The organism is Nonomuraea sp. NPDC052129, assembly GCF_040680095.1.
GTDB lineage: Bacteria > Actinomycetota > Actinomycetes > Streptosporangiales > Streptosporangiaceae > Nonomuraea.
On record NZ_JBFAVX010000003.1, the window covers coordinates 1 to 224,137 of the forward strand.

The following is a 224,137-nucleotide window of genomic DNA, read 5'->3' on the forward strand; positions in this document are numbered from 1 at the left end:
GGACCTTCGACAAGCCCTATTCTCCCAGTTCAAAGGCACTTTTCTCATTTAAACGATCAGCTCTGGCCAAATTCGTCGTGAAAGCCCGAGGCTAGTGCGTGGCGGTGCAGCCCGCGACCGTCCGGAGAACTGGGGCGCGACTCGACCGCCGAACTCGTGCCGGACCAATAGGGCCGACCCGGCGTTGATGTAGAAATCCCCATGCGATCAGGTGTGGCGGGTTGGTGACGGTGAGGCCTCACGGGGGCGCCATCGTGTACCACCAGTTTGGTAGATTTCGGCTTGTGATCCATTGAAGTGCTCCGGCTCTGGTTAGAGGCCGTGCGGCCCTACCCGCGTGTCCCCGCTAATCCCCCTGATCACCGCCCCATTGGGCACGCAACGGGCACTCACGCCTGCTGGCGACGGCTTTACAGGGCGTCGCCCGTTTCGGTTTCCTACTGCGTCTGACCTGCGGTGCAGCCGTATGGTGGATGGCTGGCCTCAGAGATCATTCCGCACATGCTCCGGATCATGGAAGATGCGCATCCCGCGAGGCTGGTCCATGCCTCAGCTTGGAAGCAGACCGCAGCCACGTCGCTCGGTGAGTCGTGCTGAGGAACGAAGCACGGATCGTCGATCGCCCCCAGCAATCTACGACGGCGAACCACACCGTGGCGATCGTAAGGGCGGTATCTGTACGGCAGTGTGACAACGGCAAGGCCCGTCGGACACGCCGAAGCAGCATCTCCCATCATGGTTGTTGTGGATGAAGAGCGCCTAGCCGGCGGAAACAATGCGTTGGAGGTCGTGCGCGTTGGCGACACGGTGCGCCGCGCTCGTGATGGGGGCGCTGCATTCGCCTCCCGGATGCTGGCCTACCTGGAGTCCATCGGCTACCCGCATGCGCCGCACTACCTCGGTATCGACGAACACGGCCGGGACATACTGAGTTTCATCCCAGGCAACACCACCGACCATCCCACGCAGCGAGCACCCGGCGCATACGCCCTCGGGAGCCGGATGCTCCGTGACCTGCACGAGACAACCGCCGGACACGCCCTGGCAGCCGCCGCCGAGTGCGTCATCCATGGCGATCCCGGCCCGTTCAACACCATCTTTCAAAAGGGCCTGCCGGTGGCACTCATCGACTGGTCGTCGTGCCGCCCCGGCAACCGGCTCGACGATCTGGGCTACATGGCGTGGACCTGGTGCATCCAGTCCCAAGGCCGAGTGCCAATCAGTCAGCAGGCCGAGCATCTCCGTGAGCTACGCGACGGTTACGGCGACGTCGACTCCGAACATCTCCTGGAGGCGATAGTGCGTCGACAGACCAACATCGCTGACGTAGAGGCAGCAAACCTCAGCAATCCCAAGCTCACCCCCACCCGTCGCCGCCACGCCCAAGCCGCTATTGCCTGGGCCACAGCTGACCGCGAACTTGTCTTCCAGCACAAGGCGGTCCTGCTATCTGCACTGGAGTGAACCGCAGGCCATGAAGAGATGCGGCACCTCCGCTTCGCCCTCCACCCGATGGACGAGGGTCCGTCATGCCGACGATCGATAGCGCCTTCTTCGATGAGTGTCGGCGCGTCGTGGCGATCGTTAGGGCTGCATCTGTGCGGCGGCGTGGCGACCCCGGTCGGAGCGTTCGGTCAGTACGGCGCGGCAGGCGTGCGATGCCCGGCCCGGTGTCCCGCCGCCGTCCGGGACCGGCCCCCAGGCCGCACGCCCGGGCGGGCCTCGCTTGATGCTTGACACCTTGATCGTCTTCTGTGCCTGCTCGTGGCGTTGTCGGCGCTTCGGGGGAGGCTCAGGTGGCATTGGTGGAGTTGAGCGTCGTGGAGCAGCGCTATCGCGCGGTGATCGAGGTGTTGTCGGGGGCGAAGGTCACCGACGTGGCCGGCCGATATGGGGTCTCGCGGCAGTCGGTGCATGCCTGGGTGCGCCGGTATCGGGACGGCGGCTTGGCCGCGCTGGCTGACCGGTCGCATCGGCCGAAGGCGCATCCGATGCAGACCCCGGCCGCTGTCGAGGCGTTGATCTGTGAGCTGCGGCGCGCTCATCCGCGGTGGGGGCCGCGCACGCTGTTGTGGGAGCTGGGCCGGCGTGGGGTGGAGCCGTTGCCGTCGCGGGCGAGCATCTACCGGGTGCTGGTGCGCAACGGCCTGATCGAGGCGGTGGCGCGGCGGCGTAAGCGCGAGGATTACCGGCGCTGGCAGCGGCCCGAGCCGATGCAGCTGTGGCAGATGGACATCATGGGCGGGCTGCTGCTGGCCGACGGCAGCGAAGCCAAGCTGATCACCGGAGTGGACGATCATTCCCGGTTCTGCGTGATCGCCTCGGTGGTGGCCCGATCGACCGGGCGGATGGTGTGCGCCGCCTTCGCCGCGGCGATGCGCGCCTATGGGGTGCCGCTGGAGGTCCTGACCGACAACGGCAAGCAGTTCACCGGCCGCTTCGGCGGACCGAAGGCGGGCGAGGTGCTGTTCGAGCGGGTCTGCCGCGAGAACGGCATCACACTGCGTCACACCCCGCCGCGCACCCCCACCACCACCGGGAAGATCGAACGGTTCCATCAGAGCGTGCGCCGCGAACTGCTGGCCGAGGCGCTGCCCTTCGCCTCGCTCGAGGCCGCCCAGGCCGAGATGGACGCGTTCGCCGAGCACTACAACACCGCCCGCCCGCATCAGGCGCTGGACATGGCCTTCCCCGCCGACCGGTTCTTCGCCGAGCGCAGCCCCGGCCAGCTCGCGGCCGAGCGGGAACTGCCACTGCGCCTGCCCGCCGGCCTGACCACGGTGCCCGCTCCCGCTGCTGACGTTGCTGCTGACGTTGCTCCTGAGGCCCCTCCCGCTGCCGCACTGCCAGATCTCCCGGTCCCGGCCGTCCATCACCTTGATCAGCTCGAACGGCCCGAGCCCATCCAGACGAGCGTGCTCGATCTGCTCTCGCGCCAGGCGATCGAGGTCGATCGGGTTGTTCCTGCGTCGGGCAACCTGTCGATCGGCGGCCAGCAGCTCTGGCTCGGCCCCGACCGGGCGGGCATGCCGATCACCTTGTGGATCAGCACGCAACGGCTGCATGTGTTCACCACCGGCGGCGGTCGGCTCAAGAGCGTGGCCTCCCGGCTGACCGTCAAGGACCTGGCCGCACTGCTGGCCTCGGGACAGGCCCGCCCGGCACCGGACGCACCCGTCGGCGAGCCCGCGATCGCGGCGAGCGCCGTCGAGGTGGATCGGCAGGTCAGTTCGATCGGCACGATCAGTCTGGCCGGCCGGGCCCTGTGCATCGGCGCCCACCTGGCCGGCCGCCGCGTCGTCGTGCGCCTGGACGGCATCACCGCCCGTGTCATGGACGAGGAACGCCTGCTCTTGCGCGCTGTGGCCTGCCCGCTCCCGCTCGCCGAGTGCCTCACCCTGCGCAACGCCCGGCCCGCCGGACCACCGCCCGGCGCTTCGACCGAGCCCGTCACCGTCCAGCGGGTGGTCTGCAGCCGCGGCCACTTCCAGATCGTCGGCCAGAAGATCCAAGTCGGCCGGATCCACGCCCGCAAAATCCTGGACGTGACCGTGGACGACACCCACATCACCGTGCACGACAACGGCGAACCCATCCGCGTCGTCCCCCGAACCACCACCCAGGAGATCACCCGGATCAAGCCCCAGGCGCATACTAAGAAGCGAAAGATCGGCTAGGAGCGTCAAGCATCATCCGATGTCAAAGCGTCAAGCATCAAGTGGGGACTGTACGGTTTTCTGGACAGGCCCCTCCTGTCTCTGTTGTGACCAGGGCAAGGACGCCGTACGTCCTGAGTACCACCACAACCCGAAGCGACGTCGGCACTGCTGCGCCGTCGGCAAGTGCTGCAAGTCGCTGCCCTCAGAGTGGACGGTTCACGACGCGTACATGACGCTGCGGGCCGCGCTGAGCAACGCGGTGCGGGAGGAAACGCTCAGCCGCAACGTCGCGGCCAACGTCAAGATGTCGGTCCCCCGCAAGCGCAAGGTCAAGCCCTGGTCCGTCGAGGAGGCGCGGGCCTTCCTAAAGTCGGCACGCAAGAACGAGGACCCGATGTACCCGGCCTACGTCCTGGTGCTCGTCCTCGGCCTCCGGCTCGGCGAAACACTCGGGCTGCGCTCGGAAGACATCGATCTCGTCCAGGCCGAGATGACGATCGGCTGGCAGCTCCAGCGCGTCGCGGGCAAGCTGTTGCACCGCCGGACCAAGACCGACGCGTCCGACGCCACGCTGCCCTTCCCCGAGATCGTCACGACTGCCCTTCGCGCCCGTCAACAGGTACGGAACACCGCCCGGGAAGCCGCTGGGGACGACTGGCAGGAGACCGGGCTCGTCTTCACCACTGCCAGTGGCCGGCCAATCGAACCGTCCAACTTCCGGCGCAGCTTCGCGAACACCTGCGCAAAAGCAAGCGTTCGGAGAGTTCATGTTCACGCCACCCGCAAGACCTGCGCGTCCTTGCTCGTCGCCCTCGACGTCCACCCGCGTGTGGACATGCAGATTCTTCGTCACAGCCAGATCGCTGTAACGATGAACGTGTACAGCGAGGTTTCGTCCGAGGAGACACGCAATGCACTCAAGCGGCTCGGTGAACAACTCTCTGCATAGCTGAGGCGGCTGACTGCTGGTAGTCAGCCGCCTCAATTCATTGATCCGCTGTGAGGGGCGCGATGATGGCCGAATTGGAGATCAAGCCGAGTTGATCGATGTTGGAGCGGGTTGATCGCTGCGGTTGGGGACGCCCCTTGGCCCTGAGCCTCGCGGAGAGATTCCGATAGATAAGGTCAAGGTCCAGCACTTCGGGACCGTCCGAGATCCCGCCACGGAGAAGGTCAATCAACTCGCCAGTGAAAGAGGTGTAGCGCTCTCCCCCTGGTGACAATGCGACATTGTTGCCCGCTGTCGCGCTAATGAGGTAGGTGCCTTCTATTTCGGCGGCAGCGACCAAGTCGCCAGCTCCCATCGCCCCGAGCGCTCGCCCACTATAGCAGCAGTCCAACATGATCACTCGGCGACGGGCCGGGCAGTTGGTCACGAGTTCACGAACCCAATCGTAAGGAATTGTGGTGAAAGAAGAGAAGGGCCGACTGTCGACTATGGCGAGCGATAGACCACCGGAATACGACGAGACGAGACCATGGCACGAGATGTGGAGGAAGAGCGTATCTCTGGCCTCGGCAGCCGCTTCCTCCAAAGGGTTCAGCGCCTCTGCTGCAGTGCTTGGATCTAGTACCAGCGAGCTAGTTGAATGACTAAAGCTGCCTGTGATGGGATGGGTGAGCACCTCCCGCAGGTCCTGCATGCTGGCTTCGACCGCTGGCAGATCCGTGAGCACGGTGTACTTTGCCATACCGATGAACACGGCCCGAGACTGATCCGGGTCTGGGAGCAAAGGGCTACGCATAATGTGTTGCCGATCACGGCATTGTTCGCGGTCCGCTTCGCTGCCCAAACGGAGGTAAGCCGACCCGGTAAGGCGACCATCATCGGGTTGATCGGTACCGTGTGTGGCCGTCGGAAGGATGGTTTCCGTGACCGGAGCCTTGCGCATCTCCGTTACCGGAGAAATCGTGTCAAGGTTTGCGCGCGGTGGTATTTCGAGAATTGCGTAGGTCTCTTGTCGATCTGCTTCATCAGCAGCTAGCCAGAGTTGGTAGAACCGTTCGCCCTCCGTGTCAGGAATTAGCCCTGGATCAAGTCTGTGGGCCCGACGAGCCATGACCTGAACCAGACAAGACATCAAATCACAGTCTGGTACCCGGGCTCGGATGAAAACATCGTAGATCCGGGTGTGGCTGGGAGGGATCTTCAACAGCTTGTCTTCCCGGATATCAGCGCCCAAGACGCGCAAGCTAGGGCGTCCGGCGCGGCGCAACAGATCATGAAGGGCGTCATTGAGGTCTTTCAGCGGTCCGTCGGGCAGGGCTGGCTTCGCGAGGCGCCTGCCTACTACTGCCACGTCGCCTCCCTCGCGCTCATCCCTGCTTCACCGGTACTGCCCAGGCTGCCATTCGTTCCCGTTCGATGTTGTCAGATTGTGTTGTATGCCGTCTTCTCTCGTAGCAGTCCGTATAGAGCGACGATTGAGCGCGGACTCTGGAACCAGCCGAAAGGAGATCGATGGATACTCACGTGCCGTCCCAGCCCACCCAGCGACGTGCCCTCAAGCGGGCCATCCGGCGGCTCGGCCATGCTGCACTGTTCGCGGCCGTTCGAGGCTCGGCCTATGCGGCCGGCTCTGCGACCGTTGGATGGATCCTGTGGTGGCTAGCCCAGCACTGACCATTTCCATGTAGGAAGACCGGGACGGGTATCGCTCATGACCCATGACCAGGAGACCACAGGACCTGTGCGTCCTTGCTCGGTCGCCCTCGACGTCCACTCATGCGTGTCCACGCCGATCCTGCACCACTCGCAGGTCTCTGTAACTGTGCGTGTGTACAGCGAGGTCACAACTGAGGAGAAGCTCAGGCTCAGCAATCGACTGGACTCGTAGCTGTATTTATCAGCTGTACAAGATCAAAAAGGCCACTTCCGGATCATAGGAAGTGGCCTTCTACGTGCAGTGGAGCCTAGGAGATTCGAACTCCTGACTTCCTGCTTGCAAAGCAGGCGCTCTGCCAACTGAGCTAAGGCCCCTCGACGAAGATAGCTTACCGGCCCCCGACACCCATCTGCTGCCTACTCGGGTCTTCGCTCAAGATCAAGCCAGGGAAGTCGGCGATCGAGTCCAGGATGTGCGTGGCGCCTCCCTTGAGGAGTCGCTCCCTGCTGTGGACGCCGGTCATCACGCCGGCCACGATCGAGGCGCCGGCTCGGCGGCCGCAGAGCATGTCGCTTTCCGAGTCGCCGATGACCGCCACCTGTCGTACGTCCTCGATGCCGAGGCGGAGTACGGCGTGCAGGACCATGTCGGGCCAGGGGCGGCCGCGGCCGCCGGCGTCTTCGGGGCAGATGGCGAGGTCGATCTTGTCGTGCCAGCCGAGGACGCTGAGGACGCGGCTCAGGGTGACGCGGCTGAAGCCGGTGATCAGGGCCAGTTTCAGGCCGGAGCCGCGGAGCTTGTCGAGGACCTCGATGACTCCGGGCATGGGAACGAGACCTGCTCGGTCGAGCGCACCCTCGTATGAGCGCTCGAACGTCAGGTTCGCCGCCTGAGCCTGGGCCTCGTTGCCGGGGAAGATCCCTCGGAAGACATCGATCTTGGGACAGCCCCGGGACCGGTGCACGTGCACCATGGCACGCGCGTACGCGCCGGTCCCGGGGACGATGCCCTGAGTGGCTATCGCCTCGGCGAAAGCCCGCTCGACCATGGCGATGTCTCCGACTGTTGTGCCGGCCAGGTCCAGGCACGCCAGCTTTATCTGGACGACGTCATTCATCGCCTCGCCAGGTCGGTTAGTTCTCGCTGCCGGTGGCCTCGGTCCAGAGATCGAGCTCGGCGCGGTCAGCCTGCACCTTGCGCCAGACCAGCAGCCCCCCAAGGGCGATCAGCGCCAGAACGACAAGCTTCTTCACGGTGTGACCCCACTTCTTCGACGGCCTCACCTGCCGGGGTGAGACCCAACGGTTGACATGCAGCCTAGCAAGGGATGGCTGCGGTCCTTGTGTTGTGCACGAACCAGATGTACCGGATGTGCAAAGAACGAATGAACAACCCCAGGTGGGGCCGGTTATCCCGTCCCATCTCGGACACCAGGTAGATCATGTCAAACCGTAGCGGTTGCGGGTGGCCCAGCTCACGGCCGGGCCCATCGCGGCGCCGGCCGCCACGAACAGACCGCCGACCAGCAGCCACCCCAGCGTGCCGCCGCCGATGACGAGGGTGGTGAGGACGACCGGGCCGAGCATCCTGGCCACCGCCATCCCGGTCGCGAAGAAGCCCTGGTACTGGCCCTGCTTGTCCGCCGGAGCCAGGGCGAAGCCGATCTCCCAGGCGCCCGCCCCGAGCAGCATCTCGCCGTACGCCTGGAGCCCGGCCGCGGCGAGCAGGATCAGCCCGGCGAGCCAGGCCGACGAGCCGATGGCCGACATCGCGAACACCGCGCAGGCCGCCAGCATGACCAGGCCCGCGTACCGCACCGAGCGGGAGGCGTCGGCCAGGCCTCTGACCCGACGCGCGATCCGTACCTGGAAGAGCAGCACGCTCATCGTGTTGACCAGGAGCAGGGCCGAGACCAGCCAGGTCGGTGCCGTGGTGCGCTGGACGATCCAGAGGGGGACGATCAGGCTGAGCAGCGGCATGTAGAAGAGCATGACCGCGTTGATCAGCGTGATCACCGCGTACGGCCGGTCCCTGAGCACGGCCAGTTTCGGACCGGCGGCGGCGGGGACGGGGGCGACGGCAGGCAGCCGCAGCAGCAGGAGGGCGGCGGTCAGGAAGCTGACGGCGTCCACCGCGAACACGGCCAGGTACGCCTCCCGGGTGTCCACGTGCAGCGCGAACCCGCCCAGAGCGGCGCCCACCGCGAGGCCGCCGTTGATCGTGGACTGGAGTACGGCCCGGACCTCGGTGCGTTTGCCCGGCTCGATCAGTCCGGCCAGCAGCGCCTGGCGGGCCGCGGACAGGCCGGTCTGCGCGGTGCCGTACAGGCAGGCAGCCAGTACGAACAGCGCGAACGACCGCACGAACAGGAACGATGTGACCGCGACGGCGGTCGTCAGGGCCAGGAGGACGGCCACTCCGCGCGGCCCGCGGCGGTCGGCCAGGTGGCCGAGGGGGACGCCCGCGACGGTGCCGACTGCCCAGCCCAGCGTGAGCCCTAAGCCGATCTCCGTCGCCGACAGGCCGACGATCCTGGCGAAATAGAGCGCCGAGGTGACCAGGTAGGCGCCGTCGCCGATCGAGTTCGCCAGCTGCGCCTGTACGAGGAGCCGCCTGCTCGATCGCCTACTCGCCATCGTGGGTCCCGTCGTAGTCATTGTGCAGGTCCCGTCGCGGTGGGGAGTGGCACCGGGGGTCAGCCCTTGTACGACTCGGGCGTCATGCGGGTGGCCACGCCCATCCGGTTCCAGGCGTTGATCGTGGCGACGGCGACCACCAGCGCGGCGAGTTCCTGGTCGTCGAAGTGCTCGGCGGCCTGCTGCCAGATCTCGTCGGTGATGTCGTGGGTGGAGAGCCTGGTGGCGGCCTCGGTGAAGGCCAGGGCGGCGCGTTCCTGGTCGGTGAAGAAGGGGGCCTCCTGCCACACGGCCACGGCGTGCAGCCTGGCGTCGCTCTCGCCCGCTTGTTTGGCGTCGCCGCTGTGCATGTCCACGCAGTAGACGCAGCCGTTGATCTGGCTGGCGCGTAGGCGTACCAGCTCCAGGAGGGGTGCGGGCAGTGTGCTGTGCCGGACGTAGCGGTCGAGGCCGGCCATGGCTTTGTAGGCTTCTCCGGCGAGTTCGCCGAGGTTCATGCGCTGTGTCATGGCTCCAACCTAAGACCCATCTTGTCCCGATATAAGCTCCAATTTTCGGGTAAATGATTGGGCCAAGATGGATGTCCATGTAAGCCTTCATGGCCGGGGTGACCTGGCCGCACAGGTCTACCGGCAGCTGCTGGACGCGATCCTCGACGGCCGGCTCAGATCGGGCGAACGCCTGCCGCCGACCCGCGAGCTGGCCAGGCGGCTGGAGATCTCCCGGAACACGGTCGCGGTCGCCTACGACCGGCTGGTGGCCGACGGCTTCCTCGTCGGCCGGGCGGGCGCGGGCACGTTCGTCTCGGCGGAGCGGGTACGCACCAGGTCGGCGCCCCAGGGCGTCGTACGGCCCCGCGCCATCTGGCGGTCCATGGCCGCCGACTCACCGGCCGCCGGTCACGAGTACGACTTCCGTGTGGGCGTGCCCGATCCCCAGCTGTTCCCGATGGAGACGTGGCGCAGGCTGGTGGCCCGTGAGCTCCGTACCAGCCTCGCCGGATATGCCGATCCTTCCGGCCACGAAGCCCTAAGGGACGCCATCGCACGACATATAGGTATCAGCCGCTCCGTACGAGCCGGCGCCGACGACGTCCTGATCACCAACGGCGCCCAGCAGGCGCTCGACCTCATCGGCCGGGTGCTCATCGACCCCGGCGCCTGCGTGGCGGTCGAGGAGCCGGGCTACCCGCCCGCGCGCCGGCTGTTCCGTTCGCTGGGCGCCCGCGTGGCCGGGGTTCCGGTGGACGGCGAAGGCATCGACGTGACCGCCATCCCGAACGCCGCTCGGCTGGTGTACGTCACCCCGTCCCACCAGTTCCCGCTCGGCACCCCGATGTCGCTGGCTCGCCGCGCCGCGCTGCTGGCCTGGGCGGAACGGCGGCGCGGCGTGGTCATCGAGGACGACTACGACAGCGAGTTCCGCTTCGGCGACCGGCCGCTGGAGCCGCTCCAGAGCCTGGACCGGGCAGGGCGGGTCATCTATGTCGGCTCCTTCTCCAAGACGCTGCTGCCCATGCTGCGCCTCGGCTTCCTGGTGGCCCCCGCTTCGCTCATGCCCGCGCTGCGCACCGCCCGGCAGCTGAGCGACTGCCACGGCGAGTTGTCCACGCAGGCCGCGCTGGCCCGTTTCATCGACGAGGGCCTGCTGGCCAGGCACATCAGGAAGGCCACCCGCGAGTACGCCGCCCGGCACGCCCTCGTCGTCGACACCCTCGCCGGTGACGACCGCCTGCGTCTGGTCCCCTCGGTCGCGGGGCTGCACCTGTGCGCCCGCTTCTCCCCCGGGGTGTCCGTACGCCCGGCGCCCCGGCTCGCGCTGGAACGGCTCGACGCCTACTGCGGTGAGAGGCCCGTCCAGCAGGGCTTGGTTCTGGGGTACGGCGCAATCCAGCAGGCCGATATACCTGAGGGCCTGAACATCCTGAAGGACGCACTGGGCTAATGACCGTCTCGATCCCTGTGACGGTCTCTGGTGGCTGGGGTCCTTATGGGGAGATACCCCCTTCGGGGGACCGGGGGACCGGGCGGACACCCGACCCCGCTAGATGTGCTTGCGGCTCCAGAACCGTCGCGTGCGCTCCCCCGGCAGGTGCGGCTCGTCCGGTGGTGTCGGCTGCCGGACGATCACGACCGTCGTCTTGGCGTGCCGAGCGCAGTACATGCTCGTCGAAGGCAGGAACAACCGGCTGATCATCCCCCGCTTGCCCCGCCCCAGCACCAGCAGATCGCCCTCACGGGCCAGGTCGACGAGGTGATAGCCGGGGTCACCGACCCGGCCGACCACCGCCGTGGTGAGGTCGGCGGGCAGCCCACCGGCCACGTCGTCGAACACACCCGCGATCACCTCGTTGCACCGCGCCTCCTCCCCCGCCTTCATGGCGTGCTGCACGGGCAGCGCCTCGGGGAAGGGGTGTACCGGGGCCCGGCTGACGTGGACGGCGATCAGCGCCATCCGATGCAGCCGCGCGGCCCCGATGGCCCACGCCAGTGCCCAGCGCGAGGCCGGGGACTCATCCACCCCCACGATCAGCCTCGCTCCGCCGGGCAGGTCCTGATCCACCGCGACCCTCCTCGAAGAGGTACTCGACCATAGTGCGCCTCCGGCCCGGTTACCGGGAGGTGGCACTTTGCGAACTCTGGAGTCATTCGCGATCCCCGGCGTAGCATGCGTGGGTGGAACGTGGGTGGGTGCAACCCCGTCCCGCCCTCGACCGGCGGCTCGACGGGGCGCTGACGCACAGGCTCACCACTTTGGTGGCCACCACGGGCTACGGCAAGTCGATCGCGCTGGCGAGTTGGAGTGAGGCGGTCGGCGCGGTGCTCCACCGGCTGGGGCCCGCCGATCGCGACCTCACCACGCTGGCCGGCGCGCTGGTCTCGGCCCTCGCGGAGGTGGTTCCGGACCTGCCCGCCGAGCTCGCCGCCGCCGCCGAATCTCCGCTCGGGCCGGACGCCGACGAGCTGTCCAGGGCGGCGGCGCTGGCGGGCGCGCTGGCCGAGGCGCTGGCGGGGCGCCTGCGACGGGGACTCGCCTTAGTCTTCGACGGTATCGAGACGATCATCGGCGCGGCCGGCTCCATACGCTATGTCGAGACCCTGGTCCGGGCGGCCCCCCGCCACCTGCACGTGGTCACCGCATCACGGGCGCCGCTGCCGTTCCCCACCGCCCGCCTTCGCCAGGATCATGAGGTGCTCGACCTCGACGCGACCGACCTCGCGCTCACGATCGGCGAGACCACGGCCTGGGCGCGCGAGCGGCTGGGCGAGCCGGGGGCGGCGATCGCCGCCACGCTGCACGACGCCTGCGGCGGCTGGCCCGCCGCCGTGCGGGCCGCGCTCGACGCGCTCGCCCGCACCGATCCGGCCGCCTGGCCGAGTACAGCCGCGGGCCTGGCCGCCACCTCCGCCACGCTGGAGCGGCTCACGCTGTCGGCGTTCAATGACCTGCCCGCGGCGATGCGCGAGCTGCTGCGGGCGGCGACCGTGCTGCCCGTGCTCACCGACGACCTCGCCGCCGCGCTCGGTGCCCCGCCTGACACGCTGGCCTCGCTGACCAGCCGGGGCCTGTTCCTGGAGGCCGGCCACGACGGGCACCGGGCCGCCTCGACGGGCACTCAGCGCACAGCCGACGGACACGGGCCGGGCGCCCACCCGACGGCCGACGGACACAGGCTGCCCAGCGGATACCGGCTGACCGCCACCAGCGCCCACGTACTGGCCGCGCACGCGCCGCTCGACCGGCACGAGGCCCACGACACGGCCGCCGTCGCCGCCCGCTGGTACGTCGAGCACGACCAGCCCGAGCTCGCCCTGCGCGCCGCGGTCGCCACCCGGCACAGCACGCTCGTCACCTCGCTGCTCGGTGCGCACGGCCTGCGCCTGGCCGAGCGCGGCGACGACGTGGTGGCGGCGCTCGCCCTGCTGCCCGAGCCGATCAGGCAGGCGCCGGCGATGCAGCGGCTCGCGGGCATCGCCGAGCAGAACCGCGGCGACTGGACCCGAGCGCGCGACCTGCTCGCCCGCGCGGCGGCGACCTCGGTGTTCGACGCGTTTCTGGCCAGGCGGCTCGGCCTCATCGACCACCTGCGTGGCGACCTCGACTCGGCCATCGCCATCTACACCAAGGGCTTCGAGTACGGGCTGCCGCCGGCCGACGCGGCGATGTGCGCGGCCTCCACCGCGTCGGTGCTCTGGCTGAAGGGTGACCGGGCGGGCTGCGCCGAGCTGGCGGACCGGGCGCTGGAGCTGGCCAGCGCGGTGGGCGATCCGGGCGCCCTGGCCGCGGCCAACACCGTGCAGGCCATGCTCGCCTCGCTCGACGGCGACCGGCGGGCCAACGACGCCTATTACCTGCGCGCGCTGGAGTACGCCGAGCGGGCCGGGGACGTCGTCCAGCTCATCCGCATCCGGGCCAATCGCGCCTCCTGTCACCTCGACGAGGCCGCCTACACCAGGGCGCTGGCGGAGGTCGAGATCGCGGCCAGGCTGTCGGATCTGGTGTCGTTCGCCCCGTACGCCGCGCTGAACGTCGCCAACCGGGCCAAGGCGCTGATCGGGCTCGGCCGGCTGGAGGAGGCGGCGATCGACGCCGCGGACGCGGCGGCCAGGTGGGAGGCGATGGGGTCGCGGTTCGTCGGATATGGGCTGATCCGGCTGGCCGACATCCAGGTGCTGCGCGGCGACCGCAGGTCGGCGATGGCCATCTACCGGCGGATCATCGCGGACGCCGGCGCGTCCGGCGAGGTTCAGGAGCTGTCCAACGCCCTGAACAAGCTGGCCGTCCTGCTCACGGACGACGATCCCGACGAGGCGGCCCGCGTGGCCGCGCGGGCGCTGAAGCACGCGGAGGGCATCGCCGGGGTGGACGCCAGGCTGGTCGCGGCCCGCGTCGCGCTGGCGGCCGGGAGATATGACGAGGCCAGGGCGCTGCTGTCCGAGGCCGAGTCCGCCGCCGTGCGCCGCAGGGACCACGCGGCGCGGGCCGCGATGGTGGAGCTGCGAGCCGAGCTCGACGGCGACTCCCGGCTGGCCGACGAGGCCGTGCGTCAGTGGTCGGCGCTCGGCGATCCGATCGGCCGGGCCAGGGCCGAGCTGGTCAGGGCCGCGCTGGGCGACGCGGTGCCCGGCAGGGAGATCGCGCATCAGGTCAGGAGCCGCATGCACGCGATCGGCTGCCGGGTGCTCGATGCCCGGATCGACGCGCTGGTCGGCCGGTTCACGCCGGTGGCGGAGGCGCGCGTGCGGGTCGAGACCATGGGAACGTTCCGAGTCCTGCGCGGCGCGGTGCCCGTCGCTCGTACCGCCTGGCAGTCGCGCAAGGCTCGCGACCTGCTGAAGATCCTGGTCAGTCGCCGGGGCGCGGCGATCGGCAGGGAGCGGCTGGTGGAGATCCTCTGGCCGGAGCAGCAGGGCGACGCGATCGGGCTGAAGCGGCTGAACGTGATGGTGTCGACGCTGCGAGCTGTGCTCGATCCGGACCATGTACGTCCGGCGGACGAGTTCGTCGTCTCCGACGAGGGCGCGCTGCGGCTCGATCTGGCCAACGTGGACGTCGACGTGGAGGGCTTCCTCGATCTGGTGGGCTCGGCCGGGCAACTGGATCAGGCGGGCCGGGCGGCGGAGGCGCTGGCGCGGTGGGCGGAGGCCGAGGCGTCCTACGGGGGCGACTTCTGCGAGGAGGATCCGTACGCCGACTGGGCCGTGGGACTGCGGGAGGAGGCGCGGCTGGCGTACGTGCGGGCGGCCGCCAGGCTCGCGACGGCGCGGGCGGGCGAGGGGCGGCACGACGAGGCGGCTCGCTACTGGCTGCGCCTGCTCGAACGCGACCGCTACGACGAGCGCGCCCACCTCGGCCTGGTGCGAGTGCTGGACGCGGCGGGCCGGCGCGGCGACGCGCGGCGACGCTACGCCCTGTACGCCGAGCGGATGCGCGAGCTGGAGGTCGAGCCCGCCCCCTACCCCACCTGAGCGGCCTGCCCCCAACCCCCTGAGCAGCCCCTCTCCGGCCCACCTGAACCTGGCCTGAACCGGTCGGGGAGATGGTGCCGAAATGAGGACGGTCATCGTACGGCTGGTCGAGCCTGAGCAGTCCGGCGGCCAGCTCCGCGGGCTGCTCGAAGAAGTCGGTGGGGAACCGGTGCCGTTCAGCGGGAGCGAGGCGATCGTCGACCTGCTGCTCTCCGCCGCCGGTTTGACCCGAGATCAGCCCTGAACCTCCCGCGAACCTCGTTCACCATCATCGAGGGTGAGAGGAGGCACGATGAGCGAGCAGCTGGGGAGCACATGGCCGTTCGTCGGGCGAGGGGGCCAGCTGGCGACCGTACGGGAAGCACTGCGGTCGCGGGCGGGCGTGATGATCGCCGGAGACGCCGGGGTGGGCAAGAGCAGGCTGGCGGCGCAGGCGCTGTCCGGCCTGGAGGGGTACGGGGTGGTTCGGGCGCTGGGTACGGAGACGGCGGCCGCGATCCCGTTCGGCGCCTTCGCCCACGCGCTGACCGAACCGCCCAGCAGCGGGGAGAACCTGCTGCGCTGGGCCGCGCGGCACCTGGGGATCAGCGCGGGGCGGGACGAGCTGCTGGTGAGCGTGGACGACGCGCACCGGCTCGACGCGGCCTCGGCGGCGCTGGTGCACCACCTGGCGGAGAGCGGCGCCGCCAGGCTGCTGGTCACGGTGCGCAGCGGTGAGCCGCTGCCCGCGCCGGTCGCCGCGCTGTGGAAGGACGAGCTGCTCCGCCGGGTCGAGCTGCCGCCCCTGACCGTGGCCGAGGTCGGGAAGGTGCTGGAGGGGGCGCTCGGCGGGGAGGTAGCCGGACAGACCGTCAGGCACCTGGCCAGGGTCAGCGAGGGGAACGTGCTCTACCTGCGCGAGGTTGTGCACGCCGGCCGTACCTCGGGATGTCTGACCGAGACCGACGGGCAGTGGCGCTGGCAGGGCGAGCTGTCGATGACCACCCGGCTGCGCGAGCTGGTCGACGCCAGGATCGGGCACCTCGACCAGGAGGAGCGGGAGGTGCTGGAGCTGGTGGCGTTCGGCGAGCCGCTCGGCACCGATCTGCTGGTCTCGCTCACCTCACCGATCGCGGTGGAGCGAGTCGAGGACCGCGGGCTGATCGTGGCCGTACGCGACGTGCAGCGGGAGCATCTGCGGCTCGGCCACCCCCTCTATGGCGAGGTGGTACGCGGCGGCTGCGGCACGCTGCGGACCCGGCGGCGGCTGCGGATGCTCGCCGAGGCACTGGAGGCGAGCGGGCTGCGGCGGCGCGAGGACGTGCTGCGCGCGGCCGTGTGGCGGCTCGACAGCGGCTCGACCACCGATCCGGACATGCTGCTCGTCGCTGCGCGGCTGGCCTGGGCCAGGCAGGATCCCCGTCTGGCCGCGCGGCTGGCCAGGGCGGCGATGGACGCGGGACCGAGCGTGGCCGCGGTCGCGCTGCTTGGCGAGTCGCTCATGGTGCTCGGTGACGCCGACACCGCGCTGACGGCGCTGCGGCAGACGGCACCGGCGGTGGTCACCGAGAGCGAGCGCGCGCAGCACGCCATCAGCCTGGGTCTCAACCACGCCTGGGCGGGCTCGCTCACCGAGGCGTGCCGGGTGCTCGGCGAGGCGGCTCGTACGCTCACCGACTCGGCCTGGCAGCAGGAGGCGCACATCTACCTCGGCGTCGCCGAGTTCTGGGCGGGCCGCACCACCCGAGCCGTCGAGTCGCTCGAACGGGCTCGCGCGTGCACGCCGATCACCGTGCGCGGCGCTGCGCACCTGGCCGCGCTCGACTCGTGGACCAGCGCCTACTCGGGACGGACCGAGCACACCATCGCGGTCGTCGAGCAGGCCCTGGCCGGGGTGGACGGCTGGGGGGACGAGACGCCGCACGCGCTGCCGACGATGCTCGACGCGCGCTGCGCGGCCGAGACGTTCGCCGGGCGGCTGGACGCGGCGGAACGCACCGCCGATTACGGCATGGAGCTGGCCGCCGCCGAGCTGTCGGTCTCCGGGTTCGGGGCGTTCCGCGCGCTGGTCAGCAGGCTGCGGGGCGATGCCGAGGGCGCCGTACGCTGGAGCCGCGACGACGCCGCCGGGCTGTACGACCGCTCGCCGTACCGGGGGCGGTGCCTGGCCGAGCAGGCGCACGCTTTGGCGCTGCTGGGCAGGACGGCGGAGGCGCGCGACCTGCAGGCCGAGGCCGAGGAGCTGGCCTCCCGATGGGCGTTCACCCGCTATCCGACGCTGCAGGCCGCCGTGTGGGTGGCGGCGGCCGGCGGGGACCTGGACGAGGCGGTACACCTGTGCCTGTCGGCGGGCGACGCCGCGGAGAAGCACGAGCAGTCGGGGCATCTGATGTTCGCGCTGCACGACCTGGTGCGGCTGGGGGTTCCCGCGCTGGCCGCTGACCGCCTGTCCGCGCTGGCCGAACGGGTGGACGGGCACCTCGCCGGGCTCCTGGCCCGGCACGCGCGGGCCACCGGCGACCCCGACGAGCTGCGTGCGGTGGCGGCCGGGTTCGAGCGGCTCGGGATGATTCTTTACGCCGCCGAGGCCACCGCCCAGGAGTCCGCCGCCTACCGCGCGATGGGCAGGGGCGCTCTGGCCAAGGGGGCGCAGACCAGGGCGTGGTCGCTGGCCAGGCGCTGCCCGGGGGTGTCGACGCCCGCGCTGGTCGAGCTGGCCACTCCCGAGCTGACGCCGCGCCAGCGGGAGATCGTCCAGCTCGCGGCGGCCGGCCTGACGAACCGGCAGATCGCCGCCCGGCTCACGGTCTCCACCCGGACGGCCGCGAACCACCTGCAGGCCGTGTACGAGAAGCTCGGCGTCAACGACCGTGCGGAGGTGGGCCGGTTACTCGCCTCACTCTGAATAGGTCGTTCGCTAGACCAGTGCCAGCAGGCCGTCGTGGAACAGCGCGCGTTCCTCCTCGGTGATCGCGCCGTACGGCTCGGCGGCCCGCCGGTTGGTCTCCCGTTCGATCCGGTCGCGCAGCGGCCCCGGCCCGAGCACGACGATCTCGCCGGCTGTGAGGCCGGCGGCCCGCCAGGCGGCGGCGTGCGAGTCGGCGCGGTGGTAGCGCAGCGCGGCGAGCCGGTTGAACAGCAGCACACCCGCCGGCGTGCCCACCGGTTCGTACGGCGGCGCCATCGCGGCGAAGGCGCCACCGGGATCCGCTCCGGCCGCGCCGGTCACCCGTCCGGCCAGGTCGGCGAGCGTCTTGAGGTCGCGGCCCGCCCAGATCCGCTCGGTGGTGGCGGCGTGCGCGGCGTAGAGGCCGTCGATGAACGCCAGCGCCTTGGCCGTCGCCCGCAGCGCGCCGTCGCCGTCCTCCTCCAGCATGCCCAGGTCCAGGTGATCCTGGATCTCGGCGTCGAGCTCGGCCGCGTCGCCGTACCGGTAGATCGTGGCGAGCGAGCGGCGGCTCAGCGGGCGGAGGGGGAGCGTGAAGCGCAGGTCGATCAGGAAGCCGGGCAGCAGTCCCGCGTCCTGCGCGCGAGCCGAGGCATGCACGTTCACGTGGACCGCGCCGATGACGGGACCCATGGTCGCCGCATAATCCGCCAGGTCATGTAATTTCGGCATTGAGCGCCATTATGCCGGGGGAGAAGCGGTCGTGTCGGCCGATGGCGCGCGGCCAGTGGCTCCGAGTCGGTCGGCGGCGCACGCCGCCGGTTGCTTCGCGTTGCTCGGCGAGGCGTGCTCACGCAGGTGACATGATCTCGTAGAGGTTGCGGACCGCGTCGGTGAAGAACAGCCCGCGCGGGCAGAGCGGGTGGTCGATCCGTCCGTTGTCGGGGGTCGCGGGGTGGTTCCCGTACGGCACGCCGCGCTCCTGGATGCGGGCCAGGATCTCGTCGAACGTGGCCGGATCGACGTCGAACCCGAAGTGATGCCCCTCAGGATTCTCGACGGTCATGTAGTCGAGCGTGAGCCGCTCGTCGACCCGCACGGGGGCGAAGTGCCCGCGGGCCCCCATAGGCGGCAGGCGCTCGAGCCCCATGATGTCGGCAAAGAAGTCGGCCTCCCGGTTGTTGTCGGCCGCGGGGACGATCGTGTGGTTAAGGGATACAGTCACGCCGGCTCCTTCTCCTCGATGGCTCCGTGCAGGAACACCTCGACCAACTGGCTGGTGGACAGGACGGCCGACCGGGTGAACAGCAGGCCCAGGAAGACCTTGCTCACCTGCGCGGCGGGCAGCCGCAGCGCCGCCTCGTCCGGTTCGAACAGGTCGGCGACCGCGTCCCCGATCAGCTCCATGGACGCCTCGCGGCTGCCCGGCTGCGGGCGGCCGCCTCGCTCACCGCCCCGGTGGCCGCTGGAATGCAGGGCTCCGGCCACGGCGCCCATCCGCTCCAGGTGGGCGCCGAGCGCGTCGGCCGCCTCGGCGAGCCGGTCGGCCAGCGGCTGGTCGAGCGAGATGGAGGCGAGCTCCGTGACCACGTGGTCGGGCCGCATCGCCTCGACCATGCAGGCGTCGAGCAACTCGTCCTTGTCGGCGAACACACGGAAGACAGTGGCCTCACCGATGCCCGCCGCCCTGGCGATCTTGCTGGTGGTGACGGCGGTGCCGTACTCGGCCACCAGGGGGAGGGCGGCGGCGATGATCATCGCGCGGCGCTCCTCCGGGCTCATTCCCGGCGCCCTGCGCCGGACTGGGTTCTCACTCATGCGGACCACGCTACGGAGTGAATACTCACTCCGTCAATAGAGGAGTGAGTATTCACTCCGATACTTGATCCTGGGGCGGCCAACGGCCATGGCATGATGACGGCACTGTGACCGCCGGTCTGCCCTTCCGCCTCGCCCGCGCCTCGGCCTTCGCCGCGGTGTGCCTCGGGCTGGGCGTCGCGGCGCACGCGTTCGGCGGTGGCACGGTCGGAGCGCCGGCCATGGGCATCGCGCTGGGGCTGTCGTTCGCGGCGGCCTTCCCGCTGTCGGGGCGCGAGCGGACGATGGGTGCGATCCTGCCGCTGCTCGGCGGGCTCCAGGTGGTCATGCACCTGCTGTTCTCGCTGGCCCACGCCGCCTCACCGATCGCGGCGATCGGTCACGCGCACTCGGGCCTGGTGCCGGGTCTCGGCATGCTGGTCGCGCACGGCTGGGCGATCGGGCTGACCGCCCTGTGGCTGGCGCGTGGCGAGGCACTGCTCTGGGGGCTGCTGCGCCGTCTGGCCATACGGCTGCTGGTCGTGCTGCTGCCCGTCATCCGGGCGCCGTTCCAGGCTCCGTGTACGGCGGAGCCACCGGTCTTCCGCTCGGCCGTGCTGCGGCACGTGGTCTCCGGGCGGGGTCCGCCGATGGTCATCGAAACCAGCTGACCCCTTTTCGCTGACCTCTTTTCGCTGACCTCTTTTCGATGACCACGCCCGGCAGGGCGCGCTTCGGCGTGCCGTCCCGGGTTGAGAAAGGCATTCCCTCATGTTCTCTCGCCATGCCCTGCTGCTCGCCGCCGCCACTGCCTTGGCGCTCACGGGCTGCGGCTCCGCGCAGGTCGCCGCCGTACCGGCCAAGCAGTCCCCCGCCGCCGCCGAGCAGTCCTCCGCCGTGGCCCTCACCATCACCGACCCCTGGGTGAAGACCGCGAAGAAGGGGATGAGCGCCGCCTTCGGCACGCTGGTCAACAACACCGATGCCGAGGTGACGATCGTCTCCGGCGCCTCGCCGCTGTCCCCGAAGATCGAGCTGCACGAGGTCGTGGAGTCCGGCGGCAAGATGATCATGCGGCCCAAGGAGGGCGGCTTCGTCATCCCCGCGCACGGCACGCACGAGCTGCGGCCCGGCGGCGACCACATCATGCTGATGGGCGTCGCGCAGGAGGTGCTGCCGGGCGCCCGGATCCCGTTCACGCTCACCGTCAAGGGCGGCAAGCCGCTGGAGTTCACCGCGATCGGCAAGGACTTCGCCGGTGGCAAGGAGGACTACCAGCCCGGCATGGGCCACAAGTGATCAGCCGCCGGGGTCTCATCGCCGGAGGGGCTCTGACGGCCGTCGGTGCCCTCACCACACCCCCCGCGCAGGCCACCGTCGCCGTCGAGCCCTTCCACGGCGCCCACCAAGCCGGAATCGCGACGCCTCCGCAGGCGTACGCCGTCTTCGTCGGCCTCGACCTGTCGCCGGACAGCGACAAGGATACCGTCGTACGGCTCCTCCAGCTGCTGACCGACGACGCGCGCCGCCTCACCCAGGGGCGGCCCGCGCTGGCCGACACCGAGCCGGAGCTGGCCGCGACGGCCGCCCGGCTGACGATCACGTTCGGCTTCGGTCCGGGGCTGTTCGCGGCGGTGAAGGCGGAGTCACCGGTGGCTCCGCTGCCGTCGTTCACGATCGACAAGCTGGACAAGCGATGGAGCGGCGGCGACCTGCTGGTGCAGATCTGCGCGGACGACGGGGTCACCGTCGCCCACGCGCTGCGGATGATCGTCAAGGACGCCCGCGCGTTCGCCAAGGTCCGCTGGATCCAGCGTGGCTTCCAGAGCGCGACGCGGCGCAACCTGATGGGCCAGGTCGACGGCACGATCCAGCCCGCCGACCTGGACCGGGCCGTGTGGATCTCCCAAGGACCCGCGTGGCTGCGCGGCGGCACCACCCTGGTGCTGCGGCGCATCCGCATGAGCCTGGAGTCCTGGGACGCGGCCGACCGGGTGGCCAGGGAGTTCACGATCGGCCGCCGTCTCGACACGGGCGCCCCGCTGACCGGGCGGGCGGAACGCGACGAGGCGGACTACCGCCAGGTGAACAAGCTCGGCTTCCCGATCATCTCCGAGTACGCCCACATCAGGCGGGCGCACGTCACAGACCCGGGACTGCGTATCCTGCGCCGTCCCTACAACTACGACGAAGGGCTCACTCCGGACGGCAAACCGGACTCCGGGCTGCTGTTCGCCTCCTACCAGGCGGACATCGACCGGCAGTTCCTTCCCATCCAGCGCAATCTGGCCAAGGGCGACCTGCTGAACGAGTGGATCACACCCGTCGGCTCGGCCGTCTTCGCCATCCCACCGGGCTGCGCACCCGAGGGCTGGATCGGAGACGGCCTGCTCAAGTGACCTGCGAACCAGGCAGGCAGGAGGGCGGGCGGCCCGAGGCGGGCCAGACGTAGTCCAGGTCGTCGGGCTCGTCGCCGAACAGCGGCCGGTAGAAGCCGGGCGCCTTGCGCAGCAGGGCGGAGCGGTGGCTGAGATGGAAACCGGCGTCGCCCAGCCACGGCGGCAGCTCGCCGTCCGCCTCCAGGCACCCCTGGGAGCGGACGGCGGTGCTGCCGCAGCGCTCGGCCAACTCCCTGGTCAGGGTGTCGGCACAGGTGTCGGCGCGGCCGGTGGCGCACCACCGGCCGCACACGTCGAGCCCGTACCGCACCAGGGCCTCCTCGTAGCCCGCCCACATGCGCACCGCCGGGTGATGCCGCCAGCCGTAGCCGGGGATCGTCAGGGCGCGCAGGATCTGCAGGGCCTCGACCCGCTGCTTACCCAGCCGCAGCGGGTCGAGGACCGCCGCGGTGCGCGCGAAGTCGGGATAAGGCAGGAACGTCTGCACAGCTGCCCCGTGGTCGCCTCATGCCCACCGGCTACCCATGGCGGCTCGCGATCAACCTAGAGTGGAGCCGTGCTTCCCGACCTGATCAAGCAGCTCACCGAGTCGGACCTGCCGCGCCACCACTGGCGCGGCGACGACGAGCGCGGCGGCCTATGGCTGTTCGAGACCGTCGAGGGCGAAGGCGAGCACTGGGCGGTCAGACAGATCGAGATCGGACCCGACCGCGCCGCGCACCGCTACTGGTGGCGCCACCTGCAGGACGAGCACGGCTTCCTCACCGAGCAGGCCGTGGAGATCTGGGAGCTGACCGAGATCACCGGAGCCGCCTTCGAGGCCGTGTGGGAGGCGGCCGGGTAACATCCGCGTCGGGAGGTAGCCAGGTGACACCCGTGTGTCGATGGACCGGCCGTCCGCCCACGCTCACAATCGGGCTATGGCTGAAGGTTATGTGGGTGCCAGGACGCCCCGTCGCGAGGATGCCCGGCTGCTGACCGGGCGCGCCCGCTACGTCGCGAACGTACGGCTGCCCGGCATGGCGTACGCGGTCGTCGTCCGCAGCCCCATCGCCCACGGACGGCTGGTGAGCTGGGACGCCAAGGAGGCGTGGACGATCGAGGGGATGCTCGACGTCATCACGCCGGGCGACGCGGCCGCGGTTCGGCTGCCCTGCGTCACCCTGAGCCCCGGCCAGCCCGTCACCTCCTACCTGGCGCTCGACGAGGCGATCCGCTACGTGGGCCAGCCGCTCGCCGTGGTGGTCGCGCGGACGCCGGAGGCCGCCAGGGACGCGGCCGACCTGCTCGACCTCGGCTACGAAGCGCTGCCCCCGGTGATCGGGATCGAGCGGGCGCTGGCCGACGATGCCCCGCTGCTGTACCCGGACTGGGGCGGCAACGTGCTGACCGACTTCACGCTAGGCGACCAGGACTGCGACGCGGTCATCGCGGAGGCCGCGCACGTGGTGGAGATGACGTGCACGTTCGGCCGGGCCACGCCGTACCCGCTGGAGCCGCGCGGCATCGTCGCCGACTTCGCCGACGGCGAGCTGACCGTGCGGACCTCGACGCAGGCCCCGCACCACGTACGCGAGCAGGCCGCGGACGCGCTCGGGCTCACCCACGATCGGGTACGCGTCGTGACCGGCGACGCCGGTGGTGGTTTCGGGGGAAAGGAGCACCTGTATCCGGATGAAGTGCTCATCTGCCTGGCCGCCATGCGCCTGGGCCGCCCGGTGAGCTGGACGGAGTCGCCCACGGACCGCCTCGCCGCGACCCTGCCCTCGCGGGCCGCCGTACACCGGGCCCGCCTGGCGCTCGACGCGGACGGGCGCTTCGTCGCGCTGCACGCCGACGTCGTCGGCGACCTCGGCGGCCACCCGTCGAACGTCGGCATCTCGCCGTTCGCGGTGACCGCCACGCTGCTGCCCGGCCCTTACCGCTTCGACCGGGCGGGGGTACGGCTGCGCGCCGTCGTCACGACGACCACCCCGACCGGCTCCTACCGCGGCTTCGGCCAGCCGGAGGCCACCTGGACCAGGGAGCGGCTGATCGACGAGGCGGCCAGACGGCTCGGCGCCGACCCGGTGGAGCTGCGGCTGCGCAACATGCTCGGCCCCGACGAGCTCCCCTGTACGTCCCGGACCGGGCAGGCGTACGACTCCGGCGACTATCCCCGAGCCCTGCGTACCCTGCGCGACCTGGTCACTCCCCCGGCCCGTGACGACGGGCGCAGGCGCGGCGTCGGCTACTCCTGCCACGTGGAGGGCACCGGGCTCGGCTCGTCGATGGGCATGAAGGCCATGGGCATGCTGGCCGGGGGCTTCGAGACCGCGATCCTGCGCATGGAGCAGGACGCCTCGGTCGTCGTCTCGTCGGGTGTGTCGGGGGTCGGGCAGGGCATCGAGACGGCGCTGTCCCAGATCGCGGCGGACCGGGTGGGGGTGCCGCTCGACCGGGTACGCGTGGTGCTGGGCGACACCTCGGCCACGCCGTACTCCTCGATCGGGTCGATCGCCAGCCGCTCGCTCGCGGTGGGCGGCGGCGCGCTGGCCCTGGCCGGGGACCGGCTGCGGGAGAAGATCGTGGCCATCGCCGCCCATCGGCTGGAGGCGGCGCCGGCCGACCTGGAGATCGTCGACTCCGTCGTACGCGTCAAGGGGGATCCGCAGGCGTCGCTGACGTTGCGGGAGATCGCCACGTCGGCGTGGCGGGGCTGGGACCTGCCCGAGGGGGCCGCGCCCGGGCTGGAGGAGCGGGTCTCCTACGATCCGGCCGACATGACCTACGCCTATGGGGCGCACGCGGCGGCGGTCGCGGTCGATCCGGAGACGGGAGCGGTCGAGGTCGAGGGCTACTGGGCGGTCAACGACTCCGGCGTGCTGGTCAACCCGGCGATCGTGGAGGGCCAGGTTCTCGGCGGGATCGCGCAGGGGATCGGCATGGCGCTGACGGAGGAGATCCTCTACACCGAGGAGGGACAGCCGATCGCCGAGTACCTGTTGCCGACCACCCGAGAGATCCCCGACATCCGGCTCGCGACGCTGGAGGTGCCCTCGCCGCGCACGCCCGGCGGCATGAAGGGCGCCGGGGAGTCGGGGACGATCGGCCCGCCGGCGGCCATTGGCAACGCGGTCGCCGCCGCGCTGCCGGAGATCGCCGACCGCGTCACCGGAACGCCGTTGACCCCGGCCGTCTTGTGGGCTCTACTCTCTGGATGACCTACGCCCGATATGTCGCCCTCGGTGACAGCCAGACGGAGGGCCTCGGCGACGGTGACGACATCCGGGGCCACCGCGGCTGGGCCGACCGGCTCGCCGAGCAGCTGGCCGCCGCGAACCCCGACGTCCAGTACGCCAATCTGGGCGTCCGCGGGCGCCTGGCCGGGCAGATCCGCGACGAGCAACTCGGCCCGGCGCTGCGCCTGCGGCCCGACCTGGCCACGGTGATGGCCGGGATGAACGACCTCGTCCGGCCCGGCTTCGACGCCACCGCGGTCGCCTCGGCATTGGAAGACATGTTCGCCCAGCTCACCGCGTCCGGCGCGTGCGTGGTGACCGTGACCTTCCCCGACATCGGCAAGATCGCTCCGCTGGCCCGGCGGCTGGTCCCCCGCGTGCTCGACATCAACGACAGGATCAAGGCCGCCGCCGCCCGCCACGGCGTCATCGTCGTCGACACCTTCCCGCACTCCTTCACCACCGACGCCAGGATGTGGAGCAGCGACCGGCTGCACGCCAGCCCGCTGGGCCACGCCAGGATCGCCGCCGCCATCGCCCATGCCATCGGGCTGCCCGGCAGCGACGACACTTGGTCGGTCCCGCTCACCCCACTTCCCCCGGCCGCGCGCTGGCGGGTGGCCGGGGGCGAGGTGCGCTGGGTCGCCAGCTTCGCGGGGCCCTGGATCTACCGGCGCCTGCGCGGCCGGTCCTCGGGAGACGGCCGCGTCGCCAAGCGCCCCGAGCTCGGCCCGGTGGCACCACCTCCTATGTGACCCACCGCGACCGGGGCGCCTGGGAGCAGGGCGGGGCCGCCGAACCCTGCAGACCGGCGCCTACCGGTGAATCGGTAGGCGCCGGTCCCTGGCTCACACGCTGACGAGCACAGCCGCCACGGCGTCGGCGGTCTCGGGGTGACGGGCCAGCAGCGCGCCCGCCTCCCCGCTGGACGAGCCGCCGGATGGCCCGTCGGCGGCCTGCTGCCAGCCACCCTCGCAGCCGAGCAGCGCGGCCACGGCGTCGGTCGCGCCCGGATGTCCCGCCAGCAGGTCGGTCACCGGGCCCGCCTGCGCGGGCGCCGCCGCACCTGCCGCCTTCTTCGCGTGCTTGGCCGACCAGGGCGGTGTCCACTGGTCGAGCGCGGCCAGGCCGCCGGGGAACGTACGGCCCGCCTCGCGCACCAATATGGGCACCAGCTCGCCGGCCTGCTCGCGCAGGGTGGTGATCAGGCCGGGCAGCCACGGCAGCAGCACGGAGTCGGGCAACCGGCCGAAGGCCTTCGACATCAGCTCGACCACGAACGACGCCAGCGCGGGAGCCGGCTCCATCGCCTGCGCGAACCCGCTCATGTACTCCGGGAACGCCGGGATCACGAGCGGGTTGGCGAGCAGCTCGTCACAGCGTGCCCGCAGCTCGGCCAGCGGCAACGTGCCGAGCAGGTACTGGGCCGACCACAGGAGAGCCACCTTGGCGGGCGCCTCCGGGTGCGACTGCCTTACCGCGATCTCCAGCTGGGCCCGCTCGCACCCCAGCGCCAGTGCCAGGCTCTCCATCGTGAACAGGAACCCGAGCATGGCCGACACCTGCCGGACACCGGTGTACTCGTCGACGAAGGCGGTCGGCAGCAGCGTGCAGTAATGCGCGAACCCCGCCGTGACGAACGCCTCGCACCAGGCCGGCAGCTCCGGCTCGGTCGCGCGGTAGTGAGCCAGCAGCCGCCTGATCCGGCGCAGCACCTCCGGCGCGTCGTCCACGGACCGCTCGGCGGCCAGCAGCTCCACGGCCCGCGCCCCGAGCTCGTCGGTGAACCGCCTGCTGCGCAGGTAGAGGATCGAGTCCTCGACGGCCGCGAGCGCCACGGCCGCGGTCGCCTTGGGATCCCACACCTTGCGCCGCAGCCGCTGCTCCAGCACCTGCTCGACGGTGATGCCCTCGTAGCCCAACTCGATGATCGAGCGCTGGTGCTTGCCGATCGTCAGGTCCCAGCTCTCCTGGATCGCCCGCTCGCCCAGTCGCCGCGCGCCCATGATGGGCCGTACGGCGTCGTCGGGCAGCAGGTGACGCAGGATCCACAGCAGGTCGGAGCAGGGCACCAGGTGCGGGTCCGCCTTGAGGTCCATGAGCGCCCGCTGTACCGTGCGCTTGCTCAGGTCCAGTCCGAGCGGTTGCAGCCGGTCGAACACGTCCTGGGCCAGCGGCGGCATGGCGTGGTAGCCCACCTGGCCGATCCGGTCGCCGCCGAGCAGGATCTCGCACAGGCGGCGCACGTCCCGGCGTCCCGGCACCGTGTCCTTCTCGATGCAGGTGACCGCGGCGTCCTGGAAGTCGTACGGCGTCGGACGTCCCCGGCCACGCAGCCCGGCCAGCAGAATCGACGTCTCGAACACGGCGATGGCGTCGGCGGTGCTGGACTGGTAGCCGTTGCGCCGGGCCAGCCGGACGATGTCGACGGACCAGCCGAGCAGCTCGGCCTCGTCCAGGCCGTCCAGGATCGGCGGCTTGCCCAGGAAGCCGGACAACCGGTCGGTGACCGGCTCCGGCGGGGCGGGCGCCACCGGCTTCCGCGGCTTCTTGGCCGGTTTCTTCTGACCCGCCAGCTGGTACGGCTTGACGCCGTCGCGCTGCAGCGCCTTCTCCCAGGTGGCCGCGGCGATCGAGACCGAGCCGGAGGCCAGGCCGAACTGGGCCTCGATGGCGGAGTGGCTCGACGGGATGAGCCCGTACAACCATTGGGTGGCCGTACGCGGGGTGATCTCGAAGGGCGCGTCCGATGCCAGCCCGAACTGCTCCACCCGGCTGGCCGCGTGGAAGGCGCCGCAGACGTACAGGCACTCGGCCGGGTCGGCGCCCGTCGCGGCGAGGTGCTCGCGCATCCGCGTCCACATGTAGCGCTCGCGGTCCTCGTCGCGGTCCGTCCGCCGGTCGCCCTCGGGGCGCAGGCGGCGGAACAGGCTGCCGATCAGGACCATGACCTGCCGGTACGACTCGTAGTCCGCGCCGGTCAGCGGCTGCTCGACGTACTGGTCCCACCACTCCGACCAGTGCCGGACCTTGCCGTGGTGCAGCAGGTGCTCTTCCAGCTCGGCGAAACGCGGCCGCAGGTCGCCGATCTCGACGCCCACGGCGTCGCCGTGCAGGCCCGCGTCGTCGTCCCCGCCCTGCTTGGGCTCGGCCGGTTCGTCCGGGTCGCGGGGCAGCCACTGGAAGACGTGGTCCGTCGAGCGGTCGACCAGCACCAGCTCGACGCCCGGCGTGCCGAGCGCGTACGAGATGGCCTGGTACTCGGCCGACACCTCCGTGATGGGCGCCACCACGCTGAGCGGCTCCCAGCTGGCCGGGAAGCCGTCGACGTCGGAGGCGAACGCCTGCAGCGCCACCGGCAGGCGGCAGTTGCGCAGCTCGTCGAGCAGCGGCCGCAGGTCCTCGCACAGCTCCAGGTAGATGACCTTGGGCTGCTTCTCGCGCAGGCGCCGCACCATGGCCAGCGCCGAGGCCGGCGAGTGGTGGCAGACCGGGAAGATCTCGAGCTGCTCGCTCAGTGCCCGGTCGACGTCGTCGACCAGGCCCGACAGGATCCCGGCCAGGGTGTCCGGCTCGCCGGCGAACGCGGCGGCGGCGTCCAGCAGCTGCTCGCGGAGTGCGCCGAACGGGCTCATGAGAGCGTCTTGATGGCCTGGCGGCCACCTTCGAGGAAGTCCGTCCACGGCCCGCCGTCCTTCTTGCTGCGGGGTTCGACGATGCCGTGCCAGTACTTGTTCAGGATGGCCAGGTCCTCCGGTTGACGGCGGGCCAGCGAGCCCACCAGCGAGCCGCCGAGCGTCTCCGCCCGCAACTGGCGGTCGCCGAAGAACTGGCTGTGCAGGATGGCGTCCTCGAGCACGCCGATCTGCTCGGCCGTGGACAGGGCCGACTCGAGCTTGTCGTCGTCGCTCTTGGCCGAGGCCGCCGCGTTCCGCAGGTCGGCGAAGCTCTGCAGCAGGATGTCGAGCAGCGTGGGCGGCACGTCCAGCTCGATGCGGTGCCGGCGCAGCAGCTCCGTGGTACGGAACCGGACGATCTCCGCCTCGCTGGTCTTGCTGGTCACCACGGGGATGCGGACGAAGTTGAAACGCCGCTTCAGCGCCGACGACAGGTCGTTGACGCCCCGGTCCCGGCTGTTGGCCGTGGCGATGATCGAGAACCCGGGCTGGGCGAAGACGATGTTGTCGTCGTCGAGCTCGGGGATGGAGACGTACTTCTCGGACAGGATGGAGATCAGGGCGTCCTGGACGTCGCTGGTCGACCTGGTCAGCTCCTCGAAGCGGCCGATCACGCCCCGCTCCATCGCCGTCATGATGGGTGAGGGGATCATCGACTGGCGGGACTGCCCCTTGGCGATCACCATGGAGACGTTCCAGGAGTACTTGATGTGGTCTTCCGTGGTGCCGGCCGTGCCCTGGACGACCAGGGTGGAGTTGCGGCTGATCGCCGCCGAGAGCAGCTCGGCGAGCCAGCTCTTGCCGGTGCCCGGGTCGCCGATGAGCAGCAGGCCGCGGTCGGAGGCCAGCGTCACGATGCTGCGCTCGACGAAGCTGCGGTCACCGAACCACTTCTGCGGGATCTCCCGGTCGAGCCCGTCCGAGCGCTCGGAACCGAGCACGAACAGGCGGACCATCCGGGGGCTGAGGCGCCACGAGAACGGCTTGGGGCCGTCGTCGACGGACTCCAGCCAGTCGAGCTCTTCGGCGTACTTGACCTCGGCGGGGGCACGCAGTGTCTCAGTCATTCGCGGGTCTCCTAGGTGAGGAAGTTCTTGAGCTCGAGCACGAGTTTGCGGATGTGGCCGGAGATCACGGGGGTGCCCAGGTCCTTCAGCTTTTCGCGGAACCACTGGTCCACGCTGGCGTACCCCGAGCTGTTCACGGAGCCGACCGGGATGAACTTGACCCCCGAACGATGCAGGGACGTGAAGTCGTCGATCAGCGACCGGTTGTCGTAGAAGTCGGAGATCCAGACCATCACGGTGTTGCGCGGGTCGACGATCTTCGGCCGGGCCAGGGCCATCGCGACCGTACCGTCGGTGCCGCCGCCGAGCGTCGTGCGCAGCAGCACCTCGAACGGGTCCTTCACCCACGGCGTCAGGTCGAGCGCGCGGGTGTCGTAGGCGACCAAGTGCACGTCCACCTTGGGCAGCCCGGCGAAGATCGACGCCAGGATGGTGCAGTTGACCATCGAGTCGACCATCGACCCCGACTGGTCCACCACCACGATCAGCCGGGCCGGAGTCGTCCGCCTGGCCGTGTGCCGGTAGAACAGCCGGTCCACGTACAGCCGCTCGTCCTCCGGGCTCCAGTTGGTGAGGTTCTTCCAGATCGTCCGCTCGATGTCGAGGTTGCGGAACACCCGCTTCGGCGGCACCGACTTGTCGATCTTGCCGACGCTGGTCTTCTCGACCTGCGTACGGAGCACCTCGGCGACCTCGTCGACGAACCTGCGGATCAGCGCCTTGGCGTTGGCCAGGGCGACTCCGGAGAGGTTGTCCTTGTCGCGCAGGAGCTGCTCGATGAGCGACATGCTGGGATTGAGCTGGGCGGCCAGCGAGGAGTTGGACAGCACCTCGCGCAGGCGCATGCGGCGGACCAGGTCGCCTTCCAGGTTGGCCAGGGCCTTGTTCAGCTCGGCGTCATCGATGCCACGACCGCCACCGCCGGTGCCGAGCCCCCGGCCATGGCCGGATCCTTCGCCCTCCTTTTCTCCTTCGCCTTGAGCGTTGCGGCTGCCGCCGCCTCCCCCGAGTGCTTGCTTGAACCACCCGGCGTCCTTCTGCCAGGCGGCGAGCTGGGAGGCCGAGACGTCGCCCGTCCCGGTGGCGAAGACGTTGAGCAGGAGCTTGGAGATCAGTGCGGCCCTGCGCACCTGCTCGCCGGAGTCCTCGGCGTCCTCGTTGTTGTCGAGCAGGCCGTCGAACTCGGCGGCCAGGTCGGGGAAGCGCTGCACGAGGTTGTCCACCGAGACCGACGGGTCGAGCAGGGCGGCCGGCAGGCCGAGGTCGTCCACGACGGCCACGCTGGCCGACTCCAGGGCCGCCTGCTCCTCGGTGTTGAACACCCTGGCCAGCAGGCGCCAGTAGAGCACCTGCCGCCTGTTTTCGTTGTTGGCAGTCATTTGCGCAGCAGCCGTCCCGCCCGTTCGCGCAGCACGGCCACCGCGTCGCCGTTCTTGGTCGCGGACTTGGCGATCTTCGGGTCCGTCGGGCCCTGCGCCCAGTCGCCGTTGTGCGCGATGACCGGCTCCTTCTTGACCGTCCCCTGAACGGCGAGCGGCTGGAGCAGCCACCGACCGGCGTCCCAGCGAAGCAGCCCGATGCACGACTCGGAGCCGCGCACGATCGCGGGCGTGAGCGGGCCGCACGACGGCAGCCGGTCAGTGTCCACCGTGATCGTCTTGCCGCCGAGGTCGAACACCATCGGATCGCCCTTGCGCACGGAGTAGCCCTCGACCAGCACCGGCTCGGCGATTCGCACCGGGTGGCGCTCCAGCGGCGGCGTGGCGGGGGCGAGCGCGCTCCCCAGCTGGACCCGCGCCGTGGTGAACGGGTCCGCGGGCTTCCCCACCGTGGCCCGGTCGTCGTGCCACACCAGGTCGCCGCCGCCGAGCAGTGGCATGTCCTTGACGTCCAGGCTGCGATGCTCCGCCAGCGCGTTGAGCAACATCGGGGCCCCGGTCAGCAGCCGCCACACGGCCGGGCCGACGATCGTGTCCACCTTCGTGGCGGCGACGCTCGTACGCACCAGGCGGCACTGACCGCCGTCGGCGGGCTCCAGGATCGCGTGGACCTGCGCCTGCACGGCGGTGGCGTGCTCGTGCACGTCCACGCCGAGCACCAGCAGCCGCCCGGACACCGGCTCGCCGGAGCCCGCGGGCAGGCCGCCCGCCTGCGTGAGCATCAGCGCCCGCGCCCACAGGTCGGCCCAGCGCCGGGCGGGTACGACCTCCATCGTCGCGACCGGGCACGACGCGCGCAGCTCGGCGGCCAGGCCGTCGATCAGCACGGCCAGCCGGCGCAGCCGCGGCTCGGCCAGCAGCGCCTCCATCGTCTGACTCACGGCCGAGACGAGGTCGTGGTCGACGCCTCGCCAGCCGGTGATGGCCAGCTCGTTGAGCCAAGACCGGCACCCGCTGAGCAGGTTGTCGGTCGTACCGGCCGCCGGCGGCTCCGCCCAGGAGTCCCGCTCCCGGCCCAGTGCCGAGTCGAGGCGGCCCAGCAGGGCGTCGTGCACCGCGCCCAGCAGCGCGGTACGCCCACCGGCCAGCGCCGTGACGTTCTCCTCCGAGACCGAGCCCGCGGCGACCTTGGCCGCCGCCTCCCCCACCCGATCGCCGAGCGGCGTGGCCGCCACCGCGCCGGCCAGGTCGGTCAGCGCCGAGGCGCGCTCCTCGCCGAGCCGGGCCAAGCCGTTCGTCAGGGCCTCGTCGAAGCCCGTCACCAGGTCGAGCGCCTCGCCGACACCTGGAAGGGGCTGGTCGGCCAACTCCGCCAGCTGCACGCTCAGCATCAGCCCACCGCCCCGGTGGACGGGAACCAGTGCAGCTCGGCGATGGGCTCGGTGGTCATGGGCAACTCCAGGTAGGCCAGGTGGCGCAGGAACCGGCTGAACACCTCGGCCCCCTGCGTACGCTCGACACCGCCGTTCAGGTGGTAGGACAGCCTCTCCCCCTCGGCGAGCTCCACCCGCAGGTAGCCGGCGACCCGGTCCTGGCCGTACTGCAGCACCGCCTCATCGACCAGTGATCGCAGGTGCTTGCACATGTCGCCGTACAAGCCGCCGCACGGCCGGTTGTTGTTGGTGCTGCAGTTGTAGGTATGGGTCCCGGCGGTGACCGACGAGACGTACACCCGGCTGATGTCCGAGCCGCTCGACACGACTCCCTGCAACCGCCCGTCGGCCATCTCGACGAAGGGCACCTTCGCCAGCTTGCGCGGTCTGACGGGCGAGACCACCCGTGCCACGCTGTGTTGCTCCCACGCCTGTTGCTCCCACGCCTGTTGCTCCCACGCGGTTCTGTCCGCGGTCACGCCTTTCGACCTCCAGCCCAGCGGCTCGCGGACGCCTGCCGGTGCGGCGGCACCTGTGCGAACGGCCGATCAGTGATCGCGTAATTTACCCCATTCGCGGGGAAGCGCGGGCGCGTTTCGATCACCTCCGAGAGCACGCCCGACCTTGGCTTCGACTATCGGGGTAAGAGGCATTGCCGCTAGGTGCTCCTTACAGTTAAAGTCGGCCGTCAGGAGCGAAAGCGGGCTGAGCGCCTTACCGGAGGAGCGCATGGTGGAGCACGTCGACCAGACCGGGTCTCCCCTGCGTCAGCTGCTCAAGCTCGCGGTGCCCGCGCTCGGTGTCCTGGCCGCCGAGCCGCTCTACCTGCTCGTCGACACCGCCGTGGTCGGCCATCTCGGCGCGGTGCCGCTCGCCGGGCTCTCGATCGGCGCGATCGTGCTGGCGCAGATCGCCACCCAGATGCGGTTCCTGTCCTTCGGTACGACCGCCCGCGCGGCCCGGCTGCATGGCGCCGGCCGCCGTACCGATGCCGTGATCGAGGGCGTGGAGGCGACCTGGCTCGGCGCGATCGTGGGGCTGGTGCTGATCGTGGCCGGGCAGCTGCTCGCCGCGCCGATCGCCGGCCTGCTCGCCGGTGACGACCGGGTCGCCGCCGCCGCGGTGAGCTGGCTGCGGATCGCCCTGCTCGGCGCCCCGATGATCCTGATCACCCTGGCCGGCAACGGGTGGATGCGCGGCGTGCAGGACATGCGGCGCCCGCTCCGCTACGTGCTCGTGGGCAACGGGATCTCGGCGGTGCTGTGCCCGGTGCTCGTGCACGGGTTCGGCTGGGGGCTCAACGGCTCGGCGGTCGCCAACGTGGTCGCGCAGGTGATCTCGGCGAGCCTGTTCGTGCGGGCGCTGCTGGCGGAGGGCGTGCCGCTCGCGCCGGTCCCGGCCGCGATGCGCGCCCAGCTCGGCCTCGCGCGCGACATGATGGTGCTCGGTCTGGTCTTCCAGGCGTGCTGGGTGTCGGCGACCGTGGTCGCCGCGCACACCTCCACGGCGGCGGTCGGGGCCCACCAGGTGGTGTTCCAGCTGTGGATGTTCCTGGCCTTCGTGCTGGACGCGCTGGCCATCGCCGCCCAGTCGCTGGTCGGGGCCGCGCTCGGCGCGCGCGACGGGGAACGGGCGCGTCGGCTGGCCTGGCAGGTGACCGGTTGCGGGTTGGTGTTCGGGGCGTTGCTCGGGGTGGTGTTCGCGGCGCTGGCCGGCATCCTGCCCCACGCGTTCACCACCGATGCGACGGTGCTGGCAGAGATGCCCCACGCGTGGTGGTTCTTCGTCGCGCTGCAGCCGATCGGTGGCGTCGTGTTCGCTTTGGACGGAGTACTGCTCGGCGCCGGGGACGCGGCGTACATGCGTACCGCGACGTTGAGTGCGGCGGTGCTGGGGTTCCTGCCGCTGGTATGGGGGTCGCTGAGCTTCGGCTGGGGGCTCGTGGGGATCTGGTCGGGCTTGTCGGCCTTCCTGGTGATTCGGATGACCACCCAGCTGGCCCGACTGCGGTCCGGCCGCTGGGCGGTGCTCGGCGCCGTACGGTGATCCGGCGGCTGAGCGGTGCTCGGCCCGTACGGTGATCCGGCAGTTGGGCGGTGCTCGGCGCCGAACGGTGATCCGGCGCCGAGTGCGCGAAGGGCTCGGTCAGGCGCCTACGTAGGCCGCGAGGTGCTCGCCGGTGAGGGTGGAGCGGGCGGCGACGAGGTCGGCCGGTGTGCCCTCGAAGACGATCCGGCCGCCGTCATGGCCGGCGCCCGGCCCGAGGTCGATGATCCAGTCGGCGTGCGCCATGACCGCCTGGTGGTGCTCGACGACGATGACCGACTTGCCCGAGTCGACGAGCCGGTCGAGCAGGCCGAGCAACTGCTCGACGTCGGCGAGGTGCAGGCCGGTGGTCGGCTCGTCCAGAACGTAGACGCCGCCCTTGTCGCCCATGTTGGTGGCCAGCTTGAGCCGCTGCCGCTCGCCACCGGACAGCGTGGTGAGCGGCTGCCCGAGACTGAGATAGCCGAGCCCGACGTCGGCGAGCCGGTCGAGGATGGCGTGCGCGGCCGGCGTACGCGCCTCACCGGCGCCGAAGAACTTCTCGGCCTCGGTCACCGACATCGCGAGCACCTCGCTGATGTCGCGGCCGGCGAGGTGGTACTCCAGCACCGAGGCCTCGAACCGCTTCCCCTCGCACTCCTCGCAGGTGGTGGCGACCCCGGCCATCATCGCCAGGTCGGTGTAGATGACTCCGGCGCCCTTGCAGGTGGGGCAGGCGCCTTCGGAGTTGGCGCTGAACAGCGCCGGCTTCACGCCGTTGGCCTTCGCGAACGCCTTGCGGATCGGCTCGAGCAGCCCAGTGTAGGTCGCCGGGTTGCTCCGTCGCGAGCCGCGGATCGCGCCCTGGTCGATCGAGACCACGCCGTCCCGCCCCGACACCGACCCGTGGATCAGCGAGCTCTTCCCCGAGCCCGCCACCCCGGTGAGGACGACCAGCATGCCGAGCGGGATGTCGACGTCGACGTCGCGCAGGTTGTTCGCCGTCGCGCCGCGGATCTCCAGCGCGCCGGTGGGCTTGCGCATCGTCTCCTTGAGGGCGGCCCGGTCGTCGAAATGGCGTCCGGTGATGGTGCCGCTGGCCCGCAGCCCCTCGACGGTGCCCTCGAAGCAGACGGTACCGCCCGCCGTACCGGCGCCGGGACCGAGGTCGACGACGTGGTCGGCGATCGCGATCGCCTCCGGCTTGTGCTCCACGACGAGCACCGTGTTGCCCTTGTCGCGCAGCCGCAGCAGCAGGCCGTTCATCCGCTGGATGTCGTGCGGGTGCAGCCCGATCGTCGGCTCGTCGAAGACGTAGGTGACGTCGGTGAGCGACGACCCGAGGTGGCGGATCATCTTGACCCGCTGCGCCTCGCCGCCGGACAGCGTGCCCGACGACCGATCGAGCGAGAGGTAGCCCAGCCCGATCTCCACGAACGAGTCGAAGGTGTGCCGCAGCTTGGCGAGCAGCGGCGCCACCGACGGCTCGTCGAGGTCGCGGACCCACTCGGCCAGGTCGCTGATCTGCATCGCGCACGCGTCGCCGATATTGATCCCCTTGATCTTCGAGGACCGGACCGCCGCGCTGAGCCGGGTGCCACCGCACTCGGGGCAGGCGGTGAAGGTGACCGCCCGGTCCACGAACGCCCGGATGTGCGGCTGCATCGCCTCCCGGTCCTTGGACAGGAACGACTTCTGGATCTTCGGGATCAGCCCCTCGTAGGTGAGGTTGACGCCGTTGACGTTCACCTTGGTCGGCTCGCGGTGGAGGAAGTCGTACCGCTCGGTCTCGGTGTAGTCGCGGATCGGCTTGTCGGGGTCGATGAAGCCCGACTGGGCGAAGATCCCGACTGTCCACCAGCTGTCCGTCTTGTAGCCGGGGATGGTGATCGCGCCCTCGGCGATCGACTTGGAGTCGTCGAAGAGCTGGGTCAGGTCGATGTCGTTCACCTTGCCCATGCCCTCGCAGCGCGGGCACATGCCGCCGGTGATGCTGAACTCGCGCCGCTCCTTCACCGCCTTCCCGCCGCGCTCGAGCGTGACCGCACCGGCTCCGCTGATCGAGGCGACGTTGAAGGAGTACGCCTGGGGCGAGCCGATGTGCGGCTGCCCGAGCCGGCTGAACAGGATGCGCAGCATCGCGTTGGCGTCGGTGACGGTGCCCACGGTGGAGCGGACGTTGGCGCCCATCCGCTCCTGGTCGACGATGATCGCCGTGGTCAGCCCGTCGAGCACGTCGACCTCGGGTCGCGCCAGCGTCGGCATGAACCCCTGGACGAAGGCGCTGTAGGTCTCGTTGATCAGCCGCTGCGACTCGGCGGCGATCGTGTCGAACACCAGCGAGCTCTTGCCCGAGCCGGAGACGCCGGTGAACACCGTCAGCCGGCGCTTCGGGAGCTCGACGCTGACGTCCTTGAGGTTGTTCTCGCGAGCGCCGTGCACGCGGATCAGGTCGTGGCTGTCGGCGACGTTCGGCTCAGGCGACTGCGTGTCCGTCCTCGTGGCCATGCTCATCGTGTCTCCATCTGTTGGGCGGGGCCGCCGTCGCGCTCCCATCAGGTCGCCTCGGCAACGGCCCCCTGTCTACCTGATCGGCGGCGCGGTCGGAACCGGCGAGCCGCCCGCCACGGCGCAGTCCGGCTTCTCGGTCAGGCTAGGTGCGACTCGATGATCTGCGCTTCTCGAATCCTGACCGGTCCGGTCACCTGCTTCGCCGCGCACGCCGGGTCTGGCACCGCCCACTCGGGGTACGCGCCGCGCCGGTCGTACGGCGAATACCCGGCTCCGGAACCCGGCCCTCGCGTTGATCGTTGTGACGGGCGGCTGACACAACCGATCCCGACGACAGGGAGACAACAGCGTGGTCTTCAAACGGATGCTGGGCGCTTTCGGCGTGGGCGCGCCCTCGGTGGACACCGTCCTTTCCACCCCGCGCATCCAGCCGGGTGGGCTGCTGACCGGGCAGGTACGGCTCAAGGGCGGCGACTTCGACGCCGAGATCGAGCACATCACCCTCGGCCTCGTGGCTCGGGTGGAGATCGAGCACGGTGACGGCGAGCACGGCGGGCTCGGCGAGTTCTCCCGCACCCAGGTCTCGGGCCCGTTCACGCTGCGCGAGGGCGAGAACCGCACCCTCGACTTCCAGATCCCAGTGCCGTGGGAGACGCCGATCAGCGAGATCGACGGCCAGCACCTGAACGGCATGGCCCTGGGCGTACGCACCGAGCTGGCCATCGCCAAGGCCGTGGACAAGGGCGACCTGGACATGATCGCGGTCGAGCCCCTGCCCTCCCAGCTCCGCATCCTCCAGGCGTTGCTGCGGCTCGGCTTCCACTTCAAGTCCGCCGATCTGGAAGCCGGCCACCTGTACGGAGTTCACCAGGATCTGCCGTTCTACCAGGAGATCGAGTTCTACCCGCCCGCCCAGCACGCCGGGGTCGTGGGCGAGGTCGAGCTGACCTTCGTGGCGAGCCCGGCCGGGCTGGAGGTCATCTTGGAGGCCGACAAGCGGGCCGGCCGTTACTCCGGCGACGCCATCGGCCGCTTCCACGTCAGCCACGACGACGCGCTGCACACCGACTGGTCCAGCGAGCTCGACCGCTGGCTGACCGGCCTGGCCCAGCACGGCGGTTACGGCTCGCACGGCGGTTATGGGTCGCACGGCCGCATGGAGCATCACGAGGGCTACGGACATCACCACGATGACGACCACCACCACCGAGGCGGCGGTCCCGGTTGGGGAACGGTGGCCGCGGCCGGAGCCGCGGGCCTGGTGGGCGGGTTCGTCGCGGCCGAGGTGGCCGAAGAGATCTTCGAGGGCGGCGAGGAAGAGGAAGGCGGCGACTGGTAGCGCGATGCCGGGTGGCGGGCCGTGACGGCCCGCCCGAACGCCGGTAGCGCTGGCTATACCTCTGAACTCCAGCGAGTGGGATCGATCACGAGGTGGTCCGGCCGACAGGCTTGTGGCATCGCAAACGAGCCAGCAAGCAGGGAGCCCCCCGATGTCGTACCCCTCCACCAAGCGTCGTAGCCGGTTGGCCCTGGCGGCGGTGGCCGTCGCCGCGCTGAGCGGCCTGGGCCTGTCCGCCACACCGGCGAGCGCCGACACCGACGTCGTGCAGAAGAGCCTGGACGCCCTGGTCAAGGTCGACAAGTACCCTGCCGCGCTGGCGGCCGTACGAGGCCGTGACGGGCGGACTCGCAACTACACCGCCGGAGCGGGCGACCTGGAGACCAAGGCGAAGGTCCCTGTCGACGGGCAGGTACGCATCGCCAGCAACACCAAGATGTTCACCGCCACGGTCGTGCTGCAGCTGGTCGGCGAGGGCAAGATCGACCTGGCCGCGAAGGTCGAGAAGTACCTGCCCAAGGTGGTGCGCGGCAAGGGCGTCGACGGCCGCAAGATCACGGTCCGGCAGTTGCTGCAGCACACCAGCGGCCTGGCCGACTATGACGACGTCCTGATCAAGGACTATCTGGCCATCCAGCACACCCACTACGAGCCGCGTGAGCTGGTGGACGCTGGGCTGACCAGCAAGAACTCCCCCGCTCACGGCTGGAGCTACAGCAACACCAACTACATCTTGGCCGGGCTCATCGCGCAGAAGGTCACCGGCCGGCCGATCGGCGAGCAGATCACCCAGCGGATCATCGAGCCGCTCGGGCTGCGCAAAACGTACTGGCCGGCTCTCGGTGACCAGTCCATCCGCGGCCCGCACCCCAAGGGCTACTACGCCGCCAAGTCCGGCGACCCGTACACCGACGTCACCACGATGGACCCCTCCATGGCCTGGGCGGCCGGGCAGCTGATCTCCACCCCCACCGACCTCAACCGTTTCATGAGCGCACTACTGGGCGGCAAGCTGCTCGGGCCCGAGCAGCTCAAGCAGATGAAGACCACCGTTGACGCCCCCGGCTTCGACTCCGTCGGCGGCTCCCGTTACGGGCTCGGCCTGGCCACCTTCAAACTCAGCTGCGGCGGCTTTGCCTGGTCCCATGGCGGCTCCGCCCCCGGCTACGCCACCGCCAACGCCATCACCGACGACGGCCGGGCCGCCACCATCGCCGTCACCGCGCTGCCCACCGAACTGTCCGCCTTCAAACACTTCGAAGCCGCACTCGACACCGCCCTGTGTGAATAACCGCAGGCAGCAGCGTCCAGGAGAGCGACGGCCCCGCCACAAGCGGACCGTCGCTCTGTTTTTGCCGTATCGCATTCAGTGATGAATGTGCATGTCTCAATGCCGCGAATAAGCCGCGTTACCCCAGGTCAGCAGGAAATCATGAACAGCCCGGTTCGCGTTTCCGGACGGGGTTGAGGTAACCCAGTGCGACTTGACTCAGCCATTCCTGAAAGGGCGGACACCACGGCGCCACCTAAATGGAACGGTCCCTCACTCATCAGCCGCCGCGGCCGGCTGCGTGCTATCGACCAGGACGTCCGCTTCGAGGTCGCACCCCAGGCCCAGCCCCTGACCCGCACCGCGAAGAGGCGCTCTCCTTTGACATTGTCAGCTAGATCGTCATGAACCGATAGAGTCAGACCCGGTTGTGCCACAGGTAGTCATGGAGAAGTCAGGGCAACGACCGGAATTGACCGCGGAGTGGCTATGTGTAAAAGGCGACACGCTCCGTGAGCGACGAGTTGCCAGCACCTTGGTCACCCCCTAGTGTGCCTGAAGCATATTCACGTGTTCGGACACCTGAAGGGTTAAGGGCCAGTACAGGCATTCGGCCTGCACAGGATCCGCTCTATGGGGGCATGAATGGCGCTCAGACCGCGCACGGCTTCGGCCGTGGTGGTGCCGGCGGCAATGGAGTGCGGCGTGATCCCACCGCCGCGGCCCGAGGCCGCCGCCTTCGACATGCCCACCGACCCTTGCCGTGCACTGAACGCGCGGAGCCGGTCGTGGCCCGCAGGAAGAAGACAGACGTGACCTCCACCGAGTGGGAGGCCCAGACCGCCGACTGACGCCCGTCGAGCCGGACGGGTGCCCGCAACAAGCGGAGAACCAAGGAAATTGACCCCATGTACCCGCACGTACATGTGTGTCCGATTTGGGAGGTTTTGTGGTAGCTGTGGTTTCGGACTATGACAAGATCGGTGGCGCTCCCACCGTCCGTGAAGCGGTGGACCGCTTCTACACGGTCGTGCTGGACACTCCCGACCTCAAGCCGTACTTCGACGGCATCGACATGGCGCGGCTCAAGCGGCACATGGTCATGCTGCTGTGCTCCGTCCTCGGCGGCCCCGAGGTGTACGAGGGCCACGACCTGGCCGACGCGCACCGTGGCATGGGCATCACCGATGAGCACTATGACCAGGTCGGCGACATACTCGTCACAGTGCTCCGCGACCTCGGCGCTCCTGAGGAGGTCGTGCGGAACGTCGTGACGGTCCTGGGCCAGGTGCGCGGCTCCATCGTGGAGAAGCCCGCAGAGGCAGCCGGGTAAGTGGACACGCAAGCCTTAAAGGACAGCTGGCACCAGGTCGCCCGGTCGGGTGATCAGGTGCCGCTGTTCTTTTACTCAGCCCTGTTCCTGATGTACCCCGAGACGCGGGCCCTGTTCCCGGTGTCCATGGCCACTCAGCGGGATCGGCTCGTCAGCGCGCTGGGACGCGTCGTCAGCAACGTCGACCATGTGGAAGACGTGGTGCCGTTTCTCCAGCAGCTCGGCCGCGACCACCGCAAGTTCGCCGTGGTCACGCAGCACTATCCCGCTGTCGGCCAGGCACTGCTGGCCACTCTGCAGCACTTCCTCGGCGATCGCTGGACACCTGCTCTGGCCAACGACTGGACCCAGGCGTACGGGCTGGTCGCGAAGGTGATGACCGAAGCGGCCGAAGAGGCGTCGGCCACGACGCCGCCCTGGTGGGACGGCGAGATCATCCTGCATGAGTCGCGCGCCCCCGGCATCGCGGTGATCCGGGCTCGCCTGAACTACCCTTACCCCTTCCGCGCGGGCCAGTTCGCGTCGATCTCGGTCGGGCTGCGACCGAGAATGTGGCGTTTCTACTCCTTCGCCAACGCGCCGCGTCGCGACAACACGATTGACCTGCATGTACGGGTGGTCGACGGTGGCGCGGTCAGCACGGCCCTGGTGCACGGCGCGCAACGCGGTGACGCCCTGAAGATCGGCGCACCGCTGGGCGACCGGTTGACGCTCGACACGAGCCTGCCCAAGGATCTCCTCCTGATCGCCGGCGGCACGGGCCTGGCTCCCCTCAAGGCGCTCGTGGAGCAGGTGGCCTACGAAGGGGCGCGCTGCAACATCCGCCTCTTCGTGGGTGCCCGGACAGCCCGCGAGCTGTACGACATCGAGGCATTGTCCAAGCTGGACGCCGAGCACCCATGGTTGAGTGTCGTGCCCGTCGTGTCCCATGACGGGCTCTACCGCGGTGAGCGCGGCTATGTGGTGGACGTCGCCCTGAAGGCCTGGCGTGGCCAGGAGGTCTTCGTATGCGGCTCTGAAGAGATGGTTCAGAGCACGATCGCCCGGCTGCTGGACGCCGGCGTGCCGGCCGAGCAAATCCGCTTCGACGAATTCACCAGTGCTGGAGGTAGAGAGCAGTGACGGGAGAGACGCCATGGGCACATAACCCATCGAACGACCGCCAGCCGCTGACGCCGGATCGGGTACGGAACAAGGACTTCTCACGCGCCAAGCTCGGGAGCCGCGGCTACAACGCGGATGAGGTACGTACGTTCCTCCTCCGCATGGCCGACGACATAGCGGCCAGCGACACGGAGAAGGCCGACCTGCGCGCTGAGGTCGACCGGCTGCGCAACTGGTTCAAGGACCACGGCCACGACACCTCCCCGGGCGCCTCGGCAAGGCTCAACGTCGACGCGGTCAACCTCCTCTCCCGCGCTCAGCAGACGGCGGACGCCCAGATAGCCGAGGCGGAGGACTACTCCCGCAGGCTGGTGGGCCAAGCGCGCCAGCAGTACGAGCAGATCCTCCAGGAGGCGCAGCAGCAGGCGGAGGAGGCCGCCAGCCAGGCGGTCAACGTCTATCGGGCGAGCGGAGAGGTCCAGTCGGTCGAAGCCGAGGAACTGGAACGCCGCATCGCCTACCTGCGCACCTTCGCGGAGGTCACCCAGGTGCAGTTGCGCGCGGTCCTCGAAGGGCTGACCAACGAGGTCAACAAGCTGGGCACCCTGCCGGAGACGAGCCGGCAGGCCGTCGCGTACTCCTCCTTGGGCTCCTCCTCAGGCTTCTCCACGAACCCGGGCTAGTTCCGGTCGAGCCGGCCACCGGAGAGGTCACCGACGACTCGAACCCGCAGACTTCCGATCCCCGCACGCCCATGGTGTGCCGCCACGGTCCTGGACACCCGTCGGCCGGGATCTTTCGTTCGCATGCCTGATGAGAGATCCGCGTCACCACGAGTCGCGGTAGGCGGCTGGGTCACAGTTCGGGGCATGTGATCAATCGCCACGCCTGAACCAGGCGATCATGGGTAGCGCTGAGCAACCACACCCGTAACACCGGACGGACGGAAGCCCAGCATGCTGACCCTCATTCTGCTCATCTTCGCCTTGGCCTGCTTCGTGCTCGCCGCCTTCAACGTCGGCGGCGGCCGCGTCAACCTCATCGCCCTCGGCCTGGCCCTCTGGGTATTGACCGAGATCATCCCCCACATCAGCGACTTATAGCGGCCGGCCGGACTCCGCTGCCGTCCTGTGCCGTCCTGGGCAAGGACGGCAGCGGAGTGTCACGGCTTGACGACGGCACCTACAGAACGGAACTGCTCGATCATCGCCGCGTACCCGCTGCCGCCATGCCCATCCGCCACTGCCCGATCGGTCAGGGCCTTGATGAACCTCGGAAGTTCGGCATTCACCCCGAGAAACTCACTCTCGTGGATGAGATGCTCCATCGCGGCCAGGTGAGTGTCGATGGTGGAATCAACGGCCGGGTACGTGCCGTCGTCGATCTGCCGCGCATAGGCGGACACCCAGCCGTTCACGGTTTCGATCCCCTTGCTCGCGATAGGGGCGAACGCCGTGGCGTCCACACCCGCCGCGCCGAGCAGGGCGGCACCCTGCAGGAAGCCGTTCAGGATGTTCCACATCAGACTCAGTACGGCCACGTCGTACAGCGCCGACAGGCCGTGGTCGTCGCCGAGGTAAGTCGTACCCTCGCCAAGGCTCCTCAGGGCCGGCTCGTGCGGGTCGAAGGCCGACCGTGGCCCGCTGTAGAGGAGGACGGCCTCCGCCCCGACGGCCGCGGGGGTGGCCATGATCGCGCCGTCGAGGTAGCTGCCACCCCGCCGCGTCACCCACTCCGCGGTCTCGCGGGCCCCCAGCGACGTACCGGAGGTCAGATTCACCAGGACGCGACCGTCGAGCTCCTCGCCCAGCGGATCGAGAAGCGTGTGCACAGCCTCGTAGTCCGACACGCAGACGACCACGAGCGGACTGGCCAGGACGGCGTCGCGGACCGAGTCGGCGACCTTGGCCCCCTGGGCGGCAAGATGTTCGGCCTTCGCCGCCGTACGGTTCCACACGGTCGTGGAGTAGCCGCCGCGCAGGAACGCTCCAGCCAGCGCCTGACCCATCAGGCCAAGACCAATGACCGTCACGTCGCGATTCCGCATCATGCACTGCTCCCTCGGTGGGTTTGAGTGGTCATGGCAGAATCATCAACGTTCACACCGATATAAAGGTCAAGGAGCAGCGCGCGTGCTGATCGGGGAGCTGAGCCGGCGGACCGGAGTCCGCACGCATCAACTGCGTTACTACGAGGCCCAGGGCCTGCTCGAGCCCCGCCGCGCCGCCAGCGGCTACCGCGAGTACACCAGCGATGCCGTCCTGACCGTGACTCAGATCCGGAGGCTGCTCGAAGCCGGACTGTCGACCCAGGAAATCGGGTACTTGCTGCCCTGCGCCACCGGCGCGGCCCCCGACCTCGAGCCCTGCCCCGAACTCCTGGACACCCTGAAAGCCCGCATGCACGGCCTGGACGAGCACATCGACCTGCTCACCCGCTCCCGCCAGGTCCTCCACGACTACATCGACGCCACCGAACAGCGCGGCGTCACTGCGAACGTCGTTGTATCGCCGCCTCGATGCGCATCACCAGGCCGCTGATCGCCACGAGCGCGAAGACACCGAGCACCTGCCAAGGCGGGTGGCCGTTCTCAACGATGAGCGCACCCACGCAGAGCGCGAGTCCCAGTCCGAGAAGCACCGCGCCGTACGTATGCGTGCTCTCGACACCGTCGCGGTCATACGGGGGGTCGATGCGCCGAGCGGGCTTGTCAGGCTCGTTCACAGCCCGGAGCATCCCACGTCGCCGGTGAATGGGGAAGTGTCGCCAAGCGCCAGGTTCGTACGAGGATACGAACGCGGATAGTTCTGCTGGCCGAACGGACGATGAGAAACGTCCCCACCAGCGGCAGCCTTGAGAAATCCCCGCTTTGGAAGGATCCCCGTCTTGATCAGCGATTGGACCCGGCAGGCCCTCCCGGCCATGCTCGACGACCTCAAAGCAGTGGTCGAGCTGGAAACCCACAGCTCCGACAAGGCCATGCTGGTCAAGGGACTACACGCGATCCGCGCCCGGGCCGTCGACCTCCTCGGCCCGCCCGGCGCGGAGATCCTGCACGACGGCGGGCCGTACGGTGACATCCTTGAGCTGACCTACCAGGGCACCGCGCCCGGCACCGTGCTGATGCTCAGCCACTACGACACCGTCTGGCCCACGGGGACACTGGCCGAGTGGCCGTTCACGGTGGTCGACGGCAAGGCCAGTGGGCCGGGCGTGTTCGACATGAAGTCGGGCCTGGTGCAGTCGATCTGGGCACTGCGCGGGCTGCGCGAGCTGGGGCTGCCGCATCCGAGCGTGCGCTTCCTGTTCAACGGGGACGAGGAGATCGGCAGCCCGGCCTCACGCGAGCACATCGAGGCCGCGAGCGCGGACGCGCTGGCGAGCCTGGTCTTCGAGGCGTCACTCGACGGCGCGCTCAAGACCGCCCGTAAGGGCGTGGGGCTGTTCGACCTGAGCGTGACCGGGGTGGAAGCGCACGCGGGGCTCGACCCGTACGCGGGGGCGAACGCGATCCACGCCCTGGCCGAGATCGTCACCACCCTGGCCGGCTCCGCCTCGCGCGAGCGCGGAACCACCGTGAACATCGGCGTGGTCACCGGCGGCACCGGCCGCAATGTCACGGCCGGTCACGCGAGCTGCGGGATCGACGTGCGAGTGACCGACCCGTCCGAGATGGGACGGATCGACGACGTGTTCGCCGGCCTGCGGGCCGCCGATCCGCGGGTGACGATCTCCGTGACCGGCGAGTGGAACCGGCCGCCCATGACCCCGAACCCCGCCTCGCAGCGCCTGTTCAAGGAGGCCCAGGAGGTGGCGCACGGGCTCGGGTGGCAGCTGGACGAGGTGTCGGTCGGAGGCGCCAGCGACGGCAACTTCATCTCGGCGCTCGGGCGGCCCGTCCTGGACGGCATGGGCGCGGTGGGCGACGGGGCGCACGCTCGGCACGAGCACTTGCTGGTCGAGCACATCCCGAAGCGCCTGGCTCTGACGATCGGCCTGCTCACGGCTCTCGCCTGATGGCTTGACCGACCTGGGCAGCGACGATCGTGCTCCCCCGTGCGGGGGAGCACGATCACCACATGAGGGGATACGGCCCGACCGACGACTCCGGAAGGCTTGGTAGTGCCGAGATCAGCCGGTTGATGGAGGTTCGGGTGCAGGTCGTACAGGATTCAGCGGACGTTTCGACCGTAGGTGCGCGATGGAGCCTGGCACGCAGGCTCGCCGGCTACGGCGCGGCGCTCAGCATGGCGCTGTACTTGGCCGTCAAGGTCGTCTGGATCGCGGCGGGCCTGTCCGGGGACGCTCCGGATGGTTACGGCACCGCGGACTGGGTGCTGCTGAACGTCGTCACCGTGGTGATGGCGGCGACCGGGATCGCGCTCGGGCTGGCACTGGCCCAGCCGTGGGGCCGTCGGCTGGCGGCCGGACCGGTGATCTTCTTTTCCTGGGCGGGCGCGGGTTTTCTGGTCCCGATGCTTCCGTACGTGATGATCAGCAGCCTCCTCGGAGGCGGTTCCGGCTCGGCCGCGCAGGGGGAGGAGGCCTTCATCGCCATCGGCTTCGCCGGGATGGCGGTGGGGCTGGCCGTGGCCTTGCCGATCTACCTGAGGGAGCGATGGCCGCGGCCCTTCCTGGGCCGGGCCGGTGACGGCCCGGCACACTCATCGGCGCTGGTGACGGCGGCGATGGCGGTGGCCGCCGGGCTGGGCCTGCTCTGGTGGTCCTGGGCACTGGGCGGGACACTGGGCCTCGACCCGGCGTCCCGCGGTCAATTGGAGCTCAACGATCGGCTGTTGAGCGGGAGCTCCGGACTGTGGGCGCTGCTCGGAGCCTGGAGCGTGTGGACGCTCACGCGTGGCCGCCCCGCCCGGCTCCGGCGGTGGGTTCCGATGACGCTGGCCTTCGGGGCGTCCGGCTCGTTGTTCGCGTGGAGCGGTTGGAAGCTGCCGATGGTGATTCTGCGACCTGGCGGGTTCGTGACCGGCGAATACACGGCGGTCGCGATCGTCGAGCACGCCTTGGGCATCGCTGTGGGCCTGGCACTCCTGGCCGCCGTCCTGAGGTCCGCTCGCGGGCACGACGCCCGCGGTGGTGGGTGTACGCCTGCCGATGCCGCCTGACGCCGCCGAAACCTCCGCCCGAGACAGCGGGGGACCGACGCTGCCGACCTTCGGACCGGCGCCTTGACCCCCACCGGCGCGTGACGGGCCGCTACCTGAGGCAGTTCTGCGCGGTTAGGACCAGGACCACACCGACGACCATTCTCTTCGACACGAGGAAGATGTAGGACGCCTTGGGATTGCCCGGCACGGTGGCGAAGGTCCCGAACATCGCGTTCTGCTTCAGGTTGGGGTAGGCGGCCTTCAGCTGCGCGGGGGTGGAGCCCCTGCCGATGCCCTGAGGCGTCTTGACGGTGCCAGGCCCGGAGATCGTGACCACGCCCTGCTTCTTCGAGATGAACAAGCCCGCCCGGTCGCCGCCGTAGCGCTGCGTCTTCAGGTCATAGGCCGAGCACTTGGTGGGCGCGTTGATGCTCTTAGGGACGATCAGCCCGGTCGCCTTGGCCTGCGCCTCGGTCATCCCAAGTTTCAGGCTGCCGTACCCGAACGGCCCCAACGTCGCCTTCTGGGCGGCGGGGGCGGCGTTCGCCGCAGGCGCGACGCCCGCCAGCACGACCCCTCCGGCCAACGCCGCCACGAGCGCCGACCGGCCGATCCGCAGGGCTATGGTCTGCTTCATAGTGCTTCCTCCATGATCGCGAATTGGCAACCCTAGCCCGAAAACCGCTGAGTTGTGGGCAATTCATACGATCACTCGCACGCGCATCACCGCCCCGCCACACGCGGGAAGGGGGTCTGGCACCGGCCGGGACGGTGACAGAAGTATTCATGTGAATTGCAACCAGAACGTGTTTATCGTTGACGTGTGCGGATTCGGGCCCGGGGTTCTCGCTGGTTGGGCACCGGGGAAGGAGACTTCGCGATTTCGCATGGCAGGACGGCCGTCGCGGGGACCGGCTTCTCCCCTTTTATGAAGAAACCGGTGCTGACGACGGTCGGCTCACCCACCGATCATTTACGCTTTTCGGCCCTCATCCCGGTTATCGGAGGAGTTCGTGTCAGGTAAGGGAGCGGGTATCCCGGTCGCTCTCATCGGGGCAGGAGCGGTCATCGTCGCGGCGCTCATCACGACGCACGCGCCGATCTGTCCCGACTTCATGTGCGGCCCCGACAAGGCGACCACCAAGCAGCAGTCCGGTGGCGGGGAGAGCAAGCAGATCATCAAGGTGCCCGCCGGCAAGGCGGACGTGGAGATCACCCCGGGCGAGATCACCTGCACCGCCGAGGGCGGCTGCGACAGCGAGGTGCGCATCGAAAGCCTGGGCGACGCCACGCTGAAGGTCACCTACATGGAGATCAGAGGCGACGGCAAGGCGTACTTCAGCCAGGACGGCGCCTGCGAGCGCAAGAACCTGGCTCCCGGTGTGTCCTGCTCGTTCGGTGTGAGCTTCACTTCGCCGGCCGAGGGCGGCACGGCTCAGGCCACACTGGTCATCCACCACAACGTCGGCGCCCATCCCACCCTCATCACCCTTCGCGGCGAGGGCACGGCCCAGCCGCCGACGGACACCCCCACGACGGGTCTCCCGGCCAACGGGTAGCCCTCCGGCTCCGCCGGGCGGGACGTCGTGCCCGGCCGTGTCGGGAAGCGTCACGTCGTCGCCGGTCTTGATGTGCGCCAACCGGACAAGCGGCGCCCAGCGCAGCATGCGGGCCCGATGGCGCCTGGTCGACTGCCTGAAGGCGATGCGGACCGGTGTGACCAGACACATTCGGGTTTGCGGCGCCCTCGCAGAGGTGAACCCCGTCATGGTGGCGGATGGCTGGCACGGGGTTGTGCTGCATGGCGTCCAGGACACGGATGCCGAATGCCTCGTTGGCCAGCGATCGCACCTCGTCGGCAGTGGCCCAGCGAAAGGCACGGGTCTCGCTGGTCTCGACGAGGTGACCGCCGATGACCTTGCAGCGGAACACGAGGGCGATGATGTGCCGGGTCATGTTCTTGTAGACGCCAGTGAGGGTGACGGGCTCGACGTCCAGGCCGGTCTCTTCCCGGATCTCTCGGAGGAGGCCGGTGGTGATGTCCTCGCCGCGTTCGAGGATGCCGCCTAGCGCCTCCCAATGGCTGTTGTCCCTGCGCTGGGTCAACAGCGCACGTCCCTGATCGTCGATGATGACACCTGCCACGCTGACGGAGTGCGTGTTCGGGTGATCCATCGATTCCCTCCGGCGTTCCTGGTCGCTATCCTCAGCCCACATGGTCGTATGTACGAGTTGAGGAGTGGTCGTGGCCGAGCTGCCGTTGCCGGACCTGGACTCGATCAGCGACAGGTGGATCGTCACGTCCGTGCCACGTACCTCCCGGATTCCCGCGTAGCGAGTTTGACGCCCACAGCAGTACGTCGTCCACGCCGTACCAAGAGGGTTGTGTCCAGCGGCGTGACACCCTCGTAGAAGTCCACCCTCCACAGGGCGGTCGTTGCCTCACTCACCGCGTGTCGGTCGGTCATGCGCGGGAGGCTACTCCCCTGCGGGCTCGTCCCACATCGACGTGCCGTACACCACCTGGTGGCGGTCTACCGGGATCACGATGTCCGCGGTCTCGACCGGCCGGGTGTCGGCGTAGTAGGTCCGCTCGATCGTCAGCACAATGGCGCCGGGCGCGACGTCGAGGCGCTTGGCCTCGTCTGCGGTGGCGGGCCGCGCGGACACAACCTCGGCCGAGTGCGTGACCTGGACCCCGATCTGCCGCTGCCGCTCGACCACGCCGACGCCAGCGTGCGGGCCGTCCTCAGGCAGGACGATGGGCGTGCCGCGGGTCAAGGCCAGCGGCTCCCAGCTCGTCGAGAGCATCACCGGGTTTCCGTCGCCCCGGAATGTATAGGTCGTCCTGACCACGTCGGGGTCGTCAGCTGGTGGCTCGTCGAGGGCCAGGCGCTCGCGCACCGCGGCGGAGGCCTGCGCCGTCCGGGAGTCGTAGTCCCAGGTCCCGGTCTGGCCCTGATTGGCCATCTCGCCGGCGAACGGCGAGCCGCCGCGGGCGTTGCGGTTCCAGCTGCGTACGAGACGGCGGATCTCGGGTTGCGCTCGCACATAGGTGCCTGAGCCCGGGCGAGCCACGGCGAGCCCCTCGGACGTCAGAACGTCGAGTGCGTCGGCGGCGGTGTTGCGTGCGACGCCGTACTCCCGGGTGATGTCCGGGATGGAGGGCAGCCGGTCTCCCACGGCGAGCTCTCCAGAGACGATCTTGGATCGCAGCTCGTCCGCTATGCGGATGTACTTCGGGCGATCCACGGGGTGATTCACGCGTACAGCTTGACGGGTTACATAGTCAGGCTGCAAGCTTCATATGACACGCTGACAACTGACTATGCAGCATTAGGTGGTCCCCCATGCTTCACCAGACGCTGCCAGGCGTACCCGCCGCAGTAGACGATGCCCGCGCCTGGATCCGCACGGTCGTACAGAGCGAGCACCCCAAGGTCGAGGTCGCCGTCGCCGTTCACATCATCGGCGAGCTGGTGGCCAGCGCCGTCCGGCACACCCCCAAGGGCGGTCTCGTCGAGATCCTTGTCACTCCCGCCGCGCGGGGCGGCATGGTGATCGAGGTGAAGGACCCCGGCGCGCCGGCCCTCGATCCCGACGTTGGCGGCTGGGCGGACATCAGCCGCGGCGTGCTGAATTTCGGTGCCTCCTCCACCGAGGGCGGTCACCGCGCCTGGTGCGAACTTCCCCAGGTCACCAGGCCATGACCACGACCGCGGTTCAGGTGCCGTACGTCGTCGCCTACGAGGTCGAAACCGTCGCGCTCAACCTTGCCGTCATCCACGACGTCTGGGCGCTGAACGGGCGTCGGCTGTCCTACGCCGATCCGGCGGCGAGCGACTGGGTCATGGGCGTGCTGTGGGCCCGGCAGAAGTTCGAACGGCACGGGAAGGTCAACTACCAGGAGATGCACGCGCTCCGGCAGCGGGAGTGCATGCTGCACCGGCTCTGCCAGGTGTGCCAGGCTCCCGCGATGGATCCCGGCACCGGGCGTCTGTCCTGGGTGTTCCACGAGGAAGCGCACGCCGAGGCCGGCCAGCTCAGCAAGCCGCCAACGTGTCTGCGGTGCATCCCCGAGGCGCGAACCGCCTGCCCGCATCTACAGCGCGAAGCCCACGTCTACACCTCGCCCGACTACGAGCTGTGGGGCGTGAAGGGAACCGTCTTCTCCGCCTCCGGCAGGCCGACTCTCCAGGACGTCCCACTGACCGATCTCCACACGCTGGAGTTCACGCTTGCCAGGGCCCTGATCGTGCACGTATCGAACCTGCTGCCCAAGCAGGCCCCTTAGACAGCCCGGCCGACATGCCGAACCCTCCATGGCGGCCGGGACAATCTCCCCGGCGAGCCCGTGGCACGTCAAAGCGACGATCGAACCGGGGCCTGGGGTCTCCGTCCGGATCTGGAGGGACGGTGGCGGAGACCCCCTCTCACAACCCCTCTGAGGAGCTTCGAATGGACCTGCAGATACTGTCCGCGTTCGGTCTATCCGCCGACGTCGGAGCCGTGATCATCGTGTGCGGACTGCTCGGCTGGGACTGGCTGAGCTGGGTGTGGGGACGTATCACCGACTGCACATAGACGGCCCGGCCGCCACGCTTGAGCCCTCAATACAGGGCCCAGGCCCGCATCCCCTGTCCCCCTGGCCGCCGCGAATGACATCCGCGACCGTCTCCCGAGCGCCCTGTCTAGACCCTGTGGGCGAAGTGGCGGGAGGGACGGCGGACAAGGTCATCTCCCAGATTTCTCCCAACCAACGAAAAAGAGCCGCTTCCTAGTTCGAAAGCGACTCTTTCTTGCTGGTCATCTGTGTGGGGCTACCAGGACTTGAACCTGGGACCTCTTCCTTATCAGGGAAGCGCTCTAACCGTCTGAGCTATAGCCCCGCGTACGCCAAACCGTATCGCATCCCCACCAGGGAAGGCGAACCGGTTGTTCGGACGAGGAAAAGCTTACCGCCTCTCCGTAGTTGCTCGCGCCGCCCCCGAAAGATCGACGACGACGCGAGCCAAAAGCCGCAAAACGACGAGCCACAGAACCACGAACCATGTACCGAAAGCTACTCCGCCTCGCTGAAGGTCACCTCGACGCCGCCCACCAGGTCGGAGGCGACGTTGTAGATGACCGCCCCCAGCGTGGACAGTGCCGTGATCAGCACCACGTTCACCGCGCCGATGAGGGCGGTGTAGCCGAGGATGCGGACCGGCTCGAACCAAGAGGCGATGTCGATCGGGATCGAGTTTTGCCCCTGCTCACCCTTGCCGAGCTGGTTGACCAGGTCCACCAGCGAGTCGAACACGCCCAAGGCGGACAGCACGCCGTACAGGACGGCCACTGCCACGAACAGCACCACGAAGCAGACGAGGGAGACCACGAAGCTGAACTTCATGGCCGACCACGGCTCGACGCGACGCAGGACCAGGTGGGCCTTGCGGGGGAGACGGGCCCCCGCGGAACTGGAGGACTTCTTCTTGGGCATCTCGACAAGCGGAGGGGCCTCGGAAGTCAGCGAGGGACGGAGGCGGACCGTCTCGTTGCCCTCCGTCGTCTGCTCCTCCCCTGGCTGACCCGTGACCGGCGGCACTACTCCTTGCGGAGGCGTCGCCTTCTCCTCGTCGACCGCTCCGTCGAAGATCTCGGTTTCATTGGACTTCTTCGGCTGCTGGCCGTTGTCCCGGGCCGCCTTAGTCCTGGCGGAGCCACCCTGGGCGCTCATGACCTACTCTCCTCCCCCGTCTTCCTCACTCTCCACCGAAGCCTCCATGGACTCGGCGTTCCGGGCGAGGGCCACCACGCTGTCGCCTTCGGCGAGATTCATCAAACGCACTCCCATGGTCTGGCGGCCGGACTGCTTGATCTCGCCGGCACTCGTCCGGATCACCCCGCCGGCGGATGTGATCGCGAAGACCTCATCCTCTGGGTTGACCATGACTGCTCCGACCAGCTTGCCACGGGAACTGACGATTTTCGCAGTCAGCACGCCCCTACCGCCACGTCCTTGAACTGGATACTGCTCGACGGGTGTCCGCTTTGCGTACCCAGCCTTGGTGGCGATAAGCACATGTTGACCATCGGCAATTCTATTCATGGCGAGAAGTTCGTCACCATCAAGGAATCTCATGCCGATGACGCCGCTGGTCGCCCGCCCCATCGGGCGCAGCGCTTCGTCGGAGGCGGTGAAGCGGACGGACTGCGCGCCCTTGGAGACGAGCAGCAGGTCGTCCTCCTCGGAGACCAGGCGGGCCCCGATGACCTCGTCGTCGTCCCGCAGGTTGATCGCGATCAGACCACCGGACCTGGGGGAGTCGTACTCCGACAGGCGGGTCTTCTTCACCAGGCCACTGCGGGTGGCGAGCACGAGGTAAGGGGCGACGTCGTAGTCACGCAGGTCGAGGACCTCCATTACTGTCTCGTCGGGCTGCATGGCCAGCAGGTTCGCCAGGTGCATGCCTCGCGCGTCGCGCGCGGCGTCGGGGAGTTCGTACGCTTTGACGCGGTAAACGCGGCCTTTGTTCGTGAAGAACAGCAACCAATGATGGGTCGTCGTGACGAAGAAGTGGTCGACGATGTCGTCCTGGCGCAGCTGCGCGCCTCTGACGCCCTTGCCGCCGCGCTTCTGCGCCCGGTAAAGGTCGGTACGGGTGCGCTTGGCGTAGCCGCCGCGGGTGATGGTGACGACGATCTCTTCCTCGGCGATGAGGTCTTCGATCGACATGTCGCCGTCGTACGCGACGATCTCGGTCTGGCGGTCGTTGCCGAAGCGGGCGACGATCTCGGCCATCTCGTCACCGACGATCTGGCGCTGCCGGGGCTCCGAGCTCAGGATGTCCTGGTAGTCGGCGATCGCCGTCATCAGCGTGTCGAACTCGTCCTGGATCGCCTGGCGCTCCAGGGCGGCGAGCTTGCGCAGCTGCATGTCGAGGATGGCCTGGGCCTGGATCTCGTCGATCTCCAGCAGCGTCATCAGGCCGCCCTGGGCCTCCGCGGCCGACGGCGAGCGCCTGATCAGCGCGATGACCTCGTCCATCCGGTCGAGCGCCTTGAGCAGCGCCCGCAGGATGTGGGCCCGCTCCTCGGCCTTGCGCAGCAGGTAGCGCGTCCGCCGGACGATGACCTCGATCTGGTGCGCCACGTAGTAGGTGATGAACTGGTCGAGCCGCAGCGTACGCGGCACCCCGTCGACCAGGGCCAGCATGTTGGCGCCGAAGGTGTCCTGGAGCTGGGTGTGCTTGTACAGGTTGTTGAGCACGACCTTGGCGACGGCGTCGCGCTTGAGCACGATGACCAGCCGCTGGCCGACCCGCGACGACGACTCCTCGCGGACGTCGGCGATGCCGGTGACCTTGCCCTGCTTGACCAGCTCAGCGATCTTGTAGGAGAGGTTGTCGGGGTTGACCTGGTAGGGGAGTTCGGTGACGACGAGGGCGTGACGGCCCTTGTTGTCCTCCTCGACCTCGACAACGGCGCGCATGGTGATCGAGCCGCGGCCGGTGCGGTAGGCGTCCTCGATGCCCCGGCGGCCGACGATCAGGCCCTTGGTCGGGAAGTCGGGGCCCTTGACCCGCGCGATGGCCGCCTCGAGCAGCTCCTCTTCGGAGGCCTCGGGGTTGTCCAGCGACCACTTGACGGCCTCGGCCACCTCGCGCAGGTTGTGCGGCGGGATGTTGGTCGCCATGCCGACCGCGATGCCGCCCGAGCCGTTGACCAGCAGGTTGGGGAAGCGCGCCGGGAGTACGACGGGCTCCTGGGAGCGGCCGTCGTAGTTGGGCTGGAAGTCGACGGTCTCCTTGTCGATGTCGCGCAGCATCTCCATGGCGATGGGCGCGAGCTTGCACTCGGTGTAGCGCATCGCCGCGGGCGCGTCGTTACCCGGAGAGCCGAAGTTGCCCTGCCCGTCGACCAACGGGTGGCGCAGCGACCAGGGCTGCGCCAGGCGTACGAGGGCGTCGTAGATCGAGGAGTCGCCGTGGGGGTGGTAGGAACCCATGACGTCACCGACGACGCGCGAGCACTTGAAGTAGCCGCGGTCGGGGCGGTAGCCGCCGTCGTACATCGCGTAGAGCACGCGGCGGTGCACCGGCTTGAGACCGTCACGCACGTCCGGCAGGGCACGCGAGACGATGACCGACATCGCGTAGTCCATGTAGCTGCGCTGCATCTCGGTCTGAATGTCGACCGGTTCGATGCGGTCCGAAGACGGTGGAGGCGGAGTGTTCACTTCCGTCACGTGTGAAGATCCTTTTCTACTGTACGGCGGTGCGCTACACGTCTAGGAAACGGACATCTCGCGCATTGCGGATGATGAAGGCTCTGCGTGCCTCAACGTCCTCACCCATGAGCACGCTGAACATCTCGTCGGCCTGGGCCGCGTCATCGAGCGTGGCCTGGAGCAGGACGCGGCTGTCGGGGTTCATGGTGGTTTCCCACAGCTGGTTGGCGTTCATCTCGCCGAGACCCTTGAACCGCTGGACGCCGTCGTGGGCACGGGGGTCGCGCTTGCCGCGGCCGATGCCGTCCTCGATGATCGCGTCGCGTTCGCGGTCGGAGTAGGCATAAGAGGCGTCGTCGCCCTTGCGGTCCCACTTGATCTTGTAGAGGGGCGGCTGCGACAGGTAGACGTGGCCGCCCTCGATCAGCGGGCGCATGAACCTGAACAGCAGCGTCAGCAGCAGCGTGGTGATGTGCTGGCCATCGACGTCGGCGTCGGCCATCAGGATCAGCTTGTTGTAACGCAGCTTGCTGATGTCGAACTCGTCGTGCACGCCGGTGCCCATGGCCGTGATCAGCGACTGGACCTCGGTGTTCTGCAGGACCTTGTCGACCCTGGCCTTCTCAACGTTGAGGATCTTGCCGCGGATCGGCAGGATCGCCTGGAACCGCGAGTCGCGCCCACCCTTGGCCGAGCCGCCGGCCGAGTTGCCCTCGACGATGAACAGCTCGCACTTGTCGGGGTCGTTCCACTGGCAGTCGGCCAGCTTGCCCGGCAGGCCGCTGCCCGACTCCAGCAGCGACTTGCGCCGCGTCAGGTCGCGGGCCTGGCGAGCCGCGAGGCGGGCCCTGGCGGCCTGCAGCGACTTGTTGATGATGTCCTTGGCCTCGCCGGGGTTGCGCTCGAACCAGGCGCGCAGGTGGTCGTTGCAGGCCTTCTGCACGAACGACTTGGCCTCGGTGTTGCCGAGCTTCGTCTTGGTCTGCCCCTCGAACTGCGGGTCGGCCAGCTTGATCGAGACGATCGCGGTCAGGCCCTCGCGGACGTCCTCGCCGGAGAGGTTGTCGTCCTTGCCCTCCTTGAGGAACTTCTGCTCGCGCGCGTAGCGGTTGACGATCGACGTCAGCGCCGCGCGGAAGCCCTCCTCGTGGGTGCCGCCCTCAGCCGTGTTGATGGTGTTGGCGAAGGTGTAGACGGACTCGCTGTAGGAGTTGTTCCACTGCATGGCGATCTCTACGGAGACGCCGTCGCCGTGCTCCTCGAAGTCGATGACCGACGCGTGCGCGGGCTCCTTCTTGGAGTTGAGGTGCGTCACGAAGTCGGACAGACCGCCCTGGTAGCAGTAGGTGACCTCGACGACCTCGCCGTTGACGTGGTCGGGCCGCTCGTCGCGCAGCACGATCGTCAGGCCCTTGTTGAGGAAGGCCATCTCCTGGAAGCGCCGCGAGAGCGTCTCGAAGTTCCAGGTGGTGGTCTCGAAGATCGCCTCGTCGGCCCAGAACGTGATCGTGGTGCCGGTCTCGGTGGTCTCCCCATCCGTCGCCAGCGGCGCGGTCGGCTTGGAGTGCTCGTAGCGCTGCCGCCAGATGTGGCCGTTCTGCTTGACCTCCACCTCCATGGCGGTGGACAGCGCGTTGACGACGGCCGAGCCGACGCCGTGCAGACCTCCGGACACGGCGTACGACTTGCCGTCGAACTTGCCGCCCGCGTGCAGCGTGGTCAGCACGACCTCGACGGCGGAACGCTTCTCGACCGGGTGGATGCCGGTCGGGATGCCGCGGCCGTTGTCGATGACCCGCACACCGTTGTCGGCGAGCAGGGTGACGTCGATGCGGTCGGCGTGGCCGGCGAGGGCCTCGTCCACCGAGTTGTCGACGATTTCGTAGACCAGGTGATGCAGACCGCGCTCACCGGTCGAGCCGATATACATACCCGGGCGCTTGCGAACCGCCTCAAGCCCTTCGAGTACGGTGATTGAGCTAGCGTCGTAGGACAAGTGCCAAATCCTCCTGCCGCGGACACGCGGCTGGGGAGGCGACACATGTCAAGCTGCCCCTGCCGTGCCCGTCACCGTCGTGAGTGCCCCGTTGCGTTGATCACCCGGGGGAATCGGCGCTGTATGCGTGCCGGGGGTGACACGCAAACGGACGTGTCCGGAATCCAGTTTCATTCTACCGGCTCTGAGGGCCCAAGGTGGCATTGAACGCGCCTGTAACGGCCTGTCGCTTGATTTCCCCCTCTTCGAGCATCCCCCCACAGGAATGGGGGTCATCGCGTCTGCGGCTCTCTGATGGGTTTTCTCGCGGATCCGGCCCATGGGTTTCCCACCGATCCGGCTCAGCCGTAGGTGTCTCCTGGGCCCTTGCTGCCGGTCACCCTCAGGCCCCCGGCCGCGCGCGGTGCGTTCTGCGGGCCTCTGACCTTCACCTTCGTCACCGTGCCGTGTCCGAGCTCCTCGTTGAGCCGGCGTACGAGAGTGCGCGCGAGCAGGCGTACCTGGGTCGCCCAGGCGGTGGAGTCGGCCAGGATGAGCACCTCGCCGTCGTCGAACGAATCGGGCTTGGTGTGCGCGGCGAGCTCGGGACCGACGATGTCGGACCAGCGGCCGAACACCCCGCCGACGGCCGCCGACCGCTCCCAGCCGCGGTCGGCCAGCAGGTCGGAGATCGCGCGTCCGAAAAGCTGTGGATCGCCGGCGTCCCTGCGCGCCCCCGCCCTGCGCCTGGGCTCGCGGCGGGGGAGTTGGCCGCGCTTGGCCGCGTCGGCCTTGGCCTGGGCCAGCTTCTCCCTGGCCATCGCCGCGCCCCTGGCCGTGGGGTTGTCATCGGCGGGCACCCGGGAGGTGCCGCCGGCGGATCCGCTTGGGTTGCTCTCAGCGGACCCGCGGGGGTTGCTGTCAGCGGACACGCGTCACGCTCCCTTCTGCGACGTCGAACCTGGCCCCGATCAACTCCCCGGGCACGTCGTCGGCCACCGCCGCGGTGATGAGCACCTGCTCGGCGGGGGCGACGATCTCGGACAGGCGGCGCCTGCGCTGGCTGTCGAGCTCGGCGAAGACGTCGTCCAGGATCAGCACCGGGTCGCCGCCCTCGGCCCGGAGCAGGTCGTAGGCGGCCAGCCGCAGCGCCAGGGCGAACGACCACGACTCGCCATGGCTGGCGTAGCCGCGCGCGGGCAGCTCGCCGAGACCCAGGATCAGGTCGTCGCGGTGCGGGCCGACGAGCGTGACACCCCGCTCCAGCTCGGCCGCGCGTACTTCCAATAGCCGCTCGCGGAGTCGTTCTTCAAGGGTTTTCCCCAAGTCTGTGGATAACGTCTGTGTATCGGAAGATCCCGTCTCACCGGGGACTTCGTCCTCAGCCGCGTCGGTGCCTGTGGACAAAGTGCTGCGATAGGCCAGGGTCGCGGGGGCGCTCGTGGGGGCGAGCGCGGCATAGGCTCCGGCGACCAGCGGGCGCAGCGCGTCGATGAGATCGAGCCGCGCTTGGAGAAGCTCCGCGCCGTGTCTCGCCAGATGCGCGTCCCAGACCTCCAGAGTGCTCAGGACGTCTCCGGCGCCCGCCGCCGAGAATCCTGTGTCACTCTCGGCCCTTCGGGCGCTCCTGGCCCCTCTGCGGGCCTGGGAGGCGGCACGCAGGAGCGCTCCTCGCTGCTTCAGCACGCGGTCGTAGTCGGCGCGTACGCCGGCGAACCGCGGAGTGCGGCTCACCAGCAGCTCATCGAGGAAGCGCCGCCGCTCAGAGGGGTCGCCCTTGACCATCGACAGGTCCTCGGGGGCGAACAGCACCGTGCGCAGCAGGCCGATGACGTCGCGGGGCCTGGACACGGGGGAGCGGTTGAGCCGCGCGCGGTTGGCGCGCCCCGGGTTGATCTCCAGCTCGACCAGCGCCCGCCGATCGTCCCTGTGGATGGCGCAGCGCACGATGGCCCGGCTCGCGCCCCGTCGTACGAGAGGCGCGTCGCTCGCCACCCGGTGGCTGGAGTGCGTCGCGACGTAGCCGAGGGCTTCGACCAGGTTGGTCTTGCCCTGGCCGTTGGGCCCCACGAACGCCGTGACGCCCGGCTCCAGGCCGAGCTCCACGGACGCGTAGGACCGGAAGTCGGTCAGCGACAGATGGGCGACGTGCACCCCAAGAAGGTTAGTGGGCCACGCAGGTCACTGGGGTCACCGGCTTGCACCTGTGGAAAACCGGTGTCGGGGTCAGCGCACGTTCGGCGGGGTCACGTCGGCGCCGGGGGAGTCGGCGCCCATGCCCGTCGAGCCCTCCGCCGAGGCGATCGGGTGGCCGCCGAACTGGTTGCGCAGCGCGGCCACCACCTTCATCGCGGGCGGGTCCTCCTGACGCGAGGCGAACCTGGCGTACAGCGCGGCGGTGATCACCGGCAGCGGCACGGCGTGGTCCACCGCGGCCTGCACGGTCCACCGGCCCTCGCCGGAGTCCTGTGCGTAACCGCGCAGCTCCTCGAGGTGCTCGTCGCTGTCGAGCGACCGCACCAGCAGGTCGAGCAGCCAGGAGCGGATGACCGTGCCGGTGCGCCAGCTGCTGAAGCAGCCCTTGACGTCCTTGACGATGTCGGAGGCTTCCAGGAGCTCCCAGCCCTCGGCGAAGGACTGCATCATGCCGTACTCGATGCCGTTGTGGACCATCTTGGCGAAGTGTCCCGCGCCGACCTCGCCCGCGTGGACGAAGCCGTCCTCGCCTTCGGGCTTGAGCGTCTCGAAGATCGGCATCATGTGCTGGACGACGGGCTCGTCGCCCCCGCACATCAGCGCGTAGCCGTTCTGCAGGCCCCAGACGCCGCCGCTCACGCCGCAGTCGACGAAGCGGATGCCGCGCTCGGCGAGCTCGGCGGCGTGCTTCTGGTCATCCACATAGTGTGAATTACCGCCGTCGATGACGATGTCGCCCTCGGAGAGGAGTTTGCCGAGCTCGTCGACCGTCTGCTGGGTGGGTTTGCCGGCCGGGACCATCACCCAGACCGCGCGCGGCGCCTCCAGCCTGTCGACCAGCTCTTTCAAGCTGCCGACGTCGCTGGCCTCCCGGTTGTGGTCATAGCCCACGACCTCGTGACCTCCGCGGCGCAGCCTTTCGGCCATGTTGCCGCCCATCCTGCCAAGTCCGACCATGCCGATCTGCATGATGTACCAACTCCCCTAGTCAGGCCTCCATAATCCCCGATGGGATTTTCAGCTCGACAAGCGGATCGGCATGATCAGGTAACGGTAGTCGGGGACTCCGCCGTCATCCACAGGCTTTCCACCGGTGAGGATGGCGGGCTTGGTGGACGTGGTCATCTGCAGCCGGGCGACGTCCGAGTCGATCGCGCCCAGCCCTTCCAGCAGGAACTGGTGGTTGAAGGCGATGTTCATCTCCTCGCCCTCATAGTCCACCGGCAGCACCTCGACGGCCTGGGCCTCGTCGCCGCTGCCGGCCTCCAGCACGACCTCGCCGCTCTTGAACGCCAGGCGTACCGGAGTGTTGCGCTCGGCGACCAGGGCCACGCGCTTGACCGCCTCGACGAACGAGCTTGTGGACAGGTCGGCGCGCGCCGAGAACTCCGTCGGCAGCAGCGAGCGGTATTTGGGGAACTCGGGGTCGAGCAGCCGCGTCGTGGTCCGCCGCCCGGCGCTGGAGAAGCCGATCATGCCCTCGCCGGTGCCGCCCGCCGAGCTGAGCGCGATCTCCACCTCGGCGCCGGTCGCGCCGAGCGCCTTGGCCGAGTCGGCGAGCGTCTTGCCGGGGATCATCGCGATCGCCGCGAAGTCGGGCTGGTCGGGCTGCCATTTCAGCTCGCGTACGGCCAGGCGGTAACGGTCGGTCGCGGCGAGGGTCACGGTGTCGCCCTCGATCTCCATCCGTACGCCGGTGAGCATGGGCAGCGTGTCGTCCCTGCCCGCGGCGACGGCGACCTGGCCGACGGCGGCGGCGAAGACGTCGCTGCCCACCCGGCCGGCGGCCGGCGGCATGGCCGGCAGCGACGGGTAGTCCTCCACAGGCATGGTCAGCAGGGTGAACCGGGCGCTGCCGCAAGTGACGACCGCCTTGGCCCCCTCCACGACGAAGTCCACAGGCTGTGCGGGAAGCGCGCGGGTGATCTCGGCGAGCAGCTTGCCGGAGACCAGGACGACGCCGGCCTCACCGGTGTGGAGTTCGAGCGTCACCTCGGCGGAGACCTCGTAGTCGAAGCCCGACAGCTTGAGCTGCTGGTCCTCGGTGACCTCCATCCGCATTCCGGCGAGAACGGGGACCGACGGTCGCGCGGGCAGGCTGCGTGCCGTCCATGCCACCGCCTCAGCGAGGACGTCTCGCTCGATTCGGAACATCACGGTCATCAGCCTCCTGAGTTCGTCGTTGATTCAAGTGTTGCCTCTCCCGCACCCGAGTTCCGGGAGAACCCCTCTATGGGTCTTGAGTTTCTTAGTAAGAGAGATAGGTGGTCTTCACACTAGGGGCTGTGGATAGTGTGGACAACGGGCGTTTCCCCTGGTCAGCTTGCGTGGCGTCGCCCACATGCTCGGTGGATTACGCCTGGGGGAAACTTCGCCGCCTGGGGATGAAGGTTCGTTGCCCACAGCTCGTCCCCAGATCATGGTGCGTTCATCCACTGGTCATCCACCGGCTTTCCACAGGTTATCCACGGGATAAACGGCCTCGCGGGAGACCCTTTTTCGACTGTGCACAGGCCGTCCACAAGTCATCCACCGGATGTCCCCAGGTTGTCCTCAGGATGTCCCCAACTTTATCCCCAGGCATCGCGCAGGATTTTTCAGGCGAAGATGGGGCGTACGGCCGCCGCGATCTGACGTTTCCCCTGATCCACAGTGTTATCCACAGGCTGTGCATGACGGTCAGGATCCGCGCGACGTCTGTTTGATACGCATTGTTAGCTCGTTGACCTGGTTGTACATCGACCTGCGCTCCGCGATGAGCGAGCGGATCTTGCGCTCGGCGTGCATGACGGTCGTGTGATCGCGGCCGCCGAACTGCTGCCCGATCTTCGGCAGCGACAGGTCGGTCAGCTCGCGTACCAGATACATCGCGATCTGCCTGGCGTTGACCAGAGCCCTGCTGCGCGAGCTGCCGCAGAGGTCGTCGATGCTGATGCCGAAGTATTCGGCGGTCTTGGCCATGATCGTGGCGATGGTGATCTCGTGGCCGCCGTCGGAGGTGATCAGGTCCTTCAGCACCACCTCGGCCAGCTGGAGGTCGACGCCCTGCCGGTTGAGGCTGGCGAAGGCGGTGACCCTGATCAGGGCGCCCTCCAGCTCGCGGATGTTGGTGGAGATGCGGCTGGCGATGTACTCCAGGACCTCGGGCGGGGCGGCCAGGCCCTCCTGGATGGCCTTCTTCCTGAGGATCGCGATGCGGGTCTCCAGCTCGGGCGGCTGGACATCGGTGATCAGGCCCCACTCGAACCGGTTGCGCAGCCGGTCCTCCAGCGTGATCAGCTGCTTCGGCGCCCGGTCGCTGGAGATCACGATCTGCTTGTTGGCGTTGTGCAGGGTGTTGAAGGTGTGGAAGAACTCCTCCTGCGTCTGCTCCTTGCCCTCCAGGAACTGGATGTCGTCCACGAGCAGGATGTCGATCGCTCGGTAGCGGCCGCGGAAGCCGTCGGCCTTGTGGTCGCGGATGCTGTTGATGAAGTCGTTGGTGAACTCCTCCGAGCTCACGTATCTCACCCGCGCGCCGTCGTACAGGCTCTGGGCGTAATGCCCGATCGCGTGCAGGAGGTGGGTCTTCCCCAGGCCCGAGTCGCCATAAATAAAGAGAGGGTTGTACGCCTTTGCGGGGGATTCGGCTACGGCCACGGCGGCCGCGTGGGCGAATCGGTTGCTGGCCCCGATGACGAATGTCTCGAAGGTGTACTTCTGGTTGAGCCGAGCGGGTTCGCTGGGCTTGTTGCTCTTCGCTTCCCAGCGGTTGTGCGTCGGCTCCGGCAGTTTCTCCACAGGGGACTGCCCCTGTTCAAAAGTGAACGTGGGCTGTGGATATTCGGTGGATATCTGGGCCGGGTCCGGCTGTGGAGAATAGAACTGCGGAGGCTCGGAAGCCTGGTAGTGCTGGGCCGATGGGGGCTGTGCATAACGTGGCTGGGGGTCCAGGCCCTGGGGATAATTTTGAGCCACAGGCTGTGGATGAAGGTCCGGCATCTGCTGCTCGGGGGCCGTCGTGTCGATCATCACGGCCAGGCGCATCGCCCGGCCGAGCTCCTGAGAGAGCGCGTGGGCCACGAGGGGGCGCAGCTTCCCCTCGATGAGGTCCTTCAGGAAGTCGTTGGGGACGCCCAGCACGATCGTGTCGTCGGCCTGGGCGATCGGGCGCACCATGGAGAGCCAGGTGCGCTGCTGTATGGGGACGTTCTCGTTGAGGAAGTTGCTCAGGGCCCTCGCCCATACCTTGCCGAGGTCGACATGGTTCATGTGCGGTGCCCCTCCTTCCTCTCGCGGCCCCCCGCGATCGATCGTTTACCGCCTGCCCAGTGCGGGCATTGGCCTGTTGCGGCCTGGTTATTGGCGCTTCGCACACGTACGTCACAAGTCGTCGGTGCACCGTCACTGGCTGTCCACCGGGGCGAGTTATCCACATGGAGCTCCCACCCGCAGGGGCGGCCGGCGCCTTGGTCCACAGCGTGTCGGCCGAGCTGGACACCCACACCATCCACAGGCCATCCACAAGTTATGCACAGGCCTTGAGCGGCTCTGGGAGGGCTGACAGTAGCTCTGTGCACAGCTGTGTTCAAGCGTTGTCCACAGCCTAGTGGTACCTGAGTGCACATACTGTGGACGTGGCCGAGGATGTGGAAAACCCGCATGTGGATTAGTGGATAACCCGTTCGCCCGGTCGCCAGTTTGACCTGGGGCATGCTTGCCCCGTAACGTGCCATGGTCGGCTTGTCACGCGACGGCTATTTCGCGTGCCCTCGCTCTCTTGGCAAGCCAGCCATGTGTGTATCAGCGCCCCTGCGGCGCACCTTCAAGCCTGGAGCCCACCCGTGAGCAAGCGTACTTTCCAGCCGAACAACCGTCGCCGCGCGAAGACCCACGGCTTCCGGCTGCGGATGCGCACCCGGGCCGGTCGCGCCATCCTGGCCGCTCGCCGCCGTAAGGGCCGCGAAACGCTGTCGGCCTGATCGACTCGCGTCCGATAGTCCGCCCGCCGGTGAAGTCCGCCGGCGGGCGATAGGCGTATATGGTGCTTTCCCGTCAATCCCGCATGCGACGCGGGGAGGAGTTCGAGGCGGCCGTCAAGCGTGGGAAGCGCGCGGGCCGTCCTACCCTGGTAGTGCATCTAGGCATTTCTGGGGATTCGACGCCTCTGGTTGGTTTCGTGGTGAGCCGAGCTGTGGGTGGCGCCGCCGTCCGTAACAAGGTCAAGCGGCGGCTCCGACACCTGATGCGGGACCGTCTCGACCGGCTCCCGCGAGGTAGCCTGCTGGTGGTACGCGCCAATCCACCGGCCGCGTCAGCGCGATACGAGCACCTTGCCGCCGAGCTCGACCTCGCGTTGGATCGTTTGTTCAGGCGGCGCGAGTCCGCGATGGATGGACACAGATGACGGAGCAGCCGCAAGGGATGCCGAGCCTCCCCGCTCGGGCATTGATCATCCCGATCCGGTTCTATCGGGCCTTTATCAGCCCGATGCTCGGTCCACGTTGCCGTTTCTATCCGTCGTGCAGTGCCTACGGGCTCGAAGCGATAGCCGTACATGGTGCATTGCGCGGCACATGGCTGACTGTCCGGCGCATCGGGCGGTGCCACCCATTCCATCCCGGAGGTATAGACCCGGTGCCCCCACGCCCGGTTCGGTCCCACGAAACGCAAGGGAGATAGCTCGGTGGAGCTGTCCTGGCTGAGCTGGCTCTATGAAGCCGTAGCCCATGTCATCATCTGGATCCATCAGGGATACAGCACATTCCTCAACCCGGACAGCGGGCTGACATGGGCCCTGACCATCATCACGCTGACCGTTTTCATGCGGGTCCTGATCTTCCCGCTCTTCCTGAAGCAGATGCGCTCGTCGCGCAAGATGCAGGAACTCGCCCCCAAGGTGGCGGAGCTCCGCAAGCGCTACAAGAACGACAAGCAGCGCATGAACCAGGAAGTCATGGCGGTCTACCAGGGAGCGGGCGCCAACCCGCTCGGTGGCTGCCTGCCCGTGGTCGCGCAGTTCCCCATCTTCATCTCGATGTTCACCGTGCTGCGGGCCATGGCCGACGGCCGCCCGGTCTACGGCATGACGCAGCAGCTCGTCGACAGCGCCCGATCCGCGCACATCTTCGGCGCGCCGCTGCCGGCCAACTTCTGGATGTCGCAGGCCCAGGTCGAAAGCTTCGGGGCCACCGTCGTCACGACGAAGATCGTGCTGGGCGTCTTCGTGGCGATCAGCTCGCTGACCACGTTCCTCACCGTCCGGCAGAGCGTCACCCGCTCCATGGCCCAGATGCCGGACAACCCCATGGCGCAGCAGCAGAAGATCCTGATGTACATCTCTCCGCTGTTCGCCTTCTTCAGCCTCAACTTCCCGCTCGGTCTGATCATGTACTGGGTCACCACGAACCTGTGGACGCTCGGTCAGCAGCACTGGTTCTACAGTCGCCACCCGATGCCGCAGTTCGACGCCAAGGGCAACATGGTCCCGGTCGAGCCGAAGACCGGTCTGCTCTCGAAACTCCGTAAGGGCGCCACTCCGGAAGAGGAAGTGCCTTCCGCGCCGCCGGAGCCTAAGATCATTCGGCAGCAGCCCAGTCGTCAGCCCCGCAGCAAGCGCACCGGCAGCAAGAAGTCGTGAACACGAAGGAGAGGCCGGCCATGACCGAGGCCGAGCAGGAGAAGACTCCTGATCTCAACGCGCTCGAGCAGGAAGGCGAGATCGCGGCAGACTACGTCGAGGGTCTCCTGGATATCGCCGACATCGACGGCGACATCGACATGGACGTCGAAGGTGACCGCGCGCTGGTCTCGGTCGTGGGCCTCAAGGGCACCGGCCTCGTCGGGCCCGAGGGAGAGGTCCTGGAGGCGCTCCAGGAGCTGACCCGCCTGGCCGTGCACCGGCAGACGGGGGAGCGGTCCCGGCTGATGCTCGACGTCGCCGGCTACCGCGAGCGGCGCCGCGCCGAGCTCACCAAGCTCGGCACCGAGATCGCCAATGAGGTGAAGGAGAAGGGCGAGCCCAAGGCGCTGCACGCGATGACGCCCTTCGAGCGCAAGATCGTCCATGACGCGGTGGCGGCCGCCGGGCTCCGTAGCGAGTCCGAGGGGGAGGAACCGCACCGCTACGTGGTCGTACTCCCGGTCTGACCGCACGTACGCACACTCGCTCGCCGACCGGCCGCCGTCCCGCACTCGGGGACGGCGGCCGGTTCGCGTGAGGGCATTCTTGATGTACGTACAGCTTGTCCGCTTTATAGCTAATTGACGTCTTTCGTGAAGTTTGGAGCATTCCGGGTCGGTGCGGAGTGCAGAGAGTGTGGCGCGCGGCCCTCATTCAGGGCGGCCCGCTAGTCTTCCCAAGTGATCGCTCACCTAGCCTTGAGTAGAGACCATCGCCCATGACCCCCGAGGAAGGGCCACCCACCAGTGACCGACGAGCTGCCGCCTCCGCCCGACGAAGCGCGTGAGCTGCCGCCTCCGCCCGATGTGGCGCGAGAGGTCTTCACCGGCGAGGCTTGGGGCCGCGCACAGGCGTTCGCCGAGCTCCTCGCCGGCCCTGGGGTGGTACGCGGGCTGCTGGGCCCCCGCGAGGTCCCCCGGATCTGGGATCGTCATCTGCTCAACTGCGCCGTTGTCGCCGAAGCCGTGCCGCCGGAGGTGCGGCTGGTCGACATCGGCTCGGGCGCCGGGTTGCCGGGCCTCGTGCTGGCGATCGTACGGCAGGACATCACGGTGACCCTGTTGGAGCCGCTGCTTCGCCGTACCGTCTTCCTGGAGGAGTGCGTCGAAACGCTCAAACTGGACAACGTCGAAGTGTTGCGCGGCCGCGCGGAAGAGCTGGCGGGCAAGCGCGAATTCGACGTCGCCAGCGCCCGCGCGGTCGCGCCGCTTGACCGGCTGCTGAAGTGGGCCATGCCACTTCTTCGCGAAGGTGGCGAGTTGATCGCCATGAAGGGGGAGCGAGCCGCGGAGGAACTTGCCGAGGCGGAGCCCCAATTGCGGGCCAGTGGGGCGAGGACAGCCGAGCTTGTGACCGTCGGGCGCGGTAAGGTCGAGCCGCCTGCAACATTGGTTCGGGTGGTAGCAGGTCGCGCGCCGGAGCCCGGTAGGCGGCGACGAAGGAGGTGACGGTCGTGCCAATCGCGTCAAGCGGTCTTGGCTGGCCGGACAGCCCTCTGTCCGAGAGTCCCAGCGGGGTTGGCTGGCCCGAAATGGGCGTGTCGCGACAGCGAATTCCTGGCACCGGCCTGCCACTGGTTGAAAGGATGGCCAACGTGACCCAGACCCCCCTAAACCCCGGTGATTCGCCGTTGGTACGAGAGGCGCTCAGCTCAGTGGTTTCACGTGAAACATCTGCCACCCAAACAGCCGCCGCCAAGGCGGGCGAAGCGTCCGGGGGAGGCGACGGCGCCTGGCCCAGGCCGCCCAAGTGCCGAGTGATCGCGGTGGCGAACCAGAAGGGTGGCGTCGGAAAGACCACGACCTCGGTCAACATCGCCGCCGCGCTCTCGATGCACGGCCAGCGCGTACTCGTGGTCGACCTCGACCCCCAGGGCAACGCCTCCACGGCCCTGGCCACCGAACACCGGGGCGATGTCCCGGATGTCTATCAGGTGCTCGTTGACGACTTGCCGATGGCCGACATCGTCAAGGAGGTGCCGGACATGCCGGGCCTCTACTGCGCCCCCGCCACCATCGACCTCGCCGGCGCCGAGATCGAGCTCGTCTCACTCGTCGCCCGGGAAGCCCGCCTCCGCCGCGCACTGGGGGCCTTCGAAGCGATCGAGCTCGACTACATCATCATCGACTGCCCGCCGTCGCTCGGCCTCCTGACCGTCAACGCCCTGGTCGCCGCCGAAGAGGTCATGATCCCCATCCAGTGCGAGTACTACGCGCTGGAGGGCCTGGGCCAGCTCCTTCGCAACGTCGACCTCATCAAGGCGCACCTGAACCCCACACTCAGCCTGTCGACGATCGTCCTCACTATGTACGACGGCCGCACCCGGCTGGCGTCCCAGGTCGCCGACGAGGTCCGCGCCCACTTCGGGGAGACGGTCCTCAGCACGGTCATCCCGCGCAGCGTCCGCCTTTCTGAGGCGCCCAGTTATGGGCAGTCGGTGATGACGTATGACCCTGGCTCGAGCGGCGCCATGGCCTACATGGACGCCGCCCGAGAAATCGCCCACCGCGCCGCCGTCTGACCTGTTGCCGTGTCGTAGGGCTGATGTTTGTGCGGCCGTAGGTATCTCGTACGGCCTGAATGCGGCGGCCGCTCTGCGACCCGCCCTTCTCCTGGGTTCGTTTTCCACGGGCTGTCCACCGATGGCTCTCGCCTGGGGCTGGTCCCGGTTTCTTCTACTTCCGTATTCGTAGGGACGATCCTCTGCTGCTCGTTTCCCACATCCATACAGACCAGCCCCTGCCGCTTGTTTCCCGCACCCGCACGGCCCTGACCGTTCATCTCTGGCAGCCGCACGGTCCTCTCCGCCTGCCTCCCATGTCCGTGTAGACCGCTCCCGTTCATCTCCCCGCGTCCGTATGGAGCGCTTCCGTTCGTCTCCCCGACGCCATGCTTGCTTTTCGCGACGATCCACAGGCGGCTCACTCCGCTGCCCAACGGGGCTCGCAAGGCGTTACCAAAGCGCATGCACAGCACACCCACCACACGTACTACACAACGCACCACAGGGCGCAGGCGGCCTGCACCACAGCACAGGCCGCCTGCACTACAGGCAACTCCTACACCGCCTGCACCATAAGTTGCGCCTTAAACCACCTGCACCACAGGCGCTGCCCGCACCACAGGAGTTAGCTGACCACAGGCACCGCTAGCGCCTCATGCATAGGAGGCATCACAGGAAGCACACGTCGGCACACAGCGATCTACACCGATGCACAAGGCACACGGGGCACACCACACGGCATACACGCGCGTAGGACCTGGCGGCGCCCCGACGGCCCCGTGGAAGCCGTGCACGCGGGGCGGGTTCGTAGGGCCCAACTCATGGACCCTGGGCCGCTCACCATGCCCTCCAAGTCCGGACACGCCCACGGGGTGCGTGATGCGGGGCGTCGACAAGACGACGTGCGAGGGGTAGCGCGGCGAAAACGGCGTGCGAGCGACGCGCGGCACGCGGTGATGCCCATTACCTCAGCCAAACTCCCCAAACCCCACTCACCTCCACCTCCCACACCACCCACGCCATTCACACCTCCCGCACCCCGACTCCCGCACCTCCACCCACGTTCCACCTCCTCACACACCCACACCCCAAACTCCCGCTCCAAGATCCGAATCTTTCTGAACGGTCTGTCTTGGCGGCCAAAGTCATGGGGTAGAGGGCCTGCAGAGTGCATGCCTGGTCGGATGTGTACGCGTGAGGTTGTGGCGGTGTAAATCCGGAGGAACCGCGTGTGGCGAGCGGGCACCCTGTTGCGTTGACGACGGTAACCTCTCCTGGAGTGACCGGAATCGGCCCGGTGGATGAGGAGAAGCAGTGAGTCAGCATCGGCGGGGATTGGGCAAGGGACTCGGGGCACTCATCCCGACCGGTCCCATCGTTGACGGCACGGGGACAGTAGCCCCCGCGAATGGCGCAACGGGGGAGACCGCCGGCCCCAAGCCGATTGCCGGAGCGTACTTCAGGGAGATCGCCCTCAGCGCGATCGTCCCCAACCCACGCCAGCCCCGTGATGTCTTCGACGACGAGCGCCTCCATGAGTTGTCCGCGTCCATTCGCGAGGTCGGTCTGCTGCAACCGATCGTCGTGCGCTCGGTGGGTGGCGGCAAGTACGAGCTGATCATGGGGGAGCGCCGCTGGCGCGCTTGCCAACTGGCTGAACTCGACCCGATCCCCGCGATCGTCCGCAACACCCAGGACGACGAGCTCCTCAGAGACGCGCTGATCGAGAACCTCCAGCGCGAGCAGCTCAACGCCTTGGAAGAAGCCGCCGCGTACCAGCAACTGCTCGACGACTTCCGGGCGACACATGAACAGCTCGCCCAGAAGGTCGGCCGATCCCGTTCTCACATCACCAACACTCTTCGCTTGCTCAACCTCCCGCCGGAGGTCCAGCTCCGCGTCGCCGCCGGTACCGTCAGCGCCGGCCATGCCCGCGCCCTCCTCAGCCTCGATAGCTCGGAAGAGCAGATCCAACTCGCCAAGCGGATCGTCGCCGAACTTCTTTCCGTCAGGGCCGTCGAAGAGATCGTCTCCCTCGGCAGCTCAAAGGCGGCACCCAAGGCCACCCGCGACCGCCAGCCCAACAAGCCCTCCGCGCCCGGCCTCGTCCACCTCGCAGACCGCCTCTCAGACCACTTCGAGACCAAGGTCAAAGTCGACCTCGGTCGCCGAAAGGGGCGCATCGTGGTGGAGTTCGCGACGATCGATGACCTTGAGCGCATCATCGGCACCATGGCTCCCGAGGCCGTACGCGCCATGAAGGACGCCGAAGACTGACCCCTGTTTCACGTGAAACCATTGGCCGTTTCACGTGAAGCCATGGCCCCTAAGGCGCCCTGTCGCCTGAGGAACGACGGCGAGCATCTACAGGAAGCCCGGCCCCGACATCAGGGGGGTGCTCGCGATCGATGTTGGTGACCGAGGTCGAGAAGTCCTTCGGCGCCCGGCGAGGCGGTACGCCGGGCCCGCTGAACCCGATTTTCGATCCGTGGCTGTCCGCCGGAATAGCTCGTGTTTCACGTGAAACACCACCAGCTCCGACTCCATCAACGGCCGCCACTCGTACTGGCGAGCCCCCGAGCCTCGAGAAACGACCTCGTCGGGCGCCCCGAGCGAACACCCGAACGGTCGTCCCGAGCGGACGCCCCGAGCTGAACCCCCGAGCCGAGCCCCACGACTGGGGGTCCCGAGCTGAAGCCCCCGAGCTGAACCCCCCGAGCTGAACCCCCCGAGCGGACGCCCCGAGCGGACGCGCGGAGTGGAGATCCCGAGCGGACGCGCGGAGTGGAGGTCTCGAGCGGGCGCCCCGAGCGGGGGTCCCGAGCGGGGCCCTCAGAGGGGAGCCGCGCGGTCGGCTAGATCGAGCAACTCGCTGTTCCGTGGTTGGACCAGCATCGGAGCAGGCGCAGAAACCAGGTTGGCCACCAGTGTGGCCGCTATGACCATCGCGGGCCGTGGCCACGGCCGAACTCAGCGCCCACACCACACGCGAGTGCGGGAACGGCCGGCGGCAGGGCGGGAGCGCTCGCCGTCAGCGGCGAGGCGGGCGTGAGCGGCGAAGCGGGCGTGAGCGGCGAAGCGGGCGTGAGCGCGAGCGACCACCTCGGGCGAGGGCGGGGGCGCGTCGGGCAGTGCCCGGGCGAGCAGTTCGAGCTCATCCATCGATGTCCTCCTTCAGCGCGCCGAGCGCCGCGCGCAGATGCTTGCGTGCCCTGTTGAGCCGGGACGCGACGGTTCCATAGGGAATGTTCAGGGCGGAAGCGACCTCGGCGTGACTCAGGCCGCCCAACGCGATCAGCAGCACCACGTCGCGATCGCGCTGCTTCAGCGCGGCCGGTGCCCCCGCGAGCGGAGCGGTGAAGCGCGCGGCGTCCACCCGATCGAGCACTCGATTCAGTGCGGGGTCCTCGCGGCCGTCCCGGTCGCGCTCCGCCGCGCGGCTGAGCGCCTTCCACCGCGTGGTCTCGGTACGGCGGTGCCGCGCGACCAGGTTGGTAGCAATGCCGCACAGCCAGGGCCTGATCTCTCCCACGGCTGGGTCGTATCCGCCGCGCAACGCCGCGAGGGACGCCTCGGCGGCTAGGTCGTCAGCGTCGTCCGCAGGCAGGCGACGGGTGATGTACCGGTGGATCTCGGCGAAGTAGCGGTCGAAGAGATCGGCCGGAACCACCGGTTGATCTCTCCCGCTACGCGTGTTGTACACGATCACACCTACTTCTTGCCGCGACGGTGAGAATGCTTTCACGCGCGCTGATTCTCACGCCCTGGGAAGCCGGCCCCGCCCATCCTCCGAGCGCCTGGGCCAACCAACCTCCGGCTGACGCCGGGCCAACCAACCTCCGAGCGCCTGGACCAACCAAGCTCACCAGTGCTCATGGCGATCTACTCCCGGACGTTCGCGTCCCTCTCGCCGACAGGAGGGCTGCAGCAACCCGCGCGAAACTGACCAGGCCAAGGTGTCGTACCGCCGGTCATAACCTGTCCCGGCCGCCAACTTCATCCAGAAGGGGCACTCCCCATCGCCCACCGCCTCCCTCGCTTTCGGGACTTCACCGCCGTTGGGCGGTGTCCCATCCCACGGCAGATCAACGATCTCGTTGTGCGTTTCCGATGTGGGCGAGCAGGGGCGAGCGGGGGAGAACTACACCGCTCTGCGGGACGTCATCCATGGAGGTTCGCCGGGGGAAGGGCTGTGAATGGGTTGCCGCCGTGCTGGCGGGTGGATGGTTTCACGTGAAACAGGGGCGTCGGTGGTGCCTGTGAATGGACACGAGACACGCCAGGTGGATGGACACGGACATCCTGGTCCAAAGACATCGGTTCTCCAGGCACACGGCCATGTGGTCTTCGGTTCTGCGGACATCGAGAAGGCCGGACTGGTGGCAAGGTCGGAGCGGCCAGGGCCTCACGATCGCCAGGGGTGGCGGGCGTAGGGCAACAGACGGAGGGTGATCGGTGCCGCGGGATCGCCTTCTTCGGCCCCGCACGGTGATCGCCGGGGGTGGCGGGCGTAGGGCAATAGCCGGGGGCGATCGGCGCCAGGAGACCGCCTTCTTCGGCCCCACGGCATCGGAGTCCCCCCTGCGACTCACCGAGACCCGAACGGCGTCGGCGAACTCGGTCCAGAAGCACCCTCAACGAGGCCCAGCGCAGACCCCGGTGAGCAGGTCCGTGGTCCGTCCACCGGGATTTCTCGTGGTCGCCCAACCTGGCTGGAGTCGTCTGGCCATCCGCTTGGCACGTGGGGTCCGGCTACCAGGAGTTCCTGGTAGCCGCTAACAGTGCGTCCGACTGGCGGCCTGGGGAGAGTTGTTTCACGTGAAACGTGGGCCGGAGGCTTGGGGCGTGTGTGGGGCCGGGAGCTCACGCGAATGTCAGGGCCGGAGGATCAGGGGAGGACGAGGGATTTGCGGATGTCATCGAGGAAGTCGTCTACGTGGTCCGGGGTGGTGTCGAAGGCGGTCATCCAGCGGACGGTCCCGGCGGTCTCGTCCCAGTAGTGGAACTGGTAGCGGGTGAGGAGGGCGGCCGCGGCTGGTTTGGGGAGGGTGGCGAAGACGGCGTTCGATTGGACGGGGTAGGCGAGGGTGATGCCGGGGAGGTCGGCTATGCCGTTGGCGAGGCGGGTGGCCATTTCGTTGGCGTGGGTTGCGTTATGACGCCAGAGGTCGTTCGTGAGGAGGGCCGAGAGTTGGGCTGAGACGAAGCGCATCTTGGAGGCCAACTGGAGGGACTGGCGGCGGAGGAAGGGGATGGCGTGGGCGAGGGAAGAAGAGGAGAGGACTATTACTGCCTCAGCTGCCAGCGCGCCGTTCTTGGTGCCGCCGAAGCTGAAGATGTCTACGCCGACTTCCGTGGTGATGGCGCTGAGGGTGGCGTTCAGGTGGGCGGCCGCGTTTGCCAGTCTGGCGCCGTCCATGTGGAGGAGCAAGCCGGCCGCGTGGGCCGTATCAGCGAGGGCGGCGATTTCTTCGGGGGAGTAGCAGGTGCCGAGTTCGGTTACCTGGGAGATGGAGACCACGCGGGGTTGGGAGTTGTGGTGGCTGCCCAAGGTGTCGAGTCGTGCGGTGATGTCCTGGGGGCGTAGCTTGCCGTCGGCTGTGGGGGCGGTCAGGAGCTTCGCGCCGAGCAGTCGTTCTGTCGCGCCTGTTTCGTGGGTGGCGATGTGGGCGGTGTCGGCGCAGATGATGGCGTCGTAGCGGCCGAGCATGGGGGCGAGGCCGACCATGTTCGCGCCGGCTCCGTTCAGGACGGGGAAGCCTTCCGCCCCTGGGCCGAAGACGTCCTTGATGTGGTCCTCGAAGGTTGATGTCCAGCGGTCACCGCCGTAGGCGGGTGCGTCCCCGTGGTTCGCCGCAGCCATGGCTTCGAGGATGGTGGGGTGGACGCCTGCGTGATTGTCGCTGGCGAAGCTCTTGGGATAGGTCGAATCGATCGGCACATGCCCAGGCTACTTTCACGACTCACAAGATTGAGAGAGGCGAGAGACGATCGGCAGGGTGGGCCCGGTGGTCGGGAGGTGTCCGCTGGCTCGGGTGCTGCGTTGCTAGTTCGCGGTGATCCTCTGCTGGCGAGTGATGCCTCCTGTCGGCGGTGCTGCCTCCTGTTGTGGGTGGGAGCCGGGGATGTGGATCGGCAGCGTGAGCTGACGGTGTGGGTCCAAGCTGTGGATCGGACATCGAGGGCCCACCGGGCGTCGGCCTCACCGCGCGTGGACCCGCTCAAAAGGTGTGGGTCCACGCGGAGTGAGGGTCCGAGGGGGTGCGGGTCCGAGGGGGTGCGGGTCCGAGGGGGTGAAGGGGGTGAAGGGGTCGGGCGTGCGAAGCGGAGCTACGCCCGGTGTTGGGTGCGCGAAGTCGAGGTAGCTCCGACGCGGGGCATGCGACGCCGAGGTCAGTCCGGCACCGGGCCTGCGGGAAGGCCAGACGAGACAGAGGTCAGCCCTGCAAAACACCAGACGGGGCAGAGGCTGGCCCTGCAAAACGGAGGTAGGGGTCGTACCCCAGGGTGGAAGGTGGCGTGAGGTTAGTGCCAGGGGAGAGCGGGGGACGCGTAGACGTCAAGCGTGTACGCGAGAGGCGGCGTTCTGGAGGAGGATGCGGCAGAGGTCGCCCAGGTCTTGGCCCGCGGCCTCGGCCGCCATCGGTAGCAGCGACGTCTCCGTCATCCCAGGGGCCACGTTGACCTCCAGGAAGTGGGGCTGGTCTGAGGCGTCGACGATGAGGTCGGTGCGGGAGATGTCCCGGAGGCCCAGGGCGGTGTGGGCCGTCACGGCGGTTTCGGCGCAGGCCGCGGCTGCTTCGGCGGAGAGGCGGGCGGGCGCGAAGAACTCGGTGTGGCCGGCGGTGTAGCGGGCCGCGTAGTCGTAGACGCCCTCGTCCGGGACGATCTCGACGGCGGGCAGGGCGATCGGGCCGTTGCCCAGGTCGACGACCGAGACCGCTACTTCGACGCCTGCCACGTAACGCTCGATCAGCGCCGTGTCGCCGTACGCGAAACAGCCGACCATCGCGGCCGGGAGCTCTTCGGCGGTGCGGACGATCGAAGCGCCCAAGGCGGAGCCGCCACGGGCGGGCTTGACGAACAGGGGGAGGCCGAGATGTGCCACGATGCGGCCCAGGACGACCGTGGCGCCGAGGTCGTGGAAGGTCTCCTTGGGCAGGGTGACCGACTCGGGGGTGCGCAGGCCGACCGATCGTACGACGCCCTTGGCGGTCGGCTTGTCGAAGGCGACGCGGCAGGCGTCGGGGTCGGCGCCGACATAAGGGACGTTCAGCAGTTCGAGGATGGAACGGATGGCGCCGTCCTCACCCGCGCCGCCGTGCAGCGTGACGAAGACCGCGTCCGGTGGGTCGGCCAGGATGGACGGCACGAGGGACGCGTCAGTGTCGCGGGCCTCCACGTCGATGCCCGCCGCCCGCAGCACCTCACTCACCCGGCGACCGGAGCGCAGGGACACCTCCCGTTCATAGGAGAGGCCCCCGGCCAGCACGAGCACGTGGCCCAGATCGCTCATTTGTTCTCCTCCGCTGATCGCACGCTGTCCAACCGTACCGGGGCTGGGGTGGAATGGTGTACGGCAGGCGCTTTCTACCGTGCGGGCCATGACCAACGGAATGCATAGATATGCACTGCGAGGGAAGAGCCGGCGTCCCAACCGAGACGCCGGCAGGCGAGAAGAGGATCAGGCGAAAAGAGGATCAGGCGAAAAGAGGATCAGGCTAGGTCGGGCCCGGGCGTGTCCACGCCCGCATGCCCCCGAGCCGACCCCGTCCCGAACGTGTCCCGCAGCTGGATCTCCTGCTCGATCACCCCAGCCAGCCGCCGGACCCCTTCCCGAATCCGGTCCGGCTCAGGGAAGCAGTAGGACAGCCGCATCTGCCGAGCCCCGCTCCCATCGGAGAAGAACCCGGTCCCCGGCACGAACGCCACCCGCTCCGCCACCGCCCGCGGCAGGATGGCCTTCGAGTCCAGGCCCTCCGGCAGCGTCGCCCACACGAAGAAGCCCCCGGCCGGTCGTGTCCAGGTGACCTCGGGGGGCATGAGCGCCGAGAGCGCGTCGAGCAGCGTGTCACGTCGCTCGCGATAGAGCTCCCTGAACGTTTTGATCTGCTCCTGCCATGGCTGCGTGGCGAGGTACTGGCCTACGGCCAGCTGGGTGAAGGACGAGTGTGACAGTACGGCCGACTCCATGGCCAGGACGAGCTTGTCGCGGACGGCGTGCGGCGCCAGCGCCCAGCCGACCCTGAACCCAGGGGCGAGCGTCTTGGAGAACGACCCGAGATAGACCACGCCGTCGGGATTGTCGGCCCGCAGCGCGCGCATGGGCTCGCCGTCGAAGCCGAGCAGCCCGTACGGGTTGTCCTCGATGATCAGGACACCGGCCCGCTGGCAGATGTCGAGCACCTGCTGCCGCCGCGCCAGGTTCAGGGTGACACCGGCGGGGTTGTGGAAGGTCGGGATCGTGTAGAGGAACTTGATCGGGGCGCCCGCGGTCTCCAGCGCGTAGATGGTCTGCGCGAGAGACTCGGGAATGATGCCCTGATCGTCCATAGCGATATGCACTACTTTGGCCTGGTATGCGGCGAAAGTGCCGAGGGCGCCTACGTACGACGGGCCTTCGGCCAGCACCACATCACCCGGGTCGATGAAGATCCGGGTCACCAGATCAAGCGCTTGCTGCGAACCTACGGTGACGACCACGTCGTTCGCCCCGGCCTGGATCCCCTCCAGCCGCATCACGTCGCAGATCTGCTCGCGCAGGTGCGGATCGCCCTGGCCGGAGCCGTACTGCAGCGCGACGGGACCGCGCCTGGTGACCAGATCGGACACCAGCTCGCCGACCATGTCGAGGGGGAGGGCCGTGACGTACGGCATGCCGCCGGCGAGCGAGACCACCTCGGGCCTCGACGCGACGGCGAAAAGAGCTCGGATCTCGGAGGCGACCATCCCGGTAGCTCGCGCGGCGTACCGATCGACGTAGGCATCGATGCGCGACCCTTGGGTCGCGGGCGTCTGACCGTGATCCAGCTCTCCTGTCACGGTCCACCTCCTTGGTGTCATTTGTCGCTGAACTACCAGATTACGGCAGTCGGACATGTCGGCTGTGACCGGGCTCGACCGTCGTGGTACCCGATGGCGGGACGTCACTGGGCTACGATGCCAGCTGGGGACGCGTTTTTCGCGCGCTTTTCCGGGTCAACGATTGGGGCCGTAGTTGTCGCGTCGGCTGGTCAACATAACCCTGGACAATCTGGATGATCTGCCGCGCCGCTGTCGGCGGTGCGTCTTTTGGGAGCTCGACCCGGTCAGCGGGGAGCGCGCGATCGACTCCGGTGGTCCAGAGCTGGAGAAAGAGGCATGGATCTCCGGCACGCTGCTCGAATGGGGCAGCTGCGGCAAGATCGTGTACGTCGACGGGGTGCCCGCCGGATTCGTCATCTACAGCCCGCCGCTCTACAGCCCCCGCTCGGTGGCCTTTCCCACCTCGCCGGTCAGCGCCGACGCGGTGCTGCTGATGACCGCGCACATCATTCCGGAGTTCTCGGGCGGCGGTCTGGGCCGGATGCTGATCCAAGGCGTGGCCAAGGACCTGACACGACGTGGCGTGAAGGCCATCGAGGCGTTCGGCGACCTCAAGTGGGAGGAGCCGAGCTGCGTGGTCCCGGCCGACTATCTGCTTTCCGTGGGCTTCAAGACGGTACGCCCGCATCTGCGCTTCCCCCGGCTCCGGCTGGAGCTGAAGACGGCCGTCTCGTGGCGCGAGGACGTCGAGGTGGCCCTGGAGCGCCTACTCGGCTCCATGAGCCCGGAACGCGCCCTTCGCCCCGTCTGACGCCTTCTCAAGGACGCCAACGGCGAACAGGCAGAAGCCCCCTGAGCGAACCATCGCCAGGGGGCTTCTCACTGAAACGCTGCGGGCGTCGTCAGATGATGCCCTCGAGCTCGCGCAGCAGCATGGCCTTCGGCTTGGCGCCGATGATCTGCTTCACGACCTCTCCACCCTTGTAGACGTTCAGGGTGGGGATCTGGAGCACACCGTAGTCGCGCGGGACATCCGGGTTCTCGTCGATGTTGAGCTTGACGATCTCCAGCTTGTCGCCGTGCTCCTTGGCGATCTCCTCGAGGATGGGCGATACCTGACGGCATGGGCCGCACCACTCGGCCCAGAAGTCAACGAGCACGGGCTTGTCGCTCTTGAGGACCTCAGCCTCGAAGGTGGCGTCGGTTACTGCCTTCACGGTGCGCTCCTTAGTTTTCGTTCGAGGCCAGCCAGCGCTCGGAGTCGAGTGACGCCGAGCAGCCGGTGCCGGCCGCGGTGATGGCCTGCCGGTAGATGTGGTCGACGACGTCGCCCGCGGCGAAGACGCCGTCGATGTTGGTCGCCGTGCTGGGCGCGTCGACCTTGACGTAGCCGTCGTCGTCGAGGTCGATCTGGCCCTTGACCAGGTCGCTGCGCGGGTCGTGGCCGATCGCCAGGAACAGCGCGTCGGTGGCCAGCTCGCATTCCTCGCCGGTCTTGAGGTTGCGCAGCTTGACGGCCTCGACCTTGTCGGCGCCGAGGACGTCGACGACCTCGCTGTCCCAGATGAAGCGGATCTTGTCGTTCGCGAACGCCCGCTCTTGCATGATCTTGCTGGCGCGCAGTTCGTCGCGGCGGTGCACGACGGTGACCATGCGGCCGAAGCGGGTCAGGAACGTGGCCTCTTCCATCGCGGTGTCACCACCGCCGACGACCACGATGTCCTTGTTGCGGAAGAAGAAGCCGTCACAGGTGGCACACCAGGAGACGCCCCGCCCGGACAGGCGCTTCTCGTTGGGCAGGCCCAGCTCGCGGTAGCCGGAGCCCATCGCCAGGATGACCGACTTGGCGTAGTAGGTCTCGCTGTGGGTCTTGATCACCTTGGGGTTGGCCTCAAGGTCCACTTCGAGTACGTCGTCCGCGACCAGCTCGGCGCCGAACCGCTCGGCCTGCTTACGCAGGTTGTCCATCAGATCGGGGCCCATGATGCCGTCGGGGAAACCGGGGAAGTTCTCGACATCGGTGGTGTTCATCAGCGCGCCGCCCGCCGTCACCGAGCCCTCGAAGACCAGCGGCTTGAGCTCGGCGCGCGCGGAGTAGACGGCCGCCGTGTATCCAGCGGGGCCGGATCCAATGATGATCACGTTACGCACGTCGCTCAACGCTCTCACGCCTTCCTAGTCTGCTCTTGCCTGTCGCCTCAACAGATCCTAGGCCGCCGTGATTCCCGGCCCCGTCCTCAACGCACGCCCAAAACGAAAGAGCCCGCCGAAGCGGGCTCTGACGTGGGCAATTAAGGGATCACCGAACTACCAGCGCCCCACCATGGGCTTACGCAGGCTCTTGCAGTTGAACGGATCGACGATGTCGACGCGGAGCGTCTTGGCCGCCTTGTTCTTCCAGGAGGTCATGATGATGGCCTCCGACCCGTTGAACTGGCCCTGGTCGACCGCGAATACCTTGAGCTTCGTACGGTTGGCCACCCGGCTGACGCACTTGTCGACCACGTCGATCTCCGAGGAACCACCACCCGCTATGGGCGCGGGCCCGAAGATGCCTTCGAGCGGCTGCCGCAGCTCCTGTTCGCTGTAGTTGTGCCCGCTGTCGGTCAGCGCGTACGCCCTGCGCGGCACCTCCGCCTTGGGCGGCGGCGACGACGCCTGACCGGTCTGCAACTGCTTCCCACTGGCGATGGTGCCACCACCACCGCCCGCGAGCAGGCTGGTGGAGAGCACCACGGTGCCCACCACAGCCGCCGCGGCAGCAGCGGCGACCGCGGGCATCGCCCATCGGCGCCGTCGTGCGGCCGTGTGCTTGGCAGGGACGATGGTGCCGTCGTCGGAGACCACCCCGAGGCGTACCGGCTCCGGCTCCCGCGGGGATTGCTCCCACGGGGAGTCCCGCATGAGCTCATCCCAGTTGGGGGGTTCCGCCAGGCCGATACCACCCCCGCGCGCGGATCCCGCCTCGGCGGCCAGCGCCTTGTCGATGCGCAGTGCGACTCCCATCGGCATGGCCGGTGTCGGAGTCGCCGCGAGCACCTCGCGAACCGCTGCCAGGTCGGCCAGTAGCTCCCCACAGGGGTCGCATACCGCGAGATGCTCGCGGACCTGGCGGGCCGTGCCAGCGTCTAGGAGACCCTCGGCCAACTCGGCCAGGATTTCCAGATCGTAGTGCGTATCACCCGTCACGAAGTTCTGCTCCCTTCGCGGATGAGACGCGACTGAGGTCCGATCGGTTCCGCAGATGCGAAAGAATTGGGGCAAGTTTCGCGCGCCCCCGCGCGCACCGGCTCTTCACCGTCCCGCTGGGCACTTCAAGCACCTGAGCTGCGTCTTCGACCGAATAGCCCATCATGTCGACGAGCACCAGCGCGGCGCGCTGGTCGGTCGGAAGCAGTTTCAGCGCGGCCGAAACCTCCATCGAAACCTCACGCTCACCCGTCTGGTCGGGCATCGGCGTGTCACGCTCGGCGGCCTCGATGAGCTCGTCATCGGCGACCGGTCTGACGGACTTGCGGCGCATCCGGTCGAGGCAGGCGTTCACCACGATCCGGTGCAGCCAGGTCGTGACCGCGGCCTCGCCGCGGAACGTGCTCGCCTTCCGGTAGGCGGAGACGAAGGCGTCCTGCACCGCGTCGGCCGCTTCGTCGGGATCGCCCAGCGTGCGCAGGGCCACGGCCCACATGCGGTCACGGTGTCTCTTGACGATCTCGCTGAAGGCGTGAGGATCCCCGTTGATGTGCGCGGTCAGCAGCTCGGCGTCGGTGACGGCGGGCCGCTCCGCGGAGGAGGGTGGCTCGGGTGGGGAGTTCACAAGAGGGATTCCTGGGTTATGCCGATCCGGGAGAATGCACCACTACTTCATAGATGGTGCCATGAAACTTGCCCGCATCTGCCGGAAGACGGGTAAACCAGATCAAAACGTACCTGCCGCTTGCGGCTTGATCAGGCTTCAAGGTGATCTTTCCGGACCCGTTCTTCTCCTTGGCGACGGTCTTCAGCGAGCCCAGCTCAGGCGAATCGCCGACCTTCAGCTCGACGCTCGCGCCCGATGCATCGGCCAGCGTAGCCACCACGTCGCCGATCGGCATGCTCTTGCCCATATCGAGCAGCAAACCCACCCCGGCCTTGAGGTTGCCCAGGTCGGCGCTGTTGTAGTTCTCCGTTTTCCAGAGCGTGCTGGGCTTGCCGTCGATGGCGAGCGGCGCCATCTCGTTCTTCTCATCCCGGTCGGCGAGCGGATCGAAGCCGGTCGCCTTCTCCGGCTTCACGACGACCATCGGCTGCGCCGACGCGGAGGCCGAGGTGCTCGGGGAGGTCTCCGCCTGCGGGGAGTTCGGGCTGCCCAGGCTGCGGCCGATCGTCCAGGCCCCGACGCCGACCGCGGCGATGACGAGCAGCACCACGACGGTCATCAGCACCCGGTTGAGCATGCTGCCGCCGCTGGGTGCGCGGGGCGGCATGGGCCTGGGCTGCGTCGGCAGCGATGGGCGCGGCGGGCGCCGCTCGGTCTCGATGCCCTCGGAGTGCGAGACCGACTGCACCGCCGGCGTCTGGGGATAGGCGATCGGGATCGGCATGGGCCGGGCCACGTTGGCCAGCGCGTCGGCGATCTCGGACGGGCTGGACAGGGCGGCCTGCCCCTTGCGGGACTCGGGCAGGCAGGACCTGATGGTGACCGCGTCGAGATAACCGGGCACCCCGGCGGTGACCTGGCGGGGCGTGCAGAAGTGCCCGTCGATCATCGGCGCCGTGGGCAGGCCGCCCTCCTCCTCGTCGCCCGGCCAGTGGCCGGACAGCCCCGCGTACAGCAGGCGGCCCAGCCCCTCGGCGTCGTCGAGGGCGGGCTGGTCGGTGGTGAGGCCGGACAGAGCGGCGTCGACCGCGACGCCGAGCACCTTGACCGTGTTGCCGGTCGTCCACACCAGGTGCGCCGGGCGCAGGCACAGGTGATAGAGGTCGGCCTCATGCGCGTGGGTCAGCGCCTCGGCGGCCTCGGCGACCAGGCCGGCGGCCCGCTCCGGCTCCAGCGGCCCGGCCGCGAGCAGGTCGGACAGGGTGTCGCCGGTGACCCACTCGCTGACCACGTACGAATGATCGTCGTGCTCGGCGGCGTCGAACACCTGCGTCAGGCGCGGATCGGTGAGTCTGCTGGCGGCGCGGGCGGCCGTGACCACCTCGTGGACGCGGGGAAAGTCAGGGGAGAAGGTGTGGACCGCGACGGGCCGGGCGAGGATCTCGTCGATGGCTTTCCACAGGGTGGCTCCATCGGACTCGGTCACCCGGTCCTCCAGCCGGAAGCGTTCGGCGAGACGGGTGCCGGGTTCGACCGACGACGTGCTCACTGACTCACTCCGCTCGGCCGCTCGGGGGTGCTCATGACTCGACTCACCTGCGTGGGGGTGTACCACGTAGGCGCGCTATGCCGGGTGGATCCGCCCACGCCCCTCCTGCTTCCATTCGCGCCGTGTCGGCACCATGCTAGTGCCGCGCCGGTTCCACCCGCGTTCCTTACCTGCCTACCCGCCCGGCAACCATCCCAACGATCGAGTTGATCTCCGGGATGCGCATGCGATGGGCGACTCCCAGATACAACAGCATGCCCAGACCGCCGCCCACGGCCAAGGCGATCACCGAGTTGAGGAAGGTGAGCCCGCCGAACACATCCTGAACCGCCCAGACGGCCACCAGCGCCAGTGCCGCCGCGGGCAGTGCGGACAGGTACATCCTCGTCAGAGCCATCCCGATCTTCCAGCCGCCCAGCCCCTTGACCCGGCGGGCGGCGAGAATCCAGGCCCCGCCGGCCCCGATCGTGTAGGCGACGGCGTAGGCGAAGGCCAACCCCATCACCGTGTACCGAGCCGGCAGCAGGACGTTGAAGACTACCATCAGCAGCGCGTTGACCGCGGTCGTCGCCGCGCCGACGTAGACGGGCGTCCGGGTGTCGCCGAAGCTGTAGAAGACCCGCAGCAGCAACTGGAAGATCGAGAACGGCACCAGCGCCAGGCCGTAGACCTGCAGCACGTTGCCGATGTAGACGGCCGCGTCGGCCGAGTTGACGCCGTGGGCGTACAACGGCACGGTGATCGCCGGGCCGAGCACCATCAGCAGCAGCGACACCGGGACCATCACCGAGCTGATCAGCCGCACGCTCGACCCGAACTCGGAGCGGACCTCGTCGAGCTGCCCGGCTTCGACCGCCCGGCTCATCCTGGGCAGCATGGCCGTGATCACCGAGACGCCGATGACGCCGTAGGGCAGCTGGAAGAGCTGGAAGGCCAGGGTGTACGGGCTGATGCCGTGTCCGAGCACCGCGTCGCCCGCCGCGCTGGACAGGTTGGTCGTCAGCATGAAGCCGAGCTGCGTGACCACCACATAGCCGATGGTCCAGATCCCGGCCCGGCCCATCTCGCCGAGCCGCGCGTTGCGCACGTCGAAGCGCGGGACGAAGGAGAACCCGATCCGCTTGAGCGCGACGATCAGCACGGCGGCCTGGGCCACGATGCCCGCCGTGGTGCCCAGGCCGAGCAGCGCGATCTGGCCGTCGGTGACCAGGGCGATGTCGCCGCCCGTCTTGCCGGCCACCACCATGTAGAGCACGAGCACACAGATGACCACGAGGTTGTTGATCACCGGCGCCCACATGGGGGCCGCGTAGCGGTCACGCGTGTTGAGAATGGCCCCGGCGACCGCGCCGACGCCGAAGAAGGCCAGCTGCGGCAGGATGAACCTGGCGAGCAGCACCGCGACCTCGAACTTGCGGCTGCCGGGCAGCCAGTCGGTGGTGTAGAGGTCGATGAGCAGCGGGGCCGCCAGCACGGCGAGCACGGCGACGACCAGCAGCGCGGCCGTGGCCAGCGTCATGAGGCGCTGCTCGTACGCCCGGCCGCCGTCGTAGTCGCGCTGCTGCGCCTTGACGATCATCGGCACCACGACGCTGCTGAGCACGCCGAGCAGCAGCAGGTCGAGAATGCTGTACGGAATCGCGTACGCGGCGTTGTAGGCGTCACCCATGGCGAAGGTGCCGATCGCGGAGGCGAGCACCATCGTCCGCACGAACCCCGTGACCCTGGACACCATCGTGCCCGCCGCCATGATGGCGCTGGCCCGCAACATGCGGCTCATACGGTCTCACTCTCCCGGCTCTTGGCGGCCCGAGCGAGCCGTCGCTGCGATCTGCGCCGTAGCACCCGTGTCACGACCGCGGCGAGCATGACCGCCAGCGCCGCCCCGACGATGACCAGGGCGATCCCCGTGTAGCCGGTGGTGCGGATCGTCAGCTTAACGGGCTTGCCGTACGGCAGACCGTTCCTGGTCATCAGCTGGACGCTCACCGTGGCGTCACCGCTGGTCGTCGCGTTCATCGGCACCTGGACGCCGCCGTTCTGATCATTGGGGATCGTCAGCAGCTTCTTGGATTGCGTGGTGTCGATCTGGAGGAGCCCGGGGTTGTTGCTCTTGACGTCGATGTAGAGGGCGACCGTCTCACCGATCGAATTCTTCACGCTGATGGGCACCTGGCCGTTGCTCCCGGCCAGCGTGCGCGGCCGGTCGGGGTCGGCCCCGGTGATCGAGATCTTGTTCGTCTGGGCCTGGACGGCCCCCTCGACCAGCTTGGTGGCGGCGCGGCCCGCGCGCGTGTTGTTGCGCCAGGACGAGGAGGCCAGCCTGAGCACCGCGGCGTCGAAGTCGGAGTGCAGCTTGGGCTCGTCCGCGATCAGGGCGGTGAGCTGTGCCTTCTCGGCCACTTTCTTGAGCGGGCCGAGGTACTTGGCGCTGAGCTCGTCCTTGCGGTCCTGGTCGGTGTAGGTGAGCGCGGCCCTGGGCACGGACGCCTTGCTCGGCTTGAGCAAGCCGAGCTGGGTCAGCGTCAGCCACGGCAGCCGGTTCGCGGTCTTGAGCAGGCTGTTGACCAGCTTCGGGTTCGGGTCCCAGCGGCGCGAGGGTGCGATGACCAGCGACCGGGGATTGGTCTGGCCAGGCTCGGCGGCGATCATCGCGGTCTCGGCGATGAAGCGCTGCTTGTTCAGGAAGACCGAGCCCGGCGCGCTGGAGTCGGGTTCGAAGGTGCGCGTGAGCTCCGCGTCGGCGACCAGCGCGGTGACCGGCCCCTCGACGGCGTCGAGCGTGGTGACGGCGTCGGGCGTGAACGCGACCGGTGGCTGTGGCGGCAGGTTCGTCGAGTTGAGCAGGACCCGGTCGACCTTGGCGACGTTGAGCAGGTCGAGCGCGTCGGGATCGAGCACGCCTCCGACCGGCCAGTTCGTGGTCAGCGGCACGTCGCGTTTGAGCAGCTCGGTGGCGATCTGGCGGCCCATCTCGATCGCCTTGCCGGTCTGGCCGTCCAGGCCCTGGTGGGCGAGCGCGGCGACGTCGGGATCGGCGTACGGCGTGGCCACGACCGGTGAGTCGGCCAGCGCGGTGCGCAGCGAGTCGAGCCACGTCGTGGCGTTGGGGTCGGCGGCCTGGTCCTTGGACTTGAGCCGGTGCTTGCGGGACAGAGCCTGCGCGTCGTCGAGGAGCGCGGGGTCCACGAACCAGGTGACGCTCTTTGGCGCCGTGGCGGCGATGCCGGCCAGCTCGGCGAGCCGGCCCTTGCCGGTCAGCTGCGCGCCCAGCTTGTCGTCGACGAAGTTGTCGTTCTCGGCGCGATGCGTCTGGTCGATGATGGGCAGCGCGATGGCCAGCCGGTTGCGCGGCAGTTTCTGGGGCGTCGGCGGCGCGTACGTCAGGTAGGTGCGCTGCGTGACGATCGGCACGTCGAACCGGGCCACGTCGACGGCGATCGGATAGACGCCGAACGACGGCAGCCCGAGCTGCACGGGCGTCGCGAGGAGCTCGAAGGTCTTGGAGGCACCCGCCTCCAGCGCCGGGATGTCCATGAAGGAGACGGGTGTGCGGGTAGAGACCTGAGAAGGCAGGGTCGCCGGGTTCTGGTCGGTCTGGTAGGCGGACATGATGGCCCGGTCGGTGAACTTCTGCGCCGAGTAACGCAGCCGGACCCGCAGGCTGGTCATCGCTTCGGCCGTGTCGTTGCGGACCACTCCGGCGATCTTGATCTGCGTGGTCAGGCTCGATGGTGTGTCGGGCGTGATGGACGTGATCGACACGTCCATCGACTGCCTGCTCGCCTTCCCGGCGGCCGCACCCGGCGTCTTCGTGGCAGCAGTACTCGGCGTCGTCGCGGCCATGGGCGCGAGCAACGCGGCGGACAGTACGGCGAGGAGCGAGACCTTACGGATCACGCGTCCGCCCGAGCTGGAGTACGACGCACGCCCGCAATGGTACGGGCTCAGTGCCGTATCGCGACCGCCTGACGGGATCCTCTGGGCCTCGGGATCCGGAGGTTCACGGTCTTGCCGGGCAGGAGTGTCAGCAGGTCAAGGGCGCGCATGGAGAGGGCCGTGTGGCGTTCCCCGGTGGCCGTGAAGATCGCGTCGGCATCGGCGCGGAGGCGGTCGTCCACCGCCACGGCCAGGCCCTCGGGCAGCAGCAACGGGCTGACAAGCCCGGCCGCGTAGTCGGTGGCGGAATTGACCAGAAAGTCGGGGGCGAGGCGTACCTGCCGCACGCCGAGCGCGCCGCAGACGGCCCCGGCCTGCGGTGGGTCCGAGATAGCGGAGACGACGGCGACGACGACCTCGCGGCCGATTCTCGTGGCGACCTCGAACACCGTGACCGCCACGCACCGCCCGGGCGCGGCGGAGACCGCCTCGGGCAACTCGTCCACGCAAGTCATGGGGCGCGGAAGGCGTACGATCTCATGATGGACCTGGTGTGCGAGGAGCCAGCGGTGGATCGCGAGGGCGTCCTTCATAGAAGACCTCCTGGCCTGGTTCCATGGCCCCCGACGGTCCCCTGACCGACGGTAACCCCGACTGGATATTGCTCGGGGGATATGTTCCGGAATCAAAGGACCTACCCAGCTTGTCCGACTCAAATCTGACCGAAAGCCAGCAGCGGGCCATGACCGACCTGTTCCGTAAGATCGCTCCGGTGGCCGACGAGCTCGGCCGGTTGTTCGCCGCGCATGGGCACGAGCTGGCCCTCGTCGGCGGCCCGGTGCGCGACATCCTGCTCGGCCGCGTGGGCAACGATCTCGACCTCACCACCGATGCCCGGCCCGAACGGGTCCTGGAAATGGTCCGTGATTGGGCTGATTCGGTCTGGACGATCGGCATCGACTTCGGCACGGTCGGCGTGCGGAAGGGCGGCTCGCTGCTGGAGATCACCACCTACCGCAGCGAGTCGTACGACCCCAAGTCCCGCAAGCCGGAGGTCATGTACGGCGAGACGCTGGAGGCCGACCTGGAGCGGCGCGACTTCGCGGTCAACGCGATGGCCGTGCGGCTGCCGGGGCACGAGTTCGTCGACCCCTACGGCGGCCTGACCGACCTGTCGGCCAAGCTGCTGCGCACACCGGGCACGCCCGAGCAGTCCTTCGACGACGACCCGCTGCGCATGCTGCGCGCCGCCAGGTTCGCCTCGCAGCTCGGCTTCACGGTCGACGCCAAGGCCCTCGCGGCGATGACCGACATGGCGGAGCGCATCGAGATCGTCTCGGCCGAGCGCATCCGTGACGAGCTCGACAAGCTGACCTGCGGCACCTACCCGCGAGAGGGCCTGCGCCTGCTGGTCGAGACCGGGCTGGCCGCGCACGTGCTGCCCGAACTGCCCAAGCTGCGCCTGGAGATCGACGAGCACCACCGGCACAAGGACGTCTACGAGCACACGCTGACCGTCCTCGACCAGGCCATCGCCCAGGAGGACGACGGCAAGCCCGACCGGATCCTGCGCTGGGCCGCGCTGCTGCACGACATCGGCAAGCCCAAGACGCGGCGGCACGAGGCGGGCGGCCGGGTTTCCTTCCATCACCACGAGGTGGTGGGGGCGCAGATGGCCAAGAAGCGCATGACCGAGCTCAAGTTCCCCAAGGACGTGGTGGCCGACGTGTCGCAGCTGGTGGAGCTGCACCTGCGCTTCCACGGCTACGGCACGGGCGAGTGGACCGACAGCGCGGTGCGCCGCTACGTGCGCGACGCCGGTCACCTGCTCGACCGGCTCCACAAGCTGACCAGGGCCGACTGCACGACGCGCAACAAGCGCAAGGCGGCCACACTGTCGCGTACGTACGACCAGCTAGAGGAGCGCATCGCCCGGCTGGCCGACGAGGAGGAGCTGGCCAAGATCCGCCCGGAGCTCGACGGCAACGAGATCCAGCGGATCCTCGGCGTCGGTCCCGGCCCGATCGTCGGGCGGGCGTACAAATTCCTGCTGGAGCTCCGCCTGGACAAGGGGATGGTCGGCAAGGAAACGGCCACCGAGGCGCTGCTGGAGTGGGCGCGGGAGAGCGGTGCGTCACCGGCCGGCGACACGGCGCCGGCTTGATCTCAGCAGAAGGCAGTGGCGCGGCGCCCCGGATGATCAGCGTGAGGCCGTGGCGCGCGGCGTCGGGATGATCATCCGGTAGATCAGGGCGCCCGCCAGGTAGCCGGCCGTCACGATCACCACGGCCGCGTAGGACTTGCCGTTGGCGGGCAGGATCGCCGCGGACAGGGCGGCCGCCAGCACGTACATGCCGTTGAACAGCATGTCGTAGATCGAGAAGGCCCGGCCCAGGTAGACGTCCTCCACGTCGCGCTGGACCGTGACGTCGGCGCAGATCTTGACGCTCTGCCCGGCGATGCCGAGCACGAACCCGGCGATCGGCAGGCTCCACGTCTGGAACGGCACGACCAGCACCGCCGTGAGCACGCCGGCCACGACCAGCGCGATCGGCACCCACCGCTCGATCGTGAACCGCGCGGTGGCCCACGGAGTGACGATCACCGCGAGGAAGAAACCGACACCCGAGGTGGCTACGACCAGGCTGAGCCCACGCAGCGCCACTTCGGAGTCGCCGCCGGAGAAGTAGTAGCGGTAGAGGATGATGCCGAGCGCGGTCGCCATGCCGTACATGAACCGGTGTGTCGCCATCGCACCCATCGTGGCGGCGGCCGTGCGGTGGCTCACCAGGTGCTTGGCGCCGTCGACGAGGCCGATGAGCACGTTGCGTACGGCCTGGCGGGCCTGCGGCCGCTCTGGGTCGAAGGAGGGGCCGAGCAGCGAGCGCTCCATCGTGCGGGCGATCAGCGCGCTCATCCCGGCGACCACGCCCGAGACGACGAGCAGCAGCGCCACGCCGAAGTCGCCGCTGCCGAACAGCTCACGCAGCAGGAACCCCACCCCGGCGCCGAGGAAGGTGAAAACCGTGCCCGAGGTGGGCGTGACCGCGTTGGCGGCCATCAGCCGATCTTCCGGCACCACGTGCGGCAGCGACGCGCCGAGGGCGGCCAGGAAGAACCGGTTGGCCGCGAGCACGCCGAGCGCGGCCGCGTAGAAGACCGTGTCAGGCACGTCGGCGGCGACCAGCGCCGCCGCCACGACCAACAGCGCGCCGCGCACGATCGGCGCGACGACGAGGATCTGCCGCCGCGACCAGCGGTCGATGAAGACGCCGACGAACGGGCCGAGAATGCTGTACGGCAGCAGCAGCACGGCCAGCCCGGCCGCCACCTGCAGAGCCGTGGTCTGCGTCTCCGGACTGAAGAAGGCGAACCCGACCACGGCGAACTGGAAGACCCCGTCGGAGAACTGGGAGACCAGCCGGGTGGCGAACAGCCGTCGGAAGTCCCTGCCCTTCAGGACCACGCGAAGATCGGCGACGAATGACACGCAGTCAGCCTACTTCCGCCCGATTCACAGGTTGGTACAGCAGGCAGTCATTCGTCGCCAGTGGCCAACATGATCACGTACGCTTCGTAGCGTGACGAAGGAAGAACACGTGGTGTTGGTCGACGGCGACGGCAACGCGATCGGCACCGCTCCCAAGAGCTCGGTGCACGGCCAGGAGACCCCGCTCCACCTGGCGTTCTCCAGTTACGTCTTCGACGAGGACAGCCGCGTCCTGCTCACCAGGCGCGCCGCGGGCAAACTGACCTGGCCGGGCGTGTGGACCAACAGCTGCTGCGGCCACCCGCTACCCGGCGAGCCGCTGGACCACGCGGTCATCCGCAGGCTGTCCTACGAGCTCGGTCTGACGGTGGACCGGGCGGATCTCATGCTGCCGGCGTTCACGTATCGCGCGGTCATGCCCAACGGCATCGTCGAACACGAACTCTGCCCCGTCTACCGCGTCACGGTCGACGCCTCCGCCATCCCGAACCCGGACGAGGTTGACGAAATCCGGTGGATGCCCTGGAAGGAGTTCGCGGACGGAGTTCTGAGCACCCTGCTGGCGATCAGCCCGTGGTGCCGCGAACAGGTCCCCATGCTGAACGAACTGGGCACCAACCCCCTGGACTGGCGCCCGGCCTCGGCGGAGGAGCTGCCTCCTGCCGCCCGAAGCGCCGCCCGTACCGCTTTGTGAGGCTTTGTGGGCTTTGTGGGGCGCCGCGCGGAGTGCACGGCGCCGGACCACGGACCTATCTGTCCACTTCGCCGCGGATGAACTTCTCGACGTAGTCGCGCGCGTCGTCGTCGGAGTATTGGACCGGCGGCGACTTCATGAAGTAGGAGGACGCGCTCAGGATCGGCCCCGCGATCCCCCGGTCGAGGGCGATCTTGGCGGCGCGCACGGCGTCGATGATGATCCCCGCCGAGTTGGGCGAGTCCCACACCTCCAGCTTGTACTCCAAGGTGAGCGGCGTGTCGCCGAACGAGCGCCCCTCCAGCCGGACGAAGGCCAGCTTCCGGTCGTCGAGCCACGGCACGTGGTCCGACGGGCCGATGTGCACGTCGGCCTTGGCCATCTCGTGCGGGATCTGCGAGGTGACCGACTGCGTCTTGGAGATCTTCTTCGACTGGAGGCGCTTGCGCTCCAGCATGTTCATGAAGTCCATGTTGCCGCCGACGTTGAGCTGGTACGTGCGCAGCAGCTCGACCCCGCGGTCCTCGAACAGCTTGGCCAGCACGCGGTGCGTGATGGTGGCGCCGACCTGCGACTTGATGTCGTCGCCGACGATCGGCACACCGGCCGCGGTGAACTTCTCCGCCCATTCCGGGTCGGAGGCGATGAACACCGGCAGCGCGTTGACGAACGCCACCTTGGCGTCCAGCGCGCACTGGGCGTAAAACCGGTCGGCCGCCTCGGAGCCCACCGGGAGGTAGGACACCAGGACGTCCACCTGGCTCTCGCGGAGCGCCTGGACGACGTCGACCGGCGACTCGTCGGACTCTTCGATGATCTCGCGGTAGTACTCGCCAAGTCCGTCGAAGGTATGGCCGCGCTGGACGATCACCCCGGTGGGCGGCACGTCCGCGAACTTGATCGTGTTGTTCTCGCTGGCGCCGATCGCCTCGGACAGGTCGCGGCCGACCTTCTTGGCGTCGACGTCGAACGCGGCGACGAACTCGACGTCGCCCACGTGATAGTCGCCGAACTTCACGTGCATCAGGCCCGGCACCCGTGTGGCCGGGTCGGCGTCCTTGTAATAGTGAACGCCCTGAACCAGTGACGCCGCGCAGTTGCCAACACCGACAATGGCCACGCGAACCGAACCCATCGCACTCGCTCCCTTACTCATCAGTTGATCTCTCGGGGTTCTCCTCAGAGGAGCCCCGTCTCTCTGTCGCGATCAGCTCGTTCAGCCACCGCACCTCGCGTTCGACCGATTCGAGCCCGTGACGTTGCAGTTCGAGCGTGTAGCTGTCGAGGCGCTCCCTGGTGCGGGCCAGGGCGGTGCGCACGCTGTCGAGGCGTTCCTCCAGGCGGCTGCGGCGGCCTTCGAGGATCCGCAGTCTCACCTCCGCCTCCGTATGCCTGAAGAACGCGAAGTGGACGCCGAAACTCTCGTCCTCCCACGCGGACGGCCCTGCCTGCGTCAGCAGGTCCTGGAGCCGTTCCTTGCCCTCCGCGGTCAGCTTGTAGACGATCTTCGACCGGCCCCCGACGATCGCGGCGGGCGCCGGCTGCTCCTCCACGATGAGGCCCTGTTCGAGCAGCGAGCGCAGACAGGGGTAGAGCGACCCGTAGGAGAAGGCGCGGAACATACCCAGCAAGGCATTGAGCCGTTTGCGCAGCTCATAGCCGTGTAGCGGCGTCTCGTGCAGCGACCCGAGCACGGCCAGCTCCAGCACTCTGCCCTGTCCGCTGGCCACTGGAACCGCCCCCTCTCACGTCGATGTATCGAGCCGATACATCCCGATGATACGTCGCGCCGCTATATCGCCGCAATTAACGACTTTGCCAAGGCGTTGGGAGGATTCAGCAAAACGCCGTAGTCTGGCGCTCATGTGGTCACAGGGAAAGGTGGTGGACTACGGCCTTGCCAAGCGGGCGGTGGTCGACTTCCCGCACCCCAGGCGTAGGTCGCCTGGGGATTTTCGTGACTCACAGCCATACCTCCTTCGCGCGGCGCGCCACTTCGGCGAACCGACCGAACACCTCTGCCCGGTGTGCGAGGGGGAGAACGTCACCAGCGTGACCTACGTCTCCGGGGATTCCCCGGGGCGCCATGCCGGTGAGGCAAAGGTCGCGTCGGAACTCGCCGATATGGCCCATGATTACGATGAGTTCCGGGTGTACGTCGTCGAGGTCTGCCAAGGTTGTTCCTGGAACCACCTGACGGTGTCGTTCGTCCTCGGCAACGGACCGCCGGACCGCGTCGGGCGACCGTAGAAGACCGAGGACGGCGAAGGAGCCCCACGCCCATCCGCCGTGCTATCCGACGACGTTGTGAGGACGTGTGAGTAACAGCAGCAATGAGGGGACGGGCCGGCCTGGAAGGCGCCGTCGCTCCAACTCATCCCGTTCTGTGCCCCAAGACAATTCGCCGCAAACCGGCGAAGCAGGCTGGGGGGCGGCACAGCCTCAGCGTCGGCCGGAAGCCGCGTACGAGCAGACCGGCGCGATGGCCGCCCAGCCATACGCGGGCCCCCAGCAGCCGGGCATGCCGCAACCAGGCCCCCAGCAGCAGCCGGGTCCGGGCGGTCCCGGCCCCCGCCAGCCGGGGCGGCGCGAGGGCGCGCCGCGCGAGCCGGGGCGGCGCCAGGGCAGCCGTGAGGGTTCGCGTTCGCGCGGCGAAGGTGAATACGACACCCGCGCCCGCAGCAACCAGGAGACCATGATCAGCGACGCGCCCAGGCGGGCGCGCGGGCGCGGCTCCGGCGGACCCCAAGGGCCGGGCGGCCCCGGCGGTCCTGAGGGCCCTGAGCGGCCCAAGGATGAGCGGCCGAAGTGGCGCCGCTTCATCCCCAGCTGGAAGATCGTCATGGCCTCGATGACGGTCCTCGCGGCCGGCATCTTCGGCATGATCGCGGTGGCCTACGCCAACACCCCGGTGCCCGACGAGAACAACACGCAGGCCGGGGCGACCGCACAGGGCAGCACCGTCTACTACTCAGACGGCAAGACGGTCATCGCCAAGCTCGGCACGCCCCGGAAGATCATCAAGATCGACCAGATGTCCCAGAAGCTCAAGGACGCCACGGTGGCCATCGAGAACGACACGTTCTACGAGGACTCCGGCATCTCCATCTCCGGCATGGCCCGCTCGCTGTGGATGACCGCGACGGGCCAGCAGTTGCAGGGCGCCTCGACGATCACCCAGCAGATGGCCCGCGGTTACTACGGCGGCCTCAGCTCGGAAGTCTCGATCAAGCGCAAGGTCAGCGAGATCTTCATCGCGGTCAAGATCAACCAGACGAAGTCCAAAGACGACATCCTCCAGACCTACCTCAACACCGTCAACTTCGGCCGGGCCTACGGCGTCGAGGCGGCAGCCCAGGCGTATTTCGGCCCGAAGAAGCATGCCTCGAACCTCACCCTGTCGGAGGCGGCCTACCTGGCCGCGCACATCCAGACGCCGAGTTGGGGCTCCGAGGACCCCGCGCTCAAATACCGCTGGAAGACCGTCCTGGACTACATGGCCAAGCAGTGGCCGGACAAATACGCCGCGGAAGCGAAGACGGCGGAGTGGCCCAAGATCAAAAAGTCCAACACGGACAGCGCCTACGCGGATCTCAACGGCTACATGCTCGAGGCGGTCACTCGGGAACTCGCGGCGCGTGGCATCACCGAGGAGGCCATCAAGAGCAGCGGCTATGAGATCGTCACCACCTTCGACAAGAGGCTCATGCAGGCCGCCAAGACCGCGGTGCAGGAGTCGACGAGGGGTATGTCGAAGGAGTTCCACACCAGTCTCGCCGCCGTCGACCCCAGGAACGGCCGCGTGGTGGCCTTCTACGGAGGTACTGACTACCTCAAGGACCCGTGGAACGAGCCCTTCGACTCGGCCAAGCAGGCCGCCTCCGCGTTCAAGCCCTACGTGCTGGCCGCGTGGCTGAAGGCCGGATACTCGATCAACAGCTACGTGCCGGGCAGCGTCACGGTGCCGAAAGAACTGCCGGGGCAGCAGCCCGGCGGTTTCAAGAACAGCCACAACGTGGGTGCCTCGATCGACGTGGTCAAGGCCACGGCGCAGTCCGTCAACACCGCCTACGTGTCTATGGCGTATGCGCTGCCCGACAGGATCAACGACGTCAAGAGCCTCGTCGAGGCGGCCGGGTTCAGCGAGCGGCGCATGGAGCAGGACGTCAAGGACCACGGCTACGGGTTCGCCATCGGTAGCGCACCGGTCACGGCCGTGGAGCAGGCGGCCGGATACTCGATCTTCGCCAACGCCGGCAGGTACACCAAATATCACGTGGTGAAGGAGATCAAGCTGAACAAGCAGGTCGCCTACCCCGAGCAGAAGCCCTCCAAGAACGTGATCAGCCCTGAGGCCGCCGCCGACGCGACGGTCGCCATGCAGGAGGTGCTGCGGAGCGGCACCGCGATGGGTAAGGGCCTGGGCAACCGCCCGGCGGCGGGCAAGACCGGCACGAACAACGAGGAAAAAGAAGCCTGGTTCGTCGGTTACACCCCGCAGCTTTCCACGGCGGTAGGGATGTACCGCGAGGTGTGCAGGACGAAGAAGGGCCGGATCGTCCAGCCCATCAATTCAAACTGCCCCACCACACCGGGGGGCAAGCCGCACAAGAAATACAACCTCAACAATCCGTACACCACGGCGAAGGAGACCTCGCTGGGCTTCGAGGGTGCGGACACGCCCACGACGATCTGGCGCGCGTTCATGACCGCCGCACTCCAGAACAAGCAGGTCGAGCAGTTCCCCACCAGGGCCGACATCGGGCAGCCGGAGAACATCGTGCCGAGCCCGACGCCCACGCCGAAGGCCACCGAGGACCCGTCGCTCGAGGACCCCAACGCCAACTGCGGCGTCGTCCCGCCGTGCAACGGCGACGACCCCGACCAGATCATCACGGTCGACCCCAACCAGAACGGCGAGCCGCAGGACGACGGCGGCGGTTTCGACGGGCGGGGCCGCCAGAGCCAGGGGTCCAACCCGGTCATCGTTCCCGGACCGATGCCGAGCAGGCGCGAGGACTGGTGAAGTCGAGCACCGAGGTCCGCCCACCGCTCATGAACCGGGCCGTGCCGTACCTTCCCCTGGGGTTGTTCGCGGCCCTGGGGGCCACGCTCGCCTACATCGTGCGGCTGCCCTGCCGCACGGGCGGGTGGAACGACCAGGTCTCGACGTACACGAACTTCTGCTACACCGATATCTACCCGCTCTACTTCGACCGGCAGCTGGCGACGCAGAACCCCTACTTCGCCGACGTGCCCTTCGACAAGCACGTCGAATACCCGGTGGTCCTCGGCGAGGTCATGCAGGTGATCAGCTGGATCGCCCGCTGGCTGGAGCGCGACGTGGTCGCCCAGGCGGTCAGGTTCTACGACATCACCGTCATCCTGCTCGGCGTCTGCCTGGTGGCCGGCGTGCTGCTGATGGCGGCGGTGGCGGGACCGACCAGGCGGTGGGACGCGCTCTGGTACGCGCTCGCCCCGTCGATCGTCCTGGCCGCCTACATCAACTGGGACCTGGTCGCGGGCGCGCTGTCGATGGGCATGCTGCTGGCCTGGGCCCGGCAGCGGCAGGTGCTGGCCGGCGTGCTGCTCGGCCTGGCGATCGCGACGAAGTTCTACCCGATCATGTTCGTCGGCGCGCTCCTGCTGCTCACCATGCGCACCGCGCGATGGCGGCCGTTCCTCGTCACGATGGGCGCGACCGCCGGGTCGTGGCTGGTGGTCAACGTGCCGTTCATGGTGCTGGCCTGGGACGGCTGGCGCCGGTTCTACGTCTTCTCCGAGGAACGCGGCGTCGACTGGGGCTCGCCCTGGCTGTTCTTCCAGAACAAGGGCTGGCCGATCCTGGGTGACACCGACGTCAGCCGCCTGGGGATGGTCTCGCTGGGTCTGCTGTGCCTGGGCATCGCGGCCCTCACGCTGATGGCGCCGCGCCGGCCGAGGCTGGCGCAGATCTGCTTCCTCGCGCTGGCCGCGTTCATGATGACGAACAAGGTGTGGTCGCCGCAGTTCGTCCTGTGGCTGGTGCCCTTCGCGGTGCTGGCCAGGCCCAACTGGAAGCCGATCGCGCTCTGGCAGGTCGCCGAGATCTGGTATTTCTGCGCGATCTGGCTCTATCTGCTCTCCCAGTCTCCGGTCAGCCGTCCCGACCTGGGCATTGGCGACAACACCTACTTCACCGCCGTATGGGGACGGGTTCTCACGATCGCCATCATGATGGCCTTCGTGGTCCGTGACATCCTGCGTCCCGACAAGGACGTCATCCGGCAGACCGGCATCGACGACCAGGCCGGCGGCGTCTTCGACGGGGCCCCGGACCGGTTCACCCTGCGCCCGGCCTAGCCATGATCACCCGCTCGGCCGACCGCGACGCGACGCTCCTCTGGTTCGCCTCGCGCGGCGGGCTGCTGGTGGCGACCCTGCTCGGAGTCGCGCTGCACGACTACGTGGGCACGTGGCGGAAGTGGGACGCGGGGCTGTTCATCACGATCGCCGAGCACGGCTACGACGGCGATCCCGGCAGGCCGCCGGACGCCGGGCTGCCCGCGTTCTTCCCCGGCCTGCCGTTGGCGATGCGAGTGGTCCACCTCGTAGTGCCGGACTGGACGGCCTGCGGGCTGATCGTCTCGCTGGTCGCCGGTCTGGTGGCGGTGGTGGCGCTGGCCAGGCTGACGGAGTTCGAGGGCGGCTCGGGGTGGGCCGCGGTGGCCGGGCTGCTGCTGTTCCCGATGGCGGTCTTCCTGGTCGCCGGCTACAGCGAGGCGCTGTTCCTGGCGTTCGCGATCCCCGCCTGGCTGGCCGCCCGCCAGGGCCGCTGGCCGCTGGCCGCCGCCCTGGCCGCGGGCGCCTCCTGTGTACGCATCACCGGGCTGTTCCTGGCGTTCGCGCTGATCGTGGAGTTCCTCACCAGCAGGCAGCCCATCCGGCGGGCGCCGTGGCTGCTGGTCCCCTTCCTGCCGCTGGTGGCGTACTCCTTCTTCCACTACAGCCGTTCGGGGGACTGGCTCGCCTGGAAGCACGCCCAGGAGGCCGGGTGGGGACGGCAGATGGTGTGGCCGTGGCAGGCGTGGAGCACCACGTGGCAGTCGGCCATGGGCGCGGGTGACTTCGCGATCGCCTTCCGCATGGAGCTGGCCGGTGCGGTGGTGGCCGTGGCCGCGCTCGTCTGGCTGCTGGTCATGCGCCGGTGGAGCGAGCTGGTCTACACGGGGTTACAGGCGGGGGCGCTCATGACCTCGGCGTACTACCTGTCGATCCCGCGCTCGCTGCTGCTGTGGTTCCCGCTGTGGGTGGCGTTCGGCCGGCTGGTGACCCGCCATCCATGGGTGATGGTGGTGTACGCCCTGGTGGCGGGGCCGCTCATGCTGCTCGACGTGGTCCGCTTCCTGAGCGGCGCCTGGGCAGGATGATCTCCATACCCACTTTCAGGACTCGGTAATCCAGGGAAGTTATCCACAGGCTGTGTGTATTCGCTAGAGGTTCTTCCTCAGGAACGCGATGTCGTCGGCCTGACCATCGCCGGGCGTCTCCACCACGATGGGCGCGGCCGCCGCGCGGCAGACCGCCAGGATGAGCTCGGGGTCGATCTTCCCGTTGCCCAGGTTGGCGTGCCGGTCGGCACCGGAGTCGAACTCGTCGCGCGAGTCGTTGCAGTGCACCAGGTCGATGCGGCCGGTGATCGCCTTGACCCGGTCGACCAGGTCGAGGAGCTCCTCACCGCCCGCGTGCGCGTGGCAGGTGTCGAGGCAGAAGCCCACGTCGAAGCCGTCGAGGGCGTCCCAGAGGCGGGCGATGCGGTCGAGCCTGCGGGCTATCGCGTTGTCGCCGCCCGCGGTGTTCTCGATCAGGACCGGGATCGGGCACTCCATGCGCTCGAACACCTTGCGCCAGTTGTCGAACCCGATCTGCGGGTCCTCGTTCTTGTTGAGGTGGCCGCCGTGCACGATCAGGCCCTTGGCGCCGAGCCCGGCCGCCGCCTCCAGGTGCTGGGCGAGCAGCTTGCGGCTGGGGATCCTGATGCGGTTGTTGGTGGTGGCCACGTTGATCAGGTAGGGCGCGTGGATGTAGATGTCGACGCCCTCGACCGGCTCGGCCGGCAGCACGGGCTTCTTGTAGCCCTGTGGATCGCCCAGGAAGAACTGCACCACCTCGGCCCCGATCGCGGCCGCGTGGGCGGCTGGGTCGTCCTGACCTACGTGAGCTCCGATGCGCACCATGTCACGAGCTTATCCGTTTGGAGCAGAGGGCTCAGGGAAGTCGCCAGGCGCCCCCTACGCGAGGAGAACGATATGACGCGCTGGCGCTGGCGCTCACTGATCTTCTTAATCTGGGTACTTATCGGCATCTATGTGGCCTGGGTCTACCACTACATCACCCCGGGGATCCTCCGGAACATCGCCGAGGCGCTCCTCGCGGTCTTCCTGTGGTTCCTGGTGCTGCTCGGTGTGGATCTGCATATTGGTAAATGACCTCAGGCGAACGGTCCCGGCCATGCCGGGACCGTTTCGTATGGCACCGGCCGCTCAGGGCAGGAAGCCGCCGTGCGCGATGCCGAGCGCCACGCCGACGAACGACGCCACCAGGCCGATGATGTTCAGCGAGCGCTGGGGCGTGGTCACCGAGACGTACTGCGAGTAGAGCCCCATCCCGAATCCGAGCGTGCCGAACCACGCGGAGATCGGGTGGGCGGCGACGAAGAACGTCGAGATGAAGGCCACCAGCCCGCACACGAGCGTGGCGACGGCCAGGACGTTCTCGATCGGGTGCGGCGTCCCGTCGCTGTTGAGCGTGAGTCTGAACCGCTGGGTCTCCGGAGGTTGCAGGATGTGCGGCACTAATGTCACCCCCATGGGTTTCCTACAGGTCCTTCCCATCCGCGAGCGGCTGGTAACCTGGTCAAGCTGCGTTGTGATGGGTGATCCATCAGCCTGAGACGCCGAAAGGGGTGTCCGGGTCCTGACGTCAGCGTCCTCCTGTCACGGCAGAGTGTCGTGACCGCAAGAGTCCAGAGGAGGTTGGAGTCCCGCATGCGTCGTTACGAAGTAATGGTCATTCTGGACCCTTCGCTCGATGAGCGCACTGTGGCGCCGTCCCTCGACCAGTTCCTCACCGTCGTCCGCAACGACGGCGGCACTGTGGAGAAGGTCGACGTCTGGGGCCGTCGCCGTCTCGCCTACGACATCGACAAGAAGTCGGAAGGCATCTACGCCGTCATCGACCTGTCCGCGGAGCCCGCGACGGTCAAGGAGCTCGACCGGCAGATGAACCTCAACGAGGGCATCCTGCGCACCAAGGTTCTCCGCCCCGACGTGCACTAAGCAGCCGTTGCCCGGCTTTTTGTCGGGCGGCAGCCGTACTCTGAGCCGTAACCAAAGCGAAGGCGTGCAGGAAGGCGAGCGCAAGCCATGGCAGCAGGCGACACCGTAATCACCATCGTCGGCAATCTTGTCGACGATCCGGAGCTGCGCTTCACCCCCACGGGTCAAGCCGTGGCTCGATTCCGCATCGCGTCCACTCCGCGGTTCATGGACCGCCAGACCAACGAGTGGAAAGACGGCGAAAGCCTCTTTCTGACCTGCAACGTGTGGCGGCAGGCGGCGGAGAACGCCGCCGAGAGCCTCCAGCGTGGCATGCGGGTCATCGTGCAGGGGCGGCTCAAGCAGCGGTCTTACGAGACCAAGGAAGGCGAGAAGCGCACGGTCTACGAGGTCGAGGTCGACGAGGTCGGCCCGTCTCTGCGTAACGCCACGGCCAAGGTCAACCGCACCACCCGTCAGGGCGGCGGCGGCGGTGGCGGCGGCTTCGGCGGCGGCCCGGCCGACGACCCGTGGGCCTCCGCGTCGCCCGCTCCGTCCCAGGGCGGCGGCGGCGGTGGCGGTGGCGGCTACCAGGGCGGCGGTCAGCAGGGCGGCTCCGGCGGCTCCGGCGGTTTCGGCGGCGGCGGCAACGACTTCAGCGACGAACCGCCTTTCTAATTCCAGTTCACCAGCCCGAGTCCATTCCCGCTTGACGGCGGGGCTCTGAAAGGAGCACCACGATGGCAAAGCCGGCACTGCGCAAGCCCAAGAAGAAGGTTTGCCTGTTCTGCCACGACAAGATCTCCTACGTCGACTACAAGGACACGGCTCTGCTGCGGAAGTTCATCTCCGACCGCGGCAAGATCCGGGCCCGCCGGGTGACGGGCAACTGCACCCAGCACCAGCGTGACGTGGCGACCGCGATCAAGAACGCCCGTGAGGTGGCCCTGCTGCCTTACACGAGCACCGCGCGCTAAGGGAGGACTGTCGATATGAAGCTCATCCTCACCAACGAGGTCTCCGGCCTCGGCACCCCTGGCGACATCGTCGAGGTCAAGGACGGCTACGGCCGTAACTTCCTTATCCCGCGCGGCTACGCCATGCGCTGGACGCGTGGCGCCGAGAAGCAGATCGAGTCCATCAAGAAGGCTCGTGACGCTCGCGAGATCCGCGACCTGGGCACGGCCAAGGAGGTCGCCGGCCAGCTCGGTGCCCTTCGCGTCCGCCTGGTCACCCGCGCGGGCGACTCCGGCCGCCTGTTCGGGTCGATCACCACGGGTGACGTCGCCGAGGCCGTCAAGGCCGCCGGCGGTCCCATCCTCGACCGCCGCCGCATCGAGATCGTCAACCCGATCAAGAGCGTCGGCTCGCACAAGGTCAGCGTCAAGCTGCACCCCGAGGTCTCGGCGTCGGTCGACGTCGAGGTCGTCGCCGGCTGACGACTCTCAGCCTCGCCGCTGCCCCCTCTCGCCTGCGAGAGGGGGCAGCGCTGTCTCTATGGCCGGTATGGGTGCAGGTGGGGGACATGGTGCACCGTCCCGCAGCGTAGGATTTGCTCGTTCTTCCCGCGCCCCTTCCCTGGAGGCCCCCAGCCATGGCCCGACCCTCGATGCTGCTGGCCCTTGGCGTGCTCGCGGCGGCGGCCGTCGCCTGCGCCCCCGCCGACACTTCGCCGAGCGCCGCCCCGCTCAGTCCCACGGCGTCCACCGCGTGCACCAAGGACCAGCTCAAGCTCGTCAACGCGGGCAAACTGACGATCGCCACCGACAAGCCCGCCTTCGAGCCGTGGTTCAAGGACGACGACCCGAGCAACGGCCAGGGCTTCGAGAGCGCGGTCGCGTTCGCCGTCGCGGGCGAGCTCGGCTTCGACCGCACCGAGGTTCAGTGGAGCACGGTCAAGTTCGACTCGGCCTTCGCACCGGGTGCCAAGCAGTTCGACTTCGACATCAACGAGGTCTCGATCACCCCAGACCGGGCCAAGGCGGTCGACTTCAGCCACGGCTACTACACGGTCAAGCAGGCCATCGTGGCCATGGGGGACGGCAAGTTCGCCGGCGCGAAGAGCTTGGCCGAGCTCAAGGACGCCAAGATAGGCGTACAGGTCGGCACGACCTCCCTCAACGCGGTCAAGGAGGTCATCAAGCCCGGGGCCGAGCCCAACGTCTACACCGATCAGATCGACGCCATCAACGCGCTGAAGAACAAGCAGGTCGACGCCATCGTCGTGGACCTGCCCACGGCCTTCTACGTGACGGCCGCGCAGGTCGAGAAGTCGAAGATCGTGGGCCAGTTCAGCTCGACCGGCGGCACGCCCGAGGAGTTCGGCCTGGTCATGGAGAAGGGCAGCGCGCTCAAGCCGTGCGTCGACAAGGCCGTCGACGCGCTGAAGTCCAAGGGTGAGCTGACCAAGATCGAGCAGCAGTGGCTCAGCGCGGCCGCGGGCGCGCCCGAGCTGAAGTGAGCGAGCCTTCTGTGAGCGAGCCTTCAGCGAGTGAGAACGCTGTGGGCTGGGTCAAGAGCGAGCGGCAGCTCGAACGCGAGCGGATCCGCAGGTCGCGGGCCCGGCGCTCGACGTCCATCGCCGGCGCCTCGACGATCGTCTTCCTCGTCCTGGCGGCGGTGGTGGTCACCCACTCGCCCGGCTGGCCGCGGGTGCGGGAGTCGTTCTTCAACCCCGAGTGGTTCGTCAAGGCGCTGCCGGAGGTCCTGGCCGGGTTCCTGCTCAACATCAAGATCTTCCTGATCGCGGAGCCGCTGATCCTGCTCGTCGGTGTGCTGGTGGCCCTGGCCAGCACGGTTACGGCGCCCGCCTTCTTCCCGATCCGGGCGCTGGCCACGCTCTACACCGACATCTTCCGCGGCGTGCCGACGATCCTGGTCATCTACCTGGTCGGCTTTGGGTTGCCCGCGCTCAGGCTGCAGGGCATTCCGACGGATCTGGCCACGCTCGGCATCATCGGCCTGACGCTTTCGTACGGCGCGTACGTGGCCGAGGTGTTCCGCGCGGGCATCGAGTCGGTCCATCCCAGCCAGGTGGCGGCGGCCCGCTCGCTCGGTCTGAGCCACGCCAAGGCGATGCGCTTCGTCGTGCTCCCGCAGGCCACTCGCCGGGTCGTCCCGCCGCTGCTCAACGACTTCATCTCCCTGCAGAAGGACACGGCGCTGGTGGCCACCATCGGGCCGCTGGAGGCGCTGAGGCAGGCGCAGATCATCGCGGCCAGCAAGTTCAACTACACGCCTTACCTGGTGGCGTCGCTGCTGTTCATCCTGCTCACGATCCCGATGGCCCGCTTCACCGATCACCTGGCCGCCCGTACGCGAAGGAGGCGCGGATGAGCCTGCTGACCATCGACGGGGTGTGGAAGAACTTCCGCGGCCACAGCGTCCTGCGCGGCATCGACCTGGAGGTACGCCCGCACGAGGTGGTCAGCCTGATCGGCGCGTCAGGGTCGGGCAAGTCCACGCTGCTGCGCTGCGTCAACCTGCTGGAAACCATCGACGACGGCGCGATCCACCTCGACGGGCAGGAGATCACCGACCCTCGGGCGAACGTCGACGACGTACGCAGGCGGCTGGGCATCGTGTTCCAGGCGTTCAACCTGTTCCCGCACATGACGGTGCTCGACAACATCACACTCGCGCCCCGGCGGGTGCACGGAGTGGCCAAGGCCGAGGCGGAGGAGCAGGCGGGCGAGCTGCTGGCCAGGTTCGGGCTGGCGGACAAGGCCCGCTCCTACCCCGACCAGCTCTCCGGCGGCCAGCAGCAGCGGGTGGCCATCGTCCGCGCGCTGGCCACCAAGCCACGGCTGATGCTGCTCGACGAGGTCACCTCGGCGCTCGACCCGGTGCTGGTCGTGGAGGTGCTCCAGGTCATCAGGGAGCTCAAGGACTCGGGCATGACGATGATCCTGGCGACGCACGAGATGGGCTTCTGCCGCGACATCTCCGACACGGTGTGCTTCCTGGACGGCGGCGTCATGCTGGAGAAGGGCCCACCGGAGATGATCTTCACCGATCCGGAGCACGCCCGTACGAGGGACTTCCTGCGGGCGGTGCTGGACTCCGGGCGGCTCTAGAGCGGTGCCCACGAACATCGGGCGGGTATCCGCTCCCCGAAGGGGGTCCCTTCCTGGAACCCCGACCACAACGGACCGCTTCTCCCCGATGGGGTTACCTTCTAAGGACCTCAGCCACGGCGGACCGTTCTGTCCGCCCCCCGGAGGGGGTATCCCTCCCGAAGGACACCAGCCACCACGGACCGTCACAGTGATTGAGACGGTTGTGACAAAGCACCCGGGCTTAACGCCGATGGCGCCCTCTGGCGTGGTTCAGGGGAGGCAGCTCGGGCTGGGCCAGCAGGCTGTGGCGCCGACCGTACACAAGATAGACGAGCAGCCCGAAAGCCATCCACAGGGCGAACCACGCCCAGGTGAGCACCTGCAGATTCACCATCAGCCAGAGCGTCGCCACCAGGGACAGCGCGGGCAGCAGCGGCGAGAGCGGGACGCGGAAGCCGCGGTCGAGGTGCGGCATCCGGCGCCGCATGACGATCACGCCCGCCGCGACGAACATGAACGCGAACAGCGTCCCGATCACCACCAGTTGCTGCAGCGTGAACACCGGTACGAGCTCGGCCAGCAGGATCGCGATCACTCCGATGAGCAGCGTGACCCGCGTGGGGGTGTGATATTTACGGCTGATCGTGGCCAGACGGCGCGGCATCAGGCCGTCGCGGGCGATCGAGAACAGTACGCGCGTCTGCCCCACGATCAGCACCAGGATGACCGTGGTCAGCCCGAGCACCGCGCCGATGTCGATGACGTGCGCCATCCAGTCGACACCCACAACGCGGAACGCGCTGGACAGCGGCGAGTCGGGGGAGATGCCGGTGTAGGGGATCATGCCGACCATGACCACGGCCACCGCGAGGTAGATGACCGTGGCGATCACCAGGCTGCGGATCATGCCCTTGGGGATGGCCCTGGAGGCGTTCACGGTCTCCTCGGCGGCGGTGGCGACGACGTCGAAGCCGATGTACGCGAACGCGATGGCCGACGCCGCCGCGAACACCCCGAACCAGCCGAACGCGTGACTCTGCCCCACGACCACGTCGAGCACGGTCGCCGCCGGGCTGGTGGTGGGCTTCGGCTCGGTGTAGAGGTCGCCGAAGTTGGCCACTTTGACGTACCGCGCCCCGACGACGATGACCGCCCCGATGGCCAGCAGCTTGGCCGCCACCATCACCCACAGCGCCCGCAGCCCGACCCGCGCGTTGAGCGCCACGACGCTCGTCAGCACCACCAGGATGAACAGGACGAACACGTCCTCGACCACGTTCTGGTACGGCAGGCGCACCCCGAACCCGGTGATCGCCCGGACGGTGATCAGGGCCCAGGCCCTGGCCACCACGGCGGCGGCCAGCTCGAGCTCCAGGATCAGCGCCCAGCCGATGATCCACGCCCATACCTCGCCGAAGATGACGTAGGTGAAGGTGTAGGCGCTGCCCGAGGTCGGCATCGTGGACGACAGCTCGGCGTAACACAGACAGGCCAGCAGGCAGGCGATCCCGGCGATCATGAACGAAAGGATCACCCCGGGGCCGGCCATGGTCGCGGCCTGCTGCCCGGCGATGCTGAAGATGCCCGCGCCGATCATCACGCCGAGCCCGAGCACGACCAGATCGGCGGGCCGGTAGAGCTCGGAGAGGCTGTGGCGCGCGCCTGTGCGTAACCCGGTCGCCGCTTCGGGCGGCAGCCGCCGGAGGATCGTGGACAAAGGCACACCCCGCTCAGGGAACCCGCCCACAGTGCCGCACCACATGCGTAACAGCAAGCACGGGACGATTACGCCCCGGTCACCAGCCATGCCGTACCGAGCGCCCGCTGTCCCAGCGTGATCAAACGTGCGATCATCCACACCCCGAGCGCGCACCAGAGTGCGACGATGCCGAATTCCGAGGCGAGAAAGGCACACGGCAGGTACGCGAGCGTCGTCCACAGGGCCGCCCACGCGAGGTAGCGCTGGTCACCCGCGCCGATCAGCACCCCGTCGAGCACGAACACCACGCCGCACACCGGCTGGAACAGCGCCACCGGCCAGAGCACGGCCAGCAACTGCTCGGTCACCTGTGGATCGGCGTCGAACAGGCCGGGCAGCAGCGGCCGGGCCGCGACGACGAGCACGCCGAGCACGAACCCCGACCAGAGGCCCCACTGCACCATGCGCCGGGTCGCGGCCCTGGTGGCGGCCACGTCTCCGGCGCCGAGCGTACGGCCGGTGATGGCCTGTCCGGCGATGGCGATGGCGTCCAGGGCGAAGGCCAGCAGGGTCCAGACCTGGGTGGCGATGGCGTACGCGGCCAGCTGGGCCTGGCCCATCCTGGTGGCCACCACGGTCGCCGCGATCAGTACGACGCGCAGGCAGAGGGTCCTGATGAGCAGCGCGAAGCCGGCCGTACCCGCCTGCTTGACGCCCGCCAGGTGCGGCGTGAGCGATATGCCGAGCCGCAGCGCGCCCCTGGCCACCACGACGAGGTAGACGGCCGCACCCAGCGTTTGAGCCAGCACGGTGCCCCAGGCCGAGCCCGCGATGCCCCAGTGCAGCCCGAGCACGAACCACGCGTTCAGCCCCGCGTTGAGCGCGAACGAGCCCACCGCGACGGTCAGCGGCGTGACCGTGTCCTGCAGGCCGCGCAGCACGCCCGTCCCGGCCAGTACGACCAACATGCCGGGCGCGCCGAGCAGCGAGATGCGCAGGTACGTCGTAGCCTGCCCGGCCTGCTCCGGGACCGCCCCGAACAGCCCGACGATCGGCGGGGCGAGCGGCCAGCAGACCGCGATGAGGGCGGCGCCGATGGCCAGCGCGAGCCAGATGCCGTCCATGCCGCTGCGCATCGCCCTGGCATGATGGCCCGCACCGGTCTGGCGGGCTACGGACGCCGTCGTGCCGTACGCGAGGAAGACACAGAGGTTCACCACCGTGGCCAGGATCGTGCCCGCGACGCCCAGGGCGCCCAGGGCGGTGGTGCCCAGCCCGTGCCCCACGATGGCATAGTCGGCGAGCAGGAAGAGCGGCTCGGCGACCAGCGCGCCGAACGCGGGCACGGCCAGGCGCAGAATCTCCCTGTCCTGCAGCGTAATGGGCATTTACCCATTATGACCATTACACGGCGTGTCGGGCCAACTTTCTTTCCTCCACAGCCGGTGGACAAAGTTTTCGCAGGTCAAGAGGGGTGCTGTGGATTGTGGACAGAGTTATCCACAGCTCCGTCCACAGTTGTTTCACACCCTGAGCCGAATAGTGCACAGCTTGACCACAGGGTTGTCCACAGGCCGCGTTGCCGTCTCACCGCGAACCCGCGAAACTGTCACACCGGTCGACTACAAGTGGGGGTGGTGCGACCGCCTGCAAGGTGTTGAGGGGGCGCGGTGAGCATTGACGAAGAGGGCGGCGGAGGCCCGGGGTTCGAACGTACGCCGCCCAGCAACATCGAGGCGGAGCAGTCAGTGCTGGGCGGCATGCTGCTGTCCAAGGACGCGATCGCGGACGTGGTGGAGCTCATCCGCTCCGACGACTTCTACCGGCCCGCCCATCAGATGATCTATGACGTCATCACCGACCTCTACGGCCGCGGCGAGCCCGCCGACGCCGTCACGGTCTTCGACGACCTGCAGAAGCGCGGCGAGATGGCTCGCGTCGGAGGTGCCGCCTACCTCCACACGCTGACGGCCGTCGTCCCCACCGCGGCCAACGCCGGCTACTACGCGAAGATCGTCCGTGAGCAGGCCATCCTCCGCCGCCTCATCGAGGCCGGCACGCGCATCGTCTCCTTCGGCTACGGCGGCCAGAACGAAGAGGTCGACGACCTGGTCGACCGCGCGCAGGCGGAGATCTACAAGGTCACCGAGCGACGCACGTCCGAGGACTACGCGCCGCTGGCCGACATCATGCCGGGCGCCCTCGACGAACTGGAGGCCATCGGCAGCCGCAGCGGCCAGATGGTCGGCGTGCCGACCGGCTTCCAGGACCTCGACCAGCTCACCAACGGCCTGCACCCGGGCCAGATGATCGTCGTCGCCGCCCGTCCGGCCATCGGCAAGGCGCTGGCGCTCGACACGCCGCTGCCCACCCCAGCGGGCTGGACGACCATGGGCGAGGTCGCGGTCGGTGAGTGGCTCCTCGGGGCCGACGGCAGGCCGACACGGGTGGTCGCGGCCACCGAGGTCATGTACGACAGGCCGTGCTATGAGGTGGAATTCAGCGACGGCACGGTGATCGTCGCGGACGCCGGGCACCAGTGGCGGACGGCGCACGGCGTGCTGACCACAGAGGAGATCTTCAAGGCTGACGGAGGGGCGGCCCACGCGATCGCGGTGTCGGCGCCGTTCGCGCTCGACGAGCGGGAGCTTCCCGTGCCGCCGTACGAGCTCGGTGTCCGCCTCGGCGACCTCGGCAGCGCCGATCCGGACAAGCACATCCCCTCGCCCTACCTGCGCGCCTCAGAGAGACAGCGACGCGACCTGCTGGCCGGCCTGCTCGCCTCGGACGGCTTCGCTGTGGAAAAGGGGCGGATCCTGTTCGGGGGCGCCGTGGCGAGCCGGCGGCTCGCTCATGACGTGCACGAGCTCGTCCTGAGTCTCGGCTACAACACCACCATGCGCGCCGGCCACGGCTACTCGCTCGACTTCACCACAAAGGCCCGCTCCATCGTGGACGTACGCCCGATCCCCTCGCAGCCGGTCCGCTGCGTCGAGGTGGACAACGCCGACCACCTCTACCTGGCGGGCAGGACGTGCGTCCCCACCCACAACAGCACCTTGGGGCTCGACTTCGCCCGATCCGCGGCGATCAAGCATGGGATGACCACCGTCATCTTCTCGCTGGAAATGTCGCGCAACGAGATCACGATGCGTCTGTTGTCGGCCGAGGCGCGGGTGGCGCTGCACAGCATGCGCTCGGGCAGCATGGGCGACGACGACTGGACCAGGCTGGCCCGGCGGATGAGCGAGGTGGCCGAGGCGCCGCTGTTCATCGACGACTCGCCCAATATGTCGATGATGGAGATCCGGGCCAAGTGCCGGCGCCTGAAGCAACGCAACGACCTGCGCTTCGTGGTCATCGACTACCTCCAGCTGATGAGCTCGCCGAAGAAGACCGAGAGCCGCCAGAACGAGGTCTCGGAGATCTCCCGTGCGATCAAGCTGCTGGCAAAGGAGCTGGAGGTGCCGGTCATCGCGATCTCCCAGCTCAACCGAGGCCCCGAGCAGCGCACGGACAAGCGGCCCGCGGTCAGCGACCTGCGCGAATCCGGAAGTATTGAGCAAGATGCGGATATGGTCATTTTGCTCCATCGCGAGGATGCTTATGAGCGTGAGTCGCCCAGAGCAGGTGAGGCGGACCTTATAGTTGCTAAGCATCGAAATGGTCCAACTGCCACCGTCACTGTTGCCTTCCAGGGACATTATTCACGCTTTGTTGACATGGCCACCCACTAGTATTATTCGAAGTCTATGGGAGGAAAACTGGCCGAGTCAGAGAAGGCGGATGTTGTTCAGCGTTATGCGGCGGGAGAAAGCGCCTCGAGAATCGCGAAGTCGTTCGGGTGACTCGTCAGGCCGTCGTGGGCATCCTTCGCCGGCGTGGCATCGCAATACGTGTCAACACGAAGCTGACCTCACAGCAGAAAGCGGCGGCTGTCGAACGCTATATAGCGGGTGAAAGCTCTACTCGGATCGCAGCCGCCTTCAAGGTCTCGGACATGGCCATCCTGGGCATTCTCCATAGACGTGGAGTCGCGATACGTGGCAAGCATTCTCTTCGAGAGGACGCATTTGATGATCTTTCGGCTGATGCCGCGTACTGGATCGGATTCTTGTTCGCGGACGGCACTGTATATTTTCGGAAGGGTTGGAAGCCTCATATTGGCGTAGGTCTGTCGAAGCGAGACCGAGAACATCTTGTTAAGTTACGGGATTTTCTCGGCTCGACTCACGCAATTTCGGATATATCTTCCAATCGTGCGTGCACCTTCTCGGTGCGATCTGAAAAGCTGGCAGATAGACTCCTCGCTCTTGGTCGTTACAGCGGGCCCATAGATCGTACGCTTGCCAAGTCACGCCATTTTTGGCGCGGCGTGCTGGATGGAGACGGCTCGGTGGGTGAGTACGGCGGGAAGGCGCAAGTGAGACTGGTCGGAAAGCGTCGGCTGTTGGAGGCTTTCAACGAGTTCCTCGCGTCTCACGGCATGACGGGTCTCACGGTGCGCCCGCACAAGAGCATCCATATCATCGGAACAACTGGCAAGCCCGCTAAGAAGATCATCCATCTGTTGTACGGCGATGCCCCAACCGTGCTGGATCGCAAAGCAGACGTCGCCCGTCGTATTCTGGCCGATTCCGTGAGCAAGTGCGGCTGATCATGAGCACAGTCCGAGCAAGTCCGCGTGATCATGAGCTTGATAACGTTCCGTGTCGTCGGACTTAGGGGACTTTTGTTCGCTATCTATTCGGCGGCCATCCGCGCGGCCGAGCTCGTGGAGCGCAGCAGCGGCATGAAGCAGTCCAATCGCCGAAACGGCTTCTGGATTCGCTGCCATCAAGCCGCCTCGTCCGTGGGATCGGGCGTGGGCGCCAGTCGCACGCTGCCGGGCTGGGTCTTCTCATCGGGGAAGACCCACTTCCGGAACGCCCAGAAGCGGAAGATCATGGCGATCAGCGTGCCGATGATCTGCGCGCTCATGAAGTCGGCGATCTCCTGGGTCACCAGGCTCACATCCGGGGTCTCCAGGTGAAACACGTACCGGGAGATCCATAGCGGCGCGGAGCTGAGCACCAGACCGACGCCACTGACCAGGAAGAACAGCGCCGCCTCGTGGCGGCGCTCGCGGCCGCCCCTGGTCCGGAACGACCATTCGCGGTTCAACACGTAGGACACGATCGTCGCCACGAGCACCGCGATGATCTTCGCGGTCACCGGCTTCGGTTCCAAAATGGTGAGCTTCAGCCCGTAGAACACCGTGTTGTCCACCAAGAACGCTGTTCCACCCACCACCGCGAACTTCAGGAGCTCGCGGTGCTTCAGCGCAAGGGCGTGCAGCGGGTCCGGTAATCTTTCGAGCACTGCTTTTGCTATTCGGAGCACCCTCGATCTTCTCACCGGTCCGACATCGCGGAGCGTAATCTTTCGAAGGGGTATCCAAGGGGATTCCCGGACGCGACAGGTCTTACCGCCGGAGGAGGTCCCCTCGTAGGGACCCCGGCCACAACGGACCTGCTTCTTCTTCGCCCCCGCAGGGGGTATCCCTCCATAGGGAGCTCAACCGCTCCGGACCTGCTTCTTCCTCGCCCCCGGAGGGGGTATCCCCCATGGGGACCTCAACCGCCACGGACCGTCAAGGGGATTGAGACGATTGTGTGACGACCACCTAAGGAACCGAGGTTCCGCGATTCCGTGAGCATGGATTCCGTGAGCATAAAGGCGGGGCGGCAACTCCCGGCCGGTTCAATAGCCGATGGTGAAGCGCCGCTGGACGAAGCGCGGCAGTTCCGCCTCGTCGACGAGGGCGACGGCGGCGTCCTCCGAGGAGATACGGCTGCGTCCGTCGGCGTCGAGGACCGGTTGGTCGCCACCGATCCGGAAGCGGCCGGTGCGCTGGCCGGGAGCGATGTCCTCGGCAGGGCTGAAGTAGGTCCAGAGCCGGTTGGACGTGCGCAGAACGTTCAGGGCGTCCCGATGCCCGCGTACGGCGGCGGCGTACTCCCTCGGCAGCCCAATCTGATCGAGACTCTCGTGCAGGAGTTCGTCGGAGTCGGCTCGTACGAGGCCAGGCTCGATCTCCAGGCTGCCGGCGCCGCCGATCACGATCAGCCGGGTCCGGGGGTGACTCTCCAGCGCCCTGAGCAACGCTCGGGCGGCGGTGGCGTAGACCGTGGGATCGGCGATCGAACGCGACACGGTGTCGGCGAAGTCGTCGGCGGCGTTGCCAGGCTGGAATCCGCTGATCAGGACGTCCAGCCCGGGCAGGACCGCGGCGACGCTTCCGGCATCGAGGACGTCGACGCTCTTCCAGACGATGTTCTCGCGCTCTTCGCTGATCCGGGTGGCGTCGCGGCTGAACGCTGTGACGTGATGCCCCCGGTGGAGGGCTTCGGTGACGACGCGGCTTCCGATGCCGCCTGTGGCTCCGATGATGCCGATGCGCATGGGTCTCCCTATGTGTTCGCTGTCAGACGCGTGCTTCGCTGTCAGACGCGACGAGACTATACGGCGTGAAGTTTTTACACGGCAAGCAGTCTAGTGACGCTGTAGAGTGGCCGCTGTGGGAAGTACGGGAGGGCGCCGCGAACGGCTGCGGGTCGAGACGACGACGGAGATTCAGCAGGTCGCGCTCAGGCTGATGGCCTCGGGCGGACCCGACGCGATCACATTGCGGGCCATCGCCCGTGAGATGGGCATGACCGCCAATGCGATCTACGGCTACTTCGCCACCCGCGACGATCTGGTCACGACGCTGATCAACGAGGTCTACACCGCGCTGGCCGACGCCGTGGACGCCGCCTGGGCCAAGGCCCCGGCCGCGCGTCCGGCCACTCGGATCCAGACATGGGCGCGCGCCTTCCGGGACTGGGCTCTGGCCAATCCCGAGGGATTTCGCCTCATCTATGGCGACCCCGTGCCCGGCTACCACGCTCCCGAGGGCGGCGCCGCCCCGGAAGCCGCGCACCGGGTCTGTACGGGCATCGCCGCTCTGGCGGATGCCGCCTGGCCGCACGCCCAACGCCTTTACGCGCACAGCGACTTCCAGTGGTCCGACTTCGACGGCGGGCTTCTCGGCAAGGTCCGCCCGGCGTTCCCCACCTTGCCGCCGGCCGGCGTGGCACTCGCGCTGCGCATCTGGGGCCATCTGCACGGCCTGGTGTCACTGGAGATCTACGGACACCTGCGTACCCAGACGATCAGTCCCGACAAGCTCTTCCAAGAGGAACTGGCCCAGCTCGTCCGGTCACTGGGCATCGAATCCGAGGCATGACCCGCGACGGTCGCCGCCGCGGCTCGACGGCGGCTCGCAGGCCCTCGGCGGCGTTGCCGGGCGGCATGCGCGAGTCCTGCCGTCGGGCGGGACTGACGACCGTGACAAGCGTCGGGCCGCCCGAATGACAAGCCGTCTTCCGCGGAGGCTGACGCCCCGGCGGGCCTCAGCCTCCGCCGACGGTGCTGTCCGTCTTCTCACTGGTGCCGGTGGAGTCGTCCGTCTTCTCACTGGTGGACGGGCCGTCGCCGGTCGAGTGAGTAGCCGGGGGAAGGTTCAGCGCGATTGCCTCGCAGGGGGCCACCGCCCCCTTGACCACCTCCAATGAGATCGCGGTAGGCGGCTTGTCCGCCTGGTCGACCGAGACCGCCAGGACCAGCGTCTGGCCGGAGCCCGCCTGCCCCTTGCCGATCAGGAACGCCATCCCCGTGCCGACCGTCCTGATCAGGAAGCTGTTCTTGGCCCGCCCGTCGCCGGCCCCGTGCCCGCCTCGGGGGTTCTTGCAGGTCTGGTCCGCCGGCAGGTAGTCGACCACCGCCGTCACCCCCGCCGCGGCCAGCTTGGCCGTCAGCTCACCGGGGTCGCGGAACTCGCTGATCCGCACCTCGACTGATCCGTCCGCGTTCCTGGTCACGGCGAAGGCCGGGGTGGCGGCGCCGCCATACACATTCATGGCCACCACGGTGGCCGCTGTGACTCCCGCCACCGCGGTGGCCAGTCCCACGACACGCCCGGTCCTGCGGCGTCGCGCCGGTGCCTGGACGACCGGGTCCGCCCTCCTGGCGGCGATGTCCTCCTTGAGCGCGCTGAGCAGACGATCCTCGAAGTTGTTCATGCCTGTCCCTCCACGTACACAGCCGACGGCGAAGCGACGTCTTCCAGGGCGCGTCTGGCCCGATGCAGGCGGACTCGGGCGGTCACCCCGTTGATGCCCAAGGCCACGGCGGCCTCCTTGACGGTGAGCTGATCGATCGCCACGAGTTCCAGCACGGCCCGCTCGCCCTCGGGCAGGTCGCCCATGGCCGCCAGCGCGCGCCGCATCTGGCGCTCGGCGTCGATCCGCTCCTCCATGCGGTCGAGGTCGTGGTCGTCCATCATTCGCCGGCCCGCGACGCGGCTGGTCGCCTTCGCCTCGCGGGCCGTGCGTCGATACTGGGCGGACACGACGTTGCGCGCCACGCCGTACAACCAACCGGTCTCGCTGCCTCGGCCGGGGCGGTAGGTGTGCCCGGAGTCCAAGACCGCCAGGAAGATGTCGGCAGTCAGGTCGGCGGCCAGATGAGCATCGCTCACCCGGCGTACGACGAACCGCATGACGCCATCGACATGGCGGCGATAAAAGGCCTCAAAGGCCTCGGGGTCCTCGTTGAGGCGCACAGGCCTCGCTCCCTTCGTCGCTCGCCCTACACCTCTACTTGGACCGAGCGACCCGAAGCGTTTCCGGTCAGGACGGCACCGCTGACCGACATGTCGTCCTGGCGGGTGCCGTTGACGTGCGTCGGGCGGAGGTCAGAGCGGTCGGAGCCGTTCGGCGACGTCGAGCCAGACGGTGACCTCGGTGGCGGTGAAGTGCCGGATCGCCCAGTCGACCATGCGCAGGCTCATGTGCGCCCAGCAGGCCGGCGCCGCCTCCTCGGACACCATTCCGTCGAGGGGCCGAGCGAGCTCCGGGGCCCGGTGTGTGAGGTCGAAGCGCAGCGTGAAGAGATCGAAGTCCGCGTCACCCCGCGTGGCGCCATCCCAGTCGATCACTCCGGTGACCGTGCCCGAGGCGTCGACCAGCACGTTCTCGGGATGGAAGTCGGTGTGTACGAGGTCGTCGCCGTCCAGCCGCTCGGGGAGGGCGGCGCCGATCTCCTCGACCTGGTCGAGCAGCCGCCGCGTGCGCCTGTCGTACGTCCGCAGCGGCTCGTGCAGGCAGAAGCCCGGTCCGTCGGCGCGCAGGAAGAGCGCGAATCCGGGCAGGTCCGTACGGCCGGCCAGCAGGCCGCGGCAGCGCAGGTTGACGTCGAGCATCGACTCGATCGTGACCCGGGAGGGCTCGAGCGGGGGAGAGCCCGGCAGCAGCTCCTGCACCACGACGGGCGGGCGCACCAGCTCGTAGCGCGGCGCAGGGACGCCCGCCGCGCGGGCCACCTCCAGCAGCGCGCCGACATCGGGTCCGCGGCTGAGCACCGACCGGCGGCCGTCGGGCCAGCGCACGTACGCGGCGCCGACCTGGCCGCCGGGGCACGGGCCTTCATAGACGAGCGGGGCGTCGAGCTCTCGCAGGACACCGTCGATGTCGAGGCGGGGCACGCGGGGGAGTGTCACGAAGACCGATCCTCGCCGGTCCTTCAGCTGTGACACAACTTCCGGTGTGACACAACAGACAGCGGCTCCCGGAATCCCGGCTGATCGTCCCAGTGCTGCAACGAGAGAGTGAGCTTCAACTGAAGGGAAGCACGCCATGACCATCCTCGTCGCCTACGACGGCTCGGCCGACTCGCGCGCCGCCATCGAGTTCGCGGCCAAGCACCTGGCCGCCGAGCCCACGGTCATCGTGACCGTGTGGGAGCCGCTGCTCGTACAGCTCAAGAGGTATCCGCTGGCCGGTGCCGCGGTCCTCGCCGACTCCAGTGAGGAGTGGCGGGTCCAGGCCGAGCAGTACGCCAAGGAGGGGGCCGAGCTGGCGATCGCCGCCGGGCTCGCGGATGTGACGTATCGGGCGGTGGCCGACAACGAGTCGATCTGGCGGACGATCGTGGACGTCGCGGACGAGGTCGACGCGTCGCTGGTCGTCACGGGGTCACGAGGACTGGCCGGCGTACGCTCCGTGCTCCTGGGCAGCGTCTCCAACCACGTGCTGCACCACGCCCACCGGCCGACCCTGATCGTCCCACCGACCAAGCACTGATTCGCCGGGTATCCGTTCCCGAAAGGGACCCTCAATAGGGACAGCCGCGACGGACCCTCCCGCCCCGAAGGGGCTATCCCTTCAAAGGGACCCCCACCACGACGGGCCGTCTTCTCTCTCCCGCCCCGAAGGGGCTATCCCCTCAAAAGGACCCCAACTACGACGGACCGTCACAGGGACCGAGACGGTCGCGGGACGAACCGCCCGAAAGACCGCACTAGCAGGCGGCCTGCGGGGCCGAGCAGCCTTCCTTGAACGGGGTGAGCCGGGTGTCGATGCGCCTCGCGCCCGGCCCCTCGTTGCCCAGCCGGTCGTGCGGGTTGGCCAGCGCGCACCGGTCGAGCGACAGGCACCCGCACCCGATGCACTCCGTGAGGTCGTCGCGGAGCCGCTGCAACTGCTCGATCCGGTCGTCGAGCTCGCTGCGCCAGGCCGCCGACAGCCGCGCCCAGTCGTCACGGGTGGGCGTGCGCTCCTCGGGCAGCTCGCCCAGGGCGTCCTTGATGGTCCGCAGCGGGATGCCCAGCCGCTGCGACAGCCGGACGAACGCGACCCGGCGCAGCGTGTCACGGGTGTAGCGCCGCTGGTTGCCCGCGGTGCGACGGCTCCCTATGAGCCCCTTGGCCTCGTAGAAGTGCAGCGCCGACACGGCCACGCCGCTGCGCTCGGCGAGCTGGCCGACGGTCAGCTCCTTGGAGTTCCACGCCACCTTGGTCATAACCTCAAGATTACTTGAGGAACACTGGCCGGAAGTGGGTGACCAGTTGCCGGCCGTCGAAGATGTGCAGCGCGTACGCGGGCGGCAGGTCGTACGTGACGGGGATCTCGGCCTCGGTCTCCACGTTGGTCAGGCAGGTGGAGATGACGCCGGGTGCGACGACGAGCGGCAGTCCGGCGAACCGGGCCGACACGGCGGTGTGCGCGTGGCCGGTCAGCACCCCGGCCACGTGCGGGTGCCGTGACAGCAGGTCCGCCAGCCGTTCCGGCTCGCGTAGCCGGATCTGGTCGACGTACGGGATGCCCAGCTCGATCGGCGGATGGTGCATCCCCACGAACGCGGGGACGTCGGGCCGCTCCGACAGCACCTCGTCGAGCCAGGCCAGCGTGTCGTCGGCCAGGTAGCCGTGGTGGTGACCGGGCACGCTCGAATCGGCCAGGGCGATGGTCAGGTCGTCGAGCCTGAGCGCCTGGTTGGCCGGGCCGAGCAGCTTCTCGAACTCGGGCACCGCGTCATGGTTGCCCGGACAGATGGCCAACGGCCGCTCATCGCGGAGCAGCTCCTCCGCGATCGCGTATTCCTCCGGCGACGCGTGGTCGGCGATGTCACCCGTGACCAGGACGGCGTCGAGGCGCAGCGTACGCAGATGCTCCATGACCTGCCGTGTACGCTCGACGCTTTCGTCGGAGCCGCCGATGTGGGTATCACTGATCTGCGCAAAAATCGCCACCTGAGCACCCTATTCCACGTGGACGGGCCGCTCGAAGAACGTCTCCAGCACGACGACCGTCTGGGTCCCGGTCACGCCGTCCACCTCGAACACCTGCCGCAGGACCTGCTGTAACTCCCTCGTGTCGGCCGTACGGACCTTGAGCAGCACCGAGGCCGGACCGGCGATGACGTGTGCCTCCTCGACCGGCGCGATCGCCGCCAGCCGCGCCGCGGAGTCCCCCATCCAGGCGCCGCCGTCGACCAGCACGTACGCCACGACCTCGCGCCCGAGCGCGGCCGGATCCACCTCGATCGTGGTGCGCTTGATCACCCCACGCTCGCGCAGCTTGCGCACCCGCTCGTGCGCCGCCCCGCTCGACAGGCCGACCGCCTTGCCGAGAACCGCGTACGACCGCGTCGCGTCTTCCTGAAGCAGGCCGATCAGCATCTTGTCGATCTCATCCATGACAGTATGATATTCGACTATGCAGCCTATTCACCAAACCTCATATGGCAACATCCCCACGGAGCTGGAGGTGCTCGACGAGCGCTTCGCCACGGTCAACGGCGACGACCTGATCGAGCGCCTCTACTTCGGCACCCGCTGGGCCGAGGGGCCCGTCTATTTCCCGGCGGGCCGGTTCCTGGCCTGGAGCGACATCCCCAATGACCGCATGCTGCGCTGGGACGAGATGACCGGCGCCGTGGGCCCGTTCCGGCAGCCCGCCGGCTACGTCAACGGCAACACGCTCGACCGCCAGGGCCGCCTGATCTCGTGCGAGCAGGGTCAGCGCCGGGTCACCCGCACCGAGGCCGACGGCTCCATCACCGTGATCGCCGACCGGTGGCAGGGCAAGCGGCTCAACAGCCCGAACGACGCGGTGGTCCGCTCCGACGGCTCCATCTGGTTCACCGACCCCGCCTATGGCATCGACAGCGACTACGAGGGCTTTCGGGCCGAGCCGGAGATCGACGGCTGCCATGTCTACCGCGTCGATCCGGTGACGGGCGAGGTGAGCCGCGTGGCCGACGACTTCGACCGGCCCAACGGGCTGGCCTTCTCGCTGGACGAGTCCCGTGTGTACATCGCTGACACCCGCCGCAGGCACATACGCGTGCTCGACGTGCACGACAACGGCACGCTCTCGGGCGGCAAGGTCTTCGCGCAGGGAGGCGACGACGACCGCTTCGACGGGATGCGGCTGGACGACACGGGCCGGGTGTGGGCGGCGGCGGGCAAGGCGGTGCTCTGCCACGACCCCGACGGGACGCTGATCGGCCGACTCCGCCTGCCCGACGATGTCGCCAACCTGGTGTTCGGCGGCCTCAAGCGCAACAGGCTCTTCATCGCGGCCTCGTCCTCGCTCTACTCGGTGATGCTGAACGTCACGGGCGCCCGCCCCGTCTGGTCGTAGCGCTACTCCCGGCGAAAGCAACCGGATCAGCGCTACTCCCAGCGCAAACAACCGAATGAGCACTACTCCCAGCGGAACAACCGGATCGCGATCCCGCCGAAGACCAGCAGCCCGGCCGCCATGACGACGAGGTGCAGCGGCTGCGGCGCGTGGCCCGCCCAGGTGTCGCGCAACGCCTGGGCGAACGGCCCCGCCACTGAATAGTCGCTCACCACCCGCAGCGCGTCCGGCATGACCTCGCGCGGAATCCACATACCCGCCACGAACATCAGCGGGAACATCACCACCGACCCGATCCCCGGCGCCGCCTTCCCCGACGGCGCGACCGAGGCGATCACCAGCCCCAGAGCCAGCAGCGCGGCCGAGCCGAGCAGGAAGACCAGCGCGAAACCGGGGAGCTGCTTGGGTATCGCGACGCCACGCACCAGGTTCCCGACCACCACCAGGAGGACGACCGACACGGTGCCGATGGCCAGGTTGATGATGAGCTGGGCGGCCAGCAGCCGCCCCGGCGGAACGGGCGTCGTCGACATCCGCCTGAGCACCCCCTGCTCGCGATAGGTGACCAGGACGGCCGGCAGCACCGTGCAGGCGAGTGTCAGCACCGCGAGCAAGGTCATCTGGGCCGGTAGCTGGGTGTCGATGAACCGCTGGCCGCCCATCGCCGGATCGGCCTTGGACAGGTCGGGGATGCCGCCGAGCGCCAGCAGCAGGGCAAGCGGCAGGCCGATGGTGAAGACCATCGTGGGCCACTGCCGCAGATGCAGCTTGGTCTCGACGAAGAGGATCTTCCTCATGACAGTTTCCTTCCGGTCAGTGCGAGGAACGCGTCGTCGAGCGTGGCCTGCTCGATGCGCAGATCGGCGGGTACGACCTCGTGCCGGGCGAGCGCCAGCATGACGGAGGTGGCGAGGTCGCCGGTGCCCGTCACCACGACCTGCTCGCCGGTCCTGGCCACCTCGCTCACCTCGGGCAGAGCCAGCAGGAGGTCGTCGGAGAAGGGCGCGGTCGGCCGGAACCGCAGCCGCTGCGCCCCGCCCACCTGGGCGATCAACCCCGTGGGCGTGTCGGTGGCGACGACCCGGCCCGCGTCGATGAGCGCGACGCGGTCGCAGAGCCGCTCGGCCTCCTCCATGAAGTGGGTGACGAGCACGACCGTCACACCGGAGTCGCGTACCTGCTCGACCAGCTGCCAGGTGTCCCTGCGGGCCTGCGGGTCGAGGCCGGTGGTGAGCTCGTCGAGCACCGCGACACGTGGCCGGCCCACCAACGCCAGTGCGATGGACAGGCGCTGCCGCTGACCGCCGGAGAGCTCGGCGAAACGCTCCTCCCGCTTGCCGCCGAGCCCGACGCGCTCGATCAGCTCGGACCAGTCGGCCGGATCCGGATAGAAGGAGGCATAGAGATCCAGCGCCTCCCACACCTTGATCTTGTCGGGCAGCGCGGCACTCTGCAGCTGCGCGCCGAGCACCCGCCGCAACGCGTCCCTGTCCTGGTGGGGGTCGATGCCGGTCACGCGTACGGTGCCACGATCGGGAGTGCGCAACCCCGCGACGCACTCGACGGTCGTGGTCTTGCCGGCGCCGTTCGGCCCGAGGATGCCGAAGATCTCGCCATCCGACACCTCGAACGACACGTCATCCACCGCGACATGATTCGGGTACCGCTTGTGGAGGTTCCTGACCTCGATGACTTTCATGCCTTAGACGCTAGGAATTCCGGCCCTCACGGAGAATCGGGCTGGGTACCCGGTGAAGGTGTATCTAGGTGCAATATGCGGGATGCTCCGGATCGCGCACACTGGGAGCATGCTGAGAAGGTACGCCCAGGCCGCGGGGCTGCTGGCGCTGATCCTCGTCGAGGTGCCCGCCGCCGTCGTCTCCTTCGGCCTGCTCGTCCTGACCTTCGGCCTCGGGGTGGTCCCCCTCCTCCTGCCGCAGGTGCGGCTGGTCAGGCGGGTGGCGGAGCACAGGAGGCGGCTGGTCGGGGAGTGGTTAGGGGTCCGGATCGACTCGCCGTACCTGCCCAAGCCGCCGCCCCCGCAGCGGCAGGCCGACGGGATGTACCGGTCGAACCGCACGCTGTACAAGTCGCCGCGGGTGCCGGCCTGGAACGACCGGTGGAAGTGGCTGGTCACCGACCCGGCGACCTGGCGCGACTGCCTTTGGCTGGTCCTGGACCCGGTGGTAAAGCTGGGCCTGCTGCCGCTTTTCCTGCTGCTGCCCGACCGCGGGCTGCGCGTCTACGGCATGTGGAGCGAGCTGGTGCTGGCCCCGACCGCGGCGAGCCGCCTGGCGGGGCAGGTCAGCCACCTTCAGCGGGTACGCAACCTGGCGGCCGACACCCAGTCCGCGGAGATGCGCAGGATCGAGCGCGACCTGCATGACGGCACGCAGGCGAGGCTGGTGGCGATCGGCATGACGCTCGGCGCCGTCGAGCAGCTCGTCGACACCGACCCGGCCGCGGCGAAGGCGCTGCTGTCCAAGGTCAAGGAGGCGTCCTCGGAGACGCTGACCGAGCTGCGTACCGTCATCCGCGGCATCCACCCGCCGGTGCTGGCCGAGCGCGGGCTCGCCGACGCTGTGCGCGCCCTGGCCATCGACAGCCCGCTCCGGGTGAACGTGGACGTCGACCTGCCGCACCGCCCGGAGCCGCCGGTTGAGGCCGCCGCCTACTTCGCGGTCAGCGAGCTGCTGTCCAACGCGGCCAGGCACGGCGGGGCGGCCACGGCCACCGTCGACATCAGCGGCAACGGCCCCGACCTGCGGATCTCCGTGATCGACGACGGCATGGGCGGCGCCGACCCCAGCAAGGGCAGCGGCCTCCTGGGTATAGAGCGGCGGCTGGCCGCCTTCGACGGGGTGCTCGCGGTGAACAGCCCGCCCGGCGGGCCGACCACGGTGACCATGAGCATGCCCAAGGTCCTGCCGAACCACTGGGCGGGCAGCCTGCCCAAGCTGCCGCGCTGGAAGGCCGCCGTGGTGGTCACGCTCTGGCTGACCTCCTGGTGCCCGCTGTTCCCGCAGGGCATCGTGGCGGGCATCTTCAAGGTCTTCGGCATCGAGGAGAAGGCCTGGTTCCTCGCGCTGTACATGCCCGAGCCGTGGCAGTGGCCGGTCATCCTGTTCATGATCGCGCTCGGCTGCGCCATGTACCTGACGGCCACCCTGCTCCCGGCCTGCCACAACAGGGATCGCTGGTGGGCGGAGGCGACGTCTCGCCGTCTATGGTTCAGCAGATGAACCGCGTTCTCGTCGCCGAAGACCTCTACCTGCTCAGGGACGGCCTGGTCCACCTGCTCCAGGCGCACGGCTTCACGGTCGTGGCCGCCGTGGAGAGCGGGCCCGAGCTGCTCAAGGGGCTGATCGAGCTGCGCCCCGACGTCTCGATCGTGGACGTACGGCTGCCGCCCACCTTCACCGACGAGGGCCTGCAGGCCGCCCTGGCAGCCCGCAAGCAGGTGCCCGGCCTGCCGATCCTGGTGCTGTCGCAGCACGTCGAGCAGTTGTACGCGCGCGAGCTGCTCGCCGACGGGTCCGGCGCGATCGGCTACCTGCTCAAGGACCGGGTGTTCAACGCCGAGCAGTTCATCGACGCCGTACGCCGGGTCGCCCAGGGCGGCACCGCGATGGACCCCGACGTGATCGCCAAGTTGCTGGCCAGCAACGCCAGGAACGAGCCGCTGGCCGCCCTCACGCCACGCGAGCGGGAGGTGCTGGAGGCGATGGCCGAAGGGCGCTCCAACGCCGCCATCTCCCAGCGGCTCTACCTCAGCGAGAGCGCGGTGGCCAAGCACACGGCCGGCATCTTCGCCAAGCTGGGTCTGGCGCCTTCTGACGATGACAATCGCCGGGTTCTGGCGGTGCTCGCCTACCTCAACAGCAGATAGCCGCATTGTCGGTGACACCGGCTACCTTTCATAGGAGGCAGCAACACGAAAGGGTGGGTCAGGTGAAAATCCGGGTAAACCGCGATGTTCTGGCAGACGCGGTGGCATGGGCCGCCAGGGTGCTGCCCAGCCGCCCTGTGGTGCCCGTGCTCTCGGGCCTGCTGCTGGGCGCCGACGAGGAGCTGAGCCTGTCCGCGTTCGACTACGACGTCTCGGCTCAGGCCAGGATCGAGGCCGACGTGGCCGAGCAGGGCCAGGTGCTCATCCCCGGCCGCCTGCTCGCGGAGATCAGCCGCAGCCTGCCCGCCGAGGACGTCGAGATCGTCACCGAGGGGCAGGAGGCGGTCCTGACCTGTGGCAGCGCCGAGTTCGGCCTGATCACGATGCCCGTCGAAGACTTCCCGACCATGCCCACGATGCCGCCGAGCATCGGCGCCATCGGCGGCGGCGTCTTCGCCTCGGCCGTGGGCCAGGTCGCGCCCGCCTCCAGCCGCGACGACACGCTGCCGATGCTCACCGGCATCAGGGTCGACATCGAGGGCGAGTCGGTCACGATGGCGGCCACCGACCGCTACCGCATCGCGGCCCGCGACCTCACCTGGCGCCCGGCCACGCCCGACGTCGCGGTGTCCGCCATGGTGCCCGCCCGCGTGCTGGTCGACGTGGCCAAGACGCTGCGTGGCGGCGAGGTGGCGGTGGCGCTGGGCGACGGCGTGGCGGGCTTCGAGAGCGTCGGGCGCAGCACCACGGTCCGCCTGCTCGACGAGCAGTTCATCGACTATCGCACCAGGCTGACCGCCGACTGGTCGATCAGGGCCGACGTGCCGGTGACCGCGTTCGTCAACGCCATCAAGCGGGTGGCGCTGGTGGCCGAGCGCAACACCGCGATCCGGCTGTCGTTCAGCCAGGGCCACGTGCGCATCCAGGCCGGCGGCGGCGACATCGGCCGCGGCTCCGAGGTGGTCGAGTGCGAGCTGCGCGGCGACGACATCCAGATCGCCTTCCAGTCGCAGTTCCTTCTCGACGGCCTGACCGGAATAGAGACCGATCTGGCCCGCCTCAACATGGAGTCACCGACGAGGGCCGCCCTGATCCAGGACGTTCCTGGCGATGGGCAGCCCAGCTTCCGCTACTTGGTGATGTCGCTGCGCCTCGGGTGACCCTTGCGGGTCATGCGCCCTTGGTGAGGGTTATTCGCCCTCGGTGAGTGCGATGAGAATGTGCTCCATGCAGGCATGCCCGGCCCGCTCGGCGGCGGTGGCGTCGCCCGAGGAGATGGCCCGCGCGATTGCGTCGTGGGGGATGTAGCTCTTGTTCAGTGACGTGCCCGCGGCCGTGATGCTGGCCCGCAGCGCCGCCGAGAAGTCTTCATAGAGGTCGATCAGCACGAGGTTGTGCGTGGCATGCGCCACGGACATGTGGAAGGCCAGGTCGGCCTCGACGAAGGCGTCCGGGTCGTCCAGCTCCCAGGCGCGGTCGCGCTCGGCCAGGGCGGCCTCGATGCGCAGGATGTCCTCGTCGGTGCGCCTGGTGGCGGCCAGGCGAGCAGATTCGACCTCCAGTGCGCGTCGCACCTCGAGGATCTCCAACTGCTCGGCCTGGCGCAGGCGCCTCAGCATGGCGCCGGAGAGCTCGCTGGTGGCGCGGACATAGGTCCCGTCACCCTGGCGGCACTCCAGCAGCCCGGCGTGTGTAAGCGCGCGTACGGCTTCGCGAACGGTGTTGCGTCCCACTCCGAGCTGCTCCGCGAGCACCGTCTCAGTTGGGATCTTGCCGTTCATCTGCCACAACCCTGAGGTGATCTGCTCCTTGAGCTGATCGATCACCTGGTCGACGAGCGAAGCTCGCTGAGCCGTACGCAGACTCACAGTCCGCCTCCTCCGGGGGTGCCAGTCATCCCATGAGTCAATGACTGGTAGACCCTAATTATTCCAGACTCAAAAACCAAATCTGGAGCTCCCGGAGGGCTAGCGGTTCACTGAAACGTCGATCTTCACCCCTGCCAGTGCGGAATGGACTCCGGCTGCCTCCAACGCCCTGCGATAGGCGCTGGTCTGCTGGGCCTTGTCCCCGGAGCTGCCGTAGAGGTCGCCCAGCTCCCGCCAGCAGCGTGCGGCCTGCCTGTCGGAGCCGAACACCGGACGGTTGAGCGTCTCGAGCAGCTGCCGAGCCTCGCCGAGAGATCTCGACGCGTCGGCGTCCAGGGCGAGCGCGACGGTGGCGAGCACGAGGTGGGCCTCGGCCGGTGCCGTGCCCGGAGCGTCGTGCACCAGGTCGAGCGCCGAGGTGGCCAGCTCGCCCGCTCGCACGGCGTCTCGCGCCCGCAGCTTGACCCTGGCGTGCGCGATGAGGCTCTCGCCGTGCTCCTGCGAGCTGCCCGCGGTGCTCGCGAACACGCGAGTCGCCGCTTCGGCCCACCGGTCGGCTTCGGCGATCGGCGCGGAGTCGAGCCTGGCCCAGTGCATGGCCACGCGGGCCAGCTGCAGCGTGAGCCTGGCGGGCCGGCCTGCCATGATCGCGTCGTCGGCCAGGCGTACGGCCAGCGCGGAGTCCTCGCCACCGGCCGCGGCCACACTGGCCTGCCAGAGGGCGTGAATCTCAGCGGAACGGTCCACAATCTCAGGCACGCCGCTGGCGTCGAGCACCCGCCGGACGAATCCGAGCTCGGGAGAGTCGCCCTCGCGTCCGCTGCGCACCTCTACCAGCGCGGCGGCCAGGTCGATGGCGATCTCGCCTTGCGTGACGGCCAGCCGCTCCGCCTGCTCCAGCGCGTGCGCGGCCAGGTCGCGAGCCCGCAGGCGGTCGCCCGCCCGCTGGTAGCAGCGGCTCAGCGCGACGGTGAGCGGCAGATCGGCCAGCCGCTCAGGATGGGCCGCCGCCTCCCTGCGCAGCCGCTCGAACGCCTCGACCGCCTGGCCGAGCCGTCCTTGCGCTTCGAGGGCGCGAGCCCTGCCGAGGCGGGCGTGCGCGGTCAGCAGTGCGTTTTCCTCGTCGGCCGCCTTCACGATCTCCGTGAAGCGGTCGGCCGCGAGGACGGGGTCGCCATGCTGTAGCTCCAGCTCAGCGTGGCGCAGACCGAGCTCGGTATCGATGCGCTGCCGAGGCTCGATCCCATGCAGGAGGAACTCGGTGGTGCACCCCAGGCGCTCGGCCAGGAGTCTTGCTACAACCGGAGTCGGAGTCCGCTTGCCCGACTCGATGAGCGAGACATAACTGTCAGACAGGTCGGGTCCGGCCAGTTGGGCCTGTGACATCCGCCTGTTTAGCCGCAGTCCTCGGACGCGGTCACCGATGGTTCCCTGACTCGGCATCTCATCTCTCAAGGCGGGGAAGGGTCAACACTCCGCAATGATTGCATGAAGTGGCGCAATCGGGTATCCCCACGTGAAGAATTCCCCACGGCAGGATTAATCGTCGCTGTCGTCCTTGCTGGGGAAAAGCATCTGGCACACTTCGAGGTACAGAGTCTCCGGATACGGAATGTACTCGACTGTTGACAGTGCCTGATCCTGACCAGCGGATTCAAGGATGAACTCACCGTAACCGAGCATGCGCCCAAGGAGAGATCTTTGGAAGCTCATGTCGGTGACCTTGCCCAACGGCATCATCGCGACTTTGCGCGTGATGAGGCCAGTGGTGAGCAACATCCGCTTTGAGGTAACCACAAAGTAGTCGACCGACCACTCCGCGACTTTCCAAACAAAGCGGATCAAGAGCAGAAGCCAGAGCCACCAGACGACGACGAGGGCCGTGCTGCTCCCCTCGCCGCCGAAAATCTTGCTGAGCAACCCGGCGATGATGAGGCCGCCGAAGACTTCGGCGACCGGGCGAAGCAGCACGGCTGGGTGACGCCGTACCATGATGACCTGTTGTTCGTGGGGGAGAAGGTAGCGGTTGACCGACGCCGGAGCAGAGTCCCCGTGGGTCACAAGTCTCATGCGAGGTTGTTCACAAATTGGGCCAGTGAGTCGGCCGCGTTGATCACGTTGTCGAACACTCCTCTGACCGCGTCAGCGGCATCGGTTGGTCGCGCGAACAGGTAGTACGCCACAAAAGCCATACCACCGTATGTGAGGACCTTTTTGACCTGCACTGTCGCCTCCGTACCACTTACCTACTCCACCCGCTCTCTACATTACCCACCCCAATGCCGGGGTAAAGGTAACTTGACGGGATAGTTTTGATCTTGCTTAGCCGCGTTCGCTGGCCACGAGAGCCAGGACGTGAAGGTGCTTGCGCGCGATCCGCTCGACGAGACTCGGATGGGCGTAGCCCGTGACCTCCAGCGCGCCGTAGTGCGCCGCTTCGACGCAGCGCGTTACGGTGATCGCGGAGTGGATGCCGGCGAACTCCTCGCGGAGTGCCGTCTCCACGTCCGCGTACGGACTTGGCTCCGCCTCGGTGTGGTCGCTCACGACAACACCTCGGTAGCCGGAAAAACGCTCATCGCTGCTCCCCCCACGCGCGTGCGGAAGTTGCCTTCCCCTCACCTCATACCCACGAGACAACAGTATGTAACGAAGTGAGTGCTCAGCGTGACGAGTCAGACCACCCCGTACAAACGATCTCCGGCGTCACCCAGGCCTGGAACGATGTAACCGTTCTCGTTCAGCCGCTCGTCGAGGGCGGCGGTCACGACGCGGATCGGCTTGCCGGAGTTGGCGAACACCTTGTCCATGTACGCCAGCCCTTCGGGCGCCGCGAGCAAGCAGATCGCCGTGACGTCCACCGCCCCGCGGTCGAACAGGAACCGCACGGCCGCGGCCAGCGTGCCGCCGGTGGCCAGCATGGGGTCGACCACGTAGCACTGGCGCCCGGACAGGTCATCGGGCAGCCGGGTGGCGTAGGTCTCGGCCTGCAGCGTCGACTCGTTGCGGATCATGCCCAGGAAACCGACCTCGGCCGTGGGCAGCAGCCTGGTCATGCCGTCGAGCATGCCGAGACCCGCCCGCAGGATCGGTACGACCAGCGGATAGGGCTTGGCCAGCCGCACTCCATGGGCCTCGGCGACCGGCGTCTGCACGCTCACGTCCACGACCCGCACATCGCGCGTCGCCTCGTACGCCAGCAGCGTCACCAGCTCGTCCGCGAGCCGGCGGAACGTCGGCGAGTCCGTCCGGACATCGCGCAGCGTGGTGAGCTTGTGCGCTACGAGAGGATGGTCGACGACGAGGGTTTCCATAAGGGACAACGCTATCTTGTGTGCAACGAACCGGCACGTCGCGTCATGGGTTTTGATCACAATTTGGTCGGAGGAGCCCACGGGGGGTGGCCGGGTCTGGAACGATTGGATCCCGTAGTGACCACGTCGTGGGGTGGACGATGACAGAAGAAGATGCGCTCGACTTCGCCATCGTGGTCTATCGCGAGGACGAGTGCTGGGACGCCGGCCTGCTGCCGGTCGCGCTGACGTCCGATCTGCATGGGCTGATCAAGGCGCTGCGCCAGCAGCCGAGCGAGAGTGGCACGATCGGCCTGGTCGCCGTGGGCGACGAGTTCTTCGTGGCATTGCGCGTCCTGGGTGATCGCGTCGATGTGTTCCTGTCCGACATCGCCGCCTCCTGGGACTTCCCGCTGGCCGAGCAGGTCCTCGACTACCTCGACGTGCCGATCCCCGACGAGGAGGAGCTCGACGAGATCCTCCAGGACGAGGACACAGTGCTTCCGGCAGGCGATCTGTCCATCTTCGCGGACCTGGGACTCGACGAGATGGAGCTGGGCATACTCTCCGGCGACATCGAACTCCTCCCGGAAGACGTACTCTCCAGCATCGCCGCGCGACTCGGCTTCTCCGAGCCGTTCGAGCGGGCCATCGAATCGGTCTTCGGCTGACCCCTGGAGCACGGACATGGCGTCCAACACCTTCTCTGCGGCCTTCGTCAAGATCTCCGGCGGCTGGAGCGGCGCCGAGGTCGATCTCGGTGACGCCGAGATCGTCGACGACTTCGGCGACGCGGTGACCGAGGCCCTCGGCCTGTCCGGCGACGAGCTCGCCCTGCTCTGCGTCGAGGTGGAGGACGAGTGGTTCGCCATCGTCCGCTACCGCGGTGACGACGAGCCGCGGGTGTTCCTCTCCGACGCGCACGCCATCATGTCGGACACACTCGGCGAGTTGTTCGCGGAGTTCGCCGGGGTGGCACCCGACAAGGACGGCAACGGGCTGGGCGTCAAGCCGTCCGGCGACTTCGACCTGCTCAGCGACCTGGGCGTGAGCTCGGAAGAGCTGCTGGAGCTGAGCATGGAAGAAGGCGTGCTGCCGGCCGACATCCTCTCGGTGATCGCCGAGCGGCTGTCCTGCGCCGACGAGCTCGACCGGTTGCGGTGAACCACGCCGACGCGATGCGCCTGGCCCTGTCCGAGGCCGCCGCGGCCGGCGCCCGGGGCGAGGTCCCCGTCGGCGCGGTCGTGCTCGGTCCGGAGGGCGAGGTGCTCGCGTCCGCCGGCAACTCCCGCGAGTCTTCCGCCGATCCGACCGCCCACGCGGAGGTGCTGGCGCTCCAGCAGGCCGCCCGGTCGCTCGGCGGGTGGCGGCTGAGCGGCTGCACACTCGTGGTGACCCTGGAGCCGTGCACGATGTGCGCGGGGGCCGCGGTGCTGGCCAGGGTCGACCGCATCGTGTACGGGGCCGTCGACGAGAAGGCCGGGGCCGTGGGGTCACTGTGGGACGTGGTCCGCGACCGCAGGCTCAACCACCGCCCCGAGGTCGTCATGGGTGTGCTGGGTGAGGAGTGCGCTGCGGTACTAAAGGAGTTCTTCGGCACTCGGCGGATCCGGTAAGCTCGTCGACGGTGGTGTCGCCTAGTGGCCGAGGGCGCACGCCTCGAAAGCGTGTGATGGGGCAACTCATCCGTGGGTTCAAATCCCACCACCACCGCCACCTATTGGGCCTCTGACCTGTCTGACCGGGTCAGGGGCCTTTTGCTGTACAAGGACGCCAAGGGCTGTGTGGACCAGGACGAGACGGCTACCCCGAGACCGGTGCCGAAGATTCGCCTCGCGGCTCGCTGACGCGGGAGCGTCATTCGTAGCGGGCCCGGCGGGCGATCACTTCGAATCCGAGGCCGCGGAAGAGGGCGGCCGAGGCTGGGTTGTTGACGTTGACGTCCAGGAAGACCTCCGTCGCGCCGCGTGTGCGCATGCGGCCGAGCGCGGCGACCGCCAGCGCCCGCGCGAGCCCGCGCCGCCGCCACGCGGGCACGGCGCCGACCTGGATCAGGAACCCTTTCGCGCACGCCACGAAGCCGGCGGCCCCGCCCGCTCCGCGTGCCACCAGCGAGCACTCGGGCAGGAACTCGTCGTCGACCAGCCAGTCCACCCACTCCTCCCGCGACCAGCCGGGAAAGCCGGGACGGTCGGCGAAGGACGCGGAGTAGGCCTCGTAGAAGGCCCCTTCGGTGTCCCGCGACCATTCCTGGACCTCAAGCTCCGGCTCCGGCTCCGGCGGCAGCGGTCGGCTCAGGTCACGGCGGTAGACGTCCTCGGCGAACGTCTGCCGGAGCCCGCGCGAGAGAAACAGCGCGTGGGCCTCCGGGGTCACCGACTCGGTCTCCAACCGGACCGGCCGTGCTTCCCCGATCAGCCGGACCCGCCCCGCCTCCCCGATGAGCCGGACCGGCCGTGCCTCCCCGATCAGCCGGTCCAGCAGGCCCGACCCCAGCCCTTGCCCCCGATGCCCCGGGTCGACCAGGCCGGTCGCCGCCGACGCGTCGCCCACAGGGCGCACGGCCCCGCAGGCCACCAGACGGCCGTCGGCGAACGCGCCCACCGCCGTCCCCGCGGCGTACCTGCGCTCCAGGAAGGACGGGGACGCGGTCGCCTGGAGCCCGCCGTCATGCGCCACGCACCGCCGCGCGAGATCGGCGATCGCTGGTATGTCGGCGGGGGACAGCGCGGTCCATTCAAGGGCCACTGTCGGCTCCTCTCAGGTGCAGGTGACGGAGTATGTCATCTTGTCGGAGGACATGGCGTTGGGCACCCTGCTCTCCATGTACGCCGTGACGGGCTTTCCCGTCGACTCCGTCACCGTGAACTCGCGCTCGACGACCTTGGCCGGCGGCCCGCTCGCCGGGGAAGTCGGTGCTGCCGAGGAAGGGCTGCGTCTCCCCGTCGAAGACCCATTGCGTGAAGAGCGCGTCCATCGGTGCGGACACCGTGACTGGGCGCCCTGGCGATCACTTCGGAGTACGTCACCCTCGAACGCGCCAGTGAGCCTCCGCCGGCGGCTAAGGCGTGTCTTAGAACCCTGCCGCGTTGATCGCGCCGCACCGGGATGATCTCGGTGCGGCGCGAGGGGACTTGAGTGATGCGCAGTGGGCGGTGCTGGATCCGTTGTTGCCGGTCGCGGCGACAGGCAGGCCGACGTTGTTCCAGCGCAGGCTGATCGACGGGGGTGCGGTATCGGGTCCGGACCGGGGTGCCCTGGCGTGACCTGCCCGAGGAGTACGGCCCCTGGCAGACGGTGTACGGGCTGTTCCGCCGCTGGCAGCGCGAGGGCGTGTGGGCGATGCTGCTCACGAAGCTCCAGACCAGGGCCGACGCCGCCGGGCGAATCATCTGGGACGTGTCGGTGGACTCCACGATCAGCCGGGCCCACCAGCACGCCGCCGGTGCCCGCCGCGACGGCGCAGCCCAGATCGGGTGCGGGCCGACAAGGCCTACTGCTTGAGGGCCAACCGGGTCTACCTGCGGCGTCGGGGTATCCGGGCCACGATCCCGGAACGCCGCGATCAGATCGCCGGACGGAAACGCCGCGGCAGTGCCGGCGGTCGGCCGCCGGTGTTCGACCGGGAGGACTACAAGCTGAGGCACGCCGTGGAGTGCGGGATCAATCGCCTCAAGCGGCACCGGGCCGTGGCCACGCGTTACGACAAGCTCGCCGTCCGCTTCGCTGCCACCGTGACCATCGCCGCCCTGGCCGACTGGCTGTAAACCCCGGTCGCGACCTGCGATGCTGGTCGCGACCGGATCGCCAGAGTCTTGGGGGGAAGTCGATGCCCGCTTCGTACTACCGTGCGGACGCCGAGAACGGCGACGGCATCGACGACCCGTCTGAAGACGCGCTGTTCATGATGTTCGGCGAGCTGAACCACATCGACAACACGTTCGTCGTCATCCAGCCCGACGCCGACGACCCAGCCTGGTTCGCCTCGGTATCCCTGCTGGACGAGGGCGGCTACGAAGTCGAGCTACGCGATGTCCGTCATCGCGAACACGAACTGACCACTCAAAGCGACATCAGCCGTATCGCCAAAGACGTCACCATCTGGATGGCTGCTCGCAACGGTGCCAAGCCGTCAGCCGACGTCTAAGCTAAGACACGCTCTGGGGTCTCAGCCGAGCTGGCCGGTGGGCCGCACCACAAGTTGGCTGATGTCGACGCCCTCGGGCTGGTTGACGGCGAACAGGATCGCGTTGGCGATCTGCTCGACGGTCAGCGCCGGTGCCGCCTGCGGGGTTCCGCCGCGCTCGTCCCAGAACGGGCTGTCCACGACGCCCGGGGCGACGAGCGTGACGCCGACGTGGTCCTTGGCCACCAGCAGCCGGACGTTCTCGACCAGCGCGTGCACGGCCCACTTGGTGACCGAGTACATGTTGCCGGGCGTGTTCCTGATGCCCGCGACCGAACCGACGACCACGATCCGGCCCTTGGACTCCCGCAAGTACGGCAGTGTCTCGCGCACCAGCAGAGCCGGGCCGAGGACGTTGGTCAGGACCATGGAACGCATGGCCTCGGGGTCGTGGTCCTCCAGCGTGCCAGGCAGGGAGAAACCGGCGTTGGCGATGACGGTGTCGAGCCGTCCCCAGGTGTCCACGACCTGACGCACGGTGGCGGCGACATCACTGGCGTCGCCGGCGTCACCGGCGATCGTCAGCAGCTGCTCCCCGGCCCCGGCCGAGGCGGCGAACGCGGCCAGCCGCTCGGCGTCGCGGCCGGTGACCGCCACGCGGTGCCCCTGTTTGAGCAGCGCCCGGGCGGTGGCCGCGCCGATCCCGCTCGAACCGCCGGTGACCACAGTGACGGGTTCCATAAGACGGCCTCCTCATCGACGGCGGCGTCGGCAGGGAATCCAGTTGTTGATCAACGCCGACCGACGCATGACATCCGACCCATTCGACGTCACCGTGATGATCCCAGAGTGCTGAGACGGCTCACCTCGGCGGGTCGTGGCTGGGGAGTTCAGACGCCGCGGTGGGCGTGCCGGGCGGAAGGCCTGATCCTGGGTTGGCTCCGGCCCTTCGGCCGGTGCGCCCAGCGCGGATGACCGGGATTCCCAAGCACGGCCCGGAGTTCCAAAACACGCCCTAGTACATAGCCCAGCTTGGCCGGCGCGAGCTCCGAATACGTCTTTGGTCTATGACCCGGACGATCGTGCCGCCCGGCGGTCAGCGGCTGTTACCGTCGAGCCTGACCGAAAGGCAGGAAGGCGTATGCATTCCGAGGAGAGCCCCAAGGATGATAGGCCGGACATCGGCTCCATGATCGGTGAGCTTTTCTCCTACTGGACCTTCGGTCTGGACGCGCACGCCTCGGGAGAGCACAACCTCCGCTACCACCCCGTCAAGCTGGTCGTGTGGGCGCTCGTGGCGATCGCTGTGTCGGCCGTGATGTCCGCGGTCAGGCTCGCCCTGTTCGGCGAGCCCCAGGCGGGGTGGACGGTGGCGTTGTTCCCGCTGCTGCTGCCGCTGACCGGCGCAGTGGCCCACAAGCCGCCTCGGTACGCGCCCGCCCTGTTCTGGGGCCTGGCGGCGGGCGGGGTCACCGCGGTGCTGCTGGGTATCGACGTGGCGACCACGCTCAGCTCCTTCTGGGCCGGGTTCGCGGCGGTGTGCGCCGGATTCCTGGTGTGCTCGGTGGTGTTCGCCGCGATCGCCCGGCCGCATCCCGCGTCTCCAGAGGATTAGGTCGCCGAACCCGGCGGTCAGCACAGCCAAAGGCTGGGACATGACGGTCCCGACGATGAATGGTCCGCGCTCATCAACGCTCTCGCCGGCTTGATCAACACCATCGACGACCAGCCGAACTCCGTCATGGGGCAGCCGCGGACGGGCTTGACCCTGACACCGTGTCAGACGGCACGGTGCGGGCTATGTCTGTTACCTATGTGGGCTCCGGGCCGTATTGCTACGCCAACTCCCTCGCGATGATCGTCGGCGGCCAGGCGCCGCCCCCGGCCGTGATCGAGGTCCTGACGGGCTCCCCTTACGGGATGCAGCTCATTGGCGGGCGGTTACCGCTGTTCGACCCGTTCGGCTGGGACCCCGAGATCGGGCTCGACGCCGCGATCGGCCTGCTCGGCTGGGAGTGCGAGCGCGCGGACGACGGGACGGCCGCGGCAGCGCTCGACCGGCTGCGCCGGGCCTGTCAGGACGGCCCGGTGCTGGCCGGGCCGCTCGAGCTCGGTCTGCTGTCGTACCAACCCGGCTCGGGCAAGGCGGTCGGCGCCGACCACTACCTGGTGGTGCTGGAGGTGAGCGACGACACCGTACTCGTGCACGACCCGCAGGGCTACCCGTACGCCACGCTTCCGGTCGGCATCTTCGCCGAGGCTTGGCGCGGAGAGTTGATCCCCTATCTGCGGCGGCCGTTCCGGATGCGGCACGGGTTCACCCGGCGCACGCGGATCGGCTCGGAGGAGGCGTTGCAGCGCTCCCTGCCCGCCGGGGTGGCCTGGCTGGCCGGCCGGACAGATGTGGAGGTCCCTCCCGGAACGCTGGGGCAGGCCCAGGCGGCCAAGCGCACGGCCGAACTCGTGGAGGAAGGACTGGACTCCGAGATCAGGATGTTGTGGAAGGCGTTCGCGGTGCGGGTGGGCGCCCGCCGCCTCAACGACCTGGCGGCCGGCCTGTCGCTCCTCGGCCTTGACGCAGGCGCTGCCGTCGCCGCGGAGCAGGCCCGTATTGTCGGCGGCTTGCAGGGTCCGCTCGTGTCGGGCGACGACATGGCGCTCGCGGCCGGCCTGCGTCGATTGGCTCCGACGTACGAAAGGCTGCATGCCATCTTGATCGCCGGAGAGGGAGCCCGGTCCCTGGACGTGGGAACGCCCTCTCGAAGGGGTTGACTGTCCCCGACGCTCTGCCTGGCCCACTCGGCCAGATCGACACGTTCTCGGTGCGAGGGCGCGGAAACAATTCTGGTCCTCTGCCAACCTTTTTTAGGCACCTCCGCGTTGAGGCCATGTGAGTGATCCAACGGAAGACGCCGCCTACGCCGCCTTCGCCGAGGCGGCCTGGAACCGGCACATGGCGGTCGCCATCCTGCTCACCGGCGATCGCCACCGGGGCGAGGAGCTGCTCCAGGACTGCCTGGTGCGGCTGTACGTGCGGTGGCGGCGCGTAGGTCTCACCGATCCGCATGCCTATCTGCGCCGCATGCTGGTCAATGGGAACGTCAGCTGGTGGCGGCGACGTCAACGGGAACTGCCCACTGCCGACCCGCCTGATCACGCCGATCCTCGGTCCGGGCCGTACGAGCCGCACGAGGATTTACGCCGCGCGCTGCTCTCCCTGCCGCGCAGGCAGCGCGCCATCGTCGTGCTCCGGCACTACGAGGACCTGACGGAGAAAGCGGTCGCGGCGGCACTCGGCTGCACGGTCGGCACAGTCAAGAGTCAGCACTCCAGAGCGATGGCGCGGCTGCGCGCTGCTCTGCGGGACAACCAGGAGGCGTCGCGATGAACGACGATCATGAAGAGTTCGCACAGGCCTTGCGTACTCTCGCCCAGCGTGAACCGGTCCCGCCCGCGCCGGTGTCGGCTCTGGTACGCCGGGGACGCCGGGCCAGGCGGACGCGTGCCGTGGTGGGCGCCATCGCCGGAACGGCCCTTGCCTCGGCAGCCGTCGTGGTGGTTTGGGGCAGCGGTGGACTCGTCCCGGCCGGCCCGCCATCGATTGCCAGTGCGCCGCTCTCCGGAGACGGTTCACGTTCCTCGCATTCTCCCCGTACGCAATCTCTGGACGCCCGGTCCGTCCTGCTGGCCGCGGCCGAGACCGCCGCCCGCGAGCCGGCCACGTCGGGCCCCTACTGGTACACGCGTCAACGCACCTCCCAGCCGGTGCATCAGTACATGAAGAAAGTCAAAAAGCCGCAACGGCAGAAGATCCCCTTCTCGGCGACCCTGACGGGTACCCAGGACAGCTGGTACGCGAGCGAAAAAGGCGCGCCCAGCCGTACCGTGACGGGTCAGGACCCGAAGGTCGCCTTCGCTTCCCCGGAGGACGAGGCGAAGTGGAAGCGACTGGGCTCGCCCGCCCTGGCCGAAGAGAAGCCGTCGACCAACGACTACGACATGGAACTCCACTTTCAGATCGGCAACCACAACTTCACAGTCCGGCAACTGCTCAAGCTGCCGACCAGCAAGGACAGGCTGGAGAGCCAGTTGCGGCGGCTGTTCGACGAGGAGTCCGCAAGCGACTGGTGGCCCGCCAAGCCGGAGTTCACCGACTATGTCTGGTACGCGGCGCAGGACCTGCTGGCTGGTCCGATCAGTCCTGGGACTCGCTCCGCCCTCTACCGGCTGCTTGCCGAACAGCCCGCGATCAAGTCGCTGGGAGAAGTCGCCGATTCGCAGGGGCGCACCGGCGTCGCCCTGGCGCTGACCACAGGGGGGGATGGGGACGGTGCGGGCGAGTCTCGGCTGATCGTGGACGACGAGACGGCGGAGTTGCTCTCCTACGAGTTCCGCTCGCAAGGGCAGTCGGCGCCGACATTGCAGATCACCTACGAGGACATGGGCTGGGCCGAGGCCCTGGGTGAGCGCCCGCAGAGCTGACTTTCGGCTGAGGCCAGGCCGAGCGAGGACGTTGCTACGGCGGGACCTTGGGGTGGCGGGAGCTTGACGTCACGATGAGGGGGCCATCGGCGCCCCCGCTACGGCGGGACCTTGGGGTGGCGGGGCCTTGACGTCACGATGGCGGGGCCTTGGGGTGGCGTGGCTTTGACGTCACAATGGCGGGGCCTTCGGCGCCCCATCTGGTGAGTGCCGTCTGGTGCCCGATCTGGGCGCCCGTGCGGGGATCCACCTTGAAGGCGCCGAACATGGTGGTTGTCTCCAGCGCTATGGCGGTGTCCCACAGCGCCTCACGTGTGGTGCCGGCCGCCTGCCGGGCGCAGTGTGTCGCGATCGCGGCAGCGGCCGCGGCCTGGGCCGCTGGATAGTCGGGGAGTGACCCGGAGCGTTTCCGGTAGGCCCTCAGGAAGTCGTCCTCGCTCATGGACAACGCGACATGACCGCCTCCGCCGGGAAACCACTGCCCGACCCCGTAGACGCCCAGAGGGTTGTCGACGGCCTGGCCGAACTCGCGTACGCCCGCCGCCACGGCGCAGACGGTCTGTGGAGGCGTCGGCAGTGATCTGACCAGGGTGACCGTTTCCACGTCTTCCTCGAACGAGCCAGCGCAGAACAAGCTCCACGCCTCCGGCGCCGGAAAATCGTGGATTTCGGTCGGCTTGAGGCGGGCGGTGCGGATGTTCAGGGAATGCGCTGTGCGCTCGGCTCCGTCGGCCACCTGCCGGCCGAAGCTGCCCTTGCCCTGGAGGATCCAGAGCGGGTGCGGGTCCTCCCGGGTGGTGAGGTGGCGGACAAAGGGCTCTGCGTATCGGCTCGTGGGAGTGAGCACCGAGACGACATGCCCAGGGTGGGCTGTTTCCACATCGTCACCGGATCCGCCGTGGTTCCAGATCAGGCGGTCCATGGTCTCGGCGAGCGCTCCCGCTCGGCGCATCAGCAGCGTGGAATACGGGCCCAGCAAGATGTCGCAACTCTCCGCCAGGTGAGGGAGTTGGGCTTCCAACTGGTCGGGATCGCTGCCGTCGTCCACGATGGTGAGGTCTACTCCCTGGGTCGTGGATTGCCAGATTTCCAGGGCCAGCCCAGCCTGCTTGCCGAACCGGGCGTACTTGCCTGACAGCGACAGACAGGCGCCGAGGCGAAGTCGACTGCTGGACGATGTGGTCATCGCATCTGTACCTCGTATCGGAACTCGTGGGTGTCGGCGGCTACAACGGATTCCTGAACTTCAAGCGGTCGGCTCTGGGTGTCGTAGATGGTGCGGATGATCCGTACGACGGGGACGCCAGGCAAGAGGCCCAGGGCCTCAGCCTCCTGGCGCGTGGGCATCCTGCTCACCAGGTCCTCGATCGAGTGGCTCACCTCGCGATGGATCGGCCCATGCGGATCCTCGATCACCGCGTAGACGCCACCCTTGATCCTCTGAGGTACCGCGATTGCCGTGTCGGCGACCAGCGCGGCGGGATAGTAGCTGTCGCACAGCGCGACGGGTTGCCCATCGGCGAGAAACGTACGGCGGCGCACGACAACAGGCGAGCCCTCGGCGATCTCCAGGCGTGTGGCCACCTCCGCAGAGGAGTCGATCGTCACAACTTCGCGAAGAACCTGTTCGGGCACCATGCCCTGTTCGCTCACCTGAGCGTTGAAACCCGGCAGGCCCGCACTGCGGTGTCGTTGGTAGTTCGACCCGCTGATCAGCAATCTGACACGGGGCTTGGAATGCACGAACGCTCCCTGCCCCTGTCTGGTGACGATCAGACCTTCTGCTTTCAGAACGGCGAGCGCTCGCCGGACAGTAGGCCGTGTTGTGCCGTACTGATCGGCGAGCTCGTTCTCCGACGGCCGGGTGCCTGCCGCCGCGTCGCCACGGAGGCGTCGCCGTGATCGACTGGGAGCCGTACCAGCGTGCCGAGAGTGAACGCCTGCGGGTCACCGAGACCTCGTGCTGTGGCGAATATGAGTGGGCCTGCCAGGGCGGTGAGTTCCTGATCCTGCGGTACAACGGCAGCGGCTATGAGGAGACGGGCCGAGGCCGGTACGCCAAAGCGCGCCAGGTGTGGGAGCGCCTCGTGCAGGCGCACAAACTACGCGTCCCGAAACACAGGCCGGATCCCGGCCGCTAGATCCCGTCATGTTCAGGGAGCCGCTCGATGTCTGATCCACCATGTTCTCCGCGTAGTCGCCCACGCCAAGAACATGGTGCCGGACGAGTTGAAGGCGTTTTCGGCGGTGCTGCTAGGGATGGCTGGGGTGCCGTTACAGCTCTGCTGGGTCGTCCCTTCGCCCATGCGGCAACTCGTCGTAGGCCCAGCCGCTCCACCGCTCGACGGTGATCGCGACCACCGGGCCGGCGGGGCGTCGCGCCACGTATTGGTCGTAGCGTGCGGCCAGCCGGTCGAGCCACTGGCCGCGTGTGGTGTCGTCGTCGACGAGCGCTGCCGTGCCGTCGGCTCGGGCCCACCACAGGCGCCGCCAGTCGTCGGCGTAGTGGTCGACCAGGACGCAAACCCGGTTGTCGCTCGCGATGTTCCGAAGCCTGTGGAGGTCTGTCGTCCGCTTCGGTTTGTCGTCCACGGCAAAGGCGATCATGTCGCCCGCCACGGCGAAGACGATGGGCACCAGGTGCGGCGCACCTTGCTCGTCCACGGTGGCCAGCCTGGCGCTGCGTGCTGCCAGGAACTTGGCTCGCGCCATGGCCTCGTCCATCGCACCAACTCTCAGCCGACCTCTGAGCCGGACCGCCTCTCAGATGACCCTCTGAGACGACCTCCTCGGACGGCCCCTCAGCCGACCCCCTCAGACGACGTCGAACTCGTTGCCCTCCGGGTCCGCCATCGCCACCGCGTAGTGGTCCACGCCGGGCTCGGCGAGCACGCGTACGACGGAGGCGCCCGCGCGGACCAGCCGCGTCACCTCGGCGTCCACGCGCTCTCTGCGGATCGCCAGCGGGACCTCCTCCCGCTTGCCGCCCACCTTGATGTCGAGGTGGAAGCGGTTTTTAACTACCTTGCCCTCAGGCACCTGCTGGAACCAGATCCGCGGGCCCCCGCCCTCCGGATCGACGATGCTGTCGGAGCAGTCTCCGTCGGGGAGCTCCTCTTCCGGCACGCCGATGCTCTGCCAGTAGGCTCGCCAGGTGTCGAAGTGGCCTGGCGGCTCCTCCAGCTCATAACGCAAGCCGTCAGCCCAGAAGCGCGCCAGCCGTCCGGGGGCGGCGCAGTCGATCACCAGTTGAAAAGAGACCATGGAGGCATCCTGCCGTAGGGGGCCGACAATTCTTCTTCAGCCCAGGACCCTCAGCGGGGCATCTCCAGGACTCGGGCGTGCAGGATCGAGCGCTGGTGCAGGGCCGCCCGGAGCGCCCGGTGCAACCCGTCCTCCAGGTAGAGCTCGCCCTCCCACTGCACCACGTGCGGGAAGAGGTCGCCGTAGAACGTGGAGTCGGCGGCGAGCAGGGAATGCAGGTCCAGCATGGCCTTCGTGGTGATCAACGAGTCGAGCCGGACCTGCCGTGGGGGGATCTGCGCCCACTCTCTGGGCGTCAGACCATGGTCGGGATAAGGACGGCCGTCACCGACGAGCTTAAAGATCACCCCAACGATTTTAGGAGAGAATCCGATTACTCGTGTTCTACGCCGCCGTTATACAAGATCGGCCTGCGCGCATTTGGCCGGGTCGCCGATCTTGTAACCGCGATTCAGGGCGTTGACGCGTTGCTCGGAGCTGCCGTGCGTGAACGACTCCGGGTCGATCCTGCCCTGCGTACGCTGCTGGATCCGGTCGTCGCCGACAGCAGCCGCCGCGTCGAGCGCCTCGGCCATCTCCGCGGTGGTGAACGGCTTTTCGTAGAAGCCGGTATCGACGGCGTGCTTGGCCCACACACCCGCGTAGCAGTCGGCCTGCAACTCCGTCGCCACCGAGTTGCCTTGGGAGAGCTCGCCTAGGAGGTCCTGGGCGTGATGCCCGTACTCGTGGGCGATTACATAGGCCTGTGCGAATGGGCCGCCTTTTGCGCCAAATTGGCTTTGCAACTGGTCGAAGAAGCTCAGGTCCAGGTAAACGCGCTGGTCGCCGGGGCAGTAGAAGGGGCCGACCGCCGAACTGGCCGCGCCGCAGGCGGTGCGCAGGCTGCCGGAGTACAGGACGGTCTTCGCCGGGCGATAGTCGGAAATCTGGGTCTTCCAGTAGTCCTGGATGCTGTTGACCACGCCGACGACCCGGCATTTCTCCGACTGGTCGGCGTCCTTGCCGGTACGGCACTGCTGCGACAGGTTCGAGGACGGCTGCCGCTGCTGCGCCGGCTGGTCAATTCCGCCGCTCAGGTTGTTCAGGACGAAGACTATGACGAGCACGATCAGGCTGACGATTCCGCCGCCACCGATGACCATGCCGCCCGGGAACCCGCCACCGCCACCGCCCCCTCCACTACCGCCAACGTCCTCCACCTGTGAGGAATCGAGGTTGGCGTCGTCCCTGAAGTCCATCGCTGAGGTCCCTTCTCGGGTGCTGCTCGGATGACAGCTTCCCGAAAGGGGCGTATAGATGCCACCGGTGAACCTCTCATACCCGTGCGCTTACGCAGAGTATTCACAGTTGGCCGGGCGCAATGTCCGCTAATCTGCCCATATGACGGGTGGTCTGCTGGGAATCGCGTTGGTGTCGCTGGGCATGGTGCTCACTCCCGGGCCGAACATGATCTATCTGGTGTCGCGCTCCATCACCCAGGGCCGCCGGGCCGGCCTGATCTCCCTCATCGGGGTGGCGCTCGGGTTCACCGTCTATCTGACGGCCACCTGCCTGGGCCTGACGGCGATCTTCGCGTACGTACCCGCCGCCTACACCGTGCTCAAGCTCGCCGGCGCCGCCTACCTGCTCTGGCTGGCCTGGAACGCCGTCAAGCCCGGCGGCACCTCCGCCTTCGAGCCGCGCGAGCTGGCGATCGAGCCGCCGCGCAAGCTCTTCGCCATGGGCCTGCTCACCTGCCTGCTGAACCCGAAGATCGCGATCCTGTACCTCTCGCTGCTTCCGCAGTTCATCGACCCGGCCATGGGGCACGTGCTGCTGCAGAGCCTCGCGCTCGGCTCGGTCCAGATCCTCATCGGCACCCTGGTCAACGCCCTGATCGCGGTGTCGGCGGGCACGCTGGCCGCCTTCCTGGCGGGCCGCCCGCTCTGGCTGCGGATCCAGCGGTACCTCATGGGCACCGTGCTCGCCGCCATCGCCGTCCACCTCATCGCCGATCGCTCCAAGGCCCTGGCACCGGCATAGGCGCCCGTCGCCTCAAGCCTGTCCGCTTCAGCCGCGCGGCTTGGCTCGGTGGGCGATATTTCGGGAACCGCGTGGCCTCCTGGTGGCAATTACTCGTGTCATGACAGACACCCGAGAGGCACGAGATGCGACACGAGAGCCGGACGGGCAGACCGCCCTGGCCCGAGGCCGTGGAGACGGCCGACGATGCCGCGGTGATCGCCCGATCCCGGCATGAGCCCGAACACTTCACCACGCTGTTCACCCGTCACGCCCCGGCGCTGAAGCGCTACGTCATCAGGCGGCTGGGCTCGGATCCGGCCGAGGACATCGTGGCGGAGACATTCGCGCGGGCGTTCCAGCACCGGGAGAAGTACGACCTGACGCGCGCCGACGCGCGGCCATGGCTGTACGGCATCGCCACGAACCTCATCGGGCGCCACCGGCGTCACGAGATCAGCCTGTATCGGGCGCTGAGCCGCACGGGGGCGGACTCGGTGACCGAATCGTTCACGGACGAGGTCGACCAGCGGGTGGCCGCCGACGGCGTGCGACGCCGCCTGGCGGGCGCCTTGGCCGGGCTCCCCCGGGGGCACCGCGACACGTTGCTGCTGGTGACGTGGGCGGAGCTCACGTACGAGCAGGCTGCTCAGGCGCTGGGCGTTCCGGTGGGAACGGTGCGTTCGCGGGTGAATCGGGCTCGAAGCAAACTACGGCGGGTGCTCGGTGGCATCGACCCAACCGACGCGAACGAAGGAATGAACCGATGAACGAGCTCGAACTCCTCAACGAGTTGCGCGACGAGGTTCCGCGACGGCCCGATGTGCGAGCCGAGGAGCAGCGGCTGCTCGCCGTGATCCAGGGCCGCTCCCCGGCGCCTGGCAAGCGGCCGGCGCTCCGCCCGCGCTGGGGTCTTGCCCTGGTCGCCTGTGGTGTGGCCGCCGCCGCGGTGACCATGACCCAACTCGGCGGCGCCGAGCAGCCGGTCAAGGTGCGGCAGCCCGACCCGATCGGGTTGCTGGAGAACGCGGCGCTTGTCGCCGCGCGTACCAAGGCCGTCGAGATCCGCTCCGGCCAGTGGTTTTACCTCAAAGAGTCACAGCACATGGGTGGCAACCTCCCGGACTTCGAGCACTGGAGCCGGATGGACGGGGCGAAGGACGCCGTACGGGTCAAGGGCAAGCTGAAGATCGGAAACGGAGAGAAGGGCCCGACGAACCCGGGCAAGACCGCACAGGAACTGGAGGCTCTGCCCGTCGATGCCGACGAGCTGCTGGCGCACTTCCGCGGACTCAAGGAGGAGCGGTATCCGATGTCCATCTGCCAGCCCGCCTGCCCCGAAGGCTCGCTCCCGGACGTTAACGCCTTCGGGGCGATCGGGTGGTATCTGAAGTTCGGGCCGATGATCCCGCCGGAGAAGGCGGCGGCGATGTACCGGGCCCTGGCGAAGATCCCGAACGTCACCGTCCAGGAGAACATCTCGGACGGTGACGGTCGCAAGGGGATAGGCGTCATCCTGGACCTGGGCGAGGCGGGCAAGGGCACGTACATCCTCGACCCGGCGGACTACCACTACATGGGCATCAAGGTCGAGCAGGACGGCGAGACCCGCTCCATGTCCGTACTGGGCTCGGGGATCGTCGATCAGCCCGGCCAGACGCCCTGATCAGGTGAGCGCGACGCGGACGGCCGACGGGTCGGCTCCGGCAAGGGGGATGGAGAAGACGGCCGTCCGCTCGCGCGCCCCGTACACCACGAACCGCAGGCCGTCCTCGTCCCACACGTCCTGAACGTCCGAGGTGAGCTGCGCGGACGCCGAGCAGTACGCGGGGCTGAGGTAGAGCAGGTGCAGCGAGACCTCCAGCGGGATCTCCGCCGGTGAGCGTACGGCAAGCGGGCGGCGGAGCCGTACGAGGAGCTGGCGCAGCGGGCTCAGCCAGAAACGGTCCAGCTCCGCCGAGAGGCCCAGCAGGGCGACGACTTCCACCAGGCCCAGCGTGACGAGCGGGGGATCCAGCGGGTACGGCCCTGCCCAGATCGCCGCGACGCCCGCGACGCACAGCAGCCCTGCGCGGGCGAAGGCACGCAAGTCCACGGGATGGGAGTGCGCGCCCAGGCAGCCGCACGACGACGTGGGCGCGGCCGCGTACGCATAGGCGAGATAGGCGAGGAACCCCGCCGAGAGCACGGCGGCGGCCGCGCCCTCCTCAGGGGTGGTGGGCGGCAGCAGCAGCGCGGCCGCCACCGCGAGCTCCACCACCCCGACGAGGCGGAGCGTGGGGACCGCGCGCGCCGAGCCGACCAGCCGGGCCAGTGCGGTCCGTCCGGCTTCCGCCCGCATTCGACGACTGAACAGTTTCATCAGGGCCGCCCAGACGAGGAAGAGGGCGATCACGTACGGCTGAAGCGCGGCGATCCCTTGCATGTGTCGCTCCTAGTGGGGGGAGAAGACGGTGGCGATGTCGACCTCGTTGGTGTCCGGTCGCCACGCGCCGAGGATCTGCACGTGCTGGCTCACCCGCAGCATCGACAGGTCCGCGGACGGCGGTGACTCGGAGTGGACGGCGACCGACTTGCCCGACACGACGTGGCAGAGGACCTCTTGGCCGTTGTGGTCGAGGTGGATCTTGTCGCTGGTGATGTTCTTGATGTGGCCCTTGATGTTGACGATGTTGAGCCACACCGACTCGGCGGCGAGCACCCCGTCGGGCATCCGCACACCTCGGGCGTACAGGCCGTCACCCGGCTTGGCCTGGTCGAAGGGGACGGGTCCCAGCTTCCAGAGGCTCGTGCCGTCCACGACCCGGATGTTGTGGAAGACCATGTTCGAGCCCAGGACGAGGAGCGTGTTGTCCTTGATGGAGCGGATCCGGCCCTCGGCGAAGTTGGGGTCGACGGTGCCGGGCTCCACTTCGGGCGCCCTGACCGTGGCGAACGCCGCCTCGGGGCCGAGCGAGCCGAGCGCGGTCGCGGCGACCACGCTGGCCCCGCCGCCGAGCAGGGCGGACTTGAGCATTTGCCGTCTACTGGTCATCGTCAGCTCCCTAGGGGGTCGAGATCTCGCAGGGCCTCAGGCCGGCGGAGAGGCTGGCGATCTTGCTGTAGGCGGCCGGGGTGAGGTCGATCAGGCGGTTGCTGGCGCAGGTCGCGCCGCAGCAGCTCTTCTCACCGCAGAACAGGTCCGTCTGGGGGCCGCAGTCGGCGATGGCGGTGACGACGCTGGTACCGCTGCACAGCGCCGTGATCTTGTGCTGGAACCCGCAGGTCCGCCGGGAGAGGCTGACACCGCAGGTGTCGGGGTGGGTGATGGCCAAGCAGGCGTCGGAGGTGTTGGGCCAGGCGTGCTGGAGGCTGCCCGAGTTGCAGGTGCCGCAGGCTCCCTTGCCGGTGGTGCTGCACGGTCCCCAGGCTGTGCCGCAGCAGAACCAGGAGACCTCTCCTTGGACGGAGGCGTATAAGTCGATGGGTGGGGGGTCAGTGGGCTGGCGGCGCACCATGCGCGTCCTCCTTGGGGTGGGCTCTGCAGGGGGTCCCCCGATGAGGCGGTGAAACTTTCCGACTTGATCCATCAAAACATGTAAGAATATTTCGTCAATGCCCAATTTGTCCCGACGCGCCCAGTCCGCCTCGTTCCACCGCGCTTGCGACTCGCCCGGATCTACGGCGCTGGCCGGGATCTACGGGGCTGGCCGGGATCTACGGGGCTGGCCGGGATCTACGGCGCTCGCCACTCGCTCGGACGCGAGATCAGTTCTTCTCCGGCAGTCGCGCCACGTCAGATACCGGTCCGAGATGGCCGAGCTTGTCGGGATTGGCCACCGAGTGGATCGCCTGGACCACACCGTCGGCGATGTCGAGTTCGACCACGCTGGCCACGCGCCCTTCGGCGTCGTACATCACAGCGCCGGGCCGGTCGTTGACCCAGGCCGGCCGGAAGGAGACGCCGAGCATCTGGACCCGGCGGAACCCGCCGACGAGCAGCTGCGCGACGCGCCGGGGCTCGGTCGCGGGCTTGCCGATCGCCTGCGCCTTGCCGCCACCGTCCCCGATGAACACGACGTCGGGCGCGAGCATGCCGAGCAGCGCGTCCATGTCGCCGCCCGCTGCGGCCTCGAAGAACCTGCGGGCGAGCTTCTCGCCTTCCGCCCGCCGCGCCGGAGGCGGCACGCTGTCGCGCGACGCCGGGGACGGCGCGCTGTCGCGCCCCCGCCTCCCTGCGGCGATGCGCTGCCTGGCGCGGGTGAAGATCTGCCGGCAGTTCACCTCGGTCTTGCCGGTCACCTTGGCCACGTCCGGATAGCCGTACCCGAACACCTCGCGCAGCATGAACACCGCCCGCTCCACCGGCGAAAGGGACTCCAGCAGCACCAGGAACGCCATCGACAGCGAGTCGGCCAGCTCGACGTGCTCGACCGGCCCCGGCCCATCGGCGGTCACGACGACCGGCTCGGGCAGCCAGTCGCCCACGTACGTCTCCCGCCGCACCCGCGCCGACCGCAGGTAGTCGATGCCCAGGCGCGTCACTGTCGTCGTCAGGTACGCCTTCAGGTCGGCGATCGTGGTTCCGGCCTGGCGCGCCCGAGTCAGGCCGAGGAACGCGTCCTGCACGATGTCCTCGGCGTCGCCCACCGACCCGGTCATCCCGTAGGCGATGGAGAACAGCAGCGGCCGGTACGCGACCGCGCCCGTCTCATCCGCGGATCCAGGCACTCGGCTCATTTCCTTGGCCTTCTCCTACGTGGACACCTCCGCACGACGTCCAGCAGGTTATCCGAGGGCCGTCGATCACGGTTGCGCGGCGGTCACCAGGCGATGGGGCCGAGACGATCGATGAAGATGCCGGTCGGCCCGTCGGCGTCGATCGTCGCGAGTCTCACGATCGAGTCGGTGCCCTCGGTGACCGTCAGCTGCCCGGTGTGATGGTTCATGTCGGTGGCGGCGAATTTGCGATTGATGACTTCTCCGGGAGTGGCGATGTTGAATTTGATCTCCGGGAGCGCCTGGGCGTACCGGACGGTGATCATGTTCAGCGCCGCTTTCGACGAGCTGTAGGCGAGCTCGTGCATTTTCGAGACGGGCTGCTCCGGATCGGTCACGACCGCGAAGGAACCACCGCCGCTGGACACCATCACCACCCGCGGATGATCGGCCGCCCGCAGCAAGGGCAGGAACGCCTGCGTGACCCTGATCGGTCCGTACACGTTGGTGTCGTAGACGGAGTGAATCTCGTCGACCGTCGCGTCGGCCGGCGCGATGGCCCTTCCTGGCGCGCCGGCGTTGTTGATCAGCACATCCAGCCGATCGGTGTGCTCCCGGACGAGCCGCACGGCTGCGGTGACCGACTCGTCTGAGGTCACGTCCAGCGGGACCATGACGACGTTCGCGCCACCGTCGGTGAGCTTGTCGGCGGCTGCCCGCCCGCGGCCTTCATCACGCGAGCCGAGAAAGATCGTCCAACCCTGTTCACCGAGCCGCCGGGCCGCCTCGAGGCCGAGTCCCTTGTTGGCTCCAGTGATCAATACCGAGGTCTGTTCCGAGTTTGTCATGGCCTCTATGACGACAATGCCCTGCTCGTTGTGACATGTTGTGAGCGAGCTCACAACGTGGGCTGGTGCCGGCGTCTCTTCGCCGGGACGAAAATCCGGCGGAGCCGCCGGTGCGCGACCCCGCCGGAGGTCATCGCTCAGCCGCAGGGGCTCTTGGTCCATTCGCTGTAGCGGGTGACGCTGCCCCAGCTCGAGACCTCACCGTCGCAGAATTCCGTCTTGACTCCGACCAAGTTGGTGTACGCGGAGTCGGAGTAGTACGCCGTGTTGCACTCATAGCCGGCCGGGCAGCGGAAACCCAGCGTGCCGGCTTGTGCGGTGGTCGGTATGACAGCGAGGGCGGCGGCGGCCAAGGTCGCAATGCCGAGTACGCGACGGATCATGAATCGTCCTTCCTGATTGCGGGAAAGCGGATGGGACCCGGCAGAGTCGCCGGGAAACGGCTCATAGGTCCGCGACGCCCTGGCCTGCACGGGACCGGTCGGGAGGGCGACGAGGGCGGTGGTGGCCAGGCTAGGGCGATGAGGCGCGACGGATCATGAATGGTCCTTCGTCAGCACGAAGGCGGAGTCTCGGCGGGATCGCTGGAAAAGAACTGCCCGGCGTTTCACGTTCCGCTCAGCAGGGGCCTCGATAGTAGTCCGAGTAGTTGCTGCGCACACCCCAGACATACAGGGTGCCGTCGCAGAGTTCCTCTCTCAGTCCGATCTCGGTGGTGTGGGCGGCGTCGGAGTAGTAGGTGGTGATGCAGAGGTAGTTGACCGGGCAGGCTGAGGCCTGCGCGGGGCCGGCGGGGAGGGCGACGAGGGCAGTGGTGGCCAGGGCTGCTGCGACCAGTGCGCGACGGATCATGAATCGTCCTTCCTGAGCACGAAACGGTGTGGGACTCACCCCCCTGGGCGGCGACACAACCCATGATCGAAATGATCCGTCCCGTCCGAAGGAAACGCAACACTTACAGACATGGATGACGATCTGTAGAACGACAGGTGCATTCGCGTCCCGTGCCATGACGTGTTGTTATTATCGGACGCATTGATGGCGCGTATCGACGTGCTCACCTGGCGTCATGTCCGCTGTTCATGCCGCCGCATCTGCGCTGACCAGATAATTCGGACGCAGGTTTTTTGATTTACGGATGGAGTAAGGTCGCCGGCTGCGGTCTGGCCTGCTCTGCGAGGCTGGAGAGCAGGCTGACGTGGAGGACGGACGCGTCAGGCGTTCGAGTCGGTCGAACCGGCGTCGATCAGCGAGGCACCGGACTATCTCGAACCGCAGATGCTCTTAACGAATTCCTGGTACCACTGATCCTCCTTGCCCGCGAAGGAGGGATCGGGATAAATGGTTTCCTCGCCCTTCGGCCGGAGTACGCGGAGTGGTATCGGCCACGTCCCACGGGGGACGATCTTGCAGTTTGTCACGCGATATTTGAGTTGGAGGGCAATGCTCTCACCAGGGAGAATCACATACGGCCCTCGTCGTTGGGGGTTGAGCAGCTGCATTCCTGGCCCGCTGCGCCCAATCCCGACGATGGTCACGGACTCCTTGCCGGCGTTGCCGAACTGTATGGAGATTTCGAAGCCGCCTTTGCCACTGCCTCCGCCGATCCCGCCCGTCAGTGAGATGTGAGGTTCTTTGACTGCGACGGGGACCGGGACGGTCGTGGTCTTCGCTGGGGGAGATGTCGCTTCAGACGTGTCCGCGTTGACCGCTGATCCGTTGAGGAAAAGGGGCACGGATAAGAGCGCGACGGCGCCGGCGGAAGAACGGGATGGGATGATCACCCGACATATCCTTCACCACTCGGACCTGATCGTAAAGTGGTGATTGGATCACAGCGTAGGGGATTACCGCCCTCGTCCGTCGCTTCTCAAGATGGAAGGGAAGCGCATCCGACGATGTTTCTCGCTCTCATCTACATCTTTCCTGGCGGTGTATTACGCCGACAGCTTCGTGGGCGCAGAGAGACCGGCGCCGGCTTCGCCGTGACTTGGGCCCGGGCGGCGGGGGAGCAGCAGCGGGCTGGCGAGGATGAGCACCCCCGCGATCGTGATGGCCGTGCGTGGGCTGGTGGCGTCGGCGAGCAGGCCGCCGAGCGCGCTCAAGATGGCGATGGCGGCGCTGCTGCTGATCGACCAGGCCGACAGGGTGCGGGCGGTGCGGTCTGGGGGAGTGTGTTCGAGCCGGTAGGTGGCGAGTACCGGGTTGTACAGGCTCATGCTGATGATGATGGCGAGCTCGACGGCCATCACGATCGCGAGGCCGGCGACGCCGGGACGGACGAAGGCCAGGCCGATCAGCCAGACCGCGCGCAGCGTGCCGACCGTACGGAGGATCCGGTGTTGGCCGTACCGCGCCACGACGCGGCGGGCAAGGCGTGAGCCGATGAGTCCGCCGACGCAGGGGGCGGCGAAGGCGAGGCCGTACTCCCAGGGGGAGAACCCGAGCTCGCGGAGCAGGAGCACGCCCAGTAGCGGCTCGGTGGCCATGATCAGTCCGCTGACGAGCAGGTTGTTGAGATAGAGCGCCCGCAGGCCGGGATGGCGCAGGATGTGCCGAAAGCCGTCGAGCAGCTCGCCGGCCCGGGCCCGGCTCTTGTCCGTGCGTCGCGGGGGTTCTTCTCGACCGCGAATGGCGCTGATCCCCAGCGCGGACAGCAGGTAGCTGAGCGCATCGGCCACCACGGTGGTCACCGGCCCGAACAGGCCGATCGCCGCCCCGCCCAGCGGCGGCCCGACCGCGATCGAGCTCCACGTCGTCGACTCGAACCGCGCGTTGGCCACGAGCAGATCATCCGGCCGTACGAGGGCTCTGAGGTAGGAGCCGCTGGCCGCGTTGAAGGCGATCTTGGCCGCAGCTGTCACCGCCGAAACAACCAGCAGCTGTACGAAACTGAGCTGGTTGAAAGCGTAGGCGACCGGGATCGTCATCATGGCCGCGAACCGGGCCAGGTCCATCGCGATCATGATCGGCCGCTTGCGCCGAAACTCCACCCACGGTCCGAGCGGCAACGCGATCAGCGCGCCCACCGCCGGCCCCACAGCGGACAGTGCGGACACCTGGGCGGGGCTGGCATGCAATACCAGCACGGCTATCAGGGGTAATGCCCCGAATCCCAAGCCGGAGCCGTAGGCGCTGACCGCGTACGCCGCCCACAGCCACCCGAACCGCCGGCCCAAGGATCGTCTAGCCACGAAGCTCCGCATCTCCCCGCTCCGAACAACTTGCCGCTGACCGCTCCGATCAAAGCAAGGCCGAGAAGGCGGATCAAACAACGGGACTGGTGGCAAGTCACAACCATTTGTTGTGGCAGTAGCGTGTGGTGCGTGGATCTCAACGCCGTACGCACCTTCGTCGCCGTCGCGGACGCAGGCCAGTTCCAGGAAGCGGCCGCAGAGCTGTCGATCACCCAGCAGGCCGTCTCCAAGCGCGTCGCCACGCTGGAGAAAGACCTTGGTGTGCGCCTGTTCACCCGTACGGCGCGCGGAGCCCAGCTCACTGTCGACGGCCAGGCGTTCCTGCCCCACGCCCGTGAACTCCTCCGGGTGGAGGAGCGGGCCGACGCGTCCGTACGTCCTGGTCGGCGTGCGCTACGCGTCGACGTCGTCAACCGGCGGGTCGCGGCCGGGGTGCTGCTGCAGGACTTCTACCGTACGCATCCCGAGATCGAGCTTGATGTCGTGACCTTGAAGGGCGACGTCGAGGCCGCGATCGCCGCTGTCGAGGCTGGGACGATCGACGCCACGCTCCACGCCGTCGCGGTTCCCGCGCGGCATCTGCCAGACCCGATCAAGACTGCCCGAGTGATCGACGAGCCGCACCAACTACTCGTCGGACCCCGCCACGCGCTCGCCAAAGCTCACGCTGTCACGCCCGCGCAACTTGCCGGGCACCGAATCTGGATGCCCGGCATGGCCCCAGAAACCGAATGGGCCGGCTATTACGACGAACTGGCCGCCGCGTTCGGTCTCACTATCGACATGGTCGGGCCCAGCTTCGGAATCGAGGCGCTGCTGGCCGAGATCGCGGACTCCGCGGAACTGGCGACCCTTGTCGGCGAAGGCTCGCGGTATCTGTGGCCGGACAGCTACGACCTGCGGCGCATACCGGTACGTGACCCGGCACCGCTCTACCCGATGTCACTGATCTGGCGCGACGACAACCCGCATCCCGCGCTCGTCGAACTCCGCGACTACCTCGACTCCAGGCGAGTGGACGTACCCGACACCGAGGTCTGGTTGCCCAAATGGGGACAGTGATCAGCTCGCTCGCGCGGTGAACGCCAGGAGGAGTGCGGCGGTTCGCGGCGGATCCTCGAGCATGGGTGAGTGCCCGAGTCCGGGCAGCAACTCGACTGTCGCGCCCGGAACGGCGCGGTAATCGGCGGCGGATGAGGATCGCCATCTCCGGTCGTCCTCGCCGAAGATCACCAGCAGCGGCTTGCCGAGCGGCGTCAGCCGGTCCGGGAGCGCCTGCTGTTCCAGATACTCGCGGATGCCCTGCATCGTCGCGGTGAGCGTGTGGTACGTCATCGCGCGCACCTCGTTCAGCAGCTCTTGGGGGATCTGGTAGCCCGCGCGGCTGAAACCGGTGCTCGCGAACTGGCGGAGCTGCTTGTCGGTCGGCGGCCACTGCGAGGGCGCGATCGCGGCGGACTCCGACGCGATGAAGGCGCCCAGGCTGGGCCCGGTGTTGATGAGCGCGAGCGCGGTCACCAGGTCGGGCCGCTGTTCGGCGAGGGCGGTGGCGACCGCGCCGCCGCTGGAATGGCCGACGACGAGGGCATGCTCGACGCCGAGCCGGTCCAGTGCCGCGCCCACCCGGCGTCCTTGCTCCGGGGTCGCGTAGCTGCGGTCGGCCGGTTTGGCTGACCGGCCGTGGCCGAGCAGGTCGATGCGGATGACGCGATGGGACGTGGTCAGCATCGGAACCAGCGTGTCCCATGAGCGGGTCGAGGACGCGGATCCGTGGATGAGCAGGAGCACGGGGGCGTCGTCGGGCCCGTCCTGGCACACGTAGATGTCGTCGTCGTCCAGGGACACGGTCTCGGCGTGGCCCTTCACGCCGTCAGAAATGGTCATAAGGCCACTGTCGCCGCCGGTACGCGCCGGCGGATTGGACAAATGTTCCTCTCCCTGGCGTGCGTAGCATGGGACGGTGCGGACATTCGTCCACGGTGCGGCTGTGTGGGAGGTCGCATCCCCGCGGCGGCCCAGCCGGGTGGCCGGTGTCACCATGGCCGGGTTCCGGGTCCGTGATCTGGACGCGCTGCGGATGGTCCCGCACCCGGCCGTGACGCTGCTGCTGGACTTCGGCGCCGGTTCGCCCATCCTGAACGACGCCGCCGGGCGGCAGCAGCTGGGAAGCGTCGTCGCCGGGCCCGGGATCGGGTCCGGGGGCGCGGTCTGGGCGCGGGGGGAGAACGTCGAGTGCGTACAGGTGCGCCTGTCCCCGGTGATCGCCGGCGCGATCCTGGGCGCTTCCCCCGCCGAACTCGACGGCGCCGTGGTGGCCCTCGACGACCTGTGGGGCCGGGAGGCGTCACGGATCCGGGAGCGACTGGGCGATGTCTCGTCGTGGGAGGATCGCTTCGCGTTGATGGACGCGCTGCTGGCCCGCCGTTACGAGACGGGGGCGCCGCCGGTGGACCCGGAGGTGGCCTGGGCCTGGGACCGGATCGTCGGCGGCCGCGGCCTGGTCCGGGTCGACGGGCTGGCGGCAGAGGTCGGTTGGAGCCGTAAGCGTCTTTGGTCCCGGTTTCGCTCGCAGCTCGGCCTGCCGCCCAAGCGCGCCGTGAAGCTGGTCCGGTTCGACCATGCCGCCCATCGGCTGGTCGCGGGTGAAGGCGCGGCCCGAGTCGCGGCCGACGCCGGCTATACGGACCAGTCCCACCTGCATCGGGATGTTGTGGCGTTCACGGGAGTGACCCCCGCGACCGTGGCGGACGAGCCGTTTCTGGCGGTTGACGACATCGCCTGGCCCAGCCACTCACTCGCCAACCCACAGACGACAGCGAGATCGATCGCGCTCAGCAGCAGTTCTCCAAGGCGGTGACCGGTTCGTCGCCCGATGTGGTGGCTGGGGAGCAGCAGGCTGAGTCGGGTTCCTTGGTCAGGGTGTCGGCGTCGCCCTTGACCACGTACACCTCCCATGGCTCGGCCCCCGGGCCGTGCACCCACACCTTGTCCTGGAGGGCGTAGCAGCAGGAAGTGTCGTTCTCCTCGAAGGTGGCCAGTCCGGCGTCCTTGAGCCGCCGGGTGGCGGCGTCGACCTGGGCGGTGTCCTCGACCTCGACGCCGAGGTGGTCCATGCGAGTCGCCTCTCCCTCCTCGCCTTCAATCAGCACCAGCTTGAGCGGTGGCTCGGCGATGGCGAAGTTGGCGTAGCCGGGACGGAGCTTGGCCGGTTCGGTGCCGAACAGCTTGGAGTAGAAGGTGATCGAGCTCTCCAGGTCGGCGACGCGGAGGGCGAGCTGGACGCGAGACATGACGATCTCCGATCGTTGTTTCGACGGATGTCTAAGCAGCCTCGAGTTTGCGCTCCTGCTTAGAAATCTGTCAAATTAGATATATGTCGAAGCAGGAGCTGCCGGTGCTCGCCTCCGAGTGCTGCACACCACTGATCGCCGAGCCGATCACCGAAGACGAGGCCGCCGAGACGGCCCGCGTGTTCAAGGCGCTCGGCGACCCGATCCGGTTGCGGCTGCTGTCCCTGATCGGTGCCCACGAAAGTGGGCGCCAGGTCGGCGGCGGGGTGTGCGTGTGCGAGCTGACGGAGGTCTTCACGGTCACCGCGCCGACGATCTCGCACCATCTCAAGGTGCTGCGCGAGGCCGGCCTCATCGACAGCGAGCGGCGCGGCACCTGGGTCTACTACTGGATCGTCCCGTCCACGCTCAAGCGCCTGACCGGCGTACTGGCCCTGCCCGAGACGCTTGTCGCGGACGCGCGGTGAACCTGGCGCGCCGGGCACTGGCCGAGTTCGCCGGCACCGCCGCCCTGGTGGCGGTGGTGGTCGGCTCCGGCATCATGGCGGCTGATCTGTCGCGTGACGTCGGCGTGCAGCTGCTGGCCAACAGTCTGGCCACAGCAGCGGGCCTGGCCGTGCTCATCGTGATCCTCGGACCCGTGTCCGGCGCGCACTTCAATCCGGTCGTCTCTGTGGCGGCTTGGGTACTCACGCGACGCGACGCTGCTCCATCGGTACGCGGCCGGGAGGTGGCGGCCTACGTTCCCGCCCAGGTCGCAGGCGCCATCGCCGGGGCCGTCCTGGCGAACGCCATGTTCGCGCTCCCGGCCGTTCAGATCTCGGCTCGTGACCGGTCTGCGCCTCACCTGCTGCTGGGTGAGGTGGTGGCCACCGCCGGGCTCATCGTGGTCATCTTCGCCCTGACCCGGCAAGGCCGCGCCGCGCTGGCACCGGTCGCGGTCGGTGGCTACATCGGCGCCGCCTACTGGTTCACCAGCAGTACGAGCTTCGCCAACCCCGCCGTCACCCTGGGGCGAGCGTTCACCGACACCTTCGCCGGGATCGCCCCCGCTTCCGTGCCCGGTTTCGTCGCCGCCCAACTGGCCGGTGCCGCACTGGGCGGTCTGCTGCTGGTTCTGCTCTACCCGAACAGCCCGCGACCCGTCTCCGGTTCCACCTACCAAGCCGCCGCCGATCAGCCCCGATAGGAGAAAACCCGTGCCCGACGTGCTGCCGCAGGTGTTGTTCGTGTGCGTGCACAACGCCGGCCGCTCCCAGATGGCCGCCGCCTTCCTGACCCACCTGGCCGGCGACCGGGTACGCGTGCGTTCGGCCGGTTCCGCGCCCGCCGATGAGGTGAACCCGGCCGTGGTGGAGGCGATGGCAGAGCGTGGCATCGACATCTCCGCCGAGATCCCCAAGGTGCTCACGGTCGATGCCGTCCAGGCCAGCGACGTCGTGATCACCATGGGTTGCGGCGACGCCTGCCCGATCTTTCCCGGCAAGCGGTACGAGGACTGGGTGCTGGACGACCCGGCTGGGCAAGGTGTCGAAGCCGTACGTCCGATCCGGGACGCGATCGAGGCTCGCGTGCGCGCGCTGATCGCTGACCTGACCTCCGCTCCCGCGGACACAGCGACCAGGTGAGCGTCCCCGTGGCGTCGGCCTGGCTCTGCTGCGGGCACTGATCGCCTCACCGCTCTCATACCTGCATGGAATGTCGCCATCTGCGGCTTCCGCGACCAGTCTTCATCGTCTATCGTCGATTAACGATGAATGCAGAGAAGGGGCCGCTCGACCGGCCTACCGCCGCCGAGTACGCCTCCTGGTTCAAAGCCCTGGCGGACGCCACCCGCGTGCAGATCGTCTCGCTGCTGGCCCGGAGTGGCAGGCCGATGAGCGTGGGCGAGATCGTCGAGGCCGTCGATGTGGGCCAGTCCACCGTCTCGGCACACCTCAGGATTCTGTCCGAGGTCCGGTTCGTGCTGGTCGAACGTGTCGGCACCGCGGCCTTCTACCGGATCAACACCGTGTGCGTGGAGTACTTTCCCAGCGCAGCCGATCTCGTCATGGGCCGTCCCGCTCCCAAGCCGCCCACCTGTACGCCCGCGTCAGGAGATACCGATGAGTGAACCCACCGACAGGCGTGAGGCCACCGTCCAGCGCTACTCCGGGCTGGCCCAGCTGGCCGTGTCCGGCGGCACACCGCTGGACTGCGAGACCGGCCCCTTCACCGTCGGTTGTTTCGGCTCCGCCGCCTACACCGACGGCGACGCACCTGAGATGCCAGAGGCAGCCTTGCGCGCCAGCCTCGGCTGTGGCAACCCGCTCGCCGTCGCCGACCTTCGCCCTGGCGAAACGGTGCTGGACCTCGGCTCCGGCGGCGGCCTGGACGTACTGCTGTCCGCCCGCCGCGTCGGCCCCACCGGCCGCGCCTACGGCCTGGACGCCAGCCCCGACATGCTCGCCCTGGCCCGCACCAACGCCGAACAGGCCGAAGCGAAGAACGTCGAGTTCCTGCACGGTCACATCGAGGACATCCCGCTGCCCGCGGCCGCTGTTGACGTCGTCATCTCCAACTGCGTCGTCAACCTCTCCACCGACAAGCCCGCAGTGCTGGCCGAAGCCTTCCGCGTCCTGGTACCCGGGGGGCGCCTGGGCATCAGTGACGTGATCGCCGACGACGACTTGAACCGCGACCAGCGCATCGCCGCCGAACAGCACATCGGTTGCGCCAACGGCACCCTCACCGCCCGCGAGTACGAGCGACTACTACGAGACGTGGGCTTCACCAGCGTCCGCGTCACGCTCACCGACGACACGGGCGGCGGACTCCACTCCGCCATCGTCCAGGCTCTCAAGCCGAACGACGGCTGACACGAGCGGGTGCTCTGCGATACCGGGGACGCTGCCCCGGAGTGTCACAGCCGCTCTTCCGCGCTCAGCGCGCGGCGAACTGCAGCGCAAGATCTGGCTGTAACACTGGGGCCCGTCGTTACCTGTATCGGTAGAGGATTCGGCCGCGGGTGAGGTCGTAGGGGCTGAGCTCCACGAGCACCCGGTCATACGGCAAGATCTTGATGTAGTTCTTCCGTATCTTCCCGCTGATGTGCGCCAGCACCTTGTGGCCGTTCTCGAGCTCTACCTTGAAGGTGGCGTTGCGTAGGCACTCGACGACGGTGCCCTCCACTTCGATGCCGCCTGCTTTTCTTGCCATGATTTCTCCGGAGTGGCTGTGAGGTCGGTGCGGAAACGGATTCTGTTGCCGCAACCGTGATCGGGGCGCCTCGGCAGGCGCGGTTGTCGCGGACGGCGGCCGTGACCCGGCCATCTCGCCCGGCGATGGGTGGGGCGTCAGCGGATTACCAGCTCCAGGTTGCTGCTCGCACGTCGGGCGCCTACGCCCTCGAAGAGCGCCATGGCCGCCCCGTTGGATTCGTTCACCTCGGCCGATGCCGTTTCGATCCCGCGGCGGTGCAGCGAACCCAGCACATGGGCGAGCAGCGCCCGGGCGATGCCGCGGCGGCGCTGGTCGAACCGGACTGCGATCAGCCCGATCCGTGGCTGCCGGATGACCGGCGCCACCCGGAGCAGCCCCACATATCCATCCGATTGTGCGGCCACCGCGTACTTCGACGGGTCCAGCACAGTAACGCCCTCCGGGAGGGGCAATACCTCGGCCGGCATCTCCTGCCATCCGACGGTGGCTTCGACCTCGTCGCGGATCACGCGGTCCAGCTCGCGCAGAGGGCCCTCCTGGGCCTCGCCGACGCCCACGATCGTCACGTCCGACGGTGGTGGCGCTGAGCCGAGTCCCGTGACCTGCGGGTCGGTGGGTACGAGGTACTCCCACTCGCGGCGTCTGGTCGTGAAGCCGGCTCGTTCCCATTGGGACGTCAAGTCGAGGTCGGTTTCGTCGACCAGCGTGTACAGCGGCTTCGGCAGGTCCGCCAGCATGGCTTCGGCGAGTTGGTCGAAGACCGCGCCGTGCCACGCGTCGATGCTGACGAAGATCCGTCCGTCAGGTCTGCGCGAAGTGTCGCCGCGGCCGACGACTCGGTCGTCCGCCACAGCGTGCCATTGCCGCTCCGCGAGCCGCGCGACCACTACGGGATGCTCGCCCATGTCTGAAGTAAAACTGTTCATAGGTTGTTGCCTTTCGGGATTGCCTTGTCGAGGCACTCCCGGCGACACCTACGTCAATCGCCCAACCGTGATGACGAGGGGGAGCACCCACATCGATACAGCGTTCATGGGTCTCACCTCCTTGCGGCCTGTCACGGTTCCCGCACGCTATCAACCCGCACGCGATCCCGTACAACCATTTTCCGCCGACCGACTCGGCGGGCCGCCAAGGCGCTCATCAGCCGCGAGTCGCACGGCTCTCCCAAGGTCCAGGCGCCCGGCACCGTACGGCTGAACTCACGCGGCGGCGGGGCCGGGGGCGGGGCACGATGAGTGACGGCGGCAGGGCGAACACGCGACGGCGGGCCTTGATTGACCCCGTTTGTGACACGTCTGAGGCGCCGCGATGACGCCAACTGAGACTGGAAAGCCAGAAGGGGTGTGCCGTCGTGACGGCACACCCCTTCTGGGCTGGCGGAGGATGGGGGATTTGAACCCCCGAAAGGTTGCCCTTTACACGCTTTCCAAGCGTGCGCCCTCGGCCACTAGGCGAATCCTCCGCCGAGTAGCTTACCGGACTCCCGTACGTGACAAGACCATGATTTACGTCCGGCGAGACCACGATTTGGCTGCAGCGAGCACTGCTGGATGTGGCTAGACTGTCCAAGGACCCCTCGCGCGGCGTCATCCTGTGAACCTCCCCAGGGCCGGAAGGCAGCAAGGATAAGCGGGCTCTGGCGGGTGTGCGGGGGGTCTCTTCGTTGAGAGCCCCCTCGCAGGCGGGATGGTCGCATGAGCCTTGCGCTTTATCGCAGGTACCGACCCGGGACCTTCGCCGAGGTCAAGGGTCAGGAGCACGTCACAGATCCGCTCCGACAGGCGCTGCGCACGGGCCGTATCAACCACGCCTACCTCTTCAGCGGGCCGCGCGGCTGCGGCAAGACCTCCAGCGCCCGCATCCTGGCGCGTTCGCTCAACTGTGAGAAGGGCCCCACCCCCGACCCGTGCGGCGTCTGCGAGTCGTGTGTCGCGCTCGCCCCCACCGGTCCGGGTCACCTCGACGTCATCGAGATCGACGCCGCCTCCCACGGTGGCGTGGACGACGCGCGTGACCTGCGCGAGCGGGCCTTCTTCGCGCCCGTCTCCGCGCGCTACAAGATCTACATCATCGACGAGGCGCACATGGTGACCCGCGAGGGTTTCAACGCGCTGCTCAAGCTCGTCGAGGAGCCTCCGCCGCACCTGAAGTTCATTTTCGCGACCACCGAGCCGGAAAAGGTCATCGGGACCATCAAGTCGCGGACCCACCACTATCCCTTCCGACTGATGCCGCCGGCGACGCTGCGCGCGCTGCTCGAAGAGATTCTGGTCGCGGAGAACGTGCCGTTCGAGCCGACCGCCCTGCCGCTCGTCGTACGCGCGGGAGCCGGATCCGCGCGTGACTCGCTGTCCATCCTCGACCAACTGCTCGCCGGGGCCGAGGACGACGGCATCACCTACGCCAAGGCCGTCTCGCTGCTCGGCTACACCGATGGTGACCTGCTCGACGAGGTCGTCCAGGCGTTCGCCTCCCGTGATGGGGCGCAGGTCTTCCACACCGTCAGCCGGGTGATCGAGGGCGGCCACGATCCGCGCCGGTTCGCCTCCGACCTGCTCGAACGCTTCCGCGACCTGGTGATCCTGGCGAACGTCCCCGAGGCCGCCAGCAGCGGCCTGCTCGATCGTCCGGCCGACGAGCTGGAGCGCCTCGTCCAGCAGGCCGGCTCCATGGGGCCGGCCGAGCTCACGCGGGCCGCCGAGATCTTCAACGCCGGCCTCACCGAGATGCGCGGCGCGACCTCGCCGCGGCTCCTGCTTGAGTTGATGTGCGCTCGCGTCCTGCTGCCCGGCGCGTCGCAGGGTGAGGACGCCCTGCTCGCCCGCCTCGAACGCCTCGAACGGGGCGGCGCCGTCGCCCAGATGGCGGCCCGGGCCATGCCTGCCCAGGCCATGCCTGCCCAGGCCACGCCTGTCGGTGGTGCTCCTCTGCATGGTGGTGGTGCTGCGCAGGTCGGTGGGCCCGCGCCTGCGGGTGGTGCTGGGTACGCCAGCGGTGTTCCGCAGGCTGGGGACGGCGCTCATGCTGGTGGGGGCGCGCAGGCCGACAGTTCGGCGGTGGGTGGTTCCGCGGGTGGTGTGTCCGCGAGCGCGGGGTCCCAGGGGGGCAGCGCCGATGACTGGCCGGAGCCGGCTCGCCCCGGGCGGCCCGCGCAGTCACCCGCCGGATCCCAGGCTGCGTCGACGCCCGGTGCCGGGTCCCACGGGCCGACGTCGCACGCGGCCGCGCCTCAGGGCCCGTCGGCCCAAGGCCAGGCGTCCCACGGGCAAGCGCCTCATGGGCAGGCGTCCCAGGGGCAGGGGGCGTCGTCCCACCAGGGTGCGGCTCCAGTTGGTGGTGGTGCTGGGGCGGTCCAGCAGCAGTGGCCCGCCGTGTTGGCCGCGCTCAAGCGGCGCAGCATCGTCGTCTGGGCCAATGTGAGCACCAATGCCCAGGTGGTGGGCATCGAGGGCAACCTGCTCACGCTCGGCTTCGGCCAGGTCGGCGCGATGAAGAACTTCACAGGTGGCGGCAAGGATGCCGTGGTGGCCAGCGCGCTGGGCGATGTGTTCGGCGGCACCTGGCGGGTTGAGGCGGTCGTGGGCAACTCCCCGGTCCCCCAGGGCTCTGGGGGACCGCGGCCGGGGCCTCAGTCCGGTCCGCACACGGGTCCGCAGCCGGGCTCCCACACAGGACCGCACCAAGGCTCGCACGCGGGTTCGCAAGCGGATCCGTCGCAGTCGGGCGTTTCCCGGTACGACCAGCCGGGGTCTGCGACAGCCCCGCAGAGCGGTGCTCAGTCGGGGCACGGCCGCGCTCATTCGCATGGCTCGTCGGACGACGGCTCCGGTTCTCAGGAGGCGGGCCAACCACCCGGACCAGCCGACCACGCCTCCCAGAACGGTGGCCGCCCGACGACGGACGAGTCCTGGCCGGACGCACCTGACGATCCGAGTCCCGGCTCTCCACCCACCCCGGACCCCACCGACTCGACTACCGGTGTCCGGCCTCAGGGCGCGGGACAAGCCGTGAGCGTGGGCGCGGGCAATGGCTCGCCCGGGACGGGACTGGCCGCCGCGAGGTCGGCCGCGAAGGCAGCCGCCCAGGCGGGTCCCAGGGCCCCCGCCTCCAGGCAGCAGGCAAGCTCCGCCGCCTGGCCCGAGGTCGTCCCCAACCGCCGGAAGGGCCCGGAGGCCGACGAGGTCGACCCGCTGAACGACGCCGACGCGGACGTGGACGCGCGCTCTGGCATGGCCCTCCTCCAGAGCGAGCTCGGCGCCCAGGTGATCGGCGAACTCTGAGACCCCGCCTCGGGTATGCGGTGAACCGGCGGTCTCAGGCGCGTAGGCGGGCTCGGGCGGCGGCGGCGCGGTGGTCAGTCGCGGGGAGGGTGGTCGCGAGGCGTTGCAGGATCTCGAAGTCCTCCCGTCCACCGGAGGTCTGCGCGTACGCCCACAAATCATCGGGTGAGCCGCGTAGCAGCAGGCACGTACGTACCTGGACCTCGAATTCGTCCCGTTCGCGGCGGATCTCCGGCGACTCCGAGCGCGGCAGCAGGGGGCCGGTGTAGACGCGGGCCAGTGAGGCGGGGTCCGAGCTCGCCAGCAGGCCCCGGAGCTCCAGGAAGTCGGCCTCTATGGGTGAGGTCAGACGGTACGGCCGGGCGCCGATCGTGTTGCCGAGCTCGGCGCGGAGGCGGTGGATCTCGACCCGGATCGTCACCGGATTGCCGTCGTCGCCGTACAGATGGAAAGAGAGCTGTTCGGCGCTGAGGCCGCCGGGGTGCAGGGCCAGGAGGGCGAGGATCTCGGCGTGCCGGAGGGAGAGTGGCAGGCGGTGCTCGCCCACCAGGGCAGTCGGCGAGCCTTCGCCGAGGAAGCCGTGCAGGCGGAGGCGGGTGGGGACGGGCGCTGGGGCGGACGCAGGGGGTGCGGCGCGCAGGAGGTAGCCGTCGGAGAAGGTTTCGAGGAGGACGAAACGGCCGTCCCGGAGGACCATGCGCTCGCCGGGGGCGGGCAGCGGGAGCCGTTCGCCGAGCGTGCCCAGCGGGTCTCCGGAGAGTACGCGTCCTGTCGGGGAGAGCAGGATGCCCGGGTGGCCGCCCAGCGCCTCGTAGCGGCGGCGCAGGCGTTCATCGCGTTCGTGCATGCGCAGGGCGAGCTGGGTCTCGGCGAGCTTGGCCATGGCGCAGACCAGCGCGACCGTGGCCGGGTGCGGGGAGCGCGCGGTGCCGCTGATGTCGACGCAGCCGAGCACCCGGTCGGTGTCGGGGTCGATGATCGGGGCGGCGCTGCGTGACTGTACGTGCGGCACGCGCATGAGGGGTCTGTCGGTACAGGGATCGGTTCGGTGGGGTTCGTGGGCGATGCGCAGGATTTCAGGGTTGCCGTCGCGCCACAGAACCCTGCCGTCGGCGTCCGTCACCACCATCATGTGGGCAGATTCGCCGGCCATGTGGGCGAGTGACTGGGCGAGTAAGGGGAGCAGCGGCTGCAACGGGTGCACATCGCGGAGGTCGTGGGTGTTTCCGATCTCGTTCGGGGTCTCCCGGTCGACGCGCAGCCCTGTGGTGACCATCCCGTACAGTCCCTCCGACACCTCCTCCATAACCGCCGCCGCGCGCGCCCCGCGAGAGTGCGCTTCCGGATGTGTGTGACACATGGGCCACTCCAAGTAGTCAACCCCTTACGGTGAGCATCCGCTTCGCGCTTGTTGGCCGCAACCGGTTCGGGGGGATTGCAAGGGGTGATTGAACGATCGCAACGTGTGTGCAACGTTGCCGCGGCTAGCGTGCGGCAACGCGTCGGCGTGGTGCGGCCGCTCCGGCCGACGTGTTGGCCGGGTCTCGGACACTGGAGGGGGGCCGGGATCCGGCCAAGGCGAAACGCGGGGGATGCCGCAGTACATGACGACGCCCAAACACCGTAGGCTCGTGGCAGTCAAGAACGCGGAGCCACGAGGAGCGCACGACGGTGAACCCAGGGGATGTCAACCTGCAGCAGCTGCTGGAGCAGGCACAGCTCATGCAGCAGCAGCTTGTGAGCGCCCAGCAGGAGCTCAACGACGCGCAGATCGAGGGCTCGGCCGGCGGCGGGATGGTCACAGCCGTGGTCAACGGCTCGGGAGAGCTGCTCGAGCTGAAGATCAACCCGAGCGTCATAGACGCCGACGACCCGCAGGATACGGCCGACACGATCGCCGACCTGGTGATCGCCGCCGTACGCGACGCCGTTCGCGCGGCGGCCGACCTGCAGCAGGAGAAACTGGGCCCGCTGGCCCAGGGACTCGGCGGCGGCGGTCTCGGACAGTTGCCAGGGTTCTAGGCCATGTACGAAGGGGTCGTCCAGAACCTGATCGACGAGCTCGGCATGCTGCCCGGCGTCGGTCCCAAGAGCGCGCAGCGGATCGCGTTCCACCTGCTGGCGGCCGACCCGGCCGACGTGAAGCGGCTGGCCCACGCCCTGCTGGAGGTCAAGGAGAAGGTCAGGTTCTGCCGGGTCTGCGGCAACGTGGCCGCCGAGGAGGAGTGCCGCATCTGCCGCGACCAGCGGCGCGACACTCATGTGATCTGCGTGGTCGAGGAGTCCAAGGACGTCGTCGCGATCGAGAAGACGCGCGAGTTCCGCGGGACCTATCACGTGCTCGGCGGCGCGATCAGCCCGATCGACGGCGTCGGCCCTGACGATCTGCGCATCCGGGAGCTCATGACGCGCCTGGCCGATGGCCGGGTCACGGAGCTCATCCTCGCCACGGACCCCAATCTCGAGGGGGAGGCGACGGCTACCTACCTTGCCCGTCTGGTCAAGCCGATGGGTCTGAAAGTGACACGACTGGCCAGCGGTCTGCCTGTGGGCGGTGACCTCGAGTACGCCGACGAGGTGACCTTGGGCCGCGCGTTCGAAGGACGGAGGCTGCTGGATGTCTGACCAGTGGAGCGCGCTGGCGGAGGAGATCGCCACTCACGCGCAGAACTATGTGGACGGCCTGACCAGGGTCGCCGGCGGCGAGGGCGGCGACGGCATCTGGTCGCTGCTGCTGGTCGAAGTGGCGCAGGTAAGTCTCGCGGGCGCCAAACTCGGCGCCAACGAGGATGTGATCCTCTCGGGCAACTACGAGCCGCCGCTGAGTGAGGATCCCGACATCGACGGCGTACGCACCGCGATGTCGGAGTTGCTGGAGGCGGTCGACGACTATGCCGAGGTGTTCGACCCGTACAAGGACACGGTTGTCACCCCATACCGGCTCTCCGACGACCTGACGGCGGTCGCCGCCGACCTCATCCACGGGCTGCGGCATTTTCAGGCCGGTCGGCCGCACGAGGCGCTGTGGTGGTGGCAATACTCCTATTTCAATACGTGGGGCAACCACGCGGGCGCGGCCATGAGGGCACTTCAGGCACTCGCCGCCCATTCGCGGCTTGACGTGGCGGAGGAAGCCACGACGGTGTGATCATCCACATAGTGGTATGAACCATCAGGTCCATGAGAAGCCCCCAGTAGACTGGCAGCTCACAGTCCGAACCGGGAGACTCTCGTGGCGCTCGTTGTGCAAAAGTACGGTGGTTCGTCCGTCGCCGACGCGTCCTGCATCAAGCGGGTCGCGCAGCGGATCGTTGCGACGAAAAAAGCCGGCAACGACGTGGTCGTGATCGTCTCCGCGATGGGTGACACGACGGACGAGCTGCTCGACCTGGCCGAGCAGGTGTCGCCGCTGCCTCCGGGCCGCGAGCTCGACATGCTGCTGACCTCCGGCGAGCGCATCTCGATGGCCCTGCTGGCGATGGCGATCGCCAACCTGGGGCACGAGGCCCGTTCGTTCACCGGCTCGCAGGCGGGTGTGATCACCGACTCCACGCACGGCAAGGCGCGCATCATCGACGTGACGCCGAGCCGCATCCGCGAGGCGCTCGACCGGGGCCACATCGCGATCGTGGCCGGGTTCCAGGGCGTCTCGCAGGACACCAAGGACATCACCACGCTGGGCCGCGGCGGCTCCGACACGACCGCCGTGGCGCTGGCCGCCGCGCTGAGCGCGGATGTCTGCGAGATCTACACCGACGTCGACGGCATCTTCACCGCCGACCCCCGCATCGTGGGCGCGGCACAGCAGATCCCCAAGATCTCCTATGACGAGATGATGGAGATGGCTGCCTGCGGTGCGAAGATCCTGCACCTGCGCTGCGTCGAGTACGCTCGGCGCTTCCATGTGCCGATCCACGTACGCAGTTCGTTCAGCACCAAAGAAGGCACCTGGGTCGTTTCTGATCCTTATAGCGAAGGAACCGAGATGGAGCAGCCGATCATCTCCGGCGTCGCGCACGACCGGAGCGAGGCCAAGATCACCGTTGTCGGGGTTCCCGACAAGGTCGGCGAGGCTGCCGCGATCTTCAAAACTCTGGCGGACGCCGGGATCAACATTGACATGATCGTGCAGAACGTCTCGGCCGCGGCCACGGGCCGCACCGACATCTCCTTCACGCTGCCCACGACCGACAGCTCGACGGCGCTGACGGCGCTGAAGAAGATCCAGGGTGACATCGCCTACGAGTCGCTGCTCTTCGACGACCAGATCGGGAAAGTGTCGCTGATCGGGGCGGGCATGCGCTCGCATCCGGGCGTCACGGCGACGTTCTTCGCGGCTCTCGCCGACGCGGGGGTCAACATCGAGATGATCTCCACCTCGGAGATCCGCATCTCGGTGATCGTCGGGCAGGACGGTGTGGACACGGCCGTGGCGGCCGCGCACCGGGCCTTCGATCTCGACGCGGACCAGGTCTCAGCTGTGGTGTACGGAGGTTCAGGACGATGAGCAGGCCCAATCTGGCGTTGATCGGCGCGACCGGGGCCGTGGGCACCGTCATGCGCGACCTCGTCTCCACCCGCGCCGACATCTGGGGCGAGGTACGCCTCGTCGCCTCAGCGCGTTCGGCCGGCAAGCTGCTCCGGGTGCGCGGCGAGGACGTCGTCGTGCAGGCCCTGGCGCCCGAGGTGTTCGACGGCATCGACATCGCCATCTTCGACGTGCCCGACGAGGTGTCGGCCGTGTGGGTGCCGATCGCGGCCGAGCGTGGCGCCATCGCGATCGACAAGTCCGGCACGTTCCGCATGGAGCCCGACGTCCCGCTGGTCGTGCCGGAGGTCAACCCGCTCGACGCCCGGCTGCGGCCGCGCAACATCATCTCGACCCCCAACTGCACCACACTGTCGATGATGGCGGCCATGGGCGCGCTGCACGCCGAATACGTGCTCAAGGAGCTCGTCGTCGCCTCCTACCAGGCGGTTTCCGGCGCGGGCGTGGCCGGTTCCGCGCGGCTGTACGACGAGGTCGAGGCGCTGGCCGGTGACCGGTCGATCGGCCAGGCGGCGGGCGACGTACGCAAGGTGCTGGGCAACAAGCTGCCCGAGGAGTCGCCGTTCCCGGCGCCGATCGCGTTCAACGTGGTGCCGTGGGCGGGCTCGTACAAGGAGGGTGGCTGGGCCTCCGAGGAGCTCAAGCTGCGCAACGAGTCGCGCAAGATCCTCGGCATCCCCGACCTGAAGGTCTCCGCGACCTGCGTCCGGGTGCCGGTGATCACCACGCATTCGCTGGCGGTGCACGCGCGGTTCGAGCGTGACATCACGGTGGCGGACGCGCACCGGGTGCTTGAGGCGGCGCCGACGGTGGTGCTGATGGACGACCCGGCCAACGGGGTCTACCCGACGCCGATCGACGTCGTGGGCACCGACCCGACCTATGTCGGGCGGATCCGGCAGGCGGTGGACTTCCCCAACACGCTGGATCTGTTCGTGTGCGGTGACAACCTGCGCAAGGGTGCGGCGCTCAACGCCGCTGAGATCGCCGAGCTGGTGGCGAGCGAGCTGTAGTCGGCCCTCCAGATGTCTGAGTAGGCGGCGCGTCGTGCGGGTTCGCACGGCGCGCCGCCGTCTGGGTCGTCGGCCCTGTCGTCTGGGCGACGTATCACGAAGCCGTGTCACCAGGCCCTGTCACCGGAACAGGATGTCCCAGTGGTCCACCTCGTCGGCGAAGACCGTGCCCGAGGGTGATCGGTAGAGGGCGGCCCCGTCGCCCCGGGTGCCGGACTTCTCATGATTTTTGGTGACGTATCGGTCGATACATGGGTTATGGGTGATGTCCAGCTTGTAGCCATTGCCGTGGCTGTACGGGCCCGGGGCGTGGCCTGCTTCGGTGCCGCCGGTGACCATGACGGGGCAGCCGCTCTGGCGCTTGATGCCGATCACCCGCGAGATGGTCGAGGTGCGGACATCCTCCAGAGACGTGCAGTGGTACACCTGCTTGTTCGTGCAGTGGCCCGACGAATGCGTACGCAGGCCCTCATCACGCAGCCAGTCGGCGGCCAGCGCGTGGGACATGTGTACGGTCGCGTACCTGGGCTTGACGCGGGCCAGGTCCACGTCGGCCTTCTGGGACTTGCCGGCCTTCTGGAGTTTGGCGGCGTTCCGTGTGGTGGCGTCGCCCGGCTTCCGCGGGGTGGCGGCGCCGGGTTTTCGCATGGTGTCGGCCTCGAGCTTCCGCATGGTCACGGCGGCCGGGTGAGACACGGACGACAGGGGGCGCGCCGCGGTAGTGGACACCCCGGCCGGTGAGACTGGCGCGTCGGGTCGCAGAGCGACTGGTACGGCGTCCTGTGACATCGTCGGCGGGTTGGCCACGTCCCGGTCGCGTACGGCCCTCTCCGGGCCGTTTACGGGCGTCTCTGGCCCGCTCGCTTCCCGCTCCGGGTCCCGCACGAGCACATCCTGGCCCCGCACGAGCACATCCCGGTCCCGCACAAGCGCATCCCTGCCCCGTACGACCGCGTCCGGGCGACGTATGACCGCCGCCACCGTCTCCAGGCCGCCGGTCGCCGTTCCCGGGTCCCGCAGGAGCGCGGCCGGGCCGCTCTCGTTCGCGAGCGGGCCGAAGGTGATCGGTTCTGGGACCGACGACTCCGGCGCGCCCGCGAACGTGTCAGGGTCGCGCCCGATCGACTTCTGGCCGTGGGCGGAGGGGCCCCCGCGGTTCAGGGCGGACTCCCGGCCGAAGTCGGCCGGATCCACCGAAGGGTGCCAGCGGCGCGCCTCGATCGTCCCCCCGATGTGGTAGGACCGAGTGATCGGTGATGGTGTCTGCCGCGGCGCCCTGCCGGGTGCTTGGGAAGCGGCGGAAGCGGCCGACGCCAGCGCGATTATGGAGATCTCAATGTTGAGGAATACGACCGCTACCAGCCGTACTGTTCCACGTATCCACATGTCGATGCCTTTTCGCGGAATAGCCCTTCCGCCAGAAACATCAATCCCATCCTTCGCAGGAGCTAACCCCTATCTCACCGGGATTTTTGCCCTGTGGTGGCGATCACCGTGATCCTTCCTGACCTAACGCACGACTACCACGTAAAGTGACGAACGTGTCCGAAGCCCGAAACCGAGGACCGGAGAGCACCCGGGAAGTCATTGTCGAGACGGCTTTGCGGCTGTTCCGGGAACGCGGCTTCGATGCGACGACGATGCGGGCCATCGCGGCCGAGGCCGGTGTATCCGTCGGTAACGCCTACTACTACTTCGAAAGCAAGGAGGCGTTGATCCAGGCGTACTACGACCGCGCCCAGGCCGAGCACGAGGCGGCCTGCCGTGAGCTGCTGGCCACGGAGTCGTCGTTCGCCGCCCGGCTGAGCGGGGTGCTGCGCGAGTGGGTACGGGTCTCGGAGCCCTATCACGAGTTCGCGGTGAAGTTCTTCAAGCATGCCGCCGAGCCCACGAACCCGCTGAGTCCATTCAGCGCCCAGTCCTCGCCGGCCCGTGAGGCGTCGATCGACATCTACCGGCAGGTGGTCGAGGGAGCGCGCGACCGCATGAACTCCGAGCTGCGCGAAGAGCTGCCGGAGCTGCTGTGGCTGCTGTCGATGGGCATGGTGCTGTTCTGGGTGCACGACACCTCGCCCGGCTGCGACCGTACGCATCGCCTGATCGACGTGACGGTCCCGCTGGTGGACCGGCTCGTCGGCCTGTCGCACCTGCCGGGGCTGCGGGGGATCACGAAGGACTTCATCGCGGCGGTCCACGAGCTGCGCGCCTGACCTAGCGAGACGGCTGAGCCGGAGCGGGTCAGTGTGCTCAGGGCGGCGACTACATACCGGTCGGTTGGTATGGTCGGCCTACCTGACATTGACGCCTGATCCCCCCGCGAGGGGCAAGCTGGAGGCCGCGATGACTCAGAACTGGGGCATGACGATCCCGTTCACCGACCGTTCACTGGCGGACTCGCAGGAGCTGATCGCGGAGCTGCCCGCCCTCGGCTACACCGACGCGTGGTCGGCCGAGGTCAACGGCGTCGACGGGTTCGTGCCGCTGGCCATGGCCGCGCAGTGGGCGCCGGGGGTTCGGCTCGGCAGCGCGATCGTGCCGGTGTTCACGCGCGGCCCGGCGCTGCTCGCGATGCAGGCCGCCACGCTGGCCGACCTGGCGCCCGGCCGGTTCCTGCTCGGCATCGGCTCCTCCTCCCCGGCGATCGTGGAGCGCTGGAACGCGGTCGAGTTCGCCAAGCCGTACGCGCGGACCCGCGACACCCTGCGCTTCCTCAAGGAGGCGCTGACGGGGGAGAAGGTGTCGCAGCGGTACGAGACGTTCGAGATCAAGGGATTCAAGCTGGACCGGGCGCCGAAGATCCCGCCGAAGGTCGTGCTGGCGGCGTTGCGGCCCCGGATGCTGCGCCTGGCAGCCGAGGAGGCGGACGGCGCGATCACCAACTGGCTCTCGCCCGAGGATGTACGGAAGGTGCGCGCCGAGATCGGTGACACCGAGCTCATCGCCCGCCTGTTCGTCTGCGTGAGCGAGGACACCGACAAGGTACGCGCGCTGGCCCGCTGGATGCTGGCCGCCTACCTCACCGTGCCGGCCTACGCCGCCTTCCACGACTGGCTCGGCCGGGGCGAGGTGCTGCGGCCCATGCACGAGGCGTGGGCGGCCGGCGACCGGCAGGCCGCGCTCAAGGCGATACCGGACGAGGTGGTCGACTCGCTGGTCGTGCACGGCGACGCCGCGACCTGCCGGGCCAGGATCCAGGAGTACGTCGACAACGGCCTCGACACCCCCGTCCTCGCGCCCATCGCGGGTGGCGAAGTGACCATCACGCAGGCCGTCCGCGACCTGGCCCCCACGGCCTGACCGGGAGGAAGCGATGGCCGACGTACTGAGATGTGACGCGACCGAGCAGGCCGGGGGATGCGATGGCCGACGTACTGAGATGTGACGCGACCGAGCAGGCCGGGAGGATACGATGGACGACGTACTGAGGTCTGACGCCACCGAGCAGGCCAGGGCCGTCCGCGACGGGCGGGTGTCGCCGCGCGAGCTGGTCGAGGCGGCGATCACCGCGATCGAGGCGCACGACGGCGAGCTGAACGCGGTGATCCACCGCCGGTTCGAGCGGGCGCTGGCCGAGCTCGACGCCATCCCCGCCGACGCCCCCTTCCGCGGTGTGCCGATCCTGCTGAAGGACCTGGGCTGGCCGCAGGCGGGTGAGCCGTACGGCGCGGGTTCGCGGACGCTCGACGGCGTCGTGGTCAAGGAGGACGGATACGGTACGGCCCGGCTGCGGGCCGCGGGGTTCGTCGTGCTGGGCCGTACCAACACTCCCGAGTTCGGCAGCACGATCACCACCGAGCCCGTGGCGTACGGACCCACGCGCAACCCCTACGACCCGGCCTACTCCGCGGGCGGGTCGAGCGGCGGCTCGGCGGCCGCGGTCGCGGCCGGGATGGTGGCGCTGGCCACGGCCAGTGACGGCGGCGGCTCGATCCGCATCCCGGCGGCCCTGTGCGGGCTGGTGGGGCTCAAACCGACCCGTGGGCGCTCCAGCGCGGGCCCGTCGGCCGGCGAGGGGTGGAGCGGCTTCTCGTGCCCGGGATTCGTCAGCAGGAGCGTGCGCGACACCGCCGCGGCGCTCGACCTCGTGTCCGGCTACGTACAGGGCGACCCCTACGACGCCCCGCGCCTGCCGCGGCCGCTCGCCGAGGAGGTCGGCGCGGACCCGGGACGGCTGCGCGTCGGCTTCGTCGCCACGCACCCGAGAGACGACGTGCCGGCGGTCGCCGAGCTGACCGAGGCGGTCGATGTGACCGCCGCCCTGCTGGCGGCGCTCGGCCACGACGTGGCCCCCGGCTGCCCCGAGGCGCTCGGTGACCCGGACTTCCCCGCCCATTTCGGTGCCATCGTGGCGAACAACCTGGCCGCGGAGATCGAGAACGTCGGCGTCTGGCGCGGCAAGCCGGTCGAGCTGGAGGAGCTGGAGCCGCGCAACGCCGCCATGGTCGGCGCCGGGCGTGGGCACAGCGCCGCCGCCCACATCCTGGCCACCCAGTGGATCGACGGGTTCCGCAGGCGGATGGCCGGGTGGTGGGCGTCGGGGTACGACCTGCTGCTGATGCCGTCTCTCGGCGTGGCGCCGTTCCCGCTCGGGTGGATCCCGCCGGACGACCTGAGCACCGCGTTCGGCAGGACCGCGCACGCCGTGTCATACACCGCGCCGGTCAACGCGACGGGCCAGCCGTCGATCTCGCTGCCACTGCACCGGAACGCGGCGGGCCTGCCCGTGGGCGTCCAGCTGGTGGCCGCGGCCGGGCGGGAGGACCTGCTGGTCAGGATCGCGGCACAGATCGAGGCCGCCCGGCCGTTCGAGCACGCCGCACTGCGCTGACCATCAGAGGGCCGAGCCTCGGGAACTCGGTTCCGGCCGCGACGCGTTATGTCGTGAGAGGCCCGGGTATGAGGAGCGACATGATGGCGAAGGCAGGACGGGCTGCGGCGGCCTGGCGTACATACCGCGAAGTGAGCAAGCCCGGCACGCCGGGCTTGATGGCCAGGTTACGAGCGATCCCGCGCATGATCGGCGCCGTGATGCGCGGTGAGTACGACGGCATGGGCAAGAGCAAGCTGGCGCTGATGGGGTTCGGCGTGATCTACATGATCTCGCCGATCGACCTGGTGCCGGACTTCCTCGTGCTCATCGGTGTCGTGGACGACTTCGGGGTCTTCCTCTGGCTGATCGCCTCGCTGCTCGGCGAGAGCGGACGCTACGTGGACTGGGAGCGCGCGGCCATCCAGGGAAGTGTCCAGGGCAAGCTCGACGACGGGCTTGGCCCAAAGCGACCGCGCCGCCGCTAGAACTCCTCCATCCGGAGCCAGGCTCGTGACGGCAGCGGGTGGCCGAACAACCGGGCGGCGTTGCCGTAGGCGACCCTGGCGATGTCGGCGGGCGGAAGCGTGCCGAGGTTCTGGGCCACCGCCTGCTGGGTGTCGGGCCAGGTCGAGTCGGAGTGCGGGTAGCCGCTCTCCTGAAGCACGTGGTCGAGGCCGACCGCCAGGCGCACCCCCGACAGGGAGTGGTCGTCGAGGGTGCCGAAGTAGAAGTTGCGGCGCAGCACCTCGCTGGGCTTGAGACCGCCGTCCCACTGCGCCTCGCCCGCCACGGGGTGATCCAGCGCGTAGTCGGCCCGCGCGGCCAGCATCGGCAGCCAGCCCACGCCGCCCTCCACGATGAGGATGCGCAGGTTGGGGTAGCGCAGCGGGAGTCCCGACCAGAGCCAGTCGGCGCAGGCGAACATCGCGCTGGTCGGCATCAGCGTGGTGATCGCCTCGATGGGCGTGTCGGGCGAGGGCACCGGCGACCAGCTGGAGCCACCGGTGTGCAGGCAGACGACGGTGCCGGTCTCCTCGCAGGCGGCGAAGAACGGGTCCCAATGGCCGCTGTGGATCGACGGCAGCCGCAGCCGGGTCGGGAACTCGGGGAAGACCACGGCCTTGAAGCCGCGCGCCGCGTTGGCCCTGATCTCCTTGGCGGCCAGGTCGGGGTCGGGCAGCCAGGGCAGCTGCAGGCCGATGATGCGCTCGGGGTAGGTGCCCGCCCAGACGTCGATGTGCCAGTCGTTCCACGCCTTGACCAGGGCGAGGCCGAGCTCCTGGTCGCGGGTCCTGGCGAACGGCATGCCCGACTGGCCGGCCAGCATGCCGGGGAAGCAGAGCGCCGCCCAGATGCCGGCCAGGTCCATGTCCTCGATGCGGGCCTCGATGTCGTGGCAGCCGGGGCGCATGTGCTCGAACCTGACCGGGTCGAGCGTCCACTGCTCGCGGGGCAGACCGGCGCCCACGTCGAGCCCGGCACACGGGTATGTGGCGCCGCCGTAGCGCCAAACTTGGTGACCGCCCTCCGTCTCCACGACCTTTGGCGCGACCTCGGCGTATTTCTCCGCGAGCCGGCCTTCGAAAAGGTCTGGCGGCTCGATCAGGTGATCGTCGGCGGAGATGATCACATAGTCGCGCCGCCTCGGATCCGGATCGGGGAGCAGCGGCGTAGTCACGCAGGTAACCGTACGACGGCCGCATAACGTCGAACAAGCTGCGACGTCTCCGTTGGGTATCCACTATGCCCGAGGACCCGGGATCGCTGGGAGGGGGATGTGGCGACCCCGGGCCATGAGGTCCGCTTTGTGAGGTTGCTGCTCTGCGAACCCCGGTGCCGCCTACCCACCGGAGATCGGTTCAGTCTGGGACAGAAGACTATTCTGCAGCTCTTCGATGGTCCCCGCGTCGACCTGCAGGACGTCCGTACAGTACTTCGCGACCGAGCCATGCCGGGCGGTCAGATCGGCGAGGAACAACCGCATCGCCTCGGCCGGGGCCGCCCCGAAACCGGGCCATCGGGTGGCGTTCGGGTGCCGGCGCTGCCAGCTCGCGATGAAGCGCTCGGTGGCCAGGCCCGTTAACGCGTAATCGTCGATGATGTCCTCGTCCGCCACGCCGACGAGGCTCAGGATGAGCGCGGTGAGCAGCCCGGTGCGGTCCTTGCCCGCCGCACAGTGCACGACCACGGGCGCGCTACCGGACTGGGAGATCGTCTCGATGGCCGACCGGAGATTGTCGATCCCGTCCTCGGTCACCTCGAGGTAGCGGTCGGCGAGATATCTCCCGACGCCCAGCCGGTCGTCGTAGGTGTTGATGTCCCAGCGGCGGCCCTCGATGGGCAGGTTGCGGTAGTCGAGCCCGTCGGAGTCGGGCACCCGGCCGGTCCGCTCCACCTCGAAGGGATGGCGCAGGTCGATGACGGTCCGCACCTTGAGGGCCTGGAACGTGATGAGATCGTCTCCCGCCAGCCAGCCGAGTGAGTCGGCACGATAGAGCCGTTGCCACCGGACGGCTTGCCCGTCCTTTGCGGCATATCCACCTACGTCACGAAAGTTGTAGATACTTGCGAACTCTATGTGGCGGATCACCCTATCCAGCTTAATTGCTGGACGCCCCGACTTCCTGGGCCGGCGCGTTCTCCGCGGCCTTCCTGTCGGCCACCTCGCGCCGGATGAGCAGGATCCAGCCGCCGATGGCCACACCGATGAAGAGCCACCACTGCACCCCGTAGGCGAGGTTGAGGCCGCCCCCGGCGCCCACGTCGGGCGCGGGCACCGGCGCGGGCGCGGTCGCCGCCGCCGGCTGCTGCTTGGTCAGCTCCACGTAACCGCCCATGAGCTGGTACGGCAGCGCCTTGCCGATCTTCCCGGTGTCGATGAGCAGCACCTGACCGGGCGGCAGACCGGCGCGCTCCTTGACCCCGGCCGTCTCCTCGGTCTCGCTGAGACGTAGCCTTCCGGTGACAGTTACCTGACCCGTCGGTGGCGGCGGCACCTCAGGAGGGGCGTCGGCGCTCGCCCCGGCCTTCACCCATCCGCGGTTGACGAGCACGGCCTGACCCGGACCGGTGACCAGCGGGGTCAGCACGTAGAAGCCCAGCTGCCCCTCCTGTGGCCGCCTGCGCACCACCAGCGCGTGGGTGGTGTCGTAGCTCCCCGACGCCGTGACCGTCCTGAACCGGTCGGCCTCCCGCGCCCCCTTGCCCACCAGGCTCTCTACGGGCACGGGACCGGCCGCCAGGTTCGCGGTGACCTGCGTGCTGTTGGCCGACCGCTCCTCGAAGCGCCCGAACTGCCACCGGCCCAGGAACACGAAGGCCGGGATCACCAGCAGCACCACGATGTGGAGCGAGATCCAGCGGGGCGTGAGAAGGAACCGGTACACCCCTCAAGGGTAGGCACCGGGGCCGGTGCTCCTTCACCTGGCTCGGCCTGCCGGAGCGTGACCTAATCGCAATCTGGTCGAAACGCTTACCGAACGGCGCTTCATCGCGTACGGTCGGGATTCGTCCGATCAGCTCCCCCTCCAGAGAGCGCCTCCAAAGCCATATGACCGTGCTTGCCGCGCCGTCCGAGGCGCCCGCGTTCGAGCTGCCCCGGTTCGGCCGTCTGGTGCGCCACGCCGTGCCCCGTGTGTTCGAGGGCATGATCCTGCCCGTCGCCGTCTTCTACGTCGGGATGATCCTTTCCGGGATCACCGGCGGGATCGTGGTGGCCGTGGCCTGGGTGTACGGGGGTGTGGTCTGGCGGCTGGCCAGGCGCAGGGCGGTGCCGGGGGCGGTGCTGCTGGCCGCGGGCACGGTCACCGTCAGGGCGGTGCTGGCGCTGCTGTCCGGCAGTGCGGTGATCTTCTTCCTGCAGCCGACCCTGGGCGTCTTCTGCGCGAGCGCCGGGTTCCTGGCGACCGCCCGGCTGCGCCGGCCGCTGGCGCAGCGGGTGGCGGAGGACCTGGTGCCGCTGCCGGAGCACGTGATCGAGCGGCCGGTGATGCGGCGCTTCTTCGCCAGGCAGTCGCTGGTGTGGGGATGCGCGCAGTTCGGCAACGCCTCGCTCAGCCTCTGGCTGCTGCTCAGCCAGACGATCCAGACGTACCTCATCGTGCGCACCGCGGCCGTCGCGGTGCTGCTGTCGGGGGCGGCGCTGCTGACGCTGATCGACTTCCGCTGGTGCCTGCGCGCCCTCCAGCGCGACACCGCCGCTGGGATTTAGGCGGACTTCAGCTCGGCGCCTGAGCCGGGGAGTGCCGTCACCTCGCGGGGGCCCGCGACCTCGTGGCCCTCGGCGCAGCGGAAGTGCTGCTCGATGGGCGCCCCGCAGTCGCGGTGGGTCAGCAGCACGGGTGGCCCCTCGTCGCCGGCCAGGTATTTGTCGCCCCAGTGCATGAGCGCCACGAGCAGGGGATAGAGGTCGCGCCCTTTGTCGGTCAGGCGGTATTCGTCACGCTGGCGCTGGCCGGGCTCGCGATAAGGCTCCTTGCACAGCAAGCCCTCGTCGACCAGCCGCGCCAGTCGCGCGCTGAGCACCTGCCGGGGCGCCCCAGTGATCGCCTGCATGTCGGCGAACCGCCGGACGCCGCGGAACGCCTCGCGCAGCACCAGGAAGGTCCACTTCTCCCCAACGATGTCCAAGGTGCGCTCGATGGAGCAATTGTTCACCTGGAATGCCACGTTCATGCGCCATATCATACCTGAGTTCAATTGACAGACCCAGGGAAAGCAAGGGAAGCTGGGTTCATGCTCGGAACTCAGATCCGGCCCGCCCGGCCCGACGACGCCGAACGGCTCCGGCGCTTCCTCGCCCGGCTGTCCCTGCACACGCAGACCCTGCGCTTCTTCACCGGCATCGGCACTCCGCCCGCCGGTATGGTGCGCGTGCTCATGGCATTGGACGATCACAGGGACGCCCTGGTCGCCACCCTGGACGGCGAGATCATCGGCCACGCCATGAGCTGCCGGGGCGGCGCGGCCGACGTCGAGATCGCCGTCGTGGTCGCCGACGAGTGGCAGGGCAAAGGGCTCGGGCCGTACTTGATCGACGTGCTGCTGTTCAGGGCCGCGGTGCGGGGCGCGAAGACGGTCGGCATGGACGTACTGGGGGAGAACAGGCGGGTGCTCCGGATGATCCGCAGGCTCTGGCCGGACGCTCAGATGAAGGTGACTTCCGGATCGGTCGAGGTGACCGCTAAGATCCAACGGGCGGAGGTATTTGCGGAATAAGGTTCTGTTGCTCCACCATTGACAGCGTGAAGAGTGCCAAGAACGGACGCGACGGACGCACCCGCATCATCGACGGTGCCCTGCGCCGATTCAGCCAGGACGGGGTGTCGGCCACCACGCTGGCCAGCCTCCGTGAGGAGAGCGGCGTAAGCGTCGGCAGCTTCTACCACCACTTCGCCAGCAAGGAACACGTCTTCGGCGTCCTCTACGCGGAGATCCTCACCGCCTATCAGGCGGCCTTCCTCGCCGAGCTGGTCAGCCACGAGGAGGCCCGCGACGGCATCGAGGCCGTCGTAGCGCTGCACATGCGGTGGGCCGGCGAGCACCCGGAGCGCGCGAGACTCCTGGTCAGCGAGCGCCCGCCGCGCAAGAACGAGCCGGGCGGCGCCGAGGTGGCGGAGGCCAGGCGCGCCTTCTTCCGCCAGGTGTCCGACTGGTGGCGGCCGCACATGAAGAACGGCCGGCTCCAGGTGGTACACCCGACCATGTGCTACGTGCTGTGGCTCGGACCGGCGCAGGAGATGTGCCGCCTGTGGTTCGCCGGCGCCCACACGCCGACGGAGGAGGAGATCAAAGGGCTCGGTGAAGCCGCCTGGCAGAGCCTGCGGCAGCGCTAGAGAGCGGCCTGATCCGCGATGGCACCCGCCAGCAGGCCGTGTCGAGCGAGATGTCCAGCCGCAGATCGCCGCGCTGCCTGCGCAACCCCGGCACGCGCACCCGCGCGTGCACGTCGAACCGGCCCCGGCAGGGGTAGCCGAACCCCAGCTCTCCCGGCAGCACCCGCAGGTCGTCGCGGTTGCCGCAGCTGGGGCAGGTCCATGAGACCAGGTCCAGCCCGCGGTTGTAGTCGGAGCAGGCGCGGAAGTAGTCGTCGGGCCAGAAACGGGACTCGCAGGCAAGGCAAGGGATCTGCATTGATCCGCTCCTCTTCTAACACCGAGCGTGGGTCTTCATAGAGATATCGTGGCCCACTTGCAAAACGCTTGGACGTTTCGGTAACAGTATGATTACTGTGGGTATCGGATCATGCGCGGGATTCTGCGGTGAAAGGATGGTCTCGTGGAACGACTGCGCGAGCACCTCCTCGAGACCGGCTACTCGATCGACGGCGTCCGCGATCGGCTGGGCGCCATGGCGGCCACGGCCCTGTCCCGCGAGGAGCTGATCCCGGCTCTGCGCGCCACGACCGGCGACGACCCGCTGGCCGCGCTGATCCGGCTCTGGTGGCTTGGCGCCGCCGTTCCGGCCGCGCGGTTCCCGGGCGAGGTTCTCGACGAGGCCCTCGCGTCGGGCCTGGTCGCCGCCGAGGGCGAGCACGTACGCGCCACCGTGCACCTCCAGCCCTGGGAGACCGGCGGCTACGTCGTCTCCGATCGCAAGGTACGGCCCGGTGACCCGGCGCTGCGCCCCGACCACGTCGTGGGCGCGGGCGGCGCCTCGGCCAACCTGGCCCAGCTCGTCACCCGCCGCCCGGTCCACCGGGCCCTCGACCTCGGTACGGGCTGCGGCGTACAGGTGCTGCACCTGGCGGACCGCGTCGACGAGATCGTGGCCACCGACCTCAACCCCCGCGCGCTGGAGCTGGCCCGGATGAGCTGGCGGCTGTCCGGGATCGACTGGGTGGACGCCCGCGCCGGTTCCCTGTTCGAGCCGGTCGAGGGGGAGCTGTTCGACCTCGTCGTCTCCAACCCGCCGTTCGTCATCTCGCCCGGCGGCGAGCTGACATATCGCGAAACGGGCGCCGACGGCGACGCGTTCTGCCGCGATCTCGTACGACAAACCCCCCGCTTCCTCAATCCCGGCGGCCAGGCCCACTTCCTGGCCAATTGGCTGCACGTGGCGGACGAGGACTGGCGCGACCGGGTCGGCGGCTGGCTCGGCGAGACCGGCTGCGACGCCTGGGTGGTCCAGCGGGACGTGCAGGACCCGGCCGAATACGTCGAGCTGTGGCTGCGGGACGCCGCCGTACAGGGCACCCCCGGCTACACCGAGCACTACGACCGCTGGCTGGCCTGGTTCGACGAGCACAAGGTGCGGGGCATCGGCTTCGGCTGGATCACCATGCGCAACGCGGGCACGCTCGACCCGGTGGTCCGCGTGGAGCAGCTCACCCACCCGGTCACGCTGCCCGTCGGCGACTACGTCGACGGCGTGCTCGACTCGATCGCGACCGCCCACCGGGTGCAGTTCCTCGACTCGGCCCACCTGCGGACCGTGGCGGGCCTGCTGGACGAGCGCATTGGCCTGCCGGGCGCGGAAGACCCCATGCGCATCGTGCTGCGCCAGACGGACGGCCTGCGCCGCAGCAGGGAGGTCGGCACCGTCGAGGCGGCCCTGGCGGGCGTCTGCGACGGCGACCTAGCCCTCGGCCCGCTGCTCAACGTCATCGCCGAGCTGGTCGGCGACGGGGAGATCCTGCACCCCGACGCCATCCGGCCGCTCATCGCCGAGGGTTATTTCCTGCTTTGATCGGCCGTTGATCGGATGTTGACCCCCCGGGTGGAGGCTTCTCACCAAGACACGAGCCCGGGGGGTTCGAGGCTCGTGTCGGGTCCGGCCGGCCGTCGATGTGAGGCGGCTAGCCGTTACGCGGAGCATCCGGATAACCGGGCCCCCTAGCGACGCGTGACGGTCAGATGGCCGGCCGGGCTAGCAATCCGCGCCACAGGCACGCATCACGGGGGATCCGTGACTCCCAAAGGGACAGCCTTGATCAACCATGTGTGGATGACACGTCTGGACGACGAGCTGTACTCAGGGCTCGACGGGACCGGCGACTGTACCGACGACGGGACCGGCGACCGTATCGACGACAGGACTGACGACCGGCTCGACGTCGGAGCCGGCGACGGGCCTGATGATCAAGGCCTTGTCGAGGCGGAACTTGAGGTCGTCCGCCTCGGGAGCGCCGAGCAGCGAGAAGATCTCGAAGGCCTGCCGTAGGCAGTCGTGACTCCTCGTGGCACTGCCCAGACCTTCGAGCGCCTCGCCGAGCACCATCAGCGAGAGCGCCTCGCCATAGGGATGGCCGATCTCTCTCGACACCACCAGCGCCTCCTCCGCGTGCCGTACGGCATCGGGGTAGCGCTTGGCGGCGATGAACGTCTCGGCGAGCCGGGAGCAGACCCGCTGCTCCCACACGCGCTGCTTGCTGGCCCGGAAGAAGGCCAGGCACTCGGCGTGGTGGTGGACGGCCTCGGTGATGCGGCCGACCCGCGACAGGACGATGCCCAGGTGGTAGCGGGCGCGGGCGGTGCCGGCGCCGCTGCCGATCTCGGTGAAGATGGCCAGGCCCTTCTCCGCCGCGGCGATCGCGTCCTCGGGGCGGCCCAGGCCGAGATGGTCGCGGGCCGAGTAGCTGAGCACGAGGGCCTCGCCGGCCGGTACGCCGTTCTCGCGATACCAGCGCATGGCCGACTCGAACCAGGTCAGCGCCTCGGCGTGGCGGCGCTGCCGGCCCACGACGACGGCCAGCGCGTTCATCACCTCGCCGGTGACGACCTTCTCCGCGCGTTCGACCGAGAGCTCGTGCACGATCCTGAACTGCTCCTCGGCCTGCGTGAGCTTGTTGCTCGCGAACAGCACCCGGCCGAGCACGTAGCGGGCCCGCAACTCGCTGCCGGCGTCGCCGATGCGCTTGGCGGTGGCCAGCACGGCCCGCGTGCCCTGGTCGAACTCGCGGGTGTGGGTGCCCGACTCCAGCAACGGCTCCATGGCCACCAGCAGGTCACCGGCGGGCAGCAGCGGCTCGGGGGCGCGGGCGGTGGCGGCGGCCTGGTTGATCGCGGCGAACAGCGAGTCGCCCTCGGCGACCAGCCAGGCGACGGCCTCGTTGACGCTGTTGAAGGAGAGCCCGCTGCCGTCCACCTGGAGGTTGTCGGCGATCATGCTGCCCTCGTAGGCCAGCCGGTGCGCCGACTGGGCGGAGGCCAGGTAGAACCCGAGCAGCCGCCGCAGCGCCATGGTGCGGGCCTGCGGCCGTTCGGACTTCTCCAGCGTCCGGCGGGCGAACAGCTTGAGCAGGTCGTGGAAGCGGTAACGGCCCGGCGCGGGCGCCTCCAGCAGGCTGGCGTCGACCAGCGACTCCAGCAGGTCCTCGCTGGCGAACGCGCTCATCGACAGTACGGCGGCCGCCGCTCCGACCGAGAAGTCGGGCCCGTTGGGCAGCGACAGCAGCCGGAACGCGCGGGCCTGGGCGGTGTCCAGCTGCCCGTAGCCGAGCGCGAACGTCGCCTCGACCGCCAGGTTGCCCACCCGCATCTCGTCCAGGCGGCGCTGCTCGTCGGTCAGCCTGGGCACCAGCGAGGCGACCGTCCACGAGGGACGCGCGGCCAGCCGGGCCGCCACGATCCGTACGGCCAGCGGCAGGAACCCGCAGGCGGCGACCACGTCCATGGCGGCGCCGTGCTCGGCCGCCACCCGCTCGGGCCCGGCCACCGAGGCGAACAGCGTCAGGGCCTCGTCCGGGTCCATCACGTCCAGGTCGAACAGCCGGGCCGAGGGCAGATCGGCCAGCTTGTGGCGGCTGGTGACGATGGCCGCGCAGCCCGACGAACCGGGCAACAGCGGGACGACCTGCTCGGCGTTGTGGGCGTTGTCGAGCAGCACGAGGATGCGCCGTTCGGCGAGCAGCGACCGATAGAGCGCGGACCGCTCGGCCAGCCGCTCCGGGATGACGTCGGACGGCACGCCCAGCGCGCGCAGGAACGCGCCCAGCGCCGACTCGGGCCCGGTCGCCTCGTCGGTGTAGCCGCGCAGGTCGGCGTACAGCTGACCGTCGGGGAACAGGTCGTCGGCCGCGTGTGCCACGTGCACGGCCAGGGCGGTCTTGCCCACCCCGCCGATCCCGCAGATCGCGGCCACCGGCACGCCCTCGGCCGGCTTCGACGACAGCAGTGTGCGCAGCCGTCCGGCGATGTCCGTGCGCCCGGTGAAGTCGCTCACGGCGGCGGGCAGCTGGGCGGGGCGGGGCAGGTCGAGCGCCGGCGCCCGTTCCTCCGGCGCCTCCTCCTCGGCCACCTCGGTGACGGCCAGCGTGGGGTCGGCGCTCAGGATGCGCTGGTGCAGCGCGGTCAGCTCGCGGCCGGGCTCGATGCCCAGCTCCTCGATCAGCGCGTCGCGCGTCTCGGTGAAGACGGCCAGCGCGTCACCCTGCCGGCCGCACCGGTAGTAGGCCAGCATCAGCTGGGCGCGCAGCCGCTCACGCAGCGGATGCTCGGCCGTCAGCGCGATCAGCTCGGAGACGACCGCGGCGTGCTCGCCCAGCTCCAGGTCCAGGTCCATGAGCGTCTCGACCACACTGATCCGGCGCTCGACCAGCCGGTCACGCTGATGCTCGGTGTACGGCCCGACGGCCCCGGCCAGCGGCTCGCCCTCGAACAGCGACAGCGCGGCCCGCAGACCATCGGCGGCCTCCCGCGGCTTGCCGGCCCGGCGCGCGGCCTCGGCCTCATGGATGCCACGCTCGAACCGGGTCAGGTCCAGCGAATCGTCGGGCAGCCGCAGCGCGTACCCCCGGCCGACGGAGGTCAGCAGCTCGGGCCGCGAACGGGCGGCCCTGCCGGGCTCCAGGACCGTGCGCAACCTGGAGACGTACGTGCGCAGCGCACCGAGGGCTCGCGGCGGCGCGTCCTCGCCCCACACCGCGTCGATCATCTCGGTCGGGGTAACCGCACGGCCTTCCCGCAGGAGCAGCATGGCGAGAATGGAGCGCTGCAGCGGGGTGCCCAGGTCGAGTTCCTGGCCATCGCGCCACGCGCGGACGGGGCCGAGCACGGCGAACCTCAGCCCGCCTTCGCCGCTCTGACCAGTCATGTCGCCTGTCTCCAACGCAATGGAAAGATTTGTTACCAAATGATAGGTCCATCCTTGCGCAACAGATAGGCATCCGCCCATTCGTTAACCGAAGCGTTGATCGGCCTTTAATCGGGTGTTGAGCCACGCGGCGGATGCTGAAGGTCAACAGCGGCATGGCCCCGATAACGCGGGGGCGGCCATGACACTGGCATATATGGGGCAATCAAGACACAGGCCCCGCCGTATGGCGGGGCCTTCACGGATGCTTCGTTATGCTGCCTCGGCCGCGAGGACAAGCCTCTGGGCCAGGCGTTCTCGAATCCCGGGCCATTCCGAGTTCAGGATCGAGTAGTAGGCCGTATCTCGGACAGTGTCATCCGCGCCCCTGCATTCCGCCCGGCGTATCCCGTCGAAATGCGCGCCCAAGGCGGCTATCGCGGCCAGGGACCTGTTGTTGCGTACGTCTGACTTGAGCGTGATGCGGTGGACGTTCCACGTCTCGAAGGCGTGCGAGAGCATCAGGTACTTGCTCTCCCGGTTCGCACCCGTGCCCTGGGCGGAGGCGCCCAGCCAGGTGTAACCGATGTCGGCCACGGACGGGACCTCGCCCACCGCGCCCCGCGTACCCGGCGGCCAGGGCATGGGGCCCTGCCAGTACTCCAGGTGCATGAGACGGGTGGCACCGACCACACGGTCGGTGTTCAGCCACCGGACGGCGAAGGGCAGCGTGCGGCCCTCCGCCTGCTCAGCCAGTGCGGCCTCCACATAGGAGACCATCTCGTCCCGGCCGGCCGGGACACGGGTGAAGGCATACGTGGAGCGGTCTTCACTCGCCGCGGCGACGAGGTCGTCGATCACCGCGAGGCTGAGAGGTTCCAGGCGCACGAGGCGCCCGGACAAGGTGACAAGAGCGGGCATGAGCACATGATGGAGGCTGCTCGGTATGGGAGAGAACAGCACTCGCCCACCATTCTTTGCAGCTTGTTGCAACCTGGGTATTCATGCAGGTCAACGGGCCGATTGCGGGGTCTCCGCACCGGCCCGTGGACAAAGTTTCGCCTAACTGTGACATGGCGTCGGCACGAGCGCCGGGTGCCGTTCACGCACCGGGCTCAGCCGCGCCACCGAGAGCTCCTTCAAGCCCATCGACAGCTGGTCCAGATTGGCCGCGATCCACGGCAGCTGGAGCGGATCGGGGCTGGTCAGCGCGGCCAGCCGCTCCTCCGTGGTGTCCCCGTAGAGCAGGCTCACCGCGACCCGTACCCGCGCGGCGGTGGGATCGTCGCCGAACGCGTGGCCGGGCAGCACGCCGATACCGTGCTCTTCGAGCAGCAGCCGGGTGATCTCGGCCGAGCCGCCGAGCCGCAGGTGGCTCAGGTCCGGGTAGAGATAGAACCCGCCCTGGGGAGTGGGCACCGACGCGCCGATCTCCGTGAACCTGTCGCGCACCGCGCGGGCGAGTGTCCCGTGCAGCCGCTGGCTGCGCAGGATGCGCTCGACCAGCTCGGGCGGGTCGGTGAAAGCGTAGGCGGCGGCCTCCTGCACGGGAGCGGCCGGGGCGGACCAGATCTCGCTCGCCACCGCGAGCAGTCTGGCGCGCAGGTCGTACGCCTCGTCGGGCAGCCTGGCCACGCCGATCCGCCAGCCGCCCAGCGCCAGGCTCTTGCTGAGCCCGGTGGTGACGACCGTGCGCTCGGGCGCCAGGTCCGCGGGCGAGGTGAACGGAAGCAGGGGGTCGTGCAGCAGGTCCCGGTAGATCTCGTCCGAGATGATGTACAGGTCGAGCTCGCGGGCGACCTCCACCAGGCGTTGGATGGTCTGCGGCGGCGCGAGACGTCCGGTGGGGTTGTCGGGCAGCGTCACGAGCACCGAGCGGACGGTCCTGCCCTGGGCGCGAGCGTGCAGCACGGCCGAGGTCACCCGCTCCGGATCCGGTACGCCGCCCTGTCCCTGCGGGGGCGCGACCATGATCGGACGGGCGCCGACGAGGTCGGCCTGCGCCGCGTAACTGACCCAGCTGGGCATGGGCAGGACGATGTCGCCGCCGATCGCCAGCAGCACGCCGTACAGCAGCGACTTGCTGCCGGGGCCGCAGACGACCAGCTCGGGGTCGGTGGGGAGCCCCCGTCGTGTCCAGTAGCCCGCCGCCGCGCTCCGCAGGTCGGCCGCCCCCGCGACCGGCCCGTAGCCGTTGCGCTCGGATGCGGCGACCAGCTTGTCGCGCAGCGCCGGGTGGACGGGCAGGCCGGCCTCGCCGAACGCGAGGTGCAGCACCCGTTCCCCGGCGCGCCGTCTTCGCTCGATGTCTTCGTTGGTCGCCAGAGTGGCGGAGAGGGTAACCGTCATGTTTGTCACGTTCCCAGCGTGGTTGGATGAAGGCATCACCACAAGCGAGGCTTTTTGTGGGTGGGCGGAAGGAAGTCCGATGCTCGAATTGCGGCGCTTGGTGCTGATCTGCGAATTTGCCCGTCGGGGCAGCATCTCGGCGACCGCCGAGTCGTTGGGGTACAGTCCCTCCGCCGTGTCCCAGCAGCTGGCCGCCCTCGAACGTGAGACCGGAACCGCGCTGATCGACCGGACCGCGCGCAGCGCCGAGCTGACCGACGCGGGCCGCCGCCTGGTGATCCACGGCGAACGCATTCTGTCCATGGTCGAGGAGGCCGAATCCGACCTTTCGGCCCACGCGGGCACGCCGTCCGGCCGGGTGGTGGTGACCGCCTTCCCCACGGCGGCGGTCGCGTTCGCGCCCGCGCTGGCCCGCTCGCTGCGCCGCTACACCGAGCTGACGCTCAGGCTAGGGCAGAGCCGGTCGGGTCGGGGCATGCGCGAGGTGCAGGCGGGCGAGGTGGACATCGCGCTCGTCGACGACTGGTACGGGCGGGTCGGCGACAGCGACAGCCTGCGGACGTTCCCGCTGCTGAGCGACCCGCTGGTGCTGGTGGTGCCGCGCAAGCACCGGCTGGCCGACCCCGAGGTGCCCCTGGACCTGCGCGAGCTGCGTGACGAGCCGTGGATGGCCACGCCGGACGGGGAGCCGTCGCGCCTCGCGGTCGACCGGCTCTTCGTGGACGTGGGCGGCACCAGGCCGACGCCGTGGGAGTTCGAGGGGCTGGGCACGATCTTGTCGCTGGTCGCCAAGGGCATCGGGATCGCCGCCGTGCCCGCGCTCGCGCTGGCCGCCGGCGTGCGCGGCATCGCGGTGCGCCAGTTCCCCGGCAATCCGGTGGGCCGCGAGATACGGGCCGTCGCGCGCGGCTCCAGCGTCCACCGGCCGTCGGTGTCGGTGACGCTGCGGGCCATCCACGTCGCCGCGCGCTATCTCGCCGCCGATCTGGATCCGGTATCGCTCGCGGAGCGATAACGTCTGGTGCCCATGGCGCCCACCTATGACATCGAGCACCTGCTGCTCTCCCAGCGCAGCACGACCACGGTCGCGGGCCTCGACGAGGTGGGCCGGGGCGCGTGGGCCGGTCCTGTGACGGTGTGCGCCGTCATCACCGATCTGTCCGACCCGCCCGCCGGGCTGACGGACTCCAAGCAGTTGTCCGCCGCCAAGCGCGGGACGGTGGCCGCCTCCCTGGAGTCATGGGCGGTCGGCATCGGCTTCGGCGACGCCTCCCACGCCGAGGTCGACGAGCTCGGCATGACGGAGGCCCTGCGCCGCGCCGCCCGCCGCGCCCTGGCCGCCCTCCCCGTGCGGCCCGACGCGCTGATCCTCGACGGCTCGCACGACTACATCGGGGCTCCGTGGCCGGTACGCCTGGAGGTCAAGGGCGACTCGGCCAGCATCTCGGTGGCGGCCGCCTCGGTCCTGGCCAAGGTACGGCGTGACGCGTACATGGGGACGATCGGGTGCGACGAGTACGGCTTCGCGGACAACGCCGGCTATCCGTCACCGGTCCACCAGGAGGCGCTGGCCCGCCTGGGGCCTACGGAGCACCATCGGCTGTCGTGGTCGTACCTGGACGACCTGCCCCGCTGGCGCCACCTCAAGCGGCACCGGGATCCGGCGGTGGGTGAGGGGCAGGCGAGCCTCTTCGGTTAGCTTCTTCGGTTGGCCGGGTCGATTGGCTTGGCGCCGGGATCGACCATTATCGAGGGAATGCGAATCGGGATTTTTCTCATCGTGGCCCGGTTTCCGGACCAGAAGTCAGAGCAGGTGCTGGCGAGCGCTCTCGACCTCATCGTGGCGGCCGAGGAGGCCGGGTTCGCCGATGCCTGGATCGCCGAGCACCATTTCATGTCCTACGGCGTCTGCCCCTCCGCCACCCTGCTGGCGGCCGTGGCGATCGGCAGGACCAGCCGCATCGGCCTCGGCACCGCCGTGAGCGTCCTGTCCACCCAGCACCCGATCGCCCTGGCCGAACAGGCGGCCATGCTGCACCACCTGTCGGACGGCCGCTTCACGCTGGGCGTCGGGAGGGGTGGCCCGTGGGTGGACCTGGAGGTGTTCGGCACCGGGCTGGAGCGCTTCGAGCACGGCTTCGAGGAGTCGCTGGACGTACTGCTCGCCGCGCTCTCCGGAGAGCGGGTGTCGGCGGCGGGGGAGTTCTTCAGCTTCCGTGAAGTGCCACTGGTCCCGCCGGCCAGGCTGCGCCCGGTCCTGGCCTGCACCTCACCGCCGACCGTGGCACTGGCCGCGAAGCGCGGCCTCCCGATGCTGCTCGGCATGCACATCGACGACCGGCAGAAGAGCTCGATGATCGCCATGTACGCGTCTCACGGGGGAACGCCTCAAGCCCACATGGCAGCGGCCGTCGCCCACGTGGCGAACTCCACCGCCGAAGCCCGAAACGAGCTGAAGGAGTCTCTGCCGCGCTGGCTGACGCCCGGCCTGGCTGGCTACGTACCGGTGGACCACAGAGAACCACCATCACGGGATATTTCGGCATACGCGGACTTCCTGACCCGCGTCCACCCGGTCGGCTCACCGGCCCACTGCGTGGAGTCCATCCTGCGCACCTCGGAAGCCACAGGCATCCAGCACCTCATCCTCATGGTCGAGGGAATGGGCGACCATCAGCGCACTCTGGAGAACATCCGCCGCCTTGGGGAAGAGGTGCTACCTCAGGTCACCGGCTGAGGGCCGAAAGGAGGCGAATGATCGTCACTTTGTGTGCTCGCGATGCAACAATGAGTGTCATGCCGTCCCCCCCCACATGACACTCTCATCAAGCTGTTCACCGACCGCCCTCAACTGGCGGTGGAGATCCTGCGCGATTTCCTGGGAGTGGACCTGCCCGCCACTCCGCTGATCCGACGGGAGAAGACCACCTTCAACACCCGTCCTTCCGAAGATATCGAGGCCGACGTGGTCCTCGTGATGGGGCCACCACAGACAGCCGCCCACGCCATCATCGTGGAGGTCCAGAAGGACAAGTCCAAGGATCCTGAGCAGATCGCCCGCTACGCAGCCGCAGTGTGGCTGATGCTGCGCTGCGACGTCTCGGTCCTGATGATCTGCCCCGACCGCAATGTCGCCGACCATTACGCTCAGCCGATCGAGTCGGGGCTGACCGGCTACCGCCTGCGGCCCTGGGTGCTGGGGCCGGATGACGTACCGGTCATCACCGACCCTCAGGAGGCCGCCGCTCACCCGGACCTTGCGGCCATGTCGGTCATGATTCACGGCCGCGACCGCAAGGTCGTCGAGGCGTTCGCCGCCGCGCTGACAGACGGGACCGACGAACACGCTCCGAAGTATTATGAATACGCGTACAGCATGTCCACGCCCGAGATCCGCCGCCTCCTGGAGGAGATCATGAAGTCCGCGTCTACCGAATGGCCGGTCTACAGCCCCTTCGCCCGCGAACACTTCGGCCGTGGCAAGGCGGAGGGCAAGGCGGAAGAGGCTGGTAGGTCGGTGCTGCTCGTGTTGGCTGCCCGTGGCTTCGACGTTCCCGACGACATTCACGCCCGGATCATCACCTGTACGGACCTTGCCCAACTCGAGACCTGGCTCGCCCGAGCGGCCACCGCCCAGACCCTCCAAGGGCTGTTCGACGAAGTGGGCTAGCCCTACTCGATACGGGTCAGGAAGAAGTCCCGGACGTCCTCGGCGAGCAGCTCCGGCACCTCCATCGCGGCGAAGTGGCCGCCACGCTCGAACTCCGACCAGTGCCTGATGTCGTACAGCCGCTCGGCCAGCGGCCGCACCGACTGCGTGATGTCGTGCGCGAACACCGCCACGCCGACCGGCACCTGGCACGGCAGGGTCTGCCCCCGCGGGGCGTCGTGGTGCAGCCGCGCCGAGGAGGCCGCGGTGGCGGTCAGCCAGTACAGCGAGATGTCGGTGAGCATCCGGTCGTCGCTGATCTGCGAGCGGGGGTCCGTCCACTGCGCGAAGCGCTCGGCGATCCAGACCAGCTGGCCGACCGGCGAGTCGGTCAGCGCGTAGCCGATGGTCTGGGGGGTGAGGGCCTGCAGCGCCTGGTACGGCGGCCGGTTCGCGATCAGCTGCCTGACCTTGTCCAGCCGGGCTTCATCCGTTGCGGACAGTTCGATGCCGGCATCCGGGTCCGGTCGGGTCGGCAGGTAGTTGACGTGCGCGCCGACGACCTGCTCGGGCGCCACCGCCCCGAGCGCCAGGGAGATGCCCGCGCCGAAGTCGCCGCCCTGCGCGCCGTAGCGCTCGTACCCGAGACGGCGCATCAGCTCGGCCCAGGCCCGCGCGATCCGGAAGGCATCCCAGCCGCCCTCGTGGGTCGGCCCGGAGAAGCCGTACCCCGGGATGGACGGAATCACCAGGTGGAAGTCGCGCGACAGCGGCTCGATCACGTCGAGGAACTCCAAGAACGAGCCGGGCCAGCCGTGGGTGAGGATCAGCGCGAGCGCGTCCGGCTTCGCGGACCGGACGTGGACGAAGTGGATGTTCTGGCCCTCGATCTCGGTGGAGAAGTGCGGGAGCTTGTTGAGCTCGGCTTCGTGCTCGCGCCAGTCGTACTTGGTCCGCCAGTGCTCGGCGAGCTCCTTGAGCCGCGCCAGCGGGAAGCCGTAGTCCCACCCGGCGTCGGCGACCTCGTTGGGCCAGCGGGTACGGGCGAGCCGGTCGGTCAGGTCGTCGAGGTCGGCTTGGGGGATGTCGATGCGGAACGGCTTGATCATGGTCTCAGCTCCAGAGGAGTCCATTCGGCCGCCAAACGTTCGGGCGGCTAACGTTTATGTCCCGAACGATATCACAATCATTAGTTCGCCGAACGATTCGTTAGACTTGTCACATGGAGAACCCATCCGAGGACACGCCCGCCCGATGGCAGGGCCTGCCCAGCTGGCTGCTCAGCCAGACCGCCAACCACGCGCACCGCCTGGTGGGCGACGGGTTCTCGTCCGTCGGCGCCCGCGGATACCACTACCGCTTGTTGGCGACGCTGGAGGAGTCCGGCCCGGCCAGCCAGGCCGCGCTGGGCCGCCGTAGCGGCATCCACCTCAGCGACATGGTCGCGACCATCAACGAACTCGCCGACGGCGGACTGGTCGAGCGCGCCCCGGACCCTTCCGACCGGCGACGCAACATCATCTCGCTGACCGCGGCGGGCAAGCGGCAACTGCGGCGCCTGGAGAAGCGGCTGGCCGAAACCCAGGACGAACTGCTGGCTCCGCTGTCCCCCGAGGAGCGACAGCATTTGACCAAGCTGCTGTCCAGGCTGCTGGATCACCACAACCAGCGAACCGGCACCTCTGAAGAGCCGTGGCGCTGACTGCGAACGCGCGCATATCGCGAGTTCTCGGTGCTGAGGAGCGCGGTAGTGACTATCAGTGATTCCAGCGGTAGCAGGTCGCTCTCGAACAGCAGGTGCGCGCGCAAGGGTGGAGTGGGCCTGACCATGTCGGTAGGGCCTGCCAAGATCCCGGTATGACGATCGATGCGCTGGCGCCGTTCCGCTGGCTGCAACCGCCGTACGGCGATCAGGGCGATCTACTCGGCGAGATCTATTGCGTGACCTTGCTGCGCGGGCTCGACCCGGCCGAGGTGCTGCGCCGCTTCGCCGCCCGCACGAGCACGGAGATGAGCTTCGCCGAGCTGGATCTGGCGGTCTCTGACTTCACGATGGTGACCGAGGGCGGTGAGGGAGGTGGTTACGTCGGAGTGGTCGCAACCGGTGATGGGTGCGCGGCGGTAGAACCGTCCGGCTGGTCGGGGACGGACGACTCGACGCTGGCGCGGCTGTCGGCCGGCACCGACGTGGTGTCCGTCTCGCGGCATGACTACGCCTGCGACTACTTCCACTACGCCGCCGACGGCATGGTGATCACGGCTTTCGACCCGACCGCTCCCGAGCACCGCTCCGGTGCCGACCCGGACCGGCTTGCCGGCCTCATGCGCGAGTTCGGCCTGCCCCTGGAAGAGGGCTCGGGCGAGGAGTGGGAGCAGCGGTACGACGACCTGACCGAGCACGGGCTCGCGCGGATGTTCGCGATGGCGGCCCGCCTCACTGGCGTCACGTTCACTGCCGACCTGCTGAACGGACCACTGCTGGTGGGCGCGATCGCCGATATGCCGTGGGAAGACCTTCAGCGCGAGACACCCTGAAACGGCGCCGTCTACGGTGAGAGCAGCAGGCCGGAGGCATGCAGTGCGGCCCGCCGCCTGAGAGGGGATTAAAATCTTGATCGGGCTTCTTGCCGCAAAGGGGCAGGGCGTCCGCTCACGGTAGGTGATCGGACGCCTGTGATCAAGAAATTGAAACGGCGATAACGCATATGCGGCGCTAACAAGAGCCGCGCTGCCAGGGGCGGTCAGCCTGGTTGGTCGAACTCGCCGTCTTTGACGCCGCCTAGGAAGGCTTCCCACTCGCTGGGCGTGAAGATAAGTGCAGGGCCGCTACGGTCCTTGCTGTCGCGGACGGCGATGATTCCGGGGACGTTACTTGCGACCTCTACGCACTGGCCGCCGTTTGAGCCGGACCGGGAACTCTTCCGCCAGACGGCCCCGGACAGGTCGATGTTGCTCAGGTCTGCTGCTCCCATTGGTCGCACGCTCCCTTGATGATCTATAAAGACGGACCGGGGCGGAGCGCCTCTGTACGTAGCAGTGAAACGGCAATGCCACTCTGAGGCGCTGACAAGAGTCGCGCTGCCGGGGATGGTCAGCCTGGCTGGTCGAACTCGCCGTCTTTGACGCCGCCTAGGAAGGCTCTCCACTCGCTGGGCGTGAAGATAAGTGCGGGGCCGCCCCGGTTCTTACTGTCGCGGACGGCGACGATTCCGGGGAGATTAGTAGCAACCTCAACGCAGTTCCCGCCCCCGTTGCCACTGCGGGAACTCTTCCTCCACACAGCCCCGGTGAGCTCTGTAGTGGTCAGGTTTTTGCGGTCCATTGCTCAGCCGCTTCCTTGATCATGTCGAGCGATTCGCCTGGCCGGTAGGCCTCTGCCCTGAGTCTGTCATAGCGGCCCCAGATCAGTGAAACGAGTTCATGCTCGGCCGATACTTCGCCTTTACCTGCGGACTCCACGGACACCGTGGTGGGCGCATCGGGAAGCTCCCCGATGACAAAGCTGGACATCAGCCCGTCCGTGCAGGGGTTGTCGGCGGGAACGATCTGCACTGTCACGTTGCGGCGGGCAGCAGCGGCGGCTAGATATCTGAGCTGGTCAGCCATGACCTGGGGTCCTCCAATGGAACGACGAAGGACCCATTCGTCCAATAGCACCCATAGGGCTGGCGGATTGTCTCTATCTAGGATCAATTGCCGTTCCATGCGAGCGGCCGCCTGTTCCTCCACCTCCGACACGGGCGTTGCGAGGTGGCCGCGAAAGACGGCCCGCGCGTAGTCCTCGGTCTGGAGCAGGCCAGAGACCAAAAGAGGGTCCCAGGTTCGAAGTGTTACCGCATTGGGTTCGATCTCCTCCAGCCAGCGGAGAAACCATCCCGGCCCGTAAGGGGATTGGTGGATACGGCGGCAAAGCCGGACGAAGTATTCCGTATCGGGGAGACCGAAGAAACGGTCACACGCCTCTGCGAGATCGAGTTGCGGGTTACGGCTGCCGGTTTCGATGTGCCCTACAAGAGACGGTGAGCAATCGAGATGGTCAGCGAGTCGCCGCTGTGACAGCCCTTTCTCTTTACGGCATCGGGCCAGTTCGCGGCCGAAACGTTCGGCGGACGACATGCGTGGATCGAGATCGTTGGCCATGGTCGCCTCCAAGTGTCTCGGTATGCCAATGACATCTACTTACACGCTACCCACATTCAGCTACGTCCTATGCATCTTTCTGTCGGCAGACTGTCCATCCATCTTGCGTGCAGCCCACCCACTTCTACCGGCACTCTGAGTTTAACAAGCTAGTTCTGTAAGTGGGATCGTGGCGAGAATCCGACATTTTGTCCACGGCGATGGAGTCAAAATGACAAAAGAGATCTTGAGGAGTCTGCGGCCTCGAAGTGACGGCGGTGATCGTGTGGACGGTGTCTCCTTCGATGCGCAAGAGCAGTTCGTTCTGCTGTGGCACCTCGGGTGCGAGCTGACGGAGCTCGGCGAGGACGTCGCCGTCGATCTTCGGCGCGGTAAGTGTCCGGTCCTGCTGGTGATTTATCAGCCTTTTCCGCTTCGAGTGCGAGCGAGGCTCTACAAAGGCGAGCGGGTCTTCGCGTGGGGCTGGATGCCGTGGTGTCGAATACCGGTGCTGGAAGACACGGCGGTGTCGGCGGAACGGCTTCTCAAGCTGGTGGCCCGGTGAATATCTGGGGCGCGGATCAGGACGGTTTCTTCGTGTGGGGTGCCACAGACAGCCACGGGCGTGGCTCGGGTGGAGTCGCTGGGACTGGTCTGAAAGCGGCCTCACAGCTGTACGACGCGATCAGCGCTCTGGAGGGCGACGCGGTCGGTTCCATGCACGTGGTCCATCTCGACCGGTACGCGCGTCAACCTTCCTACATCTACGGGCCGGTGGTCCTGCGCATTCGCCGAGACAAAGCGACGGGCGAAATCAGCCTCAGCCCCGGTGGTAACTGACACACCCAAAGCCGTCCGGTGCCGGAGTCTGGGCCCTCGCCAGAGGCGGGGTCACGCCTGTACTGGTCTGTACTCGGCATACGGCGAGCCCAGCGGGCCAACGGCACGCAGTGCGGTGACCAGCCCGAGGGGGTTCCCCAAAAGGCTTTTAAGTCAACCTCGACCGAGGAAGCGCGATCGCGAGCCAACGGGCACGGAGTCGCCGTGGACTCAGTCGATGTACGGTTCCACGCGCTCTAGACGCAGCGAGAATGCTGTACACCTCGACGTTGGCCAGCATTTCAGTGGCGGGCCGGGAGGACCGGCCCGCCACGGATGGAGCTAGCAGTCCACCAGCTCCGGCTTCTGGTTGAGGATCTGTGCGCGCGGCGTGACGAACTCTCGCCAAGCGTCCGCGGCCGACGGAGCGAACACCGCCACCCGGTGGCAGTTCTGGAAGGCCAGGCGGACGCTGAAGTGGCGCTCCAGCGCCCCCCGCATCGCGTCACTGGCCAGGCAGCGCAGGAGCTGGCCGCGAGCCTCCTCGGACGGCGGCGGCACCTGGTTGTCGGCGAACTCGGCGCCGGTCCTGTCGCGGTGCTGGACCAGCTCGCTGATCACCGACCAGGCGTACGGCAGGGATTCGCGGACGCAGGCGATGAACGCCGCGTCGTCGACCTCGCCGGCTCTGGCCTGATCGAGTAGATCGTTCGGAACGGTCAGCGACATGCTGTCTCCTCTCAACGGGGATTGATGCGAACGCTAGGCGGGCTCGGTCAGGGCTTCCAGATGACCGGAGGGGACAGTCATGTGGTCGCTCGGCCGCCGTAGACGAACTCCGGGTCGATCTGGTCGGCCAGGTCGAGGCCGGTCTTGGCGTTGGCCCAGGAGCGGGCGTTGCGCAGGTGGAACTCCTCGGTCTGGCGGCCGAAGCGGGCCCAGTCCTTGGCCTGCGCGTCGAGGTGCTTGCGCAGGATGGCCAGCGCGTCGGCGTTGGCGGGCTCGAGGTCGTCGAGAGAGAAGCGGTGGCCCTGCTCCATCGCGCGTATGGCGGAGGAGTGCTCCATCCAGGTGAGCAGGTCGTCGCCAACTTGGCTGTGCAGGAAGTCGACGTCGGACGGGCTGTGCACCTTGTTGCCGATCACGGCCAGCGGCACGTCGTAGTCGGCAGCGTAGTCGCGGTATTGCCGGTAGACGCTGACGCCCTGCCTGGTCGGCTCCGCGACGAGGAACGTCAGGTCGAAGCGGGTGAACAGGCCGGAGGCGAAGGAGTCGGACCCGGCGGTCATGTCGACCACCACGTATTCGCCCGCGCCGTCGACCAGGTGGTTGAGCAGCAGCTCGACGGCTCCGACCTTGGAGTGGTAGCAGGCCACGCCGAGGTCGTCCTCGCTGAAGGGGCCGGTGGCCATCAGCCGCATGCCCTCGGGTGTGGTGACCGCGAACTCGCTGGTCGCCAGGTCCTTGAAGCTCAGCAACCGGGAACCGCGGCCCGGCGGGGTCGTCTTGACCATGGCCTGGGCGGAGGGGATGCGCGGGTTGTCGCCGCGCAGCAGGTCCTTGATCTCGGTGAGCCGGGAGCCCAGCGGCTCCGGCGGATCCTCGATGCCGAGCACCAGTGCCAGGTGCTGGTTGATATCGGCGTCCACGATGATCACCGGGCCGCCCTGGCTCGCCAGATATCTCGCGAACAGCGCCGACATCGTCGTCTTGCCGCTGCCGCCCTTGCCGACGAACGCCACTCTCATAAGCACCCTCCCGATGGTGATTATGAAAACCGTTACCGTTTCTGATCGTGCTCATCATGCCACACTGAGTGCGTGCGTGACGATGAATCGGCGCAGGCCGCGGGGTTGAGCGAGACGGGCGAGTGGGACGGCGAGTCCGGCCGGGCCCGCGAGGCCCTCAGTACGCTGCTCACGGTCGTCGCCGAGTCAGACCGGGCGGGCGGCTACGTCAGGGCCATTTCTTACTACGCCGAGAACCTGGACGAGACGGTCTGAGGACCGCGCCCAGCTTTTCGCCGGTGCCACAGGGCGCGGAAACGGCCGGAAAACAGGCCGCCGAGTTCGATCACCTTCATGACCGCGAACCAACCGTCACGACGTACCGCGATCGGCCTGCTGGGGGCGGCTCCCCTTGCCACGGGAGCCGCTCGTGCGCAAACGCCCCGTATCCCCGACGCCGTCCGGCCCGGAGGATCCTTCGACAAGCACATCGCTCAGCTCGCCGCCGACGACAAGTTCTCCGGAACCGTGCTGATCAGCTATCGCGGCAAGCCCGTGCTGTCGCGTGCCTACGGCATGGCCGACAAGGAAAAATCCATCCCCAACCGGGTGGACACCATCTACCCGCTGGCCTCGGCGTCCAAGCCGTTCACCGGCCTGGCCATCGTGCAGCTCGCGCAACAGGGCAAGCTGAAGTTCCACGAGAAGCTGGGCACTTATCTCGACGGCTACCCGGCCGAGACGGCGGACACCGTCACCGTCCACAACCTGCTCACCCACACCTGCGGCCTGGGCGATCCCACTCGCGACGACGACATTCCCACGACGATTCACTACAGCATCGCCGAGCAACTCGCCGCCATGAGAAAACGCCTCCAGTCACAGAAACCCGCCTTCCCTCCCGGCGTGAAACACCAGTACAGCTCCGCCGGTTACGAGGTCCTCGGCGAGATCGTCGCCCGGGTGTCGGGGCAGGCCTTCTGGGACTATGTCCGCGACCACATCTTTCGCCCGGCCGGCATGACGGATTCCCTTTACTACATCCGCCCCCAATGGCTGGGCAGCGAACGTTTCGCGCACCCATACATGTACCAGAGCGACGGCTCCCGCATCGACGGCCTCCGCAACCTCGACAAGGGCGGCTCACGAGGCGTCGCCGGAACCAATTCAGCGCGCAGCTACATCGGCACAGGAGGCGGGAACGGCTTCTCCACGGCACCTGACCTGGTCCGTTTCGCGCATGCCCTGCTGAGCCACAAGCTGCTCAACCCGGCCTACACCGCCCTCTACGTGAACGGGAAATTCCCCCCCGCTCCTCTCGAAGGCAGCCCGCCCCGCCCCGGCGGATACGAGTCCCTCATGGCATATGGCCCCATCTCCGGCATTTTCCATGACCAGCGGGTGATAAGCCACGGCGGCGGAATAGCGGGCGGCAATACCAACTGGTCCGTCTACCTCGACATGAACTGGACCTCGGCCATTCTCTGCAATTACGACCTCGACCCCGCCGACTTCGCCGCGATCATCGACCTGGAAAGGCGGGCCATCACCGGTGTGACGTGATGGATCATGACGACTGCACGGACACGGCACCGTCCACCGCGTCTGCTCGTCGGCTACCTGGGACTTTTGGTGGCGCCGGGATGGGCGTTGCTGTGGAGCGTTGTCCTCGGGCTGGGTGGCGGTGCCTGCCTGGTGCTCGGCCGACGGCCTGGCACCTTACAGGAGTACTGGTTGACGGTGGCCGTCGACGGCACCGTACTGAGACAAGATCATCCAGTTGTGGGAGTGGAAACTGGCCCTCTGCAGCGGTCGAGGAGTGGCACCCATCGGGCCGCCGGTCTGGATGGACATGGCATGGATAACCCCAAAACCTATGCACTCATGAGTAGCGCTGAACCGGGGTGGTTAGGTTCACGGCGATCGCCGTCGACCGTCCCGACATCATCAAGGAGCACCGGTGCCCAACGGAAACGAGATGCCACTCAAGGTTCCTCCCGGCTATGACCTGGACATCGCCCGAACCTGTTCTTTCGTCGTCAACGTAGCCTGCGAGATGTGTGAACAATGGAAGGCCGCGGGCAAGCCGAGTGCTCCCACGTTCTCCTGGACGCCCTCGGATAGCTGCCCTATCACCGGCCCGGCGTTCCCGCTTGACCAGTGGAGGTTCCGCGGCCCGTTCTGGAGCAGTTTCACCCCGGTCGTCAAGAAGATCGCGGAACCCTTCGCGATATTCGCTTACGGGCCTGACAGCAGCACCGTGTTCCTGGCCTTTCGCGGGTCCCAGACGGACGACGACTTCATCATGGACGGCAAGACCGAGTTGGTGCCCTATGACCCGCCGACAAGCACGCCCATCAGGAACACCCAGGTGGAGAAAGGGTTCAATGACGTCTTCAACGGTTTCGACCAGGGCGCCTTCGCGGCCGAGTTGTCGCAGATCGCCGAGAGCGGCGCAAGGCTCATCGTGACCGGGCACAGCCTCGGTTCGACCCTGGCGACCCTGATCGTTCCGCTGGCCTGCTCCGCGGGAATATCCATCGCGAAGATCCTGCATTGCAACCAGGCCAGCCCCAAGGTCGGGGAGTCGAATTTCAAGGACTACTACAACGGCCTGCGCGTGCAGACGTTCCGGCTGGTGAACTTCTACGACGAGGTGCCGAAGCTGCCGTCGGGGCCGTATGAGGCTGTCGGCGTCGAGGCCCTGTTCGGTGCCGACTACCCGACCGAAGGGGAACGCCACAATCCCTGCTGTTCGTACTCCTACGCCCTGTTCAACCCCGACACGCCCTACAATCAGGGCATTGATACGTGCATGTCGCAGTCGAATCCTGACATGCGCATTCCCTGAAACGCCTGGCACCAGCGGCACCACATCGCCGACAGATCGACTGCCGTGTCCAGCACCGCATAAGACCTGCTTGTGGTATTGCATCTTCAGCGCTGCGGCAGTGGAAGTCCAATGGGTGCGGCTCTGCTGGAGGGAGTGGTCCCTCGAGCCCGGGCCTGGGGTATGTGTGGGAGAAGTCATGATTTGGCGAGGAACTTCGGCGGGGTTGTGGCCGTCATCTCCAATATGAGGGATGAGGCGCAGAACGATCGGTTCCGGCATCTGCCGGAGCGGCCAGACCCGGCAACGTGGCGGTCCGGTGTGGATGAGGGGCCGTTGCCGCAGGTAATCGCCGAGCCAGCGGAGGTGGGGGACACCGGCCTGCGCTGGGGGGCGCCCGAGCTCGAAGCGACACGGCAGATCAGCGACGCGATCGTACGGCGCCGCGATTCTCGAGACTGAACGGAATATGTGGACGGCTCCCCCCGCAGAGTCCAACCCTGCTCGTCGGGATCCTCGATGGGTTTAGCTCGTTCTCGGTGGTGCGACGCGACCTCGCGTCGCACCACTACGGACGAGCTACACCCAAGTCCAATTGGCTAGCGGGTGCTTGGGCGGGTGGCGGAGTCACTGGAGACGATCTGCGCGACGGTGACCTCCGTGAGTAGGCGTTCCTCGTGCTCGCGCAGTGCGCTCCAGACGTCAGCCAGTGGGGCCGCGACACCCGGGTAGCCGCCGTGCGCGGGATACTCCGGTTTGCCTTCAATGACCGCGATCACGTCGGCGAGTGTGATGTCGTCCGCCGGGCGGGCCAGCCAGTAGCCGCCGTCAGGGCCGCGCAGGCTGTGGATGAGTCCGGCCCGCCTGAGTTGCAGCAGGATGTTGTCGAGGAAGCGGCGCGGGATGTTCTGGGCCGAGGCGATGCGCTCGGCCGGCACCGGCCCCGGCGGTGCCGCCGCTAATTCGGTGACCGCCCGCAGCGCGTAGTCGGTTCGCGCGGAGACCCGCATCACACCGGATTAAGGCCCCAGCGCCGGCGTAGGGCGCTGTCGGCGGCCTCGAACAGCATGTCGATCACGATGCCGATCACCAGGATCACGATCATCGTGCCGATCAGTCCCGGCGAGTCGGACAGTTCCCGTGAGATCGCCAGTTGCTCGCCGAGCGACGACTGGTACGCGATGATGACGAGCAGTTCGCCGGCCATCAGTGAGCGCCAGGCAAACGCCCATCCCTGCTTCAGCCCTGCCAGGAACGACGGCAGCGACGCGGGCAGGATCACGTGCCGGTAGAGCTGCAATCGCCGGAACCCGAGCACATGCCCGGCCCGCAGCAGCAGCGGCGGCGTGTAGTCGACACCGGTGATCAGGCCGTTGGCGATCGACGGGGCGGCACCCAGGATCACCACAAAAGTGATGGCGCTCTCGGTCAGCCCGAACAGCAGGATCGCGAACGGGAACCAGGCGATCGACGGCATGGTCTGCAGGCCGGTGATCAGCGCGCCGAAGGCGGCCCGCAGCACCTTCACCCGCGACACGGCCGCGCCGACGACCAGGCCCACGAGCATGGCCAGCGCGAAGCCGGTGACGGCCCGGCGCATGGTGGTCGCCACGGCCTGGTAGAACTCGGGGTCGCCGAGACGGTGCCCGAGGTCCTGGAACGTGGTGATCGGTCCGGCGAAGACGTACTCGGGCCAGCGGCCGCTCAGCACGACCAACTCCCAGGCGACCAGCACCAGCGCGACCGCGGTCAGCATCGGCCAGAGCCTCGCCCAGATCCGGGACGCCACTCCGGCGCGCTGCTCACCGGCCAGTTCGAGCGCGTCGAGCCCGGCCATCTGGCGCGCGTGCGTGTCAACGGCCATCGCTCGCCTCCGATCCGTACGCGGCCATTCCTTGCGCGGTCAGTCTGTACGCGATCGGCCCGTGCGCGGCCGACCTGTGCACCGCGGTGCCGTCAGTGGCCATGGCGCAGCACCTCTTCCTTCAGCCGGTCGGTGATCCTCGCGGCGAGCCCGGCGACCTCCGCGGAGTCGGTGCGGCGGGGCCGGGCGAGCTCGACCGGGAACTCCTCGACCACGCTGCCGGGACGGCTGCTGAGCAGCACGACCCGGTCGCCGAGCCGGACCGCCTCGCGGACGTTGTGCGTGACGAACAGGACCGACAGCGCCTGTTCCCGCCAGATCCGCTCGAGCTCGTCGTGCAGCAGGTCGCGGGTCATCGCGTCGAGCGCTCCGAACGGCTCGTCCATCAGCAGCACCGCGCCGCCCTCCGACGAAGACGAAGACGAGGACGAAGACGAGGAGGACTGGGCGAGCGCGCGGGCCAGGGCGACGCGCTGGCGCATGCCGCCCGACAGCTCATGCGGGCGCTTCTTCCCGAACCCACCTAGATGCACCATCTCAAGGAACTCGCCCGCCCTGGTACGACGCTCGCGCTTGGCGAGGTTGTCGGCGCGGAAGGCCATCTCGACGTTGGCCGAGACTGTGAGCCACGGGAACAGCGCCGGCTCCTGGAACATCATCGCGACCTGGCGCCCGGCCGTGGAGATCTCCCCCTGTGTCGGCCGGTCGAGCCCGGCGACCAGCGAGAGCAGCGTGCTCTTGCCGCAGCCGGAGGCGCCCAGGAGGCAGACGAACTCGCCGGGCCGTACCGACAGTGAGACCTTGTCGAGGGCGAGCAGCCCGTTGCCGCCGTGACCGTAGACCTTGGAGACGGCCTCCAGCCGGACCGCGGCCGTACGATCGACCACCTGCGTCGTCATGTGCGTCACCTGTCCGAAATCGACTGCTGACCCTGCGCGGCCAGCACCTCGTTGAGTGGCTTCAGGTTGTAGATGCCGTTCAGGTCCACCGGCTTGAGCAGCCCGACCTTGACGGCGTGGTCCGCGCTGCCGGTGAGGGAGGAGGCGATGGGGTCGTTCGTGAACGTGATGTTCTTGAACGCGCTCTGCAGGACCTCGGGCTTCAGCGGCTTCTTGGTGAGCTTCTCGATCGCGGCGTTGACGGTCTGCGCGGCCGCGGCGGGGTCGTCGTTGATGTACTTGGTGGCCTCGACGTGCGCCTCGAGCAGCTTCTTGAGCAGGTCGGGGTTGGCCTTGGCCCAGTCCTGCCGGACGATGAGGTGGGTGATCACGAACTGCTTGTTCGGCCAGAGGTCGCGCTCGTCCTGAAGGATCTTGCCCTTGCTCTCGATGACCAGGCGGCTGGCGAACGGCTCGGGCACCCAGGCGCCGTCGATGTCACCGGTCGCGAACGTCTGCAGCGTCTGCGCGTTCTCCTGGGGCACGATGTGGACGTCGCCGCCGCCCTTGGTGTCGGTCTTGAGCCCCTTGCTCTCCAGCCAGTAGCGCAGCGCGACGTCCTGGGTGTTGCCGAGCTGCGGCGTGGCGATCTTCTTGCCCTTGAGGTCCGCCGCTGAGTTGATCCCGGGCTTGACGACCAGGTACACCCCGCCGGACGCGGCGCCCGCGACGATGTTGATGGCCTTGCCCTTGGACTTCTCCCAGGCGTTGATCGCCGGGTTCGGGCCGATGTAGGTGGCGTCGACGGCGCCGGAGAAGACCGCCTCGATCGCGGCCGGGCCGGCGTTGAACGTGCTGGTCTTCACCGGTACGCCGAGGTGCTTGGCGTAGAAGCCCTTCTCGACGCCGACCAGGGCGGTGGCGTGGGTGATGTTCGGGAAGTAGCCGAGGCGCAGCTCCTTCGCCGCGCCACTGGGAGAGGCGCTGCTCCCGCAGGCCGCCACGAGCGCGGTGAGTGCGGTTGCGGCCAGAGCGGCTAGCACCCGGCGAGCGTTCATGCCCTACTCCCTATTTCCTACTTAATAAGTCGGCTATGTGCATATGAAACTCTCCAAATCCCTGCACGTCAAGTTGGTATAGGGGGATAACTAGGATCTGTCCGTATGGAGAGACAGCTGATCAGCCACATCGCGCACGCCGACCACCCGATCGCCTCCCCGATAAGCGAGGCGAACCTGACCCGGTTGCTGCGCCGGGCCAAGCTGCCGAGCGGCGCGCGGATCCTGGACCTGGGGTGCGGCTCGGGGGTCTGGAGCGTTCGGCTTCTTGAGCTGTACGGCGATGCCACCGCCGACGGGGTGGACCTGTCCGACGCGGGCTTCGCCGACGCCCGCCGGATGGCGGCCGAGGCCGGGGTGGCGGACCGGCTGACCCTGCATCATGGCTCCGCGACCGACTTTGCCGCAGCTGAGCCGTACGACCTGGTGCTGTGTATCGGTGCCACGCACGCGTTCGGCGGGCTGACGCCATCGATGGAGGCGATCGGCGGCCTGCTCACTCCCGGCGGGCTGGCGCTGGTGGGTGAGGGGTTCTGGGAGCGGCCGCCGGGCCGGGACATCGAGGCGGAGATCGGCGAGTACGCGGACCTGCCGGGTACCGTGGCACAGGCCGAGTCGGCCGGGTTTCACACCGTGTACGCCCACGTCAGCGAGCGGGGCGAGTGGTACGACTACGAGTGGTCGTGGACCGGGACGCTCATCGACTGGGCGCTGCGGCATCCCGGCGACGACGGTGACGCCGCGATGGCCGCGGCGCTGGAGCACCGGAAGATGTGGCTCGACGGATACCGTGACCTGCTCGGGTTCGTGACGCTGCTGCTCAGACGCGCCTGACGGCGGGCCGCTAACGGCAGGCCGAGTCGAGGGTGATCGGGTTCTCCGGGCTTCCCGTCTGCGGGGCGGCCTGCGGGTGCTGGGTGGGCGAGCTCTGCTCGGACAGGGCCTGGGAGACCTTGTGTCTGATCAGGGTCCAGTCGGGGTAGACGGTGTCGATCAGCGGCGGTACGAAGTTCAGGCTCCTGATCTTGTGCTCCTTCACCTTCTGCGCCAGGTCCACCAGATCGGGCAGGACGTTCTGCGGGATGTCAGTGGAGATCGCGCGCTTCGTCGCCACGGCCAGCTTCTCGAAGCTGTTCAGCACGGTCACCGGGTCGGCCTGCTTGGCGACGGCGTTGAGCAGGCATTTCTGGCGGCCCATGCGCACGTAGTCGTCGCTGTCCGTACGCGAGCGGCCGAACCAGAGCGCTTCCTGGCCCGAGAGCTTGCGGGTGCCGGGGCTCAACAGGCCCTCGCGGTACTTGCCGTAGACGATCGGGTCCTTGATGGTGACCGTCACCCCGCCCATCGCATCGATGATCTGCGCGAAACCCCTCATGTCCACCAGGGCGTAGTAAGTGACGGGGATGCCGAGGATTTCGCTGATCGTCTTCTTGATCAGGGCCGGGCCGCGCTGCCCCTTGCGTATGCCCGGCTCCATCTCGGGATAGTCCTCGGCGTATTGGAAGACCTCGTTGAGCAGGCCGGGAGTGTCGGGGCCCGCGCCGGTGAAGCCGTCAGGGAAGCGGTCCCTGGGCGGGCCTTCCGGAAGTCGTACCCGCTGCAGGTTGCGCGGCAGGCCGAGCAGGGTCGTCGCTCCGGTGGCGACGTCGACGCTGGCCACGGTGATGCTGTCGGTCCGCACACCGGGACGGCCGGGAGCCGCGTCGCCGCCGAGGAGCAGGAGGTTGATCCGCCTCGCGCCGTTCCACGGGTCCTGCGACACGATGGGGGAGACGTTGGCGGTGAACAGGGTGTTGACCACGTCCCGCGACACGTAGGCCACGCGGGCCGCGTACACGGCCGGGGCCAGGATGAGCCCGCACAGGGCGATGGTCAGGACGGTGGTCACCGCGCGGCCCACGCGGTTCGCGGGCGCCGGCCGTACGAGTAGGTACGACCAGATGATCACGCCCGTCCAGACGACCCCGAGCGTGGCCACCATGATGGTGAGAGCGGTGAGCCAGGCGGGCTGGACGGCCAGCGAGAGCAGCCTGCTGCTGAACACGGTGAGCATGGTGAGGATCGAGGCGAGCATCACCACGTACGTCACCATGAGGGCGAAGCCGGTCTTCCGGCGGTCGGCGGCCAGATGAGCCACTCCCCACAACAGGGCTGAGGCCAGGGTGAGCGCGATGCTGAAGCCGAGGCCGAACCCGCGTGTTCTGACTGTCATCCCTGGTCAACCCCTCGTTCTACGAACTATGGCCAAGGTTAGTAACGGTTTGGAGGCGGGCGATTTGGTGAAAAGGCAGTGTCGCGGCAAGTTTCGGTGAAGTCCATCTTGAGATATAACGTGTGTGTGAGACGCGGAAGCTATGGATTCGACGCACCATGGGCCCTCTCCGGACTCTTCTTCGGGGCGGTGGCGCTGCTGGCGTTGGTCGTGGTCTCGTTCGCCTTCGACGTACCGGCCGCTGGGATCGCGTTCCTGCTCGGCGCGCTCTACACACTGGCCAGCGCGGGGAGTTACCTCTACACGACCCGGCGGGGGAAGTTCGTCGTGTGGGGCGAGGAACTCGGCCGGATCGAGGGCGACGAGCAGGTGCTCGACCTCGGCTGCGGGCGCGGGATGGTGCTGCTGCTCGCGGCCCAGCGGCTGCGCGGCGGCCGGGCCACCGGCATCGACCTGTGGAGCGGCAAGGACCAGTCGGGCAACGCCGAGAGCGTCACCAGAGCCAACGCCGAGGCTGAAGGGGTGTCGGACCGGGTCGATCTGGTCACGGGGGATATGCGCGAGTTGCCGTTCGAGGACGGGCGGTTCGACGTGATCGTGTCCAGCTTGGCCATTCACAACATCCCGACCGCCGAAGGACGCGACCAGGCCGTCAAGGAGGCGCATCGGGTGCTGCGTCCGGGCGGGCTGATGCTGATCGCCGATTTCCGGTATACGTCGTGCTACGAGGACGCGCTGCGTGAGCTCGGTGTGGTCGATGTGCGCAGGCGGGACCTGGGGTGGCGGTTCTGGTACGGCGGGCCGTGGTTCAAGTCGGAGATGCTGGAGGCTCGCAAACCAGGTCCAAACGGTGGTGAGTCGCGCTCGGTCGGTGGCGAGGCGCGCTCGGCCGATAGTGAGTCGCGCTCAGTCGACGGTGAAGGCGCGGTGGTGTCGGCGGTGCCGGAGGTAGGGCGGGTTCACCAGGACGCGGCGCCCGTGAAGGACGTCGGCGACGGCGCGTAGCCCAGTCGCTGGCGGGCCGCGGTGATGTCCAGTGTGCGCTCGACGGCCAGGTGGCCGACGGCGTAGCGGGTCAGGCGCGGTTCTCGGGCGAGCTTCTCGGAAATCGCGGCCAGGCCGTGCGCGAGACGCCGGGGCAGGTAGAGCGGGGTCGCGTCGATGCCCTTTTCCCTCAGTACGGCGCGGAGCGCGTCGTCCAGGACGACCGGCTCGGCGTCGGTCACGTTGTACGTCCCGAGCGGCCCCGTGACGGCCAGCAGGCAGGCCATGGCGAGGTTGGACACCGACGTCAGGCTGACACGCTGCCGCCCGTCGCCGACCGCGACCAGTCTGCGGCCTCTGACCGCCCGCAGCACCCGGGGGAGCAGCGTGGTGTCGCCCGGACCGTAGACGGCGTGCGGGCGCAGGATCACCGCCCGTCCCTCGACCAGGAGTTCGGCCGCCGCCTTGGACGCGCCGTAGGCGTTGACGTATCGGCTCACCGGGGCCTCGTGCTCGCGGGCCATGATCGTCGGCCGTCGCGGGTCGTACACGCTGGCCGTGCTGACGTGCACGAACCGGGCGTGCGGGAAGGCGGCCATGGCGGTCGCGGTCCCGGTGTGGTTGGCCCGCCAGATCCCGGCCGGCGGGCCCCAGTCGGTGACGCTCCCCGCGCAGTGGATCAGCGCGTCGAGGTCCAGCTCCGGGCGCTCGTCGCCGGTCAGGTCCCACGTCTGGTACGTCACTCCGGGGATCTCCGTGGGCCGGCGCCCGAAGCCGTACACCTGCCAGCCCTTGGCCACGGCCGCCCGGCAGACCGCGCCACCCACGAAACCGGACGCCCCGGTGACCCCGACCCTCATGCGGCCCTGATCAGCAGGTGGTTGTAGGTCGGGAGGAGCACGCCCCGGGCGGCCCGTCGCGCCACCACCTTGACCGGGCGGGCGAGCACGACCCCGGCCACCGCGCGGATCTCGGCCAGCGCCAGCGGGTAGCCGATGCAGAAGTGCGGCCCGGCGCCGAACCACAGGCGGCGCAGCTCGGGCGGGTGCGGGCGAGACGGGTCGAACGGGCCGTACGCGCGGGCGCAGTTGTGCGTCACGATCACCACGCGGTCACCGGGCCGGGCCAGGACCTTGCCCAGGCGTACGGGCTCGGCGACGGAACGCAGCATGACCGGAGTCGGCGTGGTGATCCGCATCGCCTCCTCGATCGCCAGATCCAGGTCGGCGCCGAAGGCGTCGTGGTCGTGCAGCAACGCGACCAGCCTGGGTACGAACGTGGCGACCGTCTCCGTCCCGGTGAGGAAGAACGCCCCGGCCGCCCCGCGGGCCTCCGCCGCCGACAGCCCGAGCTCGCGCATCCGGCCCATCACTGTGGCGGGGTCCCCCGCGTCGTAAGCGGCCTGCGCTATGTCGCCGATCCCGTCGAGCACCTCGCGGGCCACGGTGAGCTGGCGGGCGTTCAGTCCTCGGGTACGCAGCGAGACCATCGACACCACCCGCTCCCCATCGGCGAACAGCCGCCTGGCCCTGGCCGCCGGCACCTCGCCGAGTCCGATCACCCGGCAGATCACCGCCCCGGCCAGCAGCCGCATCTCGTCCACCAGGTCGACCGTGTCGCCTTTCGCCAGCCGTACGCGGAGATCGTCCAGCGGGCCGGCCAGCACGTCGGCGACCAGCGCGGCGACGGACGACGGCGTGAACAGCGGCGACAGCTTGGCGCGGAGCGCGGCGTGCGGCTCGCCCTCCATGTTGAGCAGCACCGACGGGCCGAGCACGGGCGTCCACAGGTCACCGGGCGAGCCGGGGCCGTCCTTCCGGAAGCGGCCGTCCATGAGCACGCGCCGGGCCAGGGCCGCGTCGTTCACCACCACACCCAGACCCGGCACCCGCACCACCGGACCCAGCCGGGCCAGCAGGCGCATCAGCGGGTAGGCGAAGGGGTGGGCGGCGAGGTAGAGCCGCGTCTCGTGCCGCCGCCCACGCCGGACGTGCCGCTCGTGGCGCTCGCGTCGCTCGTGCCGCTCGTGAAGCTCGGACGGATCGTCGCGGCTGGTCACAGGTCTGCCAGCATGATGCCCAGGCTGATGCCGCCGCCGAGGCCGAGCAGCGCCACGCGGTCACCCCTGCGGGCGTGGGTGAGTTGGAGCGGGAGGGTGACCGACGCACAGTTTCCGTGCTCGGGCAGCGTGATCACCAGCCGGTCCTCGGGGAGGTCGAGCGCCCGCGACAGTACGTTCAGGTACGGCAACGCCACCTGATGCACCGCGATCACCGCGAAATCATCCCAGGTCAGGCCGGTGCGTTTGAGCGCGTTGAGGAAGAGGTCGGGGCCGACGAGCTGGAACGCCTCCTTCAGCCGGCGGCCGTCGCCGCGGAAGTAGGAGTACTCCGGGTCGCGCGGATGCATGGACCCACCACCCGGAAGGGTGCCTATACCCCACGCCGTACTATCCGCCGAAAAATCGCGATAAAAGATTCCGCGGAGCGGGTCGGCCTCCACGAGCACCGCCGCGCCCGCGTCCGACAGCGTGTATCCCGCGAACGCGTCCACGAACTGCGCCCGATCCCGCACCCGCCAGCGGATCGCCCGCGACGGTGTCTCGCCCGAGCACACCAGCACCCTGCGGTACGACCCGGAGACGATCAGGCCCTCGGCCACCTGGATCCCGTTGAGCAGGCTGTTGCAGGCGTTCTTGACGTCGAACACCGGGCACGACAGGCCGAGCTTGGCGGCCACGATGTGCGCGGTCGCGGGCTCGACCAGGTCCTGCGAGGCCGAGGCGAAGATCAGCAGATCGACGTCGGCCGCCAGCCCCTTGGCGGCCTCGACCGCCAGGTCCGAGGCCTGCTGATCGTCGGCGGCCACGTGGCGGCGCTCGATGCCGGTCATCCGCTCGATGATCCCGGTCGGCGGTCGGTAGCCCTCGATGCGTCGCTCGACCTCGTCGCTGGTCAGCGTGGCTGCGGGAAGGTACGTGGAGATCTGGGTGATGCGGGCCTTCATCTGCCGAAACCTAGCGGGTCGGCCTTGCAGAACGTTTGCCGGCCGTTCACCGGGCCTGTCAGCCGCGCTCGTCCATCGGGCCCGTTTGCCGGGCGTCGCGGCGTGCCGGTGGACGACCACTAATCATTTCAATGAATCTCAATTAACGGTGGCCAGGAGAGTTATTTGCGAAACCTGCTCTATGTATGCCGTGGGCAAGGCGTACAGGATGCCGGCTGTTTCGGAATCGTTAATCACCGGTAGCGCGGCGAGCGCGTCGGCGGCCAGGCCGCGGCAGTATTCCAGAGTTTTGGGCACCATGTCGCCGGCGCGCAGGCGACGCAGGACTTCCGCCACCTGGTCGTCGGTCATATTCCTGCCCAGCAATTCCGACACGTCCTCGCCGGCCATCAGCAAAGGCAGGCTGTAGACGCCCTGGCGCAGGTCGTTGCCCGCGGGTTTGCCGAGCTGCCGGCTGGAGGCGGTCAGGTCGAGCAGGTCGTCGAGCACCTGGAAGATCAGCCCGAACCGCTCGCCGTACGCCGCCATCCTGGCCCGGTCCTCCGGCGAGGCGCCCGCGCACACGGCGGCCACCAGACACCCGGCCCGGAACAGCGCGGCGGTCTTACCGGTGACGGATCGCAGCGCGTTCTCCACGGTCCGGTGCGGGTCGAACAGGTCGGTGGTCTCCAGGTACTGGCCCTCCGCCAGCTCGACGACGGTCGCGGCCAGCACCTCGGCCACCGGTCTCGACACGGCCGTGATGGCCGCCAAACCCGCCCTGGCCAGCATGAAGTCACCGATCACCAGGGCCTTGCCGTCGCCGAGTTCGGCGTTCAGCGTTCTGGTGCCGCGCCGCTCGGTGGCGTTGTCCATCAGATCGTCGTGTACGAGGGAACCGGCGTGAATCAACTCCACACACGCCGCGGCCGTGATCACCCGGCGGTCGGGCTGCTTTCCCAAGGCGATCGCCGTGGCCAGGGTCATGGCGGGGCGCAGCCGCTTCCCGCCGGCGTTGATGATCCGCCCGGCGCCCGCGTTGATGCCCGGCAGTGTGGACGATCCGCTGAGCCGGCGGATCCTGGCTTCGACCTTGCGCAGTCCTTGGGCGATGGCGGGGGTGTTCAGCAGTCGGTCCATGGTCACCAGCCTGCTCCGCGGCGGCTGAGCCATCCCTGAGAAACGCTGAGGAAATTCTCAGCCGACTGCCCGAATTGCCGTCGATTACTCGTAAGTACGGTGACTTGGAGAAAGATCTGGGTTCTAAAAGTAATTGCGGGAAATGGCAGATCGTCCGACTGGTTAAAATCCTCGAGTGTAAAGAAATCCAGATCGTTCTGGGAGATAGATGCTCCATTGTTGGGGGGTAAGCTCCAGCGGGCCGAAACAACAGCGCATCCATTTCTGGGGGACAGACCTTGTACAAGCACGCGATCACCGCTCTAGCTCTAACCGCCTCCGGCCTTCTGCTGGCGGCGGGGCCAGCGGTCGCCGACGACGAGTTCGACAGCGGCTTCACCAGCTCCCCGAGCAGTGCGATCGGGGCGCGGAACGACAAGGCAGAAGGCCACTTCTTCGCCACCGACTACTGGCATGGCGTCCAGGCCGGCACGTTCGACCTCAGCCGCTCCAGCGTGACCGGTGTCCGCACCGCCCCCACGACCGCCTCCACCGCGAACGCGGCCTGCCCCGCCAAGGTGAGCGTGGCCTGCCCCGACTCGGTGACCACGGTCCGGCCGTCCGCCACGAGCAGCACGCCCTGCTCCGCCGCGGTGACCACCGTCCGGCCCATCGCCACGACCGGCACGGCCTGCCCCGCCGCGGTGAGCAGCGTGACCACGGTCCGCCCGATCGAGGTGACCACCGTCCGGCCCTCCGCTACGACCAGCTCGCCCTGTGCCGCCGCAGTGGCCACGGTCCGGCCGACCGCCACGAGCAGCACGGCCTGCCCTGCCGCGGTGACCACGGTTCAGCAGGCTCCGGTTCAGCAGGCTCCGGTTCAGCAGGCTCCGGTTCAGCCGGCTCCGGTTCAGCAGGCTCCGGTTCAGCAGGCTCCGGTTCAGCAGGCTCCGGTTCAGCCGGCTCCGGTTCAGCAGGCTCCGGTTCGGCCGGCCGCCGTTAGCTCGGCGTGCCCCGCCGTGGTGACCATGGCCTGCCCCTCCAGCACGACCACCGTCCGGCCCGCGAACGTGAGCACCACCTGGGCCGCCAACACGACGACCACGGTCCGCCCCGTCATCGTGGGCACGCTCTGGGCTGCTAACACGACCACCGTCCGTCCGGTGAACGTGAGCACCACCTGGGCCGCCAACACGACGGCCACGGTCCGTCCCGCCGTCGTGGGTACGGCCTGGACCGCCAACGCGATCACGGTCCGCCCCTCCATCGTGGGTACGGCCTGGGCTTCCGTGTCGACCGCGGTCCGGCCCACCGTCGCCATCGCCGTGAACACCGGCCGCGCCGAGGACTGCAAGCCGGCCCAGTCCGCCTCTCAGTCCACCGCCTGGAACGGCATCCGTACCGCCGGCTGGAGCGGTTGGATGGCATCGTCGGAGCGCGACTCGGCGCGCGGGTCCGAGCGCGCATGGGCGATCGCCACGAGGTAACTCCGCTGTGAGACGAGCACGGGCGCGGGCCCATCGTCCCTGGTGACGGTCCGACCCGCGACCTGACGGAACCGCTCCGGGCCTGACCTGACGCCTGGCGCGGTTCCGGCTCCCACTCTCTCGAGCCGTCTGCTCTCCGCTGAAGCGAGCAGACGGCTCGACTGCGTTTCAAAGGTGTCCGGCAGGCCGGAGCGATCACAGAGCGTCAAACTATGATCCGATCAAACTATGACGCGATCATAGTTTCCAAGCCGCGAGCGGGACGGCTCGTTGGGAGTGAGGCCCTGGGCGTCTGGCACCATGAGCGCGGTTGACTCTCACACGGTGTCAGGTCATAGACCGGGAAGTCCCAGCGAAGAGGAGGTCGTCATGGCATTGGCGGATCGAGTGGACGCCGTCCTGGGGGCGGGTAAGGCGCCGAATCTGCACGGGCTCGTGGTCGTCGAGAACGGGCAGGTCATCCTCGAACGCTACGGCGCGGGCCAGGACGTCAAGCTCAACGAACCCCTCGGGCACGTCACGTTCGGGCCGGACACGCTGCACGACGTCCGGTCCATCACCAAAAGCGTGGTCTCGCTCCTGTACGGCATCGCGTTGGCCGAGAAGCTGGTGGCGCCCCCGGCGGAGGGATTACTCGCGCAATTCCCGGAATATCAGGATCTGGCGGCCGATCCCCAGCGGGCCCGCCTCACCATCGAGCATGCCCTGACGATGACGCTCGGGATGGAGTGGGACGAGAGCGTTCCGTACACCAGCACCGCCAACAGCGAACTCGCGATGGAGTACGCGCCCGACCGCTACCGCTTCGTACTGGAGCGGCCCATCGTGGAGGAGCCGGGGCAGCGGCGGGTTTACTCCGGCGGAGCGACGGCGCTGATCGGGCGGATCGTCGTCAAGGGGACCGGCCGGTCGCTGGCCGAGTTCGCCAGGAGCGCGCTGTTCGAGCCGCTGGGCATCGGCGCGTTCGAGTGGTCGCAGGGTGACGACGGGGACGAGATGGCGGCGTCAGGGCTGCGGCTGACGCCGCGCGACCTGGCCGCCATCGGGACGGTCGTGCTCGACGGCGGGCGTGGGATCGTGCCGCGGAGCTGGATCGAGGAGCTGTGGCGACCCCGGGTGAAGATCGACGACAGGTCCCACTACAGCTACCAGTGGTACGTCGGCACCGGCGAGCGCCCCTCGATCGCCGCGCATGGCAACGGGGGCCAGGCGATCCACGTGGCACCCGAACGCGGGCTGGTCGTGGCCGTGACGGCGGGCGAGTACAACCTCGAACAGCTCAGCGCCGCGGCCGTGCTCGACGCGGTCCTCGGAGGGCCCTGACCGCCGGTGGTCCTCGAAGGGCCTGGCCGTCAGTGGTCCTCCGAGAGGCCATGAGCGTCAGCGGTTCTCGAAGGGGCCTGACCGTCAGGGTGTCAGGATCAGCCTGCCCAGTGCCGTGCGGCCTTCCAGGCGGCGGTGGGCCTCGGCGGCCGACTCCAGCGGCAGGGTGGCCTCGACGTACGCGCGGCTGCGTCCGTCGGCCACCCTGGCCAGCATCTCCGGGTAGCTGACGCTGAACACCCCGGCGCCCCACGCGGGGCCGCCGCACCCGATGACCGTCACACCGCTGGCGAGCAGATCGGCGGCGCTCACCTCGGCGGGCGCGCCGCTCAGCAGGCCGTAGCAGAGCATGCGTCCAGAGCCGGGCGTGAGGTGATCGAGCACCTGCCTGGCCGACGGCCCGCCGATCGAGTCGAAGACCACGTCCACGTCGGGCAACTGGCCGGGCCAGCCCGGCTCCCGGTGGTCGATGACCTCGTCGGCCCCCATCTGCCGGGCCCGCTCCCGTTTCGGCTCGGCGCCCGCGGTGGCGATCACCCGTTCCGCGCCGAACTCCTTGGCGTGGCGCAGCAAGTACGTCCCGACGGAGCTCGCCCCGGCCTCCACCAGCACGGTCTCCCCGCCCTTGAGCCCGGCCCGGTGCAGCAGCGCCAGCGCGATGGCGCCCGGCGCGGCGGCGGCGACGGCGTCGACCGGCGACACACCGTCGGGCACCGGGCAGCTCAGTGACGCCTGCACCGCCACGTACTCGGCGTAGGAGCCGACCCCGCCGGTCACAGCGGCGACCGTGGTGCCCAGCAGGGCCTCGTCGACTCCGGCCCCGACCTCGGTGACCACCCCGGCCACCTCGGCGCCGAACACCGCGGGCAGGGGCACTGGCACCGGCATCGGCATCGTGCCCGCCCGCAGCTGGGTCTCGGCGTAGCTGACGCCGATGGCCTGCGAACGGATGACCAGCTGCCCTTCTCCCGCCTTCGGCTCCGGCCAGTCCTCGGCCTTGAGCACCTCGGGACCGCCCAGTTCGTGGACAACGATCGCGCGCATGGGACACACTCCTCGTAAGTGAACCTCTGGTCCAGTTAATATATGGACCGGCGGTCAAGTTTGTCTATGGGGGACAATGATCCGATGGAACGGCGGGAGCGGGCCGACGCGGCGCGCAACAGGCGGGCGATCCTGGCGGCCGCCGAGGAGCTGCTGCGGGAGCATCCGCCGGAGGAGGTCTCCGTCGAGCGGGTCGCCGTCGCGGCGGGGGTGGGCAAGGGGACGGTGTTCCACCGGTTCGGCAGCCGCGTCGGGCTCATGCAGGAGCTGATGTCGGAGCGGGCGCACGCGTTGGAGCAGGCCGTCGTGGACGGGCCGCCGCCGCTGGGGCCGGGCGCGCCGGCCGGGGAACGGCTGGTGGCCTTCCTCGACGCGGTGGTCGCGATGGCCACCCGAAACGCGGGATTGATCGCCGCGCACGAGCACGCCCGGCTGACCCAGAAGGCCGGGGGCGGGACGCGGCTGGCCAACCCGATCTACGTGTCGTGGCACCGGCACGTCTCGGCCCTGATCGCCGAGGCGCGACCGGATGTCGACGCCGACCTGGCCGGGCACGTCCTGCTCGGCACGCTGCACACGGAGCCGATCGGCAGCCTGCTGCTCGCCGGGGAGTCGGCCAGGGTCGCCGCCACTCTGGGCGACCTGGCCAGGGGTCTACTCGGCGACGCAGGGGGTCCGCTCAGAAGGACGTAGGGGGCCCGCTCAGAAGAGGGCGCGGGTAAAGGCCGCTCAGAGTGGGAGGTGGGTGATCGCTGTGTGGAAGGCCGCGACGGCCGCCTTGATCGCGGGATGCTCCCCGTACCCCCTGCGAAAGGCGGCCAGGGTACGGCGGCTGAGCGGCAGTCCGGTCAGCGTCACCCCGTGCGGTGGCGCGAGCGCGGCCAGACGGGGGACGAGCGCCACGCCCTGACCGGCGGCGACGAAGGCGAGCACGGTGTCGAAGTCGTCGATCCGATGACGGACCCGCGGCTCGAAACCGGCCGCCTGGCAGGCCCGGATCGCCATCGCGTGGCACAGGGTCCCCGGCTTGCCGACGATCCAGGCGTCATCGCGCGCGTCGGCGATCGTGGCCCGGTCCGTGAGGTACATCTGCTCCCCGAACAGTGGCTCCGTCTCCAGCGACGCGTCGGTGACCGGCGGCACGAAGTCGTACTCGTGCACGAGCGCGACGTCCAGCTCACCGGCCCGCAGCGCGGCGGAGACGTCGGCGGGGTCGATCTCGGAGACCATCGGCCGCAGCCCCGGATGCGCGCGGGACAGCTCGGCGAGCGCGGGCGGCAGCAGCACGCGGGCCGCCGTGGGGAACGCGCCGATCCGCAGCGGCCCCGACGGGCCGCTGCGCACCGCGGCGAGCGCCGCGGACGCCCTTTCCAGCTGTTCGAGTACGTCCTGCGCGTGCTCGACGAGCAGGTGGCCGGCGGGCGTCAGGGCGACCGTCCGGCCCGTACGCTCCAGCAGCGGTACGCCCGCCTCCCGTTCCAGGGCGCTGAGCTGCTGGGAGACCGCCGACGGGGTGAAGCTGAGCGCCTCGGCGACGGCGGCGATGGTGCCGCGCTGGGCGAGTTCGCGCAGGAGGTGGAGCTTGCGAGGGTCGAGCATCAGACAAGCTTAAGCTCGTCAGCAGAAATCCGCGCTGGACCTAACGTATTGATCCGCGTCAGGCTGAGAGCATGCTGACAGGAATCCATGTGCCGCTGGTCACGCCGTTCACCCAAGAGGGTGAGGTGGCCGTCGAGGCGATCGACAAGCTCGCCCGCCACGTTCTCGACCAGGGCGCCGCCGGGCTGGTCGCGCTGGGCACCACCGGAGAGGTCGCGGCGCTGACGCCCGCCGAGCGGGCTCGGGTGATCGAGGTCTGCGTCGCGGTCTGCGCGGAACGCGAGGTGCCGCTGACTGTCGGCATCACCGGCAACGACACGCGCTCAACAGCCGCGGCGCTGAAGGAGCTGCCCTCAGGAGTCTCCGCCGCGCTGCTGACCGTGCCGTACTTCCTGCGTCCTTCGGAGCGCGGTGTCATCGCGCACTTCGAGGCGTTGGCGGAGGAGACGCCGGTGCCGCTGGTGATGTACCACATTCCCTACCGGACCGGGCAGGCCGTCAGTGCCGCGACCCTGCGTCACCTGGGCGGGCACCCGATGATCGCCGGAGTGAAGTACGCGACGGGCGGGATCGACCAGGATGCCCTGGACCTGCTCGGGGACCTGCCCGAGGGGTTCGAGGTGCTCGGGGGCGACGACCTGTTCATCTCGCCGCTGCTGGCGCTGGGCGCCGCGGGCGGCATCCTGGCCTCGGCGCACCTGGCCACCGACCGGTTCGTCGAGCTGGCCGCGGCGTGGCGCGCGGGTGACGTGGCCGGGGCCCGGGCGCTGGGTCATCGGCTCGCCCGGCTGTCGGCCGCGCTGTTCGCCGAGCCGAACCCGACCGTCGTCAAGGGGGTCCTGCACGCCAGGGGCCTGATCCCGACCCCCGACGTGCGCCTGCCGCTGCTCGCCGCCGGAGCGGAGGCGGTGTCACAGGCTGATCGGGTGGCTGGCGTCACAGGCTGACCTGGTGGCGGTACATCCAGGACAGTGACTCCTGGCTGGCCAGCTTCTTCAGGAAGATCGGCATCATCAGGTCGCGGAACACCCGGGCGACCGGGCCCGCGGCCTTGTTGTTGCTGATCGTCCGCGAATAGGCGACGACCTTCTCCACCCGCCCGCGCCGATCGCTCTCGAACCGCTCGAACGCCGCCCGGTGGTCCTTCGCCTCACGCAGGCACCTGGCCAGCACGACGGCGTCCTCGATGGCCAGCGAGGCGCCCTGCCCGGCGCTCGGCGAGGTGGCGTGGGCGGCGTCGCCGGTGAGCACCACCCGTCCCTTGTGCCAGGTCGGCAGGGGCGGCAGGTCGTGGATCGGCAGCGCCAGCGCTACTTCGCTCCGCTCGATCACCTCGGCGGAGAAGTTCGCGTCGTCCCGGAACGCCTCCACCAGGACCGGCTTCCAGTCCGCGGGAACGTCGCCCAGCTTGCGGGGCAGGTTGGCGAACCACCAGGTCTCGCCGGAGGCGGCCACGGTATAGCCGAAGAAGGCGCGCTTGCCGAAGACCATGTTGTAGACGCCCGGCTCGCCGGTGAACTTCGGGTCGTGGACGAGTCCGCCGAAGCTGTAGAGGCCGCTGTAGCGCGGCTTCGGGGCGCTCGGGTCGAGCTGGGCGCGGGTCCGCGAGTGGACGCCGTCGGCGGCGATCAGTATGTCGCCCGTCTCCTGCGTGCCGTCCTCGAAACGGGCCGTCACCTGGCCGCCCGTGTCGTCGAAGGAGACCAGGCGCTTGCCGTACGAGATCTTGATGCCATGGGAGAGGGCCTCGTCGCGGACGATGCGGTAGAGGTCGGCGCGCAGGATCGTGTGGCTCACCGTGCCGTCGTCCAAGGCCAGGCCGTTGGCCACCTCGCCGAGGCGCTTGCCGGAGCCGCTCCACATGACCATCCGCGGGGTGGGGATGCCCGCGGACAGCACCCGGCGGTGCGCGCCCAGCACGCGCAGGGCGTCCAAGCCGTTCGAGGCGACGTTGAGAAACGAGCCGACACTCTCGGCCGTGTCCGGGTAGGCCTCGAAGATCTCGGCGTCGATACCGGCCTTGCGCAGGGCCATCGCGGTGGTGGGGCCGCCGATGCCGCATCCTATGATCAGAGCTTTCATGATGATAACCTTTCGTTCGGTCGAACGAAATATATGCCGGGAAGGAGGACCGTGTCCAGAGATATTTCGGAACACCGAAAGAATTTGCTCGAAGCCCTGTTCATGGCCGGGCGGGACAACAGCAACGCCGCCGTGATGTTCCACAGCGCCGTCGGCGAGCTGCTGGGAGTGGGGATGACCGAGGAGAAGGCGCTAGACCTGCTGCAACGGCTGGGTCCGCTGACGGCGGGGGAGCTGGCTCAGCACACCGGCCTCGCGCCCGCCTCGGTGAGCGGGCTGATCGACCGGTTGGAAGGTAAGTGGCTGGTGCGCCGCACCCGCGACACCAAGGACCGGCGGCGGGTGATCGTCGAGGTCAACCACGAGGCGCTGGCCGGCGGCGACGAGGTCTTCGAGCCGCTGGTGACCGGGCTGTCCGAGCTCTACGCGGGCTACTCGGACGAGCAGCTGGAGCTGATCCTCGACTTCCTCACCCGGGCCACGGCCATCCAGCGACAGTGCACGACGCAGCTGACCTCGCCACGGTGACGCGCGCCAGTCCGGCGCGCGCCCCCTGATGGCCCGTCAGTCTGTCGTGTTCTCCCTGATGGCCGTGCCGACCTCGCCCACCCGGTCCGCGAGCAGGCCGATTGCGCCCACAGCCCTGGTCATCGGGTCGTCCTCGGCGCCGCCGAGCGCCTTGGCGCGCAGGTAGGCCGCCTTGAGGTCGCTCCAGCGAGCGGCCTGGGCGGGGGTCAGCCGGCCGCGCAGCTCGGCGAGCTTGAGCAGGTTGGCTTCCGCGTCGCTCGTCAGGGTCTGCGCCTCGCCGAGGTAGTGGTCGTCGATGACCGCCTCCAGCTCGGCCTCGTTCATGGCGGGCACGATCCGCTCGGCCAGCTTGTTCATGTTCCGGTACGAGCCCTGCAGGCGGAACGGCGGTTCGGTACGGGCGGCGTCGGACTGTCCGGCCGAGGCGATGTACGCCTGGTTGTTGGCCAGCACGACCTCCTGCACCCGCACCAGTTTGCGCAGCACGCTGAGGATCTGGTCCAGCTCGGTCTTGGCGTACGGGTGCCGGAGCTGGTCCGGCCGGGCGCTCTGGTCGCCGCGCGCCAGCCGTACCAGGAGCTCCACGTCGGCCCGGTCACGGGCGGAGAGCGGCGCCAGCACCGGGTTGGAGGTGAGCGCGTTGTCGATGTAGCTCAGCGCGAACAGCTCGTCCTTGCCCGACAGCACGTCGCCGAGGTTCCAGACGTCGGCGCGGTTGGCGAGCATGTCGGGGATGCGGAAGCGCCGGCCCGACTCGGTGTACGGATTGCCCGCCATGCACACCGCGAACCGCTTGCCGCGCAGGTCATAGGTGCGGGTGCGGCCGTTCCAGACGCCCTCGATCCGGCGCTGGGCGTCGCACAGCGAGATGAACTTCTGCAGCAGCTCGGGCGAGGTGTGCTGGATGTCGTCCAGGTACAGCAGCGTGTTGTTGCCGGTCTCCAGGGCGAAGGAGATCTTCTCGACCTCCTGCCTGGCCGTCGCGTCGGGCGCCTCCGCCGGGTCGAGCGAGGTGACGGCGTGGCCGAGCGCCGGGCCGTTCACCTTGACGAAGACCAGGCCGAGCCGGCTGGCGACGTACTCCATCAGCGTCGTCTTGCCGTAGCCCGGCGGCGAGATGAGCAGCAGCAGGCCCATCTGGTCGGTCCGCTTGTCCCCGCCGGCGGCGCCCAGCTGCTTGGCCAGGTTGTCGCCGATCAGCGGCAGGTACACCTCGTCGAGCAGCCGGTTGCGGACGAACGCGCTCATGACCTTCGGGCGGTATTCGTCCAGCCGCAGCCGGGCCCGCTCGGCGGTCACCAGCTCGGTGCGCCGCTTCTGGTAGGCCCGGTAGGCGGGCACGCGTTCGGTACGGAAGCGGCGGGTCCTGGCCAGCGTCTCGTCCAGGCGCAGCTCCAGCTTGCGGTCGGCGACGCGCGGGTGGGTGCCCAGCAGGCCCTCCACCGTGGCGGTCAGTGTGGCGCTGGAGTCGTGGCGGGGCAGGTCGCAGAGCTGTACGGCGATGGACTCGGGCACCTCTGGGCCCTTGCCGAAGGCGCCGATCCAGGCTCGGGCCAGCTCCAGCCGTTCGGGCAGCGCCACGGCCTTGAGATCCTCCTCGAACTCGCGTGACCTGGCCGGGCCGAGCGTCTGGTGGAAGCCCTGGAGGAGGGCGCGGGCCGCCGCGCTGGTCACGAAGCCGGTGGGCTGGGTGGCGAGCTCTTCGACGAGATACTCCCCGGCGAGTGAAGCCGTTTCGCCGGGGCCAAGGTGGAATGCGGCGATGTTCGAGCCCAGTTCCGTTGCCAGAGCGGCAATCTCCGGTGTGGGGCCGAAGACCGTGCGGGCGCGCACCAGCGACAGAGCCCGTGTGGCCAATGTTTTACGTGAAACCTCGTCCACTCCGAACGCCCAGTACAGCTGCGCCGCCGCCCGAGCCTCCGGCGGATACCGCAGCAGCCCGGCTCCCTCCCGGAGTCGCAGCAGCGTGTCGAGGATGGCGGTGGCATCGTGGTCGTGGACGCCGCGTTCGTACCCTTCGTCGTAGCGCTGTTCGGCCGCCTGCCGTACGAGGTCCTGGAGCGGCCCGCCCGGCACCGCCACGTCGAGCAGCGAGGCGGCCAGGTGCTCGGCGCGGTAGACCTCCGGGGTCTCCGAGGCGAGCAGCTGGTCCCAGAACGGGCGGGTGTCGGCGAACGCGGCGGGGGCGGGGGAGCGGTAGTCGGTCCCGGTGATGGCGAAGTGCATGTCGCCGTCGTGCGGTACCAGCGTGAGGTCGATCGGCTGAGTGTTGACCGCGAACCGATGCCGGCCCAGGCGCAACGTCTCGCCGCCGTCGGAGAACAGGTCGAGACGGTCGCGCAGGGCCCGGCCCGCCTCCTGCTGCGCGGCCTTGACCCTGCCGTCCAGCTCCTCGGCGCGTACCGCGTCGCCGAGCCCGCGCAGCTCGGTGGCGACCGAGCGGAGCTTGGCCACCATCGGGTCGGTGGCGAAGAAGGTGTTGACCTCGTCGAGCGAGCCCAGCGACGGCAGCCGCCTGGTGATGCTGCCCAGGATGCGCTCGGCCGAGGCGAAGATCCGGTCGGCCCGGCGGGCGAGCTCGTCCAGCTGCGTCTGCTTGCGGGCCGAGAACGCCTCGTAGACGTCGTCCCGCTTGGCCGCGAGCCGGGCGGCGAAGTCGTCGAACTCGCCGAAGCGCGTCTCCAGCGCCTCCAGCCGCAGCATCAACCTGCCGAGCTGCTCGTCGCACCGCTCAGGCGTGTCCGCCACCGCCAGCGCGCCGGTGATGGCCTGCCCGAGCAGCGCGAACTCGGCCGCGAACGCCGCCCGCCCCTCCGCCCCGAGCAGTTCACGCCGGCGGCCGTCCAGGAGGGCCCGCGCCCGGTTCACGCCGCCGAGCACCTCGGCGATGCGCTCCAGGATGGAGGTCCGTACGGTGGCGTCGGCGATCTCCAGCGAGCCCACGACCTCGGTGACGACCTCCAGCCCCTCGGACTGGGTGGCCAGGCGTTCCGTGACGGGCTCGGCCTCGGCGACGGTGGTGATCGCGGCGGCCTCGGCGGCCAGCCGCTCGACCGCCTCGTGGTAGCCGGTGAACGCCTCGGCCCCCTGGAGGAACCCGACGGCCCGCTGCCCTACGGACACCAGCTCGTCGGCCAGCGATCCGGTCAGCGTGTCCAGCTGGGCGAGGTCGAGGTAGCGGACCTCGCGCAGCGTCACCAGGCGGCCCTGGGCCCGGCGCAGCGTGGCCAGCAGCGTCACCCAGGCGTCGGCAGTGGCGGGGGTGTCGCCCCGGGCCTGCCGGACGAGCCGGGTGGTCTCCTCCGTGGCCTCGGCGAGGGTGCGGGCGGCCTGCCGGGTGAGCGCCTCCACGTGCTCGTACTCGTCGAGCACCTGCTCGGCGGTGGCCCGTACCTCGGAGAGCGGGTCGCGCAGGCCCTGCTCGCCGAGCCAGTGGTAGTGGTCGAAGGCCCGTGTGCAGGCGGCGATCAGCGCCTCGAACGTGGCGGCCGACGGCGCCATCTCACCGATCATGCGGGCCACCGACAGGCAGTCGGAGATGCCGCGCACCAGCTCGGCGTTGCCGATGCGCTCCAGCGGGCCGGAGCCGGTGGGCTGGGCGGCGGCGTAGGTGTCGGAGACGTACGGCGTCTGCCAGACCTGCATGGGGTGGACCCGCGTCGGCTCCTCGGAGGTGGCGCGGAAGACCACCATCGTGCCGTCGTCGAACAGGGAGTAACCGTGGCAGACGATGGGGTTGGCCACCTCTTTCCTGATGACGTTGTACGGCAGGAGCAGGGAGCGGCCGTCGCCCCTGGCGTGGAAGACGTACAGGACGTCCTCGCCGTTGGGGGAGCGGACCACGCGGTCGAACTCCAGGTCCGTGACGTCCGTGTCGAACGTCTTGCTGACCCCGGTGGCCAGGTAGTAGCCGCCGGGGAAGATCAACCCCTGGTCCTCGGGGAGGCGCTGGCAGGCCTGGCCGATGCCGTCGAGCCTGGTCACGGCCTTGGTACGGGTGTTGAAGACCAGGTGGCGCCAGTCGGGCTCCTTGTACGGCCGGATCCTGATCAGGATGAGCGGGCCGATGACGGCGTGCTCGACGTCGGCGTCGGCCAGGCTCTGGAGGGGCTCGGCCACGGGCTCGGCGTAGATGCCCTCGCCGGTCTCGGTGTTGTTCTCGATCTTGATGGTGAGGTCGCCGCCGACCGTTTCGACGAACACCTCGTCGCGGATGGAGATGTGCGGGTGGCGGCCGAGCACATGGTCGTCGCGGGTGGCCGGGGTCCAGACGAAGTCGTGCGAAGGCGGGAAGGCATGATCCCGCTCACCCCTGTTGTCCTGATATTTCGTGACTCCTTGGGGGCCGACCGTCCATCTGAAGACCCGGGTGTCGGCCGGGCCGGTCTGGAAGACGGCCAGCAGCTTGCCCTCGACGCGTCTCAGGTGGTGGAGCCTGGACTCCTTGTAGTAGCGGTACAGCTCGGCGAAGTCCTTCTGGAACGCCGGCTCCTCCAGGGCGGGAAGACGGTCGGGGTCGAACCTGAAGGCGTCGCCGTCCCTGGTGAAGCGGTGCACGGAGAAGACATCGGCGACCGTGGTCTCCGGCTTCAGCCCGATGAAGACGTTGTAGCCGAACAGCATGACGCCGCCCAGCGAGACGATGTCCCGGGGGACGCAGTTGTTGTCCGTACGGATGCGCTCGGTGCCGAGCAGGCGGAGCTCCGTGCCGCCGAAGACGGTCAGGCGCTGGGCGTTGACCCCTTCGGTGGCCGCGGCGAGAGCCTTGGCCTGGGCTTCCAGCCGGGACTTGAGCACCTCATAGGTCCCGGCCTCCAGGCCGACCTGACCGGCTGGAGCGGGCGCGCCGGGCTCCGCCGTACGGGAGCCCTGGCGCTGTGCGTCGTCGGTCACGCGCGATCAGACCTTCGCGGCGGTGAGCGCGGCCACCGGGGAGTCGGCCACGCCCAGGCGGCGGGCCGTCTCCAGGAGCTCGCCCAGCGGGCCCGAGTCGGGTCCGCCGTTCTGGATGAGCCGGAGCAGCAGCGCCGACACGGTCAGGTTCTTCAGGTCCTCGGTGCTCACCCCGTTGACCAGCGCGCTGAGGTCACCCGCGAGGCTGGCCGACCCGTTGAGGTACGGCGCCGCCAGCGTGCCGGCGACCTGCGAGTGCTCCACGAACCCGTCCACCACCTTGCCCGCGGTGATCGAGCCCACGACCTTGTCGAAGAACATCGTGTCGCCGCCGACGATGTCGATGTTCGCCTTGGCCAGACCGGCGGCCAGCACGCTGGCCTGCGACTCCGCCACCTGCCGCGTGACGTCGATCTGCTTGAGCCGTACGTCCTTGTCGGCCGCCAGACGCAGGCGGAACTCCTCGTGCCCCCGGCTCGCGTCGTCCAGCGCGGCCATCGCGGCGGCCTTCTCGGTCAGACCCTCGGCCTCGGCCTTGAGCTTCTCGCCCACCGCCGTCGCGGCGGCCAAGGCCATCGCCTGCTCGCCCTCCGCCTGCGCCTTGAGCCGGTCGCCCTCGACCATGGCCATGGACCTGGCGCCCTCCGCCTCGGCCCGCAGCCTCTCGGCCAGGACCGCCGCCTCCGCGCGGCCGACCTTCTCGATCGCCTCCGCGTCCCGCTCCTTGACCTGGACCTCGGCCAGCCCGGTAGCCGCCGACTCGGCCTGGATGCCCTCGGCCAGCCTGATCTTGGCTCGGGTGTCGAGCTCGGCGGCCTGCTGCCTGGCCTCGGCCAGCGTCAGTTCCTCGCGGGCCTTGAACTTCGAGGCCGCTTCTGCGGCCTCGGCCGCCTTGATGCCCTTGACCAGGTTCTCCTGTGCCTCGGCCTCGGCGGCGATGATCACGCTCTGGCGGGTACGCTCGGCCTCCTCGACCACGCGCAGCCGCTTGATGCTCTCCTCCTGCTCGGCCACCGTCTTGTCGACGGCGATCCGCTCGCGTACCACCTCGGCGATCGACCGCTTCTCGGTCTCGATCTCTTTGTCCTTGGCGATGCGCGACAGCTCGGTCTCCCGCTCGCGGGCGATGATCTCCAGCATGCGGTCCTTCTCGATCCGCTCGGTCTCGATCGCGATCACCCGCTCGCGGTTCTTCTCCGCGACGGCGACCTCACGGGCCCGGTTCTCGTGCTGTACGCCGAGCTGCTCGTCGGTCTTGATGTTGGCCGACTGCGACTTCAGCCGCTCCTCGGCCGCCACGCGGGCGATCTCCGCCTCCTCGCGGGCCT

Annotated in this window: 228 protein-coding genes, 4 tRNA genes, 1 other RNA gene and 2 pseudogenes (1 of these 235 cut by a window edge); 113 read left to right on the top strand and 122 right to left on the bottom strand. The window is 68.6% G+C overall.

Going from position 1 to position 224,137, the window contains the following annotated elements; genetic code table 11:
* Positions 1-735 precede the first annotated feature (735 nt).
* The 3 genes from AB0L53_RS07780 (at position 736) to AB0L53_RS07790 (ending at position 4,608) form a co-directional block, all read left to right on the top strand.
* Positions 736-1,464, top strand: a complete 729-nt coding sequence (locus AB0L53_RS07780) for a phosphotransferase (protein WP_363991941.1) — start codon at positions 736-738, stop codon at positions 1,462-1,464.
* 332 nt (positions 1,465-1,796) lie between these two features.
* Positions 1,797-3,677 (top strand): IS481 family transposase, encoded by a 1,881-nt coding sequence (locus tag AB0L53_RS07785; RefSeq protein WP_363991943.1) that lies wholly within the window; start codon positions 1,797-1,799, stop codon positions 3,675-3,677.
* Positions 3,678-3,888: 211 nt separating this feature from the next.
* Complete coding sequence (locus AB0L53_RS07790; RefSeq protein WP_363991945.1) at positions 3,889-4,608, top strand: tyrosine-type recombinase/integrase; 720 nt, start codon at positions 3,889-3,891, stop codon at positions 4,606-4,608.
* Between the two features lie 37 nt (positions 4,609-4,645).
* Here the strand turns inward: AB0L53_RS07790 and AB0L53_RS07795 are convergent, their stop codons facing one another.
* From AB0L53_RS07795 to AB0L53_RS07820, 6 genes are all read right to left on the bottom strand, one after another.
* On the bottom strand, positions 4,646-5,959 hold the full coding sequence (locus AB0L53_RS07795) for a hypothetical protein (protein WP_363991947.1): 1,314 nt from the start codon (positions 5,957-5,959) through the stop codon (positions 4,646-4,648).
* A gap of 607 nt (positions 5,960-6,566) precedes the next feature.
* Positions 6,567-6,639 (bottom strand) — tRNA-Ala (locus AB0L53_RS07800).
* 14 nt (positions 6,640-6,653) lie between these two features.
* Complete coding sequence (locus AB0L53_RS07805) at positions 6,654-7,382, bottom strand: HAD-IA family hydrolase (RefSeq protein ID WP_363991948.1); 729 nt, start codon at positions 7,380-7,382, stop codon at positions 6,654-6,656.
* Positions 7,383-7,398: 16 nt separating this feature from the next.
* Positions 7,399-7,518: a DLW-39 family protein gene (locus tag AB0L53_RS07810; protein ID WP_214635294.1), complete on the bottom strand. Its 120-nt coding sequence runs from the start codon at positions 7,516-7,518 to the stop codon at positions 7,399-7,401.
* A gap of 186 nt (positions 7,519-7,704) precedes the next feature.
* Positions 7,705-8,901 (bottom strand): MFS transporter, encoded by a 1,197-nt coding sequence (locus AB0L53_RS07815; protein ID WP_363991951.1) that lies wholly within the window; start codon positions 8,899-8,901, stop codon positions 7,705-7,707.
* Between the two features lie 59 nt (positions 8,902-8,960).
* Positions 8,961-9,410 carry a carboxymuconolactone decarboxylase family protein gene (locus tag AB0L53_RS07820; RefSeq protein ID WP_363991953.1) on the bottom strand — a complete coding sequence of 150 codons (450 nt, stop codon included), beginning with the start codon at positions 9,408-9,410 and terminating at the stop codon, positions 8,961-8,963.
* Between the two features lie 67 nt (positions 9,411-9,477).
* Between AB0L53_RS07820 and AB0L53_RS07825 the strand changes: the two genes are divergently transcribed.
* Positions 9,478-10,845, top strand: coding sequence for a PLP-dependent aminotransferase family protein (locus AB0L53_RS07825; protein WP_363991955.1), 1,368 nt, complete (start codon positions 9,478-9,480; stop codon positions 10,843-10,845).
* 99 nt (positions 10,846-10,944) lie between these two features.
* On the opposite strand, the gene AB0L53_RS07830 is transcribed toward AB0L53_RS07825, so the two are convergent.
* Complete coding sequence (locus tag AB0L53_RS07830; RefSeq protein WP_358534255.1) at positions 10,945-11,463, bottom strand: universal stress protein; 519 nt, start codon at positions 11,461-11,463, stop codon at positions 10,945-10,947.
* A 113-nt stretch (positions 11,464-11,576) separates the two neighbouring features.
* On the opposite strand from AB0L53_RS07830, the gene AB0L53_RS07835 reads away from it, so the two are divergent.
* From AB0L53_RS07835 to AB0L53_RS07845, 3 genes are all read left to right on the top strand, one after another.
* Positions 11,577-14,870, top strand: a complete 3,294-nt coding sequence (locus AB0L53_RS07835; RefSeq protein ID WP_363991957.1) for a BTAD domain-containing putative transcriptional regulator — start codon at positions 11,577-11,579, stop codon at positions 14,868-14,870.
* A gap of 82 nt (positions 14,871-14,952) precedes the next feature.
* Positions 14,953-15,114, top strand: coding sequence for a hypothetical protein (locus AB0L53_RS07840; RefSeq protein ID WP_358430534.1), 162 nt, complete (start codon positions 14,953-14,955; stop codon positions 15,112-15,114).
* 48 nt (positions 15,115-15,162) lie between these two features.
* The gene (locus AB0L53_RS07845) at positions 15,163-17,754 is read left to right on the top strand and encodes a LuxR C-terminal-related transcriptional regulator (protein WP_363991959.1); all 2,592 of its coding nucleotides are present in this window, start codon (positions 15,163-15,165) and stop codon (positions 17,752-17,754) included.
* 12 nt (positions 17,755-17,766) lie between these two features.
* On the opposite strand, the gene AB0L53_RS07850 is transcribed toward AB0L53_RS07845, so the two are convergent.
* From AB0L53_RS07850 to AB0L53_RS07860, 3 genes are all read right to left on the bottom strand, one after another.
* Positions 17,767-18,468 (bottom strand): hypothetical protein, encoded by a 702-nt coding sequence (locus AB0L53_RS07850; protein WP_363991961.1) that lies wholly within the window; start codon positions 18,466-18,468, stop codon positions 17,767-17,769.
* A 118-nt stretch (positions 18,469-18,586) separates the two neighbouring features.
* A complete protein-coding gene (locus tag AB0L53_RS07855; protein ID WP_363991963.1) occupies positions 18,587-18,961 on the bottom strand; it encodes a VOC family protein in 375 nt (124 codons plus the stop codon).
* On the bottom strand, positions 18,958-19,554 hold the full coding sequence (locus AB0L53_RS07860; protein ID WP_363991965.1) for a TetR/AcrR family transcriptional regulator: 597 nt from the start codon (positions 19,552-19,554) through the stop codon (positions 18,958-18,960). Before AB0L53_RS07860 ends, AB0L53_RS07855 begins: the two co-directional genes overlap by 4 nt.
* 107 nt (positions 19,555-19,661) lie before the next feature.
* Between AB0L53_RS07860 and AB0L53_RS07865 the strand changes: the two genes are divergently transcribed.
* The 3 genes from AB0L53_RS07865 to AB0L53_RS07875 all read left to right on the top strand — a co-directional run bounded on the left by AB0L53_RS07865 (position 19,662) and on the right by AB0L53_RS07875 (position 21,932).
* The gene (locus AB0L53_RS07865; protein ID WP_363991967.1) at positions 19,662-20,204 is read left to right on the top strand and encodes an MFS transporter; all 543 of its coding nucleotides are present in this window, start codon (positions 19,662-19,664) and stop codon (positions 20,202-20,204) included.
* A 100-nt stretch (positions 20,205-20,304) separates the two neighbouring features.
* On the top strand, positions 20,305-20,832 hold the full coding sequence (locus AB0L53_RS07870) for a copper chaperone PCu(A)C (RefSeq protein WP_363991969.1): 528 nt from the start codon (positions 20,305-20,307) through the stop codon (positions 20,830-20,832).
* Positions 20,829-21,932: a Dyp-type peroxidase gene (locus AB0L53_RS07875; RefSeq protein ID WP_363991971.1), complete on the top strand. Its 1,104-nt coding sequence runs from the start codon at positions 20,829-20,831 to the stop codon at positions 21,930-21,932. The genes AB0L53_RS07870 and AB0L53_RS07875 overlap by 4 nt, the downstream gene beginning before the upstream one ends.
* Here AB0L53_RS07875 and AB0L53_RS07880 read toward each other — a convergent pair.
* Complete coding sequence (locus AB0L53_RS07880; RefSeq protein WP_363991972.1) at positions 21,925-22,419, bottom strand: MSMEG_6728 family protein; 495 nt, start codon at positions 22,417-22,419, stop codon at positions 21,925-21,927. The genes AB0L53_RS07875 and AB0L53_RS07880 overlap by 8 nt on opposite strands.
* 69 nt (positions 22,420-22,488) lie before the next feature.
* On the opposite strand from AB0L53_RS07880, the gene AB0L53_RS07885 reads away from it, so the two are divergent.
* The 3 genes from AB0L53_RS07885 (at position 22,489) to AB0L53_RS07895 (ending at position 25,908) form a co-directional block, all read left to right on the top strand.
* Entirely contained in the window at positions 22,489-22,776 is a 288-nt protein-coding gene (locus AB0L53_RS07885; protein WP_357938225.1) for a hypothetical protein, read from the top strand.
* A gap of 76 nt (positions 22,777-22,852) precedes the next feature.
* Positions 22,853-25,135, top strand: coding sequence for a xanthine dehydrogenase family protein molybdopterin-binding subunit (locus AB0L53_RS07890; protein WP_363991974.1), 2,283 nt, complete (start codon positions 22,853-22,855; stop codon positions 25,133-25,135).
* Positions 25,132-25,908 (top strand): SGNH/GDSL hydrolase family protein, encoded by a 777-nt coding sequence (locus AB0L53_RS07895; RefSeq protein ID WP_363991976.1) that lies wholly within the window; start codon positions 25,132-25,134, stop codon positions 25,906-25,908. The genes AB0L53_RS07890 and AB0L53_RS07895 overlap by 4 nt, the downstream gene beginning before the upstream one ends.
* Positions 25,909-26,001: 93 nt before the next feature.
* Here AB0L53_RS07895 and AB0L53_RS07900 read toward each other — a convergent pair whose 3' ends face one another.
* From AB0L53_RS07900 to AB0L53_RS07920, 5 genes are read right to left on the bottom strand one after another with little or no spacing between them, the layout of a single operon-like run.
* Positions 26,002-28,788: a DUF5682 family protein gene (locus AB0L53_RS07900; protein WP_363991978.1), complete on the bottom strand. Its 2,787-nt coding sequence runs from the start codon at positions 28,786-28,788 to the stop codon at positions 26,002-26,004.
* On the bottom strand, positions 28,785-29,897 hold the full coding sequence (locus AB0L53_RS07905) for an AAA family ATPase (RefSeq protein ID WP_363991980.1): 1,113 nt from the start codon (positions 29,895-29,897) through the stop codon (positions 28,785-28,787). Before AB0L53_RS07905 ends, AB0L53_RS07900 begins: the two co-directional genes overlap by 4 nt.
* Positions 29,898-29,908: 11 nt before the next feature.
* A complete protein-coding gene (locus AB0L53_RS07910) occupies positions 29,909-31,276 on the bottom strand; it encodes a VWA domain-containing protein (protein ID WP_363991982.1) in 1,368 nt (455 codons plus the stop codon).
* Entirely contained in the window at positions 31,273-32,667 is a 1,395-nt protein-coding gene (locus AB0L53_RS07915; RefSeq protein WP_363991983.1) for a hypothetical protein, read from the bottom strand. The genes AB0L53_RS07910 and AB0L53_RS07915 overlap by 4 nt, the downstream gene beginning before the upstream one ends.
* On the bottom strand, positions 32,667-33,188 hold the full coding sequence (locus AB0L53_RS07920) for a hypothetical protein (protein WP_363991984.1): 522 nt from the start codon (positions 33,186-33,188) through the stop codon (positions 32,667-32,669). Before AB0L53_RS07920 ends, AB0L53_RS07915 begins: the two co-directional genes overlap by 1 nt.
* A gap of 250 nt (positions 33,189-33,438) precedes the next feature.
* Between AB0L53_RS07920 and AB0L53_RS07925 the strand changes: the two genes are divergently transcribed.
* Positions 33,439-34,755 (top strand): MATE family efflux transporter, encoded by a 1,317-nt coding sequence (locus tag AB0L53_RS07925; protein ID WP_363991986.1) that lies wholly within the window; start codon positions 33,439-33,441, stop codon positions 34,753-34,755.
* Positions 34,756-34,854: 99 nt separating this feature from the next.
* Here the strand turns inward: AB0L53_RS07925 and AB0L53_RS07930 are convergent, their stop codons facing one another.
* On the bottom strand, positions 34,855-37,248 hold the full coding sequence (locus tag AB0L53_RS07930) for an excinuclease ABC subunit UvrA (RefSeq protein ID WP_363991988.1): 2,394 nt from the start codon (positions 37,246-37,248) through the stop codon (positions 34,855-34,857).
* A gap of 346 nt (positions 37,249-37,594) precedes the next feature.
* Between AB0L53_RS07930 and AB0L53_RS07935 the strand changes: the two genes are divergently transcribed.
* The 6 genes from AB0L53_RS07935 to AB0L53_RS07960 all read left to right on the top strand — a co-directional run bounded on the left by AB0L53_RS07935 (position 37,595) and on the right by AB0L53_RS07960 (position 43,394).
* Positions 37,595-38,584: a sporulation protein gene (locus AB0L53_RS07935; protein ID WP_363991989.1), complete on the top strand. Its 990-nt coding sequence runs from the start codon at positions 37,595-37,597 to the stop codon at positions 38,582-38,584.
* Positions 38,585-38,735: 151 nt separating this feature from the next.
* Positions 38,736-39,875 carry a serine hydrolase domain-containing protein gene (locus AB0L53_RS07940; protein ID WP_363991990.1) on the top strand — a complete coding sequence of 380 codons (1,140 nt, stop codon included), beginning with the start codon at positions 38,736-38,738 and terminating at the stop codon, positions 39,873-39,875.
* 928 nt (positions 39,876-40,803) lie between these two features.
* Positions 40,804-41,187 (top strand): group 1 truncated hemoglobin, encoded by a 384-nt coding sequence (locus AB0L53_RS07945; RefSeq protein WP_363991992.1) that lies wholly within the window; start codon positions 40,804-40,806, stop codon positions 41,185-41,187.
* Between the two features lie 57 nt (positions 41,188-41,244).
* Complete coding sequence (locus AB0L53_RS07950; protein ID WP_363991994.1) at positions 41,245-42,309, top strand: globin domain-containing protein; 1,065 nt, start codon at positions 41,245-41,247, stop codon at positions 42,307-42,309.
* Positions 42,306-42,974 (top strand): DivIVA domain-containing protein, encoded by a 669-nt coding sequence (locus tag AB0L53_RS07955; RefSeq protein WP_363991996.1) that lies wholly within the window; start codon positions 42,306-42,308, stop codon positions 42,972-42,974. Before AB0L53_RS07950 ends, AB0L53_RS07955 begins: the two co-directional genes overlap by 4 nt.
* Before the next feature lie 273 nt (positions 42,975-43,247).
* Positions 43,248-43,394 carry a hypothetical protein gene (locus AB0L53_RS07960; RefSeq protein ID WP_357938195.1) on the top strand — a complete coding sequence of 49 codons (147 nt, stop codon included), beginning with the start codon at positions 43,248-43,250 and terminating at the stop codon, positions 43,392-43,394.
* A 59-nt stretch (positions 43,395-43,453) separates the two neighbouring features.
* On the opposite strand, the gene AB0L53_RS07965 is transcribed toward AB0L53_RS07960, so the two are convergent.
* A complete protein-coding gene (locus AB0L53_RS07965) occupies positions 43,454-44,341 on the bottom strand; it encodes an NAD(P)-binding domain-containing protein (protein ID WP_363991998.1) in 888 nt (295 codons plus the stop codon).
* A gap of 82 nt (positions 44,342-44,423) precedes the next feature.
* Here AB0L53_RS07965 and AB0L53_RS07970 point away from each other — a divergent pair, with 82 nt between their 5' ends.
* Positions 44,424-44,831 carry a MerR family transcriptional regulator gene (locus AB0L53_RS07970; protein ID WP_363991999.1) on the top strand — a complete coding sequence of 136 codons (408 nt, stop codon included), beginning with the start codon at positions 44,424-44,426 and terminating at the stop codon, positions 44,829-44,831.
* Here the strand turns inward: AB0L53_RS07970 and AB0L53_RS07975 are convergent.
* Complete coding sequence (locus AB0L53_RS07975; RefSeq protein WP_363992001.1) at positions 44,779-45,015, bottom strand: hypothetical protein; 237 nt, start codon at positions 45,013-45,015, stop codon at positions 44,779-44,781. The genes AB0L53_RS07970 and AB0L53_RS07975 overlap by 53 nt on opposite strands.
* A gap of 162 nt (positions 45,016-45,177) precedes the next feature.
* Here AB0L53_RS07975 and AB0L53_RS07980 point away from each other — a divergent pair, with 162 nt between their 5' ends.
* Positions 45,178-46,308, top strand: a complete 1,131-nt coding sequence (locus AB0L53_RS07980; RefSeq protein ID WP_363992003.1) for a M20 family metallopeptidase — start codon at positions 45,178-45,180, stop codon at positions 46,306-46,308.
* A 62-nt stretch (positions 46,309-46,370) separates the two neighbouring features.
* Positions 46,371-47,414, top strand: a complete 1,044-nt coding sequence (locus AB0L53_RS07985; protein ID WP_363992004.1) for a hypothetical protein — start codon at positions 46,371-46,373, stop codon at positions 47,412-47,414.
* Between the two features lie 91 nt (positions 47,415-47,505).
* Here AB0L53_RS07985 and AB0L53_RS07990 read toward each other — a convergent pair whose 3' ends face one another.
* Positions 47,506-48,033, bottom strand: coding sequence for a hypothetical protein (locus AB0L53_RS07990; RefSeq protein ID WP_363992006.1), 528 nt, complete (start codon positions 48,031-48,033; stop codon positions 47,506-47,508).
* A gap of 376 nt (positions 48,034-48,409) precedes the next feature.
* Between AB0L53_RS07990 and AB0L53_RS07995 the strand changes: the two genes are divergently transcribed.
* Positions 48,410-48,955, top strand: coding sequence for a hypothetical protein (locus AB0L53_RS07995; protein WP_363992007.1), 546 nt, complete (start codon positions 48,410-48,412; stop codon positions 48,953-48,955).
* Here AB0L53_RS07995 and AB0L53_RS08000 read toward each other — a convergent pair.
* A complete protein-coding gene (locus tag AB0L53_RS08000; RefSeq protein ID WP_363992801.1) occupies positions 48,882-49,613 on the bottom strand; it encodes an NUDIX domain-containing protein in 732 nt (243 codons plus the stop codon). The two genes, AB0L53_RS07995 and AB0L53_RS08000, sit on opposite strands and share 74 nt — an antisense overlap.
* A 261-nt stretch (positions 49,614-49,874) precedes the next feature.
* Positions 49,875-50,660: a GntR family transcriptional regulator gene (locus AB0L53_RS08005; RefSeq protein ID WP_363992009.1), complete on the bottom strand. Its 786-nt coding sequence runs from the start codon at positions 50,658-50,660 to the stop codon at positions 49,875-49,877.
* Between the two features lie 86 nt (positions 50,661-50,746).
* Between AB0L53_RS08005 and AB0L53_RS08010 the strand changes: the two genes are divergently transcribed.
* From AB0L53_RS08010 to AB0L53_RS08020, 3 genes are all read left to right on the top strand, one after another.
* Positions 50,747-51,106 (top strand): hypothetical protein, encoded by a 360-nt coding sequence (locus AB0L53_RS08010; RefSeq protein ID WP_363992011.1) that lies wholly within the window; start codon positions 50,747-50,749, stop codon positions 51,104-51,106.
* Complete coding sequence (locus AB0L53_RS08015; RefSeq protein ID WP_363992013.1) at positions 51,103-51,690, top strand: hypothetical protein; 588 nt, start codon at positions 51,103-51,105, stop codon at positions 51,688-51,690. Before AB0L53_RS08010 ends, AB0L53_RS08015 begins: the two co-directional genes overlap by 4 nt.
* A gap of 164 nt (positions 51,691-51,854) precedes the next feature.
* Positions 51,855-51,980: a hypothetical protein gene (locus AB0L53_RS08020; protein ID WP_363992014.1), complete on the top strand. Its 126-nt coding sequence runs from the start codon at positions 51,855-51,857 to the stop codon at positions 51,978-51,980.
* 231 nt (positions 51,981-52,211) lie between these two features.
* Here AB0L53_RS08020 and AB0L53_RS08025 read toward each other — a convergent pair.
* From AB0L53_RS08025 to dnaA, 9 genes are all read right to left on the bottom strand, one after another.
* A tRNA-Ile gene (locus AB0L53_RS08025) sits at positions 52,212-52,285 on the bottom strand.
* Positions 52,286-52,458: 173 nt separating this feature from the next.
* The gene (locus AB0L53_RS08030) at positions 52,459-53,115 is read right to left on the bottom strand and encodes a DUF3566 domain-containing protein (RefSeq protein WP_363992016.1); all 657 of its coding nucleotides are present in this window, start codon (positions 53,113-53,115) and stop codon (positions 52,459-52,461) included.
* Between the two features lie 3 nt (positions 53,116-53,118).
* On the bottom strand, positions 53,119-55,626 hold the full coding sequence (gyrA, locus tag AB0L53_RS08035; RefSeq protein ID WP_363992018.1) for a DNA gyrase subunit A: 2,508 nt from the start codon (positions 55,624-55,626) through the stop codon (positions 53,119-53,121).
* A 34-nt stretch (positions 55,627-55,660) separates the two neighbouring features.
* A complete protein-coding gene (gene gyrB / locus AB0L53_RS08040; RefSeq protein WP_363992020.1) occupies positions 55,661-57,604 on the bottom strand; it encodes a DNA topoisomerase (ATP-hydrolyzing) subunit B in 1,944 nt (647 codons plus the stop codon).
* A gap of 341 nt (positions 57,605-57,945) precedes the next feature.
* Positions 57,946-58,515 (bottom strand): DUF721 domain-containing protein, encoded by a 570-nt coding sequence (locus AB0L53_RS08045; protein WP_363992021.1) that lies wholly within the window; start codon positions 58,513-58,515, stop codon positions 57,946-57,948.
* The gene (gene recF, locus AB0L53_RS08050) at positions 58,505-59,737 is read right to left on the bottom strand and encodes a DNA replication/repair protein RecF (RefSeq protein ID WP_363992023.1); all 1,233 of its coding nucleotides are present in this window, start codon (positions 59,735-59,737) and stop codon (positions 58,505-58,507) included. The genes AB0L53_RS08045 and recF overlap by 11 nt, the downstream gene beginning before the upstream one ends.
* A gap of 72 nt (positions 59,738-59,809) precedes the next feature.
* On the bottom strand, positions 59,810-60,748 hold the full coding sequence (gene gnd, locus AB0L53_RS08055) for a phosphogluconate dehydrogenase (NAD(+)-dependent, decarboxylating) (RefSeq protein WP_363992025.1): 939 nt from the start codon (positions 60,746-60,748) through the stop codon (positions 59,810-59,812).
* Positions 60,749-60,796: 48 nt separating this feature from the next.
* Complete coding sequence (dnaN, locus tag AB0L53_RS08060; protein ID WP_357939730.1) at positions 60,797-61,936, bottom strand: DNA polymerase III subunit beta; 1,140 nt, start codon at positions 61,934-61,936, stop codon at positions 60,797-60,799.
* Between the two features lie 522 nt (positions 61,937-62,458).
* Positions 62,459-64,030: a chromosomal replication initiator protein DnaA gene (gene dnaA / locus AB0L53_RS08065; RefSeq protein ID WP_363992027.1), complete on the bottom strand. Its 1,572-nt coding sequence runs from the start codon at positions 64,028-64,030 to the stop codon at positions 62,459-62,461.
* A gap of 572 nt (positions 64,031-64,602) precedes the next feature.
* Here dnaA and rpmH point away from each other — a divergent pair.
* The 8 genes from rpmH (at position 64,603) to AB0L53_RS08105 (ending at position 71,220) form a co-directional block, all read left to right on the top strand.
* Positions 64,603-64,740 (top strand): 50S ribosomal protein L34, encoded by a 138-nt coding sequence (gene rpmH, locus AB0L53_RS08070; protein ID WP_093172456.1) that lies wholly within the window; start codon positions 64,603-64,605, stop codon positions 64,738-64,740.
* A 59-nt stretch (positions 64,741-64,799) separates the two neighbouring features.
* Positions 64,800-65,165, top strand: a complete 366-nt coding sequence (gene rnpA / locus AB0L53_RS08075) for a ribonuclease P protein component (RefSeq protein ID WP_358534342.1) — start codon at positions 64,800-64,802, stop codon at positions 65,163-65,165.
* 17 nt (positions 65,166-65,182) lie between these two features.
* Entirely contained in the window at positions 65,183-65,440 is a 258-nt protein-coding gene (gene yidD, locus AB0L53_RS08080) for a membrane protein insertion efficiency factor YidD (RefSeq protein ID WP_357655404.1), read from the top strand.
* A 4-nt stretch (positions 65,441-65,444) separates the two neighbouring features.
* Positions 65,445-66,398, top strand: a complete 954-nt coding sequence (gene yidC, locus AB0L53_RS08085; protein WP_363992030.1) for a membrane protein insertase YidC — start codon at positions 65,445-65,447, stop codon at positions 66,396-66,398.
* 20 nt (positions 66,399-66,418) lie between these two features.
* The gene (locus tag AB0L53_RS08090; RefSeq protein WP_357939728.1) at positions 66,419-66,907 is read left to right on the top strand and encodes a R3H domain-containing nucleic acid-binding protein; all 489 of its coding nucleotides are present in this window, start codon (positions 66,419-66,421) and stop codon (positions 66,905-66,907) included.
* Between the two features lie 321 nt (positions 66,908-67,228).
* Entirely contained in the window at positions 67,229-67,888 is a 660-nt protein-coding gene (gene rsmG, locus AB0L53_RS08095) for a 16S rRNA (guanine(527)-N(7))-methyltransferase RsmG (RefSeq protein ID WP_363992802.1), read from the top strand.
* Between the two features lie 137 nt (positions 67,889-68,025).
* Positions 68,026-68,961, top strand: coding sequence for a ParA family protein (locus AB0L53_RS08100; RefSeq protein ID WP_363992032.1), 936 nt, complete (start codon positions 68,026-68,028; stop codon positions 68,959-68,961).
* Between the two features lie 1,296 nt (positions 68,962-70,257).
* Positions 70,258-71,220: a ParB/RepB/Spo0J family partition protein gene (locus tag AB0L53_RS08105; protein ID WP_363992034.1), complete on the top strand. Its 963-nt coding sequence runs from the start codon at positions 70,258-70,260 to the stop codon at positions 71,218-71,220.
* A 693-nt stretch (positions 71,221-71,913) separates the two neighbouring features.
* Here AB0L53_RS08105 and AB0L53_RS08110 read toward each other — a convergent pair.
* From AB0L53_RS08110 to AB0L53_RS08130, 5 genes are all read right to left on the bottom strand, one after another.
* Positions 71,914-72,105 carry a hypothetical protein gene (locus tag AB0L53_RS08110; RefSeq protein ID WP_363992036.1) on the bottom strand — a complete coding sequence of 64 codons (192 nt, stop codon included), beginning with the start codon at positions 72,103-72,105 and terminating at the stop codon, positions 71,914-71,916.
* A complete protein-coding gene (locus AB0L53_RS08115) occupies positions 72,098-72,652 on the bottom strand; it encodes an RNA polymerase sigma factor (protein ID WP_363992037.1) in 555 nt (184 codons plus the stop codon). The genes AB0L53_RS08110 and AB0L53_RS08115 overlap by 8 nt, the downstream gene beginning before the upstream one ends.
* A gap of 1,179 nt (positions 72,653-73,831) precedes the next feature.
* Positions 73,832-74,884: an aminotransferase class V-fold PLP-dependent enzyme gene (locus tag AB0L53_RS08120; protein WP_363992039.1), complete on the bottom strand. Its 1,053-nt coding sequence runs from the start codon at positions 74,882-74,884 to the stop codon at positions 73,832-73,834.
* Positions 74,885-75,502: 618 nt separating this feature from the next.
* Entirely contained in the window at positions 75,503-76,459 is a 957-nt protein-coding gene (locus tag AB0L53_RS08125) for a D-alanine--D-alanine ligase (protein WP_363992040.1), read from the bottom strand.
* A gap of 200 nt (positions 76,460-76,659) precedes the next feature.
* Positions 76,660-77,892: a PLP-dependent aminotransferase family protein gene (locus AB0L53_RS08130; RefSeq protein WP_357939724.1), complete on the bottom strand. Its 1,233-nt coding sequence runs from the start codon at positions 77,890-77,892 to the stop codon at positions 76,660-76,662.
* A 268-nt stretch (positions 77,893-78,160) separates the two neighbouring features.
* Here AB0L53_RS08130 and AB0L53_RS08135 point away from each other — a divergent pair, with 268 nt between their 5' ends.
* Positions 78,161-78,778, top strand: coding sequence for a GNAT family N-acetyltransferase (locus AB0L53_RS08135; RefSeq protein ID WP_358534358.1), 618 nt, complete (start codon positions 78,161-78,163; stop codon positions 78,776-78,778).
* Positions 78,779-78,869: 91 nt separating this feature from the next.
* Here AB0L53_RS08135 and trxA read toward each other — a convergent pair whose 3' ends face one another.
* The 8 genes from trxA to AB0L53_RS08175 form a co-directional block, all read right to left on the bottom strand.
* Complete coding sequence (gene trxA / locus AB0L53_RS08140) at positions 78,870-79,184, bottom strand: thioredoxin (RefSeq protein WP_225300927.1); 315 nt, start codon at positions 79,182-79,184, stop codon at positions 78,870-78,872.
* A gap of 10 nt (positions 79,185-79,194) precedes the next feature.
* Positions 79,195-80,127: a thioredoxin-disulfide reductase gene (trxB, locus tag AB0L53_RS08145; protein WP_363992803.1), complete on the bottom strand. Its 933-nt coding sequence runs from the start codon at positions 80,125-80,127 to the stop codon at positions 79,195-79,197.
* 147 nt (positions 80,128-80,274) lie between these two features.
* Positions 80,275-81,156, bottom strand: coding sequence for a zf-HC2 domain-containing protein (locus AB0L53_RS08150; RefSeq protein WP_363992043.1), 882 nt, complete (start codon positions 81,154-81,156; stop codon positions 80,275-80,277).
* Positions 81,146-81,781 (bottom strand): RNA polymerase sigma factor SigM, encoded by a 636-nt coding sequence (gene sigM, locus AB0L53_RS08155; protein ID WP_357938144.1) that lies wholly within the window; start codon positions 81,779-81,781, stop codon positions 81,146-81,148. Before sigM ends, AB0L53_RS08150 begins: the two co-directional genes overlap by 11 nt.
* A gap of 16 nt (positions 81,782-81,797) precedes the next feature.
* Positions 81,798-83,312, bottom strand: a complete 1,515-nt coding sequence (locus AB0L53_RS08160) for a protein kinase family protein (RefSeq protein WP_363992045.1) — start codon at positions 83,310-83,312, stop codon at positions 81,798-81,800.
* 166 nt (positions 83,313-83,478) lie between these two features.
* Positions 83,479-85,092 carry a murein biosynthesis integral membrane protein MurJ gene (murJ, locus tag AB0L53_RS08165; protein WP_363992047.1) on the bottom strand — a complete coding sequence of 538 codons (1,614 nt, stop codon included), beginning with the start codon at positions 85,090-85,092 and terminating at the stop codon, positions 83,479-83,481.
* Positions 85,089-87,212 (bottom strand): DUF6049 family protein, encoded by a 2,124-nt coding sequence (locus AB0L53_RS08170; RefSeq protein ID WP_363992049.1) that lies wholly within the window; start codon positions 87,210-87,212, stop codon positions 85,089-85,091. Before AB0L53_RS08170 ends, murJ begins: the two co-directional genes overlap by 4 nt.
* Positions 87,213-87,259: 47 nt before the next feature.
* The gene (locus tag AB0L53_RS08175) at positions 87,260-87,784 is read right to left on the bottom strand and encodes a YbaK/EbsC family protein (protein WP_363992051.1); all 525 of its coding nucleotides are present in this window, start codon (positions 87,782-87,784) and stop codon (positions 87,260-87,262) included.
* 149 nt (positions 87,785-87,933) lie between these two features.
* On the opposite strand from AB0L53_RS08175, the gene AB0L53_RS08180 reads away from it, so the two are divergent.
* Positions 87,934-89,355 (top strand): CCA tRNA nucleotidyltransferase, encoded by a 1,422-nt coding sequence (locus AB0L53_RS08180; protein WP_358534830.1) that lies wholly within the window; start codon positions 87,934-87,936, stop codon positions 89,353-89,355.
* Positions 89,356-89,391: 36 nt separating this feature from the next.
* On the opposite strand, the gene AB0L53_RS08185 is transcribed toward AB0L53_RS08180, so the two are convergent.
* Positions 89,392-90,681 (bottom strand): MFS transporter, encoded by a 1,290-nt coding sequence (locus AB0L53_RS08185; protein ID WP_363992053.1) that lies wholly within the window; start codon positions 90,679-90,681, stop codon positions 89,392-89,394.
* A gap of 91 nt (positions 90,682-90,772) precedes the next feature.
* Between AB0L53_RS08185 and idi the strand changes: the two genes are divergently transcribed.
* Complete coding sequence (idi, locus tag AB0L53_RS08190; protein WP_363992054.1) at positions 90,773-91,375, top strand: isopentenyl-diphosphate Delta-isomerase; 603 nt, start codon at positions 90,773-90,775, stop codon at positions 91,373-91,375.
* 55 nt (positions 91,376-91,430) lie between these two features.
* On the opposite strand, the gene AB0L53_RS08195 is transcribed toward idi, so the two are convergent.
* Positions 91,431-92,510: an inositol-3-phosphate synthase gene (locus tag AB0L53_RS08195; protein WP_363992056.1), complete on the bottom strand. Its 1,080-nt coding sequence runs from the start codon at positions 92,508-92,510 to the stop codon at positions 91,431-91,433.
* A 13-nt stretch (positions 92,511-92,523) separates the two neighbouring features.
* Positions 92,524-93,105 carry a PadR family transcriptional regulator gene (locus AB0L53_RS08200; RefSeq protein ID WP_357655325.1) on the bottom strand — a complete coding sequence of 194 codons (582 nt, stop codon included), beginning with the start codon at positions 93,103-93,105 and terminating at the stop codon, positions 92,524-92,526.
* 133 nt (positions 93,106-93,238) lie between these two features.
* Between AB0L53_RS08200 and AB0L53_RS08205 the strand changes: the two genes are divergently transcribed.
* The 4 genes from AB0L53_RS08205 to AB0L53_RS08220 all read left to right on the top strand — a co-directional run bounded on the left by AB0L53_RS08205 (position 93,239) and on the right by AB0L53_RS08220 (position 98,784).
* A complete protein-coding gene (locus AB0L53_RS08205; protein ID WP_363992058.1) occupies positions 93,239-93,625 on the top strand; it encodes a DUF5318 family protein in 387 nt (128 codons plus the stop codon).
* A 232-nt stretch (positions 93,626-93,857) separates the two neighbouring features.
* Positions 93,858-96,401 carry a transglycosylase domain-containing protein gene (locus AB0L53_RS08210; RefSeq protein ID WP_363992060.1) on the top strand — a complete coding sequence of 848 codons (2,544 nt, stop codon included), beginning with the start codon at positions 93,858-93,860 and terminating at the stop codon, positions 96,399-96,401.
* Entirely contained in the window at positions 96,398-97,717 is a 1,320-nt protein-coding gene (locus tag AB0L53_RS08215) for a glycosyltransferase 87 family protein (protein WP_363992062.1), read from the top strand. The genes AB0L53_RS08210 and AB0L53_RS08215 overlap by 4 nt, the downstream gene beginning before the upstream one ends.
* Positions 97,718-97,719: 2 nt before the next feature.
* On the top strand, positions 97,720-98,784 hold the full coding sequence (locus AB0L53_RS08220; protein ID WP_363992064.1) for a mannosyltransferase family protein: 1,065 nt from the start codon (positions 97,720-97,722) through the stop codon (positions 98,782-98,784).
* Positions 98,785-98,847: 63 nt separating this feature from the next.
* Here the strand turns inward: AB0L53_RS08220 and AB0L53_RS08225 are convergent, their stop codons facing one another.
* Positions 98,848-99,591 (bottom strand): deoxyribonuclease IV, encoded by a 744-nt coding sequence (locus AB0L53_RS08225; RefSeq protein WP_357938123.1) that lies wholly within the window; start codon positions 99,589-99,591, stop codon positions 98,848-98,850.
* A 72-nt stretch (positions 99,592-99,663) separates the two neighbouring features.
* On the opposite strand from AB0L53_RS08225, the gene AB0L53_RS08230 reads away from it, so the two are divergent.
* Entirely contained in the window at positions 99,664-99,843 is a 180-nt protein-coding gene (locus tag AB0L53_RS08230) for a hypothetical protein (protein ID WP_225300943.1), read from the top strand.
* Between the two features lie 54 nt (positions 99,844-99,897).
* On the opposite strand, the gene AB0L53_RS08235 is transcribed toward AB0L53_RS08230, so the two are convergent.
* The gene (locus AB0L53_RS08235) at positions 99,898-100,224 is read right to left on the bottom strand and encodes a hypothetical protein (RefSeq protein ID WP_363992066.1); all 327 of its coding nucleotides are present in this window, start codon (positions 100,222-100,224) and stop codon (positions 99,898-99,900) included.
* Between the two features lie 177 nt (positions 100,225-100,401).
* On the opposite strand from AB0L53_RS08235, the gene rpsF reads away from it, so the two are divergent.
* The 7 genes from rpsF (at position 100,402) to AB0L53_RS08270 (ending at position 104,747) form a co-directional block, all read left to right on the top strand.
* The gene (rpsF, locus tag AB0L53_RS08240) at positions 100,402-100,692 is read left to right on the top strand and encodes a 30S ribosomal protein S6 (protein WP_026214314.1); all 291 of its coding nucleotides are present in this window, start codon (positions 100,402-100,404) and stop codon (positions 100,690-100,692) included.
* An 87-nt stretch (positions 100,693-100,779) separates the two neighbouring features.
* On the top strand, positions 100,780-101,349 hold the full coding sequence (locus AB0L53_RS08245; RefSeq protein ID WP_363992068.1) for a single-stranded DNA-binding protein: 570 nt from the start codon (positions 100,780-100,782) through the stop codon (positions 101,347-101,349).
* 62 nt (positions 101,350-101,411) lie between these two features.
* Positions 101,412-101,648, top strand: a complete 237-nt coding sequence (gene rpsR / locus AB0L53_RS08250) for a 30S ribosomal protein S18 (RefSeq protein ID WP_020543048.1) — start codon at positions 101,412-101,414, stop codon at positions 101,646-101,648.
* A gap of 15 nt (positions 101,649-101,663) precedes the next feature.
* Positions 101,664-102,110, top strand: coding sequence for a 50S ribosomal protein L9 (gene rplI, locus AB0L53_RS08255; RefSeq protein ID WP_225300946.1), 447 nt, complete (start codon positions 101,664-101,666; stop codon positions 102,108-102,110).
* 155 nt (positions 102,111-102,265) lie between these two features.
* Positions 102,266-103,132 carry an ABC transporter substrate-binding protein gene (locus tag AB0L53_RS08260; RefSeq protein ID WP_363992071.1) on the top strand — a complete coding sequence of 289 codons (867 nt, stop codon included), beginning with the start codon at positions 102,266-102,268 and terminating at the stop codon, positions 103,130-103,132.
* 11 nt (positions 103,133-103,143) lie between these two features.
* Positions 103,144-104,007, top strand: coding sequence for an amino acid ABC transporter permease (locus AB0L53_RS08265; protein ID WP_363992073.1), 864 nt, complete (start codon positions 103,144-103,146; stop codon positions 104,005-104,007).
* A complete protein-coding gene (locus AB0L53_RS08270) occupies positions 104,004-104,747 on the top strand; it encodes an amino acid ABC transporter ATP-binding protein (RefSeq protein WP_363992075.1) in 744 nt (247 codons plus the stop codon). The genes AB0L53_RS08265 and AB0L53_RS08270 overlap by 4 nt, the downstream gene beginning before the upstream one ends.
* Positions 104,748-104,970: 223 nt before the next feature.
* Here the strand turns inward: AB0L53_RS08270 and AB0L53_RS08275 are convergent, their stop codons facing one another.
* Both AB0L53_RS08275 and AB0L53_RS08280 read right to left on the bottom strand, forming a co-directional pair.
* Positions 104,971-106,452 carry an amino acid permease gene (locus tag AB0L53_RS08275; RefSeq protein ID WP_363992804.1) on the bottom strand — a complete coding sequence of 494 codons (1,482 nt, stop codon included), beginning with the start codon at positions 106,450-106,452 and terminating at the stop codon, positions 104,971-104,973.
* A 62-nt stretch (positions 106,453-106,514) separates the two neighbouring features.
* The gene (locus tag AB0L53_RS08280; RefSeq protein ID WP_363992077.1) at positions 106,515-107,816 is read right to left on the bottom strand and encodes an MATE family efflux transporter; all 1,302 of its coding nucleotides are present in this window, start codon (positions 107,814-107,816) and stop codon (positions 106,515-106,517) included.
* Between the two features lie 282 nt (positions 107,817-108,098).
* Here AB0L53_RS08280 and dnaB point away from each other — a divergent pair, with 282 nt between their 5' ends.
* Positions 108,099-110,165, top strand: a complete 2,067-nt coding sequence (dnaB, locus tag AB0L53_RS08285; protein ID WP_363992079.1) for a replicative DNA helicase — start codon at positions 108,099-108,101, stop codon at positions 110,163-110,165.
* A gap of 107 nt (positions 110,166-110,272) precedes the next feature.
* Positions 110,273-111,085: a hypothetical protein gene (locus AB0L53_RS08290; RefSeq protein WP_363992080.1), complete on the top strand. Its 813-nt coding sequence runs from the start codon at positions 110,273-110,275 to the stop codon at positions 111,083-111,085.
* A 179-nt stretch (positions 111,086-111,264) separates the two neighbouring features.
* On the opposite strand, the gene AB0L53_RS08295 is transcribed toward AB0L53_RS08290, so the two are convergent.
* Entirely contained in the window at positions 111,265-111,789 is a 525-nt protein-coding gene (locus AB0L53_RS08295; RefSeq protein ID WP_363992082.1) for a GtrA family protein, read from the bottom strand.
* A 381-nt stretch (positions 111,790-112,170) separates the two neighbouring features.
* Positions 112,171-112,872: an NAD(P)H-binding protein gene (locus AB0L53_RS08300; protein ID WP_363992086.1), complete on the bottom strand. Its 702-nt coding sequence runs from the start codon at positions 112,870-112,872 to the stop codon at positions 112,171-112,173.
* Positions 112,873-112,987: 115 nt separating this feature from the next.
* Between AB0L53_RS08300 and AB0L53_RS08305 the strand changes: the two genes are divergently transcribed.
* Positions 112,988-113,698 (top strand): TetR/AcrR family transcriptional regulator, encoded by a 711-nt coding sequence (locus tag AB0L53_RS08305; protein ID WP_363992088.1) that lies wholly within the window; start codon positions 112,988-112,990, stop codon positions 113,696-113,698.
* On the top strand, positions 113,695-113,826 hold the full coding sequence (locus tag AB0L53_RS08310) for a hypothetical protein (RefSeq protein WP_363992090.1): 132 nt from the start codon (positions 113,695-113,697) through the stop codon (positions 113,824-113,826). The genes AB0L53_RS08305 and AB0L53_RS08310 overlap by 4 nt, the downstream gene beginning before the upstream one ends.
* Before the next feature lie 38 nt (positions 113,827-113,864).
* Here the strand turns inward: AB0L53_RS08310 and AB0L53_RS08315 are convergent, their stop codons facing one another.
* From AB0L53_RS08315 to AB0L53_RS08325, 3 genes are all read right to left on the bottom strand, one after another.
* Positions 113,865-114,533, bottom strand: a complete 669-nt coding sequence (locus AB0L53_RS08315) for a hypothetical protein (RefSeq protein WP_363992092.1) — start codon at positions 114,531-114,533, stop codon at positions 113,865-113,867.
* Complete coding sequence (locus AB0L53_RS08320; RefSeq protein ID WP_363992093.1) at positions 114,530-115,075, bottom strand: RNA polymerase sigma factor; 546 nt, start codon at positions 115,073-115,075, stop codon at positions 114,530-114,532. Before AB0L53_RS08320 ends, AB0L53_RS08315 begins: the two co-directional genes overlap by 4 nt.
* A 132-nt stretch (positions 115,076-115,207) precedes the next feature.
* The gene (locus tag AB0L53_RS08325) at positions 115,208-116,011 is read right to left on the bottom strand and encodes a phosphotransferase (RefSeq protein WP_363992095.1); all 804 of its coding nucleotides are present in this window, start codon (positions 116,009-116,011) and stop codon (positions 115,208-115,210) included.
* A 136-nt stretch (positions 116,012-116,147) separates the two neighbouring features.
* Here AB0L53_RS08325 and AB0L53_RS08330 point away from each other — a divergent pair, with 136 nt between their 5' ends.
* Positions 116,148-116,594, top strand: coding sequence for a universal stress protein (locus AB0L53_RS08330; RefSeq protein ID WP_363992097.1), 447 nt, complete (start codon positions 116,148-116,150; stop codon positions 116,592-116,594).
* Positions 116,595-116,811: 217 nt separating this feature from the next.
* Here the strand turns inward: AB0L53_RS08330 and soxR are convergent, their stop codons facing one another.
* Genes soxR through AB0L53_RS08345 form a run of 3 tightly spaced genes read right to left on the bottom strand, consistent with a single transcriptional unit; the run spans position 116,812 to position 118,489 of the window.
* Positions 116,812-117,312 (bottom strand): redox-sensitive transcriptional activator SoxR, encoded by a 501-nt coding sequence (gene soxR, locus AB0L53_RS08335; protein WP_363992099.1) that lies wholly within the window; start codon positions 117,310-117,312, stop codon positions 116,812-116,814.
* A gap of 10 nt (positions 117,313-117,322) precedes the next feature.
* Positions 117,323-118,042: a metallophosphoesterase gene (locus tag AB0L53_RS08340; RefSeq protein WP_363992101.1), complete on the bottom strand. Its 720-nt coding sequence runs from the start codon at positions 118,040-118,042 to the stop codon at positions 117,323-117,325.
* Between the two features lie 9 nt (positions 118,043-118,051).
* On the bottom strand, positions 118,052-118,489 hold the full coding sequence (locus AB0L53_RS08345) for an Lrp/AsnC family transcriptional regulator (protein ID WP_358176776.1): 438 nt from the start codon (positions 118,487-118,489) through the stop codon (positions 118,052-118,054).
* Positions 118,490-118,508: 19 nt separating this feature from the next.
* On the opposite strand from AB0L53_RS08345, the gene AB0L53_RS08350 reads away from it, so the two are divergent.
* Positions 118,509-119,438, top strand: coding sequence for an SMP-30/gluconolactonase/LRE family protein (locus AB0L53_RS08350; protein ID WP_363992103.1), 930 nt, complete (start codon positions 118,509-118,511; stop codon positions 119,436-119,438).
* Positions 119,439-119,500: 62 nt separating this feature from the next.
* On the opposite strand, the gene AB0L53_RS08355 is transcribed toward AB0L53_RS08350, so the two are convergent.
* Together AB0L53_RS08355 and AB0L53_RS08360 are read right to left on the bottom strand one after the other, a co-directional pair.
* Complete coding sequence (locus AB0L53_RS08355) at positions 119,501-120,235, bottom strand: ABC transporter permease (RefSeq protein WP_363992105.1); 735 nt, start codon at positions 120,233-120,235, stop codon at positions 119,501-119,503.
* Positions 120,232-121,137, bottom strand: a complete 906-nt coding sequence (locus AB0L53_RS08360) for an ABC transporter ATP-binding protein (protein ID WP_363992106.1) — start codon at positions 121,135-121,137, stop codon at positions 120,232-120,234. The genes AB0L53_RS08355 and AB0L53_RS08360 overlap by 4 nt, the downstream gene beginning before the upstream one ends.
* A gap of 109 nt (positions 121,138-121,246) precedes the next feature.
* Between AB0L53_RS08360 and AB0L53_RS08365 the strand changes: the two genes are divergently transcribed.
* The 3 genes from AB0L53_RS08365 to dnaN (AB0L53_RS08375) all read left to right on the top strand — a co-directional run bounded on the left by AB0L53_RS08365 (position 121,247) and on the right by dnaN (AB0L53_RS08375) (position 124,487).
* Complete coding sequence (locus AB0L53_RS08365) at positions 121,247-122,680, top strand: histidine kinase (protein ID WP_363992108.1); 1,434 nt, start codon at positions 121,247-121,249, stop codon at positions 122,678-122,680.
* Entirely contained in the window at positions 122,677-123,327 is a 651-nt protein-coding gene (locus tag AB0L53_RS08370) for a response regulator transcription factor (RefSeq protein ID WP_363992109.1), read from the top strand. The genes AB0L53_RS08365 and AB0L53_RS08370 overlap by 4 nt, the downstream gene beginning before the upstream one ends.
* Before the next feature lie 62 nt (positions 123,328-123,389).
* Complete coding sequence (gene dnaN, locus AB0L53_RS08375) at positions 123,390-124,487, top strand: DNA polymerase III subunit beta (RefSeq protein ID WP_363992111.1); 1,098 nt, start codon at positions 123,390-123,392, stop codon at positions 124,485-124,487.
* Positions 124,488-124,517: 30 nt separating this feature from the next.
* Here the strand turns inward: dnaN (AB0L53_RS08375) and AB0L53_RS08380 are convergent, their stop codons facing one another.
* The 6 genes from AB0L53_RS08380 to upp all read right to left on the bottom strand — a co-directional run bounded on the left by AB0L53_RS08380 (position 124,518) and on the right by upp (position 128,509).
* Positions 124,518-125,195 (bottom strand): FadR/GntR family transcriptional regulator, encoded by a 678-nt coding sequence (locus AB0L53_RS08380; protein ID WP_225300972.1) that lies wholly within the window; start codon positions 125,193-125,195, stop codon positions 124,518-124,520.
* 99 nt (positions 125,196-125,294) lie between these two features.
* On the bottom strand, positions 125,295-126,638 hold the full coding sequence (locus tag AB0L53_RS08385) for a helix-turn-helix transcriptional regulator (RefSeq protein WP_363992113.1): 1,344 nt from the start codon (positions 126,636-126,638) through the stop codon (positions 125,295-125,297).
* Between the two features lie 96 nt (positions 126,639-126,734).
* Positions 126,735-127,265 (bottom strand): PH domain-containing protein, encoded by a 531-nt coding sequence (locus AB0L53_RS08390; protein WP_225300974.1) that lies wholly within the window; start codon positions 127,263-127,265, stop codon positions 126,735-126,737.
* The gene (locus AB0L53_RS08395) at positions 127,262-127,420 is read right to left on the bottom strand and encodes a hypothetical protein (protein WP_225300975.1); all 159 of its coding nucleotides are present in this window, start codon (positions 127,418-127,420) and stop codon (positions 127,262-127,264) included. The genes AB0L53_RS08390 and AB0L53_RS08395 overlap by 4 nt, the downstream gene beginning before the upstream one ends.
* Before the next feature lie 97 nt (positions 127,421-127,517).
* Positions 127,518-127,742 (bottom strand): hypothetical protein, encoded by a 225-nt coding sequence (locus AB0L53_RS08400; RefSeq protein ID WP_357655252.1) that lies wholly within the window; start codon positions 127,740-127,742, stop codon positions 127,518-127,520.
* 128 nt (positions 127,743-127,870) lie between these two features.
* Positions 127,871-128,509 carry a uracil phosphoribosyltransferase gene (upp, locus tag AB0L53_RS08405; protein ID WP_357938075.1) on the bottom strand — a complete coding sequence of 213 codons (639 nt, stop codon included), beginning with the start codon at positions 128,507-128,509 and terminating at the stop codon, positions 127,871-127,873.
* A 140-nt stretch (positions 128,510-128,649) separates the two neighbouring features.
* Between upp and AB0L53_RS08410 the strand changes: the two genes are divergently transcribed.
* From AB0L53_RS08410 to AB0L53_RS08425, 4 genes are all read left to right on the top strand, one after another.
* On the top strand, positions 128,650-129,159 hold the full coding sequence (locus tag AB0L53_RS08410; protein WP_357655246.1) for a tRNA adenosine deaminase-associated protein: 510 nt from the start codon (positions 128,650-128,652) through the stop codon (positions 129,157-129,159).
* 16 nt (positions 129,160-129,175) lie between these two features.
* Positions 129,176-129,652, top strand: coding sequence for a tRNA adenosine deaminase-associated protein (locus AB0L53_RS08415; RefSeq protein WP_363992116.1), 477 nt, complete (start codon positions 129,176-129,178; stop codon positions 129,650-129,652).
* Positions 129,649-130,104: a tRNA adenosine(34) deaminase TadA gene (tadA, locus tag AB0L53_RS08420; RefSeq protein WP_363992118.1), complete on the top strand. Its 456-nt coding sequence runs from the start codon at positions 129,649-129,651 to the stop codon at positions 130,102-130,104. The genes AB0L53_RS08415 and tadA overlap by 4 nt, the downstream gene beginning before the upstream one ends.
* 10 nt (positions 130,105-130,114) lie before the next feature.
* Positions 130,115-130,204 (top strand) — tRNA-Ser (locus tag AB0L53_RS08425).
* Between the two features lie 141 nt (positions 130,205-130,345).
* Here AB0L53_RS08425 and AB0L53_RS08430 read toward each other — a convergent pair.
* The gene (locus AB0L53_RS08430; protein ID WP_363992119.1) at positions 130,346-131,236 is read right to left on the bottom strand and encodes a GNAT family N-acetyltransferase; all 891 of its coding nucleotides are present in this window, start codon (positions 131,234-131,236) and stop codon (positions 130,346-130,348) included.
* Between the two features lie 344 nt (positions 131,237-131,580).
* Here AB0L53_RS08430 and AB0L53_RS08435 point away from each other — a divergent pair.
* A pseudogene (locus AB0L53_RS08435) lies at positions 131,581-132,255 on the top strand (transposase).
* Between the two features lie 62 nt (positions 132,256-132,317).
* Entirely contained in the window at positions 132,318-132,635 is a 318-nt protein-coding gene (locus AB0L53_RS08440) for a hypothetical protein (RefSeq protein ID WP_363992121.1), read from the top strand.
* A gap of 21 nt (positions 132,636-132,656) precedes the next feature.
* Here the strand turns inward: AB0L53_RS08440 and AB0L53_RS08445 are convergent, their stop codons facing one another.
* A complete protein-coding gene (locus tag AB0L53_RS08445; RefSeq protein WP_363992123.1) occupies positions 132,657-133,355 on the bottom strand; it encodes an SDR family oxidoreductase in 699 nt (232 codons plus the stop codon).
* Between the two features lie 448 nt (positions 133,356-133,803).
* Between AB0L53_RS08445 and AB0L53_RS08450 the strand changes: the two genes are divergently transcribed.
* The 4 genes from AB0L53_RS08450 to AB0L53_RS08465 all read left to right on the top strand — a co-directional run bounded on the left by AB0L53_RS08450 (position 133,804) and on the right by AB0L53_RS08465 (position 137,096).
* On the top strand, positions 133,804-134,229 hold the full coding sequence (locus AB0L53_RS08450; RefSeq protein WP_363992125.1) for a hypothetical protein: 426 nt from the start codon (positions 133,804-133,806) through the stop codon (positions 134,227-134,229).
* A gap of 185 nt (positions 134,230-134,414) precedes the next feature.
* The gene (locus AB0L53_RS08455; RefSeq protein ID WP_363992127.1) at positions 134,415-135,386 is read left to right on the top strand and encodes a hypothetical protein; all 972 of its coding nucleotides are present in this window, start codon (positions 134,415-134,417) and stop codon (positions 135,384-135,386) included.
* A gap of 118 nt (positions 135,387-135,504) precedes the next feature.
* On the top strand, positions 135,505-136,002 hold the full coding sequence (locus AB0L53_RS08460) for a SigE family RNA polymerase sigma factor (protein ID WP_363992129.1): 498 nt from the start codon (positions 135,505-135,507) through the stop codon (positions 136,000-136,002).
* On the top strand, positions 135,999-137,096 hold the full coding sequence (locus AB0L53_RS08465; RefSeq protein ID WP_363992131.1) for a CU044_5270 family protein: 1,098 nt from the start codon (positions 135,999-136,001) through the stop codon (positions 137,094-137,096). The genes AB0L53_RS08460 and AB0L53_RS08465 overlap by 4 nt, the downstream gene beginning before the upstream one ends.
* A 133-nt stretch (positions 137,097-137,229) precedes the next feature.
* Here the strand turns inward: AB0L53_RS08465 and AB0L53_RS08470 are convergent, their stop codons facing one another.
* From AB0L53_RS08470 to AB0L53_RS08480, 3 genes and pseudogenes are all read right to left on the bottom strand, one after another.
* Positions 137,230-138,282, bottom strand: coding sequence for a hypothetical protein (locus AB0L53_RS08470; protein ID WP_363992133.1), 1,053 nt, complete (start codon positions 138,280-138,282; stop codon positions 137,230-137,232).
* Positions 138,279-138,839: a UTRA domain-containing protein gene (locus AB0L53_RS08475; RefSeq protein ID WP_363992135.1), complete on the bottom strand. Its 561-nt coding sequence runs from the start codon at positions 138,837-138,839 to the stop codon at positions 138,279-138,281. The genes AB0L53_RS08470 and AB0L53_RS08475 overlap by 4 nt, the downstream gene beginning before the upstream one ends.
* 9 nt (positions 138,840-138,848) lie before the next feature.
* Positions 138,849-138,962, bottom strand: a pseudogene (locus AB0L53_RS08480) (GntR family transcriptional regulator); the annotation flags it as partial.
* A gap of 32 nt (positions 138,963-138,994) precedes the next feature.
* Between AB0L53_RS08480 and AB0L53_RS08485 the strand changes: the two are divergent.
* Positions 138,995-139,237: a hypothetical protein gene (locus tag AB0L53_RS08485; protein WP_363992137.1), complete on the top strand. Its 243-nt coding sequence runs from the start codon at positions 138,995-138,997 to the stop codon at positions 139,235-139,237.
* 133 nt (positions 139,238-139,370) lie between these two features.
* Here AB0L53_RS08485 and AB0L53_RS08490 read toward each other — a convergent pair whose 3' ends face one another.
* The 4 genes from AB0L53_RS08490 to AB0L53_RS08505 all read right to left on the bottom strand — a co-directional run bounded on the left by AB0L53_RS08490 (position 139,371) and on the right by AB0L53_RS08505 (position 141,598).
* Positions 139,371-139,820 (bottom strand): TIGR03668 family PPOX class F420-dependent oxidoreductase, encoded by a 450-nt coding sequence (locus AB0L53_RS08490; protein WP_363992139.1) that lies wholly within the window; start codon positions 139,818-139,820, stop codon positions 139,371-139,373.
* Positions 139,821-139,910: 90 nt separating this feature from the next.
* Positions 139,911-140,360 carry a VOC family protein gene (locus AB0L53_RS08495; protein WP_363992141.1) on the bottom strand — a complete coding sequence of 150 codons (450 nt, stop codon included), beginning with the start codon at positions 140,358-140,360 and terminating at the stop codon, positions 139,911-139,913.
* A 50-nt stretch (positions 140,361-140,410) separates the two neighbouring features.
* Positions 140,411-140,707, bottom strand: coding sequence for a type II toxin-antitoxin system VapB family antitoxin (locus tag AB0L53_RS08500; RefSeq protein ID WP_357937951.1), 297 nt, complete (start codon positions 140,705-140,707; stop codon positions 140,411-140,413).
* A 48-nt stretch (positions 140,708-140,755) separates the two neighbouring features.
* A complete protein-coding gene (locus AB0L53_RS08505) occupies positions 140,756-141,598 on the bottom strand; it encodes a neutral zinc metallopeptidase (RefSeq protein ID WP_363992142.1) in 843 nt (280 codons plus the stop codon).
* Between the two features lie 142 nt (positions 141,599-141,740).
* Between AB0L53_RS08505 and AB0L53_RS08510 the strand changes: the two genes are divergently transcribed.
* The 3 genes from AB0L53_RS08510 to AB0L53_RS08520 all read left to right on the top strand — a co-directional run bounded on the left by AB0L53_RS08510 (position 141,741) and on the right by AB0L53_RS08520 (position 144,027).
* The gene (locus tag AB0L53_RS08510) at positions 141,741-142,382 is read left to right on the top strand and encodes a LysE family translocator (RefSeq protein WP_363992144.1); all 642 of its coding nucleotides are present in this window, start codon (positions 141,741-141,743) and stop codon (positions 142,380-142,382) included.
* Positions 142,383-142,507: 125 nt separating this feature from the next.
* Positions 142,508-143,131: an RNA polymerase sigma factor gene (locus tag AB0L53_RS08515; RefSeq protein ID WP_363992146.1), complete on the top strand. Its 624-nt coding sequence runs from the start codon at positions 142,508-142,510 to the stop codon at positions 143,129-143,131.
* Positions 143,128-144,027 (top strand): CU044_5270 family protein, encoded by a 900-nt coding sequence (locus AB0L53_RS08520; protein WP_363992148.1) that lies wholly within the window; start codon positions 143,128-143,130, stop codon positions 144,025-144,027. Before AB0L53_RS08515 ends, AB0L53_RS08520 begins: the two co-directional genes overlap by 4 nt.
* Here AB0L53_RS08520 and AB0L53_RS08525 read toward each other — a convergent pair whose 3' ends face one another.
* From AB0L53_RS08525 to AB0L53_RS08565, 9 genes are all read right to left on the bottom strand, one after another.
* Positions 144,028-144,786 carry a MauE/DoxX family redox-associated membrane protein gene (locus tag AB0L53_RS08525; RefSeq protein WP_363992150.1) on the bottom strand — a complete coding sequence of 253 codons (759 nt, stop codon included), beginning with the start codon at positions 144,784-144,786 and terminating at the stop codon, positions 144,028-144,030. It abuts the gene before it with no gap.
* A gap of 9 nt (positions 144,787-144,795) precedes the next feature.
* Positions 144,796-145,395, bottom strand: coding sequence for a cell wall protein (locus tag AB0L53_RS08530; RefSeq protein WP_363992151.1), 600 nt, complete (start codon positions 145,393-145,395; stop codon positions 144,796-144,798).
* 10 nt (positions 145,396-145,405) lie between these two features.
* A complete protein-coding gene (locus tag AB0L53_RS08535) occupies positions 145,406-145,858 on the bottom strand; it encodes a hypothetical protein (RefSeq protein ID WP_357937936.1) in 453 nt (150 codons plus the stop codon).
* 250 nt (positions 145,859-146,108) lie between these two features.
* Positions 146,109-147,071 (bottom strand): RNA polymerase sigma factor SigJ, encoded by a 963-nt coding sequence (sigJ, locus tag AB0L53_RS08540; protein WP_363992153.1) that lies wholly within the window; start codon positions 147,069-147,071, stop codon positions 146,109-146,111.
* 92 nt (positions 147,072-147,163) lie between these two features.
* On the bottom strand, positions 147,164-147,907 hold the full coding sequence (locus tag AB0L53_RS08545) for an SDR family oxidoreductase (RefSeq protein WP_363992155.1): 744 nt from the start codon (positions 147,905-147,907) through the stop codon (positions 147,164-147,166).
* A gap of 137 nt (positions 147,908-148,044) precedes the next feature.
* Positions 148,045-148,290 carry a DUF6289 family protein gene (locus AB0L53_RS08550; RefSeq protein WP_363992157.1) on the bottom strand — a complete coding sequence of 82 codons (246 nt, stop codon included), beginning with the start codon at positions 148,288-148,290 and terminating at the stop codon, positions 148,045-148,047.
* A 235-nt stretch (positions 148,291-148,525) separates the two neighbouring features.
* The gene (locus tag AB0L53_RS08555) at positions 148,526-148,759 is read right to left on the bottom strand and encodes a DUF6289 family protein (RefSeq protein ID WP_363992159.1); all 234 of its coding nucleotides are present in this window, start codon (positions 148,757-148,759) and stop codon (positions 148,526-148,528) included.
* Between the two features lie 410 nt (positions 148,760-149,169).
* Entirely contained in the window at positions 149,170-149,691 is a 522-nt protein-coding gene (locus AB0L53_RS08560; RefSeq protein WP_363992160.1) for a hypothetical protein, read from the bottom strand.
* 153 nt (positions 149,692-149,844) lie between these two features.
* Complete coding sequence (locus AB0L53_RS08565) at positions 149,845-151,101, bottom strand: MFS transporter (protein WP_363992162.1); 1,257 nt, start codon at positions 151,099-151,101, stop codon at positions 149,845-149,847.
* Positions 151,102-151,233: 132 nt separating this feature from the next.
* Between AB0L53_RS08565 and AB0L53_RS08570 the strand changes: the two genes are divergently transcribed.
* Positions 151,234-152,166, top strand: a complete 933-nt coding sequence (locus AB0L53_RS08570) for a LysR family transcriptional regulator (protein WP_363992164.1) — start codon at positions 151,234-151,236, stop codon at positions 152,164-152,166.
* Here AB0L53_RS08570 and AB0L53_RS08575 read toward each other — a convergent pair whose 3' ends face one another.
* Entirely contained in the window at positions 152,167-152,988 is an 822-nt protein-coding gene (locus AB0L53_RS08575) for an alpha/beta hydrolase (RefSeq protein ID WP_363992166.1), read from the bottom strand.
* Between the two features lie 76 nt (positions 152,989-153,064).
* Here AB0L53_RS08575 and AB0L53_RS08580 point away from each other — a divergent pair, with 76 nt between their 5' ends.
* Positions 153,065-153,961 (top strand): helix-turn-helix domain-containing protein, encoded by an 897-nt coding sequence (locus AB0L53_RS08580; protein ID WP_363992168.1) that lies wholly within the window; start codon positions 153,065-153,067, stop codon positions 153,959-153,961.
* Here the strand turns inward: AB0L53_RS08580 and AB0L53_RS08585 are convergent.
* Entirely contained in the window at positions 153,936-154,394 is a 459-nt protein-coding gene (locus tag AB0L53_RS08585; RefSeq protein ID WP_363992169.1) for an ArsI/CadI family heavy metal resistance metalloenzyme, read from the bottom strand. The two genes, AB0L53_RS08580 and AB0L53_RS08585, sit on opposite strands and share 26 nt — an antisense overlap.
* 83 nt (positions 154,395-154,477) lie before the next feature.
* On the opposite strand from AB0L53_RS08585, the gene AB0L53_RS08590 reads away from it, so the two are divergent.
* The 5 genes from AB0L53_RS08590 to AB0L53_RS08610 all read left to right on the top strand — a co-directional run bounded on the left by AB0L53_RS08590 (position 154,478) and on the right by AB0L53_RS08610 (position 157,252).
* Positions 154,478-154,861, top strand: coding sequence for a metalloregulator ArsR/SmtB family transcription factor (locus AB0L53_RS08590; RefSeq protein ID WP_363992171.1), 384 nt, complete (start codon positions 154,478-154,480; stop codon positions 154,859-154,861).
* Entirely contained in the window at positions 154,858-155,583 is a 726-nt protein-coding gene (locus AB0L53_RS08595) for an MIP/aquaporin family protein (RefSeq protein ID WP_363992172.1), read from the top strand. The genes AB0L53_RS08590 and AB0L53_RS08595 overlap by 4 nt, the downstream gene beginning before the upstream one ends.
* Before the next feature lie 10 nt (positions 155,584-155,593).
* Positions 155,594-156,022: an arsenate reductase ArsC gene (locus AB0L53_RS08600; RefSeq protein WP_363992173.1), complete on the top strand. Its 429-nt coding sequence runs from the start codon at positions 155,594-155,596 to the stop codon at positions 156,020-156,022.
* A 125-nt stretch (positions 156,023-156,147) separates the two neighbouring features.
* The gene (locus tag AB0L53_RS08605; RefSeq protein WP_363992175.1) at positions 156,148-156,507 is read left to right on the top strand and encodes a metalloregulator ArsR/SmtB family transcription factor; all 360 of its coding nucleotides are present in this window, start codon (positions 156,148-156,150) and stop codon (positions 156,505-156,507) included.
* Positions 156,500-157,252 (top strand): methyltransferase domain-containing protein, encoded by a 753-nt coding sequence (locus AB0L53_RS08610; protein WP_363992177.1) that lies wholly within the window; start codon positions 156,500-156,502, stop codon positions 157,250-157,252. The genes AB0L53_RS08605 and AB0L53_RS08610 overlap by 8 nt, the downstream gene beginning before the upstream one ends.
* Before the next feature lie 118 nt (positions 157,253-157,370).
* On the opposite strand, the gene infA is transcribed toward AB0L53_RS08610, so the two are convergent.
* The 3 genes from infA to AB0L53_RS08625 all read right to left on the bottom strand — a co-directional run bounded on the left by infA (position 157,371) and on the right by AB0L53_RS08625 (position 159,060).
* Positions 157,371-157,592: a translation initiation factor IF-1 gene (gene infA, locus AB0L53_RS08615; protein WP_225302243.1), complete on the bottom strand. Its 222-nt coding sequence runs from the start codon at positions 157,590-157,592 to the stop codon at positions 157,371-157,373.
* Positions 157,593-157,729: 137 nt separating this feature from the next.
* A complete protein-coding gene (locus AB0L53_RS08620) occupies positions 157,730-158,500 on the bottom strand; it encodes a GNAT family N-acetyltransferase (protein ID WP_363992179.1) in 771 nt (256 codons plus the stop codon).
* A 472-nt stretch (positions 158,501-158,972) separates the two neighbouring features.
* Positions 158,973-159,060: transfer RNA gene (locus AB0L53_RS08625), tRNA-Ser, on the bottom strand.
* Positions 159,061-159,165: 105 nt separating this feature from the next.
* Here AB0L53_RS08625 and ffs point away from each other — a divergent pair.
* Positions 159,166-159,261, top strand: an RNA gene (gene ffs, locus AB0L53_RS08630) — signal recognition particle sRNA small type.
* A gap of 31 nt (positions 159,262-159,292) precedes the next feature.
* Positions 159,293-161,878 carry a DNA polymerase III subunit gamma and tau gene (locus AB0L53_RS08635; protein WP_363992181.1) on the top strand — a complete coding sequence of 862 codons (2,586 nt, stop codon included), beginning with the start codon at positions 159,293-159,295 and terminating at the stop codon, positions 161,876-161,878.
* A gap of 34 nt (positions 161,879-161,912) precedes the next feature.
* On the opposite strand, the gene AB0L53_RS08640 is transcribed toward AB0L53_RS08635, so the two are convergent.
* The gene (locus tag AB0L53_RS08640) at positions 161,913-163,175 is read right to left on the bottom strand and encodes a helix-turn-helix domain-containing protein (RefSeq protein WP_363992182.1); all 1,263 of its coding nucleotides are present in this window, start codon (positions 163,173-163,175) and stop codon (positions 161,913-161,915) included.
* 374 nt (positions 163,176-163,549) lie between these two features.
* Here AB0L53_RS08640 and AB0L53_RS08645 point away from each other — a divergent pair, with 374 nt between their 5' ends.
* The 5 genes from AB0L53_RS08645 to AB0L53_RS08665 all read left to right on the top strand — a co-directional run bounded on the left by AB0L53_RS08645 (position 163,550) and on the right by AB0L53_RS08665 (position 167,440).
* A complete protein-coding gene (locus AB0L53_RS08645; protein ID WP_225302239.1) occupies positions 163,550-163,900 on the top strand; it encodes a YbaB/EbfC family nucleoid-associated protein in 351 nt (116 codons plus the stop codon).
* A 3-nt stretch (positions 163,901-163,903) separates the two neighbouring features.
* Positions 163,904-164,503, top strand: a complete 600-nt coding sequence (gene recR / locus AB0L53_RS08650) for a recombination mediator RecR (protein ID WP_225302238.1) — start codon at positions 163,904-163,906, stop codon at positions 164,501-164,503.
* The gene (locus tag AB0L53_RS08655) at positions 164,496-165,026 is read left to right on the top strand and encodes a DUF5063 domain-containing protein (protein WP_363992184.1); all 531 of its coding nucleotides are present in this window, start codon (positions 164,496-164,498) and stop codon (positions 165,024-165,026) included. The genes recR and AB0L53_RS08655 overlap by 8 nt, the downstream gene beginning before the upstream one ends.
* Positions 165,027-165,110: 84 nt before the next feature.
* Entirely contained in the window at positions 165,111-166,385 is a 1,275-nt protein-coding gene (locus AB0L53_RS08660) for an aspartate kinase (protein ID WP_357937866.1), read from the top strand.
* Positions 166,382-167,440, top strand: coding sequence for an aspartate-semialdehyde dehydrogenase (locus tag AB0L53_RS08665; RefSeq protein WP_363992186.1), 1,059 nt, complete (start codon positions 166,382-166,384; stop codon positions 167,438-167,440). Before AB0L53_RS08660 ends, AB0L53_RS08665 begins: the two co-directional genes overlap by 4 nt.
* A 120-nt stretch (positions 167,441-167,560) precedes the next feature.
* Here the strand turns inward: AB0L53_RS08665 and AB0L53_RS08670 are convergent, their stop codons facing one another.
* A complete protein-coding gene (locus AB0L53_RS08670; protein WP_363992188.1) occupies positions 167,561-168,634 on the bottom strand; it encodes a hypothetical protein in 1,074 nt (357 codons plus the stop codon).
* A 347-nt stretch (positions 168,635-168,981) separates the two neighbouring features.
* Here AB0L53_RS08670 and AB0L53_RS08675 point away from each other — a divergent pair, with 347 nt between their 5' ends.
* From AB0L53_RS08675 to AB0L53_RS08690, 4 genes are all read left to right on the top strand, one after another.
* The gene (locus AB0L53_RS08675; RefSeq protein ID WP_357937857.1) at positions 168,982-169,650 is read left to right on the top strand and encodes a TetR family transcriptional regulator; all 669 of its coding nucleotides are present in this window, start codon (positions 168,982-168,984) and stop codon (positions 169,648-169,650) included.
* 130 nt (positions 169,651-169,780) lie between these two features.
* Positions 169,781-170,737 carry an LLM class F420-dependent oxidoreductase gene (locus AB0L53_RS08680; RefSeq protein ID WP_363992190.1) on the top strand — a complete coding sequence of 319 codons (957 nt, stop codon included), beginning with the start codon at positions 169,781-169,783 and terminating at the stop codon, positions 170,735-170,737.
* Between the two features lie 112 nt (positions 170,738-170,849).
* Positions 170,850-172,268 carry an amidase gene (locus AB0L53_RS08685; protein ID WP_363992192.1) on the top strand — a complete coding sequence of 473 codons (1,419 nt, stop codon included), beginning with the start codon at positions 170,850-170,852 and terminating at the stop codon, positions 172,266-172,268.
* 80 nt (positions 172,269-172,348) lie between these two features.
* The gene (locus AB0L53_RS08690) at positions 172,349-172,735 is read left to right on the top strand and encodes a YkvA family protein (RefSeq protein ID WP_363992194.1); all 387 of its coding nucleotides are present in this window, start codon (positions 172,349-172,351) and stop codon (positions 172,733-172,735) included.
* Here AB0L53_RS08690 and AB0L53_RS08695 read toward each other — a convergent pair.
* From AB0L53_RS08695 to AB0L53_RS08705, 3 genes are all read right to left on the bottom strand, one after another.
* Entirely contained in the window at positions 172,732-173,928 is a 1,197-nt protein-coding gene (locus AB0L53_RS08695) for an amidohydrolase family protein (RefSeq protein ID WP_357937844.1), read from the bottom strand. The two genes, AB0L53_RS08690 and AB0L53_RS08695, sit on opposite strands and share 4 nt — an antisense overlap.
* 162 nt (positions 173,929-174,090) lie before the next feature.
* Positions 174,091-174,840, bottom strand: a complete 750-nt coding sequence (locus AB0L53_RS08700; RefSeq protein WP_363992196.1) for a tyrosine-protein phosphatase — start codon at positions 174,838-174,840, stop codon at positions 174,091-174,093.
* A 10-nt stretch (positions 174,841-174,850) separates the two neighbouring features.
* Positions 174,851-175,636, bottom strand: coding sequence for an SURF1 family protein (locus AB0L53_RS08705; protein ID WP_363992198.1), 786 nt, complete (start codon positions 175,634-175,636; stop codon positions 174,851-174,853).
* Between the two features lie 164 nt (positions 175,637-175,800).
* On the opposite strand from AB0L53_RS08705, the gene AB0L53_RS08710 reads away from it, so the two are divergent.
* Complete coding sequence (locus tag AB0L53_RS08710) at positions 175,801-176,460, top strand: VC0807 family protein (RefSeq protein ID WP_357937835.1); 660 nt, start codon at positions 175,801-175,803, stop codon at positions 176,458-176,460.
* Here AB0L53_RS08710 and AB0L53_RS08715 read toward each other — a convergent pair.
* A complete protein-coding gene (locus tag AB0L53_RS08715; RefSeq protein WP_363992200.1) occupies positions 176,457-176,924 on the bottom strand; it encodes a helix-turn-helix domain-containing protein in 468 nt (155 codons plus the stop codon). The genes AB0L53_RS08710 and AB0L53_RS08715 overlap by 4 nt on opposite strands.
* Positions 176,925-176,984: 60 nt before the next feature.
* On the opposite strand from AB0L53_RS08715, the gene AB0L53_RS08720 reads away from it, so the two are divergent.
* Together AB0L53_RS08720 and AB0L53_RS08725 are read left to right on the top strand one after the other, a co-directional pair.
* On the top strand, positions 176,985-177,467 hold the full coding sequence (locus AB0L53_RS08720) for a GNAT family N-acetyltransferase (RefSeq protein WP_363992202.1): 483 nt from the start codon (positions 176,985-176,987) through the stop codon (positions 177,465-177,467).
* A 26-nt stretch (positions 177,468-177,493) separates the two neighbouring features.
* Positions 177,494-178,084: a TetR/AcrR family transcriptional regulator gene (locus AB0L53_RS08725; protein ID WP_225302223.1), complete on the top strand. Its 591-nt coding sequence runs from the start codon at positions 177,494-177,496 to the stop codon at positions 178,082-178,084.
* Here AB0L53_RS08725 and AB0L53_RS08730 read toward each other — a convergent pair.
* A complete protein-coding gene (locus AB0L53_RS08730; protein WP_363992204.1) occupies positions 178,038-178,382 on the bottom strand; it encodes a hypothetical protein in 345 nt (114 codons plus the stop codon). The genes AB0L53_RS08725 and AB0L53_RS08730 overlap by 47 nt on opposite strands.
* Before the next feature lie 144 nt (positions 178,383-178,526).
* On the opposite strand from AB0L53_RS08730, the gene AB0L53_RS08735 reads away from it, so the two are divergent.
* Entirely contained in the window at positions 178,527-179,936 is a 1,410-nt protein-coding gene (locus AB0L53_RS08735) for a class I SAM-dependent methyltransferase (protein ID WP_363992206.1), read from the top strand.
* 285 nt (positions 179,937-180,221) lie between these two features.
* On the opposite strand, the gene AB0L53_RS08740 is transcribed toward AB0L53_RS08735, so the two are convergent.
* The 3 genes from AB0L53_RS08740 to AB0L53_RS08750 form a co-directional block, all read right to left on the bottom strand.
* Positions 180,222-183,281, bottom strand: coding sequence for a BTAD domain-containing putative transcriptional regulator (locus AB0L53_RS08740; protein ID WP_363992208.1), 3,060 nt, complete (start codon positions 183,279-183,281; stop codon positions 180,222-180,224).
* Between the two features lie 252 nt (positions 183,282-183,533).
* Entirely contained in the window at positions 183,534-184,181 is a 648-nt protein-coding gene (locus AB0L53_RS08745; RefSeq protein WP_225302219.1) for a GNAT family protein, read from the bottom strand.
* Positions 184,182-184,322: 141 nt separating this feature from the next.
* On the bottom strand, positions 184,323-185,609 hold the full coding sequence (locus tag AB0L53_RS08750; protein ID WP_363992210.1) for a pyridoxal phosphate-dependent aminotransferase: 1,287 nt from the start codon (positions 185,607-185,609) through the stop codon (positions 184,323-184,325).
* A gap of 79 nt (positions 185,610-185,688) precedes the next feature.
* On the opposite strand from AB0L53_RS08750, the gene AB0L53_RS08755 reads away from it, so the two are divergent.
* The 4 genes from AB0L53_RS08755 to AB0L53_RS08770 are packed head-to-tail and all read left to right on the top strand — an operon-like array spanning position 185,689 to position 189,279.
* Complete coding sequence (locus tag AB0L53_RS08755; protein WP_363992212.1) at positions 185,689-186,624, top strand: LysR family transcriptional regulator; 936 nt, start codon at positions 185,689-185,691, stop codon at positions 186,622-186,624.
* 12 nt (positions 186,625-186,636) lie between these two features.
* Positions 186,637-187,308 carry a ribonuclease HII gene (locus AB0L53_RS08760; protein ID WP_363992214.1) on the top strand — a complete coding sequence of 224 codons (672 nt, stop codon included), beginning with the start codon at positions 186,637-186,639 and terminating at the stop codon, positions 187,306-187,308.
* A 57-nt stretch (positions 187,309-187,365) separates the two neighbouring features.
* Positions 187,366-188,346 carry an LLM class flavin-dependent oxidoreductase gene (locus tag AB0L53_RS08765; protein ID WP_363992216.1) on the top strand — a complete coding sequence of 327 codons (981 nt, stop codon included), beginning with the start codon at positions 187,366-187,368 and terminating at the stop codon, positions 188,344-188,346.
* Positions 188,347-188,400: 54 nt separating this feature from the next.
* Complete coding sequence (locus AB0L53_RS08770; RefSeq protein WP_363992218.1) at positions 188,401-189,279, top strand: hypothetical protein; 879 nt, start codon at positions 188,401-188,403, stop codon at positions 189,277-189,279.
* 2 nt (positions 189,280-189,281) lie between these two features.
* On the opposite strand, the gene AB0L53_RS08775 is transcribed toward AB0L53_RS08770, so the two are convergent.
* Entirely contained in the window at positions 189,282-190,367 is a 1,086-nt protein-coding gene (locus AB0L53_RS08775; protein ID WP_363992219.1) for an epoxide hydrolase family protein, read from the bottom strand.
* Between the two features lie 113 nt (positions 190,368-190,480).
* On the opposite strand from AB0L53_RS08775, the gene AB0L53_RS08780 reads away from it, so the two are divergent.
* Both AB0L53_RS08780 and AB0L53_RS08785 read left to right on the top strand, forming a co-directional pair.
* Positions 190,481-190,960 (top strand): MarR family transcriptional regulator, encoded by a 480-nt coding sequence (locus AB0L53_RS08780; protein ID WP_363992221.1) that lies wholly within the window; start codon positions 190,481-190,483, stop codon positions 190,958-190,960.
* Positions 190,961-191,115: 155 nt separating this feature from the next.
* Complete coding sequence (locus tag AB0L53_RS08785) at positions 191,116-191,793, top strand: DUF6461 domain-containing protein (RefSeq protein WP_363992223.1); 678 nt, start codon at positions 191,116-191,118, stop codon at positions 191,791-191,793.
* Between the two features lie 206 nt (positions 191,794-191,999).
* On the opposite strand, the gene AB0L53_RS08790 is transcribed toward AB0L53_RS08785, so the two are convergent.
* The 3 genes from AB0L53_RS08790 to AB0L53_RS08800 form a co-directional block, all read right to left on the bottom strand.
* The gene (locus AB0L53_RS08790) at positions 192,000-192,206 is read right to left on the bottom strand and encodes a DUF397 domain-containing protein (RefSeq protein WP_363992805.1); all 207 of its coding nucleotides are present in this window, start codon (positions 192,204-192,206) and stop codon (positions 192,000-192,002) included.
* 143 nt (positions 192,207-192,349) lie between these two features.
* Entirely contained in the window at positions 192,350-192,580 is a 231-nt protein-coding gene (locus AB0L53_RS08795; protein ID WP_363992224.1) for a DUF397 domain-containing protein, read from the bottom strand.
* Positions 192,562-193,398, bottom strand: coding sequence for a helix-turn-helix transcriptional regulator (locus AB0L53_RS08800; RefSeq protein ID WP_363992226.1), 837 nt, complete (start codon positions 193,396-193,398; stop codon positions 192,562-192,564). Before AB0L53_RS08800 ends, AB0L53_RS08795 begins: the two co-directional genes overlap by 19 nt.
* 211 nt (positions 193,399-193,609) lie before the next feature.
* Between AB0L53_RS08800 and AB0L53_RS08805 the strand changes: the two genes are divergently transcribed.
* Entirely contained in the window at positions 193,610-193,942 is a 333-nt protein-coding gene (locus tag AB0L53_RS08805) for a hypothetical protein (RefSeq protein ID WP_363992228.1), read from the top strand.
* Positions 193,939-194,217: a hypothetical protein gene (locus AB0L53_RS08810; RefSeq protein WP_363992229.1), complete on the top strand. Its 279-nt coding sequence runs from the start codon at positions 193,939-193,941 to the stop codon at positions 194,215-194,217. The genes AB0L53_RS08805 and AB0L53_RS08810 overlap by 4 nt, the downstream gene beginning before the upstream one ends.
* Before the next feature lie 321 nt (positions 194,218-194,538).
* Here AB0L53_RS08810 and AB0L53_RS08815 read toward each other — a convergent pair whose 3' ends face one another.
* Both AB0L53_RS08815 and AB0L53_RS08820 read right to left on the bottom strand, forming a co-directional pair.
* Positions 194,539-194,925, bottom strand: coding sequence for an SCO5389 family protein (locus tag AB0L53_RS08815; protein ID WP_363992230.1), 387 nt, complete (start codon positions 194,923-194,925; stop codon positions 194,539-194,541).
* 77 nt (positions 194,926-195,002) lie between these two features.
* Positions 195,003-195,944, bottom strand: a complete 942-nt coding sequence (locus AB0L53_RS08820) for an ArsA-related P-loop ATPase (protein ID WP_363992232.1) — start codon at positions 195,942-195,944, stop codon at positions 195,003-195,005.
* A gap of 72 nt (positions 195,945-196,016) precedes the next feature.
* On the opposite strand from AB0L53_RS08820, the gene AB0L53_RS08825 reads away from it, so the two are divergent.
* The 3 genes from AB0L53_RS08825 to AB0L53_RS08835 all read left to right on the top strand — a co-directional run bounded on the left by AB0L53_RS08825 (position 196,017) and on the right by AB0L53_RS08835 (position 198,774).
* Positions 196,017-196,199: a hypothetical protein gene (locus AB0L53_RS08825; RefSeq protein WP_363992234.1), complete on the top strand. Its 183-nt coding sequence runs from the start codon at positions 196,017-196,019 to the stop codon at positions 196,197-196,199.
* Positions 196,200-196,277: 78 nt separating this feature from the next.
* Positions 196,278-197,486, top strand: coding sequence for a serine hydrolase domain-containing protein (locus AB0L53_RS08830; protein ID WP_363992235.1), 1,209 nt, complete (start codon positions 196,278-196,280; stop codon positions 197,484-197,486).
* 397 nt (positions 197,487-197,883) lie between these two features.
* Positions 197,884-198,774, top strand: a complete 891-nt coding sequence (locus tag AB0L53_RS08835) for a lipase family protein (RefSeq protein ID WP_363992237.1) — start codon at positions 197,884-197,886, stop codon at positions 198,772-198,774.
* Positions 198,775-199,352: 578 nt separating this feature from the next.
* Here AB0L53_RS08835 and AB0L53_RS08840 read toward each other — a convergent pair.
* The 4 genes from AB0L53_RS08840 to AB0L53_RS08855 form a co-directional block, all read right to left on the bottom strand.
* Entirely contained in the window at positions 199,353-199,763 is a 411-nt protein-coding gene (locus tag AB0L53_RS08840) for an Rrf2 family transcriptional regulator (protein ID WP_363992239.1), read from the bottom strand.
* Entirely contained in the window at positions 199,763-200,617 is an 855-nt protein-coding gene (locus AB0L53_RS08845; RefSeq protein ID WP_363992241.1) for an ABC transporter permease, read from the bottom strand. Before AB0L53_RS08845 ends, AB0L53_RS08840 begins: the two co-directional genes overlap by 1 nt.
* 92 nt (positions 200,618-200,709) lie before the next feature.
* Positions 200,710-201,516 carry an ABC transporter ATP-binding protein gene (locus tag AB0L53_RS08850; RefSeq protein ID WP_363992242.1) on the bottom strand — a complete coding sequence of 269 codons (807 nt, stop codon included), beginning with the start codon at positions 201,514-201,516 and terminating at the stop codon, positions 200,710-200,712.
* Positions 201,517-201,521: 5 nt separating this feature from the next.
* On the bottom strand, positions 201,522-202,553 hold the full coding sequence (locus tag AB0L53_RS08855) for an ABC transporter substrate-binding protein (RefSeq protein WP_363992244.1): 1,032 nt from the start codon (positions 202,551-202,553) through the stop codon (positions 201,522-201,524).
* Between the two features lie 105 nt (positions 202,554-202,658).
* On the opposite strand from AB0L53_RS08855, the gene AB0L53_RS08860 reads away from it, so the two are divergent.
* On the top strand, positions 202,659-203,387 hold the full coding sequence (locus AB0L53_RS08860) for a class I SAM-dependent methyltransferase (protein WP_363992245.1): 729 nt from the start codon (positions 202,659-202,661) through the stop codon (positions 203,385-203,387).
* 10 nt (positions 203,388-203,397) lie between these two features.
* On the opposite strand, the gene AB0L53_RS08865 is transcribed toward AB0L53_RS08860, so the two are convergent.
* Positions 203,398-204,765 (bottom strand): LCP family protein, encoded by a 1,368-nt coding sequence (locus AB0L53_RS08865; RefSeq protein WP_363992247.1) that lies wholly within the window; start codon positions 204,763-204,765, stop codon positions 203,398-203,400.
* Positions 204,766-204,891: 126 nt separating this feature from the next.
* Here AB0L53_RS08865 and AB0L53_RS08870 point away from each other — a divergent pair, with 126 nt between their 5' ends.
* Positions 204,892-205,770: a class I SAM-dependent methyltransferase gene (locus AB0L53_RS08870; RefSeq protein WP_363992249.1), complete on the top strand. Its 879-nt coding sequence runs from the start codon at positions 204,892-204,894 to the stop codon at positions 205,768-205,770.
* Here the strand turns inward: AB0L53_RS08870 and AB0L53_RS08875 are convergent.
* The 6 genes from AB0L53_RS08875 to AB0L53_RS08900 all read right to left on the bottom strand — a co-directional run bounded on the left by AB0L53_RS08875 (position 205,725) and on the right by AB0L53_RS08900 (position 210,973).
* Positions 205,725-206,609, bottom strand: a complete 885-nt coding sequence (locus AB0L53_RS08875; protein WP_363992251.1) for an NAD(P)-dependent oxidoreductase — start codon at positions 206,607-206,609, stop codon at positions 205,725-205,727. The genes AB0L53_RS08870 and AB0L53_RS08875 overlap by 46 nt on opposite strands.
* The gene (locus AB0L53_RS08880) at positions 206,606-207,808 is read right to left on the bottom strand and encodes a cytochrome P450 (protein WP_363992253.1); all 1,203 of its coding nucleotides are present in this window, start codon (positions 207,806-207,808) and stop codon (positions 206,606-206,608) included. Before AB0L53_RS08880 ends, AB0L53_RS08875 begins: the two co-directional genes overlap by 4 nt.
* Complete coding sequence (locus tag AB0L53_RS08885) at positions 207,805-208,755, bottom strand: ketoacyl-ACP synthase III (RefSeq protein ID WP_363992255.1); 951 nt, start codon at positions 208,753-208,755, stop codon at positions 207,805-207,807. Before AB0L53_RS08885 ends, AB0L53_RS08880 begins: the two co-directional genes overlap by 4 nt.
* Before the next feature lie 138 nt (positions 208,756-208,893).
* Entirely contained in the window at positions 208,894-209,874 is a 981-nt protein-coding gene (locus AB0L53_RS08890; protein WP_363992257.1) for a polyprenyl synthetase family protein, read from the bottom strand.
* Positions 209,875-210,319: 445 nt separating this feature from the next.
* The gene (locus AB0L53_RS08895) at positions 210,320-210,700 is read right to left on the bottom strand and encodes a hypothetical protein (protein WP_363992259.1); all 381 of its coding nucleotides are present in this window, start codon (positions 210,698-210,700) and stop codon (positions 210,320-210,322) included.
* Between the two features lie 123 nt (positions 210,701-210,823).
* A complete protein-coding gene (locus tag AB0L53_RS08900) occupies positions 210,824-210,973 on the bottom strand; it encodes a hypothetical protein (protein WP_363992260.1) in 150 nt (49 codons plus the stop codon).
* A 43-nt stretch (positions 210,974-211,016) separates the two neighbouring features.
* On the opposite strand from AB0L53_RS08900, the gene AB0L53_RS08905 reads away from it, so the two are divergent.
* The gene (locus AB0L53_RS08905; RefSeq protein WP_363992262.1) at positions 211,017-211,340 is read left to right on the top strand and encodes a hypothetical protein; all 324 of its coding nucleotides are present in this window, start codon (positions 211,017-211,019) and stop codon (positions 211,338-211,340) included.
* 369 nt (positions 211,341-211,709) lie between these two features.
* Entirely contained in the window at positions 211,710-212,663 is a 954-nt protein-coding gene (locus AB0L53_RS08910; protein WP_363992264.1) for a serine hydrolase, read from the top strand.
* 84 nt (positions 212,664-212,747) lie between these two features.
* On the opposite strand, the gene AB0L53_RS08915 is transcribed toward AB0L53_RS08910, so the two are convergent.
* Positions 212,748-213,707 (bottom strand): zinc-binding dehydrogenase, encoded by a 960-nt coding sequence (locus AB0L53_RS08915; RefSeq protein ID WP_363992265.1) that lies wholly within the window; start codon positions 213,705-213,707, stop codon positions 212,748-212,750.
* A gap of 84 nt (positions 213,708-213,791) precedes the next feature.
* Between AB0L53_RS08915 and AB0L53_RS08920 the strand changes: the two genes are divergently transcribed.
* Positions 213,792-214,400 (top strand): helix-turn-helix domain-containing protein, encoded by a 609-nt coding sequence (locus tag AB0L53_RS08920; protein ID WP_363992267.1) that lies wholly within the window; start codon positions 213,792-213,794, stop codon positions 214,398-214,400.
* A gap of 36 nt (positions 214,401-214,436) precedes the next feature.
* Here the strand turns inward: AB0L53_RS08920 and AB0L53_RS08925 are convergent, their stop codons facing one another.
* Positions 214,437-215,306, bottom strand: coding sequence for a LysR substrate-binding domain-containing protein (locus tag AB0L53_RS08925; RefSeq protein ID WP_363992269.1), 870 nt, complete (start codon positions 215,304-215,306; stop codon positions 214,437-214,439).
* 71 nt (positions 215,307-215,377) lie between these two features.
* Between AB0L53_RS08925 and dapA the strand changes: the two genes are divergently transcribed.
* Positions 215,378-216,253 (top strand): 4-hydroxy-tetrahydrodipicolinate synthase, encoded by an 876-nt coding sequence (gene dapA, locus AB0L53_RS08930; protein WP_363992270.1) that lies wholly within the window; start codon positions 215,378-215,380, stop codon positions 216,251-216,253.
* Here dapA and AB0L53_RS08935 read toward each other — a convergent pair.
* Positions 216,243-217,388 (bottom strand): FAD-dependent monooxygenase, encoded by a 1,146-nt coding sequence (locus tag AB0L53_RS08935; RefSeq protein ID WP_363992272.1) that lies wholly within the window; start codon positions 217,386-217,388, stop codon positions 216,243-216,245. The genes dapA and AB0L53_RS08935 overlap by 11 nt on opposite strands.
* A gap of 51 nt (positions 217,389-217,439) precedes the next feature.
* On the opposite strand from AB0L53_RS08935, the gene AB0L53_RS08940 reads away from it, so the two are divergent.
* Positions 217,440-217,916 carry a MarR family transcriptional regulator gene (locus AB0L53_RS08940; RefSeq protein ID WP_363992274.1) on the top strand — a complete coding sequence of 159 codons (477 nt, stop codon included), beginning with the start codon at positions 217,440-217,442 and terminating at the stop codon, positions 217,914-217,916.
* A 36-nt stretch (positions 217,917-217,952) separates the two neighbouring features.
* Here AB0L53_RS08940 and AB0L53_RS08945 read toward each other — a convergent pair whose 3' ends face one another.
* Positions 217,953-222,734: a DNA repair ATPase gene (locus AB0L53_RS08945; protein ID WP_363992806.1), complete on the bottom strand. Its 4,782-nt coding sequence runs from the start codon at positions 222,732-222,734 to the stop codon at positions 217,953-217,955.
* 81 nt (positions 222,735-222,815) lie between these two features.
* Positions 222,816-224,137, bottom strand: partial view of a flotillin family protein gene (locus tag AB0L53_RS08950; RefSeq protein ID WP_363992276.1) — the 3' portion only. It continues 775 nt past the right edge of the window; only the last 1,322 of its 2,097 coding nucleotides appear in the window; the start codon falls outside the window, past its right edge; the stop codon is at positions 222,816-222,818.

Excerpts from the sequence above, each read along its gene's own strand:
- gnd (WP_363992025.1), bottom strand. The coding sequence starts at position 60,748 with ATGCAGATCGGCATGGTCGGACTTGGCAGGATGGGCGGCAACATGGCC.
- AB0L53_RS08800 (WP_363992226.1), bottom strand. The coding sequence starts at position 193,398 with ATGGCCAACGATCTCGATCCACGCATGTCGTCCGCCGAACGTTTCGGC.
- AB0L53_RS08760 (WP_363992214.1), top strand. The coding sequence starts at position 186,637 with ATGGCGCCCACCTATGACATCGAGCACCTGCTGCTCTCCCAGCGCAGC.
- AB0L53_RS08690 (WP_363992194.1), top strand. The coding sequence starts at position 172,349 with ATGATGGCGAAGGCAGGACGGGCTGCGGCGGCCTGGCGTACATACCGC.
- AB0L53_RS07965 (WP_363991998.1), bottom strand. The coding sequence starts at position 44,341 with ATGATGCGGAATCGCGACGTGACGGTCATTGGTCTTGGCCTGATGGGT.
- AB0L53_RS08530 (WP_363992151.1), bottom strand. The coding sequence starts at position 145,395 with ATGACCAGTAGACGGCAAATGCTCAAGTCCGCCCTGCTCGGCGGCGGG.
- AB0L53_RS08855 (WP_363992244.1), bottom strand. The coding sequence starts at position 202,553 with ATGAACGCTCGCCGGGTGCTAGCCGCTCTGGCCGCAACCGCACTCACC.
- AB0L53_RS08455 (WP_363992127.1), top strand. The coding sequence starts at position 134,415 with ATGTCTGTTACCTATGTGGGCTCCGGGCCGTATTGCTACGCCAACTCC.
- AB0L53_RS08030 (WP_363992016.1), bottom strand. The coding sequence starts at position 53,115 with ATGAGCGCCCAGGGTGGCTCCGCCAGGACTAAGGCGGCCCGGGACAAC.
- AB0L53_RS08465 (WP_363992131.1), top strand. The coding sequence starts at position 135,999 with ATGAACGACGATCATGAAGAGTTCGCACAGGCCTTGCGTACTCTCGCC.
- AB0L53_RS08205 (WP_363992058.1), top strand. The coding sequence starts at position 93,239 with ATGTGGTCACAGGGAAAGGTGGTGGACTACGGCCTTGCCAAGCGGGCG.
- AB0L53_RS08775 (WP_363992219.1), bottom strand. The coding sequence starts at position 190,367 with ATGATCAAGCCGTTCCGCATCGACATCCCCCAAGCCGACCTCGACGAC.
- AB0L53_RS08195 (WP_363992056.1), bottom strand. The coding sequence starts at position 92,510 with ATGGGTTCGGTTCGCGTGGCCATTGTCGGTGTTGGCAACTGCGCGGCG.
- AB0L53_RS08360 (WP_363992106.1), bottom strand. The coding sequence starts at position 121,137 with ATGAAAGTCATCGAGGTCAGGAACCTCCACAAGCGGTACCCGAATCAT.
- AB0L53_RS07905 (WP_363991980.1), bottom strand. The coding sequence starts at position 29,897 with ATGACTGAGACACTGCGTGCCCCCGCCGAGGTCAAGTACGCCGAAGAG.
- AB0L53_RS08590 (WP_363992171.1), top strand. The coding sequence starts at position 154,478 with ATGTCGAAGCAGGAGCTGCCGGTGCTCGCCTCCGAGTGCTGCACACCA.
- AB0L53_RS08820 (WP_363992232.1), bottom strand. The coding sequence starts at position 195,944 with ATGAGAGTGGCGTTCGTCGGCAAGGGCGGCAGCGGCAAGACGACGATG.
- AB0L53_RS08535 (WP_357937936.1), bottom strand. The coding sequence starts at position 145,858 with ATGGTGCGCCGCCAGCCCACTGACCCCCCACCCATCGACTTATACGCC.
- AB0L53_RS07860 (WP_363991965.1), bottom strand. The coding sequence starts at position 19,554 with ATGAGTGAGAACCCAGTCCGGCGCAGGGCGCCGGGAATGAGCCCGGAG.
- AB0L53_RS08100 (WP_363992032.1), top strand. The coding sequence starts at position 68,026 with ATGGCCAACGTGACCCAGACCCCCCTAAACCCCGGTGATTCGCCGTTG.
- soxR (WP_363992099.1), bottom strand. The coding sequence starts at position 117,312 with ATGACCAAGGTGGCGTGGAACTCCAAGGAGCTGACCGTCGGCCAGCTC.
- AB0L53_RS08885 (WP_363992255.1), bottom strand. The coding sequence starts at position 208,755 with ATGAAGGCCCGCATCACCCAGATCTCCACGTACCTTCCCGCAGCCACG.
- yidD (WP_357655404.1), top strand. The coding sequence starts at position 65,183 with ATGCCGAGCCTCCCCGCTCGGGCATTGATCATCCCGATCCGGTTCTAT.
- dnaA (WP_363992027.1), bottom strand. The coding sequence starts at position 64,030 with ATGAACCATGTCGACCTCGGCAAGGTATGGGCGAGGGCCCTGAGCAAC.
- AB0L53_RS08010 (WP_363992011.1), top strand. The coding sequence starts at position 50,747 with ATGCTTCACCAGACGCTGCCAGGCGTACCCGCCGCAGTAGACGATGCC.
- rplI (WP_225300946.1), top strand. The coding sequence starts at position 101,664 with ATGAAGCTCATCCTCACCAACGAGGTCTCCGGCCTCGGCACCCCTGGC.
- AB0L53_RS08755 (WP_363992212.1), top strand. The coding sequence starts at position 185,689 with ATGCTCGAATTGCGGCGCTTGGTGCTGATCTGCGAATTTGCCCGTCGG.
- AB0L53_RS08900 (WP_363992260.1), bottom strand. The coding sequence starts at position 210,973 with ATGACGGGGCGGACCGTGGTCGTCGTGTTGGCGGCCCAGGTGGTGCTC.
- AB0L53_RS08780 (WP_363992221.1), top strand. The coding sequence starts at position 190,481 with ATGGAGAACCCATCCGAGGACACGCCCGCCCGATGGCAGGGCCTGCCC.
- AB0L53_RS08685 (WP_363992192.1), top strand. The coding sequence starts at position 170,850 with ATGGACGACGTACTGAGGTCTGACGCCACCGAGCAGGCCAGGGCCGTC.
- AB0L53_RS07930 (WP_363991988.1), bottom strand. The coding sequence starts at position 37,248 with ATGAGCATGGCCACGAGGACGGACACGCAGTCGCCTGAGCCGAACGTC.
- AB0L53_RS07890 (WP_363991974.1), top strand. The coding sequence starts at position 22,853 with ATGGCTGAAGGTTATGTGGGTGCCAGGACGCCCCGTCGCGAGGATGCC.
- AB0L53_RS08795 (WP_363992224.1), bottom strand. The coding sequence starts at position 192,580 with ATGGACCGCAAAAACCTGACCACTACAGAGCTCACCGGGGCTGTGTGG.
- AB0L53_RS08015 (WP_363992013.1), top strand. The coding sequence starts at position 51,103 with ATGACCACGACCGCGGTTCAGGTGCCGTACGTCGTCGCCTACGAGGTC.
- AB0L53_RS08415 (WP_363992116.1), top strand. The coding sequence starts at position 129,176 with ATGGCGTCCAACACCTTCTCTGCGGCCTTCGTCAAGATCTCCGGCGGC.
- AB0L53_RS08910 (WP_363992264.1), top strand. The coding sequence starts at position 211,710 with ATGGCATTGGCGGATCGAGTGGACGCCGTCCTGGGGGCGGGTAAGGCG.
- rnpA (WP_358534342.1), top strand. The coding sequence starts at position 64,800 with ATGGTGCTTTCCCGTCAATCCCGCATGCGACGCGGGGAGGAGTTCGAG.
- AB0L53_RS08710 (WP_357937835.1), top strand. The coding sequence starts at position 175,801 with ATGACCGTGCTTGCCGCGCCGTCCGAGGCGCCCGCGTTCGAGCTGCCC.
- AB0L53_RS08125 (WP_363992040.1), bottom strand. The coding sequence starts at position 76,459 with ATGAGCGATCTGGGCCACGTGCTCGTGCTGGCCGGGGGCCTCTCCTAT.
- AB0L53_RS08605 (WP_363992175.1), top strand. The coding sequence starts at position 156,148 with ATGAATGCAGAGAAGGGGCCGCTCGACCGGCCTACCGCCGCCGAGTAC.
- AB0L53_RS08220 (WP_363992064.1), top strand. The coding sequence starts at position 97,720 with ATGATCACCCGCTCGGCCGACCGCGACGCGACGCTCCTCTGGTTCGCC.
- AB0L53_RS08635 (WP_363992181.1), top strand. The coding sequence starts at position 159,293 with ATGAGCCTTGCGCTTTATCGCAGGTACCGACCCGGGACCTTCGCCGAG.
- AB0L53_RS08865 (WP_363992247.1), bottom strand. The coding sequence starts at position 204,765 with ATGACAGTCAGAACACGCGGGTTCGGCCTCGGCTTCAGCATCGCGCTC.
- AB0L53_RS08545 (WP_363992155.1), bottom strand. The coding sequence starts at position 147,907 with ATGACAAACTCGGAACAGACCTCGGTATTGATCACTGGAGCCAACAAG.
- AB0L53_RS07900 (WP_363991978.1), bottom strand. The coding sequence starts at position 28,788 with ATGAGCCCGTTCGGCGCACTCCGCGAGCAGCTGCTGGACGCCGCCGCC.
- AB0L53_RS07925 (WP_363991986.1), top strand. The coding sequence starts at position 33,439 with ATGGTGGAGCACGTCGACCAGACCGGGTCTCCCCTGCGTCAGCTGCTC.
- AB0L53_RS08370 (WP_363992109.1), top strand. The coding sequence starts at position 122,677 with ATGAACCGCGTTCTCGTCGCCGAAGACCTCTACCTGCTCAGGGACGGC.
- AB0L53_RS08925 (WP_363992269.1), bottom strand. The coding sequence starts at position 215,306 with ATGCTCGACCCTCGCAAGCTCCACCTCCTGCGCGAACTCGCCCAGCGC.
- AB0L53_RS07780 (WP_363991941.1), top strand. The coding sequence starts at position 736 with ATGGTTGTTGTGGATGAAGAGCGCCTAGCCGGCGGAAACAATGCGTTG.
- dapA (WP_363992270.1), top strand. The coding sequence starts at position 215,378 with ATGCTGACAGGAATCCATGTGCCGCTGGTCACGCCGTTCACCCAAGAG.
- AB0L53_RS08585 (WP_363992169.1), bottom strand. The coding sequence starts at position 154,394 with ATGTCTCGCGTCCAGCTCGCCCTCCGCGTCGCCGACCTGGAGAGCTCG.
- AB0L53_RS07845 (WP_363991959.1), top strand. The coding sequence starts at position 15,163 with ATGAGCGAGCAGCTGGGGAGCACATGGCCGTTCGTCGGGCGAGGGGGC.
- AB0L53_RS08495 (WP_363992141.1), bottom strand. The coding sequence starts at position 140,360 with ATGGTCTCTTTTCAACTGGTGATCGACTGCGCCGCCCCCGGACGGCTG.
- AB0L53_RS08510 (WP_363992144.1), top strand. The coding sequence starts at position 141,741 with ATGACGGGTGGTCTGCTGGGAATCGCGTTGGTGTCGCTGGGCATGGTG.
- AB0L53_RS08610 (WP_363992177.1), top strand. The coding sequence starts at position 156,500 with ATGAGTGAACCCACCGACAGGCGTGAGGCCACCGTCCAGCGCTACTCC.
- AB0L53_RS08300 (WP_363992086.1), bottom strand. The coding sequence starts at position 112,872 with ATGCGCATCGGCATCATCGGAGCCACAGGCGGCATCGGAAGCCGCGTC.
- AB0L53_RS08410 (WP_357655246.1), top strand. The coding sequence starts at position 128,650 with ATGACAGAAGAAGATGCGCTCGACTTCGCCATCGTGGTCTATCGCGAG.
- AB0L53_RS07960 (WP_357938195.1), top strand. The coding sequence starts at position 43,248 with ATGCTGACCCTCATTCTGCTCATCTTCGCCTTGGCCTGCTTCGTGCTC.
- AB0L53_RS07815 (WP_363991951.1), bottom strand. The coding sequence starts at position 8,901 with ATGGCGAGTAGGCGATCGAGCAGGCGGCTCCTCGTACAGGCGCAGCTG.
- AB0L53_RS08470 (WP_363992133.1), bottom strand. The coding sequence starts at position 138,282 with ATGACCACATCGTCCAGCAGTCGACTTCGCCTCGGCGCCTGTCTGTCG.
- AB0L53_RS08110 (WP_363992036.1), bottom strand. The coding sequence starts at position 72,105 with ATGGATGAGCTCGAACTGCTCGCCCGGGCACTGCCCGACGCGCCCCCG.
- AB0L53_RS08575 (WP_363992166.1), bottom strand. The coding sequence starts at position 152,988 with ATGACCATTTCTGACGGCGTGAAGGGCCACGCCGAGACCGTGTCCCTG.
- AB0L53_RS08665 (WP_363992186.1), top strand. The coding sequence starts at position 166,382 with ATGAGCAGGCCCAATCTGGCGTTGATCGGCGCGACCGGGGCCGTGGGC.
- AB0L53_RS08920 (WP_363992267.1), top strand. The coding sequence starts at position 213,792 with ATGGAACGGCGGGAGCGGGCCGACGCGGCGCGCAACAGGCGGGCGATC.
- AB0L53_RS08550 (WP_363992157.1), bottom strand. The coding sequence starts at position 148,290 with ATGATCCGTCGCGTACTCGGCATTGCGACCTTGGCCGCCGCCGCCCTC.
- AB0L53_RS08745 (WP_225302219.1), bottom strand. The coding sequence starts at position 184,181 with ATGCCCGCTCTTGTCACCTTGTCCGGGCGCCTCGTGCGCCTGGAACCT.
- AB0L53_RS08235 (WP_363992066.1), bottom strand. The coding sequence starts at position 100,224 with ATGGGGGTGACATTAGTGCCGCACATCCTGCAACCTCCGGAGACCCAG.
- murJ (WP_363992047.1), bottom strand. The coding sequence starts at position 85,092 with ATGAGCCGCATGTTGCGGGCCAGCGCCATCATGGCGGCGGGCACGATG.
- AB0L53_RS08740 (WP_363992208.1), bottom strand. The coding sequence starts at position 183,281 with ATGACTGGTCAGAGCGGCGAAGGCGGGCTGAGGTTCGCCGTGCTCGGC.
- infA (WP_225302243.1), bottom strand. The coding sequence starts at position 157,592 with ATGGCAAGAAAAGCAGGCGGCATCGAAGTGGAGGGCACCGTCGTCGAG.
- AB0L53_RS08840 (WP_363992239.1), bottom strand. The coding sequence starts at position 199,763 with ATGCGGGTCTCCGCGCGAACCGACTACGCGCTGCGGGCGGTCACCGAA.
- AB0L53_RS08345 (WP_358176776.1), bottom strand. The coding sequence starts at position 118,489 with ATGGATGAGATCGACAAGATGCTGATCGGCCTGCTTCAGGAAGACGCG.
- AB0L53_RS07820 (WP_363991953.1), bottom strand. The coding sequence starts at position 9,410 with ATGACACAGCGCATGAACCTCGGCGAACTCGCCGGAGAAGCCTACAAA.
- AB0L53_RS08270 (WP_363992075.1), top strand. The coding sequence starts at position 104,004 with ATGAGCCTGCTGACCATCGACGGGGTGTGGAAGAACTTCCGCGGCCAC.
- AB0L53_RS08175 (WP_363992051.1), bottom strand. The coding sequence starts at position 87,784 with ATGAAGGACGCCCTCGCGATCCACCGCTGGCTCCTCGCACACCAGGTC.
- AB0L53_RS07825 (WP_363991955.1), top strand. The coding sequence starts at position 9,478 with ATGGATGTCCATGTAAGCCTTCATGGCCGGGGTGACCTGGCCGCACAG.
- AB0L53_RS07805 (WP_363991948.1), bottom strand. The coding sequence starts at position 7,382 with ATGAATGACGTCGTCCAGATAAAGCTGGCGTGCCTGGACCTGGCCGGC.
- AB0L53_RS08785 (WP_363992223.1), top strand. The coding sequence starts at position 191,116 with ATGACGATCGATGCGCTGGCGCCGTTCCGCTGGCTGCAACCGCCGTAC.
- AB0L53_RS08555 (WP_363992159.1), bottom strand. The coding sequence starts at position 148,759 with ATGATCCGTCGCGCACTGGTCGCAGCAGCCCTGGCCACCACTGCCCTC.
- AB0L53_RS08715 (WP_363992200.1), bottom strand. The coding sequence starts at position 176,924 with ATGAACGTGGCATTCCAGGTGAACAATTGCTCCATCGAGCGCACCTTG.
- AB0L53_RS07990 (WP_363992006.1), bottom strand. The coding sequence starts at position 48,033 with ATGAAGCAGACCATAGCCCTGCGGATCGGCCGGTCGGCGCTCGTGGCG.
- AB0L53_RS08330 (WP_363992097.1), top strand. The coding sequence starts at position 116,148 with ATGACCATCCTCGTCGCCTACGACGGCTCGGCCGACTCGCGCGCCGCC.
- AB0L53_RS08315 (WP_363992092.1), bottom strand. The coding sequence starts at position 114,533 with ATGAACAACTTCGAGGATCGTCTGCTCAGCGCGCTCAAGGAGGACATC.
- rpsF (WP_026214314.1), top strand. The coding sequence starts at position 100,402 with ATGCGTCGTTACGAAGTAATGGTCATTCTGGACCCTTCGCTCGATGAG.
- AB0L53_RS08520 (WP_363992148.1), top strand. The coding sequence starts at position 143,128 with ATGAACGAGCTCGAACTCCTCAACGAGTTGCGCGACGAGGTTCCGCGA.
- AB0L53_RS08720 (WP_363992202.1), top strand. The coding sequence starts at position 176,985 with ATGCTCGGAACTCAGATCCGGCCCGCCCGGCCCGACGACGCCGAACGG.
- AB0L53_RS08935 (WP_363992272.1), bottom strand. The coding sequence starts at position 217,388 with ATGAAAGCTCTGATCATAGGATGCGGCATCGGCGGCCCCACCACCGCG.
- AB0L53_RS08750 (WP_363992210.1), bottom strand. The coding sequence starts at position 185,609 with ATGACGGTTACCCTCTCCGCCACTCTGGCGACCAACGAAGACATCGAG.
- AB0L53_RS08385 (WP_363992113.1), bottom strand. The coding sequence starts at position 126,638 with ATGCCGAGTCAGGGAACCATCGGTGACCGCGTCCGAGGACTGCGGCTA.
- AB0L53_RS08805 (WP_363992228.1), top strand. The coding sequence starts at position 193,610 with ATGACAAAAGAGATCTTGAGGAGTCTGCGGCCTCGAAGTGACGGCGGT.
- AB0L53_RS08230 (WP_225300943.1), top strand. The coding sequence starts at position 99,664 with ATGACGCGCTGGCGCTGGCGCTCACTGATCTTCTTAATCTGGGTACTT.
- AB0L53_RS08875 (WP_363992251.1), bottom strand. The coding sequence starts at position 206,609 with ATGAGGGTCGGGGTCACCGGGGCGTCCGGTTTCGTGGGTGGCGCGGTC.
- AB0L53_RS07985 (WP_363992004.1), top strand. The coding sequence starts at position 46,371 with ATGAGGGGATACGGCCCGACCGACGACTCCGGAAGGCTTGGTAGTGCC.
- AB0L53_RS08860 (WP_363992245.1), top strand. The coding sequence starts at position 202,659 with ATGGAGAGACAGCTGATCAGCCACATCGCGCACGCCGACCACCCGATC.
- AB0L53_RS08365 (WP_363992108.1), top strand. The coding sequence starts at position 121,247 with ATGCTGAGAAGGTACGCCCAGGCCGCGGGGCTGCTGGCGCTGATCCTC.
- upp (WP_357938075.1), bottom strand. The coding sequence starts at position 128,509 with ATGGAAACCCTCGTCGTCGACCATCCTCTCGTAGCGCACAAGCTCACC.
- AB0L53_RS07895 (WP_363991976.1), top strand. The coding sequence starts at position 25,132 with ATGACCTACGCCCGATATGTCGCCCTCGGTGACAGCCAGACGGAGGGC.
- AB0L53_RS08450 (WP_363992125.1), top strand. The coding sequence starts at position 133,804 with ATGATCGGTGAGCTTTTCTCCTACTGGACCTTCGGTCTGGACGCGCAC.
- AB0L53_RS08355 (WP_363992105.1), bottom strand. The coding sequence starts at position 120,235 with ATGAGGAAGATCCTCTTCGTCGAGACCAAGCTGCATCTGCGGCAGTGG.
- AB0L53_RS08350 (WP_363992103.1), top strand. The coding sequence starts at position 118,509 with ATGCAGCCTATTCACCAAACCTCATATGGCAACATCCCCACGGAGCTG.
- AB0L53_RS08260 (WP_363992071.1), top strand. The coding sequence starts at position 102,266 with ATGGCCCGACCCTCGATGCTGCTGGCCCTTGGCGTGCTCGCGGCGGCG.
- AB0L53_RS08490 (WP_363992139.1), bottom strand. The coding sequence starts at position 139,820 with ATGGACGAGGCCATGGCGCGAGCCAAGTTCCTGGCAGCACGCAGCGCC.
- AB0L53_RS08505 (WP_363992142.1), bottom strand. The coding sequence starts at position 141,598 with ATGGACTTCAGGGACGACGCCAACCTCGATTCCTCACAGGTGGAGGAC.
- AB0L53_RS07790 (WP_363991945.1), top strand. The coding sequence starts at position 3,889 with ATGACGCTGCGGGCCGCGCTGAGCAACGCGGTGCGGGAGGAAACGCTC.
- AB0L53_RS08730 (WP_363992204.1), bottom strand. The coding sequence starts at position 178,382 with ATGCAGATCCCTTGCCTTGCCTGCGAGTCCCGTTTCTGGCCCGACGAC.
- AB0L53_RS08310 (WP_363992090.1), top strand. The coding sequence starts at position 113,695 with ATGACCCGCGACGGTCGCCGCCGCGGCTCGACGGCGGCTCGCAGGCCC.
- AB0L53_RS07910 (WP_363991982.1), bottom strand. The coding sequence starts at position 31,276 with ATGACTGCCAACAACGAAAACAGGCGGCAGGTGCTCTACTGGCGCCTG.
- AB0L53_RS08815 (WP_363992230.1), bottom strand. The coding sequence starts at position 194,925 with ATGTCGCTGACCGTTCCGAACGATCTACTCGATCAGGCCAGAGCCGGC.
- AB0L53_RS08515 (WP_363992146.1), top strand. The coding sequence starts at position 142,508 with ATGCGACACGAGAGCCGGACGGGCAGACCGCCCTGGCCCGAGGCCGTG.
- AB0L53_RS08130 (WP_357939724.1), bottom strand. The coding sequence starts at position 77,892 with ATGGTCGCCTCCGAGATCCGAGCTCTTTTCGCCGTCGCGTCGAGGCCC.
- AB0L53_RS08020 (WP_363992014.1), top strand. The coding sequence starts at position 51,855 with ATGGACCTGCAGATACTGTCCGCGTTCGGTCTATCCGCCGACGTCGGA.
- AB0L53_RS08225 (WP_357938123.1), bottom strand. The coding sequence starts at position 99,591 with ATGGTGCGCATCGGAGCTCACGTAGGTCAGGACGACCCAGCCGCCCAC.
- AB0L53_RS08845 (WP_363992241.1), bottom strand. The coding sequence starts at position 200,617 with ATGGCCGTTGACACGCACGCGCGCCAGATGGCCGGGCTCGACGCGCTC.
- AB0L53_RS08525 (WP_363992150.1), bottom strand. The coding sequence starts at position 144,786 with ATGCAAGGGATCGCCGCGCTTCAGCCGTACGTGATCGCCCTCTTCCTC.
- AB0L53_RS08000 (WP_363992801.1), bottom strand. The coding sequence starts at position 49,613 with ATGTGGGCTGAGGATAGCGACCAGGAACGCCGGAGGGAATCGATGGAT.
- AB0L53_RS08655 (WP_363992184.1), top strand. The coding sequence starts at position 164,496 with ATGTCTGACCAGTGGAGCGCGCTGGCGGAGGAGATCGCCACTCACGCG.
- AB0L53_RS08390 (WP_225300974.1), bottom strand. The coding sequence starts at position 127,265 with ATGAGACTTGTGACCCACGGGGACTCTGCTCCGGCGTCGGTCAACCGC.
- AB0L53_RS07940 (WP_363991990.1), top strand. The coding sequence starts at position 38,736 with ATGTCGTACCCCTCCACCAAGCGTCGTAGCCGGTTGGCCCTGGCGGCG.
- AB0L53_RS08620 (WP_363992179.1), bottom strand. The coding sequence starts at position 158,500 with ATGGGCGAGCATCCCGTAGTGGTCGCGCGGCTCGCGGAGCGGCAATGG.
- AB0L53_RS07850 (WP_363991961.1), bottom strand. The coding sequence starts at position 18,468 with ATGCCGAAATTACATGACCTGGCGGATTATGCGGCGACCATGGGTCCC.
- rpsR (WP_020543048.1), top strand. The coding sequence starts at position 101,412 with ATGGCAAAGCCGGCACTGCGCAAGCCCAAGAAGAAGGTTTGCCTGTTC.
- AB0L53_RS08890 (WP_363992257.1), bottom strand. The coding sequence starts at position 209,874 with ATGGACCGACTGCTGAACACCCCCGCCATCGCCCAAGGACTGCGCAAG.
- AB0L53_RS08445 (WP_363992123.1), bottom strand. The coding sequence starts at position 133,355 with ATGGAACCCGTCACTGTGGTCACCGGCGGTTCGAGCGGGATCGGCGCG.
- AB0L53_RS08090 (WP_357939728.1), top strand. The coding sequence starts at position 66,419 with ATGACCGAGGCCGAGCAGGAGAAGACTCCTGATCTCAACGCGCTCGAG.
- AB0L53_RS08680 (WP_363992190.1), top strand. The coding sequence starts at position 169,781 with ATGACTCAGAACTGGGGCATGACGATCCCGTTCACCGACCGTTCACTG.
- AB0L53_RS08440 (WP_363992121.1), top strand. The coding sequence starts at position 132,318 with ATGCCCGCTTCGTACTACCGTGCGGACGCCGAGAACGGCGACGGCATC.
- AB0L53_RS07870 (WP_363991969.1), top strand. The coding sequence starts at position 20,305 with ATGTTCTCTCGCCATGCCCTGCTGCTCGCCGCCGCCACTGCCTTGGCG.
- AB0L53_RS07915 (WP_363991983.1), bottom strand. The coding sequence starts at position 32,667 with ATGCTGAGCGTGCAGCTGGCGGAGTTGGCCGACCAGCCCCTTCCAGGT.
- AB0L53_RS08180 (WP_358534830.1), top strand. The coding sequence starts at position 87,934 with ATGACCGACCTGTTCCGTAAGATCGCTCCGGTGGCCGACGAGCTCGGC.
- AB0L53_RS08915 (WP_363992265.1), bottom strand. The coding sequence starts at position 213,707 with ATGCGCGCGATCGTTGTCCACGAACTGGGCGGTCCCGAGGTGCTCAAG.
- AB0L53_RS08245 (WP_363992068.1), top strand. The coding sequence starts at position 100,780 with ATGGCAGCAGGCGACACCGTAATCACCATCGTCGGCAATCTTGTCGAC.
- AB0L53_RS07840 (WP_358430534.1), top strand. The coding sequence starts at position 14,953 with ATGAGGACGGTCATCGTACGGCTGGTCGAGCCTGAGCAGTCCGGCGGC.
- AB0L53_RS08765 (WP_363992216.1), top strand. The coding sequence starts at position 187,366 with ATGCGAATCGGGATTTTTCTCATCGTGGCCCGGTTTCCGGACCAGAAG.
- AB0L53_RS08280 (WP_363992077.1), bottom strand. The coding sequence starts at position 107,816 with ATGCCCATTACGCTGCAGGACAGGGAGATTCTGCGCCTGGCCGTGCCC.
- recR (WP_225302238.1), top strand. The coding sequence starts at position 163,904 with ATGTACGAAGGGGTCGTCCAGAACCTGATCGACGAGCTCGGCATGCTG.
- AB0L53_RS08850 (WP_363992242.1), bottom strand. The coding sequence starts at position 201,516 with ATGACGACGCAGGTGGTCGATCGTACGGCCGCGGTCCGGCTGGAGGCC.
- AB0L53_RS08210 (WP_363992060.1), top strand. The coding sequence starts at position 93,858 with ATGGCCGCCCAGCCATACGCGGGCCCCCAGCAGCCGGGCATGCCGCAA.
- AB0L53_RS08830 (WP_363992235.1), top strand. The coding sequence starts at position 196,278 with ATGACCGCGAACCAACCGTCACGACGTACCGCGATCGGCCTGCTGGGG.